At 52.0% G+C, this 230,686-nt stretch carries 199 protein-coding genes, 1 tRNA gene, 1 other RNA gene and 1 pseudogene (1 of these 202 cut by a window edge); 92 read left to right on the forward strand and 110 right to left on the reverse strand.

What is annotated here, in order from left to right:
- Positions 1–284: 284 nt before the first annotated feature.
- Complete coding sequence (bcp, locus tag KHS78_RS09400; protein WP_211827655.1) at positions 285–755, forward strand: thioredoxin-dependent thiol peroxidase; 471 nt, start codon at positions 285–287, stop codon at positions 753–755.
- Positions 756–805: 50 nt separating this feature from the next.
- Here the strand turns inward: bcp and tyrS are convergent, their stop codons facing one another.
- On the reverse strand, positions 806–2,113 hold the full coding sequence (tyrS, locus tag KHS78_RS09405; protein ID WP_211827663.1) for a tyrosine--tRNA ligase: 1,308 nt from the start codon (positions 2,111–2,113) through the stop codon (positions 806–808).
- Positions 2,114–2,407: 294 nt separating this feature from the next.
- On the opposite strand from tyrS, the gene KHS78_RS09410 reads away from it, so the two are divergent.
- A complete protein-coding gene (locus KHS78_RS09410; RefSeq protein ID WP_211827665.1) occupies positions 2,408–3,781 on the forward strand; it encodes an OapA family protein in 1,374 nt (457 codons plus the stop codon).
- Positions 3,778–4,905 carry an anhydro-N-acetylmuramic acid kinase gene (locus KHS78_RS09415; RefSeq protein ID WP_246506297.1) on the forward strand — a complete coding sequence of 376 codons (1,128 nt, stop codon included), beginning with the start codon at positions 3,778–3,780 and terminating at the stop codon, positions 4,903–4,905. The genes KHS78_RS09410 and KHS78_RS09415 overlap by 4 nt, the downstream gene beginning before the upstream one ends.
- A gap of 75 nt (positions 4,906–4,980) precedes the next feature.
- Here the strand turns inward: KHS78_RS09415 and erpA are convergent, their stop codons facing one another.
- The 4 genes from erpA to argC form a co-directional block, all read right to left on the reverse strand.
- On the reverse strand, positions 4,981–5,334 hold the full coding sequence (gene erpA, locus KHS78_RS09420; RefSeq protein WP_211827667.1) for an iron-sulfur cluster insertion protein ErpA: 354 nt from the start codon (positions 5,332–5,334) through the stop codon (positions 4,981–4,983).
- Between the two features lie 95 nt (positions 5,335–5,429).
- Positions 5,430–5,894: a bactofilin family protein gene (locus KHS78_RS09425; protein WP_211827669.1), complete on the reverse strand. Its 465-nt coding sequence runs from the start codon at positions 5,892–5,894 to the stop codon at positions 5,430–5,432.
- Positions 5,895–5,931: 37 nt separating this feature from the next.
- Complete coding sequence (locus tag KHS78_RS09430) at positions 5,932–6,684, reverse strand: DUF6776 family protein (protein WP_211827671.1); 753 nt, start codon at positions 6,682–6,684, stop codon at positions 5,932–5,934.
- Positions 6,685–6,730: 46 nt separating this feature from the next.
- A complete protein-coding gene (argC, locus tag KHS78_RS09435; RefSeq protein WP_211827673.1) occupies positions 6,731–7,762 on the reverse strand; it encodes an N-acetyl-gamma-glutamyl-phosphate reductase in 1,032 nt (343 codons plus the stop codon).
- 253 nt (positions 7,763–8,015) lie between these two features.
- Here argC and KHS78_RS09440 point away from each other — a divergent pair, with 253 nt between their 5' ends.
- The 6 genes from KHS78_RS09440 to KHS78_RS09465 all read left to right on the forward strand — a co-directional run bounded on the left by KHS78_RS09440 (position 8,016) and on the right by KHS78_RS09465 (position 12,519).
- Entirely contained in the window at positions 8,016–9,767 is a 1,752-nt protein-coding gene (locus KHS78_RS09440) for a chloride channel protein (protein WP_211827675.1), read from the forward strand.
- Between the two features lie 27 nt (positions 9,768–9,794).
- On the forward strand, positions 9,795–10,220 hold the full coding sequence (gene hemJ, locus KHS78_RS09445; protein WP_211827677.1) for a protoporphyrinogen oxidase HemJ: 426 nt from the start codon (positions 9,795–9,797) through the stop codon (positions 10,218–10,220).
- A gap of 54 nt (positions 10,221–10,274) precedes the next feature.
- Complete coding sequence (locus tag KHS78_RS09450; protein ID WP_211827679.1) at positions 10,275–11,081, forward strand: DUF805 domain-containing protein; 807 nt, start codon at positions 10,275–10,277, stop codon at positions 11,079–11,081.
- A 61-nt stretch (positions 11,082–11,142) separates the two neighbouring features.
- Positions 11,143–11,925 carry an SDR family NAD(P)-dependent oxidoreductase gene (locus KHS78_RS09455; RefSeq protein ID WP_211827681.1) on the forward strand — a complete coding sequence of 261 codons (783 nt, stop codon included), beginning with the start codon at positions 11,143–11,145 and terminating at the stop codon, positions 11,923–11,925.
- A gap of 32 nt (positions 11,926–11,957) precedes the next feature.
- Entirely contained in the window at positions 11,958–12,143 is a 186-nt protein-coding gene (locus KHS78_RS09460) for a hypothetical protein (protein WP_211827683.1), read from the forward strand.
- Positions 12,144–12,171: 28 nt separating this feature from the next.
- Positions 12,172–12,519, forward strand: a complete 348-nt coding sequence (locus KHS78_RS09465; protein WP_211827685.1) for a histidine triad nucleotide-binding protein — start codon at positions 12,172–12,174, stop codon at positions 12,517–12,519.
- Between the two features lie 19 nt (positions 12,520–12,538).
- Here the strand turns inward: KHS78_RS09465 and KHS78_RS09470 are convergent, their stop codons facing one another.
- Positions 12,539–12,958: an OsmC family protein gene (locus KHS78_RS09470; RefSeq protein WP_211827686.1), complete on the reverse strand. Its 420-nt coding sequence runs from the start codon at positions 12,956–12,958 to the stop codon at positions 12,539–12,541.
- A 335-nt stretch (positions 12,959–13,293) separates the two neighbouring features.
- On the opposite strand from KHS78_RS09470, the gene crp reads away from it, so the two are divergent.
- Positions 13,294–13,935: a cAMP-activated global transcriptional regulator CRP gene (gene crp, locus KHS78_RS09475; protein ID WP_211827694.1), complete on the forward strand. Its 642-nt coding sequence runs from the start codon at positions 13,294–13,296 to the stop codon at positions 13,933–13,935.
- 52 nt (positions 13,936–13,987) lie between these two features.
- Here crp and KHS78_RS09480 read toward each other — a convergent pair whose 3' ends face one another.
- A complete protein-coding gene (locus KHS78_RS09480; protein ID WP_211827696.1) occupies positions 13,988–15,517 on the reverse strand; it encodes a SulP family inorganic anion transporter in 1,530 nt (509 codons plus the stop codon).
- Positions 15,518–15,714: 197 nt separating this feature from the next.
- Here KHS78_RS09480 and cutA point away from each other — a divergent pair, with 197 nt between their 5' ends.
- Positions 15,715–16,038 carry a divalent-cation tolerance protein CutA gene (gene cutA / locus KHS78_RS09485; protein ID WP_211827698.1) on the forward strand — a complete coding sequence of 108 codons (324 nt, stop codon included), beginning with the start codon at positions 15,715–15,717 and terminating at the stop codon, positions 16,036–16,038.
- Between the two features lie 63 nt (positions 16,039–16,101).
- Here cutA and trpC read toward each other — a convergent pair whose 3' ends face one another.
- The 3 genes from trpC to KHS78_RS09500 are packed head-to-tail and all read right to left on the reverse strand — an operon-like array spanning position 16,102 to position 18,554.
- Positions 16,102–16,914 carry an indole-3-glycerol phosphate synthase TrpC gene (trpC, locus tag KHS78_RS09490; protein WP_211827700.1) on the reverse strand — a complete coding sequence of 271 codons (813 nt, stop codon included), beginning with the start codon at positions 16,912–16,914 and terminating at the stop codon, positions 16,102–16,104.
- 1 nt (position 16,915) lies between these two features.
- Entirely contained in the window at positions 16,916–17,953 is a 1,038-nt protein-coding gene (gene trpD, locus KHS78_RS09495) for an anthranilate phosphoribosyltransferase (protein WP_211827702.1), read from the reverse strand.
- Between the two features lie 16 nt (positions 17,954–17,969).
- A complete protein-coding gene (locus KHS78_RS09500; RefSeq protein WP_211827704.1) occupies positions 17,970–18,554 on the reverse strand; it encodes an anthranilate synthase component II in 585 nt (194 codons plus the stop codon).
- A 559-nt stretch (positions 18,555–19,113) separates the two neighbouring features.
- On the opposite strand from KHS78_RS09500, the gene KHS78_RS09505 reads away from it, so the two are divergent.
- Entirely contained in the window at positions 19,114–20,442 is a 1,329-nt protein-coding gene (locus KHS78_RS09505) for a hypothetical protein (protein ID WP_211827706.1), read from the forward strand.
- Positions 20,443–20,884: 442 nt separating this feature from the next.
- On the opposite strand, the gene KHS78_RS09510 is transcribed toward KHS78_RS09505, so the two are convergent.
- The 3 genes from KHS78_RS09510 to KHS78_RS09520 form a co-directional block, all read right to left on the reverse strand.
- Positions 20,885–22,090 carry a quaternary amine ABC transporter ATP-binding protein gene (locus KHS78_RS09510; RefSeq protein ID WP_211827708.1) on the reverse strand — a complete coding sequence of 402 codons (1,206 nt, stop codon included), beginning with the start codon at positions 22,088–22,090 and terminating at the stop codon, positions 20,885–20,887.
- Positions 22,083–22,985 (reverse strand): ABC transporter permease, encoded by a 903-nt coding sequence (locus tag KHS78_RS09515; RefSeq protein WP_211827710.1) that lies wholly within the window; start codon positions 22,983–22,985, stop codon positions 22,083–22,085. Before KHS78_RS09515 ends, KHS78_RS09510 begins: the two co-directional genes overlap by 8 nt.
- 82 nt (positions 22,986–23,067) lie before the next feature.
- A complete protein-coding gene (locus KHS78_RS09520; protein WP_211827712.1) occupies positions 23,068–24,066 on the reverse strand; it encodes an ABC transporter substrate-binding protein in 999 nt (332 codons plus the stop codon).
- 137 nt (positions 24,067–24,203) lie between these two features.
- Here KHS78_RS09520 and KHS78_RS09525 point away from each other — a divergent pair, with 137 nt between their 5' ends.
- Positions 24,204–24,728, forward strand: coding sequence for a MarR family winged helix-turn-helix transcriptional regulator (locus KHS78_RS09525; protein WP_211827714.1), 525 nt, complete (start codon positions 24,204–24,206; stop codon positions 24,726–24,728).
- Between the two features lie 119 nt (positions 24,729–24,847).
- Here the strand turns inward: KHS78_RS09525 and trpE are convergent, their stop codons facing one another.
- From trpE to rpe, 6 genes and pseudogenes are all read right to left on the reverse strand, one after another.
- Positions 24,848–26,326, reverse strand: coding sequence for an anthranilate synthase component I (gene trpE / locus KHS78_RS09530; RefSeq protein WP_211827717.1), 1,479 nt, complete (start codon positions 26,324–26,326; stop codon positions 24,848–24,850).
- A 374-nt stretch (positions 26,327–26,700) separates the two neighbouring features.
- On the reverse strand, positions 26,701–27,321 hold the full coding sequence (locus tag KHS78_RS09535) for a hypothetical protein (protein WP_211827719.1): 621 nt from the start codon (positions 27,319–27,321) through the stop codon (positions 26,701–26,703).
- Between the two features lie 203 nt (positions 27,322–27,524).
- Positions 27,525–27,863, reverse strand: a complete 339-nt coding sequence (locus KHS78_RS09540; protein ID WP_246506299.1) for a hypothetical protein — start codon at positions 27,861–27,863, stop codon at positions 27,525–27,527.
- Positions 27,864–27,929: 66 nt separating this feature from the next.
- Positions 27,930–28,034 (reverse strand): annotated as a pseudogene (locus tag KHS78_RS22650) (RING finger domain-containing protein); the annotation flags it as partial.
- 227 nt (positions 28,035–28,261) lie between these two features.
- Complete coding sequence (locus tag KHS78_RS09545) at positions 28,262–28,948, reverse strand: phosphoglycolate phosphatase (RefSeq protein ID WP_246506305.1); 687 nt, start codon at positions 28,946–28,948, stop codon at positions 28,262–28,264.
- Between the two features lie 110 nt (positions 28,949–29,058).
- Positions 29,059–29,733: a ribulose-phosphate 3-epimerase gene (gene rpe, locus KHS78_RS09550; RefSeq protein ID WP_211828103.1), complete on the reverse strand. Its 675-nt coding sequence runs from the start codon at positions 29,731–29,733 to the stop codon at positions 29,059–29,061.
- 286 nt (positions 29,734–30,019) lie between these two features.
- Here rpe and KHS78_RS09555 point away from each other — a divergent pair, with 286 nt between their 5' ends.
- Positions 30,020–30,850: a hypothetical protein gene (locus KHS78_RS09555; protein WP_211827721.1), complete on the forward strand. Its 831-nt coding sequence runs from the start codon at positions 30,020–30,022 to the stop codon at positions 30,848–30,850.
- A 63-nt stretch (positions 30,851–30,913) separates the two neighbouring features.
- Here KHS78_RS09555 and djlA read toward each other — a convergent pair whose 3' ends face one another.
- Genes djlA through KHS78_RS09570 form a run of 3 tightly spaced genes read right to left on the reverse strand, consistent with a single transcriptional unit; the run spans position 30,914 to position 33,570 of the window.
- Positions 30,914–31,750 (reverse strand): co-chaperone DjlA, encoded by an 837-nt coding sequence (gene djlA / locus KHS78_RS09560; RefSeq protein WP_211827723.1) that lies wholly within the window; start codon positions 31,748–31,750, stop codon positions 30,914–30,916.
- A gap of 3 nt (positions 31,751–31,753) precedes the next feature.
- The gene (gene murU / locus KHS78_RS09565) at positions 31,754–32,473 is read right to left on the reverse strand and encodes an N-acetylmuramate alpha-1-phosphate uridylyltransferase MurU (RefSeq protein WP_425513965.1); all 720 of its coding nucleotides are present in this window, start codon (positions 32,471–32,473) and stop codon (positions 31,754–31,756) included.
- Between the two features lie 8 nt (positions 32,474–32,481).
- The gene (locus KHS78_RS09570; RefSeq protein WP_211827725.1) at positions 32,482–33,570 is read right to left on the reverse strand and encodes an aminoglycoside phosphotransferase family protein; all 1,089 of its coding nucleotides are present in this window, start codon (positions 33,568–33,570) and stop codon (positions 32,482–32,484) included.
- Positions 33,571–33,850: 280 nt separating this feature from the next.
- Here KHS78_RS09570 and KHS78_RS09575 point away from each other — a divergent pair, with 280 nt between their 5' ends.
- From KHS78_RS09575 to KHS78_RS09605, 7 genes are all read left to right on the forward strand, one after another.
- Positions 33,851–36,754: an LPS-assembly protein LptD gene (locus tag KHS78_RS09575; RefSeq protein WP_211827726.1), complete on the forward strand. Its 2,904-nt coding sequence runs from the start codon at positions 33,851–33,853 to the stop codon at positions 36,752–36,754.
- Positions 36,755–36,770: 16 nt separating this feature from the next.
- Positions 36,771–38,075 carry a peptidylprolyl isomerase gene (locus KHS78_RS09580; protein WP_211827728.1) on the forward strand — a complete coding sequence of 435 codons (1,305 nt, stop codon included), beginning with the start codon at positions 36,771–36,773 and terminating at the stop codon, positions 38,073–38,075.
- Positions 38,072–39,064: a 4-hydroxythreonine-4-phosphate dehydrogenase PdxA gene (gene pdxA, locus KHS78_RS09585; protein WP_211827730.1), complete on the forward strand. Its 993-nt coding sequence runs from the start codon at positions 38,072–38,074 to the stop codon at positions 39,062–39,064. Before KHS78_RS09580 ends, pdxA begins: the two co-directional genes overlap by 4 nt.
- Positions 39,065–39,130: 66 nt before the next feature.
- Positions 39,131–39,949 carry a 16S rRNA (adenine(1518)-N(6)/adenine(1519)-N(6))-dimethyltransferase RsmA gene (gene rsmA / locus KHS78_RS09590; protein WP_211827732.1) on the forward strand — a complete coding sequence of 273 codons (819 nt, stop codon included), beginning with the start codon at positions 39,131–39,133 and terminating at the stop codon, positions 39,947–39,949.
- Between the two features lie 24 nt (positions 39,950–39,973).
- Positions 39,974–40,363 carry a Co2+/Mg2+ efflux protein ApaG gene (gene apaG, locus KHS78_RS09595; protein WP_211827734.1) on the forward strand — a complete coding sequence of 130 codons (390 nt, stop codon included), beginning with the start codon at positions 39,974–39,976 and terminating at the stop codon, positions 40,361–40,363.
- Between the two features lie 73 nt (positions 40,364–40,436).
- Positions 40,437–41,252, forward strand: coding sequence for a symmetrical bis(5'-nucleosyl)-tetraphosphatase (locus tag KHS78_RS09600; RefSeq protein WP_211827736.1), 816 nt, complete (start codon positions 40,437–40,439; stop codon positions 41,250–41,252).
- Between the two features lie 132 nt (positions 41,253–41,384).
- A complete protein-coding gene (locus KHS78_RS09605) occupies positions 41,385–42,617 on the forward strand; it encodes a type II secretion system F family protein (protein WP_211827737.1) in 1,233 nt (410 codons plus the stop codon).
- 261 nt (positions 42,618–42,878) lie between these two features.
- Here KHS78_RS09605 and KHS78_RS09610 read toward each other — a convergent pair whose 3' ends face one another.
- A complete protein-coding gene (locus tag KHS78_RS09610) occupies positions 42,879–43,895 on the reverse strand; it encodes a Gfo/Idh/MocA family protein (RefSeq protein WP_211827740.1) in 1,017 nt (338 codons plus the stop codon).
- 316 nt (positions 43,896–44,211) lie between these two features.
- Between KHS78_RS09610 and KHS78_RS09615 the strand changes: the two genes are divergently transcribed.
- Complete coding sequence (locus KHS78_RS09615; RefSeq protein ID WP_281417033.1) at positions 44,212–44,565, forward strand: DMT family transporter; 354 nt, start codon at positions 44,212–44,214, stop codon at positions 44,563–44,565.
- Positions 44,566–44,679: 114 nt separating this feature from the next.
- On the opposite strand, the gene eutM is transcribed toward KHS78_RS09615, so the two are convergent.
- The 6 genes from eutM to KHS78_RS09645 form a co-directional block, all read right to left on the reverse strand.
- Complete coding sequence (gene eutM / locus KHS78_RS09620) at positions 44,680–44,964, reverse strand: ethanolamine utilization microcompartment protein EutM (RefSeq protein ID WP_211827741.1); 285 nt, start codon at positions 44,962–44,964, stop codon at positions 44,680–44,682.
- Between the two features lie 34 nt (positions 44,965–44,998).
- Positions 44,999–46,459 carry an acetaldehyde dehydrogenase (acetylating) gene (locus KHS78_RS09625; RefSeq protein ID WP_211827743.1) on the reverse strand — a complete coding sequence of 487 codons (1,461 nt, stop codon included), beginning with the start codon at positions 46,457–46,459 and terminating at the stop codon, positions 44,999–45,001.
- A gap of 74 nt (positions 46,460–46,533) precedes the next feature.
- Positions 46,534–47,481, reverse strand: a complete 948-nt coding sequence (gene cutD / locus KHS78_RS09630; protein ID WP_211827745.1) for a choline TMA-lyase-activating enzyme — start codon at positions 47,479–47,481, stop codon at positions 46,534–46,536.
- 63 nt (positions 47,482–47,544) lie between these two features.
- Complete coding sequence (cutC, locus tag KHS78_RS09635) at positions 47,545–50,106, reverse strand: choline trimethylamine-lyase (RefSeq protein WP_211827747.1); 2,562 nt, start codon at positions 50,104–50,106, stop codon at positions 47,545–47,547.
- A gap of 82 nt (positions 50,107–50,188) precedes the next feature.
- Positions 50,189–50,473 carry a BMC domain-containing protein gene (locus KHS78_RS09640; RefSeq protein WP_211827749.1) on the reverse strand — a complete coding sequence of 95 codons (285 nt, stop codon included), beginning with the start codon at positions 50,471–50,473 and terminating at the stop codon, positions 50,189–50,191.
- Positions 50,474–50,496: 23 nt separating this feature from the next.
- A complete protein-coding gene (locus tag KHS78_RS09645; RefSeq protein WP_211827750.1) occupies positions 50,497–50,775 on the reverse strand; it encodes a BMC domain-containing protein in 279 nt (92 codons plus the stop codon).
- A gap of 715 nt (positions 50,776–51,490) precedes the next feature.
- On the opposite strand from KHS78_RS09645, the gene KHS78_RS09650 reads away from it, so the two are divergent.
- Together KHS78_RS09650 and KHS78_RS09655 are read left to right on the forward strand one after the other, a co-directional pair.
- Positions 51,491–52,597 (forward strand): hypothetical protein, encoded by a 1,107-nt coding sequence (locus KHS78_RS09650; RefSeq protein WP_211827752.1) that lies wholly within the window; start codon positions 51,491–51,493, stop codon positions 52,595–52,597.
- Complete coding sequence (locus KHS78_RS09655; protein WP_211827754.1) at positions 52,584–52,847, forward strand: hypothetical protein; 264 nt, start codon at positions 52,584–52,586, stop codon at positions 52,845–52,847. The genes KHS78_RS09650 and KHS78_RS09655 overlap by 14 nt, the downstream gene beginning before the upstream one ends.
- Before the next feature lie 166 nt (positions 52,848–53,013).
- Here the strand turns inward: KHS78_RS09655 and KHS78_RS09660 are convergent, their stop codons facing one another.
- Positions 53,014–53,466: a ferritin-like domain-containing protein gene (locus tag KHS78_RS09660; protein WP_211827756.1), complete on the reverse strand. Its 453-nt coding sequence runs from the start codon at positions 53,464–53,466 to the stop codon at positions 53,014–53,016.
- 284 nt (positions 53,467–53,750) lie between these two features.
- Between KHS78_RS09660 and KHS78_RS09665 the strand changes: the two genes are divergently transcribed.
- Positions 53,751–55,487 (forward strand): ankyrin repeat domain-containing protein, encoded by a 1,737-nt coding sequence (locus KHS78_RS09665; RefSeq protein WP_211827758.1) that lies wholly within the window; start codon positions 53,751–53,753, stop codon positions 55,485–55,487.
- A gap of 63 nt (positions 55,488–55,550) precedes the next feature.
- On the opposite strand, the gene KHS78_RS22655 is transcribed toward KHS78_RS09665, so the two are convergent.
- Both KHS78_RS22655 and KHS78_RS09675 read right to left on the reverse strand, forming a co-directional pair.
- The gene (locus tag KHS78_RS22655; RefSeq protein ID WP_425513967.1) at positions 55,551–55,703 is read right to left on the reverse strand and encodes a LuxR C-terminal-related transcriptional regulator; all 153 of its coding nucleotides are present in this window, start codon (positions 55,701–55,703) and stop codon (positions 55,551–55,553) included.
- 103 nt (positions 55,704–55,806) lie between these two features.
- Positions 55,807–56,526 carry a helix-turn-helix transcriptional regulator gene (locus KHS78_RS09675; protein WP_211827763.1) on the reverse strand — a complete coding sequence of 240 codons (720 nt, stop codon included), beginning with the start codon at positions 56,524–56,526 and terminating at the stop codon, positions 55,807–55,809.
- 343 nt (positions 56,527–56,869) lie between these two features.
- On the opposite strand from KHS78_RS09675, the gene KHS78_RS09680 reads away from it, so the two are divergent.
- From KHS78_RS09680 to coaE, 9 genes are all read left to right on the forward strand, one after another.
- Positions 56,870–58,582 carry a flavin monoamine oxidase family protein gene (locus KHS78_RS09680; protein WP_211827765.1) on the forward strand — a complete coding sequence of 571 codons (1,713 nt, stop codon included), beginning with the start codon at positions 56,870–56,872 and terminating at the stop codon, positions 58,580–58,582.
- A 190-nt stretch (positions 58,583–58,772) separates the two neighbouring features.
- Positions 58,773–60,482 carry an FAD-binding oxidoreductase gene (locus KHS78_RS09685; protein ID WP_211827766.1) on the forward strand — a complete coding sequence of 570 codons (1,710 nt, stop codon included), beginning with the start codon at positions 58,773–58,775 and terminating at the stop codon, positions 60,480–60,482.
- 123 nt (positions 60,483–60,605) lie between these two features.
- On the forward strand, positions 60,606–62,411 hold the full coding sequence (locus KHS78_RS09690; RefSeq protein WP_211827768.1) for a hypothetical protein: 1,806 nt from the start codon (positions 60,606–60,608) through the stop codon (positions 62,409–62,411).
- A 322-nt stretch (positions 62,412–62,733) separates the two neighbouring features.
- Positions 62,734–64,209, forward strand: coding sequence for a sugar ABC transporter ATP-binding protein (locus KHS78_RS09695; protein ID WP_211827770.1), 1,476 nt, complete (start codon positions 62,734–62,736; stop codon positions 64,207–64,209).
- Positions 64,209–65,186 (forward strand): ABC transporter permease, encoded by a 978-nt coding sequence (locus tag KHS78_RS09700; RefSeq protein ID WP_211827772.1) that lies wholly within the window; start codon positions 64,209–64,211, stop codon positions 65,184–65,186. Before KHS78_RS09695 ends, KHS78_RS09700 begins: the two co-directional genes overlap by 1 nt.
- Positions 65,187–65,225: 39 nt before the next feature.
- Complete coding sequence (locus tag KHS78_RS09705) at positions 65,226–66,221, forward strand: sugar ABC transporter substrate-binding protein (protein ID WP_211827775.1); 996 nt, start codon at positions 65,226–65,228, stop codon at positions 66,219–66,221.
- A 113-nt stretch (positions 66,222–66,334) separates the two neighbouring features.
- Positions 66,335–67,798 carry a xylulokinase gene (xylB, locus tag KHS78_RS09710; RefSeq protein WP_211827777.1) on the forward strand — a complete coding sequence of 488 codons (1,464 nt, stop codon included), beginning with the start codon at positions 66,335–66,337 and terminating at the stop codon, positions 67,796–67,798.
- 211 nt (positions 67,799–68,009) lie between these two features.
- Entirely contained in the window at positions 68,010–68,882 is an 873-nt protein-coding gene (locus KHS78_RS09715; RefSeq protein WP_211827779.1) for a prepilin peptidase, read from the forward strand.
- Between the two features lie 10 nt (positions 68,883–68,892).
- Entirely contained in the window at positions 68,893–69,507 is a 615-nt protein-coding gene (gene coaE / locus KHS78_RS09720; protein WP_211827780.1) for a dephospho-CoA kinase, read from the forward strand.
- On the opposite strand, the gene KHS78_RS09725 is transcribed toward coaE, so the two are convergent.
- Complete coding sequence (locus KHS78_RS09725) at positions 69,504–70,193, reverse strand: TetR/AcrR family transcriptional regulator (RefSeq protein WP_211827782.1); 690 nt, start codon at positions 70,191–70,193, stop codon at positions 69,504–69,506. The two genes, coaE and KHS78_RS09725, sit on opposite strands and share 4 nt — an antisense overlap.
- A gap of 130 nt (positions 70,194–70,323) precedes the next feature.
- Here KHS78_RS09725 and KHS78_RS09730 point away from each other — a divergent pair, with 130 nt between their 5' ends.
- Positions 70,324–71,130 (forward strand): hypothetical protein, encoded by an 807-nt coding sequence (locus tag KHS78_RS09730; protein ID WP_211827784.1) that lies wholly within the window; start codon positions 70,324–70,326, stop codon positions 71,128–71,130.
- A 196-nt stretch (positions 71,131–71,326) separates the two neighbouring features.
- Positions 71,327–72,538, forward strand: a complete 1,212-nt coding sequence (locus tag KHS78_RS09735; RefSeq protein WP_211827787.1) for a dicarboxylate/amino acid:cation symporter — start codon at positions 71,327–71,329, stop codon at positions 72,536–72,538.
- A gap of 156 nt (positions 72,539–72,694) precedes the next feature.
- On the opposite strand, the gene pepQ is transcribed toward KHS78_RS09735, so the two are convergent.
- The gene (pepQ, locus tag KHS78_RS09740; RefSeq protein WP_211827789.1) at positions 72,695–74,011 is read right to left on the reverse strand and encodes a Xaa-Pro dipeptidase; all 1,317 of its coding nucleotides are present in this window, start codon (positions 74,009–74,011) and stop codon (positions 72,695–72,697) included.
- A gap of 181 nt (positions 74,012–74,192) precedes the next feature.
- Between pepQ and KHS78_RS09745 the strand changes: the two genes are divergently transcribed.
- Genes KHS78_RS09745 through KHS78_RS09755 form a run of 3 tightly spaced genes read left to right on the forward strand, consistent with a single transcriptional unit; the run spans position 74,193 to position 76,862 of the window.
- Positions 74,193–74,801, forward strand: coding sequence for a PepSY domain-containing protein (locus KHS78_RS09745; RefSeq protein ID WP_211827790.1), 609 nt, complete (start codon positions 74,193–74,195; stop codon positions 74,799–74,801).
- Positions 74,802–74,819: 18 nt separating this feature from the next.
- Positions 74,820–75,497 (forward strand): response regulator transcription factor, encoded by a 678-nt coding sequence (locus KHS78_RS09750; RefSeq protein WP_211827792.1) that lies wholly within the window; start codon positions 74,820–74,822, stop codon positions 75,495–75,497.
- 15 nt (positions 75,498–75,512) lie between these two features.
- Positions 75,513–76,862 (forward strand): sensor histidine kinase, encoded by a 1,350-nt coding sequence (locus KHS78_RS09755; RefSeq protein WP_211827794.1) that lies wholly within the window; start codon positions 75,513–75,515, stop codon positions 76,860–76,862.
- A gap of 24 nt (positions 76,863–76,886) precedes the next feature.
- Here the strand turns inward: KHS78_RS09755 and bioA are convergent, their stop codons facing one another.
- Positions 76,887–78,164, reverse strand: coding sequence for an adenosylmethionine--8-amino-7-oxononanoate transaminase (gene bioA, locus KHS78_RS09760; protein WP_211828109.1), 1,278 nt, complete (start codon positions 78,162–78,164; stop codon positions 76,887–76,889).
- A gap of 246 nt (positions 78,165–78,410) precedes the next feature.
- On the opposite strand from bioA, the gene KHS78_RS09765 reads away from it, so the two are divergent.
- From KHS78_RS09765 to KHS78_RS09795, 7 genes are all read left to right on the forward strand, one after another.
- Positions 78,411–79,241, forward strand: coding sequence for a DUF547 domain-containing protein (locus tag KHS78_RS09765; protein WP_211827796.1), 831 nt, complete (start codon positions 78,411–78,413; stop codon positions 79,239–79,241).
- A gap of 18 nt (positions 79,242–79,259) precedes the next feature.
- Positions 79,260–80,075, forward strand: a complete 816-nt coding sequence (locus tag KHS78_RS09770; RefSeq protein WP_211827798.1) for a DUF547 domain-containing protein — start codon at positions 79,260–79,262, stop codon at positions 80,073–80,075.
- Positions 80,076–80,227: 152 nt separating this feature from the next.
- The gene (locus KHS78_RS09775) at positions 80,228–81,115 is read left to right on the forward strand and encodes a 6-carboxytetrahydropterin synthase (RefSeq protein ID WP_211827801.1); all 888 of its coding nucleotides are present in this window, start codon (positions 80,228–80,230) and stop codon (positions 81,113–81,115) included.
- A 293-nt stretch (positions 81,116–81,408) separates the two neighbouring features.
- The gene (locus KHS78_RS09780) at positions 81,409–82,710 is read left to right on the forward strand and encodes an imelysin family protein (RefSeq protein ID WP_246506308.1); all 1,302 of its coding nucleotides are present in this window, start codon (positions 81,409–81,411) and stop codon (positions 82,708–82,710) included.
- 63 nt (positions 82,711–82,773) lie between these two features.
- Positions 82,774–84,228 (forward strand): di-heme oxidoreductase family protein, encoded by a 1,455-nt coding sequence (locus KHS78_RS09785; protein WP_211827803.1) that lies wholly within the window; start codon positions 82,774–82,776, stop codon positions 84,226–84,228.
- Positions 84,229–84,240: 12 nt separating this feature from the next.
- On the forward strand, positions 84,241–85,317 hold the full coding sequence (locus KHS78_RS09790) for an imelysin family protein (RefSeq protein ID WP_211827805.1): 1,077 nt from the start codon (positions 84,241–84,243) through the stop codon (positions 85,315–85,317).
- A 20-nt stretch (positions 85,318–85,337) separates the two neighbouring features.
- A complete protein-coding gene (locus KHS78_RS09795; RefSeq protein WP_211827807.1) occupies positions 85,338–86,441 on the forward strand; it encodes a DUF1513 domain-containing protein in 1,104 nt (367 codons plus the stop codon).
- A gap of 140 nt (positions 86,442–86,581) precedes the next feature.
- Here KHS78_RS09795 and KHS78_RS09800 read toward each other — a convergent pair whose 3' ends face one another.
- Positions 86,582–87,187, reverse strand: a complete 606-nt coding sequence (locus KHS78_RS09800) for a TetR/AcrR family transcriptional regulator (protein WP_211827809.1) — start codon at positions 87,185–87,187, stop codon at positions 86,582–86,584.
- Positions 87,188–87,373: 186 nt separating this feature from the next.
- Here KHS78_RS09800 and KHS78_RS09805 point away from each other — a divergent pair, with 186 nt between their 5' ends.
- The 3 genes from KHS78_RS09805 to KHS78_RS09815 all read left to right on the forward strand — a co-directional run bounded on the left by KHS78_RS09805 (position 87,374) and on the right by KHS78_RS09815 (position 92,250).
- Positions 87,374–88,429, forward strand: coding sequence for an efflux RND transporter periplasmic adaptor subunit (locus tag KHS78_RS09805; RefSeq protein WP_211827810.1), 1,056 nt, complete (start codon positions 87,374–87,376; stop codon positions 88,427–88,429).
- Between the two features lie 5 nt (positions 88,430–88,434).
- Positions 88,435–91,533, forward strand: coding sequence for an efflux RND transporter permease subunit (locus KHS78_RS09810; protein ID WP_211827812.1), 3,099 nt, complete (start codon positions 88,435–88,437; stop codon positions 91,531–91,533).
- 102 nt (positions 91,534–91,635) lie between these two features.
- On the forward strand, positions 91,636–92,250 hold the full coding sequence (locus tag KHS78_RS09815; RefSeq protein ID WP_211827814.1) for a TenA family protein: 615 nt from the start codon (positions 91,636–91,638) through the stop codon (positions 92,248–92,250).
- A gap of 74 nt (positions 92,251–92,324) precedes the next feature.
- Here KHS78_RS09815 and groL read toward each other — a convergent pair whose 3' ends face one another.
- The 4 genes from groL to KHS78_RS09835 form a co-directional block, all read right to left on the reverse strand.
- Positions 92,325–93,968 carry a chaperonin GroEL gene (gene groL, locus KHS78_RS09820; RefSeq protein ID WP_211827816.1) on the reverse strand — a complete coding sequence of 548 codons (1,644 nt, stop codon included), beginning with the start codon at positions 93,966–93,968 and terminating at the stop codon, positions 92,325–92,327.
- A gap of 90 nt (positions 93,969–94,058) precedes the next feature.
- Positions 94,059–94,355 carry a co-chaperone GroES gene (locus tag KHS78_RS09825; protein ID WP_211827818.1) on the reverse strand — a complete coding sequence of 99 codons (297 nt, stop codon included), beginning with the start codon at positions 94,353–94,355 and terminating at the stop codon, positions 94,059–94,061.
- Positions 94,356–94,662: 307 nt separating this feature from the next.
- The gene (locus KHS78_RS09830) at positions 94,663–95,133 is read right to left on the reverse strand and encodes an FxsA family protein (protein ID WP_211827821.1); all 471 of its coding nucleotides are present in this window, start codon (positions 95,131–95,133) and stop codon (positions 94,663–94,665) included.
- Between the two features lie 114 nt (positions 95,134–95,247).
- A complete protein-coding gene (locus KHS78_RS09835) occupies positions 95,248–95,955 on the reverse strand; it encodes a HugZ family pyridoxamine 5'-phosphate oxidase (protein ID WP_211827823.1) in 708 nt (235 codons plus the stop codon).
- Between the two features lie 477 nt (positions 95,956–96,432).
- Between KHS78_RS09835 and KHS78_RS09840 the strand changes: the two genes are divergently transcribed.
- From KHS78_RS09840 to KHS78_RS09850, 3 genes are all read left to right on the forward strand, one after another.
- Entirely contained in the window at positions 96,433–96,855 is a 423-nt protein-coding gene (locus KHS78_RS09840; protein ID WP_211827825.1) for a hypothetical protein, read from the forward strand.
- A 185-nt stretch (positions 96,856–97,040) separates the two neighbouring features.
- Positions 97,041–98,411: a hypothetical protein gene (locus tag KHS78_RS09845; protein WP_211827827.1), complete on the forward strand. Its 1,371-nt coding sequence runs from the start codon at positions 97,041–97,043 to the stop codon at positions 98,409–98,411.
- A 258-nt stretch (positions 98,412–98,669) separates the two neighbouring features.
- On the forward strand, positions 98,670–99,434 hold the full coding sequence (locus tag KHS78_RS09850; protein WP_211827829.1) for an SDR family oxidoreductase: 765 nt from the start codon (positions 98,670–98,672) through the stop codon (positions 99,432–99,434).
- A gap of 6 nt (positions 99,435–99,440) precedes the next feature.
- Here KHS78_RS09850 and KHS78_RS09855 read toward each other — a convergent pair whose 3' ends face one another.
- Positions 99,441–100,415, reverse strand: coding sequence for a DUF481 domain-containing protein (locus KHS78_RS09855; RefSeq protein ID WP_211827831.1), 975 nt, complete (start codon positions 100,413–100,415; stop codon positions 99,441–99,443).
- A 269-nt stretch (positions 100,416–100,684) separates the two neighbouring features.
- Between KHS78_RS09855 and KHS78_RS09860 the strand changes: the two genes are divergently transcribed.
- Positions 100,685–100,999, forward strand: a complete 315-nt coding sequence (locus KHS78_RS09860) for an MGMT family protein (protein WP_281417038.1) — start codon at positions 100,685–100,687, stop codon at positions 100,997–100,999.
- A 24-nt stretch (positions 101,000–101,023) separates the two neighbouring features.
- On the opposite strand, the gene KHS78_RS09865 is transcribed toward KHS78_RS09860, so the two are convergent.
- From KHS78_RS09865 to KHS78_RS09880, 4 genes are all read right to left on the reverse strand, one after another.
- On the reverse strand, positions 101,024–102,592 hold the full coding sequence (locus KHS78_RS09865; RefSeq protein WP_343216898.1) for an AmpG family muropeptide MFS transporter: 1,569 nt from the start codon (positions 102,590–102,592) through the stop codon (positions 101,024–101,026).
- 124 nt (positions 102,593–102,716) lie between these two features.
- Positions 102,717–103,199 (reverse strand): YajQ family cyclic di-GMP-binding protein, encoded by a 483-nt coding sequence (locus KHS78_RS09870; RefSeq protein WP_211827844.1) that lies wholly within the window; start codon positions 103,197–103,199, stop codon positions 102,717–102,719.
- A 105-nt stretch (positions 103,200–103,304) separates the two neighbouring features.
- Positions 103,305–103,511: a dodecin gene (locus KHS78_RS09875; RefSeq protein WP_211827846.1), complete on the reverse strand. Its 207-nt coding sequence runs from the start codon at positions 103,509–103,511 to the stop codon at positions 103,305–103,307.
- 160 nt (positions 103,512–103,671) lie between these two features.
- Positions 103,672–104,577 carry an SdiA-regulated domain-containing protein gene (locus KHS78_RS09880; RefSeq protein WP_211827848.1) on the reverse strand — a complete coding sequence of 302 codons (906 nt, stop codon included), beginning with the start codon at positions 104,575–104,577 and terminating at the stop codon, positions 103,672–103,674.
- Between the two features lie 159 nt (positions 104,578–104,736).
- Here KHS78_RS09880 and KHS78_RS09885 point away from each other — a divergent pair, with 159 nt between their 5' ends.
- The 5 genes from KHS78_RS09885 (at position 104,737) to KHS78_RS09905 (ending at position 111,615) form a co-directional block, all read left to right on the forward strand.
- Positions 104,737–105,690: a ketopantoate reductase family protein gene (locus KHS78_RS09885; protein ID WP_211827851.1), complete on the forward strand. Its 954-nt coding sequence runs from the start codon at positions 104,737–104,739 to the stop codon at positions 105,688–105,690.
- Between the two features lie 94 nt (positions 105,691–105,784).
- Complete coding sequence (locus tag KHS78_RS09890; RefSeq protein WP_211827853.1) at positions 105,785–107,827, forward strand: sensor histidine kinase; 2,043 nt, start codon at positions 105,785–105,787, stop codon at positions 107,825–107,827.
- A gap of 92 nt (positions 107,828–107,919) precedes the next feature.
- Positions 107,920–108,780: a carboxylating nicotinate-nucleotide diphosphorylase gene (gene nadC / locus KHS78_RS09895; protein ID WP_211827855.1), complete on the forward strand. Its 861-nt coding sequence runs from the start codon at positions 107,920–107,922 to the stop codon at positions 108,778–108,780.
- Positions 108,781–108,799: 19 nt separating this feature from the next.
- Positions 108,800–109,816: a UDP-glucose 4-epimerase GalE gene (gene galE, locus KHS78_RS09900; protein ID WP_211827857.1), complete on the forward strand. Its 1,017-nt coding sequence runs from the start codon at positions 108,800–108,802 to the stop codon at positions 109,814–109,816.
- A 59-nt stretch (positions 109,817–109,875) separates the two neighbouring features.
- Positions 109,876–111,615 carry a helix-hairpin-helix domain-containing protein gene (locus KHS78_RS09905; RefSeq protein WP_211827859.1) on the forward strand — a complete coding sequence of 580 codons (1,740 nt, stop codon included), beginning with the start codon at positions 109,876–109,878 and terminating at the stop codon, positions 111,613–111,615.
- Here KHS78_RS09905 and KHS78_RS09910 read toward each other — a convergent pair.
- Both KHS78_RS09910 and KHS78_RS09915 read right to left on the reverse strand, forming a co-directional pair.
- A complete protein-coding gene (locus KHS78_RS09910; protein WP_211827861.1) occupies positions 111,600–113,435 on the reverse strand; it encodes an O-antigen ligase family protein in 1,836 nt (611 codons plus the stop codon). The two genes, KHS78_RS09905 and KHS78_RS09910, sit on opposite strands and share 16 nt — an antisense overlap.
- Before the next feature lie 205 nt (positions 113,436–113,640).
- Complete coding sequence (locus KHS78_RS09915; RefSeq protein WP_211827863.1) at positions 113,641–114,111, reverse strand: pilin; 471 nt, start codon at positions 114,109–114,111, stop codon at positions 113,641–113,643.
- 249 nt (positions 114,112–114,360) lie between these two features.
- On the opposite strand from KHS78_RS09915, the gene KHS78_RS09920 reads away from it, so the two are divergent.
- Positions 114,361–114,801, forward strand: a complete 441-nt coding sequence (locus KHS78_RS09920) for a hypothetical protein (RefSeq protein WP_211827865.1) — start codon at positions 114,361–114,363, stop codon at positions 114,799–114,801.
- 49 nt (positions 114,802–114,850) lie between these two features.
- Here KHS78_RS09920 and KHS78_RS09925 read toward each other — a convergent pair whose 3' ends face one another.
- Positions 114,851–115,552: an epoxyqueuosine reductase QueH gene (locus KHS78_RS09925; protein WP_211827867.1), complete on the reverse strand. Its 702-nt coding sequence runs from the start codon at positions 115,550–115,552 to the stop codon at positions 114,851–114,853.
- Between the two features lie 296 nt (positions 115,553–115,848).
- Between KHS78_RS09925 and pilB the strand changes: the two genes are divergently transcribed.
- Positions 115,849–117,549, forward strand: a complete 1,701-nt coding sequence (gene pilB / locus KHS78_RS09930; RefSeq protein WP_211827869.1) for a type IV-A pilus assembly ATPase PilB — start codon at positions 115,849–115,851, stop codon at positions 117,547–117,549.
- A gap of 97 nt (positions 117,550–117,646) precedes the next feature.
- Positions 117,647–118,780: a tRNA nucleotidyltransferase/poly(A) polymerase-related protein gene (locus KHS78_RS09935; RefSeq protein WP_211827871.1), complete on the forward strand. Its 1,134-nt coding sequence runs from the start codon at positions 117,647–117,649 to the stop codon at positions 118,778–118,780.
- On the opposite strand, the gene KHS78_RS09940 is transcribed toward KHS78_RS09935, so the two are convergent.
- The 3 genes from KHS78_RS09940 to tsaD are packed head-to-tail and all read right to left on the reverse strand — an operon-like array spanning position 118,751 to position 120,732.
- On the reverse strand, positions 118,751–119,302 hold the full coding sequence (locus KHS78_RS09940; protein ID WP_211827872.1) for a 2-amino-4-hydroxy-6-hydroxymethyldihydropteridine diphosphokinase: 552 nt from the start codon (positions 119,300–119,302) through the stop codon (positions 118,751–118,753). The two genes, KHS78_RS09935 and KHS78_RS09940, sit on opposite strands and share 30 nt — an antisense overlap.
- Positions 119,299–119,688, reverse strand: a complete 390-nt coding sequence (locus KHS78_RS09945) for a dihydroneopterin aldolase (RefSeq protein ID WP_211827874.1) — start codon at positions 119,686–119,688, stop codon at positions 119,299–119,301. Before KHS78_RS09945 ends, KHS78_RS09940 begins: the two co-directional genes overlap by 4 nt.
- Before the next feature lie 3 nt (positions 119,689–119,691).
- Positions 119,692–120,732, reverse strand: a complete 1,041-nt coding sequence (gene tsaD / locus KHS78_RS09950; protein WP_211827876.1) for a tRNA (adenosine(37)-N6)-threonylcarbamoyltransferase complex transferase subunit TsaD — start codon at positions 120,730–120,732, stop codon at positions 119,692–119,694.
- Between the two features lie 349 nt (positions 120,733–121,081).
- Here tsaD and rpsU point away from each other — a divergent pair, with 349 nt between their 5' ends.
- From rpsU to rpoD, 4 genes are all read left to right on the forward strand, one after another.
- A complete protein-coding gene (rpsU, locus tag KHS78_RS09955) occupies positions 121,082–121,297 on the forward strand; it encodes a 30S ribosomal protein S21 (RefSeq protein ID WP_211827878.1) in 216 nt (71 codons plus the stop codon).
- Positions 121,298–121,422: 125 nt separating this feature from the next.
- Positions 121,423–121,878, forward strand: coding sequence for a GatB/YqeY domain-containing protein (locus KHS78_RS09960; protein WP_211827880.1), 456 nt, complete (start codon positions 121,423–121,425; stop codon positions 121,876–121,878).
- A 175-nt stretch (positions 121,879–122,053) separates the two neighbouring features.
- A complete protein-coding gene (dnaG, locus tag KHS78_RS09965; RefSeq protein ID WP_211827882.1) occupies positions 122,054–123,895 on the forward strand; it encodes a DNA primase in 1,842 nt (613 codons plus the stop codon).
- Positions 123,896–124,165: 270 nt separating this feature from the next.
- On the forward strand, positions 124,166–125,989 hold the full coding sequence (rpoD, locus tag KHS78_RS09970) for an RNA polymerase sigma factor RpoD (RefSeq protein WP_211827884.1): 1,824 nt from the start codon (positions 124,166–124,168) through the stop codon (positions 125,987–125,989).
- Positions 125,990–126,077: 88 nt separating this feature from the next.
- Here rpoD and pnp read toward each other — a convergent pair whose 3' ends face one another.
- The 14 genes from pnp to rlmE form a co-directional block, all read right to left on the reverse strand.
- On the reverse strand, positions 126,078–128,183 hold the full coding sequence (gene pnp, locus KHS78_RS09975; protein WP_211827886.1) for a polyribonucleotide nucleotidyltransferase: 2,106 nt from the start codon (positions 128,181–128,183) through the stop codon (positions 126,078–126,080).
- 436 nt (positions 128,184–128,619) lie between these two features.
- A complete protein-coding gene (gene rpsO / locus KHS78_RS09980) occupies positions 128,620–128,889 on the reverse strand; it encodes a 30S ribosomal protein S15 (RefSeq protein WP_211827888.1) in 270 nt (89 codons plus the stop codon).
- A 280-nt stretch (positions 128,890–129,169) separates the two neighbouring features.
- Positions 129,170–130,108 (reverse strand): tRNA pseudouridine(55) synthase TruB, encoded by a 939-nt coding sequence (truB, locus tag KHS78_RS09985; RefSeq protein WP_211827890.1) that lies wholly within the window; start codon positions 130,106–130,108, stop codon positions 129,170–129,172.
- Positions 130,095–130,505, reverse strand: a complete 411-nt coding sequence (rbfA, locus tag KHS78_RS09990; protein WP_211827896.1) for a 30S ribosome-binding factor RbfA — start codon at positions 130,503–130,505, stop codon at positions 130,095–130,097. The genes truB and rbfA overlap by 14 nt, the downstream gene beginning before the upstream one ends.
- 202 nt (positions 130,506–130,707) lie before the next feature.
- Positions 130,708–133,212 (reverse strand): translation initiation factor IF-2, encoded by a 2,505-nt coding sequence (gene infB, locus KHS78_RS09995; RefSeq protein WP_211827898.1) that lies wholly within the window; start codon positions 133,210–133,212, stop codon positions 130,708–130,710.
- Between the two features lie 26 nt (positions 133,213–133,238).
- Positions 133,239–134,732, reverse strand: a complete 1,494-nt coding sequence (gene nusA / locus KHS78_RS10000) for a transcription termination factor NusA (protein WP_211827900.1) — start codon at positions 134,730–134,732, stop codon at positions 133,239–133,241.
- A gap of 73 nt (positions 134,733–134,805) precedes the next feature.
- Complete coding sequence (rimP, locus tag KHS78_RS10005) at positions 134,806–135,261, reverse strand: ribosome maturation factor RimP (RefSeq protein ID WP_211827902.1); 456 nt, start codon at positions 135,259–135,261, stop codon at positions 134,806–134,808.
- Positions 135,262–135,659: 398 nt separating this feature from the next.
- Positions 135,660–135,745: transfer RNA gene (locus KHS78_RS10010), tRNA-Leu, on the reverse strand.
- A 35-nt stretch (positions 135,746–135,780) separates the two neighbouring features.
- On the reverse strand, positions 135,781–136,188 hold the full coding sequence (gene secG, locus KHS78_RS10015; RefSeq protein ID WP_211827904.1) for a preprotein translocase subunit SecG: 408 nt from the start codon (positions 136,186–136,188) through the stop codon (positions 135,781–135,783).
- A 6-nt stretch (positions 136,189–136,194) separates the two neighbouring features.
- A complete protein-coding gene (gene tpiA / locus KHS78_RS10020) occupies positions 136,195–136,956 on the reverse strand; it encodes a triose-phosphate isomerase (protein WP_211827906.1) in 762 nt (253 codons plus the stop codon).
- 103 nt (positions 136,957–137,059) lie between these two features.
- Complete coding sequence (gene glmM, locus KHS78_RS10025) at positions 137,060–138,397, reverse strand: phosphoglucosamine mutase (RefSeq protein WP_211827908.1); 1,338 nt, start codon at positions 138,395–138,397, stop codon at positions 137,060–137,062.
- A 31-nt stretch (positions 138,398–138,428) separates the two neighbouring features.
- Entirely contained in the window at positions 138,429–139,283 is an 855-nt protein-coding gene (gene folP / locus KHS78_RS10030; RefSeq protein WP_211827917.1) for a dihydropteroate synthase, read from the reverse strand.
- 141 nt (positions 139,284–139,424) lie between these two features.
- Entirely contained in the window at positions 139,425–141,380 is a 1,956-nt protein-coding gene (gene ftsH, locus KHS78_RS10035; RefSeq protein ID WP_211827926.1) for an ATP-dependent zinc metalloprotease FtsH, read from the reverse strand.
- A 201-nt stretch (positions 141,381–141,581) separates the two neighbouring features.
- A complete protein-coding gene (gene rlmE, locus KHS78_RS10040; protein WP_211827928.1) occupies positions 141,582–142,202 on the reverse strand; it encodes a 23S rRNA (uridine(2552)-2'-O)-methyltransferase RlmE in 621 nt (206 codons plus the stop codon).
- 201 nt (positions 142,203–142,403) lie between these two features.
- Here rlmE and KHS78_RS10045 point away from each other — a divergent pair, with 201 nt between their 5' ends.
- Entirely contained in the window at positions 142,404–142,712 is a 309-nt protein-coding gene (locus KHS78_RS10045; protein ID WP_211827930.1) for a YhbY family RNA-binding protein, read from the forward strand.
- A 39-nt stretch (positions 142,713–142,751) separates the two neighbouring features.
- Here KHS78_RS10045 and KHS78_RS10050 read toward each other — a convergent pair whose 3' ends face one another.
- The 5 genes from KHS78_RS10050 to dapB form a co-directional block, all read right to left on the reverse strand.
- Positions 142,752–143,162 (reverse strand): hypothetical protein, encoded by a 411-nt coding sequence (locus KHS78_RS10050; protein WP_211827932.1) that lies wholly within the window; start codon positions 143,160–143,162, stop codon positions 142,752–142,754.
- Between the two features lie 63 nt (positions 143,163–143,225).
- On the reverse strand, positions 143,226–143,702 hold the full coding sequence (gene greA / locus KHS78_RS10055; protein ID WP_211827934.1) for a transcription elongation factor GreA: 477 nt from the start codon (positions 143,700–143,702) through the stop codon (positions 143,226–143,228).
- On the reverse strand, positions 143,699–146,920 hold the full coding sequence (gene carB, locus KHS78_RS10060) for a carbamoyl-phosphate synthase large subunit (protein ID WP_211827942.1): 3,222 nt from the start codon (positions 146,918–146,920) through the stop codon (positions 143,699–143,701). Before carB ends, greA begins: the two co-directional genes overlap by 4 nt.
- A 78-nt stretch (positions 146,921–146,998) precedes the next feature.
- Positions 146,999–148,129, reverse strand: a complete 1,131-nt coding sequence (gene carA, locus KHS78_RS10065; RefSeq protein ID WP_211827943.1) for a glutamine-hydrolyzing carbamoyl-phosphate synthase small subunit — start codon at positions 148,127–148,129, stop codon at positions 146,999–147,001.
- 260 nt (positions 148,130–148,389) lie between these two features.
- Positions 148,390–149,193, reverse strand: coding sequence for a 4-hydroxy-tetrahydrodipicolinate reductase (dapB, locus tag KHS78_RS10070; protein WP_211827945.1), 804 nt, complete (start codon positions 149,191–149,193; stop codon positions 148,390–148,392).
- 129 nt (positions 149,194–149,322) lie between these two features.
- Between dapB and pdxY the strand changes: the two genes are divergently transcribed.
- Complete coding sequence (gene pdxY, locus KHS78_RS10075) at positions 149,323–150,189, forward strand: pyridoxal kinase PdxY (protein ID WP_211827947.1); 867 nt, start codon at positions 149,323–149,325, stop codon at positions 150,187–150,189.
- Positions 150,190–150,198: 9 nt separating this feature from the next.
- Here the strand turns inward: pdxY and KHS78_RS10080 are convergent, their stop codons facing one another.
- From KHS78_RS10080 to grpE, 4 genes are all read right to left on the reverse strand, one after another.
- Positions 150,199–151,083 carry a hypothetical protein gene (locus KHS78_RS10080; RefSeq protein ID WP_211827949.1) on the reverse strand — a complete coding sequence of 295 codons (885 nt, stop codon included), beginning with the start codon at positions 151,081–151,083 and terminating at the stop codon, positions 150,199–150,201.
- 167 nt (positions 151,084–151,250) lie between these two features.
- Positions 151,251–152,390, reverse strand: a complete 1,140-nt coding sequence (gene dnaJ, locus KHS78_RS10085; RefSeq protein WP_211827951.1) for a molecular chaperone DnaJ — start codon at positions 152,388–152,390, stop codon at positions 151,251–151,253.
- Between the two features lie 198 nt (positions 152,391–152,588).
- Positions 152,589–154,523: a molecular chaperone DnaK gene (dnaK, locus tag KHS78_RS10090; protein ID WP_211827953.1), complete on the reverse strand. Its 1,935-nt coding sequence runs from the start codon at positions 154,521–154,523 to the stop codon at positions 152,589–152,591.
- 282 nt (positions 154,524–154,805) lie between these two features.
- Positions 154,806–155,426 (reverse strand): nucleotide exchange factor GrpE, encoded by a 621-nt coding sequence (gene grpE / locus KHS78_RS10095; protein ID WP_211827955.1) that lies wholly within the window; start codon positions 155,424–155,426, stop codon positions 154,806–154,808.
- Between the two features lie 275 nt (positions 155,427–155,701).
- Here grpE and recN point away from each other — a divergent pair, with 275 nt between their 5' ends.
- Entirely contained in the window at positions 155,702–157,384 is a 1,683-nt protein-coding gene (gene recN / locus KHS78_RS10100) for a DNA repair protein RecN (protein ID WP_211827957.1), read from the forward strand.
- A 42-nt stretch (positions 157,385–157,426) separates the two neighbouring features.
- Here recN and KHS78_RS10105 read toward each other — a convergent pair whose 3' ends face one another.
- On the reverse strand, positions 157,427–157,855 hold the full coding sequence (locus KHS78_RS10105) for a hypothetical protein (RefSeq protein ID WP_211827959.1): 429 nt from the start codon (positions 157,853–157,855) through the stop codon (positions 157,427–157,429).
- 297 nt (positions 157,856–158,152) lie between these two features.
- Positions 158,153–158,557, reverse strand: coding sequence for a ferric iron uptake transcriptional regulator (gene fur, locus KHS78_RS10110; protein WP_211827961.1), 405 nt, complete (start codon positions 158,555–158,557; stop codon positions 158,153–158,155).
- Between the two features lie 84 nt (positions 158,558–158,641).
- Here fur and KHS78_RS10115 point away from each other — a divergent pair, with 84 nt between their 5' ends.
- Positions 158,642–159,091, forward strand: coding sequence for an outer membrane protein assembly factor BamE (locus KHS78_RS10115; protein WP_211827963.1), 450 nt, complete (start codon positions 158,642–158,644; stop codon positions 159,089–159,091).
- 76 nt (positions 159,092–159,167) lie between these two features.
- On the opposite strand, the gene KHS78_RS10120 is transcribed toward KHS78_RS10115, so the two are convergent.
- Genes KHS78_RS10120 through KHS78_RS10130 form a run of 3 tightly spaced genes read right to left on the reverse strand, consistent with a single transcriptional unit; the run spans position 159,168 to position 161,304 of the window.
- Positions 159,168–159,491, reverse strand: coding sequence for an RnfH family protein (locus tag KHS78_RS10120; RefSeq protein WP_211827965.1), 324 nt, complete (start codon positions 159,489–159,491; stop codon positions 159,168–159,170).
- Positions 159,484–159,915 carry a type II toxin-antitoxin system RatA family toxin gene (locus tag KHS78_RS10125; protein WP_211827967.1) on the reverse strand — a complete coding sequence of 144 codons (432 nt, stop codon included), beginning with the start codon at positions 159,913–159,915 and terminating at the stop codon, positions 159,484–159,486. Before KHS78_RS10125 ends, KHS78_RS10120 begins: the two co-directional genes overlap by 8 nt.
- Positions 159,916–159,930: 15 nt before the next feature.
- A complete protein-coding gene (locus tag KHS78_RS10130) occupies positions 159,931–161,304 on the reverse strand; it encodes a sodium-dependent transporter (protein ID WP_211827969.1) in 1,374 nt (457 codons plus the stop codon).
- Between the two features lie 51 nt (positions 161,305–161,355).
- Here KHS78_RS10130 and KHS78_RS10135 point away from each other — a divergent pair, with 51 nt between their 5' ends.
- From KHS78_RS10135 to KHS78_RS10150, 4 genes are all read left to right on the forward strand, one after another.
- Positions 161,356–161,514: a hypothetical protein gene (locus KHS78_RS10135; RefSeq protein ID WP_211827971.1), complete on the forward strand. Its 159-nt coding sequence runs from the start codon at positions 161,356–161,358 to the stop codon at positions 161,512–161,514.
- 159 nt (positions 161,515–161,673) lie between these two features.
- Positions 161,674–162,156, forward strand: a complete 483-nt coding sequence (gene smpB / locus KHS78_RS10140) for an SsrA-binding protein SmpB (protein WP_211827973.1) — start codon at positions 161,674–161,676, stop codon at positions 162,154–162,156.
- Between the two features lie 78 nt (positions 162,157–162,234).
- Positions 162,235–162,642, forward strand: a transfer-messenger RNA (tmRNA) gene (gene ssrA, locus KHS78_RS10145).
- Between the two features lie 190 nt (positions 162,643–162,832).
- Positions 162,833–164,560, forward strand: a complete 1,728-nt coding sequence (locus KHS78_RS10150; RefSeq protein WP_211827975.1) for a WD40 repeat domain-containing protein — start codon at positions 162,833–162,835, stop codon at positions 164,558–164,560.
- A 165-nt stretch (positions 164,561–164,725) separates the two neighbouring features.
- Here the strand turns inward: KHS78_RS10150 and KHS78_RS10155 are convergent, their stop codons facing one another.
- From KHS78_RS10155 to KHS78_RS10170, 4 genes are all read right to left on the reverse strand, one after another.
- Positions 164,726–165,808 (reverse strand): class I adenylate-forming enzyme family protein, encoded by a 1,083-nt coding sequence (locus KHS78_RS10155; RefSeq protein WP_211827977.1) that lies wholly within the window; start codon positions 165,806–165,808, stop codon positions 164,726–164,728.
- 347 nt (positions 165,809–166,155) lie between these two features.
- On the reverse strand, positions 166,156–167,295 hold the full coding sequence (locus tag KHS78_RS10160) for an acyl-CoA dehydrogenase family protein (protein WP_211827979.1): 1,140 nt from the start codon (positions 167,293–167,295) through the stop codon (positions 166,156–166,158).
- 123 nt (positions 167,296–167,418) lie between these two features.
- A complete protein-coding gene (locus KHS78_RS10165) occupies positions 167,419–167,637 on the reverse strand; it encodes a hypothetical protein (RefSeq protein WP_211827980.1) in 219 nt (72 codons plus the stop codon).
- Positions 167,638–167,731: 94 nt separating this feature from the next.
- Complete coding sequence (locus KHS78_RS10170) at positions 167,732–168,757, reverse strand: DUF2860 family protein (RefSeq protein ID WP_211827982.1); 1,026 nt, start codon at positions 168,755–168,757, stop codon at positions 167,732–167,734.
- 149 nt (positions 168,758–168,906) lie between these two features.
- Here KHS78_RS10170 and KHS78_RS10175 point away from each other — a divergent pair, with 149 nt between their 5' ends.
- Both KHS78_RS10175 and KHS78_RS10180 read left to right on the forward strand, forming a co-directional pair.
- Positions 168,907–169,443 (forward strand): hypothetical protein, encoded by a 537-nt coding sequence (locus KHS78_RS10175; RefSeq protein ID WP_211827984.1) that lies wholly within the window; start codon positions 168,907–168,909, stop codon positions 169,441–169,443.
- A gap of 15 nt (positions 169,444–169,458) precedes the next feature.
- Positions 169,459–170,049 (forward strand): GNAT family N-acetyltransferase, encoded by a 591-nt coding sequence (locus tag KHS78_RS10180; protein ID WP_211827986.1) that lies wholly within the window; start codon positions 169,459–169,461, stop codon positions 170,047–170,049.
- Between the two features lie 10 nt (positions 170,050–170,059).
- On the opposite strand, the gene KHS78_RS10185 is transcribed toward KHS78_RS10180, so the two are convergent.
- The 10 genes from KHS78_RS10185 to KHS78_RS10230 all read right to left on the reverse strand — a co-directional run bounded on the left by KHS78_RS10185 (position 170,060) and on the right by KHS78_RS10230 (position 187,972).
- Entirely contained in the window at positions 170,060–171,523 is a 1,464-nt protein-coding gene (locus KHS78_RS10185) for a TolC family protein (protein ID WP_211827988.1), read from the reverse strand.
- Complete coding sequence (locus tag KHS78_RS10190; protein WP_211827990.1) at positions 171,524–172,924, reverse strand: HlyD family type I secretion periplasmic adaptor subunit; 1,401 nt, start codon at positions 172,922–172,924, stop codon at positions 171,524–171,526. It lies immediately after the preceding gene.
- A complete protein-coding gene (locus KHS78_RS10195; RefSeq protein WP_211827992.1) occupies positions 172,921–175,077 on the reverse strand; it encodes a peptidase domain-containing ABC transporter in 2,157 nt (718 codons plus the stop codon). Before KHS78_RS10195 ends, KHS78_RS10190 begins: the two co-directional genes overlap by 4 nt.
- A 22-nt stretch (positions 175,078–175,099) precedes the next feature.
- Entirely contained in the window at positions 175,100–175,387 is a 288-nt protein-coding gene (locus tag KHS78_RS10200) for a hypothetical protein (protein ID WP_211827994.1), read from the reverse strand.
- A 94-nt stretch (positions 175,388–175,481) separates the two neighbouring features.
- Positions 175,482–180,137: a beta strand repeat-containing protein gene (locus tag KHS78_RS10205; protein ID WP_211827996.1), complete on the reverse strand. Its 4,656-nt coding sequence runs from the start codon at positions 180,135–180,137 to the stop codon at positions 175,482–175,484.
- Positions 180,138–180,478: 341 nt separating this feature from the next.
- The gene (locus KHS78_RS10210) at positions 180,479–181,885 is read right to left on the reverse strand and encodes a YfcC family protein (protein ID WP_211827998.1); all 1,407 of its coding nucleotides are present in this window, start codon (positions 181,883–181,885) and stop codon (positions 180,479–180,481) included.
- Positions 181,886–182,153: 268 nt separating this feature from the next.
- Positions 182,154–182,438 (reverse strand): hypothetical protein, encoded by a 285-nt coding sequence (locus KHS78_RS10215; RefSeq protein ID WP_211828000.1) that lies wholly within the window; start codon positions 182,436–182,438, stop codon positions 182,154–182,156.
- Between the two features lie 440 nt (positions 182,439–182,878).
- Positions 182,879–185,167: a hypothetical protein gene (locus KHS78_RS10220; RefSeq protein WP_211828002.1), complete on the reverse strand. Its 2,289-nt coding sequence runs from the start codon at positions 185,165–185,167 to the stop codon at positions 182,879–182,881.
- Positions 185,168–185,350: 183 nt separating this feature from the next.
- The gene (locus tag KHS78_RS10225; RefSeq protein ID WP_211828004.1) at positions 185,351–186,784 is read right to left on the reverse strand and encodes a carbon starvation CstA family protein; all 1,434 of its coding nucleotides are present in this window, start codon (positions 186,782–186,784) and stop codon (positions 185,351–185,353) included.
- Positions 186,785–186,922: 138 nt separating this feature from the next.
- A complete protein-coding gene (locus tag KHS78_RS10230) occupies positions 186,923–187,972 on the reverse strand; it encodes a DUF4062 domain-containing protein (RefSeq protein WP_211828006.1) in 1,050 nt (349 codons plus the stop codon).
- Between the two features lie 272 nt (positions 187,973–188,244).
- Here KHS78_RS10230 and KHS78_RS10235 point away from each other — a divergent pair, with 272 nt between their 5' ends.
- Both KHS78_RS10235 and KHS78_RS10240 read left to right on the forward strand, forming a co-directional pair.
- Positions 188,245–189,750, forward strand: a complete 1,506-nt coding sequence (locus tag KHS78_RS10235; RefSeq protein ID WP_211828013.1) for an alanine/glycine:cation symporter family protein — start codon at positions 188,245–188,247, stop codon at positions 189,748–189,750.
- 262 nt (positions 189,751–190,012) lie between these two features.
- Complete coding sequence (locus tag KHS78_RS10240; protein ID WP_211828015.1) at positions 190,013–191,500, forward strand: alanine/glycine:cation symporter family protein; 1,488 nt, start codon at positions 190,013–190,015, stop codon at positions 191,498–191,500.
- 63 nt (positions 191,501–191,563) lie between these two features.
- Here KHS78_RS10240 and KHS78_RS10245 read toward each other — a convergent pair whose 3' ends face one another.
- On the reverse strand, positions 191,564–192,124 hold the full coding sequence (locus KHS78_RS10245; protein WP_211828017.1) for a hypothetical protein: 561 nt from the start codon (positions 192,122–192,124) through the stop codon (positions 191,564–191,566).
- Positions 192,125–192,373: 249 nt separating this feature from the next.
- On the opposite strand from KHS78_RS10245, the gene KHS78_RS10250 reads away from it, so the two are divergent.
- The 3 genes from KHS78_RS10250 to dxs are packed head-to-tail and all read left to right on the forward strand — an operon-like array spanning position 192,374 to position 195,365.
- Positions 192,374–192,649, forward strand: a complete 276-nt coding sequence (locus KHS78_RS10250; protein ID WP_425513966.1) for an exodeoxyribonuclease VII small subunit — start codon at positions 192,374–192,376, stop codon at positions 192,647–192,649.
- Positions 192,649–193,548 (forward strand): polyprenyl synthetase family protein, encoded by a 900-nt coding sequence (locus KHS78_RS10255; RefSeq protein ID WP_211828020.1) that lies wholly within the window; start codon positions 192,649–192,651, stop codon positions 193,546–193,548. Before KHS78_RS10250 ends, KHS78_RS10255 begins: the two co-directional genes overlap by 1 nt.
- Positions 193,548–195,365 carry a 1-deoxy-D-xylulose-5-phosphate synthase gene (dxs, locus tag KHS78_RS10260; RefSeq protein ID WP_211828022.1) on the forward strand — a complete coding sequence of 606 codons (1,818 nt, stop codon included), beginning with the start codon at positions 193,548–193,550 and terminating at the stop codon, positions 195,363–195,365. The genes KHS78_RS10255 and dxs overlap by 1 nt, the downstream gene beginning before the upstream one ends.
- A gap of 46 nt (positions 195,366–195,411) precedes the next feature.
- On the opposite strand, the gene ribA is transcribed toward dxs, so the two are convergent.
- From ribA to ribD, 9 genes are all read right to left on the reverse strand, one after another.
- Entirely contained in the window at positions 195,412–196,005 is a 594-nt protein-coding gene (gene ribA / locus KHS78_RS10265; RefSeq protein WP_211828023.1) for a GTP cyclohydrolase II, read from the reverse strand.
- A 123-nt stretch (positions 196,006–196,128) separates the two neighbouring features.
- Positions 196,129–196,758, reverse strand: a complete 630-nt coding sequence (locus tag KHS78_RS10270) for a retropepsin-like aspartic protease family protein (protein ID WP_211828025.1) — start codon at positions 196,756–196,758, stop codon at positions 196,129–196,131.
- Positions 196,759–196,863: 105 nt separating this feature from the next.
- A complete protein-coding gene (locus tag KHS78_RS10275) occupies positions 196,864–197,334 on the reverse strand; it encodes a phosphatidylglycerophosphatase A family protein (protein ID WP_211828026.1) in 471 nt (156 codons plus the stop codon).
- A 46-nt stretch (positions 197,335–197,380) separates the two neighbouring features.
- On the reverse strand, positions 197,381–198,346 hold the full coding sequence (gene thiL, locus KHS78_RS10280) for a thiamine-phosphate kinase (RefSeq protein WP_211828028.1): 966 nt from the start codon (positions 198,344–198,346) through the stop codon (positions 197,381–197,383).
- 15 nt (positions 198,347–198,361) lie between these two features.
- Positions 198,362–198,835 (reverse strand): transcription antitermination factor NusB, encoded by a 474-nt coding sequence (gene nusB / locus KHS78_RS10285; RefSeq protein WP_211828030.1) that lies wholly within the window; start codon positions 198,833–198,835, stop codon positions 198,362–198,364.
- A gap of 1 nt (position 198,836) precedes the next feature.
- The gene (gene ribH / locus KHS78_RS10290; protein ID WP_211828033.1) at positions 198,837–199,313 is read right to left on the reverse strand and encodes a 6,7-dimethyl-8-ribityllumazine synthase; all 477 of its coding nucleotides are present in this window, start codon (positions 199,311–199,313) and stop codon (positions 198,837–198,839) included.
- A 111-nt stretch (positions 199,314–199,424) separates the two neighbouring features.
- Positions 199,425–200,528 (reverse strand): bifunctional 3,4-dihydroxy-2-butanone-4-phosphate synthase/GTP cyclohydrolase II, encoded by a 1,104-nt coding sequence (gene ribBA, locus KHS78_RS10295; protein WP_211828041.1) that lies wholly within the window; start codon positions 200,526–200,528, stop codon positions 199,425–199,427.
- 89 nt (positions 200,529–200,617) lie between these two features.
- Entirely contained in the window at positions 200,618–201,307 is a 690-nt protein-coding gene (locus KHS78_RS10300) for a riboflavin synthase (RefSeq protein WP_211828043.1), read from the reverse strand.
- 53 nt (positions 201,308–201,360) lie between these two features.
- The gene (gene ribD / locus KHS78_RS10305) at positions 201,361–202,491 is read right to left on the reverse strand and encodes a bifunctional diaminohydroxyphosphoribosylaminopyrimidine deaminase/5-amino-6-(5-phosphoribosylamino)uracil reductase RibD (protein ID WP_211828045.1); all 1,131 of its coding nucleotides are present in this window, start codon (positions 202,489–202,491) and stop codon (positions 201,361–201,363) included.
- Between the two features lie 354 nt (positions 202,492–202,845).
- Here ribD and KHS78_RS10310 point away from each other — a divergent pair, with 354 nt between their 5' ends.
- Together KHS78_RS10310 and KHS78_RS10315 are read left to right on the forward strand one after the other, a co-directional pair.
- Positions 202,846–203,961 (forward strand): NAD/NADP-dependent octopine/nopaline dehydrogenase family protein, encoded by a 1,116-nt coding sequence (locus tag KHS78_RS10310; protein WP_211828047.1) that lies wholly within the window; start codon positions 202,846–202,848, stop codon positions 203,959–203,961.
- Between the two features lie 64 nt (positions 203,962–204,025).
- Positions 204,026–205,435 carry a YfcC family protein gene (locus tag KHS78_RS10315; RefSeq protein ID WP_211828049.1) on the forward strand — a complete coding sequence of 470 codons (1,410 nt, stop codon included), beginning with the start codon at positions 204,026–204,028 and terminating at the stop codon, positions 205,433–205,435.
- Positions 205,436–205,468: 33 nt separating this feature from the next.
- On the opposite strand, the gene KHS78_RS10320 is transcribed toward KHS78_RS10315, so the two are convergent.
- Together KHS78_RS10320 and nrdR are read right to left on the reverse strand one after the other, a co-directional pair.
- The gene (locus KHS78_RS10320; protein WP_211828051.1) at positions 205,469–206,443 is read right to left on the reverse strand and encodes a LysR substrate-binding domain-containing protein; all 975 of its coding nucleotides are present in this window, start codon (positions 206,441–206,443) and stop codon (positions 205,469–205,471) included.
- 133 nt (positions 206,444–206,576) lie between these two features.
- Complete coding sequence (gene nrdR / locus KHS78_RS10325; protein ID WP_211828053.1) at positions 206,577–207,065, reverse strand: transcriptional regulator NrdR; 489 nt, start codon at positions 207,063–207,065, stop codon at positions 206,577–206,579.
- 170 nt (positions 207,066–207,235) lie between these two features.
- Between nrdR and KHS78_RS10330 the strand changes: the two genes are divergently transcribed.
- Entirely contained in the window at positions 207,236–208,369 is a 1,134-nt protein-coding gene (locus KHS78_RS10330; RefSeq protein ID WP_211828055.1) for an alpha/beta hydrolase, read from the forward strand.
- Positions 208,370–208,704: 335 nt separating this feature from the next.
- Positions 208,705–209,862, forward strand: a complete 1,158-nt coding sequence (locus KHS78_RS10335) for an alpha/beta hydrolase (RefSeq protein ID WP_211828057.1) — start codon at positions 208,705–208,707, stop codon at positions 209,860–209,862.
- 233 nt (positions 209,863–210,095) lie between these two features.
- Here KHS78_RS10335 and KHS78_RS10340 read toward each other — a convergent pair whose 3' ends face one another.
- The 3 genes from KHS78_RS10340 to KHS78_RS10350 form a co-directional block, all read right to left on the reverse strand.
- Positions 210,096–211,082, reverse strand: a complete 987-nt coding sequence (locus tag KHS78_RS10340; protein WP_211828059.1) for a hypothetical protein — start codon at positions 211,080–211,082, stop codon at positions 210,096–210,098.
- A 658-nt stretch (positions 211,083–211,740) separates the two neighbouring features.
- Positions 211,741–213,000, reverse strand: coding sequence for a serine hydroxymethyltransferase (gene glyA, locus KHS78_RS10345; RefSeq protein ID WP_211828061.1), 1,260 nt, complete (start codon positions 212,998–213,000; stop codon positions 211,741–211,743).
- A gap of 275 nt (positions 213,001–213,275) precedes the next feature.
- Positions 213,276–215,216, reverse strand: a complete 1,941-nt coding sequence (locus KHS78_RS10350) for a hypothetical protein (protein WP_211828063.1) — start codon at positions 215,214–215,216, stop codon at positions 213,276–213,278.
- Between the two features lie 312 nt (positions 215,217–215,528).
- Between KHS78_RS10350 and KHS78_RS10355 the strand changes: the two genes are divergently transcribed.
- Both KHS78_RS10355 and ettA read left to right on the forward strand, forming a co-directional pair.
- Positions 215,529–216,356 carry a YHYH protein gene (locus KHS78_RS10355; protein WP_211828065.1) on the forward strand — a complete coding sequence of 276 codons (828 nt, stop codon included), beginning with the start codon at positions 215,529–215,531 and terminating at the stop codon, positions 216,354–216,356.
- A 162-nt stretch (positions 216,357–216,518) separates the two neighbouring features.
- Entirely contained in the window at positions 216,519–218,186 is a 1,668-nt protein-coding gene (gene ettA, locus KHS78_RS10360; RefSeq protein ID WP_211828067.1) for an energy-dependent translational throttle protein EttA, read from the forward strand.
- A 118-nt stretch (positions 218,187–218,304) separates the two neighbouring features.
- On the opposite strand, the gene KHS78_RS10365 is transcribed toward ettA, so the two are convergent.
- Positions 218,305–218,964 (reverse strand): class I SAM-dependent methyltransferase, encoded by a 660-nt coding sequence (locus KHS78_RS10365; RefSeq protein ID WP_211828069.1) that lies wholly within the window; start codon positions 218,962–218,964, stop codon positions 218,305–218,307.
- A 244-nt stretch (positions 218,965–219,208) separates the two neighbouring features.
- Between KHS78_RS10365 and KHS78_RS10370 the strand changes: the two genes are divergently transcribed.
- From KHS78_RS10370 to KHS78_RS10380, 3 genes are all read left to right on the forward strand, one after another.
- Positions 219,209–220,783: a DUF2817 domain-containing protein gene (locus KHS78_RS10370; RefSeq protein WP_211828071.1), complete on the forward strand. Its 1,575-nt coding sequence runs from the start codon at positions 219,209–219,211 to the stop codon at positions 220,781–220,783.
- Between the two features lie 206 nt (positions 220,784–220,989).
- Positions 220,990–222,972, forward strand: a complete 1,983-nt coding sequence (locus KHS78_RS10375; RefSeq protein WP_211828073.1) for a hypothetical protein — start codon at positions 220,990–220,992, stop codon at positions 222,970–222,972.
- Positions 222,973–223,287: 315 nt separating this feature from the next.
- On the forward strand, positions 223,288–225,609 hold the full coding sequence (locus KHS78_RS10380; RefSeq protein WP_211828075.1) for a ubiquitin carboxyl-terminal hydrolase family protein: 2,322 nt from the start codon (positions 223,288–223,290) through the stop codon (positions 225,607–225,609).
- An 86-nt stretch (positions 225,610–225,695) separates the two neighbouring features.
- On the opposite strand, the gene KHS78_RS10385 is transcribed toward KHS78_RS10380, so the two are convergent.
- Entirely contained in the window at positions 225,696–226,898 is a 1,203-nt protein-coding gene (locus KHS78_RS10385; RefSeq protein WP_211828077.1) for a dicarboxylate/amino acid:cation symporter, read from the reverse strand.
- 249 nt (positions 226,899–227,147) lie between these two features.
- Between KHS78_RS10385 and radA the strand changes: the two genes are divergently transcribed.
- The 3 genes from radA to KHS78_RS10400 form a co-directional block, all read left to right on the forward strand.
- Entirely contained in the window at positions 227,148–228,521 is a 1,374-nt protein-coding gene (gene radA, locus KHS78_RS10390) for a DNA repair protein RadA (protein ID WP_211828079.1), read from the forward strand.
- Between the two features lie 418 nt (positions 228,522–228,939).
- Entirely contained in the window at positions 228,940–230,235 is a 1,296-nt protein-coding gene (locus tag KHS78_RS10395; protein ID WP_211828081.1) for a dicarboxylate/amino acid:cation symporter, read from the forward strand.
- Between the two features lie 214 nt (positions 230,236–230,449).
- On the forward strand, positions 230,450–230,686 hold the 5' portion of the coding sequence (locus tag KHS78_RS10400) for an ankyrin repeat domain-containing protein (RefSeq protein ID WP_211828083.1). 1,689 nt of this gene lie beyond the right edge of the window; only the first 237 of its 1,926 coding nucleotides appear in the window; its start codon is at positions 230,450–230,452; the stop codon falls past the right edge of the window.

The raw sequence follows: 230,686 nt of genomic DNA on the forward strand, positions 1-230,686 counted from the left end.
TCTACAGTGGCGGACTTCAGTGTCAAGCGCTTGTTTCGTCCGGTGAACCGGAGAGCGAAGCTCGTTGACAGGCGGCGCATTCTACAGCGTTTCGGCCTTGTGTCAATCGCTCGTTTCATCCTGTGGACAATCCTGCGTTTGACGACCGGGTCGCTAAGAAGCTGACCGCAACAGGAGGCGCATTCTATCGAGATACCTGAAGACATCAAGTGCCCTGGCAATATTTAGGTATAATCCCCACCCCATATCTTTTAAAAACACCATGACAATGGAGCAGTAACACCATGAACTATCTGGAGGCAGGCGCTCAAGCCCCCACGTTCTCCTTAGCGGATCAAGACGGCAACACCGTATCGCTCAGCGATTTTTCCGGTAAGAATAAAGTGCTGGTGTATTTTTATCCCAAAGCGATGACACCTGGATGCACTACCCAGGCCTGTGGACTGCGCGACAGCAAAGATGCACTCGACCAGCATGGCGTTGTCGTTCTTGGTATCAGCCCTGACCCTGTCGCGCGACTGGGTCAGTTTATTGCCAAGCACGATCTGAACTTCACCTTACTCTCTGACGAGAACCATGCTGTCGCTGATCAGTTTGGCGTTTGGGGACTCAAGAAGTTCATGGGTAAGGAATATGACGGCATTCACCGTATCAGCTTCCTTATTAATGAAGGCAGTGTCGTTGAAAAGGTCTTTGATAAATTCAAAACCAAGGATCACCACGAGACAGTGATCAGTTATCTGGAAAGCCAATAAAGAAAAAGGCCGGAATGATCCGGCCTTTTTTATGAGCAACAGTAGCGACTTTATTGCACTTCAAACAGGTGATGCTTTTTCTTGCCCAGCTTGACGAGGAAGAACCGCCCATACAGGGCATTCTCTCGGGCAAAGCATTCAGGCAACTTCATATTGTCATCCATTGATTTGGCAACGCCATTAAAGGTCACCGCATTGCGACCCAGCGCATCTTTTACCTGCTTACCAGAGGGTGCAACGCCATGATCCGCAAACAGCTGCGTCATAGGCACACCGTCCAACTCTGCCAGCGTAACGGTTGATGAAGGCAGACCATCCAGACGCAACTGTTCCAGATCCTGCTCGGACAACCCGGAAAGCTCACCCGAGAACAACGCTTCCGTAATACGTTCAGCGGAACGAAGACCTTCATCACCATGCACCAGACGAGTCACTTCACGGGCCAAAATAGCCTGCCCCGTTTTACGCCCCTGGATCTGAGCATCTTCCTCTTCAATACCACAGATTTCTTCCATGCTCATGAAAGTAAAGTAACGCAGGAATTTGTAAACATCGGCATCAGCGGTATTCATCCAGAACTGGTAGAACGCATACTGGGACGTCTTGCGGGGATCCAGCCAGATCGCGCCGGATTCGGTTTTACCAAATTTAGTCCCGTCCGCCTTGGTCACCAGCGGTACGGTAAGACCATAAGCCTGCGCCTTGTTCATACGGCGCGCTAAATCGATACCACCAACAATATTACCCCACTGGTCACTGCCACCAATCTGCAGGGTACAACCATGAATCCGATTCAGCTCAGCAAAGTCCAGAGACTGCAACAGCATGTAGGAAAACTCGGTAAAGGAGATACCTGAACCTTCACGCTCAATGCGCTGTTTCACTGATTCCTTGTTGATCATATTGTTGACAGAGAAGTGCTTACCCACATCACGCAGGAATGCGAGCACATTCATGTCACCGGTCCAGTCCAGGTTATTGGCGACAACCGCGGCATTCTCGCCACAGTCAAAATCAATAAACTGGCTGACCTGCCCACGAATTTTGTCGGCCCAGTCGGCGACAACATCGCCCGTATTAAGCTGCCGTTCCGCAGCCTTAAAACTGGGATCACCAATCAGCCCGGTCGCACCGCCCACCAGCGCGATCGGCTTATGCCCGGCTTCCTGGAAGCGGCGCAGCACCAGCAGCGGCACCAGATGTCCCAGATGCAGGCTATCAGCTGTCGGATCGAAACCGCAATAGAGTGTACGGGAGCCGCTGCCCAGATGCTCCGCCAATTCTTCAACTGCGGTCACCTGGTTGATCAGCCCACGGGCCTGCAGATCCTGCAACAATGCGTTTTGATCGTCTGACATCACTCACTACCTGTAATTGTCCGGCGTACCGGATAGAAACTCAGCCATGCAATCGCGCGCCATGCGCTGTAGCAGAAAATTTTAAACGGCAAAACATACCGCAAAACATTAAAAAGACAACCGCTTTCCCCTATGCTGAAGTAAATAAATGAACACTCTGACGGGTAATCGCGGTGTAACGCAGTTCATGATCATGTAAAGCCGACGTTTACTGACTATTACCGTAAAAAATATGCGTTTATAATCTATTTTTATTAATATCCAGCAAACATAAGTTATTTTGGCTCCAGGAGTATGACCAACAACCGCCGCGCTACACAACAATCACTGAAAGCCTTCCCGAAACGTCATCTTGCCTTGGCGGTCGGTTTAATGGCTGTGGTTTCCTTGTTGTTAATCATTATTCCCTCTGAGCCAGTTTCTGCCAAGCGCACAGAAATCCCTCTGGATATCGAGACATCTGCGAATTTAGCCGAGATTATCGACAATAATCTGACGCAGCCCACCGCTGCCGGTTCCAGTCAAACCCAGAAAGCAGAGACACCCGCCGCGCCTCCCATTCACTGGAAAAGCGTCACAATCAAGTCAGGCGACACCCTGTCAGTGATTTTTTCCAAACAGGGATTAAGCGCCAATACTCTGCATAAACTGGTTAGCAGCAGCAAGGAAGGCAAGTCACTGGCTTCCATCCGACCGGGGCAAACGCTTGAGTTTGGCCTCATTGATGGCGAACTTCAGCAGCTGCGTTATATCCGCACCCGACTGGAAAGCCTGCACTTCTCCCGCAACGAGGACAGCTTCACTGCGGAAGAAGTCATTCGAAAGCCTGAGATTCGTCAGAACCATGTCGCCGGTGTCATCACAGACTCCCTGTTCCTTTCCGCCAACCGGGCTGGACTACCAGACAAACTCACCATGGAACTGGCCAATATTTTTGGCTGGGATATCGATTTTGTTCTGGATATTCGCAGCAATGACAGCTTCAGCCTGATCTACGAAGAAAAGTTCCTGGATGGCAAGTCAATCGGCTACGGTGACATTCTTGCAGCAGAATTCCAGAATCGCGGGGAAACCTATCGGGCCATCCGCTATACCGACAACAAAGGTAAAACAGATTATTACTCCCCCGAAGGTGAAAGCCTGCGTAAATCCTTTATTCGCACGCCGGTTGACTTCACCCGGATCAGCTCCGGCTATAACCCGAACCGTAAGCATCCGATTTTCAAAACCAACCGGCCACACCGTGCGGTTGACTATGCAGCCCCTTCCGGCACCCCCATCAAGGCTTCCGGCGACGGCGTAATCCACTTTGCCGGTAAGCAGCGTGGTTACGGCAATGTGGTATATATCAATCACCCGAACAGCATCACCACGGTCTACGCCCATATGCGCAATGTTCGGAAAGGCATGCGTAAAGGGATACGGGTGAAGCAGGGGCAGGTGATCGGTTACGTCGGTATGACGGGCTATGCAACCGGCCCTCACCTGCACTATGAATTCCGTGTAAACGGTGTCCACCGCAATCCGCTCAAGGTCAAACTACCGGATGCCAAGCCGCTGCCCAAATCAGAGATGGCACATTTCGGTCGGATCACCCGCGTGATGCTGGCTGAATTGGAAACCCGCCAAAGCGGTACGCTGTTAGCAGCCAAAAGCAACGACAAATGACAATGCAACCCACTGAGCCCGATTCCGAGCTCTATATTGGCCTGATGTCAGGCACCAGCATGGACGCCATGGATGCCGTGTTGGTTGATTTGGCATCATCATTCCCACTGCAGAAACATCAGATTTCCATTCCCCTGTCCGAAACATTGCGCAAAAGTCTTCTGGCGCTTTGCCAGGAAGGGCCGGATGAAATCACACGCATGGCAAAAGCCGACATTCAGATTGCCCAGATCAGCGCCCAGGCAGTCAATATGCTGCTGAAAGAAGCTTCCGTACCCGCTTCAGACATACAGGCCATCGGCAGCCACGGACAGACCATCCGACACCTGCCGGAATTCGGGAATACGCTCCAGATTGGCAGCCCCAGTCATATTGCCGAGCAGACCGGCATTCTCACTGTCGCGGATTTCCGCCGCCGGGATATGGCCGCCGGTGGACAAGGCGCACCACTGGTTCCGGCATTCCATGAAGCCGTTTTTCAGCATGCGGAGAAAAGGCGCGTTATTCTAAACATTGGCGGTATTGCCAACATCAGCATTCTGCCTACGGCGCAGCACATTCCTGTCAGTGGTTTTGATACAGGCCCTGGCAATGCGCTCATGGATTACTGGAACCAGAAACACCAGGGAACCCGCTACGATCTCAATGGCAATTGGGCAACCAGTGGGACTGTCGATCATGCCCTGCTGCATGACTGCTTATCCGATGCCTATTTCAGCAGACAGCCGCCGAAAAGCACTGGACGAGAACATTTCAATGCAGAATGGCTGAATAGCCTCCTGAGCAAACATAGCGCTCTGGCTCCCGCTGACATTCAGGCAACCCTGATGGAATTGACGGCAAAAAGTATTGCTGCCGATATCCAACGCTATGCCGCTGACTGTCAGGAATTGTTTGTCTGTGGGGGGGGCGCATACAACAGTGCACTGCTCGAACGCATTGCTTTTCATCTACCGGACATTACCGTCAGCAGCACACGCTCACTCGGACTCGCCGCAGAATGGGTTGAAGCCGTCGCTTTTGCCTGGCTTGCCCGACAGACTATCCACGGTCTGCCCGGCAACCTTCCCAGCGTCACCAATGCCAAAGGCAGACGTATCCTCGGCGGAATCTATCCGGCCTGATGATTTTCGATGAGTAGTGATTGGATAGTACGAGGCAGGAATCAGCCAGCTGAACCCATCAGCTGGCGACAAACATCAAATCGTGAACGAAGACCCGCAACCGCAGGTTGTGGCGGCATTGGGGTTATTCACGATAAAGCGTGAACCTTCCAGTCCTTCCACATAATCGACTTCCGCACCAACCAGGTACTGGAAACTCATCGGGTCCACCACCATTCTGACGCCAAGTTTTTCAACGACAGTATCGTCGTCATTCAGCTCTTCATCAAAGGTAAACCCATACTGAAAACCGGAGCAGCCGCCACCGGTAACAAACACCCTGAGCATCAGGCGATCATTGCCCTCATCCTCCACCAGGTCGCGCACTTTAGTGGCGGCATTTTCGGTGAAGGTAATTGGCTCAGGTATAAAGGTCTCAGCGGCGGACATTCGTGCTCCCGATGTACTGCATCATCAACTTCAACAATTATTCAATTAACCTAGCATTACAGTCAACATTATCCGGTTAAAGGGACTGACAAATCTCAGTTTCCTTCAACCTCAACCTGCATAACCTGCTTTTCGATACGTCCCTTGTCGGCCGTTTTTTTCGTGTCTTTATTCTTCAAGGGAATTTCAGAGACCTTGGTTTCTGCCAGTTTGGGCATATGCTCCAGACTGCCGTTAACCTGGGCGCCCATGACCATTTCGATCAGGGCATAATGGACATTACCACTGATCTCGGCTTTGGCCGCCAGCTCCAGACGCTCCGTGGCGTACACATTGCCCTTGACCTTGCCATTAACGACCACATTGGGCGCATGGATATCGCCTTCAATGCTGCCCGCTTCGGCCAGCCGCAACACGCCATCATCCGACACCACATCGCCAACAATCCGGCCTTCCACATGCATACTGCCATGGAAGCGTACATCGCCATGGATTTCAGTACCATGCGAAATCAACGTGGTGGCATCACTGTTTCGCGCTACAGCCTTGGTCGTATTCACGGGTTTTTCCGCGGATTTGGATTTTCCCCACATACTACTACGCCTCTTCGATAATCCAGTTAAACTTGCGGTCGATGTCCCGTTTCTTCGGGCTGGTAATACGTCCGGTCACTTGCAGATACTCTGGCGTAAACCCTTCCGGCAACGCAATCTCACCCCGGGTACCATCCCCGGGAATACTCTGAAAATAGCGGAAGCCCAGCCGGATATTCTTACCATCCAGCTGCGGTGATAACTCATGCAAGGCAAAGCTGACAGGATTACCATCCTGTTTGCCGACAACGGTCGCCTGCAACTCCCCCTTGAGGAACTGGTGCTGCTTGGCCGACTGCATCACCACCAACTTCCACTGGAAATGGCGAGGTTGATCTGTCGGCAACAACTCAAACTTCTGCACCGATACCGCCCCTTCCTCTTCCTCCGGCGCAATAATACTCCGATAAAAGGCCAGATCCTGATTCAATCTCGCATTATCATCCTTTAAGCGCCGAACATCCTTGCGCACCAGTTCCGCCGCATCACGATTGATCTGACCGGCACGCTCAGCAATGGCGACCTGCTGCTTCAACTGTGTAACCTGCTGGCCTTGCTCCTGAATCAGAGTCTGATTCTGGGTCAGCTCTTCGCGCATCACCTGGATCTCATGCCAGGCCCACGAACCACCCAGGTAATAACCGCTCATTCCGACGCCCAGCATAATCACCGCAATGACCAGCCAGTGCCGACGACGCCGGGCAGGATCGTTATGCACAACACGATAAGTCGGTTCAGTTTCTCCCGCACGCTTCAAGCGATAGGTCTCCCGTCACACGTTTGAATCAAAATAACACATCGTTTCAGGGGGCCAGGGCCACCTGCGTCAGACCTGCCGACTCTTCCTGCCCAAACATGATATTCATATTCTGGACAGCCTGACCGGCCGCACCTTTTACCAGGTTATCAATGACAGACAGCACAACCACGGTGTTACCGTCCCTTGGACGACAAACCGCCATGCGACACATGTTGGAACCGCGCACGCTCCGGGTCTCCGGTGTCCAGCCCGACGGCATGACATCCACAAAAGGCTCCCGGGCATACCGGGTTTCAAAGAGCACCTGCAGATCGACACTGTCGTCTGCCAGTTGCGCATACAGTGTGGCATGAATACCACGGATCATCGGTGTCAGGTGAGGCACAAACGTCAGTTCGCAATGGCCTTTACCGACAACCTTAAGGCCCTGCTTGATTTCAGGCAGATGCCGATGGCCATTCACACCGTAGGCCTTGAAACTCTCACTGGCCTCACAGAGCAGCGTGCCGACATTGGCCTGTCGCCCTGCACCACTGACACCCGATTTACAATCCGCGATCATTGTCCCGGCATTAATCACGCCCGCTTCCAGCAACGGCAGAAAACCGAGCTGTACCGCAGTTGGGTAACAACCCGGGTTGGCCACCAGCCGAGCTGAAGCAATCTGGGTGCGGTTCACTTCAGGCAAACCATACACCGCATCGTCAAGCAGTGCCGGGCAGGCATGCGCCATCCCATACCATTCCGACCATTCATCGGCATCTTTCAGCCGGAAGTCAGCCGCCAGGTCAATGACCCGAACCCCTCTTGCCAGCAGTTCCGGCACCTGGGTCATGGCGACGCCATTGGGTGTGGCATAAAACACCACATCACAATCAGACAATGCATCGACATCGGGCTCGCTAAAACAAAGATCCGTATGGCCTCGCAGACTCGGGAAGAGATGATCAAGTCGTCGACCGGCTTCGGAACGTGATGTAATGACCCGCAGCTCAACCGCCGGATGCTGCACCAGCAAACGCAGCAATTCGACCCCGGTATAACCTGTTCCACCAACAATCCCGACCTTGATCACTAATCTCTCCTCGACGCCCCCGCGAAAACAGCCGGCTATAATAAATGGCTTTAGTCAAAATCTACAGACATTAACGGTCGCAATCTGTTGTCCCTTTCACATTCAGGCCATGGATGATATCGCTATCCGGCTGCCCTGCGTCATGGTGATTTGCGCCAGCATCTGCATAATGGTAGGCGAAAAGCGATGATCGCTCTTGGATGACAGGGAGTTTCATGACTTCAGCGACACAACACTCCGGCGGACAGCACTGATGAGATTGACGCCCCGCCGCCCCTCCTTCTACCGCTTTCGCCGTCAGCTCGCTGATACGGACGCCATTCCCCAGCTGGTTCTGCTCGGATTGATAACGGGCTTTTTCACCGCGGTTGTCACTACAGGCTTTCGGGAACTGATCGATTTTTTTACCAGCCTTTACCTACCGGCTTCCGAATATGACAACTACGCCGCCCTGGAATGGCCTCTGCGCCTGCTGTTACCCCTGATCGGGGTAGCCGTCATTATTGGTCTCTTTCGTCTGCTGCATGAACCCAAGCATCGGCTGGGTATTGCCCATGTGATTGAACGATTGAACCTGCATCAGGGTAGACTGCCACTGAAGCCATTTCTTTTGCAATTCTTCACGGGCATTGCGGCCATCGCGTCTGGCCACTCCATCGGACGGGAAGGACCTGCCGTACACTTGGGCGCGGCCAGCGGAAGCCTGCTTGGCCAGTGGCTGCATCTGCCCAATAACAGCCTGCGGGTACTGGTAGCCTGCGGCAGTGCGGCAGCCATTTCCTCCCTGTTCAATACCCCCATTGCCGGTATCGTGTTTGCCATGGAGGTGGTGGTCATGGAGTACACGGTCGCCGGCTTCATACCTGTCATGCTGGCCTCCGTGATCGCAGCGGTCATCACACGCAGCCTCTATGGCACAGAACCCGCTTTCCACGTGCCATCCATCACGGTCACCACCGTCAATGAGTTACCCCTGATCATTATTACCGGGATTACCATGGGTCTACTGGCCGTGTGCTTCTGCCGCTTGATCGTCCTGTTTGCCCGCACCAATACCTACCCGTTATGGCTGCGCCTGACCGGTGCAGCATTACTGACCGGCGTAACCGCCATCTGGCTACCGCAGGTGATGGGGATTGGCTACGGCACCCTGTCAGACATTATGTTCAACAATCTCGGCTTCACTTTTCTCTGCCTGCTCACCATTGGCAAACTGGTGACCAGTGCCGCCAGTATCGGCCTGGGGGTACCCGGAGGATTGATTGGCCCCTCCCTGTTTATTGGCGCTGCCGCTGGCAGTACGGTAGGCAGCCTGACCAACCTGCTGGGCCTCAGTGCAACAGCCAGTGGGTTTCCCGCCATGGTCGGCATGAGCGCCATGCTCGGCGCCGTATTACAGGCGCCGCTAACGGCACTGATCACGGTGCTGGAATTGACCCGAAACCCCGGCATTCTACTGCCTTCATTGATCGCAATCATTATCGCCTGGCTCATCAGCAGCCAACTGTTCCGCCAACAATCGATTTTCACCCAAATGCTCTCCGCTGATGGCCTGGATTTTCGCCACGACCCCGTCGCGCAGGCTTTACGCCGTGCCGGTGTTGCCAGCGTGATGAGCCGCAGCCTCCAGCAACTGGAACGGCACTGCCCCTTCGAGCAAATACAGAGTGCGCTAAAAACCAAACCTCGCTGGCTGTTGATCAACAATAATGGCAAACCGCAAAGCCTGATGCCTGCCGTGGAACTGGCTCGACAACTTGAACAGCTGACATTTGACGCGCATTACACCCTGGTTGAAACCGCCGACCTTCTGGGGATTCCCGCCAAACGTCTGGAGGTAGCCGCCATCGATATCAAATCGACACTGCACGAAGCCCTGATGAGGATGGACCAGAACAGTCTGGATGCCCTGTACATCATCAATCACGACAGGAAAAACGGTGACGCAATAATTGGTATCATTACCCGTGCCGATATTGAAGCCTGGTACCAGGTACCCCACTGACACCAATAACACGGGATTGATCTTCCAATGCTTTATTTGTGGATTAAAGCGTTTCACATCATCAGCATGGTCTGCTGGTTTGCGGGCCTGTTTTATCTGCCGCGCCTCTATGTCTACCACGCGATGAGCAGTGACAGCATCAGCATTGAGCGTTTCAAGGTAATGGAACGAAAGCTCTACCGCGGCATTACCACGCCCTCCATGATCCTGACCCTGATCTTCGGCCTCTGGCTGCTGCACATGCAGCCGCTCCTGCTCAAGCAGGGCTGGTTCCATGCCAAGCTGGCACTGATCGTCCTGCTGCTGGGCTACCACCATGCCTGCGGCCGGCTATTGAAAGTCTTTGCCAACGATGCCAACACCCGTAGCCATACGTTCTACCGCTTTTTTAATGAGTTTCCGGTGCTACTGTTGCTTGGTATAGTGATATTGGTTGTTGTGCGACCATTCTGACACCCGGGTCAATAACCATAAAAACAACCATAATCAGGGCAAGGATTGCACCGTATGGATACCACACTGTACAAAGTCGTCTTTGAAGGACAGACACATTCCGATCAACACACGGAACAGGTCAAACAAAATTTTACGGACCTGTTCCAAGCCGAGCCGCCACAAATAGAACGGCTGTTTTCCGGACAGCCCATCATTGTCCGGAAAAACCTGAGACAACAGGAAGCCAGGCAGTATGAGGAAGCGATTACTCGAGCGGGTGCCGTCTGCCGTATTTTGATTCAGAAACCGGTATACACTGCCACGGTTCTGGATACCCTTCAGGAAATCCCCCCCTGGGAAACAGAACAGCCAGACGCTCCCACGACCATTGACGCTTTTTCATCGAAAGGCCGCCTTGGGCGCGCTCACTTTATAACCTATACCTCGCTCTGTGTTTTACTGGCCGCTGTTCTGTCGTCGACGGCATGGGTCCTGACAACGGGAGCAACACCCGTCATCCCGAAGGGCGCAGCCATCATAACGACAATATCAGCCTGCCTGCTTGCGATACTGGCCAGTATTCCACTGCAAATACGCCGACTCCACGATCTTGGCCACACTGGCTGGTTGAGCCTGATCAGTCTGACACCACTGACGAACATTCCCTTTCTCTGCTACATCGCTCTGCGCCCCGGTAACCGGGGAGCTACCCCATACGGCAACACCACAGAGCCACCCTCCATGGTGGTTAACCTGCTGGCGATTGTGTTACCACTCTTATTTGTCATAGCGTCCGTGCTAACCCTTATGGCAAACTTCAGCGACGTACAAACATGGCTGCAACAGGCATTTGGTCTGTTAGCCCCACCACCACAATAAAAAACACGGCGATCAGTCTCTGCTCGCTGGGAAAACAACATAATCCTGAGGGAGCAGAATCATGAAAGGACGAGTACTTATTACAGGTGCATCCACCGGTATCGGTGAAGCCATGTGCCATTATCTGGCCAAACAGAAACACGATCTGGTACTAGTCGCCCGCAATGGCGAACGCCTCCAGACACTGGCCAAGACACTCTCCGAGCAGTTTGGTGTCACCGTCACGCCCTGCCCGATGGATCTTGCTGTGAATGGCGCCGCACTATCCCTGCACGAATGGTGCAAATCCCAAGGACTGATTATTGATATTCTGATCAATAACGCCGGCGTCGGCACCCGCGGCGACTGGATCAGTACCGACTTTGACGACGAATATCGTTTGATTCAGCTCAACATCGTTACCCTGGCCGAACTGTGCAAACTGTTTGCCCGGGATATGGCAGAACGCAAACAGGGCTGGATTCTCAACGTCGCCTCCATTGCCGGATTCCAGGCCGGCCCCTGGATGAGCAACTATTACGCCTCAAAAGCCTATGTCCTCAGCCTGTCCGAAGGGCTCGGACATGAATTGAAAGCCCATGGTATTACCGTTACAGCGCTCTGCCCCGGCCCAGTCAAAACCCCGTTCTTTGAAAATGCCGGCATTCCCCAGGAAAAAATCTTTGCCAACCCCGCCACCATGACCGCAGAAGCGGTTGCTGCTGCAGGCATTGAGGGGTTACGCAATGGCAAGCGCGTTGTCATTCCCGGATTTATCAACAAAATGATTGCCCAAAGCGGCAGGGTATCACCCAGAAATATGCAAACAGCCGTTAGCGGCTGGCTTAACCAACACAGTATTTGATTACATGCGCGTTAAACGACGGTGAATACCCGATGTCGCTCTCATTGCATAACTACAATATTGTCCGGGTCAGTGACGGCAAGCAGATCACCAACTGCACCATTGTGCGCATGTGTCATGCGCACGTGATCGTGAAATACGAAGGGCGAAAATACAAACTCCCCTACAACCTGATAGACAAGGTGGTTGGTCACGAACTGCTGATGCCGGAGGAATAACGGCGCTCACAATTAACTGGAGTCCTCCATGAGTACAGACTGTCTGTTCTGCCGAATCATTGCCGGGGACACTCCGGCGGAAAAAGTCTATGAAGACGGCGATGTGATTGCGTTCCGGGATATTTTCCCGGCTGCACCGACCCATTGCCTGATCATTCCGCGAAAACACATCAGCACCCTGAACGATGCCAACGACAGCGATACACAGGTACTGGGGAAACTGATGCTAACCGCGAGCCGGCTGGCGAAAGAGGCAGGTATCGACGAAAGTGGTTACCGGGTGGTCATGAACTGTAACCGGGGCGCAGGGCAGAGTGTCTTCCATATCCACCTGCATCTGCTGGGCGGCCGCCAGATGAAATGGCCGCCCGGCTGAGCAACAGGCAAGACGGTGATCAGATTTCCTGTACGTCAAAACTGTGCGTGATTTCCACACCCGCCTTACCCAGCATAATGGACGCTGAGCAATATTTGTCAGCCGACAGCGCTACCGCACGGCTGACATGGGTTTCCTTCAGGTCACGCCCCTTGACGACAAAGTGCAGGTGAATTTTGGTAAAAATGGCAGGCACAGCATCCGCACGTTCTGCGTCGATCTCCACATGGCAGCTGATCACATCCTGACGGGACTTCTGGAGTGTGCTGACCACATCAATGGATGAACAGCCACCCACCCCTTGCAGAATCATCTCCATCGGGCTGGGGCCGAGGTTATTTCCTCCGTGCTGCTCCGACGCATCCATCACGACAGAATGTCCACTCTGGGTTTCACCGACAAACCGAAAACCGTCTACCCACTTTACTTGTGCTTTCATTCGCGTTATTACCTGTACTCACTGTCCGGCGGGTGTGATGCAGCTTATATGGTCTGCATCATCAAGAGGGGTGCACACCCGCACGTTGCTCTTTTTACTCCAGTATCCTGACCACCTGCGGATCACGTAAATAGTTTGTGACCTGCCTCGCAGACCTGGCGGTTGTGAACCCGTAGAGTGGAGGCACTGGCATGGATGTCGCAGATGGTACTTGAAATCACGGTGCCCTGATACTGATAACAACATCGGCCCGTCGGCCGCAGGGAAGTGGCATTGAATGTCGCACGCTGTCGCAGCTGGCCGTTTCGCCGACCATCAACGGGTGCCGGAAACCTATGGTAGTACTTGCACAGTCCCGACAGTTGACGGAAAAGGAGCGTTTTCTAACGCACTGCCACCGTCACCGCTACAAAGCTAAGAACAACATCATCTGCGCCGGCGACCCGGCCGACACGCTTTACTACATTGTTGAAGGATCCGTCACCGTCTTTGTGGAAGACGACGAAGGTCGAGAAATTATCATTACCTACCTGAACGCCGGCGATTTCTTTGGCGAACTGGGTTTATTTCTGAATAATGAAACCAGTGTCCGCAGCGCCTGGGTCAAGGCGCGAACGGTCTGTGAAATCGCCGAAATCAGTTACACTCGGGTACGTGAGTTAAGCAAGGAAATGCCCGGCATCCTGTTTGATATCAGCACCCAGATTGCCGCACGGCTCAAGCAAACCACCCGCAAAGTCAGTGACCTCGCCTTCCTGGATGTGACCGGACGTGTCGCCCGAACCCTGCTAGATCTCTGCCAGCAACCTGATGCGATGACACACCCTGACGGCATGCAGATCCGTATCACCCGTCAGGAAATCGGCCGTATCGTCGGCTGCTCCCGGGAAATGGTGGGACGGGTACTGAAAAACCTGGAAGACCAGGAACTGGTCTCCGTGAAAGGCAAAACCATGGTGGTCTTTGGTACTCGCTAAGCAGTGATCAAACCGCCATAAAAAAAGCCGGCACATTGCCGGCTTTTTCGCATTAACCCAACTTATCGCTGGCGACATGGTAATGCGGATCTTCCATCACATTCACTTCCACCAGATCCTGCGCACGGCTCAGCAGAGAGCGGCACTCCTCCGTCAAATGGCGAAGATGAATCTTCTTACCTGCCTTGGTATAACGCTCAGCCAGTGTATCAATAGCTTCCAGCCCCGAATGATCGCAAACCCGTGAATAACGGAAATCGACAATGACATCTTCAGGGTCGCCCTTGGCATCAAACAGCGCCATGAAATGGCTGACAGAGCCAAAGAACAGCGGACCATGCAATTCATAGACTTTGCTGCCTGCCTCATTCATACGCATATCCACACTGATGTGTTTGGCATGCTCCCAGGCAAAGACCAACGCAGAAACAATCACACCGACAATGACAGCCATCGCCAGGTCAGTCCATACCGTTACGGCAGATACCAGAATCAGAACAAAGGCATCACTGACCGGAATCTTGTTGAGAATGCGCAGGCTACTCCATTCAAAGGTGCCGATCACCACCATGAACATCACGCCAGTCAGGGCTGCCAGGGGAATCTGCTCAATCAGGGATGAGGCAAACAGGATGAACACCAGCAGCATCAACGCTGCGACAAGACCAGACAAGCGCCCTCTGCCACCGGAATTCACATTAATCATGCTCTGGCCGATCATGGCACAGCCACCCATGCCGCCGAAGAAACCGGTCACAGTATTCGCAACGCCCTGTGCGACACATTCTCGGTTATTCTGCCCGGTGGTATCAGTCAGCTCATCAATCACGCTGACCGTTAACAGTGACTCAATCAGGCCAATGGCCGCCAGAATCACTGCATAAGGGAAAATAATTTCCAGTGTTTCCCAGGTCATGGGCACCGAAGGCAGTGAGAAACTCGGCAAGCCGCCAGCAATGGAGGCCACATCACCAACGGTTCGGGTATCCAGGTTAAAACCAATCACCAGCAGGGATACACCCACAATCGCGGCCAGGGATGACGGTACAGCTTTGGTCAGACGCGGCAGAAGTACAATAATAGCCATGGTCAGAGCCACCAGCCCCAGCATCAGGTAAAGCGGCTCACCACTGAGCCAGGCCTTGACGCCATCCGCCCCAACGATCTTGAACTGTTCCAGCTGGGCAAGGAAGATCACAATCGCCAGGCCGTTCACAAAACCGAGCATCACCGGATGGGGTACCAGCCGGATAAATTTCCCCAGCTTGAACACGCCCGCCAGCATCTGCAGAATCCCCATGAGCACCACCGTTGCAAACAGGTATTGCTCCCCATGGGTTGCCACTAGCGACACCATCACCACCGCCAGCGCACCGGTCGCACCGGAAATCATTCCGGGACGTCCACCGATGGCGGAGGTAATCAGTCCCACTATAAAGGCGGCATAAAGTCCGGTGAGCGGACCAACACCCGCCACAAAGGCAAAGGCAACAGCCTCAGGAACCAGCGCGAGTGACACCGTCAGACCTGACAATATATCGTTCTTGTACCGGGAAAATCGCTCGAGCTTAGTAAAAGTCATAGGCACTCGTTATTGTTCAAGATTCGAAGGCAGGCATGTAAAAGGCGGCGAATCATACCAGAACCTGCCCTTTTCTCAAAAACCGTTAGACTGATAGATATCTGGACACGCATGGCGAGGTAACGAGGTTGGCTACCTTCACACGCCTGTGGTTGCTGGTTCTTTTCTCTCAACTACTGACGGGCTGCATACATCCAATGAGCAAAAAAACAGAGTATTGTGTGGTAATGACCACCTGTCCAACCCAGCTGGAGGCTGATACCCACGCAAGGGCAATCATTGAGAAAGGGTTGGGCGCCTGTGTCCAGACTAGCCAGATACAAAGCCATTACCAGTGGGAAGGCAAAGTTCAGACTGAAAATGAGATCTTGATGCGGATCAAAACTACCTGCGCGAAATATTCTAATCTGGAAGCCTACTTCGTGGCGGAACACAGCTATGAAGTCCCCCAGATCATCCAGCTGCCGATTACCGCTGGATTGACCGATTATCTGGATTGGGTCAAAAAAGAAACGAAATAACATAAAAAAGCCTGGCGGATATGCTCTCCGCCAGGCTTTTTTATGTGTTCAGAAAATGTCCATCTAGTCGAGACAGGATGAGAACAGTTCCCTCAACATCTGACCAGGATCCGGCTGACGCATGAACGCCTCCCCCACCAGGAACCCATAAACCTTGCGCGCTATCATGGCTGAGACATCATCAGCAGTATGGATACCGCTCTCCGTCACCACCAGCCGGTCTTCCGGAATCTGTGCCAGCAGTTCATAGGTGGTGTCCAGTGACACCTCAAACGTATGCAGATTGCGGTTATTAATCCCAAGCAGGCGGTTATCCAGCGTCAACGACCGCTGCAATTCCTCGGCATTATGGACCTCCACCAGCACATCCATGCCCAGCGACTGGGCCAGATCATTAAGCCCGTGCATTGTCTCATCATCCAGAGACGCCGCTATCAGCAGGATGCAGTCCGCCCCAATCACCCGCGCCTCATAGACCTGGTATGGATCCACAATGAAATCCTTACGAATCACCGGCAAGGAACAGGCGGCTCTGGCTTCCTGCAAATACGCATCGCTGCCCTGGAAAAAGTCCACATCCGTCAGCACGGAAAGACAGGCGGCGCCGGCCTGCTCATAGCTGACGGCGATCTCCGCCGGATGAAAATCCGCCCGAATCACGCCCTTACTCGGGGAGGCTTTCTTGATCTCGGCAATCACCGCCGCCTGCCCGGCATCAACCCGTTGCTGCATGGCCTGAACAAAGCCACGCACAGGACTGGCCGCCTGCGCGGCGTCCTTCAGGGCCTCGACCGGGCGAACCTGTCGGCGCTCCGCAATCTCTTCGTGCTTGCGGGCAATAATCTTGCGGAGAATAGTCGGGGTTGTCTCTGTCATCTCAGGCCTCCCGGTATACCTGACTGAAACTGGCCAGTTCCTGCAACTTCTCAAGCGCCAACCCGGTCAGGATGGCATCCTGCGCCATCTCCACACCCTGCTTGAGGGTTGCCGTGACATTTGCGGCATAGATCGCCGCCCCGGCATTCAGCGCAATCATATTGGCCGCTTTATCTGCAGATTCCCCTTCACGCTTACCCAGAGCATCACGAATCAACGCCAGTGAACCGGCGGAATCTTCAACACCCAAACCGATCAGGCTTTCACTCTTGATACCCAATTCCTCGGGATTGATGGCGTATTCCGTGACCTGGCCGTCTTTCAACTCCGCCACATAGGTTTCACTGGCGATACTGATTTCATCCAGCCCATCACGGGAATGCACCACCAGAACATGATTACTGCCCAGACGGTTTAGCACTTCCGCCATGGGTCGGCAAAGCTCGCGGGAAAAGACACCAATCACCTGGTTGGGTACCCCGGCAGGATTGGTCATGGGCCCGAGGATATTCATGAACGTGCGAATACCCAGTTCCTTACGAGGACCAACCGCATATTTCATCGCCGCATGATGCATGGGCGCAAACATAAAACCAATGCCGACCTCTTCGACACAGCGCGCCACCTGCTCAGAGGTCAGCTCAATATTCACACCAGCCGCCTGCAGCAGATCCGCACTGCCGGTACTGCTGGAAACACCACGATTACCATGCTTGGCGACCTGCGCCCCGGCGGCTGCAGCCACAAAGGCCGATGCGGTGGACACATTAAATAAATTCGCGCCATCACCGCCGGTACCGACGATATCAACCAGGTGCTCGCCCTTCACCGCGACTTTACTGGCCAGTTCCCGCATCACCAGGGTCGCGCCGGTAATTTCATCAATACTTTCGCTTTTCATGCGCAATCCCATCAGGAATGCGCCGATCTGAGCCTGGGTGGCTTCGCCGGTCATGATCTGCTTCATGACCGACACCATTTCATCCTGATCAAGATCGAGATGCTGAACCACCTTGCTGATTGCCTGCTTGATATCCATTACACCCACTCCTGGCTCAGATTTGTTGTTTGAGGAAGTTGGCCAGCAATGCATGGCCCTGTTCGGTCATGATGGATTCGGGATGGAACTGCACCCCTTCAATGGCCAGTTCACGATGCCTGAGCCCCATGATTTCATCCATGCTGCCGTCTTCATTTTCGGTCCAGGCAGTGATTTCCAGGCAGTCCGGCAGCGTCTCAGCACTCACCACCAGCGAATGGTAACGGGTGACGGTCAGCGGATCGTCCAACCCGGTAAAGACACCTTTCCCCTCATGACGCACCGGGGATACCTTGCCATGCATCACCTGTTTCGCACGCACCACATCACCACCGAATACCTGCCCCATGCTCTGGTGGCCAAGGCAGATACCCAACAGCGGGATACGTCCGGCAAAATGGCGGATGGTCTCCATGGAGATACCGGCTTCATTGGGTGTACAGGGTCCGGGGGATATCACGATATGGTCTGGCCACAGTTTTTCCAGCTCGCTGACGGTAATTTCATCATTGCGAAACACCTTTACGTCTGCGCCCAGTTCTCCCAAGTACTGGACAACGTTATAGGTGAAAGAATCGTAGTTATCGATCATTACGAGCATAAAGGCCTTCCGTTTAAACATTCACAGCCATACCGCAGAACCCATCTACCCGCACCATTGCAGCACAGAGACTGGGAACTGGCCTGAATCCTAACACATTTACCCGTATTTTCTCCTATCCAACAGAGGGTAGGAGTCACTGGTAGCCCAGAAGCCTTCCAATATAAAAAATCACTGAACTAGCGAAAAAACAGACTGATATACTGCCAATACAGACTGAGAACCCCTTACTACCAGTGCATCTATCGAAACAGCAGCCACTATGAACAAACAGATCCGTCAGTGCCCAGAAAATACTCTAAACATGAGGGTTTATCCCCTTAATTGTATGACAACAACGTAAACAATCATTTACCTGCCTCCACCTAGTTATTGTTATTAATTCTGACCCAATAGATAGCAAATTTATTACAACCATGTGCAGAATATTAAATTTAGAAACTGCTGCATTAAGAATTCATATTTTCTCACTCTTCGCCAAAGGGCCAAAGTCTAGCGAAACGAGAGAAAAATTAAAAATATATCAACCCACTAAAGCTTAACTATGAAGGAAACTGTAATGCTCAAACAACAGGGAGAGTACAACACAAAAAACCATGAACTCCAAAACTGTCATATGTACGATCAAAGGACTACTTATCACAATACACCCACCCCCTCACCTAAAAGCCTTTCTGCCCATACAGTAAAGCAAGAGTTTCTCGCCAAAACCAGAGAAACACTGATAAAGGAACGAAACATTTATTTAGCCAACCAAATTATTCACACGGCATCCTCGGGTATCAAGTGGCTGCTCTTATACCCTAAGCAATACCGAATACTATTATTCGCCGACGCAAATCAAATCATAGGCAGGCACAAATCACCTAACAAATATGAATCAAAGGAACCTGGTTGCCTTCATGCTTGGAACAATATGCAAATAGAACATATCAAACACCTAGCAGACAAAAACCATGACCATACTTTTATTTCATTAAATTTTTATCTTGATACCCATAGGTGGGTAACAAAAGACGTTAGAAACCTTTATTGTGAAAGCAAGCCAGGAGAGCTGAGGGACATCACGCACACATTCACCTTTTGCAATCACTACTGTACACTCAAAGGTTTGCGCAGCGCCATACACTTTCAACACGCTCTAGCATGCGAGCATTTTAATTTAAGAGGATGGAATCACAATACATACCTATTCCAGACCAAACTTCCAAATCAAGAGTGGACGCCTGCATCTGATTATTTCTTATTAAATAAAGATGGATTCATACCCTCAGCCTGTGAGGATGATACATACTATAGCTTTACACAACTGAGACAAAGATATCGTCCGCTGTTAGGCATCAGAAGCCTTGCTCAATTTCACCAACACAGATTTAAGGAATGCACAACAGAACTTTTAAACCGATTAAATGATAGATTAAACGCTATTTTTTGGGGAAATTTTTCCAAACAAGAGCGATTACATCAAACATTACTCGTCATCTCAGAATACCTTCCACGTCTGCAACAAATACATATAACAACAGATGGGTCTTCAAGAACTAATATCGCAGTCATCAACTATATCATGATTTCATTTGGGTATCCGCCATTTACATTTTGGAACCCTAACCATACAAACATGGTAGACAGCTATGATTGTTATCAACAATTGCTCGCCGCACTGAACAACAGCTGTATATTAATCGCATCATCAAAAAAGAGTACGGATGCACTAGCAGAATTTATGCCCGCATTCGAAGCGATAAATAAAAACCGCACTTCCCATCATACAAAGCAACGTGCTATTGGCACAGGGGAATTATCAGAGGCATATATTTCCCAGGGACTGAAGCTGACAGAGACTTTGAATAATTTCCTGGATACTCTTGATGACCAAAATAAATAGGTAAATGATGACAGCGATTAATAACATCCCAAAGACTAGCGATACGATTTCACATATTTTTGCCTATACCTACATGATCAGTCACAAAGCTTTCTGACATTTAAATTGAGCGACTCTCCTCTCCTACCAAATATCATGAAGCACACTGCTTTTTCCAATAGGCAGCGTGAGGCAAGCAGGTCATTACTTGAGTTGCAAAAACAGGCTAGAATATCAATCTGCTTTTCTTCATAGGTAGAGCTAGAGTCCACACACTCAGTAGGCAGCACTACAGCCATCATGCTAAAAAATTTGAAAGACAAATCACGTAATGAACAATAGAGCAAGTATTACAACAGATTCCTGCGCGTTTCAGCTGTACTAAAAACAGGAGGGGAACACACAGCTTTCCCCACCAATCAATGTCAGACATTGATGTAAAACTTGCCCTCTAAATTTTTGATTAAGCAGTTTCTTTACGCTCAGCATCTGACCCACTTAACACATCGGCAATGCAGCTCAATGGCAGCTCACCCTTCAGGTTGCCCTCGTCATCAACGACAGGCAATGAGTATTCCGCTTCCAATGTATCAGGAATCACGGTTTCCAGAATCGCTTCGGGCGATACAGCTGGTACCTCATGCCAAATAGCCTTAGTGAGGCGCTGCGAAGGTTCCATCTTAAACGCTTTCTCGAGCGCTTCCTGAGTGACGATGCCTTGATAGCCATCATCATTCACGTAATAGCCATAATCCCCATCGGCGCGTTTCATCTGCTGCAGGGCACCTTCGATTTTATCGGCCGTGATGCGGCAGGCTGGCGGCTGCATCACCGTCTCAACAGTGAGCGCCCGCGCCCGGTTAACATCCTTCACGAACGCTTCGACGTAGCTGTCAGCCGGATTCAGCAAAATCTCTTCCGGCTTGCCCTGCTGTACGACTTCACCGTCTTTAAGAATGGCAATGCGATCACCGAGACGCAGCGCTTCATCCAGATCATGGGTGATAAAAATGATGGTTTTCTGCAGCTTTGCCTGCAGCTCGATCAGCTGGTCCTGCATTTCGCTGCGGATCAGTGGATCCAGTGCGGAGAAAGCCTCATCCATCAACAACACATCCGCATTGGTACACAGCGCCCTGGCGAGCCCCACCCGCTGCTGCTGACCACCGGACAGTTGCGCAGGATATTGCTCTTCGTAGCCTTTCAGACCAACCGTCTCGAGCCATTCCCTCGCTTTGGTCTGGCGCTCAGCCTTACCAACCTTTTGTACCGCCAGACCATAGCTGACATTTTCCAGCACCGTACGGTGCGGCAAGAGACCGAAATGCTGAAAGACCATGGACATCTTGTAGCGCCGAAACTCCTGCAGTGCTTTTGAGCCGAGTTCCGTTACCTCCACATCATCCACCAGAACCTGACCTTCCGTCGGGTCAATCAGTCGATTGAAGTGACGAATCAGGGTCGACTTTCCAGAGCCGGAGAGTCCCATGATGACGAAGATTTCACCACGGTTGATGCTGAGGTTAATATCCTTGAGCCCAACGGTATGGCCGGTTTCCGCCAGGATGTCATCCTTGCTTTTGCCTTCATGCACCAGGGGCATAACCGATGCGGGCTTTGACCCGAACACCTTGTAGAGCCCCTTCACCTGAATCAATAGTTCAGCCATGTTGCAGTCCCCCCAGGTGACGTTGAGTCCGCTTGCCGTAGGCCTGCGAGACACGGTCGAAGATAATCGCCAGCGCAACGATGGCAAGTCCGTTGAACAGACCGAGCGTAAAGTACTGGTTGGTAATGGATTTCAGCACCGGCTGTCCCAACCCCTTCACACCAATCATGGAGGCTATCACCACCATGGACAGCGCCATCATGATGGTCTGGTTAATACCGGCCATGATCGTCGGCATGGCCAACGGCAACTGCACACCAAACAATCGCTGCATCGGACTGGCACCATAAGCGGTTGCCGCTTCCAGCACTTCCTTATCCACCAGCCGGATCCCCAGGTTTGTCAGGCGAATCACTGGTGGAATGGCATAAATCACGACGGCGATCAGTCCCGGAATCTTGCCGATACCCAGCAGCATGACCACAGGAATCAGGTACACGAAGGCTGGCATGGTCTGCATGATATCGAGCATCGGTGTAACCGCCATCTTTACCCGGTCAGAGCGCGCCATCAAAATACCAATGGGTATGCCCAGCGCTATCACCAATAACGTACAGACAAAGATAATACTCATGGTCCGCATGGTGTTTTCCCACATGCCGAAATAACCAATCAGCAGGAACGACACCACAACGCCCAGGCACAGTTTCCACGAGCGGCTGGCCACATAGACCAGCGCGGTTACCGCCAGGATCACCAGCCACCAGGGCGTTGAAATCAACAGTTTTTCAAACCAGATCAAAAAATTCAGAAGCGGATCAAAGAAGGATTCGATCAATTCGCCATATTCACGGGAGAAGTCCCGGTAGGCGGAATCCAGAGTCTTGCGAATGTCCCGGAGGTCAGACCGGTCCATCTGGGGAAACGTGTTAAACCATGACCGTTCGTCACTCATGGCAGATCACCTCACACGGCTGGAGAGAGAATACAGAAACCGCAGGGAAATGCCGGCCCCACACAGGAGCCGGCCATCCGCGCTACAGGTTCTTGAGTGCCACTTTGACTTTTTCAGCCACCTCTGGCTTCACCCAGCCAGACCAGGTGCCTTCAAACTCAGTGAGGAAATGCTCCATGGCCACATCACCATCCGCCTGGTTGTCTTCCATCCAGGCCAGCAGGGCGTTCATGTCAGCATTTTTGAAAGAGCGACGGGTGAGATAGTCGTAAGCTTCCGGTGCCCGATTCGCGAAGCCCTCCGTAGTCACGGTCTGTACGAGCGACGGCGGATACATGGTGACACCGGGCGCATCACATTCAGTCTGGGTGATGCAGCCTTTGAACATCTCCGGATCAACACCAGAACCAAAGTCGACTTTCACCATTTCATACTTGCCCAGTACCGCAGTCGGCGCCCAATAGTAGCCGAACCAGGGCTCCTGACGCTCATAGGACTTGGCGATGGAACCGGAAAGACCCGCGCCAGACCCCGGATCCAACAGGTCAAATCCGGCGTCTTCCAGCTTCAATGCCTTGAACAGGTTGCCGGATGATATCTGACAGTTCCAACCCGCGGGGCATCCGTAAAAGGCTGCGCTGTCGGGATCTTCAGGATGCTCGAACAGGGAGGCGTTATCAATAATGCCCTGAATAGTGGCCAGTTCCGGATTCTTTTCTACTAGGTATTTCGGCACCCAGAATCCTTCTTCACCACCATCAGACAACGCCTTGCCAGCATAGCGCAGACGCTGTTCAGCAACCGCCTTGTCGAGCGCTTCCTTGATGGAGTTACTCCAGAGTTCAGGTGCAATGTCCGGTTCACCTTTCTCGGTCATGGAGGTACCGGTGGGCATGGTATCGCCGGGAACCAGCTCAGCGTCGCAGCCATAGCCGTGTTCAAGAATGAAACGATCCACATTGGCAATCAGCGTTGCAGAGTTCCAGTTCATGTCCGCAATGGTGACTTTGCCACAATTGCCATCCGCCATTGCGATGGAACCGGCAAACATCAGGGGTAAGCCAAGCCAGGCAGCACGCATAATGAATCCTCTTTATTATTCTGTCGCCGGCATATTACACATCCAATGTTTAGACTTCAAATTATTACAAGCCAAAGCTTTAGGAATGAAAAACACTGGGATATACTCCAAACAACCACGACACGATCAGCAGCATCATGACCAACACCCCATACTGGCAAGACGTCCTCATCTCACTTCGGCGCATCATTCGGGCGACAGACTTGCAATCAAAACGCATTGTGAAGGCCTGTGGCCTGACGATTCCGCAGGTGATGGTATTGCGCGCCATTGAATCACTCGGCGATGTGACCGTTCGGCGAATATCGGATGATGTTTCCCTGAGCCAGGCGACAGTGACAACGATCCTGAATCGCCTGGAAGACCGCCAGCTTATCGAACGGATACGCAGCGCCAGTGACCGCAGGGTCGTTAATGCCCGCCTGACAACGGATGGCCGTGAGGTGCTTACGCGGGTTCCCCCGCTTCTCCATGAAGAGTTTATTACCCAGTTTGAAAATCTGAACGATTGGGAAAAAACACAAATACTGTCGTCGCTGCAGAGAATCGCTACGATGATGGATGCAGAATCGTTGGATGCCGCACCAATTTTGGATATCGCAGCACCCGCCAAGGATGAACAGGTTGCGCCTCAAAAGGCAACGGAGACGACGCCCGCTTAGTTCAGCGCAACCGCTGGCCCATCCAAATTAATAAGCAACGTTGCGAGTAAATATCAATGATACCAACCCGTAACAAACTTCCTTTCCGGCGACAGGGATACCATCGCCGGAAACAACGATTAATTATCCAACCCTCTCCGCACCATATCGACAGCACGGAAGATAGCCCGCCCCTTGTTCATGGTTTCCTGCCATTCCAGCTCAGGCTGTGAGTCGGCCACGACCCCGGCGCCCGCCTGAATATGAAGCTGGTTGTCCTTGATAACGGCAGTGCGAATCGCGATGGCCGTATCCATATTGCCGTTCCAGCCCAGGTAACCCACGGCACCACCATAGACACCGCGCTTCACTGGCTCCAGCTCATCAATGATCTCCATGGCCCGTACTTTTGGCGCACCGCTCAAGGTACCGGCTGGCAGGGTCGCACGCAGAACATCCATGGCACCCAGCCCATCCTGGATCTGCCCGGTCACATTGGAGACGATATGCATGACATGGGAATAACGCTCGATGGTCATCTTGTCCGTCAGCTCAACCGTACCGGTTTTCGCCACCCGACCGACATCATTGCGACCTAAATCAATGAGCATGAGATGTTCAGCGATTTCCTTGGGATCATTCAGCAAATCCTGCTCCAGCAGCAGGTCTTTTTCTTCCGTCGCTCCCCGCTTGCGGGTACCGGCAATGGGGCGCACCGTGACTTCGCCGTCTTCCAGACGCGCCAGGATTTCCGGCGAAGAACCCACCACATAGAAATCGCCCAGGTTCAGGTAATACATGTAGGGCGAGGGATTCAGGCAACGCAGGGCCCGGTAGAGATCGAGCGGGTTTTCACTGAATGGAATCGACATCCGCTGGGAGAGCACCACCTGCATGGTATCGCCCGCCAGGATGTAATCCCGAATTGTCTCCACACCGGCCTTGAACGGCTGCTCGCCAAAGGAAGAGATAAATGCCTGCTCGGAAACCGCTTCCCCCTGAACGGAAGCCGGGAGGGAGACGGGGGTATGCCTGAACGCTTCGAGGAAACCATCGATCCGCAGGTTCGCCTTCTCCAGCGCACCATGCTCAGAAGGATCGACATGGGTAATGAACTGCACCTTGCCACTGAGGTTATCGAAAACCACCAGATCATCCGACAGCATCAGCAGGATATCCGGCGTCCCGATAACATCTTCCGGCTGGGTTTCTGCCAGCTTGGGCTCGATATACCGCACGGTGTCATACCCGAAATAGCCGACCAGCCCGCCATGAAAACGGGGCAGGGATTCCAGTTCAGGCACCCGGTAGCGACCAATAAAGTGCTCTACTTCTTCCAGAGGATCACGACAGGTTCGCTGTTCAACCACCTCCCCACCGGTTTCGATCACCAGCTCATGGCCGGTCACCTTAAATACCGTCTGGCACCCAAGGCCGATAATGGAATAACGCCCCCACTTCTCGCCGCCCTGGACGGATTCCAGCAGGTAGGTATAAGGCTGATTCGCCAGTTTCAGATAGGTGGATAACGGTGTATCGCAGTCTGCCAGCACTTCGCGGGTCACGGGAATGCGGTTATAACCTTCAGTAGCCAGCTGCTCAAATTCCACAGGCGTCATGGGAAAGTATTCCTTGATAGCAATAAAAAACGGAAAAAAGTGACTTAACGGGTTTTCAACGCCAGCGGCACCATCGACCGATGGTCGAGGTGACAGGATGAGACAGGTGACAGGTAAAGGAGACGTAAGTCACAGCGTACTCCGCTTCGTTCTGGTGTTATTGAGCGTAGGCAATGAGCGTATATAAGGCTTCGCACAAGTTCAACTGAATTTCTTGACCTCGCCTACTACTGAAACGTCAAGTCCATTGATCGCTCTTGCACAAATAACACCCGTTATTATGATCAATGACACACTCAGCAGAATACCTTCTTGCGTTAACGCATGAACAAGCGTCATCTCAATGCACAGACGAACGATCAAACCAGCACTCATCAATCGTTATTGGCACGATTATCTCTAGCCACCTGCTCCATGCCTTTTATAGCCGAACCGCAAAAACTGTAAAAAGTCAGTAACGATGATGCCAATAATACGACCACTAAAGGTACATCAGGATCTACAGTCTGAACCCCAATCAATGACAGTTGAACAAGACAAGCAAAACCCGCCAGCAGAACTGTATTTCTCGCCACCTCAGAACACTGCCCTCTCTCCAGGGCAACACCTGCCAAAAAACCCGACCACTGGCACAAAACAACATAGCCAAGTAATCCGGCAAAATGCTCATCCACATACTGATACGATAATGCACATAACGCGGAATGAAATACCGCAACCCCTAAAATTTCAGGTCGTAACAACATGTCTTCGACAGCTTCCCAAGCCATCACCCTACGCTCTCTCAGCATGTTAGGTAATTGCTCTTCTACGTTATTCATATCGTCTTCGTTGAGACGCCTGCAGCAATTAAACGCTGTACAGACTCTTTTCAGACCTACAAAACATGCACGATCGAATTTATGCCCACAACTTATTTTATAAGACATCTCATTTTTTGTATTCCGGCATGAATCGCAAACAAAACTCTGAGCACCTAAAACATAATCATTCATAGCTCACCTATTGAATTAAAACTAAAAAATAAAACCACAAAAAATTCAAAGCAATAACAAAAACCTCTAACTAATATAAATCCCTATACATTGCCAAAAACCAAGACGATAAGCCTATAAATCATCTGTATTGGCAACATTCAACTTTTCATCGGCAACATCGTAACCCAAGGCTAGAGCGCCCTTAAAAACCAGCGGTAAACCTATAAATGTATAATTCGGAACATGATCGCCAAAAACTGATAACAATGGCCACAGCAACACCATTCCAAGAAGAAGGCCACAGGAGAAAAAGGCCACATCCCCGCATCGCGCCCCACGAAGTCCTGCGCCAGAAAAAAACCTGACAAAACATAGATCACTTGCCTACCTGCAAATGACGAAATCAGATCTGCCTGCTTAGCGTTTACAATGGAAGCCGTTTCCCGTGTAAGCAATGAACTTAACGAATTAACCACCCAAAACATCGTTAATGCCGCCTGCATAAAAAGATGCTCTTTACTAACAAACACATGATTTACAGCTTCCAGACTCCAAATCATCCGCTGTTTTATACTGATAAATTGGTGGTATTCTGCTTCCGATAAAGATATAAAACACGTCGAGCACTTCCTGCTTATATCCAACCATGAAATCAAGCATTTACGATCAAAAGCATGGCCACACTTGAGTGTACATTTCTCATCGTCAGAGTCATATTCATCCCAACATATGCCACACTCCTATGCTGGCTGAAGGGTATTTCGCTTCAGCATCACATCACTTCTCCTGATAAAACCATCAACTAACACTATTCAACATAAGAAAAACGCCACCAGCTTATTTTCACACACCACAATAAATCTACAGTAAACAATAAACTTAAAAATCAATAGGAGCAGACCAATCTAAAACTTGAATGACACTTAAGATCAGACTGCTCCCCAATTAATAATTTTATTTACATCAACACAGATAGATCACTAACAACCCAGTCAGGTTCAGCAGTTTTGATCGGCTGACCATGATTATAGCCATAAGGCAACCCGATCACACGAATGCCTGCTGCTTTAGCCGCAATCACATCATTTTTTGAGTCACCCACCATCAACGCCTCTTCAACACTGGCACCACACTGCTCAACTACATGGAGCAACGGTAGCGGATGCGGTTTTTTCTCGGGCAACGTATCGCCACCGATCACCTGTGAGAAGAACTGGGTTAACCCTTTTCCTTCCAGCAGCTGGGCAGTGAAATTACCGGATTTATTCGTGACCACAGCCTGCTTCACACCCTGCGCCTGCATGGCGGTTAGGAACTCAACAACACCGGGATAAACGTCACTGTATTTGCCACAACTGGCACGGTAGGCGTCACAGAAGAGTGCGTAACCCTTTTCAAACAACGCTTCATCCACCCGGCCCGGCAGGTCACCGTCCATATCATCTGCCAGTGCCCGCTTGACCATCACCGGTACGCCGTTGCCTACCCACAATCGGACTTTATCCTCACCCGCCGTAGGCATCTCCAGTTGCGATAGCATCTGATCTATGGACCAGGCCAGATCCGGTACACTGTCAACCAGCGTCCCGTCCAAATCGTACATGATGACAGCAGGCAAACGGCCAAACAGTTCCAGCAGTTTCATGGGTATTCCTTACAACAGAAGAAGAACATCAATGAACGATGATGTCGGGTTACGTTGATTAACCCGACATCGCTCAAGATTGGATACAGTGAATCGCAAGTAAAGCGGTATTAACCGGCAACGGCAGCCAGCTCATCACGCATCTGGGTGATAACCGCCTGATAATCCTTTTGCCCAAAAATGGCAGACCCGGCCACAAAGGTATCAGCGCCGGCGTCGGCAATGTCGCGGATATTCTGCACACAAACACCACCGTCCACTTCCAGGCGGATATCCAGACCGCTGTCATCAATCAATTTGCGAACATAGCGCAGTTTATCCAACGTAGACGGAATGAATTTCTGACCACCAAACCCCGGATTCACGGACATCAGCAGGATCATATCCAGCCGGTCCATCACATACTCCAGGCAATCCGGTGTTGTCGCCGGGTTCAGCACCAGTCCCGCCTTGCAGCCACCGTCACGAATCATCTGCAGACTGCGATCCACATGCTCGCTGGCTTCAGGATGGAAGGTAATGTAAGTTGCACCAGCCTCGATAAAATCGCCAATCATGCGATCTACCGGTTTAACCATCAGATGCACATCAATGGGTGCCGTGATGCCAAAGTTACGCAGCGCCTTGCATACCATGGGTCCGATGGTCAGATTAGGAACATAGTGATTGTCCATAACATCGAAATGGACAATATCCGCACCGGCATCCAGAACAGCCTGAACGTCTTCCCCCAGGCGGGCAAAGTCAGCAGACAGAATACTGGGGGCAATGGCGAAAGGTTTCATGGAGACTCCGCAGGTGTGTGATTCCGGAAATCCCGCCATTCTACTGCATTCGCCCTCAGGGTTTCTAATGCCCGTACTCCCCCTTCTCAATACTGAAAGAAACAGGCCCTTGCTATGGCCCAATCCATCGCCAATCCCTAACTCCCTGTCAGTATTGCTGACAGATTCTGAACCAAGCAGCTCTTCGCTGACTCCAATCACTGATACCTGGTTTCCAGTAACACGCATAAAACGGTCTACCGGTATCCCCAACAACCCTGATATCCCCCATTGATTGGAGAAATCTATGACTGAACCCGTTACCTCCCTGAAAAAACAGTTTGCTAACCTGGTTGCAGGCATTGTCTTGTGCCTGTCCATCCCAGGCATCAGCCAAGCGAATACAGTCCCCCATACACACCACAGCCACCAACATCCAGTGATCACCTGTAACCAGTTAATGGAACTGCTCTTTCTGGATGACCTCTGGCCTCGGATTGTGGCCGAGAGAGACCTTGAATCCATGGGCGATTTCTATGATGAGCATTCCATACTGGCTGAATTCCCCTACGACGAAAGCAAGAACCTCGTTGGCATCGAAACCATTGCCGCCATGTTTGATAATGGGCCATTCAGCCTGCCCGGTGAGCTGTCTCTGAGTACACTCCCTTTAGCCAGAGTGGCCTATCAGGATACCGGCCTGATTATCAAGCAGTGGACCATGGTCAATACTGCAGGCTCCTTCCAGGGCATTGCCGTCAAACTACTGAACTATACCGACCACTGGAACCGGCTGATTGACCTCGAAGCGGGAGGCCTGGTGGATCTTGCCGATTTCGCTAACACAGACCAGCCCATGGATAACACAGCGTTTGATCATCTTGCTGACCACCTGTTATCCGCCGTAGAAAGTGCCAAGGTGATCAACCTTGATAACCAGGATGAAGCCGTTACCTACCCTGATTCAGAATTAACGGTTACTACGCTTGCCGCCATCCCCAATCAAAACCATGGTTTGCTGATTGCCAAGGTCAGCGATGCCGACCATGAATACCTGACCTTCAACGCCGTAGAAAAGACTGAAAATGGCTGGCAGGTTGTTATTCAGGCAAGAACAACACTGACAACTGACGAATAAACGGAATAATAAAAAAGGGCGCAAACCTGAACGGTGCTGCGCCCTTTTTTGATTCCATCAATATTATTTTCGCTTTCTTTCTTCCTGAATCAGGTCGTAGGCCGCCTGAATTTCCTGGGTCTTTTTCTTGGCCATTTCCATCATTTCTTCGGGTAACCCTTTGGCCACCAGCTTGTCAGGATGGTGCTCACTCATCAGCTTCCGGTATGCCCGCTTGACGTCTTTGTCAGACGCATCCGGTGAGACTCCCAGAGTGGCATAGGCTTCTTTCAGTTTGCTGCGGTTGTCGACGGGCTGACGATAACCATAGTTACCCTGCTGCTGGTAACCGCCACTACCGTTATAACGGCTGTAGAAGGCACGCTGGGCCTGGAAACGCTGATGCAGAATCTCAAACGTAAACCGGTTAACCCCAAGGTATTCGCAGGCTTCATGCAGCACCTGCATTTCCGCCGGGCTCAGCTGCCCATCCGCATAAGCTGCCTGGAGCTGCAACTCCATAAACATCTGAACCAGACTGCCGGAACCAGCCGCACGGCGAAACTCCAGCAATACCCCCCGGATATCACAACCGGGTGTCTTGCCCTGGTTAAACAGGTCAATGGCCTGCTGTCGCTGGTCAGGCGACAGCCGCATCTCATTCATCAGGGTCGTGGCGACCTGAATTTCTTCTTCATTGACCCGGCCATCCGCCTTGGCCAGCTTGCCCATCACCAGAAAGGTGGCTCTAAAGAACGCCGTCTGGGTCTGGCGACGGCGCTCACCACTCTGGCCTGCACCATAGACAATCCGGGGCCGCTGACTGGAAATCCAGGCCGCCAGCAAGGCGCCGATCACCGCGCCAAACGATCCGCCAAATACAAACCCCAGAAATGCAAATAATAAAATCCTGAACCACATGTTTTACTCACTGGCCGGCAGGCGACCGGCATTCAAATCCTGATCCAGCTGCTGCAGGCGCTCAGGCGTCCCGACATCCAGCCAGTAACCGGTAAAGTGTTCTCCGGTCACCCGTCCCGTCGCTGCAGCCTTGCGCAGCAATGGCGCCAGGGGAAAACGACCCGGTTGGCATCCCCTGAACAACTCAGGGGAGAGAATACTGATACCGCTATACGTTAATGTTCTGTTTCCGGCCGACTCCGGCGTCTGCACCTTGCCATCACGCAGACAAAAATCACCCTCCGGGCGATGTTCCGGATTATCCACCAGCACAAGGTGAGCCAGACTATCTATGGGCATCTGCAGCGATTTAAAGGAAAGACGGGTAAATACATCGCCATTGACAAGCAGAAAGGGCTGATCACCCAGCAACGGTAACGCCTTGAGCAAACCGCCACCGGTCTCCAGCGGCTCGTCCTCACGGGACCAGTCGATATGCAGCCCCCAAAATTCACCGCCACCCAGCGCTGCTTCCAGCTTGCTCCCCAACCAGGCATGGTTGATGACAATATCCTTGAACCCTTCGCGAGCCAGTCGCTCCAGGTGGTGTTCGATCAACGGTTTACCGCCGGCTTCCAGTAACGGCTTGGGGGTTTTCAGCGTCAGAGGACGCATCCGCTCACCAAACCCGGCGGCCAGGATCATCGCTTTCATCGGTACTGCTGACGACTCGTTGTCTGACATCCTGTTACTTACTCATCGGTTAACCGGTAGTCCTGCCACCATGCCTGCTGTGCCAGCCGTGGTTGCACCTCGCTGCGCAGCCAATCTGCCTGCCCGGAAAGTGCCGGGTAGTGGTCACAGCCCCATAGCAGATAGGCAAAGACCCGGGGCATATCCTGCAGATAATCGGGCTTGCCATCGCGTAGCCAGAGCCGGGCGAAAATCCCCAGCACCTTGATATGCCGCTGGGCGCCAGTCCAGTCAAACCAGCGCCTCACTGTGGCGGCATCATGCCCTGATAACACCTCTGAATGTGCCCGGAAATCCTCCAGCCAGCGGTAGACCTGCGTTTGCGGCCAGTCAATGTAACAGTCACGCAGCAACGATGCCAGATCATAGGTGGCAGGCCCCAGCACAGCACCCTGGAAATCAATGATTCCCAACCCTTCAGGCAATACCATCAGGTTGCGGGAGTGGTAGTCCCGGTGAACCGGTACCTGGGGCTGTTCCAGTGCAGAAGCGATCAGGTGCTCCGATAAGGCATCCAGCAACGCTTGCTCCGCCGGCCCAATTGTCATTCCCAATAACTGTTTGAGGCACCATTCTGGAAAGAGTTCCATTTCCCGACGCAGCATGGCTGAATCATATGCCGGCAGGGGATATTCATCTGGAATCCGGGTCTGCTGTAGCAGGCGAAGATCCGCCAGCGCCCTGTCGTAAAAATGACTGACCGTCTTGTCATCCAGCGAGAACTGAAGCACGTCATTGCCGAAGTCCTCCAGCAGCATGTAGCCACGCCCATAATCGACAGAAAGCACACCCGGCGTACGCAGGCCCTGGCGCTGCCAGCTGTTAGCGATAGCCACAAAAGGACGACAATCCTCATGCTCGGGCGGCGCATCGACAGCGATCCAGGTTTTTGCATCCGACAACTGGGCCGGTTCATCACTATGCGCCCGGAAGTAACGCCGATAACTGGCATCGCCGGAGACGGCTTCCAGGTTTTCCTGAATGGGATGACCGGCCACCTGGTTCAGCTCATCCGCACACCAGCGGCTCAGTTCCAGAAGACGGTTATCGGTCTGACGGGGCATCATCGCATCCTGTCGGTCAGTCATCAGGCAACGCCTGGAAAAACAAAAAAGAGGTGGTCACTACTACAGCACCAGCCTGAAAAAGACGTATTGCCCATCGCAAGAACGCTGTCAGCGTACTGTGGCATTTCGGTCCAAATGTGGCTAGCTTATATCACCGCTCGGTGCTTCTTCCATTAATCCTACACCACCTGACGGCTATCCCTTATGAAAGCTGGTCCTCGGCTACCGGAATGCTTTATCATGCAGGCCTTTCAGAGTACAGGCATGTCAACGCCGACAGGATGGCCGGACTGATTACCCAATGGCAAATACACTTTTTACGTTAAAAAACAGGCTACCACTGGTCATCACCACCGGACTTCTGGCTGGCCAACCCATCATTCCCCTGTACGCCGCCCAGCCGGACGGCTTGCCGGTCAATACTCAATGGAATTGCAGTACCAGCAGCGACGGCGGCTGGCTGTGTGATCAGGGCACCCGCGATATCGGGCCGCTGAAACCCGCGCCGCGGATGCCGATCACACCGTCGCGCCAGAATCGTCTGGCCACTTCCGTCACCGTCGAAACCGAAACGGTGACCGCCGTTGAAAAACTGCCTGAAGCAGCGGTGGCAACGGGTATTGCAACAACGGCCGCAACCGTCACGGCGGTTACTAATGAACCGCCTGCGGTCATGAAGACACTGGACTGGGTCTCCCTGACGGCGCTGCCGATCGACCGGCAGTCTGATCGCAACGCACTGCTGTGTGAAGGCGGCTACCTGGAGCCAGAACGCCCCGGTATGGATTACATCGGAGACCCGGCCGATGCACCGATACTCGCCGCCGCCGATGCCAGCACCTACCAGGAAGAAGGTTTCGGCACACTGAAAGGCAACGTGGTTATCAACCAGGGCTACCGCCAGATTGAAAGTGATGTCGCCAAGCTGAACCGTAACGAGAATATTGCGGATTTTGAAGGTAACGTCGTTATCCGCGAACCCAACCTGTTGATGACCGGCGATGACGCCACCGTCAATATGACCAGCGGTCGCGCCGAAATTACTGACGCCCAGTACGTGTTCCACCAAGAGCGTATTCGCGGCCAGGCCAGCAAGATTGTCCGCCGAGAGAATGGTGTCATCAATATGGATGACGCCAGTTATACCACCTGTCCACCAGAAGGTTGTGTCTGGGAACTGAAAGGGCAAGAGGTAGAACTTAACCCATTGACGGGTTTTGGTACGGCGAAGCACGCGACCGTGCGTGTGCAGGATGTGCCGGTGTTCTATACCCCATACATCTACTTCCCGATTGATGACCGCCGCCAGACCGGCCTGCTCTATCCCACCATTGGCTTTGGCGACAGCGATATCGGGTTTGACTACACCCAGCCCTGGTACTGGAATATCGCCCCCAACTACGATGCCACCATCACACCGCGTTACATGAGCAAGCGGGGGCTGATGCTGGAAAATGAATTCCGTTACCTGACGGAAGATGCCAAGGGTGAGATCGGTGGCGCCTTCCTGTCCAAGGATCAGCTGAAGGACGAAAACCGTAATTACGACGAAGACCGCTGGCTGCTCAACTGGCGCCATGAACAGCAGTTGAGCACCAACTGGGATTACAAGATTGACTTTGCCAATGCCAGCGACAAGGACATCCTCAGCGATTTTGGCACCGGCCTGAAGCTTGGCAGCCAGAGCCCGCTCAACCAGCAGATTACCTCTACCTATTATGGTGGTGGCGACAGTGCGCACCAGTGGCGGTTGACAGCCAATTTTGAAAAGCTGAAAAACATGTCCATTGACTCGGACGATCCCTACAACCGAGAGCCTCAACTGACCCTGCTGGGCGACTGGGACATGGGCGCGGGATTCGGATTCAATTACCTGGTAGATTACACCGAGTTTGATCGGGACAAGGACTGGAACTACAAGCGCAAAGTCAAAGATACTGATTTTGACAAAGAGTACGATATCGAACGCCCTGTTTACGGCGAAGGCTATGGTATCAATAATGCCGTTGGACAACGGTTATACCTGCAGTCGGGCGTGAAATATCGCCTTGATCGTACTTACGGGTTCGTTGAGCCAAGTGTCGGATTTTCTCATGTCGGTTATGACCTGAATCGTTTGGACCTTCAGGAGGTTCGCGATCAGATGGGTGACCAGAGCCTGAGCAAAAACGATATTGATAGCCCATCAACGACCGCACCTTTCTATGCACTGGACAGCGGCTTGTTCTTCGAGCGGGATGCGGCCTTTGGTGACATGAAGTTTGTCCAGACGCTGGAGCCACGGGCAAAATATCTGTATGTCCCATACCGTAGCCAACAGAGCCTGAACCCCAGTTTCGACACGTCGGAGATGTCTTTCAGTTACGACAGCCTCTGGCGTAACAGTCGCTTCAGTGGTTATGACCGTATTGGCGATACCAACCAGCTCGCATTGGGCGTGACAAGCCGTTTTCTTGAGGACGATGGTTACGAACGCTTCCGTTTTGGTATCGGACAGATATTCTATTTCCAGAAGCGGAAAGCGTATCTCGACCCCACGCTGAATGTTGAGGAAAACCCTGACTACAACCAGTCAGAAGCCCAGCGTCGTCTCATAGAAGATAACGAAGCATCGACATCACCATTGGCTACCCAGCTGGTGTGGAATATTCGTCGTGATCTAAACCTGCGTCAGGACTGGATGTTCAACACCAACCGTGGGCATATCGATGAATATGCACTGGGTCTCCACTATCTACCCAAACAAAACCACGCCTTAAATTTCCGTTATCGCTACCGTGACCAGGTTGATCGTACGGTTAAAAATGATGATGGTAACAATATCTGGATTGACCCGACTACGGGAGCCGTTGTTCCGCCAGGAACCCCCGGCGCTGTGGCCAAGACAACCAGCGGCAACCTGGAAGAAGTCGATGCGTCCTTCCTGATGCCACTGACCACCAACTGGAATACCGTTGGACGCTGGACGTACGATATCACCAACTCCCGCAGCATGGAGCGCTCGTTCGGTGTTGAGCGCGAGAGTTGCTGCTACAAGGTTCAGGTCCTGTACCGCAACTGGATTGATCCTTATGAGGACATTGATACGGCCAGCTCCAAGCATGGTGTCTTCGTGCAGTTCGTTCTCAAGGGGCTTGGCAGCCTGACCGGCACCAAGGTCGAGAGCTTCCTGCAGGATATCGACGGTTACCGTCCAGAGGAATAAGTTGAAGAATTTATCAATGAAAGTAATGAAGAACCGACTGTTAGGTGTACTGCTCCCGGCGGTGATGACCGTCATGGCCATTGCCGGTGCTCCGGCCATGGCCAAAGTTGTCCCGCTTGACCGCATCGTTGCTGTGGTGGACAACGATGTCATCATGGAAAGCGATCTTGAAACCCGTCTAAAAGCGGTCAAACGCCAGCTGCAGGAGCGCAATACCGCGCTGCCGCCGGAACATGTGCTGAAGCAGCAAATCCTGGAGCGGCTGGTGATTGAAAACCTGCAACTCCAGATCGCAGGCCGGACTGGTATCCGTGTCGATGACTGGGCGTTGAATGACGCCATCCGCTCCATTGCCGAGCGCAACGGCATGACCATCGAGCAGTTCCAGAAGGCGCTGGAAGCCGATGGCCTCAGCTACCGGGAAGCCCGTAACGAGATTCGCCGGGAAATGCTGATCAACCGGGTGCGTCAGCGCCAGGTGCTGGAGCGTATCCAGGTGACCGACCGTGATATCGACAACTACCTGAATTCCGAGGAAGGCAAACAGCAACTGGCCGTTGAATACCGTCTTGGCCATATTCTGGTGGCATTGCCGGAAGGTGCCAGCCCCAGCGAAATTCAGGCAGCCAATCGCAAAGCTGACGGGATTATTGAACAGCTGAAGAAAGGCGCTGATTTTTCCCAGGTGGCAGTCGCCCAGTCTCAGGGGCAGAAAGCCCTGGAAGGTGGCGACCTTGGCTGGCGTAAGGCGGACCAGCTGCCCTCCCAGTTCAGCGCAGCGGTCAAGAATCTGCAGAAAGGCGGTATTTCGGCGCCAATTCGCAGCCCCAGCGGTTTCCATATCGTGAAGCTGCTCGACAAGCGGGGCGATGAAAAACTGCTACAGGAACAGCTCCACGTCCGTCATATCCTGATTCGTCCGAACGAAGTACGCAGTGATTTCGAAGCCCAGGAAATGGCCAAGAACCTGTACAAGCGCCTTCAGTCTGGTGCCGATTTCGGTGAGCTGGCCCGTGCCTATTCCGATGATACCGGTACGGCCCTGAACGGCGGTGACCTGAACTGGGTCAGCCCCAATGACATGGTGCCAGCCTTCCGCGACCAGATGATGAACGTGCCCCAGAATACCGTTTCCATCCCGTTCCGCAGCCGCTTTGGCTGGCACATCCTCGAAGTGCTCGACAAGCGCAAGGAAGATGTCAGCAGCCGCGTCCAGCGGGCCCGCATCCAGGAAATGCTGAGAAACCGCAAATACGAAGAGGAGTTGCAGGTCTGGCTGCGTGAGCTGCGTGATCAGGCTTACGTCGAAATCAAGCTGTGACAGAGCCAACCCTCCCCCGCCTTGCCATTACCGCCGGGGAACCGGCGGGCATTGGCCCAGATCTGTGCATCTTGCAGGCCAGTCAGCCACGGGATGCACAATTGGTCGTGATCGCTGATCCCGCATTGCTGGAACAGCGTGCACACCTGCTGAAAGTTGATGTAAAAATCACGCCATTTGAGCCAGACGCTCCACGCAGGCTGTCCCAGCCGGGCGAAATACAGGTCATGCCCGTCACATTGGCTGCAGCGTGTACTGCCGGACAACTGGACAGCAACAATAGCGCTTATGTACTGGACACCCTGACCTTGGCAGTCAACGGTTGCCTGTCCGGCCTGTTTGACGCCATGGTAACTGCACCGGTTCACAAAGGTGTGATCAACGAATCCGGCATCCCTTTCAGCGGCCACACTGAACTGCTGGCTGAACTGACCCAGACGCCCCGCGTCGTGATGATGCTGGCAACGGATGGACTGCGGGTCGCTCTGGCCACCACCCATCTACCATTGGCAAAGGTTCCTGAAGCCATTACCGAGCCGTTGCTTGAGGAGGTCATCACCATCCTCCATAACGACCTGCAACAGAAGTTTGGCGTTCCATCCCCCCATATTCTGGTGGCGGGCCTGAACCCCCATGCCGGCGAAGATGGCCATCTTGGGCGTGAAGAAATTGAGATCATCGAACCGGTACTGACCCGCATGCGGGATCAGGGCATGAACCTGAGCGGGCCACTGCCTGCTGACACCCTGTTCAACCCGGGACGCCTTGAAAAAGCCGACGCGGTGCTGGCCATGTACCATGACCAGGGTCTGCCGGTATTGAAATACAAAGGTTTCAGCGAAGCGGTGAATGTCACCCTGGGGCTGCCGATTATCCGCACATCCGTCGACCACGGTACTGCGCTTGATTTAGCCGGTACGGGGCTGGCCAATTGCGGCAGCCTGAATACAGCAATCCGCTATGCGTTGTCTATGATCCAGAGTGCGTAGTGCGCGATCAGGGCGAGTGCGGTATGATGCGCCGCCTTGCCCTCCAGGATTTGATACAGGCTGTTCATGAACCATTCCACACCACCCGTTTTTCAGCAGCAGCACAAGGCACGCAAGCGCTTTGGCCAGAACTTCCTGCATGATCACGGGGTAATCAACCGCATCATTGCCTCTGTATATCCGAAGCCGGGAGACCATGTTGTCGAGATTGGCCCGGGGCAGGGCGCACTGACCGGTCAATTGCTGGACGGCGCCGGTGAGCTGGATGTCATTGAGCTGGATCGCGACCTGATTCCCTGGTTGAAGCTCCATTTTGGCCTCACCCGCCAATTCAGGGTGCATGAAGCTGACGCGCTGACCTTTGATTTTCAATCCCTCAAACAAGACGATCGTCCGCTGCGCATTGTGGGTAACCTGCCCTACAATATCTCTACGCCGCTGATTTTCCACCTGCTCTCCTTTGCCGGTACCGTCAAGGACATGCATTTCATGCTGCAAAAGGAAGTGGTTGAGCGGCTCTGTGCAACGCATGGTGACAATCACTATGGTCGCCTGAGTGTGATGGTTCAGTATTATTGCCGTGCCGAATACCTGTTTCAGGTAGGTTCCGGCGCATTCCGCCCCGCGCCGAAGGTGGATTCCGCGATTGTCCGGCTGACACCCTGGGACGAACTTCCCCACCCCTGTAAGGACGTATCTCTGTTGGAAAGTATCGTCAAAGATGCCTTTGCCATGCGCCGCAAGACCCTGCGCAACAGCCTGAAAAAACGTATCAGTGCCGATGAGTTGACAGCACTGGATGTTGATCCCTCCATCCGGCCTGAGCATTTGTCTCTTGAGTCCTTTGTCAGAATTACCGATTATCTAGTTCAGCAACGGCCATAAACTCAACAAGCAGAAGAATATTGCATGCCCGGAAGCAACACACAGCAGTACCAGATCCGTGTCAGTGTCACCACCGACTACGTCAAGGACCAGTCCGAGCCGGATAACGGCCGCTATGTGTTCGCCTACCATATTACCCTGGAGAATACGGGTTCTGTGGCCGCCCGCCTGCTAACTCGCCACTGGTACATTACCGATGGTAACCAGCAGGTTCAGGAAGTGGCTGGCGAAGGGGTGGTCGGACAGCAACCTCACCTGGCGCCAGGTCAGAAATACGCCTACAGCAGCGGCTGCATGCTGGAAACACCGGTTGGCACCATGCACGGCAGCTACCATATGCTGGCGGACGACGACCATGAATTTGAGGCGTCTATTCCTGTTTTCACACTCTCAGTCCCCGGCGCTCTGCACTGAACACCGGTCATCAAGCAGGAAGCCTGCCAGCCGATAGTCCCGCAGAGCCTCCCGCTGGTTAAAGAACACCGATATGACAGACTACGTCGTTGGCGATATCCAGGGTTGTTACTCGGACCTCCGCCACCTGCTGGACAAAGCCGGCTTTGACCCGGATCACGATACCCTCTGGGCCGCCGGAGACCTGGTCAACCGTGGCCCGGAGTCCCTGGAAACCCTGCGTTATCTCAAATCCCTGAAAAAACATTGCATTGCGGTACTGGGCAATCATGACCTTCACCTGCTGGCGGTGGCCCATGGCGTGCGGGGCGCCAAGCACTCCGATACCATTGATGACATACTCGCTGCGAAAGACCGGGATAAACTGCTTGACTGGCTCAGGCACCGCCCCCTGGTACACTACGACAAATCCCTCAAGACCCTGATGGTCCATGCTGGCATCCCGCCGATCTGGGATCTTGACCAGACCCGTGAGCGAGCCAGGGAGCTCGAAAAAGTCCTGCAGAGTAAAAAGTGCGGCGAGTATCTGGAAAACATGTACGGTAACAGCCCCAGCCACTGGTCAGACAAACTCAAAGGGTGGGACCGCCTGCGTATGATCGCCAACTATTTCACCCGCATGCGCTTCTGCCAGGCAGACGGCACCCTGGACCTGGAAACGAAATCCGGCCTCAGCTCCCCGGTGAACGGCTTCGCGCCCTGGTTCGAGCACCCATCCCACCTACCGGGCAAGCTGAATATCGTGTTTGGCCACTGGGCGGCACTGGAAGGTGAGACCGGCATGAAGCGTATTCATGCACTGGATACCGGCTGCGTCTGGGGTAATCGGCTGACATTGATGCGACTGACAGATTACCGGCGTTTCAGTGTCGACTGTGAGTGCCGATAATGAAATAAGCTGATCAGACGAGCACCCGTTGGCATTCCATGCACACAATGCTGTTAAACTGGTGTGGTTTGGATACAATCGACAACGACTTCTGGTCAGAATAACCATAATCACTAAACCGGCTACTCGGACATGGCAAAGAAGGGCGCTCCCAAAACTCCCAAAACCAGCACTTTTGTCTGGGAAGGTAAGGATAAGAACGGCCGCAAGATCAAGGGTGAGGTGAGCAGCACCACCGTTGCCCTTGCCAAGGCCGAGCTTCGCAAGCAGGGTGTTAATCCCACCAAAGTCCGGAAGCAGGCGGTCAACCTCGGCGGTGGCGGCGGTGGCAAGATCAAGCCGCTGGACATTGCCTTCTTCACCCGGCAGCTGGCCACCATGGTCAAGGCCGGTGTACCACTGCTTAACGCCTTTGATATCACGGCCGAAGGCATCGACAAGCCGGCAATGAAAAACCTGATCATGTCGATCAAGAATGATGTGGCCGGCGGCAGTAACATGGCTGACTCCCTGGGCAAACACCCCGAATACTTTGATGATCTCTATTGCAGCCTGATTGCCTCCGGTGAACAGTCCGGCGCGCTGGAAACCTTACTGGACCGGATTGCGACCTACAAAGAAAAGAGTGAAGCCCTCAAGTCCAAGATCAAGAAAGCCATGAACTACCCCATCGCGGTTGTCGCTGTGGCGTTCCTGGTCACCGGCATCCTGCTGATCAAGGTGGTTCCGCAGTTTGAAGAAGTCTTTGCCGGCTTCGGTGCTGAGCTGCCCGCCTTCACTCAGATGGTCATCAACTTGTCCGAAGCACTACAGGAATGGTGGTACATCGTCATTGGTGCGCTTGTGGCGTTTGGCTTTTCAGTGAAACAGATACTGAAAACCTCAGAAGCCGCCAGAGACAAACGGGACCGACTCGTCCTGCGGTTGCCGGTTGTCGGCGCCATCCTCGATAAATCCGCCGTTGCACGTTTCTCGCGAACCCTGGCAACCACCTTCTCAGCCGGTGTCCCCCTGGTAGAAGCACTGGACTCCGTGGCTGGCGCGGCAGGTAATGTCGTCTATCGCCAGGCGACAGAGACCATCAAAGAAGATGTTTCAACCGGTCAGCAGCTTCAGTTCGCCATGCGCAACGCGGGTATCTTCCCTAACATGGCCATCCAGATGGTCGCGATCGGTGAAGAGTCAGGCGCACTGGATGAGATGCTCTCCAAAGTCGCCAACTACTATGAAGAAGAAGTCGATAACATGGTCGACGGTCTGACCAGCTTGATGGAACCGTTAATTATGGCAGTACTGGGTGTACTCGTAGGCGGCCTGATCGTTGCGATGTACCTGCCGATATTCCAGCTGGGTTCCGTGGTCTAATCAGCTTATTGTATGGAAATAATAGAGTTGTTGACCCTAATAAGAAGTCATTGAGCACCTCGTAGCGTGATTTCATCTCTTTGGGAGATGTCCATAAATACTGCCTCAGATCAGGGTATCTATCAGTAGTTTTAATACCACCCCCTACACTCCTAAATAATTGGAAATATAATCTGCTCACCAATATCGCAGATACAGCATATATTGCCAATTAACATCAACCTTTAGCACTAATAATTAAGATACCCCTAACTACCAAGCTTATTTTACTGCACTCCTGTAACTATCCAGAAGGTCTTGAGTTTTTAGGGTTAATGCAACAGCCTGCTGATTTTTTTCCAACGAGGGATCGGCTGTAACAGCGGCAAAGTGACGCATCATGCTGACTTCTTGCGGCTCTTCAGAATCGGCTATCACAAACTCAAAATCTTTCGGTGTTACCATTCCGCAGCGCTTGATATAGCCATTGATATGATCTTTCTCATCGAATGCAAAACTGTTTTTCCAGTCCAACACAAAGTCTGACAGGCTGACCATGCCCTCATGACCGAGGATATCAAGGTCCATCACGCACACTCCAATGCTATAGCCAAAATCAAACGTTGATGACTTACCATCCTCAAAGACCACAACACCGGAACCACGAATCACAGCCCCGGTGTCATCATCACGCACAATACCACCTGCAATGGTTGCAATGGCTGTAGCAGGTTGCAGATATTCTGTAATCGCTCGCATTGAATACCAACCCATATCTCCGACTGCGCCAGTTGGCTCTTTTTCCGGATTAAAGCGAATGTTGCTTTTATCCATCAATGGAAAGAAGAACGAGCTGCGAACCGCCTGGGGTTCGCCAATCGACGCTACCATATCATCACGGATCTGCTGAGTACGGGGATTATGCGAGAAATGCGTGGCATCCATAAAGGCAACACCATGGCTGCCTGCTGCCGTGATTATTTTTTGCAGTGATTCGACGCTGGCAAACGGCTTCTCCACCAGGAGATGCTTTCTGTTTTCAGCTCCAAAGAGTGCAATCTCTTCCTTGCAGGCGGTTGGTGTCGCGATATAAACCGCATCGATAGCATCAGAGCTGAGCATGTCCTGCCAGGTATTATAAGTAGTGGTAATGCCGTGTTCCTTAGCAAAGACTGTCGCAGATGCTGAACGACGACTGGCCACTGCCACTAATTCAATGGCTTCAACCTGCTTAACGGCATCGGCAATAACACCAGCAATCAACCCCGAACCGACAATACCTAAACGTAATTTAGACATACATCAAATTCCTGTATTACGTCGCTTTATTGAATAAGAGCCACTCGATTAAGCTGCCCTTTTTCAAGTGCTACCTGTTGCATACTTTATTAGATCAGATCAAATGGATCTGATCTCTCAAAAAGAGGGCAAACTTACCACCGACTATGCACCTCTGTTTCATCTAATAGAGAGCACTCACCGGCAGAAATGCCAACATTTTCTGTTGGACCCCTGAAGCAAACCTGCAACAGGATAATTACGTCAAATTGCCATTGGTCATTTGGCCATTCCATCTTAGACTACGCCGCCTTGAACACCTGAATGGGGACGTAAGATGTTGCAGTTTCTTACTGCGCTGCCGCCAATGGTTGCATTACCTATCGCCATCGCCTGCGAAGTAGTTGCGACGTCCATGCTACCGAAAACACAACAGTTCAGTCAGCCTGTACCCACGCTTATCACCCTGGCGGGCTATGCGTTTGCATTCTTTCTGTTATCCGTCACCGTCAAGACAGTGCCTATCGGTATTGCCTATGCGATCTGGTGCGGCGCAGGCATTGTGCTTGTAGGTTTAATCAGCTGGCTGTGGCATGGTCAGCAGCTTGATCTGCCAGCGATTGTGGGTATTACCCTGATCATGGCGGGTACCATTGTGATTAACGTGTTTTCCGGATCAGTGTCACACTGACAGGCAAACCGCTATTCACTGGCAAAATACTGTTTGGATTACTATAAAAAAGCGGGTTCAGAATCATGCTCTGAACCCGTTTTTTTACGCTGTTTCGATAGCGTCAGAAGCGACTTATTTTGCCTGCGCAGGCAGAATAACTTCCACTTCGTCATGGGGACGCGGGATCACGTGCACAGACACCAGTTCTCCGACACGCTGTGCCGCTGCAGCGCCAGCATCCGTCGCTGCTTTAACCGCACCGACATCCCCCCGCACCATCACAGTTACCAGACCACCGCCAGCCCGCTCCTTACCAACCAGCGTGACGTTGGCCGCCTTAACCATGGCATCAGCCGCCTCAATCGCGCCGACCAGACCTTTGGTTTCAATCATACCCAGTGCGTTGCTTACCGCCATTTCTCCCTCCCAGGGAATAGTACGCTATGCAGGTTTAGCAGCCTTTCAGCTGGCTGATCACCTTGCGGGTTAATGCTTCAATATCAATATCAGTGACAGATGTCGTCGGCTGCGAACCGGATTCCAGTGACTCCGGCTCAATCAGGCCAAACGCGACATAACGCTTGTTAAACAGATGCAACGGCGTGACGTTGTCCGACGTGGATGAGCCACCAATACCGCCACAACCCAGCGTAAAAGCAGGTGGCAGGCCAGTAGTTGCCCCAACGCCGCCGTGGGTTGCCGGTGTATTCACCACCAGACGGGATACCGGTTTCTTGAGCGCAAATTCCTGAATCAGCAGGTGATCCTGCGTATGCAACGCCAACGTGTGCCCTGCTCCTTCATAATTGAGCAATTCCATGCACAGTTCACAGGCTTCATGGGCATCCTGTACCCGATAGAAGCCCAGCAGCGGGGAGAGTTTTTCCCAAGAGAACGGGAAATCCTTACCAACGTTGTCCCTTGCCTGCTCTGCTACCAGCACCTGCGTATACGGCGGGACTTCCACACCGGCCATCCGGGCAATCGCTGCTGCAGGTTTACCCACAATTTTTGAGTTCAAACCACCACGGGGATTTTTGATCAGCGCTTCCAGCTTGCTGATTTCTTCCTGATTCAGGAAATAACAACCCTGGGCGATCATCTCGGCACGCACGGTATCGGCTATCACATGCTCTGTGACCACATGCTGCTCTGAGGCGCAGATCGTTCCGTAATCGAAGGTTTTACCCGTAATCACATGTCGCACAGCTTTTTTGATGTCCGCTGTCCGCTCGACGAATGCGGGCACATTGCCGGGACCAACCCCCAGTGCCGGTGTACCGGAACTGTACGCCGCCCGAACCATCGCCGAGCCACCGGTTGCCAGGATAATGCCGGTATCCCGGTGTTTCATCAGCTCCGCCGTGCCTTCCTGAGTGGGGTAAGCCATAACGTTGACCAGATCTTCCGGCGCGCCCTCACGCTTCAGGGCTGAGCGCAGCAGTTCAACCGTACGGGTAATTGCATTCAGCGCGGCAGGATGGGGGCTGATCACCACCGCATTGCCCGCCTTCACGGAAATCATCGCCTTATAGATGGCCGTTGACGTCGGATTGGTTGACGGCACCAGACCTGCCACCACGACAAACGGCACAGCCACTTCCATCAACTGCTGTTCCTTGTCCTGGGCAATAATCCCGACGGTCTTCATGTCCTTGATGGAGTTCCAGAGAATCCGGCTGGCCAGCAGGTTCTTGGTCACCTTGTCCTTGACCCGGCCAAAGCCCGTCTCTTTCACCGCCATGTCCGCCAGTTCATGGGCATGCTGTTCCGCGATGTCCGCCATGGCCTTGACGAGGGTGTTGACCTGGGCCTGACTGTAACCGGCAAGAATCTTCTGTGCCGCCCGGGCTTTCGCCAGCAGGCAACGCACATCCTGCACTGAGAGCAGGTCTTTATCGAAGTCTTCCAACGGATGTCACCATTATTTTCCAAACCCTGTTTTTTTCAGCTTTTGCAGCAATAGTGCAAACAGCCACAGGGGAATTAATGCCTTACAACCCGAATATCAAAATCAAACCGGTTGAAAAACGCGTCCAGCTGGTTCAGCTCTGCATTGCTGTAACCACCGACATGCTCGGCCGGGTACGCCAGGTCCAGCATCTTGTACTTGGTTTTGCCCATCTGGTGATAAGGCAGAACATCGATACGCTGGATGCCACCTTTTTTCGCCAGCGCCGTGACGTAATCAATCGCGCCGGTAATCGCGTCATAGGAGTCGTTGTAGCCGCGGATCAGCGGCATACGGATAGCAATGTTGGCGTTCAGTTCAACCAGGCGTTCCAGGTTTCGCTTCACCGCTTCATTGCCGATCCCGAAAATCGCCTTATGCTTCTCGGTATCAATGTGCTTGATATCGAAAAGAAACAGATCGGTATGCGGCGCGAGTTTTTCGTAATTTTCCAGCGCCGTGGACCCATTGGTTTCGATGGCGGTATTGATCATGTTGCGCTTGCATTCCGCCAGCAGACGGGCCGCAAAATCTGCCTGCAGGGTGCACTCGCCACCACTCAGGGTGACGCCACCGCCAGATGCCATGTAGAAGTTGTAATCCTGAAGGATCACCGCCATCAGCTCCGGCACACTGACATCCTGCCCCATGATTTTCAGGGCGCCGCCCAGGCAGTTTTCCTCACAATGGTGACAGCCGATACAGTTAACGGAACGATCAATGCCCTTCGGGGTATGCACACCCACCGGGCAGACTTCCACGCAGCGACCGCAATGCACGCATTTATCGGCATTGAACATCACCTGGTAGGCATGGCTGATACTTTCCGGATTGGAACACCAGGGACAGCGCAGGTTACAGCCCTTGAAAAAGACCAGCGTTCGGATGCCGTCGCCGTCATAAATGGAGTATTTCTGGATATTGAAGATCCGACCCTTCAGCTCTTCAGCACCCGAGGTCGCAATCAATGAATTGCTATGCATGCTCGTCATTCAACCCTGTCTGTGGAAAACGCCGGCAACACGACAAGTGTTGCCGGCATCCAATCAGAAGCCTTCAATCACAGTACGGCTGATGATTTCGTCCTGAACTTCCTTGCACAGTTCAACAAAGTACGCGCTGTATCCGGCGACACGGACGATCAGGTCACGGTATTTTTCCGGTTCCTTCTGCGCCTTGAGCAATACTTCGTTATCCACATAACTGAACTGCATCTGACCGTTGCCCAGAATGGAAGCGGTACGCAGCAGGGTGATCAAGCCATTCTTGCCTTCCGGCGTATCCAGCAGGCCTTTCAGGAACTTGAAGTTATGCACCATGCCGATGTTCATGGATTCCACGTTCATCTGGCTGACGGATTTGATAACGGCGGTAGGCCCACACTTGTCCGCCCCCTGTGACGGGCTGATACCGTCAGACAGCGGCATCCAGGCCAGTCGGCCATTGGGGGTCGCAGAAGTCAGTTCACCGATAGGGGTGTTGTTTGAGATGGACAGGGTACCGTGGCTCATTGTGGAATAGAGCATCTGGTACTTGCGGCATTCTTTTTCGGTCCACTCGGTCACTTCCCGGGCAAACTCATCCGCATAAGGATCATCATTGCCGTACTTGGGCGCATTGATGCAGTCGCGATGCAGCTGTTCGTAACCGACAAAGTTCGCTTCCAGAGCATCACGCAGCTGTGCCAGGGTGTACTTTCTGTCTTCGAAGACCAGCTTCTTGATCGCCGCCATGGAGTCGGCATACGTGGCCAGACCGGAGAAAATCAGACCCGGGCCATGGTTAATCACGGCGCCGCCACCGGCGACATCCTTACCACTTTCCATGCAGCCTTCCACAAACAGGGACATCAGCGGCTTGGGTGCTACATCACGGTGTACCCGCTGGCTGATGACCGTACCGATCGCCGACAATTTCACAATATGGGCAATCTGGACTTTAACGGCCTGCTCGAAATCTTCGAAAGTTTTGAAGCTGTCCAGGCTGCCGGTATCAATCCCCTGCACGCTGTTGTACAGCGTCATACGACCACGGTTAAGTATGAATTCAAAGACAATGGGCCACTGGGTGTAACCGGTAGACGTCCACTGGTAGATACGGCCGGACTTTTGGGGTTCAACACAACCCATCATGCAGTAGTCGCGGGCATCTTCAAAATCGAAGCCCTTGCGCAGCATCATCTTGATATGGGAGTCATCAAAGTGGCAGGCCGGGAAGCCCATACCCGCTTTCACCACTTCAACGATCTTCTCCATGTATTCCTGCGGAGACTGATTGTGGATACGGCAGGCCAGTGACGGCTGGTAGACCTTGATGAAACGCACGGCGTCCATCATCAGATAGGTCAGGTCGTTACAGGCGTCGCCACCGGTGCGCTTCTGGCCACCGACGGTCAGGTTGATAAACGGCTGGTAACCGGCAAAGTACTTGGCGCCCAGCTCGCTGGACATCCACATCATCTCGGAACATTTGATGATGAACGCCTGCATCAGTTCCAGCGCCTGCTCACGGGAGAGGCGGCCAGATTCAATATCTGCGGCGTACATTGGGTAGCAGTACTGGTCCATACGGCCGAGAGACAGACCGGTCTGATTCTCTTCGACCTCAAACAGGGATTCCACGGTCCAGACCGCCTGCAGCGCTTCGTGGAAAGTCTGAGGCGGATTCGCTGGGACTCTGTCGTTCACTTCGGCAATAGCCATCAGCTCGGCGCGGCGCGCCGGGTCGGTTTCACGCCCTGCCAGCGTCCGTGCATGCTCCGCCAGACGATGGGCGTATGCCATGACACCTTCGCAGGTTTCAATCGCTGCCTTATAGAAGTAGATCTTGTCGATATCGTCCGGGTTTTCCATGCTCAGGCTGGTGAGGTGGGACTCCGCATCGGCCTTGATACCGTTCATCCCCTTGGTGAACAGCAAAACGTCAAAGCCCGGGCAGGTATCCCCACCACCGTTGATCTGGTGATAAGACAGATCACTGACATAGGTTTCACCGCTGAATTCCCAGATCCCCGCTTCACGGTAAAGCGCCTCACAGATCTCATCGACAGAGCGCCCTTTCCAGAAGGGGGCGATCTGCTCCCGGATCACCTGCTTGTCCGCTTCGGAAATTTCAAAGGGATCCTGGGGACGGGTGCTCATGGTATCGAGTTCTTCTTCCACCCAGCGCCAGGCAACATCGGGAGAGAATGCGCCGGCGCGGGGCTTGCCGCAGGGGTGACCGACAATCAGTTCATCGTTCTGGATCAGCAAAGGCGCAGTTTCGCAGGCAGCCCGAAAAGACTTGGCCCGCAGCATGATCGGTGGCAGACCGGGGTTATTCTTAGCGACTTCAGTAAACGCCAAGGCACGGTAAATAGACACGCTCGGACGAGCCTTCAGGTATTGATCCCGCAGACGCTGCATACGGGGCGTCAACCCTTCCATCAGCTTACCGGAAGCAGGACTCGGTTCCGGCTGTTTGCCACCAGCAGCCGGCAGATGCTGGACGATTTCCCGGATCAGCTGGCGAAGCGCTTCTTCGCTGATGCCTTCCAGGGAGGGGTTTGACTGGGACGAGGAACCAAAGCGCTGGTCGTCAAATATGCTGGTGTTTTGCATCGTGGTCATCGCAAACTCAAGCCTTAAGTGGAGAGCCTCAGGGCCTGTCGATCCGTCCTGGGGCTATAACAATGAATCTGATCGTCAGCCTTTATTCACCCAGAAGGTATTGGGCCACAATCCGCTCTACGTCATCGTGGGGGCGGGGAATCACCAATGCCGTCTGCATTTCACCGACATCTTTGGCGGCCGCTATCGCGGCATCGACGGCGGCCCTGACAGCACCCACATCCCCTTTCACCATGGCGGACACCAGACCTGAACCGACGTTTTCATAACCGATCAATTCCACGTTGGCAGCCTTGCACATGGCATCCGTGGCATAGACGCAGGTGACAAGGCCTTTGGTCTCAATCAGCCCCAGCGCATTACTCATTTACAGCTCCTGACGACAGGGAGTTAGGGTTTATGCAAAACCATGATCTTTTTGACGTAGTCGTGGGGACGCGGGATCACCGCCGAGGTGACATACCCTTCCGCCCGTTTCGCGGCTTCCACACCGGCATCCACGGCCGCCTGTACGGCGCCTACATCCCCCTGGACCATGGTGGTTACGAAGCCCGAGCCAATATTTTCGTAACCGATCATTTCAACATCAGCCGATTTGGACATGGCGTCGGTCGCTTCCAGGTTGGCCACCACTCCCCATGTTTCTATCATCCCTAATGCGTTGCTCATCGGGCTCTCCGATACAATAAAACCGCCGCATCATTCACGGATTACGTGATGACACGCGTTAACATCAGCCATGAACCCGCTTGAACGTCGTGCACGCACGGTTTGCCAGTCTGGGCAATTGAACGTCGAATAGAAGTGAACGCCACCAAACAAATTCAGAACGAGATAATACGCATTGAACGGTTTTAACCTTTGAGAAGAATCAATAAAGAAACGACAAATTTGATTATTTACGTCGTTATCAAACAAAATCCCTTGATATAGCACACAAGAAGCAGAAAACGCGCAACCACTGATAGAAAAGGCTTAATAGCAGTAGGCACAACAACCATTATTTTCTATTTTAATTACGCCTACTTTTTAACAAATCAACAAATAACAAACAATAAATCACAAGCCATGATTTAAATCAGTTTATCCCACCATGAAATCTGCAAGTATGCGTCCCGAATAACAATGGTTTAATCAACTGGCAACGGTGAATTAAATCAAAGGTAATACCGGATAAGGAACAATGCTCAGAACTGATACATATCAGTGATTCAATAATGACTATGTGTATTCACATTCAAAGAACTCAATCCAGTCCATTCATTCAATCGGGAGCCAGCCATTCTACACTCTCGAGAGGTTCCTGCGCGTTTAAATCCAGTTGAGTTGTTTGACCAGAGCATGACACCGGCTTGAACAGTAACCAAGATAGGAAACCCAATCGATGAGCGGGGCAGTCGCCACTGGCAATATGATGGCCTTTCAGGCCAAGACCAAACTGGATTTTGACTTTAGACGACGAGGCATCATTATCGCCCTGATGTCTGGCATGTTCTATGGCTGGTATACGGCCTTTATGACACTGGGCATGTCGACCGGCACCTGGGTGGACTGGTACGGCGTCAACACCGCCGGACTCTCTGCCTTTGCCATCACCTACCTGCTCGGCGCACTGGGCGCCGCCACAACCGACACCTTCAGTGCACTCTGGGCCCTGGGCATCGCGACAGCCAGAGGCCGCATTGGCGACTTTTTACGCTGTTACAAAACCCGACCGGGACTGATCATGGCCGCAGCGGCTATCATCGGCGGCCCGCTGGCCAGCACCGCCTATGTCATCGGCCTGCAGAAAGCCGGTTCCATCATCGTGCCGATCAGCGCCCTCTGCCCGGCCATTGGCGCCATCCTGGGTCGCTTCCTGTTCAAGCAGGAACTCAATGCCCGCATGATACTCGGCATCCTGATCTGCTTCATTGCCAGCTGCATGATTGCGAGCACCAGTCTTGGTGGCGAAGCACCGGAAGGGTTGATGGTCGGCCTGTTTTTCGGTTTTATCGCCGCACTCGGCTGGGGCATTGAAGGTTGTGTCTGTGGCTACGGCACCTCAATGATCGATTCCGAAATCGGCATCACCATCCGCCAGGTCACCTCAGGCATAACCAACCTCATCATTCTGGTGCCCCTGTTCGGCATGATGTCCAATCATGACGTTTCCACCTTCAGCATGGTACAGCAGTCGTTTTTCAACGGCGATTCCACCCTCTGGTTCATGATTGCCGGTCTCAGCGCCTACGTGACCTTCATGTTCTGGTACAAGGGCAACAGCATGTGTGGCGCGGCACTGGGCATGTCCTGCAACGGTACCTTCTCCTTCTGGGGCCCGTTCTGCTGCTGGCTGCTCCTCGGCGTTATCTTCGGACTGGATGGCTGGACGATTCCTCCCGTCGCCTGGGCCGCAGCCGTACTGATGGTCGTAGGTATTTTCGTGATCGCCATGAACCCGATGGATCTGCTGAAAAAGAAAGAGGATGGCCACTATGAAGCCGCTTAATTATGCACTGCTGAAGTATTTCACCACCGTCGATGAAGCCTGCGAGACAGACGTCATGACGGCACTGAAAGATGAATACAGCACCTTCAAGGCTTACAAAAAAGACGCCATCATCTCTGCGCTGATGACAGCAAAAACCAATGGGCTGTTGGAAGAAACCCATTTTGAACTGGATGACGACAACGAGTTGCATGTTTATTACCGCGCCAATGAATCCGGTGCGGCAACCATCAACCAGTACATAAAATAAGCGGTAACACACTTGCTCCAATCTGGCAGTTCTGAATGTCAAAAGAACTGTCAGATTGGAGCAACATGACAATAATCATAGAATCATTTTGTTGAATGAAGATTGAGACCATCTCAGTTTCTTGCCTCAACCTTTCAGCTTTTCTCAACGCTAAATTTGTCTACCGTCAGATAACACTGGCTATCTCACCGGGCTTACGCAACATTTTATCAATATCACCGATATGCGTTTCTTCTTCCGTGATTAAGCGACGGGCATACTCTTCGATCATCACAGATTTTTCCTTTTCTGCCAATGCCAGCAGTTCGTAGTAATGGGCAACGCCTTCTTTCTCAAACTGCAGGGATTCGGTCAGGATATCGTAGATATCATGCCTAGAGGTTTCCAACAATTCTCCAATACTGATCGAGGGATGTTGACCGAAGTGAGTGATCAATTCCCCGGCTTCATGGGCGTGCACCAGGGTTTCCTGGGCAGCGCTACGGAACCATCCAACGATCGGTATTCGGCTGTAGCCGAACACCATAAAGCTGTAATGGGTGTATCGCACAACGCCGGCCAGTTCATGTTCAAGAATATCGTTCAGTTTGGCTACGATCTCAGCATTATGAGTGGACATTTTACACTTCTCACTTTTCTGTTTTACTCATCAGGCCTTTGGAGTATAGCCATTGCCCAATACCCAACGGCTTAAGGATCAATAAAGATTCGCCAGAAATTCATTAATTAAAACGAAATAAAACGTTCTAGTGTCAGAATCGCTAACAAAATTGTTTTGAACTATTACTGTAATCACTGTCTAAATAGCTATCTTTCAATTATTTTATATAAAGGTTAAGGATGATCAGAGATACAGCATCAGAAGACATAAATAGAACCTATCGAGGTTATACTGGATTTCTCATGAGCTGGGGACAAAACCAGCATTTATCATGGTGCCCCAGATTACGAAGATCTGTCTCAGATGCTTTATGGGGATATAGCCCTTTAGCTGCCGCAATCCCTCTCAGGCCAAGAGAACATGATTGCACCTCCACGCCATCAAGCTCATGTTCAATACAGGAAAGAGAGATAGTCTCTAGAGAAGTGCCTACTATATCTCAACCAGACGCTTCATCTCAACCAGACGCTTCGCACGTTTTTATAAAGGCCTTTGAGCAGCAAAATAGTGTAGAAATGCTAAATCTGCTCAAAGCTGGTTATGAGCTGGAAAAAGAACCCATAGATATCGATAGCTTGTTAATGTTTGCTTACGACAAGAATGATATCGAACTCCTTACTCTCATATTAGAATCACTGAGACGTCAGGCAGAAAAAAAATACAACCTTGAACACACCCCTATAGGAGAAATAAGAACATACAGAATATTGGCCGGCCAACTTTTCTCTGTGCTTTCAAAAGATGTAGATAATTACAGTAGTAGCGACATACTAGAAATACTAAAATTACTGGCAAAGAATGCGCCGGTGACAAGACTTAAAGTATGGCGAGAAATCATTCCAGATTATGAAAATGCTGATAGTGACGAAAAAAGAAGTAAAGTCGTACTCTTTTTATGCTCGAGCCCACTCCAGAGCGTTATCGATCCCGATTATCGCAAAACCTACGAACTCCCAGAACTTCAAAACATTGATTCGGACCAATGGTATCTAAGAGAATGGAAATCTAGTCCTAATGCTATTGAAGACGCACATAATTTTTCCGAGTGGGAAGATAGTTTCAGCTACACATATCGTGCCCGAGAAAGAGCAAAAGAGAGCTCCTGGTCCCACTCATCATCAGCTGGGTACTTTCCTCTATCAGAAGTCTGCGAACGTAGAAATCATCAGCTTATAAAAATATTCATTAATCTCGGCGCTGATGTTCACGATTACCCTCCCATCCCCGGCAAGTATAGTCATGACATTGTGCCCCCAATCACAACCGTTTTTGGCGGAAGGCAAAGCGACCGGATAAATATGTTACATTTTCGCGATAGCAGGATTCCTCCTGAATTACCCGAATTACTCATAAACATATATGAAACCCTCGTTAGTGCTGGTGCTAATGTCAATGATCCGCACACAGCCAAACCTACGCCTCTGGCATATGCTTCTACTATCCCCGAGGCAGCAGTAGAGTTTTTAATCAAAGAAGGCGCCAGTGTGAATGCTACAGGTGTTGGCCATCTTAGCCCATTAAGTCACGCGGTTAGTAATGCAGCATCTAATCAGGTTCGTTATAAACCCTTTGAAACAGTAAAACTATTAGTTCATGGTGGAGCAGATATCAGAGTACGCACCCCTGGTGACTCAACACTTTTGTTGCTGTCAGCATCGCAAGGGCACGCTGCTCTTTGTTCATATTTTTTAGCTTTAGGCTTAAGTCCTGACACTCTCTGCCGTCAAACATCAACAATGGAAAGTACACCTTTATCAAGCGCAGTCAAGAAAGGGAATCAGAAAGTAATCTCTTTATTAAAGGCATCCAGTGAACGTGTTATTTCCCTAGAAAACGCATGTCGCCTTACTATCAGGGATAATATCCGTAAACAGGATTTCAATAAGAATGTTAAAAGCCTAACGGCTCCTGCTAAACTAAAAGAAATCATATTGTGCGAAGACGCAGATCGCTTGCTCGTCAACAGTGGCGGACAGTAACCATTGAAGGGCGATCATCTAAACGAACAGAAATATCAAACAATGCCAAGATCAGAGAGTGATCTATAAATAAAAAAGAATACAGTAAATAAACCACCCCAATAACGACATCAATTTATGAGTGAGCGCGGTGCGATTCTGCACGGATAATTTACAGAAAACATTATGCATATGGGTTCGCACAGTCGTGAAGCTGATGTTCAACTCATAAGATATCGTTTCCCCCCATTAATACATTGGTTGCAACTTCAGATTCTCGAACCGTTGACGCACAATGCTCTATTATTCGATTTGGATTAATAGCCTCCGGCGTTTGCGATCAACCGGCCTTTGACATTAACTTATGTGCCAGCGCTGTACGATTTTGCACCGACAACTTCGAAAATATATTTTTTAAATGGGTTCGCACCGTGGTAAAACCAATATCAAGCTCGTAAGAAATTGTCTTGTCGCCTTTCCCCATTAACACCTTGGTCGCTATTTCAGCTTCGCGGGCAGTCAGTGCATAACTCTCTCGTAATCGCTCTGGATTGATACTCTGTATAGTTTGAGCCGCAGATGTCTCTACCTGATTACGTCCAATATGCTTTAACCCCTGTGTAATATATGGCCTGAGCGTCTGCAAAATCTCCAGGTCATTCTGGGTAAAGTTACTCCTGCCGGCATGTCGCCAGATTCTCAGGTCTCCAATGTTGAGGTCATTATCCAGGGCATACATATTCACACCGTAATGAAGACCATCTTTACTCAGAAAATCATTATAAAACTCCGTTTTGACCAAGTCTGACTGGCTGATCACTTCATTAACACTGCTGGCTTTGCCCAATGCCTGTAACTTGAAAGTGATGGGATCATTGAACTGGTAGTATTCTTCATATCCCTTGAGGTTATTGTTATCCATATTGATGGACACACGCTCAGTAAAACTCTGCTGTTGTTCATTCCATACGAATGACGCGTAAAAATCCGCATCCAGAAGATCCAGCAATTTATAACCAAGATGCAGGCGCAACGCATTACCTGAATCTGACTGATTCAACAAATCAATAATGTCGTACAGGTTCCTGAGCTTTTTCCCTGACAAATGCATCGCGGTCTCCCTCGCAACCAACACGTAAAATACCCTATAAAAACAAGGAAAACAAAGGCGTCATTAAAAATTAACAGGCGGTTTAAAGGCTAAGAATAGCCAAAAAGAAAAACAGCCATATAAACAACCCGACATGCACACTATCAGTGCACTGCCTTTCGTTTAACCAACGAAGTCCTCATCAAAATTGAGGATACAGGCCATCAAAATTTTGCTGATAACGTTATAGCATGCTGCAGTATGCGGTTTGCCCAAAAACGATCACTCATCATAACAAGGCAAGGGATACGCTATGACGTTCTTTGTTACCCGCAAAAGCGGGCTGCCCCGCTCTGAAACGGACCTCCACCAGAAAAGCTTTATCGATATCCTCTACGATCATCGTAAATTCCTTGATGACCATAACGGTTTCCTTGGCCCGGAATCGCTGTCCCGGCTATGCGGCGATAAAAAAGTCGCCATTATCGGTGCAGGCCCTGCCGGTCTGGCCTCTGCCTGGTTCCTGATGAAAATGGGATTAAAACCCGATATTTTCGAAGCCGAGGAAGCGCGCGTCGGCGGCCGGATCTGGACGCATCACTGCACAGACGCGCCACACGCCCTGTTTGAAATGGGCGCCATGCGGGTTCCCCCTTCTGAGCAGGTTTTCAATTATTTCGCCGATCTGTACACGATGCCTTCGGAGCCATTCCCTGACCCCGGGGTCGTCGATACGCGGCTTCAGTACCAAGGCAAAACCTATGACTGGGATGAAGGTGGCGATGTTCCTAAAATCTTCCAGGGCGTCAAGGAAGACTGGGAAGCCCTCGTCACCGAAAAAATGGAACCCATCGCCAACTTCCTCAAGGATGGCGACTTCGACCAGGCACAAGCACAATGGCAGGAGTTACTAACCGGAAAAGACACCGGTTGGAGTAACCTCAGTTTCTACGGCGCACTGAAACAACAGTTTCCCCACTGGACGGCCAGTGAATTTGATCTTTTCGGTACCCTGGGTATTGGTTCTGGCGGTTTCGGCCCGCTGTATGCGGTTAACTTTGCAGAGATCGCCCGGCTGGTCATTAACGGTCTGGAGGATTCTCAGGAGTTCTATCCCGAAGGCATGGATAAACTGGTCGACGGCCTTTATTCCACCCAGACCACGATTCATGACAGTACGCCACACTCCCTGGAAACCTGGAGCCAAATCCGTTTCAACCAGCCGGTGAAATCCGTTACCAGCAAGGCGGATGGCGGGGTTGAAGTGAAATCCATTGATCCCTGTGGGCATACCTGCACTGACCATTACGATGCCGTCATCGTTGCCACCACAACCCGCTCCATGGAAATCGACCTGCGGCTGACCAATCCGGTCGAAACCTCCCCTCTCAACAACAACGAGATCACCGCCGTTCAGAATCTTCATCTGATGAACTCCTCCAAACTGTTTCTGCGAACCCGCACCAAGTTCTGGAAAAGTGAGGAATGGAAAGCCCGCAACCTGCCAGAAAACATTCAAACGGATGGTCTCTGCCGGGGCGTTTATTGCCTGGATTATCCCGATACTGACAGCGGCGTCGTTTTGCTCAGTTACACCTGGGGCGATGACTCCACCAAGCTGATAGCCCTGGATATAGGCACACGGGAAAAGATTCTGCTGAATTCGCTGGAATCTGCCTGCCCTGAATTTGTCGAGAAGTTGAGAGAAGAAATCTGCGACAGCAAGAATGTTGACTGGCAGCTGGAGCCCAATTATTTCGGCGCCTTTAAACTCAACCAACCCGGGCAGGATGTGGAAAACCAGCATCTGTATAGCCAGTTCCTGTCCGTCAAACACCCGGAAACAGACAAAGGCGTGTATCTGGCCGGCGACAGTATCTCCTGGTCCGGTGGCTGGATTGAAGGTGCATTGCAGACGGCAATGAATGCTTCTGCTGCTGTCGTCGCCAGCTTGGCCGGGGAAAAAGCGCTTTATCCACACAACCCGCTCGAACAGACATCAGATCTTTTTGATTACGGTACCTGAAGCCACTGTTCACAACGCATCACCGGTACAGCCCAGCACGGGGCTGAGCCGGTTATCGTTATGCGTCTCAATGATTTCAAGGACGCATGCGGAATGCCGTTCTGATGATGATTTTGCCAGCATCAATGTCTGATGCCAGATCACCAGAACAGATAAACCAGGGATAGCTAAACGACAAAGGAACCTGTCAATGAATACCCAAGAATCCGTGGCAGAGGCATTAAAAGCCTGCCTGGGAAGCAAGGAACACTACCCTCTCATTCTCTCCGACTGTGAAGACTGCAATGGCAACGGGCTGCTGTACGAACAGGCCAGGCAAGTGTTTAACCGGAAATTCCAGTTTCGCCCCAGCGCCATCGTGTTTGTCGAGAACAGCTGTCAGGTCAGCGACATCGTCCAGTTTGCCAATCAACACAACATCAATATTCGGGTACGTTCCGGTGGCCATGATCACGAAGGGGAGTGTTCCGCAACCGATGTCATCCTGATTGATTTCAGCAAGATGAACCGCGTCACTCCAACCGATGCACCCCAGGGATGTGACGAGACGGCAGACTATGTCGCAATCCAGCCCGGCGCCCGCTTTGTCCATGTCAAAGCGGAACTGGACCAGCTGGGGCAGGGCATTCCCCACGGCACCTGCCAAACCGTTGGTATTGCCGGCTATACCCTGGGTGGCGGCTGGGGACCGTGGACGCGCAAGTATGGCATGGGCTGTGAATACCTGGTGGCAGCCACGATCGTGTTGGGGGATGGCCAGATCCTGCAGGTGGATGCAACGTCTCGCGAATCACGTCTGCTCTGGGCATTAAGAGGCGGTGGTGGTTTTAGTTATGGCATTGTCACAGAACTGGTTTTCAAGGCCTTCAAATTACCGCTGGTCGCTTTCGACTTTCACCTCCCGGTTAACCAGTATTTCCCCAATCTTACTGCTGTTGAGGTGCTGGAAGCCTGGGAAAAACTCATAACCCCCGGCGAGCACCCCAACCTGATTGGCACAAACCTGAAAATCAACACCAAAGCGCTCGCGGAAGGCGAAACGCCTGATCCCGATGCCAAACTGGACTGCATCATGAATGGGTATGTAGCGGCTGAGTGGGTCGATCTGATGAAACTGATCATCATCATTTTGAACCACTTCGATCCCAAGGGCGCAAAGTCCCGCAACCCGGCGGATATTGAGAAAAGTATCAATAAAAAAGGGCTGAAGATTTTTGCCTACCATGCAGACAAAACCCTCAAACGCCACAAGCTGGCTCGATCCAGCGACTGGTCATTCGCATCCTGGGACCGACACCAGGGCAGCGCACAGAATCCGGAACTGCACCTGGACGGGGACTGTCCGGCACCCCATAAAATCACCTCTCGCCTTGTTGATGCCTGTGGCTGGGATAAAGACAGCCGCAAGGCCCTGATCTGCTCACTGCAATCCCCACTGCTGCCGCGCTATGACGGCCCGGAAAAAAACTGTGAGGATAAATTCCGCATTCACACGTACATCACCCTGGGAGCGATCTCCGGTGAATATTACAACCACCACATCCCGAATGATGAACTGGGCTGCGCCTTCCCCTACAACGACCGCCCGTTCACCCTTCAGTATCAGGCTTGGTGGGATCAGCCGGAACGGAACGAAACTACAGGAAAATGCGAATCTGGCTGTTCGGCAGAACATCAGGTAATCCAGAACCGTTTTCACAGCAACCGCGCAGAAGACTGGATAGCAACCTGCCGAAATTACCCGATTCCCCATACCAGTGGCGCATTCATCAGTTTCAAGGATGCTTCTATACCGACAGCCACCTACTTCGGAAACCACTACCAGGATCTGATTCAAGCGAAGCTGGATTACAGCAGGGATAAAAACTGCCTGTTCAGATCCCGAAAAACGATTCTCTAGATGATAACGCAAGGGGATGCCTGAAAGCCGTATTTCAGGCTGTCTGCAACTGACGGCCCAGTGCAGTTCATGGGCTGGCTATTCGATGGAACCAGTATAAAAAAACCTGATGGGGACTTTGTCATGAAACGCTTACTTTCCGCCTGTCTACTGATGGCAGGCACCTTTTTTTATTGGAGCGGCGCGGTTGCTGAAAGCAATGACAACCGAACGGCGGATGCCATTCAGTCCGCGATGTATTACAACGCGGACATTCGTGATGCCGAAGAATGTTCCATGGAAGTCAGAAACGGGCAGATGGTTGCTCTTTCCAAAGACGGGAAGCTGATTTCCAACCCGGCCATGACCTGCCCGGACATGTTTTCCTGGAAACTCTTTGTTGATGTCGTCAAGGACCGTTTCTGGTCCAACTGGGCGGACGAATCACAAAACTGGCCCGCCAAACCCTACCCGCTGTGTGAAAAGGGAGAAAGCGGAGACTGTTGCACACCCGGCAGCAATAACGACAAAGACGGCCACTGCCCTTACTATCCCGGTGATGCCCACAAAGACCGTCTAACAGCATTAACCAATGCCGTCGGTAGCGAGGCGGAAAAGTTAGCTGAAGAGATCTTACGGGTAGGTCGCATTCCCTTTGTCGACCATATGAATACCCGTCAACCCCTCAAGAAAGATGGCTGGAAACTATTCAAAAGCAGTGGCGACAGCCAGAACACCACCCCTTCCTGTGACGCCGTAGTGGTTAACGGCACCAGTACCAACGTCGTCCCCCAGATTCTCCAGAATTTCAATCCGCCGGGATCAGAAAGCATTGGCCGGGTCATTCGTCAGACCAATGCGGAAGTGACGGTCAGGAACAAAACCTTCCATGAATACCTGTATTACAACGATCTCTACAATGCCAACGGCGTGGCTGATATCTACAAGCGCAATGCCGACAACCTGGCTCAGGACTGTGAGATTGATGGTAACCAGCAGGTTTGCAGCAACGCCCCTTACCATCAGCCCAACCACTCGTATTCAGCCAAAAACAAAACACCCAGCCTGGCCACAGTGGATCTGCCCTTTGACGCCATCATGATCAAGAGCAACTGGCTGCATAAAGATCTGGCCAACGCGTTGAACCTCAAAGGCAGCGACAAAGACTATGTCAGCAAGCACCTGGCAACCCAGATTTCGCTGGATGCCCTCAGCATTCCCTATGACAAGAAGGCAAATCCTGGCGGACAGTGCAATTTAAAAGGCTCTCATTACCTGGTTGCCTTCCATGTTTCGTCGAAGGATGTCCCCAACTGGGTCTGGACCACCTTCGAACACAAGGATCTGCCAGGGCGATGTGACTACACCGGCTGTAATGATGCCTTCGGCTACCAAAGTCAGGATGATCTGCCGACTGGAGTGGCCAAAAACTATGTGGCACCCAATGAGCGCAGCGACCACCTCAACAGCCCCTCCATGGTCTTTGGTATTGACCAGGGTTATCCGGAAGAACAACGCACAACAGCACTCACAAACGTGTTCAACGGTATGAACATTGGCACCGGAGACAGCACCAGCCCCTCTGAACCGGATCCCGAGGACAAGGCCTGGTTGAACTACCGCCTGAAAGGCTCGCAAGTAGAGTTTGTCACCTCTACGGGGCGCCCCACCTTTTTGGGTAATTCCGTGACCGAAGGCGGCTTCATGGACGGCTCCAGTTGTATTACCTGTCATGCCCGGGCCGGTGTTTATGTCAGTGAAAACGATGAGATCGACTTTGCCCGGCTCAGCGTCTTCATGCGCAGCATCACGGACTACGGCTATGCCCGCAGCGCCAACGGCATACCCAATCCATCCTGGTACAACGTCAGTGAAAATCCGCCCAGGCTGGAGGTATTGCAGACCGATTTCATCTGGGGTTTCCTGAACGCACAACCACTGGATGACTAAGAGAGAGCAGTGTTAACGCTTTGTTGAAGAACCGCGATCGGGCGACATCTCTGGCGCAGTAACCAGAATAGAGATGCCGCCCCATCTCATCCCCACGCCTGACCTCAGCCTTTATTGATCTGACACAACACCTCACAACAACATCAAACACCTTCCAACATTGATAAACATCAATAACCAAAACCACAAACAATGTTTCAATTCGCTGCCCTATAGGCTGCTTTTCTGCAACCCCGGTAAACGCTGTTTACCCTCCCGCAGACAGGGTTTCCGTTCTTCGCGGAACTCAGACTACCAGTGAGACAACCACTTGAACGTTGAGATGAAAGGCATTTGCAAGGCTTTCGGCCATGTGAATGTCCTGACCGATATTGCATTGTCGATTGCCGATGGCGAGGTGCATGCCCTGATGGGCGAGAACGGCGCCGGCAAATCCACTCTGATCAAGATCCTTGCGGGTGTCTACACGCGTGATAGCGGCACAGTCACCATTGACGGCGTGCCAGTGGATGCCTGCAGTATTGCCGCCTGCCAGCAACTGGGCATCGCCTATGTGCACCAGGAACTGAACGTCATCAACGACATGTCCATTGCGGACAACCTGTTCCTCGGCCGCGAACTGCGCAACCGGTTCGGTTTCATCGACCGTCCGCGCATGCACCAGACCTGTATTGAACTGCTCAACGAGCTACATCTCGAACACCTGTCGCCTGACACGCTTATGCGACAGCTCAGTGTCGGCTATCAGCAGATGATTGAAATTGCCAAAGCGCTGCTGATCAACGCCCGCCTGATCATCCTGGATGAGCCCACCGCGGCACTGACCGACAAGGAAATCCACACACTGTTCACTATTGTGCGAACGCTCAAGGCACAGGGTGTCAGTTTCCTGTATGTCTCGCACCGGATGAACGAGATTTTTGAGCTGTCTGACCGCATTACCGTCCTGCGGGATGGCCGTTATATCGGCACTTGCCATACAGCCGACGTGAATGAAGATGATCTGGTTCGGATGATGACCGGACGGAGCATCGACAATCTCTACACCGCCAGTGAGGCCATCCCCGGTGATACCGTTCTGGAACTCCGAAACCTGGGTTCCACAGGCCAGTACGAAGATATCAACTTTACCCTGCGCGCCGGCGAAGTTCTTGGTTTTGCCGGCTTGATGGGCGCCGGACGTTCAGAAGTCATGCACGGCATTTTCGGCAGCTACCCTGCCGAAACCGGTGAAATCCATATTCACGGTCAACCGGTGACCATCAAAACGCCCCGGGATGCCAGCAAACGCGGCATCGCCTTTGTCACCGAAAACCGTAAGGAAGAAGGTCTGATACTGGACTTCAACCTCACTGAGAATACGACGCTGCCGTCGCTGAACAGCTTTCGAAAAAATGGGCTGGTCAATGACGCCGCACTGGTCGCTACCACCGATCAGCACATTGCCCGGTTGCATATCAAGACCAGCAGCCGCGACCAGACACTGAAAAACCTCAGCGGTGGTAACCAGCAGAAAGTGGTACTGGCCAAATGGCTGGAAACCCGGCCCGACATCCTGATTCTGGATGAACCGACCCGCGGCGTTGATATCGGCGCCAAGAAAGAAATTTACGACATCATCAACACACTTAAACAACAGGGTGTTGCCATTATTGTCGTCTCCAGTGAACTCTCGGAAGTGATGGGACTCTCGGACCGACTGGCCATTATGCATCAACGCCGGCTGGTCAAGATCGCCGATACCGACACCCTGACCCAGGACCAGGTTTTGAAATACGCTTTTACAGGTGCCCAGTAATGTCTACCCTTTCAGCCAGCGCCGTCAGCCCCCGCAGGAAGCCCAGCCTGTCGGAGATTTATGAGAAGTATGGCCTGTTCGTTATCCTGATCGGGCTGTGTGTGCTCTTCACCTGCCTGAACCCCAACTTTTTCTCGCTGTATAACCTGCAGAATATTTTCAAGCAGTCGTCAATTAATGGCCTCATCGCCTTTGGCATGACGTTTGTCATTTTACTGGGCTGTATTGATCTGTCCGTTGGTTCCGTACTGGCACTCGTCGGTTACCTGACCGGTGTCATGCTGGTGAACTTCCAGCTACCAATCGCCATCGCACTGCCTGTGGCGCTGGCGCTGGGTATTATTCTGGGTCTGATCAATGGCCTGCTGGTTGCACGGGTCAAGCTGCAACCCTTCATCGCCACATTGATTACCATGACCGTTTACCGCGGGCTGACCCTGATCATTTCTGATGGCATGCCGGTGCGTAATATCGGTGATATGTCGTCCATGATCGCCTGGATCAACCGGGGCAGCATCGGCATCCTGCCTGTTTCCATGATCGTGTTTCTGGTGGTACTGGTCATCCTGATGGTACTGCTGACCAAGACTGTTTTCGGTCGCCAGCTCTACGCCACCGGCGGTAACGAGGAAGCCGCCCGGCTGTCCACGGTACCGACCGACAAGATCAAGATTCTGGGTTACATGCTGTGCGGTCTGCTCTCCGCCATGGCCGCCATCCTTTACATCGCCCGTTACAACTCGATCTATCCCAACGCCGGCGTTGGTATGGAACTCGATGCCATTGCCGCCGTCGTTATCGGTGGCACCAGCATGACCGGCGGCCGCGGACGCATCACCGGCACCTTTATCGGTGTACTGATTATCGGTGTCCTGAATAACGGCCTGAACCTGCTGGGTATCTCCTCGTTTTACCAGGAGGTGATCAAAGGGCTGGTCATCCTGTTTGCTGTCGTCATCGACATCAAGAAGAAGTAACGTCTTACATACACTGTCATTAGGAAGCGTCGTCGTACCATGAAGAAACTACTGGCCGTATCCTGCCTTACCCTTGCCGCAACCGGTCTTCTGGCAGGCTGCTCTGATCAAAACAGTGCGGACACCACCGCGACTGATCAGAAGACCATCGCCCTGATGATCTCCAACCGTTCCAACGAGTTCTTCGGTGTGCTGGAGCGTTCTGCGGTTGAGCAGGCGAAAACCCTGGGTTACAACATTGAAGTTTACGACGGCGGCAACGACGCCACCCGTCAGCCCAGCCAGGTGGAAGACGCCATTACCAAGGGTGTCAGCGCCATCATCATCAACCCGCTGAACCAGGATGCTACCCGCAGTGTGCTGAATGACGCCATTGATCGCGACATTCCGATCGTGTCTGTTGACACCACTGTCGCCAATGTGGACATGCTGGCCCGTGTTGCCACCGACAACGTCGATGGCGGCAAGTTCGCGGCCGAATGGCTGGTGAAAAAATCCGGCATCAATCCGGAGGAACTGACCGGCATCATCCACATGCAGGGGCTGGACGGACACACTGCTCACATCACCCGTGCCCGGGGTTTCACCGAATACCTGCAGTCAGAAGCTGCGGGCACCGCCTGGAACACACTGACCGCTGATCCCCAGAAGTACATTCGCCTGACCGGCGACTTTGCCCAGGACGTGTCCCAGTCCGTACTGGAAGCCAAGCTGAGCGCCCTGGACCCGGCCGGCAAATACGTGATCTATAACGAAAATGACGTCATGGCGATTGGCTCTATCGGCGCCATCAAGAACGACAGCCGCTTCAACCTGAAGAACTTCACCATCGTCGGTTTTGACGGCTCTTCCGAAGGCAAGCGTCTGGTGGATGAAGGCGAGATGCAGGTCACCATCGTCCAGGATTTCCAGTATATCGGTGAGCATGCCGTCAATGTGCTGGATGATTTCCTGAGAAACAACACCATACCTGCCAATGCCGATATTCCGGTTGAGGTCATCATGTACCCAAGCGTACAGACCCCCCGCGGCTAATCAGCGGATGCCATGCCCTGTCCGCACAGCGCCAAATTTGTGCGGACACCTTACATTCACGACAGCAGGCAACCTGCTGTGACAGTCCTTCACTTCCGGCAACGATTACGCGCATGTTTCTTGGTATTGATCTGGGCACCTCTGGTGTCAAAACCGTTCTGCTGTCTGACACTGATGCCATCATTGGCCAAGCCAGCGCCCCCCTGACGGTGTCCCATCCACACCCACTCTGGTCAGAACAGCATCCGGATGACTGGTGGCAGGCAGTCTGCACCAGCATTGAGAACCTCCGGCGGCAGCATGACCTGTCCGGCGTCAAAGCGATTGGCCTATCAGGCCAGATGCATGGTGCCACTGTGCTGGATGACGACCTGCGTCCTCTGCGCCCCGCCATCCTCTGGAATGATGGCCGAAGTCACGCAGAGTGCCTGGAACTGGAAGAGCGGGTCCCCGAGCTTCGCACCATTACCGGCAACCAGGCCATGCCGGGATTCACCGCCCCTAAACTGCGCTGGCTCCGAAAACATGAACCTGAGGTTTTTTCCCGCATTCATAAAGTGCTGCTGCCCAAGGACTATATCCGATTACAGCTGACTGGATGCTGTATGTCCGATCTGTCCGACAGCGCCGGCACCCTCTGGCTGGACGTAGCTAAACGTCAGTGGTCTGAAACCATGCTCACCAGTTGCGGGCTGACGCTCGAACATATGCCTGAGTTGAGGGAAGGCTCACAGATCGCCGGTTACTTAAAACCCGATGTTGCACAACAGTGGGGAATGAATCCCGTACCTGTTGCCGCGGGCGGTGGTGACAATGCGGCCGGCGCAATCGGTACAGGCGTAACTGAGCCGGGTCAGGGTATCCTGTCCTTGGGAACTTCCGGCGTGATATTCGTTGTGAGTGACGACTATCGCAGCAACCCCGCCAACGGCGTACACAGTTTCTGCCACGCCCTGCCCGATCGCTGGCACCTCATGTCCGTCATGCTGAGCGCCGCCGGCTGCCTGGACTGGCTTGCCCGACTGACCGGCGCTACCGATGTCCCGACTCTGCTGGCTGAAGCAGAACAGGCCCAGCCTCAGGAAAGCCTGTATTTCCTGCCTTATCTCAATGGAGAAAGAACACCGCACAACAACCCGACAGCCTCCGGCGTTTTCTTTGGTATGACCGGCGCTACAACGCGCGCCCAGTTAACGCTAGCCGTGCTGGAAGGCGTCGCCATGGGATTAAATGATGGTCTGGAAGCGTTGAACGCAACGGGCATTGCCATCAATGAAATGACCCTGATTGGCGGCGGTGCCCGCAGCCCACTCTGGCGACAAATACTGGCGAATACACTGAATATGCCGCTGAGCTATCGTCGTGGTGGAGAAGTAGGGCCAGCACTGGGCGCCGCCAGACTGGCACGTTTAGCGTGCCATGATGATAATACTTCGCACATTGCGGGTGTTTGCCCGGTACCGGCGTTGCTCGAACGCATGGAACCCAATGCAGAGGAAGCCTGTCGCTGCCAACTGCGCCAAGACAAATTCAGACGTCTTTATCTGGCACTTGAGGCCGAGTTCCCAAATAGCTAATACCTGCCCGCAAAGGGAGCAGCTACGTTCTGTTCTCTTTGCCTGACATAGGGCGTTATTACGCAAACAGTCATTATCATCGGGGATTGCTTGTTTTACTACGTATGTCGACATCAGCGCGTAAACTCTCTGAAGCCATCGATTAACGCTGGATTCACACCGGTCCGTTTGAGACACTACCGGGAATTACCAGAATAAATCAGACTGTGTTATGGATATGTTGTCGCTTCTGTCCAGCTCTCCCCTGCTGTTTATCACACTGACGCTGATCCTTGGCCTGTTGGTGGGCAGTTTCCTCAATGTGGTGATTTACCGGTTGCCGGTAATGATGCAGGCGGACTGGAAACAGCAATGTCAGCAACTGCTGGATCCAGAGAAAACCCCAGAGAAGGAAAAGCGCTTTAATCTCATCGTACCGGCATCCACCTGTCCGTCCTGCCAGCACAAGATTCGCCCCTGGGAAAATATTCCAGTGATCAGTTATCTGTTCCTGAAAGGGCGTTGCAGCCAGTGCAAGACAAGAATTTCTCCCCGTTATCCGATTATTGAAGCCGTGACCGGTATCCTCTCTGCCCTGGTGGCGTGGCATTTTGGGTTCACCTGGCAGGCGCTGGCGGTACTGGTGCTCACCTGGTCGCTGATCACCCTGACCATGATTGACTATGACCACCAGCTACTGCCGGATTCCATCACCCTGCCGCTGGTCTGGCTGGGTTTAATCTGTAACAGCTTTGGCCTATTTACTACGCTGGAAGCGGCCTTGTGGGGAGCAGTTGCCGGCTATCTCAGCCTCTGGTCTGTCTACTGGCTATTCAAGCTGATCACCGGCAAGGAAGGGATGGGTTATGGCGACTTCAAGCTGCTGGCCGCTTTAGGGGCATGGATGGGCTGGAGCCAGTTGCCGGTGATTATTTTGCTTTCATCGCTGGTAGGCGCCATTGTCGGCATTTCCCTGATTCTGTTTCTTGGCCGCGACCGAACCATACCGATTCCCTTTGGCCCGTACCTGGCAGCCGCAGGACTGATTGCCATGTTCCAGGGGGAGCAACTGATCAATACTTACCTGCGTTTCACCGGACTCTGATTAACGCCCTATGAGCACCTTGATTATTGGCATTACCGGCGGTATCGGCAGCGGCAAGACCGCAGTGACCGACTATCTGGCAAGCCTGGGGATTACCATTGTTGATGCCGACCAAGCGGCTCGTGTCGTCGTGAAACCGGGTACCCCAGCCCTGCAGGCGATTGCTGAGCACTTTGGCGAGCAGATCCTGCAGGAAGACGGCGGCCTGGACCGTCGGGCATTGCGCAACATTATCTTTAACAACAATGAAGAACGACGCTGGCTGGAAACCTTGCTGCACCCGCTGATCAAGGATGAGATGCTGAACCAGCTGTCACTGTCCCAGTCACCGTACAGCGTTATCGTATCACCCCTGCTGCTCGAAACAGATCAGCATACGATGGTTGACCGCATCGCCGTGGTCGATATTCCGGCTGAGCTTCAGGTCCAACGGACCATGGCGCGGGATGGGATTGAACAGAGCCAGGCAGAAGCCATCATGAATGCCCAGGCCGCCCGGGAAACCCGACTGGCACAGGCAGATGATGTCATTGACAACAGTGGCTCACTGGATGATCTGCACCAGGTGCTGGATCAGTTGCACAACACCTGGCGGGCAATCGCGGCAAAACGCTCGTCCGATTAGTGGCTGGCAGGCTTCAGTGAGTTCATTACGATACGGATCACCACTTCGCGGACCCGGTTAACGTCTGAACGGGTATGGCGGGTATCCTTCAGCAGGTTCAGGGACGCCGCTTCCATGGCCCAGATAAGGGTGTAGAAGACCATGCGATCCGGGGCTTCCAGCCCGAGGTCGAGCATTTTGTTGTGGAACAGCTCGACCATGGCGTCATACCCCTGCTGCCGATAGACGGCCAGCGGCGATTCTGAACGCATCGCCTCCTCTTCCAGCAGTTTCAGCAGGGGGCCGATATAGCGATGACAATCGAAAAACAGGCCAACCGAACGTTCAACCAGTTCACGCAGCGTAGCGGCGTCCGCTGACATGCGCTGCAACTGTCCCATCATCAGATCGACACCCGACCGATAAACGGTTTCCAGTACCGCCATCTTGCTGGGATAGTATTTGTAAAAAGTACGACGTGAGACGCCTGCGGCCTGGATAAGGTCGTTGACCGTCACCTGCTCAATGCCCTTTCCAAGAAAAACCGGAACACAGTGCAGCATGATTTCAGTGGCTGCGATCTCACCCTGATCAGACAGTACACCCACTTCGGCCTTCTGTTGCCGAAACAGTGCCTCTCGCCCACCGAGTTCTTCAAACACCTGTCGGATAATGACCAGGCTATCACTCCCCTGTGCGCCCGCCATGATGGCTCTCCCCCAACAATTGTACTTTCCGTCAACTACCGGAATACGGTATAACCATGTCCAGAACAGCAGTTTGCCACCCGGGCGCCTGCCAAGCACGAATATAATAACAGCGAAGTGCCTGATCACAATGAGAAGACGTTGCCTGTCGCCTGACCGTCTACATCGGCTGATGCCGTTTCTGGTCGCCATTGGCCTGATGTTACTTCCCCCTTCGGTTCATGCCGCCAAAGCCCTCTGGTACCTGGGCCAGAAAGTCCCTGATGTGACCCGTCCCTGGCAGTCAGCCGATTACCGGCAGGCCACAGAAGCCCTGAAAACCATTGATGCAAAACAGCCCGATGCCCTGCCTCGCCGCGGGGGAGAATACACCGGCGCGGTCTTTGAACGCTTGATCAATGAAGAGAATTTCCGCCCGCAGTTGGATATCTACGAGTCCCTGGATTTCCGTCGGGAAGAGGCTTCCCGAATCCTGTTCTCACTCAAGGAGATAATGCGCCTGTATTTTGATTTTTCTGCATCCCGACAGCCTTATGGCAAGGAAGCTCTCAGTTTAATGAGCTATTCCATCCGCCAACAGGCCGTATTATTCGACCTGACCGTGGAATTCTGGCTGACCCTCAGCGAGAAAGACCAGCAAAGCCCCGAACGGCTGGAAGGCCTCAATGACACCAAAGTGGCCGCTGCCATGCTGGCGTCCAGCGCCCTGGATTATCTCAACCTGCACCAGCAGTTCGATCAGGAAGCCCTGATCATCTACAGCTATGAACTGGGCAAAACCTGGCCGGAGTTGTTTGTTCACTTGCCGAAAGCCGAAAGGGAGCGGTTATTGGCCAAAGTCACGCAAATCAGCGAAAAACACGACTTGGACGAGGTGAAAAAGACCCTCTCTGAACTGCTGCCGGTCCTGACCCAAATCCATGAGAGCATTGGCTGAACACAACCCTTCACCCACATTTCATGAAAATTTCACGGTTTTCATAAGCAAATACCCAACCGGTATTTGGGCATGCGAACTCTTCCTGCCTATGGTTGTCTTATCTATAAATCATCTAGAAAAACGGCAGGAATACAGTCAGTAGTTATTAACTCGGGACTGTCAGGAATTGCCGGTAGTGGTAAGAGGCAACTTCATGGGCAGACTCACATTGAACACAATGGTGCTACTTGGCGCCATGGCGGGCCTGGTCAGCGGACTGGGTGCGCCTCAACCGGTGCTGGACACTGCCGCGGTGGTATCCGACCTGTTTATCCGGCTGCTACGCCTGGTCAGCGCACCGATCATATTCTTTGCCCTGCTCTCAACCCTGACGGGAATGAAAAACACCACCCATGCCCGAAAGCTGGCGGGCATGGTGTTGAAATATTCCCTGCTGACGACATTGATTGCCGCCGCAATATCGCTGGCTGTCTTTCTGGTCGTTGACCCGGTTCGTGGTGTCACCGGGATTACCGGTACCACTGAAGGCACCGTGAGTGCTGGGTATGGACAATACCTGTTAAGCCTTATTCCGAATAGCTTCGTTGCCCCTTTTGTCGATAACCAGATTGTCAGTGTGCTGCTGCTGGCACTGTTACTCAGCATCTCCATTCTGTCACTGCCGGAACGCAAGCGGGATATTCTCCATGAGCTGTTTGACAGCCTGTTCTCAGCCGTCATGCGCATGACCGGCCTGATACTGCTTCTGTTACCGCTAGCCGTCTGGGCCTTTGTGACCGATTTCTGCAAGACACTGGAAAATCAACAGATGCTGGCAGCGATCTCACTCTATGTCGCCTGCATACTCATTGCTAACCTGATTCAGGCCGTCATCGTGTTGCCCGGCATGCTCCTGTTCAAAGGATTGCCACCCTGGAAGATTTTCCGGGGCATATTGCCGACGTTGACGGTAGCGTTCTTTTCCAAATCCTCCAGCGCCGCGTTACCCTCTGCGATGGAGAATGCCGAGAAAAAGCTTGGCATCAACAGTGAAATCTCCCGATTCAGCTTTCCGCTGTGCATTACCATCAATATGAATGCCTGTGCGGCGTTTATATTGATCACCGTGCTGTTCGTATCCATGACCTATGGCGTGACCTATTCAGGACTGGAACTCATTAGCTGGATCTTCATTGCGACATTAGCAGCATTTGGTAATGCTGGCGTGCCGATGGGCTGCTACCTGTTATCCAGCACCATTCTGGCTTCCATGAATATTCCGCTGAATATCATGGGCGTGATCCTGCCGGTTTATGCGCTCATTGATATGCTGGAAAGTGCCATTAACGTCTGGTCTGATACATGCGTCACCAGTATTATTAATAAAGAAGTAAACGAGGGTGATTATGTTGTTATCAACAATTAAAAGGCCTGTAACCCTTACATAAAACAACATTCATGATTTATTGCCAAGACAACAATGAATAATTCCAACCAATAACACTGGCTCAGATAAAAAACACAACAAGTACATCTTGATGAAGAAAATGAGGCGTAGTTCATAGAGCTACGCCTTACGTATTTAATGCTTTAAAGTCAAAAATGAGCGAGTAAGATTTTCTGTACCCCCATCCCTTACCAAAACCGTATCCTCAATCCGAATACCACCAAACGGCTTTAGCGACTCAATACGGGGCCAGTTAAAGTCCGCACAACCTTCATGTTCACTTAGCAATTGATTAATGAAGTAAAGACCGGGTTCAATAGTAAACAACATATCGGCCTCAATCGTACGCTGCAGACGCAATGCCGGATAATCCGGATGTCGACCTACCTGTGCACCATCAGAGCCTGTCAACCAGCCACCAACATCATGGGTCTGCAAACCGATCAAATGCCCAAGACCATGGGGGAAAAATGTCCGGGTATACCCACGGTCGTAAATAGTTTCAGCTGGCAGACGAACGATATCAAAATCACTTAGGATGCCTGCAATACGGCGGTGCATGACATCATGGAGTTCGCCATAGGACATACCCACCTGGATATCATCAATGATACCCAGCTGTTCAGCATTCATGCGTTCCACCATGTCAGCAAAATCACCCTTTCCAGCGGCATAGGTGCGGGTAATATCAGCATGGTAATTCCGGAAACTGGCGCCGGCATCAATCAGAAATGCACGACGTTCCGCCGGCGGCTCCCGGTCGTAATCATCATAATGCAGTACCGCGCCATGCTCGTTCAGTGCCACGATATTGCCATACGGCAGCTCACACTCCCTGTGCCGGCTCGCTGCGAGATAGCGAAGGTGTATATCAAACTCAGAGAGCCCTTCATGAAAGGCGTCAACGGCCGCCTGATGCGCATGGGCGGCGATCCGGTTGGCTTCGCGCATGCAGGCCTGCTCATAGGGAGTTTTGTAAGCACGCATCCAGGTCAGGTAATGCATCAGTTCTGGCGGATTTACTGCACCTAATCCCCAACTACTGAAGCGGCCATCTTCGTAACCCAGCAGCGCAAAACTGGATAGGTCCTGAGGCAGACAACCACGCAGCTGATCAGGGCTATTGATGACCTTGATCTCCTGTGCATTCGACCAAAAGGATTCCGCCGGTTCCGGTGCTACATGCCAGTAGTCACGGGGCTGATAATGCACCAGTTGCACGGTTTCTCCCGGGACAAAGACCAGCATGGACTCCGGCGCCCCGCGTGATGGCACCCACTGCCGAAAGAAGGGGTTTCCCCAGAAAGGGAAGTCCTGGTCATCCTGAAAACGTCGGTCGGGAGCACCGGCCGGGATCAACACCCCGTGGTAACCTGCCAGCGCCAACCCTTCGGTATAACGTTCCACCAGTGTTGACACATGCCGGGAAAAGAGAGAGGTCCAGTCTGTCATTGATTGCATGTCCTGCTGCGAGCCGGGATGGCTCAGGATTATCAGTGCGCGATAGGGTTCAAACTGATGTTACTGGCCCAATACGACACTTGCCAGACATTAACAAAATTTAATGAAGCGCCCATGCGGTGGTCATCTCACGCCATTTATACTGCACGCATCTGAACATGAGGATGTCTCCATGGAAAAGCGACGGAGCACCGTAATGGCCAAGGCCATTCGCCAACCTGACAATCGCCGCCTGTACCCCGTTCTGTTTGCCCTGTTGCTACTGGCCGGCAGCCTGTCCATTGGGCACGCCATGGCCGATTCACCCCGGGAACAAGCCCTGACCTGGCAGGCTCTGCAGCAGGCAACCTATACACCGGAGCAGGCACTGACCGACACACTGCAGGCTTACCCTGGCCTGATCACTGAGTATGAAGTGGATGACGAAAATGGCCACCTGGTTTATGAACTGACGCAGGTTTCAGCGGACTTCCGGCAGGCTCGGGAACTGACCATTGATGCACTCACCGGAAAAATAGTGGAAAACAAGCCGGATGACCTCGACAACTGGCTACAGCAGCGTGACAATCGCATCAACGCACTGCTGGCAAAAAGCACACCCTTGGTAGACATCCTGCGACGTTTCCAGGAAAACACCAACGGCCATGTGGTTGAAGCGGAGCTCAAATTGGACAAAGGCATTCTCTTTTTTGAACTTGAGGTCAATCACGAAGGGAAAATCACCAAACACCTGGTGGATGCTGGCAGTGGAAAACCGATTCCGGTTTATGGCAATTTCTGACAGCGCTGAGGCAGTTCCATGAAAATTCTGGTGATCGAAGACGACACCACCACACGTAACTATATCGCCAAGGGATTCACGGAACAGGGGCACAGTGTCGATACTGCGGAAGACGGCCAGCAGGGTCTGCTGCTGGGACTGGAGAAACGCTACGATCTGATCACCCTGGACCGGATGCTGCCTGGCCTCGATGGCATGAAAGTGCTGGCATCCTTGCGCGCCTCGGATATTACCACGCCAGTATTGATCCTGAGCGCTATCGGGGATGTAGACGAACGGGTACGCGGGCTGCGTCAGGGCGGGGATGATTATATGACCAAACCCTTCGCCTTTGCCGAACTGTTGGCCCGGGCGGATCTCTTAATGGCCCGTGGCCAGCGTGAACCAGAGATGACCTCCACACTGTCAGTCGACGATCTGGAACTCAATCTGATTACCCGTGACGTCCATCGCAGCGGCCGAACCATCGACCTGCAACCCCGAGAGTTTCTGTTGCTCCGCTACCTGATGGAACATGCAGGCCAGGTCGTCACCCGCACCCTGTTGTTCGAGGAGGTTTGGCATTACCACTTTGATCCCGGTACGAATGTGATTGACGTTCATATCGCCCGTCTTCGGCGCAAACTGGAAGCGGAACACGAATCTCGCCTCCTGCATACCGTGCGGGGCGTCGGCTACACGCTGAAGGCTTCCTGAAGCAAGGAATGATCAATGAACCGGATTGCCTGGCGTTCCTCAGTCTGGCGCTACACCGCCATGTATACCGTGCTGGTACTGGTCATTATCAGCCTGCTGGCGGGTGCCACCTGGTGGCAGGCGATCCGTGCGCTGCAACACCAGCAGGAGCAGACCATTGCGCGGGAACTCGCCCAGTTCCGGGAATTGAGTGAAGATATTTCTCTGTCCGACTTTCAGCGTGCCGTATACGACAGGATGCGACTGTTCCGCCGCGTCATGATTGCCTGGGAGTCACCTGACGGCATGGTGGGTAATCTTAATGCACTCCCTGAAAGCGTTCAGCCTTGGCCACAGGTAAGCCGGTTCATTATTTTCAGCCCGTCGCTGATTGACCACTCGCGGTTGCGTGAAGTGATTGGCAGCCGGATAGACACCCGATACGGTCCGGTTGTCCTGGCCATCGACAGCAGTGAACTGGACCGCGTCGCGGCCCGGGCCAAGCAGGCGGTCGCCCTGGCAATGATTGGCGCGATCCTGCTAGCCAGTATTTTCGGCTTCATTCTCTCCCGCCGTTTGTTCCGCCGTATTGACAGTATCAACCGGATTACACAGGAGATTGAAGACGGGAAGTTATCGGCACGGCTCCCCGTGAATCCCCAGGGTGATGAGCTGGATTACCTGTCTGACCGGGTCAACCATATGCTCAACCGCATTGACGATACAATGCATTCCATTCGCCACGTCACTGACAGTATTGCCCATGACCTTCGCACGCCACTGGCCCGGTTGCGCCTGCGACTGGAAAACCTGTTGATTGAACAGCCTGAAGACAGCCCGCTGGGTGATGAGCTTGAGATCACACTGGCCGAATTGGATCAAATACTGGCTACGTTCCAGGCAATACTGGAACTCTCCCGACTGGAACAGGGCGCCAGTCATCGACATTTTGAAACGCTCTCCATGCGAGAACTCTGGCAGGACGTCATTGAACTGGCAGAACCACAGGCTGAAGAAAAGCAACAGACCATTGCCTTAAACGATAACGATGATTTCCAGATAGACGGCGACAGAAGTCTGCTTTTCCGGTTGTGTTACAACCTGCTGGATAACGCGATCAAGTATTCGCCGGAAAAAAGTGCCATCGACATAACGATCAACCGCCATGCCTGGAGTATTGCCGATCAAGGCTCCGGTATCCCTGACGAGGAAAAACAGAAAGTCTTCCGGCGCCTGTACCGCATCGATAGCAGCCGAACTTTACCAGGCTATGGTTTGGGCCTCTCACTGGCTCAGGCGGTCGCAAGACTGCATGGCACCGAGATCGAACTGACGGACAATCATCCCGGACTGAAAGTGACCATCACCTTCCCTGCACAACATTAAGCGCAGGAAAGGTGATCCTTTGTATCAGAGCCGTCTGACAACGTTTCGAATACCTTGCCCTAACAGGGCGAGATCGTCACGACTCATGATATAAGGGGGCATCACATAAACCAGCTTTCCGAACGGCCGGACCCAGATACCTTCTTCCACAAACATCGGTTGAACCGTTTGCATATCCACCGGTTCTTTCATTTCAACAACACCAATCGCGCCAAGTATGCGGACATCCTCAACCGTGGATAACTCGGCCAAAGGCTGCAGCTCTTCCTTCAGCGCCTCTTCAATGCCCTTGACCTGAGATTGCCATTCTCCACGATTCAGAATATCCAGGCTGGCACCCGCAACACTGCAGGCCAGGGGATTCGCCATGAAGGTCGGGCCATGCATGAATACCCCATTATCCGAAATGGTATGGCTGACCTCATCCGTGCAAAGTGTTGCCGCCAGCGTCATGTATCCGCCGGTCAGGGCCTTGCCAAGACACATAATGTCCGGAGTCACGCCGGCCTGTTCACACGCAAAGAGCGTTCCTGTTCGCCCAAAGCCCGTGGCAATTTCATCCAGTATCAGTAATACACCAAATTCCCTGCAGAGTTCCTTCACGCGACGCAGGTATTCCGGAGAATAGAAGCGCATACCACCTGCGCCCTGCACCACCGGCTCGAGAATAACCGCCACAAGGTCTTCATGGTGCTCACGGATCGCATCGGAAAACTCATCCAGGTAGCGTGCTTCCCAGGCATCGCCATACCGGCACTGCGGCGCTTCGACAAACACATGTTCAAGCAACATACCGCGGAACAGGCTGTGCATACCGTTGACCGGATCACACACCGCCATCGCCCCCAGGGTATCGCCATGGTAGCCATTGCGAACCGTCAACAGGCGTTTCTTACGGGTATTGCCCAGGGATCGCCAGTACTGGATCGCCATTTTGATGGCAACTTCTACGGAGACCGAGCCGGAATCCGCAAAAAAGACAGTAGACAGACCTTCCGGCGTCATGGCGACCAGTTTTTTAGCCAGCTCAATCGCCGGCTGATGGGTCAGCCCACCGAACATGACATGCGCCATATTCTGCGTTTGCCGTTCAATGGCAGCATTTAATTCAGGATGGTTATAACCATGGATCGTCGACCACCAGGAGGACATCCCATCCACCAGCTCCCGGCCATCCGTCAATGTCAGCCTCACCCCTGAGGCTGACGCCACCGGGAATATCGGCAATCGGCGCGTGACCGAGTTGTAAGGGTGCCAGATGTGTTTTGCATCAAAGGTCAGGTCTTCCTGACTCAGATCCATGGCATTCTCATTGGAACTTGCTTGCAAAACGGCCACCTCTTATCGATAAAAATCGCAATACTCATCCAGCCAGCTATACCCATCCGGTATCGCCAGCAGCAAGATACTTCAAAACCCAATAACCAGGCAGCCTATTATATCTGCTCTCTATGAACAACACGGACAAAAGTGTCTGGAATGCCATCTACCCGCTGTAGTTGGATATAATTAAACAGATACACAAACCGCTGACCTGACGATGCGTATATGGAAATACTCAATAGCGGATACCTCAAGGGCGACAGCCTGAAGGAAGCTCACCTGCCTTCCGTACTGGCCAAGGCGCTGGCAGCCATTGCCCAATACCATTACACGCCTGAAACACACGAATTTGACTACCAGGCCTGCGCCAACTCCAAAGCCTACGAGCACTATCTTCAGGTTGTGAATGCACTTCAGGACTTCGATCCCGCATCACTGACCGACATGGATGAGAAAGTGGCCTTCTGGCTCAACCTGTACAATGGTTTGGTGATACACAGCGTCATCCACCATGAGGTCTGCGGCAGCGTCAGGCATCACAACGGTTTCTATACCTATAACTGTTATAAACTCAAAGACCACCATTACAGCCTGGATGATATTGAACACGGCATCCTGCGCAGCAACAGCCCAAAATTTGCGTCCTTCTGGCGTCCCTTGAAAAAGAAGCACCCAGGTTATCAGCATGCATTGCCCGAGTTAGATGCAAGAATTCATGCGGCCTTGTTCTGCGCCACGATATCCTGCCCTCTTTTACGTATTTATGACCCGGAACACCTGTCAAAGAGACTCGATGATACCGTCTCTGACTACCTGTTGACCTATGTCTCTTTCCATGCTGGCAAGCAACTTCTGACACTGCCTAAAACCTTTTACTGGTACCGGAAAGACTTCGGGTCAGACCGTGAGCTGATCGCCTTTGTCAGGGAAAAACATCCATCCAGTAATGTACGGCAGGCGCTGGCAAAAGCAGGGGACAACATCAAGTTCGATTACCGTGATTTCGACTGGAGTCTGAACGCAACCCGATACCAATGGCAGCAATCCGAGCTGTAAGAATGTCAGGAATCGACTATGCATATACTCAATGACCGCTACGTAGATCCAAAAACAATCAATGCGTCAGCCCTGCCTAAGGAACTCGCAGCCAGGCTCGGCGATCTTTATCAGCGGTTTTATAATGAAGCACTGCATGAATTTGACTATCTTGCCTGCGAGCATTCTCAGGAATTTGCACGCTACCTCCAAACCGTAGAAGGGCTGACAGCCTTTCACCCCAAACAGTTAACGGACCATAACACGCGTCTGGCTTTCTGGCTGAATCTGTACAACGGCCTGGCAATACACGACATCATTCACAACAACATTGGCGATAGTATTAATAGCTGCAAAACCTTTTTTACCAAAAACGGTTACCAGCTGGCTGAAGGGGTCTATTCCCTGGATGATATTGAGCATGGCATCTTGCGCAATAACCATCCCAAGTATGCGTCTCTCCTGCTCCCTCTCAGCAAAGATCATCCGGGCCGAAAACACTGCCTGCCCGACATTGATCCACGGATTCATGCAGCCCTCTTTTGCGGAACACGTTCCTGTCCGGATCTCAGGGTCTTTCACCCTGATACCATTGATGCCGAGCTAGATGCCATTACCCGGTTATACCTTGCCAACAACGTATTCTTTGAACCCGATACCGCAACGCTTAACCTGCCCCAGAAGTTTCACTGGTATCGTGACGATTTCGGCTCCAAAAAGCAGATGCTGGCCCTGATCTGCAAGAATCACTCAAAGCCTGAAGTCCGCTATGGCATTCAGGAAACCAGTGACAAGCTGAAGATCCATCACATAAACCATGACTGGCGACTCAATCAATCCAGCAGTCTTCGCTAAACATGAACCGGCTCAAAGACAAAAGCCCCAATAGCAACGCTAAATATTACGATTGGTATTACACTCGCTCATCATGGCGAGGTCGCCTACAATAGCGGCCTTTTTCTTCCCTTGTCGCAAAAAAGGGAGCCAGCAGCGAGTACCGACACACCATGAGCGCCCTGTTCGTTAACCAGATGACCACCATCGACTTTTCCTACCTGTGCCCCGAACGCGGGCTGGTCGGCGAGAGCCTGATTGTCGATGTTATCCTCAACGGCGATCTGAATGATGAAGGCATGGTTTTTGACTTCAGCCATGTTAAAAAGCAAATCAAGCAATCCATCGACCACTCTATGGATCACACCCTGCTGGTTCCCGCAGAGTGTGCAGCGATTGAATACAGCAAGGAAGAGGGTCGTATCGACGTCACCCTCCATACCCACGAGCTGGGCTTCATCCAGTGCCGAGCACCCGAGCAGGCAATCACACTGCTGCCTCTGTCCCAGATCACCCCTGATGCACTGCGCCCCTTGCTGGAGCAACAGGTTATGGCAGATCTTCCGGAGAATGTCAGCGGTATCGAACTGCGCCTATACCCGGAAACCATTGACGGTGCCTGGTACCACTACAGCCATGGATTGAAAAAGCACAGGGGGGATTGCCAGCGTATTGCTCATGGTCATCGATCCACCATTCAAATCCTGCTGAACAATCAGCGCAGCGAGTCCCTTGAGCAAGACTGGGCGAATCGCTGGCAGGATATCTACCTTGCCACCCGGGAAGATCTGTTAACCACCTTCACCGTACAGGATCGCGACTATCACCGGTTCGGCTACACCGCCCAGCAGGGCTATTTTGAACTCTCCCTGCTGGCCGATCGCTGCTATATAATTGACACTGATACCACCGTAGAGCTGCTGGCTGATCACATGGCAAAAACGCTGGCGAACGAAAACCCGGGGCAATCAATCCAGGCTATCGCTTATGAAGGCTTTCAGAAAGGTGCCGTTGCTGATGCACAATGCCAGCCATCGACTGACAGCAGCTTGAACCCGTAATCCCCAAAAAACCAGCAGCCACTGAATCGTTTTAGCCAGCGCCTGGGCCTGCCGTTTGCAGCAGCGACAGGATGTCGCGGTAGCGATGCAGGACAAGGAGAGTCCTGTGATCGCGGCGAAAAACGGCAGGCTCAGGCGCTGGCCTCCCCCGCTCTCAAATCCCCTCCCAAAACCCAGGCTCTTCAAAAACTAAATTGTAATGATAATAATTATCAATATAATTGCGATCAAAATAAGTACGAAAAGCCTGATACACAACCATCGAATTAGAATGACACAGGTTGGAACGCTCCATGACAAGAATGCAAAAGGTCTTACCGGTTCTGGCAATCTCTGCCGCACTTGCAGGTTGCGGACAAAATGATGCACAGGACACCTCAACATCACAAAGCAGCCAGACAAACCCAAGCATTTCACATGAAGCCATTGTCGAGCAATATGCCAATGTTGCTCACGCCACATTTGAAGATGCACTGATCACCGCCAGAGAGCTACATACCACCATCAGCACACTGATCGAGAGCCCGACTGAAGCCAATCTGTACGCTGCCAAAACAGCCTGGATCTCCGCCCGGGTCCCCTATCAGCAAAGTGAAGTATTCCGCTTCGGCAACGCCGTTGTGGATGACTGGGAAGGCCAGCTCAACGCCTGGCCGCTGGATGAGGGCCTGATCGACTATGTCGACAGCAGTGCTTATCAGGCAGAACTGGGCAACGTCGGCGCTTCAGCCAACATCATTGCCAGCCTTGAGGTTCAGGTTGGCCAGGACATGATTGATACCAGTAATCTTGCTCCCGCATTACTGGCGAACCTGAATGAGCTGGGAGGGAGTGAAGCCAATGTCGCGACCGGCTACCACGCCATTGAATTCCTTCTCTGGGGGCAGGACCTGAACGGCACCGAGCCCGGCGCCGGTAACCGTCCTGCCAGTGATTACGCGACAGGTGATGACTGCACCAACGGCCACTGCGAGCGACGCGCCCAATACCTGACCGCTGCCGCTGAACTGCTGGTCAATGACCTTGAGACCATGGAAGCGCAATGGCGCTCAGGGCAGGACGACAACTACCGTCAAACCTTACTGAGCGAACCTGCCGAACAGGGCCTGCGTAAAATGCTGTTCGGCATGGGTAGCCTGGCGTTGGGCGAGCTGGCCGGTGAACGGATGAAAGTCGCCCTGGAAGCCAACTCGACCGAAGATGAGCACGATTGCTTCAGTGATAATACCCACAACTCACACTTCTATAACGCGCTGGGTATTAACAACGTCTATAGCGGCAGTTATACACGGGTTGACGGCACGCAGGTCAGCGGACCCAGCCTTGCTGACCTGGCTGCAGCCTCGAACCCTGAACAGGCAAGCACCATCAGCAGCAAGTTCGTCCGCACCCAGGCCGCCCTGCAAGCGATGGTGAATGCCGCAGAACAAGGACAGGCGTTTGACCAGCTGATTGCGGCTGACAACAAGGCAGGCAACGCGATTGTTGAACAGGCTATCAGCGCGCTGGTTGAAGAAACAGCCGCTATCGAACAACTTGCCGCACTGGCCGGAATCAATAACCTGAGCCCTGACACGGCTGACCATACGTTCTGATAATACTCCTACTATCGCACTGGCAGGGACGCTGTGCGAATGACATAAGAATGGTAAACACTGATGTCTGCTTCCATCAAGCATCCCTTTAAAATCCTGCTGGCTGTTGCCGGGGCAGGTACTGTTTTAGCGGTAACGGGCTTGGCCATCGCGATGGCGACTGGCAGCGTCGATTACTCTATCCCGGAACCCCATGAACACCTTAGCGGTGGCAAAACCACGGTATTCAACCAAAGCCGTAATGCCTTTTCCCTGCCATCCGCCAATATGCCCGTCTCCCGCCGTCTGGATTTCAGTGTCGGTAACAGCTTCTTTCGCAATCTCTGGGTCATGGCGCCGGCCAGCACCGATGCCCGGGATGGACTCGGCCCCCTGTTTAATACCAATGGCTGTCAGAATTGTCATATCAAGGATGGCCGGGGGCACGCACCGGCAGGTCCAGACGACAATGCAGTATCCATGCTGATACGCCTGAGCATTCCAGCCGTTACCGCCGCACACAAGGCACAGCTCAAAACCGACGGTTCCATACCAGATCCCGTTTATGGTGGGCAATTACAGGATTTTTCACTCACTGGCGTAGCTCCCGAGGGAAAAATCCAGGTAACTTACAGCTACCAGACCGTGACTTTTGCCAATGGCGACACCGCAGAACTGCGCAAGCCGTCGTTTACTATTGAGGACAAGGGTTATGGTGAATTCCATCCGGATATCATGTTCTCCCCAAGGGTCGCACCGCCAATGATCGGCCTCGGGCTTTTGGAAGCCATTCCAGAGCATACGCTTCAAGCCTATGCAGACCCAGACGACCGAAACAATGATGGTATTTCCGGACGACTCAACCAGGTCTGGGATGCCGAAAAACAAACGACAACCAGCGGACGTTTTGGCTGGAAAGCCGGCCAGCCAAACTTACGACAGCAAAATGCGGCTGCGTTCAACGGCGATCTTGGTATCACCTCGAGTTTATTCCAGAAGGACCACTGTACCAGCAGCCAACAAGATTGCCTGAGCAGCATCAACGGCGGCGATCCTGAACTCTCTGAGGAAATCCTGAACTTTGTCACCTTTTACTCCCGCAATCTGGCCGTGCCCGCCCGCCGGAATGTGGATGTACCAGAGGTGCTCCGTGGAAAACAGCTGTTCAACGATGTCCAGTGTGCTGCGTGCCACATCCCCCAGACAACGACGGCACAATTGACCGACCAGCCAGAACAATCCGGTCAGACCATCTGGCCCTACACCGACCTTTTACTCCATGACATGGGCGAAGAACTGGCGGATAATCGCCCTGAGTTCCTTGCGACAGGGCAGGAATGGCGAACACCGCCACTCTGGGGTATCGGTCTCACCAAAACAGTCAATGGCCATACCGAATTCCTGCACGATGGACGGGCCCGAAACCTGACGGAGGCCATCCTGTGGCATGGGGGGGAAGCGGAACAATCCCGGGAACATTTCGTGGCCATGCCCCGTCATGACCGCCGGGCGCTGCTGGCTTTTCTGGAATCGTTATAAGTCCAAGGCAGTATGAAAACAATTGCCATTGTTGTTCTATCGTCGCTTTTGCTCACTCTCGGGGGCTGCTCAGACGGCAGTGATGCCGAACGCAGGCTGGCGGAACATTCTTCCAAACGAGTCATCCTGGCACTCTACCATCGTCTTGCATTTCAGGCGGAGCAATTTCAGACGTCTGCAGACCACTTTTGCCAGTCGCACTCACAACCCGCTTTCAACGACCTACAGCTACGCTGGAGAAACCTCATGGGCGCCTGGCTGGAGACGGAGGTGATCCAGTTCGGCCCGATAATAGAAGAAAACCTGCTGTGGCAGTTCCAGTTCTGGCCGGACAAAAAAAACCTGGTGCAACGGAAGGTGGAAGAACAGCTTCAGCGCGATACGAGGACCGATATCCGCGATACGAGTGTTGTCATACAGGGCTTGTCTGCCCTTGAATATCTGCTGTTTGAGCCCTCCGTCAATACAGCGGAACAGCTGAGAGAACACCCCGAACGCTGTCAGTTACTGCGTGATATTGCACAGCATGTTCATGACAATGCCAATTTACTCAAGTCGGCCTGGAAACCTGGCAACGATGGCTGGCATGAGCAGTTTATGTCGCTGCCTGACCAACAACAGGAAGCAGGTATTCCCAACCCAGTCAGCACCCTGATGGTCAACGGCCTCCATACCATGCTGGAACGGGCATACAAAAAGGTTGTGCTGCCGCTGGGTAAAACTGATAACGGCAACCCCTACCTCGCGGAATCCTGGCGCAGCCGCAATTCCCTGGAAAACATTGCCGCCAACATACGCGGCGCCCGCCGTTTCTATGATGGCGCCGATGGATTTGGTCTGAATGACCTTGTCAAAGCCTCTCCGAATGGCAACGTGCTCACTATTGAGGTCCATCAGGTCTTTAACCAGGTCGAACGTTCCCTGGCTCAGGTCCCACAACCATTATCCATTGCGGTCACCAATCCTGAATTCAGACCTGCGGTACAGGCGTTGGCCGACGACCTGAAATCCCTCAGGGATCTCTTTGGCAACAAAATCCCCAACGCGCTGGGCATTGTGCTAAGTTTCAATGCCAATGATGGGGACTGATAAATCACAGGCTGCCGTTCATGCCCGATCGCCGCACCGTATTGAAACACATGGTTACCGGTTGTGCGGTGGCCGGCCTGCTACCCTTGATGCCCGGTTGCACCCGCAATCCCCCCGAGCGCCTCGTATTCAGCACGGCGCGTGATCGAAAAGGACACTTTTCCGCACGCATCGCCTCACCGGATCGCATCTGGCAACACATCGTGCCACTGCCCGCGAGAGGTCATGGTATTGCCCTACATCCGGTGCAGCCTGTCCTTGTTTGCTGCGACCGTCGCCCGGGCCAGAATCTGCATGTCATTGATTTTCGTGACGGAACCCTTCTGAAGCGTATTGGCAGTCAGCCCAACCGACACTTTTACGGCCATGCCACGTTCAGTCCCGACGGCAGTTACCTCTTTGCTACGGAAAATGATCTGCACAAGGGGCGCGGCATAATTGGTGTGTATGAGACAAAGCACTACAACAAAGTAGCGGAGTTTTCCGCCCATGCTATTGGCCCTCACGAGATCCACCTGCATCCGGATAACCGGACACTGGTTGTCGCCAATGGAGGTATCCAGACCCACCCGTCAAGCGGAAGACAAAAACTCAATCTGGCAACAATGCAGCCGCGGTTGAGTTACATCGACAGCCATAGCGGTGAACTACTGGAAGAACACAGCTTCCAGCACCACCAGCTCAGCATCCGACACTTTGATATCGCACCGGATGGCACCGTGGTTTTCGGCATGCAATACCAGGGTGATCCTGCAGACATCAAACCGCTGGTTGCACTGCACCGTCGAGGAGAGTCTATCCGATCAATGCAGGCTGATGAAACGGAATGGCTGCAACTCAACCAGTACATTGCCAGCGTCTGTATACTGCCTGAGGCAGATACTGTTATCACGACCGCCCCCAGGGGAAATACCGTTGCGTTCTGGCGTCTCAGCGATCAGCAGCTGGTGAATGCGGTTTCGGTTAATGATGCTGCCGGCGTCGTGGCAGTAAACCCGCATACTGCAGTCGTCAGTAACGGTATGGGTGAATTAATTCATTACACCTGCCGGGCGGGAAATGGGCGGAAAATCCAGCGGTTGTTATACCCGGATTGCCAATGGGACAATCACATGTCGGTTTAAACCTTCATCTATCAACCAAACCTGAAAGGCTTAGCCTTTATTCATTGCGCATTACGACTGAATTTCCTTCCTTTTCATGCCCTGAAATTCATTGTGATTATCTAACCAACAAGAAAGCGTTACGAAAAACCCTTATCCCTTCAACGCAATCGGCCGTGCATATTTATCATCAATGAATTCCGAATATTAAAGCACTCTGCTTCTGGCGTTACCCGCTGCAGGAGACCATCTATCAGCAACATGGCGTGACCATGGACATTAGCCCAGCAATTATTGGCCATCAGCCAGACGGGTTGCTCCACCATGATGCCCTGCTCAATCCCCTTTTCGATGATGGCGTAAAGCGCCCCGAATGCCTGCTGCGCCGCCTCCTGCAACTCCGGATGGTTTTCAGGGTGCTGAATCATCGGGCCGAACATCAGCTTGTATTTAGCAGGATTAGCCACGGCATAACGAATATAGGCCTCACCACAAACAAGCAAGGCCTCATCAGGACGATCAATGCCCTGACTGGCCTCACAGATAAAGGCCTTTAGCGCCAGATACCCTTCCGTCGCCATCGCAGCCAGCAGGCATTCCTTGTCCGGAAAGTGGCGATAAGGCGCCGTCTGGGACACACCAATGTCCCGGGCCAATGCCCGCAGGCTGAGTTTTTCCGGCCCATGCGCTTCCAGATGCCGGAACGCACACGCCAGCAACGCATCGCGCAGGTTGCCATGATGATAAGTGCGTTTACCCGTCGTCATTACCTATCCCCGGTTTTCTGGCATTTCAAGTATATCCAAACGTTCTGACAAAGGATTCTCTTGTTCAATGTTATTATTGTCAACATTGTTGACAGTGACAACATTGCCTCCTACATTTCATAATTACGGACAAGCGCAATGACTGCGCACCAATAACGACAGTCCTCAGGGCAAAGAGAATCGAACGTGAAAACAGCAGCCGTAGGCAGTTCCCTCGGAAGGGTGGTCGTATCTGTGCTGGTGCCAGCCTTCATGGTCCTATCGCCAGTAAGGGCGGACACTGCACCGTATGACACCACGCCATTGCAGTACCAAGAGACCACACGTCCCATACAGACGAGTGGCCAGCTTACTTACAAAGCCACTCAGAAACTGTCCTTCAAAACGTCAGGTCCCGTTGCCAGCATCCAGGTGGATGAAAGCGATACCGTTGAAAAAGACCAGTTGCTGGCCAGTCTGAATACCGAGGAAGTCGAGGCCCAGGTTGCTGAAGCAGAGGCGCGGCATCAGGAAGCCTTGCGTAATCATCAACGTCTTCAGCGGTTACACCGACAGCAGGCCATCTCCCTGGACCAGCTCCAAGCCGCACAGACCAGTGTCGATGTCGCTGAATCCCGGCTGCGGATTGCCCGGTTCAACAATCGCTATTCCCATATCCGCGCCCCGGGCCGTGGCCGGATTATTGAGCGTTTGATCGAACCGGGCGAATTGATCAGTCCCCAGCAGACCGCCTTCCTGCTGGCGGATGAAGCCAAGGGCTGGATTATGCGCACCGGTTTATCCGATCGCGATGTGGTTCGGGTGCAGACCGGCGATCCGGCCACTATTCATTTTGATGCGTATCCGGGTGCCAGCTTTACCGGTCGCGTGACTGAGATTGCCCCAGCCGCTGACAGCCGGACCGGCACATTCGACTTGGAGATCTCTCTGGATTCTCCACCGAAACGACTTTACCAGGGATTCATCGGCCGTATTACCGTCACACCTGCAGAGTCCCAGCGAATTGCACGACTACCGGCAAACGCCCTGGTCAGTGCAGACAATGGTCAGGGAATCATTTATGTGGCTGACCCGGCGTCTGAACGCATCATTCAACACCGTGTGGATATTCTCTGGCTCGATAACCAGTCTCTGGCCATCGAAAGCAGTCTGCCTGAAGGTACGCCTGTTATTACCCGAGGGGCATCGTTTCTTAAACCCGACGACAACGTTCAATCGGCTCCGGTAGCAAACAGGCAATAATCACCATGCAGTTACCTCGACTCGCGATACAGAACCACCAGTTTACCCTTGTGATCACATTACTGTTGATCGCCCTCGGTGCTATCTCATTGACCAGTATGCCGCGCTCGGAAGATCCCCAGTTCAACTTTCCTGCGGCCATGATCAAGGTGATCTATCCCGGTACCGCGCCAGCGGATATGGAGAAACTGGTGGTTGATCCTATAGAAGAAGCGATCAACGAACTGGATGACCTGAAGGTTATCAAGAGTGATATTGAGGATGGTCTAGGCGTAGTACGGGTCGAATTTCTCTACGGTACAGACCCGGATGAAAAATACGACGATGTGGTTTCAGCGGTATCTCGCATACGGGATGAACTGCCCGCCGCCATCCACCAGCTGACTATTGAGAAAATATCCCCCACTGACGTCAATATCCTGCAGATTGCTCTAATGTCAGATAGCGCCGGTTATGCACGCCTCAAACGCCAGGCGGAGAAACTGGAAAAACGCCTTGAGCGCATCGCCGGCGTCAAGCGTGCCGATATTGATGGTTTCCCGGAACAACAGGTCGAAATTGCGGCAGACCTCGACAAGATGCGCGCCCTGAACATCAGCATTGCCGAGCTGGCGAACGCCATTCAGTCATCAAGCATCAACCTGCCGGGCGGGCATGCCTTGTCCGGCGAAGAACGCTTTACCGTCCGCACCAGTGGCGACTTCCGTACCTTACAGCAGATCCGGCGCACGGCGGTTCGGTCAAAACCTGGTAGTGTCGTTTATGTGGAAACCATTGCCGATGTCCACCTGACGGATGCACTCCCCACCTACCATGCCCGGTTTAACGGACAACGTACGGTGTTTGTCTCCGTGGTACAGCGCAAAGGCAGCAATATCATGGCCGTCATGGCGGCACTGAAAAGTACATTGGCAGAATTCAGCCAGACCCTGCCCGATGATATCGCCCTTGAGCTGGCGCACGACCAAAGCATCAGCGTCGATGAAAGGATCAACGGATTTTTCAACAACCTGCTCCAGGGACTGGCACTGGTTGGCGTCATGACGGTGCTGGCACTGGGAGGACGCGCAGCCTTCGTCATCGTACTGGCGATACCGATGTCGGTACTGATCGGTATCGGCTGGCTGGATCTCAGTGGTTTCGGTTTACAACAGATGTCGATTGTTGGCTTGGTGGTTGCGCTTGGACTGCTGGTCGACAACGCCATCGTAGTCACCGAAAATGTCGGCCGTTTCCGGCGTAGCGGTCATGACAGCGCCAACGCGGCGATGAACGGCGCCAGTCAGGTGGGCTGGGCGGTAGTCAGCGGCACACTGACTACCATTCTGTCGTTTTTCCCGATTCTGCTGTTGCAGACCGGCGCCGGCACCTTCCTGCGCTCCATGCCGGTAACCGTCATCCTGACGCTGCTGGCCTCCCTGGTGATCGCCCTGACCCTGACGCCTTTGCTGGCCAGCAAGGTACTTGATACAGGAGACCAGAAGACGCCCTGGCTGTTACGCAAGATTCAGATATTGGCTAACGGTCCTTACAGTCAATTGCTGGAACATTCCCTGAAACACCCATGGCGTGTATTGCTGCTATCCGTCACCCTGCTCATGGGATCACTGGCACTGGTGCCCCTGGTCGGCGTCAGCATGTTTCCCAAGGCTGAAAAACCCATGCTTCTGGTCAATATCGATATGCCGGAAAATGCCAGCTTCGATACCACCTGGGATATGACGTTAAGGGTTGAAGCCTTATTGCAGGACTACGACATTGTGACGAACCTGGCCACCAATGTCGGCAAGGGAAACCCTCGCATTTTCTATAATATTTTCCCCAAGCGACAGGTTCCCAATTTTGCCCAGATCCTGGTGCAACTGGACACCGGTCGACTGCAGGTTGTGGAACCTTTTATCGAAGAGATTCGACAGAAATTTAATGCCATCACTGGGGCAAAAATTACCATCAAGGAATTCATGCAGGGGCCTCCCTACGAAGCACCGGTTTCCATCCGGGTGGTGGGCGATAACCTGGAACAAGTCAGCGTGGCAGCTGCCCATGTGGAATCAATCTTTGTTACCACTCCCGGCACTGTGAATGTCGATAATCCACTCGACAAACCGCGTATTGATCTGCGGGTACAGATTAATCGGGAAAAAGCCGCCATGCTTGGCGTTCCGATTTCCAGTATTGATCAGGCCGTCAGAGCCAGTCTGGTCGGACAACCTGTCGGTCAGTTCAGGGACAGTAACGGCGATGATCACACCATTCTGGTTCGTGCAGCCGGTGAACGCCCCCAAGTCGATACGTTCAACCAGATTATGGTGGAATCAGCCAACGGCGCACTGATCCCTTTGAACCAGTTAGCCAGCCTGACCCTACAAACGACACTGGCAAGGCTTCAGCACCACAATCTGGAACGGATGGCACGGATTACAGCCGATATCACGCCCGGCTACCTGACCGAAGATATCACCAATCAAATCATCGAACAGCTGGATCGTTATGATTGGCCGAAAGGTGTCATCTATCAGGTGGGTGGGGAACAGGAAAACCGAAAAGATTCATTCGGAGGCATGAACCAGGTGCTGCTGGTTGCTCTACTGGGCATATTTGCCGTTCTGGTGCTTCAATTCCAATCCTTCAGCCAGCCGTTGATTATCTTCACAGCAATTCCGTTTGCTGTCACCGGCGCGATTGTCGCCTTGTGGCTGACAGGCTATAGCTTCTCATTCACCGCGTTTGTCGGGCTAACCTCCCTGGTGGGTATTGTTGTTAATAACTCGATCATTCTGGTGGATTCCGCCAACCAGCATCACGAACAGGGACTGAGTATTCATGATGCCATGCGGGAATCGGCCCGCGTTCGGCTGGTACCGATTCTACTGACGACACTCACGACGATTGGCGGATTACTGCCCCTGACACTGGAAGGTTCCAATATGTGGTCCCCCATGGGCTGGTGCATCATTGGCGGTCTGATAACATCAACCCTGTTGACGCTGATCGTTGTCCCTGTGTTGTATACCCTGTTCAGCAACGCCACTGAACGACACTGCCCAATAAAAAATGCTCAGACTGCTGTCTCTGTTTCAGGGGATTCCTCAGGCAACTTCTGACAACATACCCTATCTTTCTAGTCAGCTAACCGGTTGGGGCTTTTGAGCCTGAACCGGTTTATTCCGTTATCGCTTCCCAATTATTCAGACAGAGTCATTACCATGAACTGTCAGCAGCTGACCGTCACACACAAGCAGGCGTGGCACAGCGCCACCAACCATCCGTTCCTGCTGGACTGCCGAAGCGGCAACCTGAAACCTGCACAGTTCAACCGCTGGCTGGAACAGGATTACCTGTTTGGTATTGAGTTCACCCGCTTTTTTGCCGCAACATTGCAGGCCGCCCCTCCCAACCACTTTGACATCCTGCTAAGCGGCCTGACAGGCATCAAAGCAGAATTGTGCTGGTTTCACACGACAGCAAAAGAGCGAAATCTGAGCCTCCACAATGAACTGTTACCCGCCTGCGAAGAGTACTGTCGTTTTTTGATTGCTCTCAGCCATCGCCCTTACCCTGTATTGGCAACCATTCTTTGGGGCATAGAAAATACTTACAGTGTCGCCTGTCGAGAACCGATGGCATCACCTTACGATCAACTGTTTGCCTATTGCGCCAGCGATACCTTCAAAGATTACGTCCATCAGCTGGAGCAGGTTGCAGACGAGGCGCTCACGAGCGCTACCGAAGATACCCGGTCAGAAACCGAAGCCGAATTCCTGACAATGTGTCGCCATGAAAAGGCCTTCTGGCAGATGAGCTATGAGGCGGTCACCTGAGCTGAATCACCGCCCATAAAAAAACCGCACCTTAGGGTGCGGTTTTTTTAGCAGTGAACTGCAGGGGGGGATGATTACATCATGCCGCCCATGCCGCCCATTCCACCCATGCCGCCCATGTCAGGCATTGCAGCAGGCTTCTCTTCAGGCAGTTCTGCAACCATGGCTGCAGTGGTGATCATCAGGCCTGCGATGGAGGCAGCCGCCTGCAGCGCAGAACGGGTGACCTTGGCAGGATCCAGGATACCCATTTCCATCATGTCGCCGTATTCGCTGGTAGACGCGTTGTAACCGAAGTTACCTTCTCCAGCACGAACCTTGTCAACGACAACAGACGCTTCGTCACCGGAGTTGGTAGCGATCTGGCGGATAGGACCTTCCAGAGCACGCAGCGCCAGAGCGATACCCGCAGCCTGCTCTTCGTTGTCGCCTTTGACATCGATAGCAGACAGAGCACGAATCAGGGCTACGCCACCACCAGGCACAACGCCTTCTTCAACAGCTGCACGGGTAGCGTGCAGAGCGTCTTCAACGCGTGCCTTCTTCTCTTTCATTTCCACTTCAGTGGCTGCGCCAACCTTAACAACGGCAACACCGCCGGCCAGCTTGGCAACACGCTCCTGCAGCTTCTCACGGTCGTAATCGGAAGTGGAGTTCTCGATTTCGGCACGGACCTGCTCAACACGGGCAGCGATATCAGCCTGATTACCCGCACCATCAACAATGGTGGTATTGTCCTTGGTGATAACAACACGCTTGGCAGAGCCCAGATCTTCCAGAGAAGCGCCTTCCAGGTTCAGGCCGACTTCTTCAGAGATCACAACACCACCGGTCAGGGTAGCGATGTCCTGCAGCATGGCCTTGCGACGGTCACCGAAACCAGGCGCCTTAACAGCAGCAACCTTGACAATGCCACGCATGTTGTTGACAACCAGAGTCGCCAGCGCTTCACCTTCAACGTCTTCTGCCAGGATCAGCAGAGGCTTGCCAGCCTTGGCGACAGATTCCAGAACGGGCAGCAGTTCACGGATGTTGGAGATCTTCTTGTCGAACAACAGAATGAAGGGGCTCTCCAGCTCTGCAGACATGTTGTCCTGCTTATTGATGAAGTAAGGAGACAGGTAGCCACGATCGAACTGCATGCCTTCAACAACGTCCAGTTCGAATTCCAGACCGCTGCCTTCTTCAACAGTGATAACGCCTTCTTTGCCGACTTTTTCCATCGCTTCAGCGATGATCTTGCCGACTACTTCGTCTGAGTTGGCAGAGATGGTGCCGACCTGGGCAATCGCCTTGCTGTCTTCACAGGGGATGGACATGGTGTGCAGCTGCTCAACAACAGCAGCAACGGCCTTGTCGATACCGCGCTTCAGATCCATGGGATTCATGCCAGCGGCAACGTACTTCAGACCTTCGTTAACGATGGACTGAGCCAGAACGGTCGCGGTAGTCGTACCGTCACCGGCCTGATCGTTGGCCTTGGAAGCGACTTCCTTGACCAGCTGGGCACCCATGTTCTGGTACTTGTCCTTCAGTTCGATTTCCTTAGCGACGGAAACACCATCTTTGGTGATGGTCGGCGCGCCGAAGGATTTTTCCAGCAGGACGTTACGGCCCTTGGGCCCCAGAGTCGCCTTGACGGCGTCAGCCAGGATGTTAACGCCTTCCAGCATCAGCTTGCGGGCGTCATCACCGAACTTGACTTGTTTTGCTGCCATTATCGTATTCCTTTAATCGGGCTTTCCGCGTTACGCGGCCAGCCATAAAATTGGGTTAAACAGCTGTAATCGACTGGAAGCGACGGGCGCTTACTCAGCTTCGATAACGGCCAGGATGTCACTCTCGGACATCAGAACGTGCTCAACGCCGTCAATCTTCACGGTGTTGGAATCACTGTGGTAACCACCGAACAGAATCTTGTCACCAACGCTGACAGCCATCGGACGGACTTCACCGTTTTCCAGCGGCAGGCCGGGGCCAACAGCAACGATTTCGCCACGGTTGGTTTTCTCACCCTTGCCCGGCAATACGATGCCGCCAGCAGATGTGGTTTCGCTCTCGAAGCGACGAACAAGCACCTGATCACGTAACGGACGAAGTTTCATCGACTCTCTCTCCAACTGTTTAGCAAGTATGCCTAAATAACATTACTGGCAGCTGTTGACGTCACCCGACGTCACAGCATGACCTTCAGGGTTAAGGTTGGGACTTCACGTCCCCGCCGACCCGGAAGGGATGCGCATCAATGCTGTCGCTGGCGCATCCGCCCCGGCGGCAAGCGAACAAACGGTACCGCACTAATACCGAGCCCGCTTCGGCTGACACTATGAATAGGGGCTGAATTTTCGCTTTTCAACCCTGCCCGGCAAAAAAAAATCAAAAATGGTCAGCAGGGCTGACAAAGTGTCAGTTTTACTCTTCACGGCGGTATTCGCCTTCGATGATTTCCGGCCTGCGATTGCCGCCATCCTGATCAAATGGACCGGCCGCACTCGACTGATAAAAGCCGGTTTGAGTATAAGCGTCCGCCTGCCAGCGCTGGCTGGCCAACATACGGTCTACGATTTTCCGGCGTGTCAGGGGGAAGAGCCCGGTCAATGCGATAATGTCAGTAATAAAACCGGGCGCCAGCAGCAGAGCACCACAGGCTGCGATGATGATGCCTTCCAGCATTTCCCGCGCGGGCACCTCGCCACTGGCCATCCGTTCACGGGCGCGAAACAGGGTATTGAGGCCTTGCTGGCGCAACAGGTAAATGCCCAGTGATGCTGTACACAACACCAGCGCCACCGTCGGCAGGATACCGATCAGGCTACCCACCTTGATCAGCACCATTAATTCGGTAATAGGGAATAGCACCAGCAATAAAAAGGCAAAGCGCATGACGGTCTCCTTTAGACTTGCCTTTTATATGGAGATGTTCGGGCTTTTTTCAAGCGGGGAAACAAAGCGATACGGGAACTTTACAGTTCCCGCAGACTTTATAAAGGAAGGAGATCAGGCCGCCTTGGCCATAGCAACCAGTGCTTTTCGAACATCACTCGCCGTGGTAACCGGCGCATCAAAGGGAATACGGATGACCCGCTCACCAATCAGGATATGGAAACCTTCGCTGTCGACACCTGCCATTTTGGGTGTCACACCTTCCGGCAGGACTTCACCGGCACTCAGGCAATACTGAATAATGGCGGCCTGGTGGTCATCGTTCATATGCTGAACCATGCCCTGCTCAACCTCACCGGCGAAGGGGTTGGTCAGAAGCAGTTCTTCGGGGTTAACCCAGTAAATCTCACCAAAACCGCCGATAAAGCGCGCCCGAACCAGCTTGATACGGTAAAACTCAAAGTCGTGCGTCTTGTGATAATTACGAGACTGCGGGAAATAGCCGTAGTAGCGCTCAGCCGCGATCGGATCTTCAATTTTTTCGGCATCGCCAACCCAGGTCAGGCGACCACCGGTCTGGATATCATCCACCTGACTCTGGATGATGGTCAGGGATACCTTGGAATCCTGACTGATGTTCCGCGTATGCTGGGCAATGCGGCTGATCAGGATCACGAGCTGTCCATCCGCATCCAGGCAGTAAGGCGCCACCGAGCCAAACGGGTAGCCCGGCATGGATACGGACTGGGTCGCCAGAACCCCCTGGTATTCGTTGAGAAGCAGCGCACGGGCCTGGGAAGCCGCCTTCTGTCTGTCAGCCATAGTTCACTCCACTGGATCTGTTTTCTAATTCAGGCGTATTCTATGCGAATGATAACAATTATCAATAGCTTTTAAACGAATAGTTTCTCTTAAACCCAGTTTAGCTGTTTGCTGCAAAGTACTTATTCGGAACGAGCTCGGATACATGCAGAAAATTAAAATACGCGTTTCCCCATACAGTAAGTTGTAAGCCTCAACTGACAAGCGTCACGCTTCATAAAACAACATTAATTCATACAAAATAGCCGACTGACAATAATACAGAATATGAATAATTAGAATCAGAAAGCCTAAAGCATCTATTGAAATAGTCATAAAAAATAACAATTAAACCAAAGAAAAATAACGCTTAAAACAATTAAACAATTAAACAATTAAACAATGAACTTTCCCATATAACCTTCGTCTTAACAGTTACGACCATTAGCGGATGTTCAGCATCTTCAATTTACGCATGAATTTCATGGAGCTCATTTAATGAAACACACCAGATTAAACAAGACATTTATTTATCTCACTTTCCTATCAATCATGACATTTACTAATAGCGTTTTCGCTGATATTAAAATCAGCAATACTGGCGCCTATGTTATTGAAAGGATATGCATAAATGACTTTGACAGTAAAACCTGCCAGAAAATGTCATTACCTATTGGCCAATCCTATACCATTCCCAGCGAAAACATCCCTTCCGGTGGCACACAAATTGCCATTGAAGTGCTTTGCGCCGCTTATATGGTGCTCCCCATGGCCGACGCACAAGGCATAACCGCTAACTACATACAGGATGGTGAACAGATCAAGTTAAATGGAATCTGTACCTATTTTGGGGCAGACAACTTCGCAAACGTTATGCCGCAAAGCAATACACATATGGATTGGAATATTAAATTCAAATAAAATTCAGTTTTTGCATGTAAATACTGCCTGATATGACAAGCTATCAGGCAGCTAATTACTAACACAAAAAACACAAAAAACACAAAAAACACAAAAAACACAAATCGAATTATTAGCAATAATTAAACTTTCAAGCAAAAACCAAGTATTATTATATAAGACTCAATATCGTTATGGTGTAATACATGGCTGCTCCTATACAGACGAAAGGATCTGCACCAAGCGCAAGTTGCATCTTAGCGGGGAGTAGTGACGCTTCGTGCCCCCCCTATATAGCACAGACAACGTGGAATAGAGCAGTATCCGTAGTTTCTCCCACATATACCCTCTTTGATAAATTAAAAGACTGGATAACAACAACTGCTCTATATCAAATGCTACTAAAAAGTCGGTGTATAAAACTAATAAAAGCAGCTTTAGAAAACTGCGAAGAAAGCAAGACATTTAAAAAATGTAATTACTTAGTTAGACTCACGCCAGAGTGGCAAAAAGAGAAACTTGAAAAAGCCATTGCACATAATGACTTCGCCTATATAAGAGGCGTTATCAAAAACGGTTTATTAGATAGCATGCAGGACCCAAGCATTCAGCCAACATATAAAGAGTCAGCACAAATAATTATCACAACACTTTATAAAACATTAGAAAACAACCCTAAAAAAATGCAAAAACTATTATCTAAGCTTGACGATAGGCATAGAATCAAATTATACAAGCATCTTATAAAGAATAAAGATGGCATGGTCTTGATAACTCACCTAATCCCAAAGCTATGGCATAAGCATAGAACTGGCAAAATAGAAGGAGAGCTAGCATTACTACTTGCGTTCGCACCTGACAGCGACAGTAAAACATGCTCAATTTTGACAGACCTTTGGAATAATCCCGGATCATGGAATATTTGCAAGGCTTTCGTATTAACCAATAGTATATTATTTTCACAAACATCAAGAGAGCATGGATTAGGTCAAAACGGTGGTGTGCAAAATGAACGCTATATAGCTGAATTTCAAAAAATAACGAATAAAATGCTAGAAGATCTGCACCCTGTACAACACACTACAAAAGGAAGAGAATTAATCACTTTCATTGACACATTACAAGAAGTGACGTCCAGACTTGTCAATCAGAGGATTGAAAATACCCGATACGCTATATCATTAATGGATAACCCCCTACTAGATCAAGAAACCGAAAAAATTACACCCGACAAACTTACAGAGCTAATGGAAAGACTCTCCTCAGCAAACTCACGACAGGCAATAAATGATGCACTACAAGAAATGTTCGGATGGAAACCTTTAACTGAAGAGCAAATCAGAAAAGGCCTATTAAAAACTAAACCATACGATCTAGCAAAAGAAGAGCAAACTCTAGTAATCCAAGATTTCATGTGGCGTTTTTTCACTTCAAAAATTGATGGTGAATCAGACTTTTTGACAATAAAAGGTACTAGCATATTCGACAGTGTGGAATCAGAAGAATCTGCCCCACCATCTGTGACGGCATCATCAAAAGATGTAACACATACCTCAAAAACCCTCAAAGGAGAATAGATAACATTTATAGAATACCAAATCAAAAATCAGCTATAGACATTTAATACGTAAAACAAATACGTCATATAAAAAACACCAAACCCAAAAAAGCCTACCGCAGCATTAAATAATATTCCACATAATACCACTAAATCTTTAATCGAATGGCTATACATCGCAGTATTACTGAACAACTCGGTATATACTGTCGCGACTATATAAAAACATAAACATTACGAACTATTTGAAAAATCATCACAGACAAGAGAGGTAGCTATGGATTTAAGCCAGAAGGTCGTACTGGTCACAGGTGCCGCACGCGGGCTGGGGCGGAATATAGCTGCCACATTAGCCTCCGCCGGATGCAGGTTGGCACTGGCGGATCTTGATCAGGATGGTCTTACCGAAACGCAGCAGCTATGCACTGATGCTGGCAGCGACAATACCAAACACTATATTGCTAACGTTGCTCAGGAATCCGATGTCATTGCCTTGATGGAAAATATCCGTACCGACTTCGGTTGTCTGGATGCACTGGTGAATAACGCCGGTATTCTCAGGGATGGCCTGCTGGTGAAAGTCAAAGACGGCAACATTGTCGACAAACTCTCTCTCGCACAATGGCAATCGGTTATCGACGTGAACCTGACCGGTGTATTCCTGTGTGGCCGGGAAGCGGCAGCACAGATGATTGAACAGGGTACCGGCGGTGTGATTATCAACATCTCCAGCATTGCCCGGGCCGGTAACTTTGGCCAGACCAACTATGCCGCCGCCAAGGCGGGCGTCGTTGCCATGACCGTCGGCTGGGCACGGGAACTGGCCCGTTACGGTATCCGCAGCGCGGCCATTGCACCCGGCATGATTGAAACCGAAATGACCGCCGCCATGAAGCCGGAAGCCCAGGCCAAGATGACATCGGTCATTCCCATGCAACGGATGGGTCAACCGGAAGAGATCGCCAATACCGTCCGCTTCATTCTGGAGAATGATTACATCAGCGGACGGGTCATCGAGGTCGATGGCGGCCTGCGGATCTAACCCCGCTTACCAGCCATATCCCAGTCCGAAGCTGAAGCTGTGATCAGACCGGTAGGAATCCTCTGCCGGTTTGTTGTCGTAATCGAAGTCCAGCTGCAGGTTGAACCAGAGATTATCGGTAATCGATAAACGTAAACTGGTGGTGGTATCCAGCAACCACTGTTTTTTACCCCCCAGTCGACGGAACAACACCCAGTCCTGGTGAAAGCTGAGGTTATCCCAGAGTTTCTGGGAATAATTCACACCCCACCGCAATGCCATATGCTGTTCATTACTGTCATTGGGATAATTTTCCCAGAGACTGTTCAAGGCGAGGTCCATCTTGAGAGCACCATCCGGGCGATCCCAGAACTGGTAACCCATACCACCACCGCCTGCGACCGTTTCCTCCGGACTTTCGCTGTTGTCATACTGCCAGAGGCTGTTCCCCAGCAGATACCAGTGCTCATCAACAAACCGGTTATAGTCGTAGCTGATCTTGAACTCCCGGTCGTTGGTCCGTCCATCCTCCCGGCTATAATAGGTTTTCCAGTTGATGATATTCCGGTTCACACGGTCCTGAACATTTACCTGACCACTGGTACTGAATTCATCTTCATCGCCCCGCTCGGTATCAAACCCGACATTGAAATGTCCGCTGAACAACCACTGTTCTTCATCCGGCTCATTATTCAGCAGACGCGCGAGTTTCTGTTTGTCATCCAGCTCGGTTTCATTGCCCTGGTTATCCAGCATCCAGGTTTTGCCGCCTTTCTGGTCAAACTTCATCAACCGGAAGGTATTCTGGCCTTTCATCCGCACCCAGAGCAGCTGCTCCGTTTCCAGTGCACGGACATAACGCAGGTCTACCTCAACCGTGCCGCCCCAGGGCGTGGTGAAATGCAGCTCGCCGTCGGTCATTTCCTTGACCTGGCCACGGATAATGTCGTTGTTCGTCAGCCACAGGGTATCCGCAGAAACCGGCAACGCCGCTAACAGCACACAACAGGGTAACCATCGTAATAGTCGGAAGAGCATATAATCGTTATCTACAGACAGATCTATTAAGCCTATTTTGAGCGCAACATTATCAGGGTATAAGGCTGAAGCATAAAAAGGAATTTACCGGCCCTCTACGGTGGAATGTCCTGACAAGGAAATCCTACCGTCCCCAGCACCTCATCATCTGACGGTTCAACTTGGCAATACGACCACTGAAACCGATAATGCCGGGTAAGACATTGTTTGGTTAACAGAGACTGTATTCCTTGATGATTCTGAACCGACACCAGCAGATCTGGCTGGTTGTCAGCAAAATCCCCCTGGGCTGTGTTGCTACCTATGGCCAGGTGGCTGAACTGGCCGGGTTACCACGCCAGGCCCGCGCAGTTGGCAGCATACTCAGCCAGCTGCCCCGGGGCTCAGACCTGCCCTGGCATCGTGTCATCAACAGCAGGGGTGAACTTTCCTTCCCGCTGGACAGCAATAAATACCAGGAACAGAAATCACGCCTTGAGCAGGAAGGCATTGAGTTCACCGGGGACAAAATATCCCTGGCCACCTACGGCTGGAACGGCGTGGATTAACACGCCTCGCTCTGCCCTGTCCGTTTATTCGGACTGCCTGCGTTCCAACCGGATAATCCAACTGACCAGTGCCAGTACCGGCAGTCCCATGATCGCCGTCACGATGAAAAAGGTCTGATAGCCCAGGGCATCAACCATCGTACCGGAGTAACCGGCCAGGATCTTGGGTAACAGGGTCATCAGGGAACTGAACACGGCATACTGCATGGCAGTAAACGCCCGGTTGGTCAGCCCGGATAAATAGGCGACAAATGCCGCCGTTGCCACACCACCGCTGAGGTTATCGGCGGCAATCACCACAGCCAATAACATCGACTGAGGCGCCATTCCCGCGATCAGGGCAAATAACAGGTTCGTGATAGCGGCCAGCAACGCCCCCACCCAGAGCATTTTCAGCACACCAAAACGGATGGCCAGAACACCACCGACAAAGCCACCGAAAATGGTCATCAGCAAGCCAAAGGTCTTGGTAATATTCGCGATTTGATCCTTGGTGTAGCCCATATCGCTGTAAAACACGTTCGCCACGGCGCCCATCACAATGTCTGCAATGCGGTAACTGCCCACCAGCGCCAGAATAAACAACGCGGTTTTACCGTAGCGGGTAAAGAAATCCGTAAACGGTGCAACATAGGTTTCACGTACCATATGCCGGGAAACCAGCTCCATGCCAATCAGCAGCCTGGCAGCCAGAAAGGCAATAACGACACAGATGACAATACGCACTGCCTCCAACAAAAACCCGCTCAAGGGACCGGCGTCTATTGCACTTTTCGTTGCCGCGACAACGCCTGAAAACAGCACAAAACTGCCAACAAAGACGCCCGCGGTTAAGACAAACAATCCCAAAAAGCGCAGATAATCTTTCGTGTTATAAACACCGGAGAGGCTCCCCTGTTGATTCGCCTTCGGCTCAGGGATCAGCAGCGTCGTCAGGATACCCACTCCCATCATGCCCGCCATACAGAGATAGGCCATTGACCAGGCCATGTAATTGTATCCGCCATCGGCTCCGGCAAAGGCACTGGCCAATTTCAATGTTCCAGCACCCGCCACCAGCATACCGATCCGGTAACCGGCCATGTAACTGGAAGACATCATGGCCTGCAGATCATTGTCTGCGGCTTCAATCCGGTAAGCGTCGATCACGATATCCTGGGTGGCTGATGAAAAGCCCAGCATGATCGCACCGATCGCTGTCACCGCCAGGTTATGGAGCGGATCATTCCCCGCCATAAACAGCAGTGCGCCAACAATCGCAACCTGCGCCAGCAACAACCAGCCTCGCCGCCGCCCCAGCCAACGGGTCAGAAATGGCAGTGGCAGGCGATCCACCAGCGGCGCCCAGACAAACTTGAACGAATACGCAAGTGCTGCCCAACTGAAATAGGTCACCGTCGACCGGGACACTTCTGCTTCCCGCAACCATATTGAGAGTGAACTGAAAATCAGCAGCAACGGTAATCCGGCCGAAAAACCGAGAAAAAGCATGCTGATGACACGGGGATGAAAACAACTGCGAATGGCTTCACGCCATGAGCGGGTCTGTTCCGGTGTCCTGTCGGACATTGGATTTGCGGCTTGTTCGGACACGGGAACCATCCAGCTGGATAAGATTTATTGTCATTTAAACGAGGAAAGTCCGGCGCCACCCCCGATAACCAGGCAATACAGGCGCCGTTTATTCACGTGATCATCACGGGATGATCAAAGCATCTCAGTCACGGAAGTTATCATACTGCAGAGGCATTTCCAGCTTGGCTTCCCGTAGCATGCCGATGACTTCCTGCAGGTCGTCCCGCTTCTTGCCAGTCACACGCACCTTTTCACCCTGGATGGCTGCCTGAACTTTCATCTTGGCTTCCTTGATCATCTTGGTGATTTTCTTGCTGAGCTCCTTGTCCAGCCCCTGGCGGATGATCACATCCTGCTTGACCTGCTTGCCGGAACCGTAATGATCCTTCACCTCAAGACACTTGATATCAATATCCCGCTTGTGCATTTTCACCTGCAGGATTTCCAACATCTGCTTGAGCTGAAAATCCGCATCGGCAGTCATGCTGATGGTTGTGTCGTTCCGTTCAAACGATGCACTAATACCACGAAAATCAAATCGTGTGGACAGTTCACGGTTGGCCTGGTCCACCGCGTTGCTGAGCTCATGCATATCCACTTCAGACACAATATCAAATGACGGCATTCGCCTGTCTCCCTTTGTCGATTCAATGGCACGATTCTAGCCTAAAGGGCCGTCCTGCCCAATGCCCGGATATACCGCACACAGGACGCGCACGGTATACGACTGTCATTCCAGCCGAAAACCCACTTTCAACGTGACCTGATAATGTGCCACCTTGCCATTCTGAATATGTCCGCGGGTTTCGACCACCTCAAACCAGTCCATATGTTTCAGTGTCTGTGCGGCCCTGGCGATCGCATTGCGGATAGCATCATCTGTACCGCTTTCGGAACTGCCGACAATTTCCACCTTCTTATACACATGCGCACTCATGACGCTTCAACCTCGCTGGTTACAGAAAGTATCGTCTGAGTATAGAAGGTCGGTCATGATCACATCGGCGGATAAAACACTGCTGGTAATCATGCATTGTGGCATTGTCGGCCTCAGCAACATCACCGGCAAATCAATGACAGAGTGATAGGGTAGTATCTCATTGCCCTTGCGCCTTGCGGGTGAATTTATAGAACAGGTTGGGTTCACTGATCAGGTAGAGATTCCCGGCATCATCCATGGTAATACCTTCCGCCTGGGGCACATTCTCTTTCAAGCCATGCCACCCATGGGCCAGCTCCAGAAAACTGACAGGGTTTCCCTGCTCATCCATTTCAGTCAACAGGCGAGACTCATGACTCAATACCAGCAGGTGACGGGTCTTTGGATCAAAGTGCAAACCGGACAGATCATCACTAAAGGCTTTGGCGCCTTCGCTGAGCACTTCCGATTTCTCGACACGCATGGTTGCCGGCTGCTTTCCACCCACCAAACCATGGATTTTATAGAGCCGCATGGGATCACGTTCCCGCACCACAAAGATGCCATCATCTTTCGGATCCCAGGCTACCCCTTCAAAGCCTTTGTTATCACCAGCTTCCATATCCAGCGTAAAACTCGGACAGTCTTCACGGACAATCACCTTGGTTTCAGCCGTCACCGTTACCTTGATCAAACTCTGATGACGCTCATCAGCAATCACGAATTTATCACCACCAACCCAGACGATCGCCTCGACATCTTCGAAGCCTTCCAGAGGGATCCGCCTGATCACATCACCATCAAGCGATATTTCAATAATCTGATTGGGGCCGTTGAGCACCATGAACAATGTTTTCGTTAATGGGTCCCAGGTCACGCCCGAGGCATTATTATTGATACCTGCCAGCGTTTTTGCTTCGGTCACCACTTGGTAATTCGGCAGCCAGATGGCATCTTTCCGGACAGTTTCCGGGGTTGTTTTGTTCAGGTACCAGTTATAAAGGCGGTCATCAACATCCAGCTGAACAACGGCAAAAACACCCAGCAGTATGACCGCCAGTAAAATCAGGTTCTTCTTCGTCATGAAAGCACTCAAGATACAACTCATATACAACAAAAATGGGCTTAACAACTATAGACAACAGACAACCGTCAGGCGTTATAGTTCCCGCTGATAAAACATTTTCTTTCACGCTGTCGCCACCATAGAACGACAGATGACGTTTTAACCATGGAGTACTGCATGGCGGATCACTGGACTATTCTCGGCGCAGGTGCCATTGGCTGCCTCTGGGCTGCCAGTCTCAGGGAAAGCGAGAAGCCCTGCACACTGATTCTACGGGAGCAACGTCTGCGGGAAATAGCCGGAAAATCCACACATCTACAGCCTGAGCTGGAACTGGTTGATGACCATCGTCGTCAATTATTCGATATTGCCATCGCTGACAAACATCATATTGATACCCCCATAAAACGTTTGATTGTCGCGACAAAGGCTCGGGACACCCTTCAGGCTGTCCGTGACATTGCCCCCCTCCTTGCCAATGACGCCGTCGTTTTACTGCTGCAAAACGGCATGGGGAGCCAGGAAGCCGTCAACACACTGCTGAAAGGGCATAACGTCTGGGCTGGTACCACCACAGATGGCGCCTGGAAAGCCGCAGAGAATCCGGAGAACCCGGCAAGATGGACGGTGCACCATGCCGGACACGGACAAACCTGGATCGGTTCACTCGATCCTTCAAAGGCTGCGTTCTCTGAGACGCCACTGTCCGAGTTAACGTCAATTAACCGTTTGACGATTCATCCTTGCGATAATATACAGGAACGTCTCTGGCTGAAGCTCGCCATCAACAGCGCTATCAATGGTCTGACGGCCGTTTACCTGTGCCGGAACGGGGAATTACTCTCCTGCCCGAATCGCTGGCAGCAGGTGAATGCCCTGTGCGAAGAGACAACCCGCCTGATGACGCGACTTAAAATCCGCTGTGGTATTAACCTGCAGGAACAAACCCGGGAAGTGCTCCAACGCACAGCCAACAACTATTCCTCAACGTTCCAGGATGTCAGCCACGGACGTCTGACAGAACTGCCGTTCATCAATGGTTTCCTGCTGGACCAGGCCAGGCAAATCGGGATGGAACTGCCTTCCCACCACGCATTGATGGAACAGTTGAAGCAACAAGGTATTCATTAAGCATTGGACAGGTTTTAACCAACGGGTTCCCATGCAGACAAAGAGCGGTGTAACCTAGCACTGATATCCGATTGGCAACCAGGCATCAGGCACCATGTCCGGACTGAATGACTACCTTTCGCGACTGCCTATCAGCCGCAAGCTGATACTGGTCATGGTCAGCGTCGTGCTGGCGGTGGCACTGATTGCCAGTACCACGCTCATTCTTTCTGCCTACCTGGTCTCCCGCAACAATTTTGTCCCTGCCAGTGTTCAGGCGGTTACCCGCATACTATCGGAAGAACCGGTGCTGAATACCCTGCTGAAAAGCCCGGAAAAAGCCACCGAAGTGCTTGATGCCGCCAGTGAATATTCACTGATCAACAGTATTGCCCTGTATGATTCAAATGGTCGCCTGTACGCCACCCATGACCTGAAAGGCCAACCCCACAACATTCCGAATACGGCGCCTGAACAGATCGAGAATGAAACACAGCATATTGCTCGCGTTGACCTGGCCGACGGGGGTACGGTGACCTTTTACATTGAAACCGATCCGTCACTGCCCATGGATTTCTACGCCGGGATGACAATCGCCGTACTGATTATCCTCGTCTTTATTTTCCTGTTAACCAGTGCGGCCGCTCGCTTGGTCCGCCGATATATTACCCAGCCGGTCCTGCACCTCATCAGGATTGCCAATACTGTCTCCATTGAAGAGAACTACGGCGTTCGTGCACAGAAGTTTTACCACGATGAAATCGGTATCCTGGCCCAGGCATTTAATACCATGCTCAGCCGCATTGAAGCGCGGGACCAGCTGCTTACCAGCGCCCGGGACAAGGCAGAGCAAGCCAGCATGAAGGCTCAGGCGCTGGCCATCGAAACCCACATGACCAACAAGAAACTGGAGCTCGAGGTCAAAGTCCGTAAGCGGGCCGAACACAAGCTGACCAGTTTCCAGAACTACCTCAACAATATCATCGACTCCATGCCATCGGCCCTGATTGCCGTCGACGAACAGCTGTTGGTCGCCCAATGCAACAAGGCCGCGACCCAGCTGGCGGATATGGATCATGATGCAGCCCTCGGCCTGCCGCTGGGCACATTCATGCCCTTTTTGGCCAACTGCCTCCCCAAGGTGCAACAGGCACTGGATCTGCAAACATCACAACTGGTAGAAAAGCTGCCGCTGATGCTGGCTGACGGGGAGAACTACCTGGATCTTGTCATTTACCCGCTGAGCGGTGATGACAATGATGGCGCCGTTATCCGCATCGATAACATCACTCGACGGCTACAGCTGGAAGAGATGATGGTGCAGACGGAGAAAATGATGTCTGTCGGTGGATTGGCCGCCGGTATGGCCCATGAAATCAACAATCCACTGGGTGCCATCATTCAAGGCGTACAGAATATCCGGCGACGTATTTCTCCCACCCTGCCCGCCAACCAGAAAGAAGCCGACCCACTGGGTTTACCGCTTGAAATGCTCAATGCTTACCTGGAAAACCGCGAAATCACCCGCTTCCTCGACAATATCAACAGCGCCGGCATGCGGGCGTCCAAGATCGTGTCCAATATGCTCCAGTTCAGTCGTCGTGGCAGCAAAACCCTGACACCGACCAACCTGTCAGACCTTATTGAGCGCACCGTTGAAATTGCCAGTTCAGATTTTGACCTGAAGAAAGGCTTCGATTTCATGAGCATCAGCCTGGAGCAGGATCTGGACGAACGATTAACGGCCGTGCCCTGCATCACCGATGAAATCCAACAGGTCTTATTGAACCTGCTCAAGAATGCTGCCCAGGCCATCAACGCCCGTACCGAAGCCAATTGGCAGGGCAAGATTGCCATCCGAACCCGCAAGCAGGGTGACCATGCCCTGATCACTGTCAGCGACAATGGCGCCGGCATGGATGAAGACACCCGCAAACGCATCTTCGAGCCTTTCTTTACCACCAAGGATATCGGTGCCGGCACGGGTTTGGGGCTGTCCGTGTCTTATTTCATTATTACCAACAACCACAAGGGCGCGATGAGCGTCATATCCACCCCAGGCATTGGCACAGAATTCACCATTACCCTGAACCTGCAGCAGTCCAGACTGTCTGAAAAACCCCATATGTCCACAATTATTGAGGCAGCCCTGCCTTAATCGATCAGCCAGAAACACAGCAATGCTGCCAGCCAATAGTCTGCGCCCGACACTCTCGCTATAATCACGCCTCAGCCGGAGACAGGTATAGCATGAGTAGCAGCCCCGAGTTCCAGACATCACAAGCGCTCCAGGAAGCCATCGCCCTGAATGTCCGCAATGCACTGGCCGAAGACATTGGCACTGGCGATATCACCGCCGGCCTGATCCCCGCTTCTGCCATTGCCAGCGCCCGGGTTATCAGCCGGGAAGACGCTGTCATCTGTGGGCGAGATTGGGTCGATGAAGTGTTTCAGCAGGTCGACCGTCGCATTGACGTGGAATGGCTGGTTAGCGATGGCGAACAGGTCAATGCGGATAAAACCCTGTTCAATCTGCACGGCCCTGCCCGCTCACTGCTGACAGCGGAGCGCTGCGCACTCAATTTCCTGCAACTGCTTTCCGGCACGGCAACTACCTGTCGACACTATGCTGACTTGGTCGAAGGAACCGGCGTCCAATTACTGGATACCCGGAAAACCATTCCGGGCTTGCGACTGGCCCAGAAATACGCCGTCACCTGCGGCGGCTGTCATAATCACCGTATAGGCCTGTATGACGCTTTCCTGATCAAGGAAAACCATATCGCCGCCTGTGGCGGTATTGCCCAGGCGATTGACGCCGCCCGACAGCAGGCGCCCGGTAAACCGGTGGAAGTTGAGGTGGAATCCCTCACGGAACTGGAGCAGGCCCTGGCTGGTAGCGCAGATACCATCATGCTGGATAACTTTACCCTGCCGGATCTGCGCCAGGCCGTTACACTCGCAGCCGGTCGGGCGAAACTCGAAGCCTCTGGCGGTGTCACTGAGACCACTTTGCGTGCCATTGCAGAAACCGGTGTCGACTATATTTCGATCGGTGTGTTAACCAAAGATTGCCGAGCGGTTGATCTTTCCATGCGCATTACCGGTTAACAACACTCAGGAACGTTTTATGAGCACAATTCTCGTGACCGGCGGCGCCGGTTATATTGGCAGTCACACCTGTGTCGAGCTGCTGGAAAAGGGCTATGATGTCCTGGTTCTCGATAACCTGTGTAACAGCAGTGATGAATCCCTGCGCCGGGTTGAGCAGATTACTGGCAAAACGGCTCGTTTTGTTAAGGGCGACATCCGTGACCGCCCGCTTCTGGACCAGTTGCTCCAGACCAACATCATCAGCTGTGTGATTCACTTTGCCGGCCTCAAGGCGGTGGGGGAATCCTGTGAAATGCCACTGGCTTATTATGACAACAATGTGAGTGGCACCATTACCCTGTGTCAGGCGATGGCAGATAACGGCGTCAGAAACCTGGTATTCAGCTCGTCTGCAACCGTGTATGGCGATCCTGCCAGCCTGCCCATCACGGAAGACTTCCCACTGTCTGCCACCAATCCTTATGGACGCTCCAAGCTGATCATTGAGGAAATCCTGACAGACCTGCACAAAGCGGATGGCAGCTGGAATATCGCTCTGCTTCGTTACTTCAACCCCGTGGGCGCACATCCGTCAGGGCTGATCGGTGAAGACCCCAATGGCATTCCGAACAACCTGATGCCGTTTGTCGCCCAGGTCGCCATTGGTAAGCGGGAAAAACTGCATGTGTTCGGTAATGATTACCCAACGCCGGATGGTACCGGTGTCCGCGACTATATCCATGTGCAGGATCTGGCCCGCGGCCATGTCTGCGCCATCAACCGCCTGCAGGAAAACTGTGGTGTTCAGGTCTGGAATCTGGGTGTTGGCCAGGGTCACAGTGTGCTGGAAATGGTTAACGCCTTTGAGCAGGCGTCCGATCGCCCAGTGCCTTATGACATCGTCGCCCGTCGCCCAGGTGATATAGCCGCCTGCTACGCGGATCCCGCCAAGGCGCGCCAGGAGCTGGGCTGGGCTGCCGAGAAATCACTGGACGATATGGTCAACGATGCCTGGCGCTGGCAGTCACAGAACCCTGACGGTTATCACAGCTAACGGGTTGATTCTAACGTTATCCTGCCGATATCCCTGCCTTATACAGGTGGGGATACACAATGAGAAAACCTGTTTTATCCGCCTTCTTGCTTTTATTGTGCATCGGGAACGCTTTCGGGGATATTTGTGATTCTCTTTCATCAGAGCAGCTGTCTGCAGAACTGGAATCACTGAAAGAAACGATCCAGCATCATGATCAGCTTTACTTTCAGGAACACCAGCCGGAAATATCCGACGCCGAATATGATGCGCTGGTAGAACGTCGAAAGGCATTGAAAAAATGCCAGCCCTCTCTGGCGAATACGTTATCCACAAAAAGCCTTCCCTCTGGAAACATCCATCATATCGTCCCTATGACCAGTCTCCAGAAAGGCAAAGACAAACCAGAGATTCAACGATTTATCGACGCCATAAACCATCTTGGCAGTCCGGTACTGCTTCAGCCAAAAGTGGATGGCGTGGCGGCTGAACTGGTCTATCGGGACGGTCGATTAGTACAGGCATCCACCCGGGGCGATGGTGAGTGGGGTGAGGATATCCTGCCAGTGATTCGAAAAATCTCCCATATTCCTAAACAGCTTGATACCAAGATTGAACACATCGTCCTGCATGGAGAAATATTTACCCGGCTTGATTTAGTCAAAGGCCAGCTCTCAAACTATGTCAGCGCACGGCACTTTACCGCGGCCATACTGCAAACGGATCAGCCCGAATCTGACAACCTGACAGTTCTCGACTTTTTCCCATGGCGCTGGCTTGAACATCCCAGAGAAAGAGATAGCGAAAACCATCAACAGCTTGAGAACTGGGGTTTCTTCAAGCTATCGGCTTATTCCTGGGTGTTATCGGATATCGACCGGGCTGAAGCATTGAGAGAACAACTGTACCAATCACAGTCAACAATGCCCTTCCTTATGGATGGCATTGTCATAAAAGCAGACCGCATTTCCGTTCGTACCCAGCTTGGCGAAAATGCAACCGCGCCGCACTGGGCCATGGCCTGGAAGTTTCCTGCTGAACACGCGGCGACGACGATCAAGGACATCACCTTCACCATTGGTAGAACCGGAAAAATCACCGCTATCCTGCAACTGGAACCAACCTTGCTAGCCGGCATAACCATCAAACAGGTACCCGTTGGCAGCATTAAGCGATTAAGGGCATTAGACATCGCGCCAGGCGATCTAATCAGCATTGCACTCAAAGGCAATGCTATTCCCAAATTAGATAAGATTGTTCATCGTTCTAAGGAGCGCACATCCGTTAACCTGCCTGACGAATCCCGCTATACTCCCTTCACCTGCCTTCGCTACAGTGAAAATTGCCATCAGCAATTTCTGTCACGTATCGCGTGGCTGTTGGGTAAGCAAGGGCTCAATATTTCAGAGTTGAATACCACCCTACAGAATGAATTGACGATCAACGGCGCCATCCACGAAATCGCCGACGTTCTGGCATTAACATCGTCCAAGATCGCAATGTACAGTACGGTCAGTCCGTCAAAAGCCACACGCCTTCATCAATTAATGACTGAAACGCCTAAGCCTACTTTTGAGCGTCAGTTAGTAGCTCTCAGCATTCCCGGGATCGGCAGACAGCGAGCCCGCCAGCTAGCGACCTATTTCAAAACCTGGGAGCAGCTCACTGATGCATCAGCAGTCGACATTGCCAAACAGACATCACTCGGAAAGCAGCAGGCAGAAAAGATAAAACACTACCTGTCGATTGAGGAAATCCAGACAGTGATTCACTTGCTTAATCAATCGGTCAAGGAACCAGGGCATCAACTATCTCGCTGAAGCGATTGGCGTACCACCAGATACTGCAACATTTGAAGGTAATCCTGTACTTGTTTTTCCGGCGCAAACTGAAACCAGCCCTGCCCTATCCCCTTCAGCAATCTGAATGCAGCATCCGTATCTTCCCGCTCTATACGCTTCGCCTTGACAACATGCGCCTGTAAATAACCGGGATTAAGAGTAACCGCTTTGCCCCAGGCTTGCTCAAAGGTTTCTGCATCGTTAGGCAGTGGAATATCATTCGCCTCCGCATAATCAATCAGCTGCGCTGCAATCAGGTGGTTTCGGGCTTTAAAGGGTGCATCCTCGCGCAGCATTTGCACCATTATCCATATTTGTCTGAAAATTCGGTGTCGTATCTGCCGATCACTACCAAGCTCCATAGCAACCTGGAGTCGATTGATCAAATCAATCGTGGCCGCCTGATTGCTAGGCGAAAGCGTCAAAATCGCGGCATTCGCAGAGAGGTCAGTGCCTAGAGTGGTTACCCATTGAGGCCGCTCCCTTGTGTTATCAAACAAGTAGAGTGCTGTAGCCAATAAAGTGAATTGCGCGGTAATAAACAACAACACAAATCCACCACACCAGTTACAGAATTTTGGGATTACATGCCATTGCGGTGGCTTTAAATAGCCTTCTTGCCACGCGATCCGACAAATCAGGGCAAACACCATTCCCATTGCCAGGTTCAGCCAGAGGACATAAACAATAAAGTTAACCGCTGCATGCAGAAACAGCATCAGATTACAGGATAAGAGAATACCTAAAGCAAAACCGGAACAACCGCCATTCGCGCCCCGTAACAACACCTTGAGCAATAACCAGAGGTGGAACACTGCCCATAAACAAAAGAGCGTCATTAATACAATGCCACCCTCGACCAGAAGCTCTATATAATCATTATGTGCATGATTCCCCCCTGTCATTAGCTCCGTGCGTACAGAAGGATAGAGGTCATGAAACGTGCCTAAACCATTTCCCAACCAAGGCGCATCCGCAAACAACTGCAAAGACGCTTGCCAGATCGGCAGACGGCCATTCAGTGTCAATAAGTCACCATAAAAGCGATCAGGAACATCCAGGTTTAACAGTACTGGAAGTATCGTTATTGCTGTCCAGGCGATGAAACTGGCGAGGCAGTACTTTTGCAGTAATCGCGCGTGACCAACCCCAGTCACTACGTTTAGGATCAGCAACCCCGCAACACCTGTTCCCCACGCAATCAACCCGCCCCGCGAATCGGTAGCAAACAGGGTCAGCAGCAGTAAGAGCTGCCCCCCCCAGAAACAGACAGTCGTGACTTTACTAGGTTGGTAACTCTCATGACTGGTTGAAGAGACCCAGTGATACAACCCAACAAAACTGGCTACATACATCACAGCAGAGAGAACATTGGGATCGGAAAAAAGACTGGTTACACGTGTCAGGGTTTGCCAATATTCCACTTGCCCGAACAGGGCTGCAAACAATGCAGATAAACCGACTGAAAATAGAACGGTCTTATCACACGTCTTGTGACTTAATAGAAAGAAGCACCATACAGCAGTCGATAATCGCCATGCTGTAATCTCAGACACTTCTGGATTTCCACTCCAGTAAGAAGAGAAAAATAGTGATAGCAGTACAAAAAAACAAATACCATGCAACAGAGAAACAGGTAATTGCGTTATTCTCATTCCGTGTAACAAGATAACAACAAGAGCAAGAACGACAGGTAGCAACCAATCAACAGGGTAGCCATGAAATAACAGGGCACACCCCATTATCATTACAAAAAGCAGTTTTTCAGCATTATGGGAAAGAATTCTAAGCAGATCCATTGCGAACAGAGTATTCACGAGCACCCACGCGTTTGCCTATACCTTATAAACAATTACGGCTACAGAAAATCCACACCAAATTAACTAAAATGAACGCTTATCAAACGATCTGAACCACGAAAGTATACCCACCACACATATACATTATGCTCATCCAAAAATAAGTCAGTACCCTTATTAAAAAGGGCACTGACTTAGATTACGATTAAGGAGTTGCAGGTGCAGGTGCAGGTGTCGATGACCCACCACGACAGTTCGCTGGCAAGTACTTCGACTTAATGGTGCTTCCATTGCCTCCGCACTGCCATGTAATCGCACCACTCGTGGCTGCCGCCTTAAGTGTTAACGTTGGGCCACCAGCATCAACCTTTGTGTTATAGGTGATAGTAATCGTGTCATTACTGACCACTACGCCTGTAACCGCATTACCTGCCAAGCTGGCATCCAGACCAGCACTGGCGTTATTCAGCGGCCATGCTCCTTCAGTCGCATAGTATTCAGCAATAGCTGCCTTAACACCGGAAGCAAGGTTCAAGCCTTCCGAGACATGAGCACGCTTGGTGTAATCCTGGTAAGCAGGAATCGCTACCGCAGAAAGAATACCGATGATTGCAACAACAATCATCAATTCGATCAGGGTAAAACCCTGCTGTTTCACATCCTTGTATGGTCTCATTGCATTTCTCCCTGAAAGTCCGTTTTCAGATTTAGCTCGCCTAATAAATTGGGCAAGAACCGAGCCAATTATAAGCTTAATCTCGTATTATTATTTCGCCATTCACATTTATTACTTTAACAGACAAGGAAAAACAGACATAAAAACAAACACACTTAAAAAACTTATAAAAATAGCTAATAGTTATTAAAAATATTCATCAACAACAATTCGCCTCAGCTTCTATGGTTAAAGGATACAGATTCAAGGATGGAAGCTGTGAGAACACTAAATAAAGGGACCATTATTGTTATCAGGGTGACGCTTTACGTCAGCGTGATATCGTTTGGCCTGCTTTTTGGCATTGGTTTGATTAAATCCAATTACGAGAACTTCGCCGTTGCCATCCTCCAACAAACCAAGCCTCCTCATGAGGGTAGCTACTCCGTGATCAGCCCGTGGGCCTGGCTCTATCGAACGGATAACAACAGCGCCTACCTTCAGGATATGGTGAACACGCACTTAGGTAGCTATCAGGAGCACGAATTGTTAAGTTGGACGATTGATCACAACAAACTTCTCAATGGCAATTTACCTATGGAGTTCCTCTTCAAAGTAAAACACAGTAACGGGGAATCCCTTGAGCGCTTTTCGATTGCCGGTTATTTCAGTCCGAAAGTGTCATTCCAGCACGTTCATATCAATGAATGAAGTTATGACGCGTCATTTCATATCACTTTACGCACAAAACTGACACCCTCTATTCATCAGACCGGGCAATAAGCTGCTCTCCCTCTCCATAAAACTGAGCCAATCGCTTTATACGCGGTCGACCACAAGCCAAACGATGGCGGTTGGTATCCCGTAAGCTGTAGACACAGCCACAGTATTCCTGTTGATAAAAATGCTCCTGCTTGGACAGTTCAATCATGCGTTGCGAGCCACCCTGTTTACGCCAGTTTATCGTCCAGTACTCTACCCCCCTGTAACGGCCTGCCGCCCGCTCACCACTGGCATTGATTTGAGCCATATTTTTCCAGCGGGATATACCCAGCGTACTCGATATCAGTGGGATACGACGCTCATGCGCATACAGTGCCGTCCGTTCAAACCGCATATCAAAGCACACTGTACAGCGCTCCCCACGCTCCGGCTCACCTTCCAAGCCCTTCACACGCTCGAACCAAACATCGGTATCATAATCCGCATCGACAAATGGTATACCTAACTTGTCACAAAAGCGTTTATTCTCTTTTTTACGCATTTCATATTCTTCGAGAGGGTGAATATTGGGGTTGTAAAAAAAGACCGTCTGGCGAATACCCGAAGCCTGTATTGCCATTATTATCTCACCTGCACAGGGGGCACAGCAGGAATGCAGCAATAGAGCCTCCGCCGCACCGGGTGCTGACAATACAGGACGTTTATAGCGATCTAACGAATAGATATTTGAAGCAGACATAGGCTGGCAGAAACCCCTTACAAATGTTAACCAAGCATGACATCACCCTCTACACTCCTCTAAATCAATTCCTTATTAAAGCCAGCCTTTGATAGTTCTGCAGCCTATACATAACCCGTCATTGCGTGTAGGCCAACGTGATAACGAAAAGTCATACTCCCTTGCTAGTGCCTTATCACAGATTCATAGACAGGACAGATGACCAATCGCCACCTTACCTTTATAGTTAAGGGATATACGGACAGCGAACAAGAATACTGCCGTCAGACAATAAACATGCAAGAGTTCCCCAGCATATGGCAGATACACAACTGACAGGCCTTGCCCGTCGCCTTGTTACTGACAACCTTCTGGATGAAGAAACAGCGATCAACGCTGTCGAAGCAGCACGCAAGGATAAGCTTCCGCTGATCACCTACCTTGTCCAGGAAAAACTGGTCAATTCCAATACTCTGGCACTGATCAATGCCGAGATGTTCGGCATGCCCCTGTTTAACATTGACGCCCTCGATTTTAACCAGGCGCCACGGGAACTTATCCCCGAAAAGCTGTTACGCCAGCACAATGCCTTACCTCTCTTCAAGCGCGGAACACGTCTGTTCATCGCGGTATCAGACCCGACCAATGAAAAAGCTGTTGAAGAATTTCGGTTCAATACCGGCCTGAATGTCGAAGCCATCCTGATCCCCCAGGATCAACTGGCACTAGGTATCGAAAAGATCCTGGACGGCCCAGACAGTGCGCTGGACGACCTTGACGATGACCTTGACGATCTTGAGACAGAAGACGGCGCCCCCAAAGAGGAAGAAATTACCAGTGGCGATGGTGCCGATGAAGCGCCAGTCGTTCGCTTCGTCAACAAAATGCTACTGACCGCAATCAAGAAAGGCGCTTCAGACTTACACTTCGAGCCTTATGAGAAAGCCTACCGGGTGCGATTCCGGATTGACGGTGTTCTGCAGGAAATAGCCAGGCCACCGATTGGGCTATCCCCCAAAATCTCGTCCCGTCTGAAGATCATGTCATCCATGGACATCTCGGAGCGGCGTAAACCCCAGGATGGTCGGATAAAACTCAAACTGTCGAAAACCAAGGCGATCGACTTCCGGGTGAACACCCTGCCCACCCTGTGGGGTGAAAAGATCGTACTGCGGATACTCGATCCCTCCAGCGCCCAGATGGGGATCGACATGCTGGGTTATGAACCCGAACAGAAAGACATGTACATGACAGCCCTGCATAAACCACAAGGCATGATTCTGGTAACAGGCCCTACTGGCTCCGGTAAGACCGTATCGCTCTATACCGGTCTTAATATTCTCAATACCGTGGAAAGAAATATCTCCACTGCTGAGGACCCGGTTGAAATCAACCTGGAAGGGATCAACCAGGTCAACGTCAATCCGAAACAGGGAATGGACTTCGCCCAGGCGCTGCGAGCCTTCCTCCGCCAGGATCCCGATATCATCATGGTCGGGGAGATCCGGGACCTTGAAACGGCCAACATAGCCATCAAGGCTGCCCAAACCGGTCACATGGTCCTGTCAACACTACACACCAACAGTGCCGCTGAAACCCTGACCCGCCTGCAAAATATGGGGGTTCCCGCTTTCAATATTGCCACTTCTGTCAACCTGATCATCGCGCAGCGTCTTGCACGGCGCTTATGCTCCTGCAAACAAAAAGCCGATATCCCCAAAGCCACTCTGCTCCAGGAAGGTTTCACCGAAGAACAACTGGATGGCGCCGTACTCTACAACCACAAACCCTCGGGCTGTGATAAGTGCAACAAGGGCTATAAGGGACGGGTGGGGATTTATGAAGTTGTGTTCATCACACCCGGTATGCAGGCCATCATCATGGAAGAGGGTAATTCACTGCAGATTAACGAGCAGGCAAATCTGGAAGGTTTTAACAGCCTCCGCCAGTCAGGTCTGGTCAAAGTACTGCAGGGTGTCACAACCCTCGAAGAGGTGAACCGGGTAACACAGGATTAAGTCGTCCTGAAAACGATTCTGGCCGGTCCCTCTGTCCACACAGGCGCCCCGGCCCTTACAATACCCCTCTTTTATTTTCCGGTACTGTTTGTTATCCATGAAAATCTATCTTGTTGGCGGTGCTGTACGCGACAGATTGTTAGGGCTTCCCGTCAAGGATCGAGACTGGGTTGTTGTCGGCAGTACACCGTCAGCCATGAAAGCACAGGGCTTTCGCCCCGTAGGCAAGGATTTTCCCGTCTTTATCCACCCAAAAACCGGTGAAGAGTACGCCCTGGCCAGGACAGAGCGAAAATCCGGCCATGGCTATGCCGGCTTTACATTTCATACGTCGCCGGATGTCACACTGGAAGAAGACCTGCTTCGACGGGATCTCACCATCAACGCCATGGCTGAATCCGACAACGGCGAACTGATCGACCCTTACCAGGGCCATGCAGACCTGCAGAATCGCATCCTGCGCCATGTCTCACCCGCTTTCCGTGAAGATCCCCTGCGCATCCTCAGAACGGCGCGTTTTGCCGCCCGCTTTGGCTTTCAGATTGCAGATGAAACCATGGCGCTGATGGTGAGCATGGTGAGTTCTGGAGAAGTGAACTATCTGGTAGCAGAAAGGGTTTGGCAGGAAACCGTGCGAGCACTGGCAGAACCTGCACCAGTCATTTTCTTTGACGTACTGAACGCCTGTGGCGCCCTGCCAGCATTGATGCCCATGCTGTTGCCAGGTTTCAGCGATGCATCAGCTATCCCACGTACCGCACTGGCACGTGCTGCCGAAGAACAGACTGATACGATTTTCCGTTTTGTCTGTGCCGCTCTCCCATGGGAGGATCAGGCTCCTGCCATTAATGCGCCAGACCGACTGAAAGCCTTCTGTGCCAATTTGAAGGTCCCGGTTGATTATCGCGAGATGGCCATACTGGTCGGCAAGCACCTCCCCACGTGGCTGGCCATGAAAGATGCCACCCCTGAGGCACTGCTAACCCTGCTGGAAAAAACGGATGTTTTCAGACGAGAAGCGCGCTTTCAGCACTTCCTGTCTATCTGCGAATTGCTGGCTGACACCGTCAGCGCCAGTCATCAGCAAAGAGACTGGCTGGAAACTGCGGCGCTTGCCTGTAAAACCGTCGATATACAGGCTCTGGTCAAGCAGGGACATAAAGGACAGGCATTAGCCGCTGCGATTCGTCAGGAACGCCTGTCAGCCATTGCTGCTGCACTGGCATCCTGACGACACTATCGCGGACATCCACACAGGCGATAATCCAAAATGTCGCCCATCCTGCAACGATAAGCTGACTCGAGGCACCAGCTGTGACGCAAAAAGGGCTCTTGCCTTTTCTGCGTCACCCTCTTTCATCAACGCCAGGACTTCATCAGCCAATGGCAGGAAAAAAGGCTCTTCAATAAATTCTGATGCCTCTGCCAGATGATCCCCACTATCCCATAACGCAAGAATATCCATATCCGCAATGCAGGCCCGCCGATGCTCCATCGGGTTGGCATGATCACGACCCAGGGCTTTTTCCTGCTGCTTGGTCCAGGCTTTCAACCCCCGTCCTTCCATCGGTGCTTGAATGCCAACAACCACATTCAGAAAATCATCCGCATTCTCAACCCCCACAGGTCGAGTGCGGCTCACCGAGCTGATCCAGAGGGAACCAAACTGATCGGATAGTGCCGACACCATCGCAGCGATGTGCCGTTCAGGGTCGACGTTACTGCCTAATCCCAGTAATGCATATTGTGTCACTGAGCATCCTTTTGGGGTGACCAGTGAATACCCATTTGCTCTCTGGTTCGGAAACATTCAACAGAAGGAATAGCATCCCGCAGGGCGTGGGGCTTGCGAATCACCAATTTTACGGACTGTACCGCAAACTCCGTAAAAATCAGTTTCAGGATGCCGCCACACAAGGCTTCCAGCAAATGAAAACGACTCGCCTGGCAGTACTGCTTAACCCGTCGGCTCAGCGTAGCGTAATCCAGGGCATCAGGCAGATCATCGGAGACAAAGGCGTCAGAAAAATCGGCGCCCAGTTCAAGATCAATCTGCAGGGGCTGGGGCTCTTCATGCTCCCAATGGTAAAAACCGATGATGGTTTCTACATACAGGTTTTCAATCCGGACCTTATCCACGACTTATCGGCTCCCATCAGTCACAGGTGTGAGGGTTTCAAGTGGCCATCTTGGCATGGGGCGAATACCCGGTGCATCCCGCTCGCCGGCCAGCAAGCGCTGACAACCGGCATAGGCAATCATGGCGCCATTGTCGGTACAGAAGGCTGGACGCGCATAGTATAACGTGGCGTTTTCACCCGCTGCCATTTCGCCCAGTTTCTCACGCAGACGTCGGTTGGCACTGACACCACCGGCAATAACCAGGCGTTTCATCCCGCTTTCGCGCAGTGCTCGACGACATTTAATCGTCAGAGTATCGACAACCGCCTCTTCAAAGGCTCGAGCGATATCGGCGCGGGTTTGCTCATCAATCTGGCCATCCTCGGTGTGCTTTTGTACCGTATTCAGGGTAAAGGTTTTCAGACCACTGAAACTGAAATCCAGGCCCGGACGATCCGTCATGGGACGGGGAAAGCGGAATCGACCCGAAACACCCTGCTCTGCCAGCGCTGCGACCCTTGGGCCACCAGGATAATCCAGCCCAAGCATCATGGCTGTTTTATCAAACGCCTCACCGGCCGCATCATCGACTGACTCACCCAGCAGTTTGTACTGCCCAATCCCTTCCACAGAGACCAGCTGCGTGTGACCACCGGATACGAGCAGCGCCACAAACGGGAATTCCGGCGGCGTCTCCTCCAGCATTGGCGCCAACAGATGGCCTTCCATATGATGCACACCCATCACCGGCACATCCCAGGTAAAGGCAATGGACTTGGCAATGGCCGAACCCACCATCAACGCGCCGATCAGGCCCGGCCCCCGGGTATAAGCAATGGCATCAATATCATCACGACTGACCTGCGCCTGTGCCATGACATCACGAATCAACGGCAATACCCGCCGGATATGATCACGGGAGGCCAGCTCAGGCACGACACCACCGTATTCGGTGTGCATATCCACCTGACTGTAGAGGGCATCGCCCAACAGGCCCGCTTCACTGTCGTAAATGGCAATACCGGTTTCGTCACAGGAGGATTCAATCCCGAGGACTTTCATGTGCATCGTATTCCTGGTCAAGTCTGGCAGGGAATGATAAAGGAAGCCTGAGTCAGGGCAAGCGTCATTACCCGCAAGGCTGCCGTACTGATCTTGATTGTCAGTACCAATACGGAAACTATTCCCGATTCCGCCGGTCTAGAGAGTATGCGCATTCGGTACAGCACGGCCAGCTAGTACGTCATCTGGCGTTCCTCTTGACAAATACTATGCTTGACCGCTATAGCAATCACTCATTACAATTCGCCGCTTTCATTATGTACGGCTACTATGGCTCTGTACCTATGTGGAAATAAACTGCCGGAAACGGCATCCCATTACTTGATATTTTAAGGAAGGTGAGGCCTGCATGCCTGCTGTCAAAGTTAAAGAGAATGAACCTTTTGACGTTGCCCTGCGTCGTTTCAAGCGGTCCTGTGAAAAAGCCGGTGTTCTGTCTGAAGTGCGTCGTCGTGAGCACTACGAGAAGCCGACCACAGTTCGCAAGCGCAAGGCAGCTGCAGCAGTCAAGCGGCATCTGAAAAAAGTACAGCGCGAAAATCGCCGTCGCGAGCGTCTGTACTAATCAGTTGATCGACTGATACGACCGGCTGCGGCATTTCGTCGTTTGACCCGGCGCCTTGAATAAGGGTAAGGCCGTCCCCATATAGTGGGCACAGTACTTTATTTCATTCAAGGCCGGAGAGATCCATGACTGACAGCACTTTGAAGAGCCGTCTGACTGACGCAATGAAAGACGCCATGCGCGCCAAGGATAAAGACCGTCTCGGTGTTATCCGAATGGCGCTGGCGGAATTCAAACGCGTGGAAGTGGATGAGCGTATTGAAGTGGATGACAGTCGCGGTCTGGCACTGCTGGACAAGATGGTCAAACAACGGCGGGATGCCGCCAGCCAGTTTTCTGACGCCGGCCGTCAGGATCTGGCCGATAAGGAAAATGCAGAAATCACCGTTCTGCAGGATTTCCTCCCCAAACAGCTCAGCGATGATGAAATCAACGCGATCATTGAAGCTGCCGTTTCCGAAACGGGCGCAGCTTCCATGCAGGATATGGGTCGTTTAATGGGCATTGTAAAGCCCAAGGTACAGGGTGCCGCCGACATGGGCGTCGTCAGCAAGCTGATCAAGGCGCGACTGTCCAACTAACCGACACAAGCTCGGCAACGCAAACCTGCCTCCGCTGGAAATGGCGAAAGTGTGAACGCTTTCGCCAATGAAACCTTCAAAAGATTTCCAACCACGACCGAACCAACCTGTGATACTCTGATTCGAGCAATCGAACAACACGCACCTCAACCCTTCATAGCGATAATGCTGGACCATGGCTGGCCTGATACCCCAACACTTCATTGATGACCTGCTAGCTCGTACCGACATCGTTGACGTGGTCAACGAACGCGTTCCTCTCAAAAAAGCCGGACGCAACCACCAGGCCTGCTGCCCATTCCACAAGGAAAAAACACCCTCCTTTACTGTCAGCCAGGAAAAACAGTTTTATTACTGCTTTGGCTGCGGCGCGAGCGGTAACGCCCTGGGTTTCATCATGGACCTGGAGCATTTGGACTTTCCCGTTGCAGTTGAGCAAATAGCCAGCCGCCTGGGCCTTGAAGTGCCGCGAGAGAATGGCGATAAACAGCACTACACAAGCCCCAATCCAGCCTATGAACTCCTGACCAAAGCCGCGGATTATTACCAGGAGCAGCTGAAATCACACAGCGCATCCGAACAGGCAATCAACTACCTGCGAAACCGCGGACTGGATGGCAAAACAGCTCGCCAGTTCAATATCGGGTTTGCGCCTCCCGGCTGGGACAACCTGCTCAAAACCCTGGGTACCACCCCAGAGCGGGAGAAACTTCTCACCGAAACCGGCATGCTGGTTGAGCATGAAGAAAAGAAAAGTCTGTATGACCGCTTTCGCCACCGCATCATGTTCCCGATTCGCGATCAGCGCGGACGCGTCATCGGCTTTGGTGGCCGGGTACTGGGCGATGACAAACCGAAATACCTTAACTCACCTGAATCAACCGTTTTTCATAAGGGCCAAGAACTCTATGGGCTTTACGAAGCACGGCAAGCCAACCGAGAGTTGAAACAAATCGTCGTCGTCGAAGGTTATATGGACGTTGTCGCTCTGGCACAGCAGGGTATTAGCAACAGTGTCGCCACACTGGGCACCGCCACGACACGAGAGCATCTTGAAAAACTGTTCAAACTGACCAGTCAGGTTGTTTTCTGTTTTGATGGTGACCAAGCCGGTCGAAAAGCGGCCTGGCGAGCACTGGAAAACACCCTGCCCGAAATGCACGACGGTAGACAGGTACGCTTCATGTTCCTGCCACAAGGTGAAGATCCAGATTCAATGGTCAGACAGGAAGGTAAAGAGGCTTTCCTGAAACGGATTCACAATGAAGCGTTGACGCTGGACGACTATTTCTTCAAGCAACTGGCCAATGAAGTCGACATCACAACACTGGATGGATGTGCGCGTCTGGCAAAAATGGCAGAACCTTATTTTCAGCAACTGCCCGAGGGCAACTATAAGCACCTGCTCGATAAAAAAGCTGAAAAAACCATAGGCCTGAAATTATCCAGCGATACACCGACACATTCACAACAATACGAACCTGCTACCGACTACGAACCTACCTACCAGGACGATCCAAGAGACACCTGGCAACAAACCCATCAGACATTCAACAACAAAAAACCATTCAGCAAAGACAAACCCTGGCAAAAAAAACAGGAAGAAATCAGCACCCCGAAAATCAGCCTTCGTCTGCAGGATCGCGCCTTGCGCCATCTGCTGAACACCCCCTCGCTTGCGACCGAGATCAATATTGAAACGCTACGCAAGGACGACAGCGTAGATATGCAGCAGTTTGTGAGCCTTGTGGAATCCCTGCAAAACAATCCACAGCAAACCACCTACAAACTCCTCGGCAGCTGGTATGGCACACAGCTGGGTGCCCGCATGACAGAGCTGCTCAAGAACGACATCCCCATTAGCAATCTCGCACTGCAAAAAGAAGAGTTTTGCCTGACCATTGCACGACTGGAAGCGGATGTCATGAAGCGACTGGATACACAAACCCTTAACCCGCTGGAACAGTTACGTTTGGCCGCTGAAAAAGCGCGACAAAAAAAAACGCAAAATACTTGAACTTCTGTTAAACAATCCCCATTAACGACAGATATTGACTAATCTTTGTGCCGACGCTTTAGCATGACAGCCAAACGTGCAACAATAGCCTTCTGGCAACCTTATTCAGCCATCGGCCCGTGGAGTGGAGGCTCGACATGCAAAAAATGGACGTTGATCACGAATACCTGCACAGGCCAATGCTTATGGCAGGCAACTTCACACATACGCTATAATTGACCGCTTACTGTCAAGCGCCGGCACCACACACATCGCTGTTATAGGGTTGATATGTCCGCAAATTCTCAACAACAATCCCGATTAAAAGAGCTCATCGCCCGCGGCAAGGAGCAAGGCTACCTGACATACGCGGAAGTCAATGATCATTTGCCTGAGGATATCTCTGATCCGGATCAGGTCGAAGACATCATCCGCATGATCAATGACATGGGTATCCAGGTTTTCGAGACCGCTCCGGATGCTGATACCCTGATGATGAATGATAGCAGCGCTGACGCCGATGAGGCTGCCGCCGAAGAAGCCGCCGCGGCCCTGGCGGCTGTCGAGCAGGAAGCCGGCCGCACCACCGATCCCGTCCGTATGTATATGCGCGAGATGGGGACTGTTGAGCTGCTGACCCGGGAAGGCGAGATCAAGATCGCCAAGCGAATCGAAGAAGGCCTGCGCGAAGTCATGACAGCGCTGTCTAACTTCCCGGGCTCCGTTGCAACCATACTGAATGAATATGATCGCATCGTTGAAGAAGAGGGGCGTCTCAGCGACCTCTTCAGCGGCTATATTGATCCTGATGCTGAAATTGCAAACAATGCCCCAACACCCGCTATCGTCGACACTGACGCGATCGATGAAGAAGACGATGAGGATGAAGACGAGCAAGTATCCGGCCCCGATCCGGAAGAAGCTCGCGAGCGCTTCACAGAACTTCGCAGCCGCCTGGAAAATTCGCTGAACGCGATTGAAACCTATGGTCGCGACAGCAAGGAGGCCAAGGCCGCTCTTGCCGCGATGGCAACCGCTTTCATTCCGATCAAACTGATTCCTCGCGTCTTTGACCTACTGGTATTCCGGGTTCGTAACGCGCTTGACCAGATCAAGTTCAATGAGCGCACGGTCATGCAGCTTTGCATTCGCAAAGCTAAAATGCCGCGCAAGACCTTTATTGAGAAATTCCCAGGCAATGAAACCAACCTGGACTGGCTGGACGCTATCATTGCCGAAGGCCACGCGTACGGCGCAGCACTGGAACAATACCGTGTAGAAATTCTGCGTGCCCAGCGAAAACTCAAAGCCACCGGCGATGAATTTGGCCTTTCACTTACCCAGATCAAGGACATCAATCGACAAATGTCCATTGGTGAGGCGAGAGCTCGCCGCGCCAAGAAAGAGATGGTTGAAGCCAACCTGCGACTGGTTATCTCCATTGCCAAGAAATATACCAACCGCGGCCTGCAATTCCTTGACCTCATCCAGGAAGGCAATATCGGCCTGATGAAAGCGGTCGATAAGTTTGAATACCGCCGCGGCTACAAGTTCTCCACTTATGCCACCTGGTGGATTCGTCAGGCCATCACCCGCTCCATTGCAGACCAGGCAAGAACCATCCGGATTCCTGTGCACATGATCGAAACGATCAACAAGCTTAACCGGATTTCGCGCCAGATGCTGCAGGAAATGGGCCGTGAGCCCACGCCGGAAGAACTGGCAGAGCGCATGGAAATGCCTGAGGACAAGATCCGCAAGGTCATGAAGATCGCCAAGGAACCGATATCCATGGAAACGCCGATCGGTGACGATGAAGACTCCCACCTGGGCGACTTTATCGAAGATGGCAATATGGACTCACCGATTGACTCTGCGACGGGTGAAGGCCTCAAGAATGCGACTCGCGATGTTTTGTCAGGACTAACCGCCCGAGAAGCAAAGGTACTGCGCATGCGCTTCGGTATCGATATGAATACCGACCATACGCTGGAGGAGGTTGGCAAGCAGTTTGACGTTACCCGCGAACGGATCCGTCAGATTGAAGCCAAGGCCCTGCGCAAACTGCGTCATCCGACGCGTTCAGATCACCTGCGCAGCTTCCTCGACGAATAGCAACAACGGCATTTGATAAAAGCAGCTTCGCTACTTTTATCAGGCAATAAAAAAGGAGCCTTTCGGCTCCTTTTTTATTTCAGCATACTCAGGATTGCTGCTCTTTCGCGCGAGCCACTTCCTTCATGCTCAGCTTGATACGACCACGCGCATCAACATCCATAACGATAACGTCGATCTGCTGACCCACCTTGAGGTAGTCATTTACATCGTTGACACGTTCTTCTGCAATCTGAGAGATATGCACCAGACCATCCTGACCTGGAAGGATAGTGACAAACGCACCAAACTCAACAATACGGGTCACAGAACCCTGATAGATCTTACCGATTTCCGCTTCAGCTGTTACGCCGTAAACACGGTCATAAGCAGCCTGACAGGCTTCACGGGTATCCGCATAGATCTTGACCACACCTGCATCGTCGATATCAACAGAAGCACCGGTGTCCTCACAAATGGAACGGATTGTAGAACCGCCCTTACCGATAACATCACGAATCTTGTCAGTATCGATCTTGAGCGTCATAGTTGACGGCGCATTTTCAGACAACTCAGGACGGGACTCACTGATCACCTGATTCATCTGGCTGAGGATGCTCAAACGAGCCTGCAGGGCCTGCTCCAGGGCGATATCCATGATCTCTTCGGTAATACCGTCGATCTTGATATCCATCTGCAGCGCAGTGACACCTTTAGCGGTACCCGCCACTTTGAAGTCCATATCACCCAGATGATCTTCATCACCCAGGATATCGGTCAGCACCGCAAAGCGCTCTCCTTCCTTGATGAGACCCATGGCAATACCCGCTACCGGCGCCTTCAGCGGTACACCGGCATCCATCAGCGCCAGACTGGAACCACAGACTGAAGCCATAGAGCTGGAACCATTGGATTCTGTGATTTCAGATACAACACGGATGGTGTAGGGGAATTCCTGATCATTCGGCAACACGGCCTGAAGACCACGACGCGCCAGACGACCATGACCGACCTCACGGCGACCAACGCCACCCATACGACCACACTCACCCACAGAGAACGGCGGGAAGTTATAGTGCAGCATGAAAGGCTCACGACGCTCGCCTTCCAGATAATCAACCAGCTGCGCATCACGGGAGGTGCCCATGGTTGTGGTCACGATCGCCTGAGTCTCGCCACGGGTAAACAGTGCCGAACCGTGAGTCTTGGGCAGAACACCAACTTCAATGTGCAGCGGACGAACGGTCTTGGTATCCCGGCCATCAATACGCGGCCGACCATCCAGAACATTCTCTCGCACCAGGTTCTTTTCCAGGCTGGCGAATACCTTGCTGACGCTCTTCGCATCGGCCTGAGCATCTTCACCACCGGCCAGCTCAGCAAGCGCCTCAGCCCGCAGGGCAGCCAGCGCGTCATTTCGCTTCTGCTTCTCAGCAACCTGGTAAACTTCAGCGATACGTCCCAGGTATGCACCCTTGACACGCTCAATCAGTACTGCATCTTCAGCGGCAGGCTGCCAATCCCAGACAGGTTTGCCGACCTCAGCAGCCAGCTCCCTGATCGCCTGAATAACCGTCTGATACTCCTGATGCGCAAACAGAACCGCACCCAGCATTTCATCTTCGGTCAGCTCCTGCGCTTCTGATTCAACCATCAGGACAGCGTCAGCAGTACCAGCAACAACCATGTCCAGCTCAGACTCTTTCAGTTGCTCGAAGCTTGGATTCAGGATGTAGCCTTCTTCTTCCGTAAAGCCGATACGGGCAGCGCCGATCGGACCACTAAACGGAATACCGGAAATCGCCAGCGCAGCTGACGTACCGATCATTGCCGCCATATCAGGATCATTCTTTTTATCCGTAGACAGAACGGTACAGATGACCTGCACTTCGTTCATGAACCCCTTGGGGAACAGTGGACGGATAGGACGGTCGATCAGGCGGGATGTCAGGGTTTCTTTCTCACTGGGACGCCCTTCACGCTTCAAAAAGCCGCCGGGAATACGACCCGCAGCATAGGTTTTTTCCTGATAGTGGACGCTCAGCGGGAAAAAGTCCTGCCCTTCCTTGGCTTCCTTGGCGCCAACAACCGTTGTCAGCACAGACAGGTCACCCATGGTAACCAGCACCGCACCAGAAGCCTGGCGAGCAATGCGTCCTGTCTCCAGGGTGATGTCGATATCACCTAACTTAAACTGTTTTTTAACCGGATTCACGGTCATTTCCTTTTTCCAATACAAGATACCGATTAACCCATCGAACTGTCGGTATACAGGATGCAATCCGGAAAGCTGCATCACAGCACTCAGGATTGCACCCGATTCGTTCGATCAGTCTTGGGTCAATCTACCTCAACAAGAGAATGGCCAAAGGCTCACCTCTTTAGCTGACAAAGACCACGGTAACAGCGCGTTATTGCAAACACTGCCCATAGTCACTACGTCAAGCATACGACTTCTGTTTGTTATCGGAAACCACTGTAACCAACAAACAGAACAGGCACCGACACCTCAACAGACTTCAGTACGCAAATCTATCGGCGCCCCATACAAAAACACCGCTAAGAGCTCACCATTCGGCTGCTGATAGCGGTGCCAGCTACCTGTCAGACAGGTAGCAGAGAAAGCAACTCAGTCGTCGCGTAAGGAACAATTAGCGACGCAGACCCAGACGCTCGATCAGGGAACGGTAACGCTCAACATCCTTACTCTTCAGGTAGCTCAGCAGGTTACGACGCTGATTAACCATACGAATCAGACCACGACGAGAGTGGTGATCGTGGATGTGGCTCTTGAAGTGAGATTGCAGACCTTCAATGTTGGCAGTCAACAGCGCAACCTGCACTTCAGGAGAACCGGTATCGCCTTCAGCGTGACCAAATTCCTTAACGATTTCAGCTTTCTTTTCAGCAGACAGGGCCATGATAAAACTCCTGATGAATATGCAATTTAACAAACCGGGGTATGACCGTGCATATTTACAGCCACCCTTCGGGAATCACTAAAAACGTGTTATTCCATAGAGTTTCTCATACAGACATATCGGTGGCATAAGCCATCAAGACCCCTGCACTGAGAAAACGAAAGGCCGTATTCTATCGCCATACGGCCATTTTATCACCCTGCAATTGTATCAGATGGTTACGCAATTGCTGCATGACTTTGTAAAGACAACAGCGCCAGCCTAATGCCCGCGCAGTCAATCACTCATCTTTCTGCTTGATCAAACGGCGAGGCGCAACCAGCCCCTCATCGGTAATTTCACCAATACCGAGGAATACATCCGGCGCATCTGTCATCGAACGATAGATGCGGACAAACCCTGACGTGGGTGCCCGAGGCACCTGGATAGACTGCCCCTGCAAAAGGTAAAAACTGCTGGCCTCACCCAGTGCCACAGCCGGCATCTGACTTACCGCACTGTCCTGGGACATAAGAAGATCATCAAGCGCCTTGTGACCACCACCATCGCGCACTTGTTCCAGCGCTTCCAACGTGAAGGAACCTTCTTCACAGTAAGGGCCCGCCTTCAAGCGTCGCAGGTCAATAATATGCGCCCCACAACCCAGTATTTCACCAATATCCTCAACCAGCGTGCGGATATAGGTACCTTTGCTGCAGTCCACCTCAAGCTCAATTTCATCGCCACGGAAAGCAGTCATTGCTAACCGGTAGATATTGATGGGACGAGCTTTACGCTCTACTTCAATACCTTCGCGCGCAAGCTTGTACAGCGGCTGGCCATTGTGCTTGATCGCAGAATACATGGAGGGAATCTGCTCACCAGGCCCACGAAATTTTTCCAGCACCGCCTCAACATCACGCTCAGTGACCGCAACCGGACGCTCCTGGATCACCTCACCCTCAGAGTCGCCTGTTGCCGTACGAATACCCAGTTTAGCGACAGTCCGATAACTTTTATCGGAATCCAGTAGGTATTGAGATAGCTTGGTCGCCTCACCCAGACAAACAGGCAAAACGCCCGTAGCCAGAGGGTCGAGACTTCCCGTATGACCGGCCTTCGCCGCACCATACAGACGCTTCACACGCTGCAAGACATCGTTGGAAGAGGCGCCGGTTGGCTTATCGATAATGACAATACCATTGACATCGCGCCCTCTGAACTTCCTACGCTTTGCCATCCGTAGCCTCCTCATCACTTACATCGACTTGCCGTTCACCATCACGGGCGACCGCACTGTCAATCAACGAGGAAATGTAACTGCCACGTTCGATGGTTTCATCATAATGAAAACGCAGGGTGGGCACGAAACGAATCTGCATACGCTTGGCCAGCGTGCTACGCAGGAAACCGGCCGCCTGCTTCAGCACATCCACAGCCTCATCCGTAGCCTTTTGACCATCCAGCCCAAGAAACGTGACATAGACGTCAGCAAACGCGAGATCCTTACTAACGGTCACCGAACTGACTGTCACCATTCCCAGACGGGGATCTTTCATTTCCAGTTGCAGAATACCCGCAAGCTCTCGCTGCATCTGGTCCGCAATACGCTGGGTACGACTGAATTCTCTTGGCATAAGTCTACTATATACAAACAATCTGCAGGCAATCCGGACGCTCCCTGACAATCAGCCTGCCAAATCACAGATCACTGTCATCCAAAACAACAGCAGCCTGCCTGCAAAGAAACAACATCCTGTCCGGCCCTGAAAAGCACAGAGCTTAAACACAAAAAGCTGCCGAACCCGAAGGTCCGGCAGCTCACATTATCAGGAGGAATTACAGGCTCCGTTCAACCTGAACAGACTTGTAAACCTCAATCTTGTCGCCGACCTTGACGTCATTGTAGTTCTTCACGCCAATACCACATTCCATGCCGTGTCGAACTTCCGCAACGTCATCTTTGAAGCGACGCAATGACTCGAGCTCACCCTCGTAGATCACCACGTTTTCACGCAGTACGCGAATGCGCTCATTACGGTAGACGATACCTTCAATGACCATACAGCCAGCAACAGCACCGATTTTCGGCGCCTTGAAGACATCACGCACCTCAGCAACACCGACAATCTCTTCACGGAAGGTTGCCTTGAGCATGCCGGTCAGGGCCTGTTTGACATCGTCAATGATGTCATAGATGACGCTGTAATAGCGCAGACCCAGACCTTCAGATTCGACGACACGGCGCGCCGCAGAGTCAGCACGGACGTTAAAGCCAACCAGAATCGCGTTGGACGCCAGCGCCAGGTTCGCATCAGTTTCAGTCAGGGCGCCTACACCACCATAGACAACCTTGACATCGACCTCATCATTGCCCTGCTCCTGCAGTGCGGCAGTGATCGCCTCCAGAGAACCACGAACATCGGTCTTGAGAACCACCTTGAGGGTTTTCTTCTCATCAGACCCCATATCCTTGAACATGTTCTCGAGCTTCGCTGCCTGCTGACGAGCCAGCTTCACTTCACGGAACTTGCCCTGACGGAACATGGCGATTTCACGGGCTTTGCGCTCATCCTGAACAACCAGCATCTCATCACCGGCATCCGGCGTACCATCCAGACCCAGAATCTCAACCGGGATGGACGGCCCTGCCTGCTCAATGGCCTTGCCATTTTCGTCCAGCAATGCACGAACACGGCCATACTGCTGACCGACCAGCACATTATCGCCACGGTTCAGCTGTCCCGCCTGTACCAGCACAGAGGCAACGGGACCACGCCCTTTATCCAGACGGGATTCAATCACCACACCACGGGCGGAACCTTCGGCAATCGCAGTCAGCTCCAGCATTTCAGATTGCAGCAGAACAGCATCCAGCAGATCCTCAATACCCTGACCCGTATGGGCAGACACTGGTACGAACTGCACATCACCACCCCAATCTTCCGGAATGACATTACGCTGTGCCAGCTCATTCTTGACACGATCCGGATCAGATTCAGGCTTGTCCATCTTATTGACGGCGACAACGATCGGTACACCCGCATCACGAGCATGCTGTACCGCTTCCTCAGTCTGAGGCATGACACCATCGTCTGCAGCGACCACCAGGATAACGATATCGGTCGCCTGCGCACCACGGGCACGCATGGCGGTAAACGCGGCGTGGCCAGGAGTATCCAGGAAGGTGATCATGCCCTTTTCAGTCTGCACATGATATGCACCGATATGCTGGGTAATACCGCCGGCCTCACCTGACTGCACCCGTGACTTACGGATATAGTCAAGCAGCGAGGTCTTACCGTGGTCAACGTGACCCATGACAGTCACGACCGGTGCACGGGAGATGCTTTCGCCCTGAGGTACAGACAGCTCCTGCTCAAGGGTATCTTCAATCTGATCAGCCTTGACCAGCTTGACCTTATGCCCCATCTCCTCAACAACGATGACAGCGGTTTCCTGATCAATCACCTGATTGATGGTCACCATGGTGCCAAGCTTAAACATATACTTGACAACATCCGCCCCTTTGACGGCCATTTTCTGAGCCAGATCGCCAACCGTAATGGTTTCCGGAATAGTGACTTCACGGACAACCGGCGCAGTCGGTCTGGTAAAGCCATGCTCCATACCAGCAGATGGCTTGAACGGCTTCCGGGACAGTGTCGGGCGACGATCATCACGGCGATCCTTACGACCACCCTTACCCTTGGCACCACCACGACCACGACGATCATCATCACGATCGTCAGTACGCTCTTTCTTGCCTCGCTTGGCAGCAGGCCCACGACGGTTACCGGATTCAGCTTCCTGCAACTTAGCCTGTTGCTCAGCCTGGCGACGCTCTTCTTCAGCCTTCAGCTTGGCTGCTTCTTCAGTCTGCCGACGACGCTCCTCTTCCTTACGCGCCACATCTTCGCGGCCACGCTGAGTACGCGCCGTTGAGCGAGCCTCTTTCTCAGCACGCAGACGCACACCATCCTCTTCGCGACGCGTATCCTGCTGCTGACGCTGCTCACTTTCCTGCTCTGCAGCCTGCTCACTTTTCACGAAGGTGCGCTTCTTACGCACTTCAACGTTAACGATCTTGTTCTTGCCCGAGCCGCCTGCCACCTTCATCTGGCTGACAGTCTTCCGCTTCAGGGTAATCTTGCTCGGCTCCGACACACGGGGTGCCTCACCATGCGCTTGCTTCAGGTAAGCAAGCAGGGCAGCTTTCTCATGATCCGATACGGTCTCACCAGGCTCTTTGTGAGAAAGCCCTGCATCTTTCATTTGCTGCAGAAGTCGATCCACCGGAGCTCCGACCACTTCGGCAAGTTGTGCTACTGTTACATCTGCCATCTAACTTCTCCTCTAAAGTGGCCTGCTCAGTTCTCTTCTCCAAACCAGCAGATATTCCGCGCCTTCATGATCAACTCTCCAGCACGTTCCGCATCCAGCCCTTCGATCTCAAGAAGATCATCTGTCGCCTGCTCCGCCAGCTCTTCCAGCGAAGTCACGCCACGGGATGCCAACTCAATGGCCAGAGGCTGCTCCATACCATCAAGATTCAAGAGATCTTCTGCAGGCTGGGCACCCTTGAGCTTTTCTTCGTCAGCAATCGCCTGAGTCAACAGTTTGTCTTTGGCGCGCTGACGCAGCTGGTTGACGATCTCTTCATCAAAACCGTCAATGGCCAGCATTTCCTCAAGAGGCACATAGGCCACTTCTTCCAGGTTTGAAAAACCTTCTTCAACCAGAACCGCGGCCAGGTCCTGATCCACATCAAGCCATTCAACGAAACGATCAACCAGACGACCCGCTTCCTGGCTCTGCTTTTCCTGAGCAGCTTCTTCAGTCATTACGTTCAATGTCCAGCCAGTGAGCTCACTGGCCAGGCGTACATTCTGACCACCACGACCAATCGCCTGGGCCAGGTTATCTTCCGCTACCGCGATATCCATGGTGTGGTTATCTTCATCCACAACAATGGAAGCGACTTCAGCCGGCTGCATTGCATTGATGACCAGCTGCACCGGATTGTCATCCCAAAGCACAATGTCAACACGCTCGTTCTGCAACTCATTGGACACTGCCTGAACCCGAGCACCGCGCATACCTACGCAGGCACCCACTGGGTCAATACGTCCATCATTGGTTTTGACAGCAATCTTGGCGCGAGATCCAGGATCACGGGCCGCGGCCCGAATTTCGATGACTTCTTCAGCAATCTCCGGCACTTCAATCCGAAATAGCTCTATCAGCATCTCGGGAGCAGTACGGCTCAGCATTAGCTGAGGACCACGCCCCTCTTCTGAAATATGACTCAGAAGCGCGCGAACATGACTGCCCATACGGAAGTTTTCTCGAGGAATCACCTGATCCCGGCGAAGAATACCTTCCGCATTGTTACCCAGATCAATGATATACGTGTCGCGGTTAGTCTTTTTAACCGACCCCGCAACCAGCTCACCGACTTTGTCACGATAGGAATCAACGATCTGCCGGCGCTCAGCTTCACGCACCTTCTGAACAATCACCTGCTTGGCGGCCTGGGCAGCAATACGCCCAAAAGCGATAGACTCAGCCGGCTCTTCCCAGACATCACCGATTTCCAGCGCTTCGTCTTTCTCCTTCCCTTCATCAAGGGTCAGGTGAGCACCGGGAATCTCAAAATCTTCATCCGCCACAACGGTCCAGCGGCGGAACGTATCATAGTCGCCACTCAATCGATCAATGGCCACCCGGATATCGACTTCGGTTTCGTAGCGTTTCTTGGTGGCTGCTGCCAACGCCACTTCAATGGCTTCAAAAATAACATCGGGCGGCACGCCCTTCTCATTGGAAACCGAGTCAACGACCAACAGGATCTCTTTGCTCATGCTCTGCCTCTCGTATCGATAATTCTGGTCATTCCTGTCGGGCCTGCGCCGTCATCTTCAGCCAGACACTTTATTAGAACTGAGGAACTACATGGGCCTTTTCAATGGCATCCACGGGAAACAGGAACTCATGCCCTTCACAGACAATCACCACCTCATCACCCTCAATACCCTTGATCACCCCTTTGTACTTACGTCGCCCTTCAAAAGGAACCCGCAACCGCACATTGACCACCTGACCAACATGACTTTCATATTGAGCCAACGTGAACAGTGGTCGATCGAGCCCTGGGGAAGACACCTCCAGCGTATACTCACCACTGACAGGGTCTTCAACATCCATCACAGCACTCAGCTGTCGACTGACTTTCTCGCAATCATCAACAGTAACGCCCTGATCGGTCTCGATATAGACCCGCAACAGGCTATGGCGCCCCTGCGCCAGGAGTTCGAGCCCCCAGAAGGTGCAGTCCTGCCCTTCGACGACTGGCTCGATCAGCTCGTGTAATACTTCCAGCTTGCTAGCCACTTACACCGCCCTCAGCAACTGACTGTGAACCCTGCCCGCCTCATTACGCCCCCTGCGTCAGCAGACAGCCACAACCTTCGCGTTGCCAGAAACAGGCGACAATTTAAAGCAATAAAAAATGGGCTATATAGCCCATCCTGCGACCTTGCCATCAGCAGGGACAACAGCGGATGTCCTGCCGCGGCAACAGCTTATGCCTAGCAAAAAAGCCCCTCTAATGAGGGGCTTTTTCACAATCTCGAAACTGATCCGGCATCTTTATTGCCTTAGAAGGCAACCTACATTTTTACGACACCTTGCAATCAGCTCCTCTAAATGACTGACTAATTATATTGCCATATCACAGAATCGGTCAATTCAGCTGGCCGAATTCATGCATCGACCATCTACAAATTCTCTGGTGCCGAAGGCGGGACTTGAACCCGCACGCTCAGTGAGCACCACCCCCTCAAGATGGCGTGTCTACCAATTCCACCACTTCGGCTACACCCAAACTACAACCTTGGCAGACGCATCATGTCACTCAGCAGACTTCGACACATCTCCCTCAGAAGACGCGGCAGAGTCTATCATAGGGGCATCGGAAGAATCTACAGAAATTTCATCCACCATCGGCGCATCAGTATTCACTGCAGGCACCTCCTGATAGGTCTCAGTAATCTCTGCAGGCACCCCCACATCCAGCATGGAATCCGCCTTTTGTTTGGCCACCATGGCCAGACCAAAGCTGGTCAAAAAGAAAACAGTCGCCAGCACCGCTGTTACGCGACCCAGAAAACTTGCCGACCCCTGACTGCCAAAAACAGTCTGCGATGCACCACCCCCGAAGGACGCACCGGTGTCCGCCCCCTTACCCTGCTGCAGCAGCACCAGCGCTACCAGGGCAATAGCAATAACCACATGAATAATTAGAATCACTGTTTCCATCTAGATTTAACCTGCAGCTCTACAGATAGCAAGAAACTCTTCAGCCTTGAGGGATGCACCACCTACCAGGGCACCATCCACATCCGACTGACCTAAAATATCGACCGCATTCGATGCCTTAACGCTGCCACCATACAGAATACGGGTTCGGGCAGCCATGTCAGGGCAACGCTTTTCAAGTAATCCGCGAATTTCAGCATGCACATCCTGAGCCTGCTGTGGCGTAGCTGTCATACCCGTGCCTATCGCCCATACAGGCTCATAAGCAATAACGAAATCATTGAGCAGAGAAGCATCCACACTATCAAGCACTGCGCCAAGCTGACGACTCACTACAGACATCGTCTCGCCCTGCTCTCGCTCCTCAAGCGTTTCACCAACGCACAACACCGGCACCAGATTCTGACCGGCAATCAACGCAAACTTGGCTGCAACAACAGCATCCGTCTCATCATACAGTGCACGCCGTTCAGAATGCCCCACCAGCACATAAGAGCAACCAAACTCTGCCACCATGGCAACAGCTGTTTCACCCGTATAGGCACCAGCGGCACCGTCTTGCGCACAGACATTCTGCGCACCCCAGGCAACCGATGAACCATCCAACGCTTCTTTTACCTGAGAGAGATAGATCGAGGGAGGAAAAACGGCCACCCCTGCCTTGTCACAGCCCTCTGTCAAGCCAGCGGTCAGGCCATCCAAAAGCCCGGTAATCATGGCGTGGGAACCATTCATTTTCCAGTTACCGGCAACCAATGGCTTGCGCATACTACACCTCGGTCAGAATGAAGGCTCGGAATGTTAGCGTACCGGGGTACTTTAGACAACCAACTCCGTTGTCAAGCACCCCTATTTCAAACACACTCAAGCATCATCCCAACTGAGACTCAACCACATCTGCAAGCTCACGACAGCAGTCTGCAACCTCCTGATACTCTTCACCTTCGACCATTACCCGTATCAATGGCTCAGTACCGGATGGCCGCAACAGAACACGCCCACGCCCGGCAAGCCGCGCCTCAGTCGCCTGCAAAGCTTCGCTTACCGCCGGATTGACAGAAACATCCACCTTCTCAGACAGCCGGACATTAATCATCACCTGAGGGTATTTGGTCATATCCGATTTGAGTTCATGCAGAGAACGGCCGGCCTCCACAACTGCACGCAACACCTGCAACGCAGAAACAATCCCATCCCCCGTTGTAGAAACGTAGCGACAGATAATATGGCCAGACGACTCACCACCCAACTGCCAGCCTTTTTTCAATAGCAGCTCATTAACATAACGATCACCCACGGCGGCACGCTCAAACGGAATACTCAGATCCGCCAGGGCTTTTTCCATGCCGAGGTTACTCATCACCGTTCCGACAACACCACCGGCCAGCTCGCCACGGGCACGCCGGAAAGCAGCTGTGATGTAGATGAGCTCATCCCCATCAACTACTTCCCCCTTGTGATCCACCATCATCAGCCGATCGCCATCACCATCAAACGCGATACCAAGGTCAGCTTCACGAGCAACCACTTCCGCGCGCAAGGCATCCAGATGCGTAGAACCGACATCTTTATTGATATTCAGTCCGTCTGGCTGGACGCCGATCACGTCGACCGTCGCACCCAACTCCCGGAACACCGCCGGACCAACATGATAAGTCGCACCATGAGCACCATCGACCACAATCTTAAGGCCAGACAGATCCAACCCCGAACCCACTGTCGCCTTGCAGTATTCAATATACCGACCTGCCGCATCCTCAATCCGCCGAGCTTTACCCAGACAGTCAGGCTCGACGACCTCCAGAGGCTCATCCAGCATTCGCTCTATTTCAAGCTCAACGTCATCCGGTAGCTTGTCTCCACGGGATGAGAAGAATTTGATGCCATTATCATGATAAGGATTATGGGATGCGCTGATGACAATACCGGCACAGGCATTAAATGTACGCGTAAGATAGGCAATCGCAGGCGTTGGCATTGGCCCCAGCAACCAGACATCCACACCGGCCGCCGACAAGCCGGCTTCCAGCGCCGACTCAAACATATACCCGGAAATACGGGTATCCTTTCCAATAATAACGCGGTTTGCCCCCTGCCCCGCAAAGACCCGACCAGCCGCCCAGCCCAGCTTAAGAACAAACTCCGGTGTAATCGGAAACTCTCCGACACGACCGCGAATACCATCAGTACCAAAATACTTACGCGCCATTCTCACAATCCTTTCTACACCACCACATGCTTCATGCGGCTTCATTCAACGCTTTCAACGCCATAACCATATTCAATACATCCACGCTCTCAGCCACATCATGGACACGCAAAATATGGGCTCCGGCATTTAACACCAGAGCCGCCACCGCCAAACTGGCAGGCAAACGCCCACTGGCCGGACGATCCAGTATGGCGCCAATAAATGACTTACGAGACAAGCCCGCCAACACAGGCATACCCATACCAAGAAACTCGGAAAATCGCTGTATCATTGCCAGGTCATGCAGCGGTGCCTTGCCGAACATACCGCCACCAAATCCCGGATCCAGAATAATCTGTTCTTTTCTCACCCCGGCATTGACAGCAGCAGCAACACGCTCAGTCAGATAGACCTTTACATCAGCAACGACATCATCATAGTGCGGTACAAAGCCTGGCTCAGGCTGCTCTCTCAGTGAGTGCATAAGAATGACCGGCAAATCGAGTTCAGCTGCAGCCTGCAATGTGCCATCACGCGTCAGCGCACGTACATCATTGATAATGCCTGCGCCGGCCGACGCACCAGCCCGCATGACATCCGCTTCACTGGTATCCAGGGAAACAACAACATCCAACTCGCGGCGAAGCGCTTCAATCACCGGTACGATACGGTCAATTTCTTCCTGAACAGTAATTGTCTGTGCACCAGGACGAGTAGACTCTCCCCCCACATCAACAATGTCTGCACCCGCCTCGACCATCTCAACCGCATGCCGAACAGCCTTGTCGAGCGTATTGTAACGTCCACCATCGGAAAAAGAATCCGGCGTAACATTCAATATCCCCATAATCCGTGGGCGAGACAAATCGAGCAACCGATCTGAGCAGTTGAACACTGTTTGCATGATTCAGTTCCGGGAATGATTAAGGTACGCGGAGTATAAGTGCCCATCTGCGACTTTGACAAAGCAATAACCGTCAACATTGGACACGGTAAAACAACAAAAAAAGCCCGGAATGATCCGGGCTTTTTTGTTGACGAGCGATTAGCCTGCTGACCCTGGAACAGAGTCCGCATCACCCTCTTCAGACGGCTTGGACGATGAATCATCTGCATCATCCACTTCAGGCGCCTCTGAAGCCGTTGTCGCACCACCACTACCATTGGACTCATTCCAGTCACGGGGCGGACGAGGCTTCTTGCCAGCCATGATGTCGTCGATCTGATCAACACCAATGGTTTCATACTCCATCAGCGCGTCTTTCATCAACTCAAGCTTGTCGCGATTTTCTTCAAGAATACGCTTCGCACCACCATAACACTCATCAATGAGGGCACGAACCTCTTCATCAATCAGTTTGGCCGTTTCACCGCTGACATTCACATGATGGTTGCCCTGACTCTTACCAAGGAACACCTCACCCTCATCCTCAGCATAAAGCAGCGGACCCAACCGCTCAGACAAACCCCATTTGGTCACCATACTACGCGCCATCTGGGTTGCCTGCTGGATATCATTGGATGCACCAGTTGAGACACCATCCGCACCATACAACAGCTCTTCAGCAATCCGACCACCGTACAGAGAGGCCAGACGCCCCAGCAGATAGCGACGACTATAGCTGACCTTGTCCTCTTCAGGCAGATACATGGTGACACCCAGCGCCCGCCCACGAGGAATAATGGTCACCTTATAGACAGGGTCATGCTCCGGCATCATGCGACCGACAATGGCGTGACCCGCTTCATGATAGGCGGTCATTTCCTTGTCTTTCTCGCTCATAACCATGGATTTGCGCTCTGCCCCCATCATGATCTTGTCCTTGGCAAGATCAAATTCTTCCATGCGTACGACACGACGGTTGGAGCGAGCCGCAAACAACGCAGCCTCGTTCACCAGGTTGGCCAGATCAGCACCCGAGAAGCCCGGCGTACCACGCGCAATAACGGCTGGATTCACATCATCAGAAATCGGCACCTTGCGCATGTGCACTTTCAATATATGCTCACGGCCACGAATATCAGGCAGCGAGACCACAACCTGACGGTCAAAACGACCGGGACGCAGCAATGCAGGATCCAATACATCAGGACGGTTCGTGGCAGCGATAACAATGATGCCATCATTCGCTTCAAAACCATCCATTTCGACCAGCAGCTGGTTCAGTGTCTGCTCACGCTCATCGTGACCACCACCAAGACCGGCACCACGATGACGACCCACCGCATCAATCTCGTCAATAAAAATAATACAAGGCGCCTGCTTCTTAGCCTGCTCAAACATGTCACGGACACGGGATGCACCCACACCCACAAACATTTCCACAAAGTCTGAGCCGGAAATAGTAAAGAATGGCACCTTGGCTTCACCGGCAATAGCCTTGGCAAGCAGTGTCTTACCGGTACCCGGCGAACCGACCATCAGAACACCACGGGGAATCCGACCACCCAAACGCTGGAACTTACCCGGATCTTTCAGGAAGTCGACCAGTTCCTGAACATCTTCCTTGGCTTCGTCCACACCGGCTACATCGGCAAACGTGGTTTTGATTTGGTCTTCAGACAACAGACGCGCCTTGCTCTTACCAAAGCTCATAGGACCGCCACGGCCACCACCGCCACCCTGCATCTGACGCATGAAAAACATGAAAACAGCAATAATCACCAGGATCGGGAAACTCGCCACCAGAAGCTGGGTCCAGATGCTTTGCTTTTCAATCGGCTTGGCTTCAACCTGAACATTGTTGCGCAGCATCTCGTCCATTAACTTGTCGTCGCGGACGGTAGGCGGCAGGTTGACCTCAAAGCGCTTATTATCGTTGAGCACACCCGTGAGCGTGTAACCATCAATGGTCACCTGACTGACCTGACGATTATCCACCTGGGTAATAAAGTCGGAATAGTTAATCTTTTGCGTGGATGTCTGCATCCCGTCAAAGTTCTTGAAGACGGTCAGCAGCACAAGGGCGATGATCACCCATAAAATCAGATTTTTTGCCATGTCGTTCAACGTGTCTACCCTCACTGAGCGTATACGGTACGGCTGGACACTCTCAGAGCGCTCAGGACGTAGCGCGATTCTCATTGTACGCGGTTATACTACCGGGACGCTACAAATAAACCTTACTACAGAATACCTGCCTTAGACAGCATCCGGGCTATTGCCTGCTGCTATACCCCAGATAGTCCTGCTCTATCGATTTCAGCTCCGGAAATCCCTGCCTAACAGGTAGGTTTCCCTGGAGCGTGCCCTTGAAGCCAGCGGCTTGCGGGTCATCACCTTGCCAAAAGATCCACGCATGGCACGGAGATATTCATCAAATCCCTCGCCGTGGAAAATCTTGGTCAAAAATGCCCCACCCGGTTTCAATGTCTGAATAGCGAGATCCAGCGCCAGCTCCGCAAGATACATGGCTTTTGGCTGGTCAACGGCCTTCATACCACTCATATTGGGGGCCATATCGGAAATTACAAGGTCTATGCCGGAAGAGCCTGTTTCAGCCAGTATTTCCTGTAAAACGGCATCATCCGTGAAATCACCCTGGACAAAAGCCACACCTGCAATTGGGTTCATCGGCAGGATATCTGACGCCACGACCCGGCCATGATCACCGACCCGCTCAACCGCTACCTGGGTCCAGCCACCAGGCGCGGCACCCAGGTCAACCACATTCATGCCAGGGCGAAACAGACGGTCCTTATCATCAATTTCCAGCAGCTTATAACTGGCTCGAGACCGATAACCGTCTTTCAGGGACTGCTGGACAAACTGGTCGTCAAAGTGCTCCTTGAGCCAACGACCACTACTTTTGGATCTTGCCATAGATAACGAACTAAGAAGGGAGTGTTTAACAGGAGCGCTATTCTAGAGCCAACGGCCGCGAATGTTAACCAAAAAGGAAGTCCTGACTAACACGGGTTATCCCGTAGCGCCACACCGCAAGTTGCATTACCGGGCACGACCAGTACAATGCGGCGTCCCGCGGGCAGCCCGCACCCAGACAGTCAAGAGAGATAAACGCGCATGCTATCTTCCGAACGCAAACGCAGCTTCCGGGCCATCGGCCACAACCTGAAGCCCGTTGTTACCATTGCCGACAACGGCATTACCGAAGGCGTGGTTGAAGAAACCCGTCGCGCCCTGGATGATCACGAACTGATCAAGGTGAAGTTCGCCATTGGCGATCGCGATGCCAGACGCGCTGTTATTGCCGAACTCTGTGGCATCAGCAAAGCCGAACTGGTTCAGACAATCGGCAAAGTCGCCCTGATTTACAAAGCAGCCAAAGAACCCTCTCCCCGGTTGTCCAATATTCTTCGTCAGCACGGCTGAACAACCCCCAAGGCAATTTCCTGCCACGGATGACAGGAATCAGCCTTTTTCCTCACGCAGGTGCTGGACGGAATAAATCACCACAAACACGGCCAGCAATGCGATAACTGCCAGAAAGACATCGATCATCGCGGGCAGATAAACAAGACCGATAAAACCAATCGCCTGTGCAGCCATGACAGCAGCCAGTAGTTTTTCATAGGCATACCGCAAGGCCTTGAATCCGCGCTCCGCCAGACAAAAAGCCAGCACAATCCCCGTGCACACCAGCGCCAGCCCAATCATTACCTGACTCAACATGATCACGATATCCGGATACCTACCACCAGCCTGCACCAACACTGGATTCACCAGATAAGCCACTATCCAGATACCACCACACCAAAGCGTCTGCAGCAGCATCAGCGTAATGCCCGACAAACGGATAAAGGGCGCCTGCTTCTGAACCATAAAACCACCTTTATTCCGGATAAAAAAAAGCTGCCTGAACGGCAGCTTTTTACAGCGAAGTGATCAGATATGTTTCACTTCATCGATTTCATACTCCACACTGCCTTTCGGCGTCTGGACAACGGCGACATCGCCCTCTTCCTTACCAATCAGCGCACGGGCAATAGGGGATGACACAGAAATCTTGCCTTCCTTAATGTCCGCTTCATCTTCACCAACGATTTTGTACACTGCCGGTTCATCCGTGCTGGTGTTGATCAGCGAAACCGTCACACCAAAAATTACCTTGCCGGTATTTTCGATGGTGGTGATATCAATCACCTGCGCATTGGACAGCTTGCCTTCCAGCTCCTGAACACGGCCTTCATTAAAGCTCTGCTGCTCCCGGGCAGCGTGGTATTCAGCATTCTCTTTCAAATCACCCAGCTCACGGGCTTCTGCGATCGCTTCCGCGATACGGGCCCGATCCCCTGTTTTACGGCGGTGCAACTCCTCGCGGAGTGCCTGTTCACTCTCCACGGTCATGGGAAAACGCTTCATCCAGCAATACCCTTATGTAAATCCTGTAGACGTCTGACACTTTTTTCCGGCCCAAAACAGATGGCCTGGGCTATCGCCTCGGCACCCGCCATCGTGGTGGTATAGAGGACCTTGTGTGTGAGTGCGGATCGCCGAATTGTATAAGAATCGGCTATCGCCTGGCGACCCTCTGTAGTATTAACCACTAGAGAGATTTCGCCATTCACGATCATGTCGACAAGATGGGGACGTCCTTCCTTGACCTTATTCACCACCGTCACAGGAATACCTTCTTCCTTAAGGACCGCAGCCGTTCCACGGGTCGCCAGCAGATCAAACCCTGCCGCCAACAGCAATCGTGCGACCGCCGGGGCATGCAGTTTATCCCGCTCGCGGACACTGAGAATGGCCCGTCCGCCACTGGGTAATGCCATCTTCACCGCCAACTGCGCTTTCGCATACGCTTCCGGGAAGGATTCACCAGCGCCCATGACCTCACCGGTAGACTTCATTTCCGGCCCAAGGATGGGATCCACGCTCGGGAACTTGTTGAACGGGAAGACGGCTTCCTTCACATACCAGCTATCAGGAATAATCTCTTTCTCAAAACCAAGTTCCTTCAGCGTTTTCCCCGCCATGACACGCGCCGCCACCTTGGCCAGGGACAACCCGATACACTTGGAGACAAACGGCACGGTCCGGGAAGCCCGCGGATTGACCTCAATGACATAGATCTCATCATCCTGAATGGCCAGCTGGACATTCATCAGACCAACAACCCCCAGCTCCAGCGCCATGCTGCGCACCTGCTCACGAACCTGATCCTGAACCGCTTCACTCAAGCTATATGGCGGCAGGGAACAGGCCGAGTCACCGGAATGTATGCCGGCTTGCTCGATGTGCTGCATGATCGCACCGATGACAACCTGCTTACCATCACAGACCGCATCCACGTCCACTTCGACTGCGTGCGTCAGGAAATAGTCCAGAAGCACAGGACTTTCATTAGAGACCTGAACCGCTTCACTCATGTATCGCGCCAGATCTTCTTGCGCATTGACGATCTCCATGGCGCGTCCGCCCAGCACATAAGAGGGACGAACCACCAGCGGATAACCGATTTCCTCAGCCTTGAGCATCGCCTCGTCCACACTGCGCACGGTCGCATTAGGCGGCTGCCTGAGCCCCAGCTTCTCGATCATCTGCTGGAAACGCTCGCGATCCTCAGCCCGGTCGATAGCCTCCGGTGACGTACCGATAATCGGTACGCCGGCAGCTTCCAGGGCACGGGCCAGCTTCAGGGGCGTCTGACCACCATATTGAACAATCACACCTGCCGGCTTTTCGACGTCAACAATGGCCAGCACATCCTCAAGGGTTACCGGTTCGAAATAGAGACGATCCGATGTGTCATAGTCTGTGGAAACCGTCTCAGGGTTGCAGTTAACCATAATGGTTTCATAGCCATCTTCCCGCATGGCCAGCGCCGCATGAACGCAGCAGTAATCAAACTCGATTCCTTGACCAATCCGGTTTGGCCCGCCACCAATGACCATGATTTTCTGACGATCTGAAGGCGCAGCCTCACACTCCTCGTCATAGGAGGAATACATATAGGCCGTCGATGAGGCAAACTCTGCGGCACAGGTATCCACACGCTTGAACACCGGATGGATATTCTGTGACTGTCGATACTCCCGGAACTCACACTCACCGACATTCAACAACGCAGCCAGGCGAGCATCACTGAAGCCTTTGCGCTTGAGACGGTAAACCCAATCTGCCTCCAGGGCACTCAGCGAGATTCCAGCCAGCGCCCGCTCTTCGCGAACCAGATCTTCAATCTGCACCAGGAACCATCGATCAATCGCTGTCAGATCAAAGACATCATCCAGAGAGAATCCAGCCCTGAACGCATCAGCCACATACCAGATACGCTCGGCCCGCGGCGTCACCAGCCCTTCACGGATACGCTCAGGCGCATCGGCATCATCAATATTCAGTTGTGGATCAAAACCATCGGAACCCACTTCCAGCCCCCGCAGCGCTTTCTGCATGGATTCCTGGAAATTACGACCAATCGCCATCACCTCACCCACAGACTTCATCTGCGTCGTCAGCCGATCATCCGCCTGCGGGAACTTCTCAAAGGCAAACCTCGGGATTTTTGTGACAACGTAGTCAATCGCCGGTTCAAAGGACGCCGGCGTCACGCCGCCGGTAATATCATTCTGCAATTCATCCAGCGTATAGCCGATCGCCAGTTTCGCAGCGACCTTGGCAATCGGGAAACCTGTCGCCTTGGACGCCAGTGCTGAGGAACGGGAAACCCGCGGGTTCATTTCGATAACCACCATCCGGCCATTCTCCGGATTGATACCGAACTGAACATTGGAGCCGCCGGTTTCCACACCGATCTCACGCAATACCGCCAGGGAGGCATTACGCATGATCTGGTATTCTTTATCCGTCAGCGTCTGCGCCGGTGCGACAGTAATGGAGTCACCGGTATGCACGCCCATAGGATCGAAATTCTCAATCGCACAGACAATGATGCAGTTGTCATTCCGATCCCGCACCACCTCCATTTCGTACTCTTTCCAGCCAATCAGCGATTCATCGATCAACAATTCGGACGTCGGGGAAAGATCCAGCCCCCGCTCACAGATTTCCTCAAATTCGTCGCGGTTATAGGCAATACCCCCACCAGCGCCCCCCATTGTGAACGAGGGGCGAATAATGCAGGGGAAGCCCAGCTTACTGACAACCTGCAACGCCTCATCCATTGAATGGGCAATACCGGATCGGGGTGTTTCCAGGCCAATATGTTTCATGGCCTTATCAAACAGGTTACGGTCTTCAGCTTTGTCGATGGTCGCCGCATTCGCGCCAATCATTTCGACGTCATATTTTTCCAGCACGCCCTTGTGATTAAGATCCAGGGCACAGTTCAGTGCGGTCTGTCCGCCCATGGTGGGCAACAACACATCCGGCCGTTCTTTTTCAATGATTTTCTCGACAGTTTCCCAGCGAATAGGCTCGATATAGGTGGCATCCGCCATCGCCGGATCAGTCATGATGGTAGCTGGGTTGGAATTGACCAGAATGACCCGGTATCCCTCCTCCTTTAGCGCCTTGCAGGCCTGGGCACCGGAATAGTCGAACTCACAGGCCTGGCCAATCACGATGGGGCCGGCGCCTAGGATCAGTATGCTCTGGATGTCTGTACGCTTGGGCATGGTATTCTTCTGAATTCTTGCTGGTTGCCAAAGGCCGGGGTCACCGGCCTCCACCTGATAACGCGTGGTAACACGGGTTTATCGTCGTTCCGCCATCATGGTGACAAAGCGGTCGAACAGTGGCGCTACATCATGGGGACCAGGACTCGCTTCCGGGTGTCCCTGGAAGCTGAACGCCGGCCGGTCAGTACGCTCAACCCCCTGCAGCGAACCATCGAACAGGGACTTGTGTGTAGGCTTGAGGTAGCCTGGAAGACTGCCTTCTGACACCGCAAACCCATGGTTCTGGCTGGTGATCATCACTACCCCAGTAGACAAATCCTGAACCGGATGGTTCGCACCGTGATGCCCGAATTTCATCTTTTCTGTTTCTGCACCACTGGCCAGCGCCAGCAACTGATGCCCCAGACAAATACCAAATACGGGAAGATCCGTTTTCAGAATGGTCTGAATGGCTTCAATGGCGTAATCGCAAGGCTCCGGGTCGCCCGGTCCATTGGAGAGAAAGACACCGTCGGGATTCATGGCCAGCACATCGGCGGCCGATGTCTGGGCAGGCACCACGGTCAACCGACAGCCACGAGCCGCCAGCATACGCAAGATGTTGCGCTTCACACCAAAGTCATAGGCCACCACATGGAAATCCGCATGAGCCTGATCGGGATGGCTGTCCGTCTCCAGCTGCCAGACGGACTGTATCCATGGATAGGTTGTATCAGTTGTCACTTCCTTCGCCAGATCCATTCCCTTGAGACCGGGGAACTGGCCAGCCAGCTCAAGCGCTCGTTCGGAAGTAGCAGCCTTACCGGCAATGATGCAACCGTTCTGGGCGCCTTTTTCCCGTAGAATACGGGTCAGCCGACGGGTATCAATATCCGCGATGGCAACGATATTGCGTTCTTTCAGGTATTCATCAAGCGACTGCTGGTTACGCCAATTGCTGGCGAGCAGCGGCAAATCCCGGATCACAAGCCCGGCTGCCCAGACCTGAGACGCTTCTTCGTCTTCAGGCGTAGTGCCGGTATTACCAATGTGGGGATAGGTGAGAGTAACGATTTGTCGAGCGTAAGAAGGATCGGTAAGAATTTCCTGATATCCGGTCATGGCGGTATTGAATACCACCTCACCACTGGTTTCACCATCTGCACCAATGGCAACCCCCTGGAAAATACTTCCGTCCTCCAGAGCGAGAATGGCTGGTCTGCTCAAGGCGTCCTCCCCGTACTGACTGCGTTTTTGCTGCACTGTTATTCTGGTCGTAAAAAAGCGAGATGCAACCAAGTTCCATCTCGCTTTTTCATGAATACTGCCTGAATGCGCCTTATTCTTTCCCGAGTCAGTCATCCTGACCCAACCCGGCGCAAATTTTCAGCATCCTACCAGAAGCTTGGCCTGATAGCTATAAATACCTATTCACCCTTAGCAACACACTAACCAATCTGCAAGCATCACTGACCTGCAGCTGACAACTAACGCAGCCCCAACACATCCTGCATATCAAACAGACCGTGTTTTTTACCCGCCAGCCAGGCGGCCGCCCTGACGGCGCCACGGGCAAACGTCATTCGACTGCTGGCCTTATGGGTAATTTCTACCCGCTCACCTTCAGCAGCAAACATCACCGTATGCTCGCCGACGATGTCACCTGCCCGGACGGTGGAAAAACCAATCGTATTACGATCACGGGCACCTGTCTGTCCTTCACGTCCGTAGACCGCGCAGGTTTTCAAATCCCGACCCAGGGTTTCTGCAACCACTTCCCCCATTCTCAATGCGGTGCCGGATGGTGCATCCACCTTATGGCGGTGATGGGCTTCAATGACTTCAATATCGACATCATCTCCCAGCACCTTCGCCGCCATTTCCAGCAGCTTGAACACCAGATTCACACCCACCCCCATGTTGGGCGCAAATACCACAGGAGTGGTTTCAGCAGATGCTTTCAGCGTTTCTTTCTGCGCATCGCTCAACCCGGTCGTACCGATAACGATCCCTTTGCCATGTTCACAGCACAGGGCAACATTCTTGAGCGTGTAATCCGGGGCAGTAAAATCAATGACCACATCAAAGTCCGCCACATGAGCAGACAGGTCTGACACCAGACTCACACCCACTTTTCCAATACCGGCCAACTCACCGGCATCCGCCCCGATCAATGAGCTGTCCGGACGATCAACAGCAACGGTCAGCTTGACACCTTCAGTCTGATGCAGCGCGGCAACCAGTGTTTTTCCCATACGACCGGCGGCACCAACTACAGCAACGTTTGTCATGTCTCTGCCTCTTATTGATCTATGCAGTTGAAAGGCATGGAGTCTAACCGCTACAGTGCAAACAGCAACCCCGCGCCCCTTATTAGCAAGGCGGCGCAATGTTTCCTATCCGTAACAAGCAGTTCATCCATGAATATTCTGTCGATTCAGTCCCATGTCGCTTACGGCCATGCCGGCAACAGCTCCGCGATCTTCCCGCTCCAGCGTATGGGGCTTGAGGTCTGGCCAGTACATACCGTGATGTTTTCCAACCATACCGGTCATGGCGCCTGGCGCGGCCCCGTGATTGCGGCAGATACTGTCCGTGATGTCATCACCGGCATTGAAGAGCGTGGTGCTTTACCGAACTGCAGTGCCGTGTTGTCTGGCTATATGGGCTCAGCCGATATTGGCGACGTCATTCTTGAAGCTGTAGAGAAAGTTAAAGCCGCCAACCCTGAAGCCATCTACTGCTGTGACCCTGTAATTGGCGATTATGGCCGTGGCGTGTTTGTTCGTGAAGGTATCCCCGAATTCTTTCGGGATAATGTGATCACCCACGCAGATATCCTGACACCCAATCAGTTCGAACTGGAATTACTGACCGGGCAGGCCGTCACAAACCTGGACAGCGCCTTGTCTGCGGCCCATGCCCTGCGGGAAACCGGGGCCGATATCGTCCTGGTCACCAGCCTGGAACGGGAAAACACGGACCCAACCAAGATTGAAATGCTGGCAGTGAGCAACGATGGCGCCTGGCTGGTCGAAACCCCGAAGTTGGTGTTTCCAATACCTCTGAATGGTTCCGGTGATGCCACGACAGCACTGTTCCTGGCGCACTACCTCAAGCACCGAAATGTCCGTTCCGCACTGGAGCATATTGCCGGAGCCATCTACGCCCTGTTTGAAACCACATGGCGAGCTGAAAGCCGTGAGCTGACGCTGATAGCGGCCCAGGATTTTCTGGTCGCACCACCCAAAACATTTACTGCCGTTGATGTCACAGACATTCGCTAAGAACATCAATCAGCGAATGTGGCCAGGCTGATCCCGGACAGAGATATTACAGGGATAAGTCCCCGTATCTTCACCGGCACAGGCCTGGTCAACCGGTGGTAAAGAGAAGCCATCATCAGACGCAAAACGCCCATCCGGATGATCCTCCAACCAGACATGGATCATTTCCGGCGTCCGATTGGTCAGAACACCGGATGGACACAGTCCGTCACTGCCAGGCAAAGCCAGGCTGAATTCATGCTCTGGCAGGCGGTCCGGAAAACAGAAATTAAAGTTGAATATGTGATAATGCCACTGCGTCAGCCCCCCGCCAGGCTGGGGACCTGAACGGTTGATATCACAGGACTCGCAGGTCGCCAGAAACATGGCCCCAATCAGCCGCTTACCGCTGTAAATAAGCACTTCCGGGCGTTCTGGATTCATAACCTGGTCATCGTAGAGATATTCTTTCTTTGCATAGTGCCCTGGCAGATACCAGGAAAATCCGTCATTAATTGCCTGTTCAAAATCGTGCCATCGCCGCAGACTAACCGTCTGACGAATTTGACTGACCAACTCATCAGCAGCTTGCTTCTGCCTACTCTCTACCGGTGTGCCTTCAAAACGGTTAACTTCATAAATCCCTTCATCGCCGCTCTCAATAAAATGGGGCTGATTCAGATTAACCGGCTTTTTTGCCCACTGACTGGCATTGGGGTTTGCAGAACACATGAAGACCGTCTCCGTGTTGCTATCACGGGCATCAGCCTTCTGCACCCCGTCACCCGTTCGTATACCCAACCATTGACTCACCGCCACCGTGAATAGAAAAACAGTGACAAACACCACCGTCGCTTGCAGCAGAAACCGCCGAACAGAAGACGGAGAGCCAAAGAAGGTATTGATGCGCGACATATTGCGGGCACCTTATAGTTGCACTATGTAGTAAGTTCTTCGCGCAGCACTGCAAATACTTGAGTCGCTTTCCCTGTGCCCGACTACTTCACTGACACAATGCGCGTTATTCACGCAAAAAAAATGGCCGGCAATATTGCCGGCCATTTCATCGTTCAACGGGACACTCAGGACGTCATATTATCGAAAAACTTTTTGACCCCCTCGAAGAATGACTTCTTCTGAGGCGAGTGGTTATTGCTTTCATCTTCAAAAGACTTCTGCAACTGCTGGAGCAAGTCTTTCTGATGAGACGTCAGGTTAACTGGCGTTTCCACCATGACCTTGCAGATCAGGTCTCCGACGCCACCGCCACGTACTGGCGGAACCCCTTTGCCACGCATACGGAACATCTTGCCGGTCTGGGTTTCTGCTGGAATCTTCAGTTTGACCTTGCCGTCCAGCGTTGGGACTTCCAACTCACCACCCAGTGCCGCATCAATAATGGAAATAGGCACTTCGCAGTAGAGATGTTTGCCATCACGCTGGAAAATCGGATGCTCACGCACTTCCATCTGGACATACAGGTCGCCGGCCGGGCCGCCGTTGGCACCCGCTTCGCCCTCACCGGACAAGCGAATTCTGTCACCAGTATCGACACCCGCGGGCACTTTCACAGACAGTGTCTTGTATTCACGGATGCGTCCTTCACCGTGACAATCAGGACAGGGATCCTTGATCACCTGACCGGAGCCATGACACTCTGGACAGGTCTGCTGAACAGTGAAAAAGCCCTGCTGCATCCGCACCTGGCCATGACCTGCACACGTAGAACAGGTAACCGGTGAACTGCCTTTCTTCGCACCGGAACCGTGGCAGGTATTGCACTCAACCAGTGTAGGAATCCGAATTTTCTTGGTCGTACCGCGAACGGCTTCTTCCAGATCCAGGTCCAGGGAATAACGCAGGTCTGCACCACGCTGAACACTGGAGCGTCCGCGCCCACCGCCGCCTGCGCCACCAAAGATATCCCCGAATACATCACCGAAGATATCACTGAAATTACCAAAGCCACCGGCACCAGCGCCTGCCCCCATATTGGGATCAACGCCCGCATGGCCATACTGGTCATAAGCCGCACGCTTTTGAGGATCAGACAGGATCTCGAAAGCCTCGTTCACTTCCTTGAACTTTTCTTCCGCTTCCTTATCGCCGGTATTACGATCCGGATGGAACTTCATCGCCATACGGCGATAAGCCTTCTTTATCTCTTTTTCACCGACGTCCCGGGAAACCCCGAGCACCTCATAGTAATCTCTTTTGGACATAACCACTCAACCTGGTGCCTGCTGCGCGTCGCAGTGCCTGTACTTCAATGTGTATCCAGCCTGATCTGCGCTCATGGCTGCTGTTCAATAAACGACAACGCGGGACCAAAGCCCGCGTTGCCGTATGGTATCTCGCCACAAAACCAGCCCGTAACCGGACTGGTTTTGTTGATGGCGCTCTGCATGCAGCAGGCGGACTTACTTCTTCTCGTCCTTGACTTCTTCAAACTCAGCATCGACAACGTCGTCGTCTTTCTTGCCTTCACCCTGAGGCTGCTCAGCGCCTTCACCCTGTGCAGACTGCTCAGCGTACATTTTCTGTGCCAGAGACGCAGACGCCTGACTCAGCGCGTTGGTCTTCTCCTCGATCAGCGCCTTATCATCGCCCTTGATCGCTTCTTCCAATTCCTTGGCAGCCGTTTCAATGGCGGTCTTCTCTTCTTCGGTTGCCTTGTCACCGGCTTCCTGCAGAGTCTTACGGGTTGCGTGAACCAAACCGTCGGCGGTATTACGAACCTGCGCTAACTCTTCGAACTTACGGTCTTCCTCAGCATTCGCTTCAGCATCCTTGACCATTTGATCAATCTCTTCATCACTCAGACCAGAAGAGGCCTTGATGACGATGGACTGCTCCTTACCGGTGGCCTTGTCCTTGGCAGACACGTTCAGAATACCGTTGGCGTCCAAGTCGAAGGAGACTTCGATTTGCGGCATGCCACGAGGCGAAGGAGGAATATCAGACAGGTTGAACTGGCCCAGGGACTTGTTGTCGCCGGAACGCTTACGCTCACCCTGCAGAACGTGAATGGTTACCGCGTTCTGGTTGTCTTCCGCAGTAGAGAACACCTGCGACTTCTTGGTCGGGATAGTAGTGTTCTTTTCGATCAGCGCTGTCATCACGCCACCCATGGTTTCAATACCCAGGGTCAGCGGCGTCACATCCAGCAGCAGTACGTCGGTACGGTCACCGGACAGTACACCACCCTGCAGCGCAGCACCCATGGCTACAGCTTCATCCGGGTTGACGTCCTTACGGGCTTCCTTACCGAAGAACTCAGCCACTTTCTGCTGAACCATCGGCATACGGGTCTGACCACCAACTAGGATGACTTCATCAATGCTGGACAGATCCAGTTCCGCATCCTTGACCGCCTGACGGCAAGGTTCCAGAGAACGGGCAACCAGGTCTTCTACCAGTGATTCCAGCTTGGCACGGGTCACTTTGACGTTAAGGTGCTTGGGACCGGTTGCATCGGCAGTGACGTAAGGCAGGTTAACGTCGGTCTGCTGGGCAGAAGACAGTTCAATCTTCGCCTTCTCAGCCGCTTCTTTCAGACGCTGCATGGCCAGCGGATCGCCTTTCAGGTCGATCCCTTGGTCTTTCTTGAACTCATCCGCCAGATAATTAATCATGCGCATGTCAAAATCTTCACCACCCAGGAAGGTGTCACCGTTGGTGGACAACACTTCAAACTGGTGCTCGCCGTCAACGTCGGCAATCTCAATGATGGAGATATCGAACGTACCACCACCCAGGTCATAAACGGCGATGGTTTGATCGCCGGCTTTCTTGTCGATACCGTAGGCCAGCGCTGCAGCTGTCGGCTCGTTGATGATCCGCTTGACTTCCAGACCGGCGATACGGCCAGCATCCTTGGTTGCCTGACGCTGAGCATCGTTGAAGTAAGCCGGTACCGTGATGACTGCTTCGGTAACCTTATCACCCAAGTAGTCTTCCGCAGTCTTCTTCATCTTCTTCAGGATCTCGGCAGAGATCTGCGGCGGTGCCATCTTCTGACCCTTGGCTTCGATCCAGGCGTCACCGTTATCGGCCTTGACGATCTTGTAAGGGACCATTTCGATATCTTTCTGAACTTCATCGTCTTCAAAACGACGACCGATCAGACGCTTGATCGCGTACAGGGTATTATCCGGGTTGGTTACCGCCTGACGCTTGGCCGGCATACCGACCAGCGTTTCACCATCGTTGGTGTATGCGATGATGGAAGGCGTAGTACGTGCGCCTTCAGCATTCTCGATAACCTTGACCTGACCACCGTCCATCACTGCCACACAGGAGTTGGTGGTGCCCAGGTCGATGCCGATTATTCTGCCTTTGCTGTTATTGCTCATTGAAAACCCTCTCTCATCGCTTCGCCTGTGCGAAGGTCTGAATCATCTAATTACAATTACAAATACTGTGAATTCCGTGGCATGCTGCCATGCCAGCCCGGTCTCAGTGTGTCTCACCGATCAATGTACCGTCGCATCCCGGGACGCGTCAGTCTGACCTTACACCCGGTTACTGGCCTCTTGCTTTGCTATATGGGAACCGTCTGTCATCATTTCAAGGCTTAAATTCAAATCTCTTTGATCCGCCGATCAAACAGGCGAATTCCCAGGCCTCTCAGCCGCTCAAACCGCGGCAGGCGCCTTGGCCACCACCACCATGGCAGGACGAATCAGGCGACCATGCAGTGTATAGCCCTTCTGGAACACATTCAGCACCGAACCAGGCTCCTGGTCAGGGCTTTCAATCTGGCTCATGGCCTGGTGTAGCTGTGGGTCGAAGGGCTCGCCCACCGGATTCACCTGCTCAACACTGAATTTCTGTAGGGTGTCCAGAAACAGCTTCAGCGTCAGCTCCATGCCTTCCTTCATCGCCTCATGACTGCCTTCAGCGGCATCGGCACTTTCCAGTCCGCGTTCCAGGCTGTCGACGACAGGCAGCAATGACTCTGCAAACTTCTCCAGGCCGAACTTGTGGGCTTTTTCCACATCCTGCTGCGCACGACGCTTCACATTCTGGGCATCAGCATGGACGCGCATCACCTGATCCTGCGCCTTGCCTAACTCTTCCTGCGCCTTGGTCAGTTCAGCCTGTAGCGCTGCCAGGGAAACCTCAGCATTGCCCTCTTCAGCCGCTTCAGCCCCTTCTACCGGACCGGTCTTTTGATCGTCGGCAGCGGCCTGAGCCTTAACCTGCTCTTCTGCTTCAGATGGGGTTTGCTCAGTTTTGATATCGTCTTCCGCCATTTCGAATCTCCGACTCTATTAATTGACTGCACGTGTCAATGAAATCTGGTAATGCATCGCGATATGGGGGCAGTTTGTGACGATTCAAGGCTCAGCCGTAAAAGAAGAAATAATTGCGAGCCTACCCTGACAACCCTGTCATTCCGACTGACAAAGGGATACCACCACAGCTTGGGAAAATGCAGGCACTATTCCCATAAAAATGAAATTCACGACTTGCGCCCCTTAAAAAATACTGTATAAATAATCAGGAATAACCCTGCGGACGCGCTGCGATGCTCACTCATCTGTCCATCAGTAACTACGCCATCGTTGACCAGCTGGACCTTGACCTTACACAGGGCATGACCGTTATTACCGGCGAAACCGGCGCCGGCAAGTCCATTATGCTTGACGCCCTGGGACTCGCCATCGGCGACCGTACCGAACCTGACAGTGTCCGAACCGGCAGCGAGCGCGCCGATATCCGCGCCACCTTTGATCTTGCTCATTGCCCTGACGCACAAGCCTGGCTGGCATCCCGCGAACTGGATGCAGGTGACGAGTGCATTCTTCGCCGTACCATCACCCGCGAAGGGCGCAGCCGCGGCTACATCAATGGCACACCGTCGCCGCTGGCCGATTTACGTCAGATTGGCGAAATGCTGCTGGATATTCATAGCCAGCATGAACATCAATCGCTACTCAAACCCGCCACCCACCGCCGACTACTGGACGGTTATGCCGGAAGCAACGCACTGGCGGCAACGGTTAGCCAGATCTGGCGACAATGGCACCATTGCCATACACGCATTCAAACCCTTAGAAACGCCAGCGAAGAGCAAAGCGCCCGTCTTCAACTTCTGAGCTATCAGGTAGAAGAGCTGGAACAGCTAAACCTGGGCAAAGATGAGCTGGAGCAACTCGAACAAGAGCAGAAGCGACTGGCCAATGCCACCAGCTCTCTGCAAGCCTGTGACCAGGTGCTGACCCTCTGCGCAGAGGACGATAACAGCAATATCGTGCACCAGCTCAGCGCCTGCCAGAATCTGCTTGCCGAATTAAATCTCGACAGTCAGCCCATACAGGATGCTATTGAACTGATCAGCTCTGCGCAGATTCAGGTCGAGGAATGTTGCAACGAATTACGCCACTTCATGGATGGTTTCGATGATGACCCTGAACGGTTGCCCGAAATAGAAAAGCGTTTATCCGCCATCTATTCACTGGCTCGCAAACACCATATCCAGCCCTCTGAATTGCATACCTTACATAGGGAATTGCAGAACGAACTGTCATCCCTGCAAAACAGTGATGACCAGATTGATCAGCTTCAGGAAGAACTCCAATTACTGGAGAAACAGTATAAAGCGACAACCGACAAATTATCCGTCAAACGCCAGAAAGGTGCTTTGAAACTGGCCAAAGCCGTTATCCGTCACATACGCGACCTGGGTATGCCTGCCGGAGAATTCAAAGTCGAGCTGACCACCATCAACGGTGAGTTCCGCCCCCACGGCAATGAGGACATTCAGTTCCTGGTCACCAGCAACCCCGGCATGCCTGCCCGCCCCTTGCACAAGGTAGCGTCTGGCGGAGAGCTGTCGCGCATCAGTCTGGCGATACAGGTCATCACAGCCAAAAGCTGTCAGATCCCCACACTGGTCTTCGATGAAGTGGATGTCGGTATCGGTGGTGGCACAGCAGAAATTGTGGGTCGCCTGCTGCGGGAACTGGGCAGCCATGGTCAGGTGCTCTGCGTAACCCATCAGCCACAGGTCGCTTCACAGGGCCATCAGCACTTGCATGTTTCCAAGCAACACAGCAAGGCCACAACGCGCACACAGATCCATGAGCTGCAGGAAGAACGTCGTACCCAGGAAATTGCCCGTATGCTCGGCGGAGTAACACTGACCGACCACACTGTGGCTCATGCACGAGAGATGATCGAGCGCGCTCAGACATCAACAGCCAGCTGAGCGCACCAGCAATACTTTCGGGAAAGAAAAAGAAATACGTGCCTATTCCAGGCTGGCGGTCGCCAGCCCTAACAACGCCGTTGTGATACCGCTCAGGTCAAAACGATGCTGGCCAGCGTGTTCACTACTGACGTCCACATAGGAATAGCTGCCTTGCAATCCAGAGAGTGCCGCAATCAAATCAACATCACCGGTTTTCAATACGATATGGGTGTCTGTTCGCCGCAGCACATGGAACTCAGTAGTATAAGGTTTCTTTTCCGGTAGCGTGAAAATAAGATCTGCCGTATCAGCCACACCGGCTTTGGCGGGCAGCGTAATCACCAGCGACAAGTCACCACTTCGATCCTGCGCCACAAATATAGCGAGTGTTGGTGCAACAATATTTCCTGCAATCATCATATCTGGCAGTATGTCCAGCGCTCCATAATGGCGCCAGTCACTGTTGGCGGGCAATGACAGAATTGCCATCAAAACTGTCAGTATGCAGCACTGTCTCCATGACATATGCATCACCGGATCGTTATTTTTCGTCATTAGTCAAACATCAATGCCATTCCTAATGATGATAGCCCTATAAGGCAAAGACCTGCAGCCTATTGCCATCATTTTTTAACAACCTAACGACACATGACTTGTAGATAGCACTGAAATTGAAGAAAGGAGCAGGCAAGCAGAAAGCGCTGGATGACCGATATCAACGGCAACCAAGGGCGTTGGACGAGGGACCACACCAGGCAGCCCCAACAGATCTGAGATCGTTATCCGTTATTTTTTCTTGGGGCGGACATAAAGAACCAGGTTATGATCCACCAACTCATAACCATGCTTTTCAGCAATATCTTTCTGGATACGCTCAATTTCGTGGTTGGTGAACTCAACAATTTTGCCGGTTTCCATACAGACCATATGGTCATGATGCTCACCCCGGGAGAGTTCAAAGACGGAGTGCCCGCCATCAAAATTATGGCGCACCACCAAGCCTGCTGACTCAAACTGTGTCAGTACGCGGTATACCGTTGCCAGGCCGACATCGTCATCCGCCTCGATCAGCGCCTTATATACATCTTCAGCACTCATATGGCGGTCATCTGCACTTTCCAGAATCTGCAGAATTTTTACGCGGGGCAGGGTAACTTTCAGCCCGGCTTTACGCAGCTCTTGATTTTCCAACTGAGTAATCCTTTATTTAACCCCTGAAAATGTATAAATTGTCATTATCTCATTTCCGTCGAAGATAGTGGAAGTCCCTGGACGATGCAAAAGTACCTGAAATTACCGGCCTTGACTATAACTGCAGCGTTAATGGGCGGTTGCTCCTGGTTCTCTGACGATAGCGACTTCACGATGGTCAGCTTTCCCGGAGTCTACAAGATCAATATCCAGCAAGGTAATATCATTACCCAGGATATGATCAACCAACTCAAGCCGGGCATGACCCGCAGTCAGGTGGCCTATGTCATGGGCACGCCTCTGCTGCCTGACAGCTTCGACAAGGATCGCTGGGACTACATCTACACCCTGAAACCAGGTGGCAAAGAGCGTACCCAGCAGACCCTGTCCCTCTTCTTCGACGAAGACAAGCTGACCCGCTTCACCGGTGACTTCCGTCCAGAGATCAACCAGGAAGCCAGCACTCACGCACAAAGTGATGCTCAGGATGCTGCAGACAGCATCATGAAAAAACAGGCTGAAGATGAACTTTAACCGGGAATAAGGTATTTCAGGATATAAAAAAGGAGGCTTATAGCCTCCTTTTTTATATCACACCCAAACCCGATGACTAATCGGACTCCTTGGCCAACCGGGCTTTTTCAGCCCGGCGCTTGCGAACTTCTTTCGGATCGACAATCAGGGGACGATAGATTTCAACCCGATCCCCACCTTGCAATACCTGCTCACGGGGCTTGGCAACCATTTTTCCAAACAGCCCCATTTTGGCCGTTTCCAGATCAATCTCAGGAAACTGCCCCACTATCCCTGATGCGATGGCGGCATCGTAAACCGTGGCGCCTGCCGGCACCGTGACCGGGATAATAGCCTGCCGATCCGGGCGGGCATACGCGACTTCTACGTGGATTTCAGTCACGCTCGTAGCCTCAACCATAAACTTCATCTGCCCGCTTGCAGAACGCATCCACCATAAGGTTGGCCGCCTGATCCAGCACCTTGCCTACGGTGGATTTCAGCATGGCATTATCCATATCAAAGGTCAGATCCAATACCACTTTGCAGGCATCTTCCATCAACGGCTTAAAGTGCCAGACTCCGGACAACGCCGTAAACGGCCCTTCTACCAGGCGCATTTCGATAAAGCGGTCGACCTCAAGCTTGTTACGGGTCACAAAGCTCTGGGTGACGCCGCCCTTGCTGACATCGACCCGTGCCTCCATCCAGTCGTCGCCCCGCCCCAGCACTTCCGTCCCGACACACCAGGGCAGAAACTGGGGGTAGGCAGTCACATCATTCACCAGACCATACATCGCGCTGGCAGAATGCATCACCAGCGCAGACCGTTGAATCGTTTTCATCCGTGACGGCGTTCCTCAGGCAATCGCCTTGTAAAGATTGGCAACAAAGATAACGAACACGCAGACCGGTGCAATCACCCGGCACAGCGCCCGCCAGAGGTTAAACCTGACCAGCGAGAGGTTCAACTCTTTGTACACCACGGAGCGCTTCATGATCCAACCCGCAAAGATGGCAATCAGCAATCCACCCAGCGGCAGCATGATATTGGCCGTGACGAAATCCAACAATTCAAACACGGTCATGCCGAACCATTGATATTCTTCACCGGACCACAGGTTGAATGAGAATACGGTACCCATACCAATCAGCCAGACCAGCGCACTGAACAGGGATGTTGCAACCAGACGACTCATGGAGAAACGCTCCGTCGCCCACGCAACGGCCGGCTCAATCAGAGAAATAGAGGAACTCAGCGCTGCCAGACTCACTAACACAAAGAACAGCACACCAAACACCTGACCACCCGGCATATGCCCAAAGGCTGTCGGCAGGGAAACGAACAACAGCCCCGGACCAGCACCCGGCTCCATGCCATTCGCAAAAACAATCGGGAAGATAGCGAGCCCCGCTACAAGGGCAACAATAGTATCCAGCACCGCGACAGTGATCACTGTGCTACCAATGGAAGCGCTCTTCGGCATGTAAGCGCCGTAAGCCATAATCGCGCCCATACCCAGACTCAGCGTAAAGAATGCATGCCCCATCGCCGCCAGCACGGCTTCCCAGGTCAGCTTACTGAAATCAAAGGAGAACAGGAAAGAGAAGCCACGGCCAAACTGATCGGTCTCAACAATGCTGTAGCCAAGCAGCACGATCAGCAGCACAAACAGCAACGGCATGATCACCCGTACACTGTTTTCCAGACCTTTGTGGATACCACGGGCAATCACCAATGCAGTCAGCACCATGAACAGGGTATGCCAAAAGGTCAGGCGAACTGGATCAGCAATCAGCGCATCAAAGTGTGCACCGACCTGTTCACCAGTGAGCCCCATCAGGACTCCAGCCCCCATATCCCAGGTAAAGGCTAAAGCCCAACCGGCAATCACACTATAAAAAGACAGAATCAGAAAGCCCGCCAGAACGCCCATCCAGCCGACCAGCGACCAGCCCCTGCCCGCATCAGACTCCCGGGCAAGTTCCCTCATAGTGACTATCGGACTATGCCGGCCATGCCGTCCGAGAACGGTTTCCGCCATCATGATCGGAATGCCGACCAGCGCGATACAGACCAGGTAGACCAGGACAAACGCCCCGCCACCATATTCGCCCGTGATAAAAGGAAATTTCCAGATATTGCCAAGACCGATGGCGGAACCTGCCGCCGCCAGAATAAAGGTCCATCGGTTGGCCCAGGTGCCAAGTGCTGCTGTTTTCTGATCGCCCATGTAAATCCTCGAACAGACGGTTACTGCGTTGCCTGTGAACAGTCGGGACTGATGCCCTCTAAGAGTGGTGAGCGTCCGATCATCGCCATCCTGTCGCCGCCATCGCGGGATTACCACGGGCAGCGGGCTCGTCTTGATACGGGGTTAATGCACCAGATCCGTCTACAGCAGCTACTACTGACGCGTTATCAGCCAGAGCGATGCAGATGAGGGAAACACTACGCCGGACACTCAGGGCACATTCTAACCACTTGCCTATAAGGTACAACCACTAAACCACTGCGCATTACCGACAAAAGCGTGTTTTCTGACACTTTTCGTTCATCGGTATCATGGCTTTTATGGTTTCTGCACGTATAATTCTCCGCCATGGCAAAGAAACCCAAAAAAGCCGGTAGCGGCGACTCAACTATCGTAGCGAACAAGAAGGCCCGTCACGACTATCACATTGATGAGACGTTCGAGGCAGGCGTTACCCTGTCCGGCTGGGAAGTCAAAAGCCTCCGCCAGGGCAAGGTGCAGCTGGTTGACAGTTATGTACTCCTGAAAGACGGCGAGGCCTGGCTGATCGGCGCCTCCATTGTTCCATTGCAGACGGCATCCACCCACGTTGTGGCCGACCCACTGCGAGATCGCAAATTACTGCTGCACAAGCGGGAACTGGCGCAGCTTTTCAGTGCCACCCAGCAAAAAGGGCATACCTGCATCTGCACCAAGATGTACTGGAAGAAGCACCTGATCAAGGTTCAGATTGCACTGGCCCGCGGCAAGAAAGAGTTCGACAAGCGCGCCACCACCAAAGAGCGTGAGTGGAATATCGAAAAACAGCGCGTTATGCATAAAGGGAATTAAGCATTAAAAATCAATAGCTTAATAGTTATTGACTTTATGCCTGTGTTTTAGAGTAGAATACTGGCAAGGTTTCGATCCGGGGGCGATTTGGATTCGACGGCGGTGACGAAACCCAAGGTGCATGTCGAGGACGTAGTGGTTCTCGTAAATCAAAACACTACAAACCTTTTAGTTGCCAATATGCAACCAAAAAACGAGCCTATGTTTAACATGGCGGCAGCTGCTGCCTAAAACATTAACTGCTGCTTAAAACCAGCACTCGTTCGATCTTCCCGGTTTGTCTGTTGACTGGGTTACTGATCGTCAAAGCAAACAGACTCGTCGTGAAGCCTGGTCTGGGGACTGATCGACTAAAACAATACAGGCTCGTTCTGCTTCACCCCGACCGCTGGGTCGTTGCAGAATTAAATCAAAGGCGGATCTAAGCATGTAGAGCCAAGGGCGGAGTATCGGCGGACGCGGGTTCAATTCCCGCCGCCTCCACCAACACCAAAAACCGACGTTTCAAACGTCGGTTTTTTTATGCCCCTAAAAACAGACGCCCTAACATCACCGATACCAAGCGTCATATCACCTATCGAAACCAAAGCTGTTAGCAATAGCAGCTTAGCCGTCAGTGACTCCCCATCCTCCTCCCCATACAGTTCCAGTTTTATCGCAGCTCAAGGAAAAAGACATGGAACCAGTGGCAGGCACGTCCTTTAAAAGACCTATGGAGGAGGAAGGGGCATCAGGATCGAAAAAGCTCAAAAGAACCTGCATTTCCGGAAGAATCGTTTCATCGCTTAAGACCTTGGCAGAAGCAACTTACATCAAGCGATTAGAAAATCAGCCAGAAACTACAATAAAACAAACATTGGCAGTAACAGAGAGTGATTTTCGCAACAGATTCCACACTACCACTATGAGCACAAGACTTAGAACAATTGAAGTAGAACAAAATTACTCTCAGATTTTACATTCCATTGCAATGCGAACCGATCTCGACACAGCTAAAGAATACAAGGAAAACCTGCACCTTATCGATGCTACAGAACGCCAAATATCAACATTAGACAGTGCCGCACTCTCAGAGCAGTTTGATTCAATTTGGAAACCCTTTCTGACAAACTTCTACTTTAAAGATTCTATTATTCAGTGGAGCAATGAATCCCCCAATAACCTGATAGCTCTACGACACTGGCTAAACACCCAAAAACCCCATGAGACGATCATGCAGGTCACAACGCTATCGGAGCATCAGGGTGATGTAAACTGTGCGATTCATATACCTGCACCCAAGACTCAGACAATCATAACGGGCTCTGATGATTCCACAATTCGCGTATGGGATGCCAGGCAAATGAGCACTCCAATATGCCACACAACTTATACAGTCAAAAACAAAGACCAGAGCAACAATCCTGTGCATGCTCTTTGCTGCATATCAGAAAACACATTTATTTCTGCCGATAGAGTTTTGAGATTATGGCATCACAACCAAGAGCACCAAGATGTCTACCGTATCCGAAATCTAACAATAGCCGATGACAACGAAGAATCAGAAGACGATAGAGAACAAGAGATGTTGACCTGCATGGCACCTCTATCGCGCAATCGTATTGCTGCCGCTACGGATGATGGAAATATCTACATATGGAATAGCACCAGTACTGGTTCTCAATTCCTCCCTATCAACAAACTGGAAGGACATGTAGATTGCATCAACATGATACTTTCCCCCTCATTAAACCGTGATCTATTAGTGTCCTGCTCAGATGACGCAACCCATAGACTCTGGGATCCGGACAGGCAGGCAAACCATCCTGAGCAATCTTTAACAGTGTTTGGACCAAAGGAAGGGGAGCGAGAAATTTCACTTATCAGTGAACTTTCAGGCAGCGGCATACTTATCTCTGTTTTTGGTCACCCCGGCTCGTCTAGCGCCTCAACACCAAACCCATACAGACCTGACTCTGAATCCTTATCAGAGGAAAGTGAAACACATGATGATTCCAATGAGGCCGTAGCATCAGAGGAAGCCACATTGGCTTCACCCGACAGTGACCACTTTTATCTTTTTCCTGCCCCTAAAACACCACTCGTCGCCGAAGGAGGTGACGATTCCAACGGGAAAACCTGGAACTTTTCTCCCCAAAACCCTGGAAAAGTAACGGCTATCAAAGGGCTGTTCATGAACAACCTGGTCGCTATAGGTCTAACCAGCGGTATCATCGAGATATGGAACTTCAACCTGCTTAAGAACGAAGGCGAATGTATCAGCACCATTAATGCTCATAAAGAATCTGTACTGGACTTACATGAAACGGATGATTGCTACTTACTCTCAAGTTCAAGCGATAAAACAACTATCGTTTGCGATATGGCAATGTACCCGGGAAAATACACGGAAGGTAATGTATAGCAGCGCCTTCAACACAGACATTTAACAACCATAGAAGCCGTTTTATTTGCCACGTCACCTACAAAGTGGCACATGACATCAATCGCATTAACGTCACCTAAACCAAGATGACCAAGCCGATCAAACGCTTGACGAGCCTAATTCAGGCTCAGCAACGCCCACCGATCACCCAACAATTGACAAGGTGCCTTGCGTTGCCCGGAGCGGTATAGGAACAAGACCTCGCTGGGAAACCAGAGATTCAACCCGGGTTTCCTCACAGTCTTCTGGCAGCACCACCATTGACCTTAAATAACCCAGATCGCCAGAAACAAAAAAACCATTCTTTTCTTCAAGCTGATTGGCTAACGTAACGGTTATCAAGGAGAACGTTGCCTGCTCACTCATAAGACAACTAAAGTATTCTTTTGCATTCTCCGCGCCGGTCAGCACCAGACGGGCACCCGATGACAACCAGTTATACAAAAACACCCCGGTCACCAAGGGTTCCTGACAAATATAAGGGCATACCAGAACATCACCATTTTTCATCCCAGCCTTTTCCGAGATAAACGACGCAACGCCCTGCCAATGGGAATGACTACCAGGCACAATTCTCAGACGCGCCTCAACACCGTCAAGAGACTCCATTGATGGATACAGGGTAAAGTAGTCATCTGGCGACAGATGAATACTGCCCAGATATTCACCCAGCTGAATGAGCTGCGTTTTCTCATACTCAGAACGGGAATCCAATGGAATAACATCTGTTGTGGACGCATCAACAGAAAATGAAAATTGCAGGCAGTGTTCAGGTAAGTCCGGCCAACACTTTTTCTGAGACTCGCCGACAGCGTCTCCTCCATGGACAAGCGCAATAACATCAGGCCCAATAGCCGCCAACAGCAGCCGCCACTCTGTTCTTGTAAAACCTTCAGGAATTGTGCAGGCAATCGCACCCAACCGGGCAATGGCAAGCTTCAGAATAATGGCATCCGCGACACTGGTCATTTGAATCAAAACTACCCGATGCTGTCGGACACCTGCCTGAAAAAGTGCGGCACTGACACGGGTCACGGCATCCGCCAGCTGACGGTAACTATAGCGTACTGGCGACCCACTTCCTGGTTGCGCACCACTGTCAACCAGAGCTATCCGTTCAGGATGAATCGCTACTGTTCGGCGGAACAATGTATCCAGAGACTCCTCTTCTCCCCACATTCCGTGTCGCTCATTAAACGCAATATACTCACGCCTGAAAGCTTGCATACTTGTTGTCCTGTCAAGGGCTGGAAGTTGGAATAGGGATCAGTCAGGGCTTCGAAAACCACGCCAATAACATGGGGCGGGATGGGGAAAACCACCAGACAAGGAAAGAATAGAATGAGAATACTTACGCTGGAATCGCGATGTATGCAGGTGAAAAGCCATCACTTGCCTGGCGTACAGGTTACATGGTCTTTCCACTGTCAGCCCCTTATTATCATTCTGTTGGCATTAGTCGGAAGTGCAGTGTGGAAGACTATCTTCAGGTTTTTTTTCAGTCAACGGCCAAACAAGGCTTGTCCTTATTTGACCACTGAAACGTTTCTCATTTGTAGAACGCTATTTGCGTCTTACACCAACGAGCGGGCAATAATCTCTTTCATAATCTCATTGGTCCCCGCATAAATACGTTGCACACGAGCATCAGCCCAGGCCCTGGCAATGGGATATTCCCACATATAGCCATAACCGCCGTGCAATTGCAGGCATTCATCCAATACACGACACTGCATATCGGTGCACCAGAGCTTAACCTGTGCAGCAGTTGGCACATCCAACTGCCCCTGAATATGAAGATCCAAACAACGATCAAGAAACGTTCTGGCAACCGACACCTCTGTGGCCAGCTCTGCCAATTTGAAACGGGTATTCTGAAATTTCGCCAGCGGCTTGCCAAAGGCCTCACGCTCCCTGACGTATTCAGTCGTCCATTCAAGCGCCGCTTCCGCATTAGCTACCGCATTGACGCCAACGGACAGCCGTTCCTGGGGCAGCTCCTGCATTAAATAGGCAAACCCCATCCCGGCTTTACCCAGCAGGTTTTCCTGGGGTACACGGACATCCTGAAAAAACAGTTCCGAGGTATCCTGCGCCTTCATTCCGATTTTTTCCAGATTCTGGCCCTTGCTGAAGCCCTCCACACCTGCATCTACAACAAACAGACTGGTACCATTGGCACCCGCTGCCGGGTCGGTCTTGCAGACGACAATGACCATATCCGCAAGCTGGCCATTGGTAATAAACGTCTTAGAACCATTAATCAGGTAATGGTCGCCATCCCGTACCGCTGTCGTTTTAACCCCCTGCAGGTCTGACCCTGCAGCCGGTTCTGTCATGGCAATGGCGGTCACAATGTCACCACTGACCATTCCCGGCAGGTACTTTTCCTTGAGGAATTCGGAACCATGATGGATAAGATAAGGCGCAACAATATCGGAGTGCAGACCAAAACCAATGCCTGTCAGACCCAGACGGGCAACTTCTTCATCAACAATTGCGTTATAACGAAAATCCGCACCGACACCACCAAAGGCTTCCGGCACGGTCGGACATAAGAAGCCCTGCGCTCCGGCTTTCTTCCATAACGCGCGATCAATCTGCCCGGCCTTTTCCCAATCGCCATGAAAAGGAACCGCTTCTTTCTCAAGAAAGCGCCGGACACTGTCTCGAAACATTTCATGTTCTGGCTCATAGACCGTGCGTGGAATCATAAGACCGAACCCGTTTTCTCTTGTTATTATTAAATGGCTACGGTCTTAAATTCTGGCGACATTCAATGGCTATGTCGCTGGCGTATTCAGTCAAAATACATGGCAGAAACTGATAAAACGACCTCAGTAAAACGACGCGTCGTCTTCCTCCGGCTCGCCCACCAGCGAGTTAAGCAGTCGCATGGCTCTATCCAGATCGGAAAAACTGTCAAAGAAATCGCCTTCCGGACCAACCACTTCATAAGCGACAGATTTTAGATTACCGTCACTGTCAAACCGCTCTGCCCGGATGATGGAATAGCCACCCTTGCCGCCAAAGCGATTACGTTCAATTTTGCTCATTTTGAGGATCACCCTACTCTGATACAAACGACCTGAGCCGTTTGTATCAGCATATGGGAACAGAGATCAAGCAGGAATATGAATTACCCTGCTATTAGAAATGGTAAAGCAGACCGGCTGAAACAGATGTGATGTTAGTGTCGTAGAAATCAATATTGGAGCTTGCACGGAAGGCTGCCAGGCTGCCCATGGCGCGCCAGTTCTTCCAACCAAACGGCTCACTGTAAAAGACCGAGAAAGATGCACCGTAGATATCATCTTCCTGCGTCTTACCACCAAACTCGGCGATGGGATTGGCCTTGTCGTGCTTATTCTGGCCATAAACCAGGTTGGTCACGGTCTGCCACTGCTTGTTACCCCAGGCATGGCTCAGCTGGACGATATACTCGTCAGCCGCCATGGCTTTGCCATCAAGGTCATAACGGGTGTACTGAACGGATGGAATGAAGAAATGCCCATTACCCAGCGAATGACGGTAAAGCACTTCGGCGGAGCGAATATCGCCTTCACGGGACAGCATCCGCTGCTGGGCGGGCGTCAGACTGAGGCTGGATTCTTCACCACTCTGTTCATTATCAATCTCCACCTTGCGCGTAGAAAGGCGCACCTGGAAATTACTGCCCATGATGTTGCCCCAGCCGACGCGCGCACCACTACTGGTACGATCGGTATCCTTACGCTTGCCGTCTGTCTTGTACGGGTCTTTCCAGACCTTGGTCGGAACACTGGAAAACAGGTAGCTTACTGAAAATTCGCCAATACCATCATATTGGCGGCGTACACCCAGCTCGCTGGAAAAGTCATAACGCAACCAGTTCTCCAAAGAGTTACCGGCAAAGACCTGTGTTTTCGAATCTGCCCAGGTGTACTGCACCTCTCCATTGAAGAAACCAGAGGTTTTTGATTCGGATTTGGCAGAACCCAGATCATAGATTCTGTCATTGCCAATATCACCCATCGCGGTACCGGCAACGATGTTGCTCTTCAACGTCGTATTGCCCAAACCAAAGCCAACAAACCCCGAAAAACCACTTTCATCTGGCATCGGGCCAAGCGCATAAGCGCCCAAGCTTGCGCTCAGGGTCAAAGCTCCCGCCATACCAACCGTTACTCTACGCATTAATTGATAGCCTTGTGTGAACGTTATTATTGAAAAATCTTTCAATGATAGCCTAATCATTTAAACGACCACGTCTGGAGATTGTAAATATTCTGCGACTACTTTATGGTTTTAAGCAGGGCAAATACTAATAAAAACAAGGCCGTTCCATGAAGCTACCGGCTATTCCACTGGCAACTGCAGAACTTAAACCTCTGGCTTATGAAGACAGTGAGGCCATAGCAAGCATTTACCAGACGGATAACACACAGCAGCAACCCGCCATTCATTCAACCCAGGAAGCCAGCCAGTTTGTCCGGATGGCAGAACAGCTTTCCGATAATCAGCAAGGGCTTATTCTCGGACTGACGCAGCATGAACGACTTCAGGCAATTATCCATATTTATGGGATAGAACCCATTGCACGACGGGCATTCATTCGAATCGACAACTGGCAGGCGCTGACAGACAACACACTGGTTGAAACCCTTGCCAGCATCGTTCAGCTATCAAAAGAACTGCTGTCACTTCACAGTGTGCATTACCAGATTATTGAGGATCGTTCGGACCAAATACGACTGACCGGTGCACTGGAAATCCTCGGTTTCAATCCAACATCACACCTGCGGGATTTCTACAAGCTACGTCCTAATCACTACTGTGATGTCAGCATCTACACACGAACGATACAACAACCGTCACACTGAGAGGCAAATGCTGCAATGGTACCGGTCCTTCAGACAACCCGCTTTCGCCTCCGCCCTTTCAATCAGCATGATGCTGATAGTCTCTACACCCTGCTCAAAGAGGAAAAAGTCGTCACCGCACACCCTGCGCATCCCGTGAGTGACCGACATGAAGCCAATCATGTCCTGCAAGCCATGAATGAGGATGTTTTATCAGGCACGGCGCTTTACTGGCTGATTGAAGAAAAAACCAGTCAACGGTTTACCGGTCGGATTGGGTTCAAACATATTAATCACCAGAATAATTCTGCTGCTTTAATGGTGGAAGTATTACCCGAGCTCTGGGGAGAGAATATTCTGTATGAAACGGGCCGAGCCATTATTGCGTATGGTTTCAGCCAGTTACAGCTACATCGCGTTGAAGCGCAGGTTGTACCTGAACATCCTTATATGCACCATTTTCTCAAACGAGTCGGGTTTCATATCGAAGGTATGCTGCAATCCTGGGTTAAAAACGACTACGGGCTACTGGACTATCGTATCTATTCACTGCTCAAGACCGATGACGCCTGGAAAACCATACTTTCGACATCGCCTGAACATTTCAGCCTGGGTAACTGTATCTGACCACAGCATTTCACGGATCAAGGTACGACAGCAGTGAGGGTATTGTACGATGCCTGACCAGAGACAAAGCCAACCCCTCCCCCTTCTGCTCTAAAAGGGGAAGCGGCACCTGGTCAATACCGGCTGCCAACAGAATAGATTCATAGCCTTTCAACAACCCCAACCAGGCCTGGTCAACGTCATACTCTGCCAATAACAGATCACAACGGGTTCGCAACAGTGCAATCTCATCCTCAGGGTCGAATCGTTCTCTGGAATGACGAACCTCCCACTCTTTGGCAACCAGTGCCCTATAGTCCCGGGTACGCTGATAATCTCGCATGAGTGACTGCTGCTCCGATGCGGTCATCCGTACTTGCTTGACCACCATCATTGCCAGTGCGAGACGCCGGGCTTCCTCAGCATCAAGTTCCGCCTCTGCAGCACGAATCCTTGCCGGGACCTTGAAAACCCCCATCAGGTCGAGTGAGATCCCAACCCCCTGTTCCTCCCAGTGGCTGTCTTCCAGATTGGCGCTGTCGTCATAGCGGGCACTGGCAAAAACATCGATATTCGGCAGCCAGCGCCATTTGGCACCCGACAGATCCCACGCCCGGTTCCTGATTCTGTAATCGCTCTCCTGTAATTCAGGACTTTGCCTCAGAGCAAGCCGTTCCAGTTCAGTCAATGCAGGCAATTCAGGTATCGTCTGATCCCCGCTGGTCGAGGCCGGTAAAGGAAATTCTGCCGTATGACTGTTAATTAACGCAGCCAGTTCAATAAACGCCGTTTGTCGTTCCCGCTCAATCGAGGCTAAGCGGCCACTCAGTGTTAACAACTCACGTTGATAGCCCAGTATCGTCAAGGGATCCATCAGGGCCTTGTAGTGATCGCCGGCAAACTGCTGGCTCATCGCATGGATATCCACGGCCAACTTTTTCCCTGCCTGCAGGCGCTGCTCAGCCAGAACGGCCCGCCACCAGGCAATACGTACCTCCGATATCAGACGATTGAGTGTCGCACGGGTTTGCTCACGGGTAATAAATACGTCGTTCAACGCCTGCTGCGTCCGAATATAGCCGATGGCAAAGTCCAGCACTGACCAGCGCAGATTTGCGCTGGCCACGTCACGCCGTCGTCCTTCAAAATTGCTGGAATTACGTTGATCCGGTGGTGAGCTCCGCAGAACGGTATTGCCTTCCGCCAATGCCGACGGGGCCAGCTGCCACTTCACTTCCTCAAGACCTGTCGCGGAAACCAGCTGACGATACCGTTCAACCTCCAGATCCAAGTTATATTCAATCCCCCGCGCCATCGCCTGAGACAACGACAACGGTTTTGTAATAGGGGGAGCTGTCGCCATACCGGTCAAATCCAGCTCTGACCGCTGACGTATTTCGTCTGGTGTCAGCCCGCGCCCATGCAGCGTGCATCCCGTGATGACCACCAGGACCAGTAATGCGGACAACGTTCGAATAACAGGGTAACGTTTCATTCAGGGTTCCCGAAAACTGTTATCCAACGCACGTTCAATGGGATAAATCAGAAAACTGAGCAGGGATCGCTCACCGGTCAGGATATCCGCTTCCAGTGTCATGCCGGGTAATAACCGGAAATGTTCAGGCAAATGACGCAACTGCCGTGACTCAAGCCTGACATTGCCCCGGTAACCCAGCTGTTCCTGATTATCCAAGACGGTGCCATTACTGATCAGGCGTAATGTGCCGGACATATCGCCATAACGGGTGAATGGCAGCGTATCCAGTTTGAGTCGTACATTAGCGGCTTCCGCCACCATGCCTATCGACATGGGGGATATCATAATCTCCGCTTCAAGCTCCCCATTCACTCGCGCCAGTTCAAACAACACTTCACCGGATTTAACAACACTGCCTGCCCCTTTATCGGCAGAAATCAGCACAATCGCATCATGCGGCGCACGCAGGGATGTCGTTTTCTGTGCCTGTTCATATTTTTTCAGCTGAGCCAGGGTTGCGACATAGTCACGGCTCGATTGGGAAAACCCGCCGCTCAGCGTTGCCAGAACACTAGTACGCCATGCCCGGTGCTCTATTTCCTTATCTGTCAGATGTCGTTCAATAGTCTTTAACTCGGCACGCACCGTCGCAACGTTCCGCTCTGCTGCCAGCAATGTCTGCCGCGTCTGCAAATGATCCACTTTCCTGGGACCATTACGTTGATAAGCTTCCTTTTCCTTTTCATAAAGGGTCGTGCGCAGACGATCCAGTTCCCTGGTGACAACCACTTCCTGCTCCAGCATCTGTAACTGCTCGGCTAACTGCACTTGGCGCTGTTGCAATGCCTGCATAGAGGCTGCATGCAGAGCAATGGTGCCCCGGTATTCATTGATCCGTCGAATAAACAACTGTTGCTCAAGGGATTGCATCGCCGGATCATCAGACAACCGTACAGCAACCGGCTCCACCTCTTCCTCATCACGATTATCAAACCATGCCAGCTCCGCTTCAAACCGTCGGGCAGAAGCCTGAGCAGATAACAGTCGAAGACGGATGCTATCGAGATCAGCCTCTGACTCGGTACTGTCCAGAACGGCCAGCACCTCACCTTCGCTGATAAAATCACCTTCCGAAACAGACAGCTGTCGAACAATCCCATCATAAAGTGGCTGCACGGGCGTATTGGGTAACAGGGAGACCAATTCTCCCCGTGCTACAACGGTCGTCTCTACCCGTGAAATGGCAGCCCAGAGAAGCAATACAATGAATAGCAGGAGAGCCGACCAGGACACCAGGGGCAGCCATGCCGGTGGCGCTTCGGATGCAATCTGTCGCCAGTCAGGTTGCAGCGGCTCGGCAACTGTCGTTTTTTTCCAGTCGTCGTATCGCGCCCTGAGCCGGGAGAAAAGATGTTTCATGCCTGCTCTCCCTGCGCCTGTCGCTGCCATAACAACCGGTATGACGGCATTGAGACCAACAATTCCTCATGACGACCTATGGCTCGCACCTCTCCCTGTTCAACCAGCAGAATCTTGTCCATCGCCTGCAGCAGTGACGGACGATGGGTCACCATCACCAGGGTTCGCCCCCTGGCAAGCCTGTCAAGATTCTCTTCCAGCTGATCGGCAGTCGCAGGATCCAATGCGCTGGTCGCCTCATCCAGCAGCAGAATGGCGGGGTCGTGCAATATCGCCCTTGCGATACAGAGTCGCTGACGCTGCCCACCTGACAGGTTCAGGCCCTGCTCATCCAGAATGGTGTCATACCCCTGAGGCAACGTTTCAATGAAGGTATGTGCGCCTGCGATACGCGCCGCCTCCATGACATCATTGATCCCAGCATGTGGGGCGCAGGCCGCAATGTTCTCCTGAACAGTGCCTCGGAAGAGGAACAACTCCTGAAGAACAATACCCATCCGAGAACGTATATAGGTCGGGTCATACTCTGGCAGATTGATGCCATCAATCAGCACCTGACCTTTCTCCGGTCGGTACAAACCCGCCATGAGTCGTGCAACGGTGCTTTTTCCGGAACCGCTGCTCCCGACAATCGCGACTTTCATACCCGCCGAAATCTGGAAACTGACCGCTTTGAGAATACCCGGCACTTCCGGTGTATAACTGAAACTCACCTGACGGAACTCGATGCGTCCCTGAACAGGCGCTGTAACACCCGTGGTACGTAATCGCTCGGGGGGCTGGTTCAGCAATGCGCCCAGGGTCGTAATTGACTGACGCACCTGCTGAAGGCGCCCGGGCATCCCTGCCAGTTGCACCAATGGGCCGGCAATGCGCCCAGCCATGATATTGAAGGCAATCAGGACACCGATAGACAGCCCGCCCGCCAACACCAGCTGGGCGCCATACCAGATGATGAAAAGCTGCATCAGTTTCTGCAGCAATCCACCACTTTCCGAGACCAAACCCGTTGTCAGCCCCGCCTGTCGATTCAGGTGAACAATCTCAGCACTTTTACTCAACCATCGACGTTTGATCCTGGATTCCTGTGCCAAGGCTCGAACGGTTTCAACACCGGACAAGGTCTCAGCAATCAGTGACTGCCTGTCGGCCTCCGCCCGATACAACTGATCGACGGTTCGACGTGAAGCCCGCATAGCCACCAGCGCGTTAAAGCCAATCAACACGGCAAACCCAAGCACCAGCAACGTCAGCTGCCAGCTGAACACAAACATGACCGGTAACAGCACCACGATGGCTGTGAACTCAATAAGCGTGAACAACAGGTTACCGGTGATAAACTCCCGAATACGGTCTGACTCCTGTACCTGACGAATCAATCCGCCTGTCGGCAGTTTCCGGAAAAACGACAACGGCAACCGGAACAGGCCTGATGCTATACGCTCAGCCAGCAACACATCCAGACGACCAGCGGCATACTGAATTAACAAGGTGCGGAGATAACCAAACACGCCAGAGAACACCAGTGCGATGACCGCCCCCACAAACAGCACGTGCAACGTTGCATAACCCTGGTAACCGATCACCTTGTCGAAAACCGCCATGGTGAACACCGGCACCACAAAGACCAGACAATGGAGCAAGAGGGATAAGATGAAAATATGTGCCAGGACGCCGCGTGGTGTAGCTATCTGTTCAAATAACCAGCGCACACCAAACGTTTTGTGATCGGCTGATTTCTGCAGTTTCGGTTGTAATTGGAGAACATCGCCGGTCCAGGCATTGGCAAAGGCCTCTACAGAAATTTCCAGAAGATGGTTTTTCTGATCTGCCAGCGGATCCAGCACCAGCAGTACCAACTCACCCTGTGCTTTCTGTCGTACACCACTTACAACCACGGCATTGCCATTATTCAGCATGGCAATCACGGGGAAGGACTCCCTCTGCTTAACCAGGTCCGTTATTTCGAGTGATTCACACCGGGCTGTTAACCCCACACGTTCAGCAAGACTTGCCAGGCCTGTAGCATCAAGGAGTGATTCATCATCGACCATCAACCGAAGGGATTCCGGCGTATAGCGGAGATGATGATAACGGGCGACAATCGCCAGGCATTCAAGCGCTGACGACGAAGACTGATTTCCACTGCTCAAGGAAAACCTCCAGCCGTGCCGATCAGGCTTCAGCCTCAGCAAAATTGGGGGATGTCGGGGTATTGTCTTTTGCAGGAACCGAGGCTGGCTTTAACATCCCACGCTCCAGCATCTCCTGCTTCAGATTCTCAAAGGCCTGGCAACACCGCAGAAAGCCTTCCGGACTCATGACCAGTGTGCCAGTCTTTTCCCGATTTTGATCCAACTTCCCGTCAGTAGCACCGGCAGTAAAACCAAACAACTCGACCCTGACATTGCCACTGATCACCGCAATGTTTTCTACACCGTCGCAAAACATCTGCTTGCTCATTGCTGTCCCTTCCGATGTTCTTATCGTTATTCAGGAAGTTAATCGACCCCGCGAAGGGGCCTTATCCAACAGGTTCGGTACAACACACCTGGCTTCAGGCCACCATGCTTGCCGCTTCAATCTGCTCTCTGGATTCATCGAATGCGGTATACAGGCTGGAGGAAATGCCGGCCAATCCGTCACTCTGCAGCGTGGCCAGCATATCTTCTGCCAGTGGATCAGCGTTATAGCCATCCAGTGTCGCCAGCGCCTCCTGGACACCACTTTCCAGTACCGCTGCCAGATCAAAGTCATAGGCTTCAAACGACTCCACCGACTCCTGATCCTGCCAGTACTGCTGAAGTTCGGCAAAACTCAGGCTCAGCGAGCTGTCACTGTCAGTTAGTTGAATCCTGTCATCACTCTCCCAGCCGTTGAGCGACACTGATGCCCATGACTGGTTATCGACAACAACATCCAGCTGATAGCTGTTACCCCCCCGTTCAGACAGGAACAGGTTTGTGGTATCCAGCTGGAAGTTGAACTGATCATGGCTGCGGAATTCCAGCGTATCCTGACCGGCGGTCTCCGTAATCGCATAGTTGCCGCTGTTCAGGTAGTAGACATAGCTGTCATTCCCTTCGCCCCCGGCAGCGGTCGTCGATCCAAACCCTGCAATAAAGAGATCATCGCCACTGCCCCCGTCAGTACTGAGGGTACTGGTCAGGTTTACCAGTTTGGTCAGCTCATTGAGTGAGTCTGCCCCACCGTCTTGAACAACCGTATTCAGTCCTTCCGCCAGCAGGAACAGATCTGTACCAAGGCCCGCACTGGCTAACAGGTCCAGACTGCCCCAGCCCAATCCCATGAGAATATCGTTACCTGCACCACCGCTGGAGAAACCGGTCATCCCAATATCGAAAATCAGGTCATTGCCAGCGTCACCAGAGACGGAGGCACCCATGCCGATATTGACCAGGAAATCATCACCCGCCTGGCCGGAAACATCGTTCCCCACACCAAGCGCAATACCAATATCCTCGCCATCACCCAGGTCAAAGATATTGGCGACACCGGCAGCGGCAACGATGTCATTGCCACTCCCTGCATTGATGGTATTACCCAGACCGGCGGCATAAACGCCATCATTCCCGTAATGGGCGTTGACGGTATTCACTGCACCTACCGCAATCATTACATCATTACCGCCACCTGCAGTACTGGACTCCGCTTCATCCCCCAACAGGGTATTGGCGCCACCGACAGCCACCAGCAGGTCATCACCCGCACCGGCAGCAAAGCGGTTTTCAGCGCCAAGGCCGGCCAGGATGTCATTACCACTGCCGGATGACAGGTTGTTATTGACGCCTATGGCCAGAAGCGTGTTATCGCCGTTTTCACCGGCATCCAGTCGGTTCTGATTACCCAGAGCCAGAAGGACATCAGAACCATTGCCCGTTACCAGGATATTGGTATTACCAATGGCGATGGCGGCATCTTCTCCGCTACCAGACGACAAATTATTGGTATTACCCAACGCGACCATGACATTGTTGCCATCACCGCCCTGTAGCAGGTTCAGCTCTCCAGCCGCAAAACCGAGATCGTTACCGGCCTGGGCATGCCAGATATTGTTTTGTCCAAACATCAAAGCAACATCGTCGCCTTGCCCTGACTGCACCAGGTTGTTCTGACCCAGTGCGACAACCAGGTCATCACCTGCACCGGTAAAGGCCAGGTTATTCTGCCCGGCCAGGAATGCGATATCGCCGCTGTCCTGCAGGAAGTCGAGGGAGTAGCCCAGGTCTGGCAGGCGCTCCGCCACATTGATTCCACCAACAACCGGCACGGTGAAAGCCGGCAGGCCAAAGCTTTGTGCTTCAAGGGCTGGTGCCTGGATATCCGCATAATCGGCAACGTCAAACCCGGGAATGGCAAGATCAGGCAACGTAAACTCGGGCACGGCATAACCATAGAATTCCCGGCCACTGAGAACATCCGCCAACCCGGCACTGAATCCACTGATATCAAAACTGTTAATGGAGAATGTCGGAATATGGAAGGCAGGCAGGTTAATCGTTGGCAGTGCGATCTCGGCGGTACGGTTAGCCGCCATTACTTCTGACTGCGCATTGTCGTCAGCAGCCGATGTCTTGAATATCTGGTAATCCGCCGACGCGTTATAAACCAGCAGATCCGCACTCACCTGATGCTGATCACTGATACCGGCTTCGTTAACCGTTACCGTACCATTGGCGTTCAGGTCAAAACTGCCACCGATCACTTCAACCAGCACATCACCGAGGAAGTTGGTAAAGGCCAGATCGCCCCCAAAAAGTCCCAACACAGAATTACCGATACCCCCATTGTCGCCGGTCTGATCAAGACCAAACGACAGGTTGTAGCTGGCATCCACCTGCCAGTCCTCCAGGGTAATCGACGTATCCGACAACTTGGGGAGAACAAATGACGGTAAGGTAATACCGGGAAGACTCAATGCCGGGGAACTGAGTTCCGGCAACTGAATCGTCGGCAAACCATAGGCAACCAGTTCACCGTACTGGTATTCCACTGGCGTACCTTTGAGTTCAGGCAAGGCCGGAATCGCATAATCATACTGGGGAAGGTTCAATTCCGGTGACTGCCAGTCAGGCACCGTCGGACTGGATAGCTCCAGTTCCGGAAACAGCATGCTGAGCTGGCCGCTTAATGCGACTTCGGCTTCAGCCGTCACACCCAGGCCAAGGTTATCTAACAGTCGCTGTGCAAACGCATTGTCGCTGTCAGTGAAGGTATCCAGCCCAATGACGGAATCCAGCCCAAACTGATAGACACCCTGCTGTGGCAGATCCTCAGCATAAATCTGAATATCGTTATCCGTGGCCACCAGGTTATTCTGACCAATCGCCACAACAATATCGGCACCCGTTCCACTGGCAATGGCGTTGTTCTGTCCTACAGACGCAATCACATCATTGCCACTGCCCGTAAAGGCCACATTGTTCTGACCTGCTACCAGCGCCATATCGGCGCCCGCTTCTGTCAGCAACAGGTTGTTAACACCAGCGGAGACGACACTGTCATCCCCATAACCCGTCAGGACAACATTGGTTTCACCGGCCGCGACGACCGTGTCATTGTCACCACCGGAAAGCACCACATTGGCGACACCTGCCGCAATCACGGTATCACTGCCTGAAGCGGTAGAAACAATATTGGCTACACCACCGGCCACGGTGAAATCATTACCGGTGCCGGTCAGCTGAACATTACCCTCACCCAATGCGAGTAGAGAGTTATCCCCATCACCCGCCAGCTGGATATTGGCAACACCCATAGCGATCTGGGTGTCATTGCCTGAACCGCTGAACTGTAGATTACCGGCACCAAACGCTGCGAGAGCATTATCACCGCTACCTGCCAGCTGAATATTGGCAACACCGCCCGACACCATCACATCATTGCCATTGGCGGCCTGCAGAATGTTGGCTTCACCGACCGCCGTGATGAGGTTGTTACCACCACCGGTTATCGCAATATTGGCGACACCACCGAGTAGCGCGACATCATTGCCGTCCGCAGCGATAAAGACATTACCCTCTCCTGCTGCGACCAGCGTGTTATCCCCTGCGCCGGCATTCACCAGGTTAACCTGGCCGCCAACAGCAATGTCATCCGCACCATTTCCGGCCCACACCAGGTTGGCGATACCCAGTCCGAAAATCGTGTTATTACCATCGCCAGCCACAACAGCATTGGCACCACCGCCAGCCACAATGAAATCATCCCCGGTACCACTCTGGATGATATTGGCACCACCCAGCGCTTCTACTGAATTATGTCCATCACCGGCCAGAACGATGTTGGCCAGTCCGCCAGCCATGATGTGGTCATTACCGTCACCGGCAGCAAGGAAATTGGCACCACCGAGTGCCGCAATATCGTTATCACCATTCCCGGCCAGTACAACGTTGACACCACCGGCGGCAAGCACGCGGTTATCCCCATCGCCGACCATGACGCTATTTACGCCACCGGCAACCTGGAGGTCGTTATCCCCATGCCCGGCAAACACGATATTGCCGCCCCCCAGGGCGGTGACCGTGTTATCACCATGACCGGCCAATATCGCATTCGCGAGACCGCCGGCCACAATCGTGTTATTCCCATCCGCTACCTGAACAACATTCGTACCGCCGACCACATTAATCGTATTATTCCCACCGCCGGCAGCGATGCTGTTCGCGCCGGCTACTGCGGTAATGTCATCATTGCCGTCACCGGTATCAATCAGGTTGGCGCCACCAAAAGCGTGGATTGTATTGTGCCCGGCAACGTCGGTAATCCTGGCCACACCGGCGGCGGTTTCGATCACATCGTCCCCGTTGCCGCCATCGACAATGGCATGCAGGCCAGTCGCCAGCAGGGTGTCATGCCCATCGCCACCGGACAGCGTTGTCCGCAGGCCGTGCCCTTCGACCACATCATCACCGGCACCACCACCCAGCTGGGTATCTGCGGCATAACCACGAATCACATCATTACCGCTATCACCGTAGATGATGGTTTCAATGCCATGCGCAGTCAGGGTATCGTGGCCTTCGCCACCATTGATGAACACGCCACCACCGGTAGCGGTCAGCGTGTCGTCACCGCCATAGCCATACAGTTTGGCGTAGAGGTGATCCAGTGTTTTGACGTCATTGCCCGCAGTTCCTTCCCACTCCCCGGTAAAGGCGGTCTTGACGGCAGCGTTGGACTCAGCAGTCATTGTGAGGCCTCTTTTTATTTTTATTAACAGAACCAACGTACCAACAATCAATTAAGCCGTTATTTGTACCCTAGTGCAACATTACATATTCACTGTCTTCTATTTCCGGCTGTCGTCTGTGAACAGAACCGTGAAGTCATTCACAATCCCTGTGGATAACCTTGTGCATTTCTTCTTAGCTGACGTCCGGGTGCCATTGTCATTCTGCGTTGAAAAAAACTGCTTAAAATTTATTCATTTTGGCTGCTGAATGTTACCTCTCCGTGTCAGCGCTTCAGGCACAAAAAAAGACAGGCCCTTACGGACCTGTCTTTGGATACATCGCGAGAGGTATCGAGTGCTTAGAGGCCCATCACGGCGCCAACACTCAGCATGATCATGATCATGACAGTCAGAACACCTGCCAGCGGCAATACAAACTTGAACCACTTGGCGTAGGACACACGACCGATGGCCAGACCACCCATGACCACACCAGACGTCGGGGTCAGCAGGTTAACGACACCAGACGCAGACTGGTAAGCAGTGATCACCAGGTCACGGCTCACGTTGGCGAAGTCAGCCAGCGGCGCCATGATCGGCATGCTCAGTACCGCCAGACCAGAGGTAGACGGAATGAAGAAGGACAGCACAACCTGGATCCAGTACATGGCGTTGATGAAGACGATTTCGGACAGGCCGGAAACCGCATTCTCAGACCAGAACAGGATGGTGTCGGTGATACTACCAGCGTTCATGATGACCACGATACCGCGGGCAATCGCGATAACGAAGGCAACACCCAGCAGGTCACGAGCGCCGTCAACGAAGGTGCCAGTCAGCTCTTCTTCGCTCAGGCGGCCGATCAGACCGATAGCAATAGCGCTCACCAGGAACAGGGCGGACATTTCAGCCATCCACCAGCCGGCAGCAGACACACCCCAGATCATCACACCGAAGCTGGCAGCGAACAGTACCAGGATCAGTTTACGGGCGCCGGTCAGCTCAATGCCTTCTTCACGGTTTTTCAGGAAGAATTCTTCGTTGGATTCCTTCATGTCCGCTACCAGGGACTGGGAAGGATCCTTGCGGACTTTCTCCGCGTAACGCATCAGGAAGCCGGCAGTGATGATGAAACCGATCACCAGGATGGCGATACGCAGGCCCATGCCGTCAGTGAACGGTACGTCAGCGGCGTTGGAAGCAATAACGGTTGCGAAGGGGTTGATGGTGGAACCCAGAACACCGATACCAGCGCCCAGCAGTACCACGGCCACACCGGTGACTGCATCATAGCCTGCGGCAATGATGACCGGAATCAACAGCATATAGAAAGGCAGGGTTTCCTCCGCCATCCCGTACACGGTACCCCCGGCGGCGAACAACACCATCAGGGCAGGAATCATCCAGATTTCCTTGCCTTCAAGCGCTGCGGTGACCTTGGCGATACCGGCGTCGATGGCGCCAGTCTTGGTCACTATACCCAGGAAACCACCGATAACCAGTACGAACAGCGCGACGTCGATAGCGCCGGCTTCATAGCTGGCAGGATCATAAAAACCGGCGCCCGGTGCCATGACCACATCGAAGAAACCCTGTGGGTTTGCATCAACCAGGTGGTAGGTACCGGATACCGGCACTTCCTTGCCCAGTTCGGGGTTCATGACACGGTCATATTGACCGGCGGGGACGATATAAGTCAGTGCCGCGACGAATACAATGATCGCCATTAGCACCGTGTAGGCGGATGGAAACTTGAATTTGCCCATAGAGTGCAGTCCAGTCGAGGAGTTATGGTTGTGTTGGAAAATCGGGGGTCATGATAAGGATTTAACCCGTGCTTATACTGATCCATGTCAGACTTTGCTCGGCTTTTATACGATAAATGGCATAAATACCCTGCAAATTGCCCTTCTTTTTATGATGTTTTTCTGAGCATTATTGTCGGTTTCACCTATCCATACGCAGACGACAACTACAGGCTTCCACCTATAAAAAAGCCCGGCTATCAACCGGGCTTCTGGGTTTTACCCTGCATCAGAGGCTGTTCAGCTGAAACATTTCCTGTTGTTTCTGACGCTGCCGTCGCTCAGGCGGCACCGGACGTTCAGCGGCATAAAATACCGCAACATCATCATCATTGAGGTGGGTTAATGGTCGGATGACGCCGGACTCGACGCGATCATGAATTTGCGCCTGCAGCGCTTCGTGGGCGGGTAACTTCTCAAGATTGACAAAAACATAGCCAGCCTGGCACATCACTACCGGCGCAAGCTGGCTGCGCATATCGCTGATCACCTGTTGCAGGTCGATTGGTCGCATGACTGCCTCTCCCGCTTATGCTCTATTTAATATCCCTGTTATTTTTAGTTGTCCCTCACCATCAAGGGTAATTGATTGCGGCTATTACCTACAAGCACTTACCTCGCCGTATGCGTTCACACCCAAATATGTATATAAGATAATTTAGATAGGCACTACAGTCCTCCGGCGTGGATTAAGTTTCAAATAGGTTGATACCACACTCTAGAGAGGAACTCGCCACTGATCTTGCCCTGTAATTTTTCAGAACGAGAGAGTGAGAAACAGGTAGCTTGGGAAAACAAGATGAGTAACGTAACGTCTACAGGTCATGACTACATATATTGTCAACTATCTAGTTATGTCACAGACAAGGGCGATCAACATATCAATACCTTACCCATAATAAAAAAAGGAGGCCAAAAATCCTGCCTCCTTACCGTAAGTAACCTCAAGACACTTTAAGCATAGGAATCCCCCAGACTTTCAGCTGAGGCCATCATCCTACTGATAGCCTCAGATTGACCCTCAGCAGCCCCCTCTTCTTCAAGAGAGATGCTCTCCCATTCCCCAAAATCTCTATAGGTATCTGCTAGCACCCTACTAATTCTGGAATTACCTGCCGGTAGACCTAACTCAACTTGGATATCAGAAGGTAGCATCAGTGGCCTGCTCTCTTCCATAAACGGACTTTCCAAGTTGAGTTGGCTTCTCGCACTTACCGCAGGGCTAGGTCGACTGGTGGCGGGACCTATTGGTAATCTATCATCGCCTAGATCTTCTAACTCAATGATATTAGCCTGTCTCATTGGCTCTCTTGCAGTACCGGCCATGAAACGTTCTCTTGCGCTAATGAAGCGGGTTAAGAAACGCTCTACCTTGTTCATAGTTTTAACCGGATCCCATCCACAGTCTCTGGCTATAGTGATCAAACGCCGCTTAAGCATCTTGAACGTTTCACCACCATATTTACTGCCATACACTGCCAGAATAATACCCAAATTTGCCATCGCCCATTCAGGCTTACCGAAATAATTCGTAGTCGCCCAAGGATTCACTGGTAATCTGAGATATTCTGTCCCATTGATATTATCTGCCAATGCCTGTTGCCTCATGTCCCAGAGCTTATAAGAATCTTCATATCCCGGTTTCATACTATAGGCTGCTCCACAGTATTCTTTTGCGCTCCACAAGGCCATCCCCGCAGAAGTATATGCTAGTGCTCCCCACGGTTTCAGCACGGTTATAAATTCATGAATGATCTTAACAAGGTGTTTCAAAGGGTTTTTACTATTCACCATCCAACAAGTCATCACGATAATTTGAGCTATTGATAATAAAATAGACACTTCAGCAGGACTTAAAGTCATACCCTGAAATGCATAACTTTGCCCATAGAAAAAAGCCTCAGTTTGAGTTGTATCTGGTGTTATGTTTGCCCGTATCCATTCCGTAACACTCTGAGGGATAGCAGTACCATTAATAATAAATTCTTCCGCCAAGTTAGCACCTGTAAGAAAATCTGACAGCTGATCACCAATCAATACGATAAACGCAGAAATTAACGCAAAATGCCCAATTCCCCACCAGCGATTTGTAAAAGAAACAGGCGATATTACAGAATTAACATCAGCACCACTGAGCTCAACGTTATAACCTTTTTGACCGAGCTCCTGAACGACTAATTCACGCATCCCTGGATTACTCACAAGCATTTCCATAACTTGCTTTCTCTCTTCTAACTCGACAGTAGTCAAGTTAGAAAAGTCCATCTGTATTCTTGGCGTTTCATAGAATGTAATAAATAGCGAAAGCCAACGCTTTTCAAGCGTATCAAGATCAAACAATATTTCTTTAAGATACATGATACAAGTCTCTATTTCTTTTCGCTGCTCAGGCAGACTACCAGACTTGCACCATGCCTTTTGCAGCGCTCCCAGCAGGGCTGCAAAAATACTTTTCGAGTTAAACAATGGCATAATGGCTTCAACTGTACCATTAGCAATACCATGCCCCCATGCACCTGCCTTTATCGCACCTACAGCCTCCTTCAGCTTTAAAGCGAACCACTTCAAGAAGCCAAGCAAGGCATTTCTTGCGTCCAATACAACCGACGAAGGTCCAATATATAGAGCCAGAACCCATTGAGCAACATCCCACTTACTGAGCTTTTTCAACTCATCCATTTTTTTGGATAACTGAGAACGTACTTCAAAATGCTTTTGACCGTCTTCATCCTCAACACGTGAAAATACATCAGCAAAAAAACCAAAAATTGATGAGCATAATCCCGAAAAAGGAATCATATACAATGAACCGGGACCATAGGATACTACTAAATATAACGCCACCCCAGCCGCTCCAGGCGCTACATTTTGCGTAAACCTAAGCACGTTAGATGTTGCAGAATACCAAGTCGCCGGATACCCCAGGGGCTTAACAACATACTCCCAGCAATCCCAAGACTCTGTTCTATCAACCAAAGATTTATCAATACAGTCCAAACAGGATGTTGCAATGTTCTGAATAGTACGTTCATTAATACTCTCAGGAAGATTGTACAAATTACACAATCTACTTTCTTCAGGCTTATTATTTGTTTCCAAACCTGAAACATAAACCCCAAGCAACTCAGTTTTCTTACAACAACGCTTAGAACACCGGCCAAAACATCCTTCTTGAGTATGACTCATCCCTGAGTGTTGACTATCACCTGAAGCCATTCTTTCACGAGCACTAGCAACGCGCATACCATCCCCCTAAAAATTTAAATTAAAAACAAAATTAAAATTAAAAACAAAATTAAAATTAAAATTAAAATTAAAATTAAAATTAAAATCAAAATTAAAATTAAACAATAACAAAACTAAAAGAGAAGCAGACAAAAAAAAACAAAAGCCCCCACAACAAAAGTGTGAAGGCTGTAAAAACCTTTAATGACTGACGCTTTTAGCGTTACCCTGTTTAAAAACCCTACCCAGCAAAAATAGAATCATTATTGTAAGTGCACATAAGATACCGATAGGATTAGCAACACTCGCAGACATTGCCAAACCTTCAGGCGCCATAACAATATACGTTACACAAACGGCCGTCATAAATGCTGCAGGCAAACTCACAAACCAGTGACTACGACCATTACGCACCATGTAGACGGCTGATGTCCATAACACAATGGTTGCCAGCGCTTGATTTGAAAACGCGAAGTAACGCCAGATAACCGTAAAATCAACCAGTGTTAACAAATAACCCGAAACAAATACCGGAATCGCAACCAGCAGACGATTACGAATCTTTGACTGGGACAGGTTAAAAATATCCGCAAAAATCAGACGGACACTCCGGAACGCCGTATCACCGGACGTCACCGGGCAGGCAATTACGCCCAGCACCGCGAGCATTCCACCAAAGCTGCCCATCAAACCAACGGACACTTCATTGACTACAAGGCCGGGGCCACCTTTTGCCAGCACTTCATTCAGGCCAGGAATCCCGTTCGGGAAAAACGTCATGGCTGCCGCTGCCCAGACCAAAGCAACAATACCTTCTGCAATCATTGCACCGAAAAACACGGGACGACCGTAGGCTTCATTTTTTACACAACGGGCCATTAGCGGAGACTGTGTAGCGTGGAAACCGCTGATAGCACCACAGGCAATGGTGATAAACAGCATCGGCCAGAGTGGCAGACCACCCGGATGGGCAGACGGAGTACCCACTTCGGGAATCACCCAGTCGCCCAACACCAAAGCACCGCCAATGCCAATGGCCATGATCAGCAGCGCTGCACCAAACAGGGGATAAATCCGCGCGATGAGCTTATCCACAGGTACGATAGTGGCGACGAAGTAGTACGCAAGAATCACTACCAACCAAAACGTTTTATTCGCGAAAATCCCTTCGAAACCCAGGTTACTGAGAAGACCTGCGGGGCCGACCATGAAAACCGTGCCCACCAGCAACAGCAGGATAATGGAAAACAACCGCATCACCTGGCGGGTTTTATCCCCCAGATACAGGCCGACAATCTCGGGAATACTTTTACCTTCATGCCGGATGGAAAGCATGCCGGAAAAGTAATCATGCACGGCGCCGCCAAATATGCAGCCGAACACAATCCATAAAAAGGCAGAAGGGCCATAAAGCGCGCCAAGGATGGCGCCAAAGATCGGGCCAAGGCCTGCAATATTCAGAAACTGAATCAGGAAAATCTTGTACCAGGGCAGAGGGACATAATCGACGCCATCGGTCTGGGTCACTGCCGGTGTCGGACGGGAGGGATCCGCACCGAACCATTTTTCAACCAGGGCACCATAGATCAGGTACCCGACAACAAGGGCTACCAGGGAAACGAGAAAACTTATCATGGACAACTCCGGGGGAAGGACGTCAGGAAGGACGGGGATAGCAGATGAAACCGCCCTATTTTAACGCTGACCTGCCCTTCCTGTTCCTTGACCCGAAGCAATGGGGTGCGGATTTTCTTCCGATGTGCCTGGTGATGTTTATCCGGCGCTGGTTCGTCCAATCCAGTGACCCGCGGCCTTCCCTGCCCCGGTCAGGCACCAGACACTGTTTTTGCGGCTGGAGGCCTTGGTATCTTTGCGAACCAGTCCGTGACGGCGCAACTTCAGGCGAATCATTCGCATCGCTGTTTCAGAAAAGTGAAAGGCGTCCGCCGCATGCGCCTGAGCATACTGACTGAGTATTTGCTGACTGAAACGCGCTTCTAACATGGCAGACAGTGAGTGCTGAATACGGTCCTCATTACACGACGGGGTCAGCGACAGGCGAAAGGCCTCATACACATCAGCCCACGAGAGTGACACGTTTTGTGCAACCCGATGGCAATTTCCATGAATGAATACATGGCACTGCACACTGAACTCCTGGTGTTGCCGTAACCAGTCGAAGGTCTCACAGGGAAATGTCTCATTGTCTGGCGAAGCGGTTGCTGCTTCACACATTACCTGCGGCTGTATTGTCAGGTTGTTTACCGTTTCCCTGGCAATGGCGGTATCGATAGTGATCTGTGGTTTGGTTTTACGCCAGCCGGTAGCCGGATGACCAGCCACAAATGTCGGAAACCCTGAAATGATGGTTTCCGGCAATGTTTCTACCTGACGCCAGAAAACAGGGTTATGCCGCTTCAATAATGCGCGCAATGCCCGCACCCGCCCCAGTTCTTCTGTCGACGCCCCGGACTGAGCGAGCGTTTCTTCCGCCAACAACACACAGAACACCGGCTTATCCCGCATCAGGGAATAGGTCAGTTCCTGATGCTGAATACTGACACCGGTTGACGACCGCTCACCGTAACAGGCATTACCGGCAAAAAGCACATAATCACAACTGTTAATCAGAGCTTTCCTGCGCACCCAGTCATCGCCGCTGTCATTCGTCGGGATGGACTGCCCCTCCTGACCCAGGTCCCACAGTGCCGGGCACACCGGCATACTGTGGCTGGCCAGAACCCCATGCAGGATGGCGGTATGCTCAGGTGTGGCCGGCGCAGCCGTCGAGCTGATGTAGACGCGGTAAATTCTGTCCTGCACGTGACCTCGTGCCCCCTCTACAGTCAAACGTCAGAAGCGGATCTGAAAACGCTGTATTTATGATACAGCGCGATTATAACGGCAAAGCTTATTCCATATCTCTTATAAAAAACGCGAAAAAACCAGCCTCTGCTAGACTGTTTGCCATATTTTTGCCCCGTTACATCCTCTATTCCTGAACACATCTTTTGAAAAAGGGTCTAAGAACATGAGGATTTTCTGGTTTTACCCGGCCTGGCGCCGACAAAGCCCACCACCGGAGAGGAGATACCATGACTGGATTGATCAACAGCTTCAACGCCATCCTGTGGGGCTATGGACTTGTTTATTTGCTAATGGGCGCTGGCATCTATTTTTCCCTGCGCAGCGGACTGGTTCAGGTCCGGCACTTTCCACTGACACTTCGCTTGCTTCTCCAGAGTAAACGCACCAGCGACAGCCGCAATATCTCATCCTTCCAGGCCCTGTGCACCAGTCTTGCTTCCCATGTAGGCACCAGTAACCTCGCAGGTGTGGCTATCGCCGTCTATATGGGCGGGCCTGGCGCCGTGTTCTGGATGTGGGTCATTGCCATTCTGGGCATGGCCACCAGCTTCGTGGAAAACACCCTTGCCCAGGTGTACAAGTCCAACAACAAGGACGGAACCTTCCGTGGGGGGCCGGCCTATTACATTGAAAAAGCACTGGGCCAACGTAATCTGGCCATCGCTTTTTCCGTCTGCATGGTGCTGTCTTTCGGCTTTTCATTCAATGCCGTGCATTCCAATTCCGTAGCCACCGCACTCTCTCATGCCTTTGCATTACCGGAGCTGTCGGTTGGACTGGTGTTGGCACTCATGACCGCACTGATCATTTTCCGTGGGCTTCGTGGTATTGCCCGTTTTGCAGAACAAACTGTCCCGTTCATGGCAACCGCGTATCTCCTCACGGCAGGCATGGTGATGTTCCTGTATCACGATCGTCTGATTGATGTCTTCCGGCTGGTGATTGACAGTGCGTTTGGTTTGCAGACGGCTGCCGCCGGCGGTATGGGGTATATGGTCTCTCAGGCGATGCTGCAGGGTATCCGCCGTGGTTTGTTCTCCAATGAAGCCGGCATGGGCAGCAGCCCCAACATTAATGCGGTTGCAGCCCCGACCCCCAATCACCCTGCCACCCAGGGGCTGATTTCCATGTTCAGTGTCTTCACCGATACCATTCTGATCTGTACGGCCACAGCCATGATCGTGCTGCTGTCCGGGGAATACCTCAATGGTGATGGCGTCACAGGCATTGCACTGACGCAGAATGCCCTGAGCAGCGCCGTCGGCGCATGGGGCAAACCCTTTATTGCCTTTATCACCATGCTGTTTGGTTTCACCTCCATCGTCGCCAATGCCTACTACGGCGAATCCAGCCTCCGCCATATCAAAGACAACCGACGTTTGATTCTCTGGTACCGCTGCATTGTGATAATGATGGTGTTCTGGGGTTCTTTCAGCAGCCTGCCGGTGGTCTGGTCACTGGCGGATCTGACCATGGGCGTCATGGCGCTGATCAACCTGGTGGTGATTGTGCTGCTGTCTGGCACCGCCTTCGCCTTGCTGAAAGATTTTGAACAGCAATATCACAGCGGAATCGAAGAACCGGTGTTTAACCGCAAACAGTTTCCGGAACTGGATAAAGCCATGGATCAGGATGTCTGGCCCGTGCCGGAAAACAATCCCTGTGACCAGGCACCCAATAACGACGATGACGACCCAATGATGCAAGAATTCGACGACATGGAAAAACTCTGAGAACAGCCTCTCCTTCTGACGAATTTGATGCTTTCGTTCCATTGGCAGGATTTTTTTTTGTACGTCGAGCCGATACGGAAAAAACGGCTTATCCCGGTAATTCTCTACATTACCGGGCTCCCCACCGAAGAAAAGCAACAAGCCGTATAAGTATATTCACTGAGCGCAATACGGTATCACAGCAATTTCCTCAATCCCCTTGAGCGGTACTATCGACTTCCGAACGATTATAAACACCTTAAACAACCACAAGAGCCGTTATATGAGTAACTTGATTGCCGTTTTGAACGGCGTAATTTGGGGCAAGCTTCTCGTCGGTCTTCTACTTGGGGCTGGTCTGTATTTCACGTTTCGGAGTCGCTTTGTGCAGTTCCGCCGCTTTGGCTTCGCCATCAAAACCATGATGGGCAGCCGGGCCAAGGACGAGCACCATCACATTTCTTCTTTCCAGGCTTTCTGCACCAGTCTGGCTGCCCGTGTCGGCACCGGAAACCTGGCGGGTGTTGCTGTTGCCATTTTCATGGGCGGACCCGGCGCAGTGTTCTGGATGTGGATGATCGCCCTGCTGGGTATGTCGACCAGTTTTGTGGAAAACACGCTGGCGCAGCTCTACAAATCCAACAACCACGATGGCACCTACCGTGGCGGCCCGGCTTATTACATTGAAAAAGCCCTGGGACAACGCTGGCTGGGTATTATTTTCTCCGGCGCCCTGATCGTGGCGTTTGGTTTTGCCTTCAACAGCGTGCAATCCAACTCCATTGCGGCAGCCTTGGCCGTCTATGAAATTCCGCCGCTGGCCGTTGGCATTGTATTGGCAGTTGTTGCCTCATTGATCGTATTTGGTGGCATCCGTTCCATCGCCCGCTTTGCGGAAATGGTTGTGCCCTTCATGGCTCTGCTGTACCTGGCACTGGCCGTGATTGTCATGCTGCTGAACATCACAGAAATGCCTGCCGTACTGTCACTGATCTTCAAGAGTGCCTTTGGTATTGAAAGCGCTGCCGGTGGTGGTGTCGCTTACCTGATGAAGACCGCCATGGAACAGGGTATCAAGCGCGGCCTGTTCTCTAACGAAGCCGGTATGGGTAGTGGCCCGAACGCAGCGGCAACCGCTACACCCACTCCGCACCACCCGGCCACTCAGGGCATCATGGGTATGCTGGGCGTGTTCGTGGACACCATCGTGATCTGCTCTGCGACGGCTGCCATCATCCTGGTGTCTGGCCAGCTGCACAGCGGTAATGAGCTGACCGGTATCGCTCTGACTCAGGCCGCACTGTCCAATGAAATCGGCGGTATCGGTAACCACTTCATTGCCCTGGCTATCCTGTTGTTTGCGTTCACCTCGCTGATCGCCAACTACTACTACGGTGAGTCCAACCTGCGGTTCATCAAGGACAACAAGGCAGTACTGATGGTTTACCGGGTACTGGTACTGGGCATGGTCGTCTGGGGTGCCGTCGGTGAACTGCCTGTCGTATGGTCCTTTGCCGATCTGGCCATGGGTGTGATGGCACTGATCAACCTGTCCGTCATCCTGCTGTTGGCCGGTCAGGTCTTCAAGGTTCTCAAGGACTTTGATGAACAGCTGGATGCGGGCCTGTCGCCCACGTTTGACCGAAAGAAGTTCCCGTTCCTGGATAAGACCATGGATCCGGATGTCTGGAATGATTCACCGGAATCGGCGCGCAAACTGGATACTGACACCGTTTCAGAACAGTCCCTGAGCGCAGCTCAAAACGCCTGATCGTTCGTTTCGTTTGCAAGCCTGCAGAATCCCCGCACCGCCTGGTGCGGGGATTTTTTTCGTTCAGGGGTTCGTGCGAATCGTAATCGAACTGCCGGAAAGGCTCAGCCCCTGGATCAACAGGGAACCGAACGATCCGCCCGCGCTGCCCAGGACCCGGATATTATCCATGGCAATGGATTCCACATAATCCGGCAGGTTAAAACGCACGGCGCCTTCATTGATCAGGATCTCTACCGGACTCACGCCGTCCTTGTACTGAACACCGGAAATCCGTGTATCCGCCTCGATGAAATTCAGTATCGGCAGAGAAGTCTGCAGCACCTGACCTAATACAGCCAGACCGGGATCCTGCTGGTTGGCTTCATCAAACTGGGGTTGCTTCGCATCAAATCCCTGTGCAGATATTGTCGACAATGCCGCATCATCCAGTGGCACCAGACCTGTCATACTGCGCTCTGCATGCGTGCTACGCAGCTCGCCATCCGGCAACGGCACCAGCTCGGCATGCGCCGGTCGAAAAGCCAATAAGGAGAGAATGAATAACAATAAAAATACCGCATTGGGAAACAGGTTACTGTCATGCCGCGCTGCTTTGGCGACACACCTGACCGACTTCTTCATAACCACGACATCCTGTCATTACAAGCATTCATAACCGCCAGATAAATCCGTTACCTGACACCCTGACTATAGCAATCCACAGCTGCCGGAATTCACCGGACCACACCACCGAGAAAGTGGTTATCGCCAAGGGTTATCAAAGCTTTAACGCTTGCTTCATTTCTTACGTAATCCTCCAAAACAACCTGGCGCATCCGCGCTGGCAGCCCCCTCGACATTGACCCGTATCACGCACTGGGTTAGTGTTCGATGCAATTATCCCTGCCTAAAAAGGTCGCCCTGATGCCAAGCAAGAAAGCGGGCTTTGCTTTCGAAAAATCCCTCTCGGAACTGGAAACCCTGGTGGAAAAAATGGAGTCCGGCGACCTGACGCTGGAGCAATCCCTGACAGCGTTTGAACAAGGCATCGGCCTGACCCGTGAATGCCAGAAAGCCCTGGACGAAGCCGAACAGAAAGTGCGTATCCTGGTAGAAAAAAACGGCCAGCTGGAATCCCGCCCTTTCGAGAGTGATGTTGACGAGTAATGGACATCAAGCAGTACATCCAGACCTGCCGCCAATGGGCGGATAACGGTCTTGAGCAGGTCTTTGCCCGTTATCAGCCTGCCGAGGCGCGCCTGCATGAAGCCATGAAGTACAGTGTGTTCAATGGCGGCAAACGGATTCGTCCAATGCTGGTACGCGCCGCCTGTGAGGCACTGGGAGGCACTGCGCAGACAGCGTTACCCGGCGCCTGTGCGGTTGAGTTGATCCATGCCTATTCTCTGGTCCACGATGATCTGCCCGCGATGGATGACGACGACCTGCGCCGCGGCCAGCCCACCTGCCACAAAGCCTTCGATGAAGCCACGGCGATTCTGGCGGGTGACGCACTACAGTCGTTGGCATTTGAAGCCCTGACCCACCCCGAATTAACCCGCAGTGACACACTCGCGGCTGACTACCGCCTCCAGCAAGTCACCCTGCTGGCCAGAGCGGCAGGTAATCACGGTATGGCTGCTGGCCAGTCACTGGATATGCAGGGTACGGGAAACACCCTCACGCTGTCGGAACTGGAAACCCTGCACCGTCACAAAACCGGTGCGCTGATTGAAGCCAGTGTCACCCTGGGCGCCCTCTCTGCCGGTATCATGGAACCGGCTGAGATTAAACCACTACAAACCTACGCCCATGCGATTGGCCTGGCCTTCCAGGTTCAGGATGACATTCTGGATGTCACGGCCAGCACCGCGACACTGGGCAAGCAACAAGGTGCTGATGTCAGCCTGGGTAAGAACACTTATGTCTCCCTATTGGGGCTTGATGCTGCGCGTGAAAAAGCCGACCTGTTGCGTGATGAAGCCCTGACAGCCCTTCAGGATATGGATGAACGAGCCGCTCCCCTGCGCCTGTTGGCCGACTACATCGTGAGCCGTCACCACTGATGACCAGCACCATCCCCGACCAACGACCCTGTACGCCGCTGCTGGATGCAATCCACCTCCCAAACGACTTACGACGTTTACCCCGGGAGCAGCTGCCGGCACTGGCCAGAGAATTGCGCCAGTTTCTTCTCTACACCGTCGGACAGACCGGCGGTCATCTGGGCGCAGGTCTTGGCGTGGTGGAATTAACCATTGCCCTGCACTATGCCTTTAATACGCCGGAAGACCGGCTGGTCTGGGATGTGGGTCACCAGTGCTACCCGCACAAGATCCTGACGGGACGCCGTGAGCAGATGGCCACCCTGCGCCAGCGTGATGGCCTGTGCGGTTTCCCTGATCGTTCAGAAAGCGACTATGACTGTTTTGGCACGGGGCATTCAAGCACCTCGGTCAGCGCTGCACTCGGCATGGCGATTGCGCTGGCAGGCAAGGACAGCGAACGGCAGGCCATCGCGGTGATTGGCGATGGCGCCATGACCGCTGGCCAGGCCTTTGAGGCACTGAATCATGCAGCCTGCGTCAACGCCAACATCCTGGTCATATTGAACGACAATGACATGTCAATTTCCCCCAGTGTCGGGATGCTTGCCCGATACCTGCGTGGCATAGAAACGTCTCGCACAAGCCAAAACCCACAAACTTCATCGCCCGTCCTGTTTGAAGACCAGGGTTTTGCCTACACCGGACCGATGGATGGCCACAATCTTGAGCAACTGATTGAAACGCTATCATCGTTAAAGCAACAAACCGGCCCCCGTCTGCTGCATATTGTCACCCGGAAAGGGAAAGGGTATCCGGCAGCCGAGCAGGATCCGGTGGGCTATCACGCACTCACCAAAATCACCCCGGCCAAAACAGAACCCAAACCCAAAAAACCTACCTATGCCAACATTTTTGGCCAATGGCTGTGTCATACCGCGGCCAAAGACAAGCGACTCTATGGCATTACGCCCGCGATGCGCGAAGGTTCCGACCTGGTGCGTTTTTCACAGCAGTTTCCCGACCGTTACTTCGATGTTGCGATTGCCGAACAGCATGCTGTCACGTTCGCCGCAGGTCTCGCCAGTGAAGGCATGAAGCCTGTACTGGCCATTTATTCCACGTTCCTGCAGCGGGGGTATGACCAGCTGATCCACGATGTGGCCCTGCAAAACCTGGACGTGTTGTTTGCGATCGACCGCGCAGGCCTGGTCGGAGAAGACGGCCCCACTCATCATGGGGCTTTTGATATCGCTTACCTGCGCTGTATTCCCAATATGGTTATCATGACACCCAGTAACGAACAGGAGTTATGGCGGATGCTGAATAGCGCCTACCAGCATTCCGGGCCGGTAGCCGTTCGCTATCCAAGAGGCAGTGGTAATGGGTTACCGGTAGAGCAGACCCGCGAGACTCTCCCATTTGGCAAAGGCCGAATTACACGACAAGGAAAATATATAGCACTACTCGTCTTTGGCACATTGCACAATGAAGCGATGGAGGCTGCAGAACAATTGAATGCCACAGTGGTGGATATGCGTTTCGCCAAACCACTGGACACTGAACTCCTGACAATACTGAGCGATACGCACCCACTGCTCGTTACGGTTGAGGATGGCGTCACGATTAACGGCGCAGGCGCAGGCGCAGAGGCCTACATCCGTAGAACGCATCAACACCTCGAGATGCTAAAACTGGGATTGCCTGATCACTTCATCCACCATCAATCACGTGCAGAGCAATTATCACACTGCGGATTGGATCGTGATGGCATCATCAAACAGGTAGAGGAACATTTGGGGAGAAGCGATAGCTGTTCCGACAGGCAAGCAACTTGAACAGAACAGCATCAAAAAACACTATCAATAGCCTAAGCGGGATTGCTCAGGCATTGTTGTAAAGGTGGCCCAATTTCCAGACCTTGGTCGACAGATACCGTTCGTTATGGGGATTCTGTCCCGTCTGCAAAGGCACCCGCTCAACAACATCGATATCCTGCTGTCGCAGTGCTTCTACCTTACGCGGGTTATTGGTCATCAATCGCAGCTTGTTAATACCCAGATGGTTCAGCATGGGACTGCACATATCATAGGTACGCAGATCCGGCGCAAAACCCAATTGCTCGTTTGCTTCAACGGTATCAGCCCCGGCATCCTGCAGATGGTAAGCCCGCACTTTATTCAATAGACCAATACCACGCCCTTCCTGCCGCAGGTACAGTAAAACCCCCTGACCGGCTTCAGCAATGGCCTTCAGTGCTGCCTGAAGCTGTGCTCCACAGTCGCAACGCATGCTGAACAGCGCATCCCCCGTCAGGCACTCCGAATGAACACGGGCCAGGACAGGTTCACCGGTATTGAATTCCCCCATCGTCAACGCCAGATGCTCTTTCCCGGTAGCACGATCTTCAAAGCCATGCATGCTGAACGTACCGAAAGGGGTGGGCAACCTGGATGACTCAATGAAAACGACAGACACTCCACGTTCCTCAACTTCTCGTGCGGAAACGCATTGTAACAGCAGGATAAAAATCAGGCGAGAAAGGATAGACCAACCGGCCAAATATTCAGCACGGTACGGTAGAGGAATTCACGGAAATGATCAGTACTTGGCTTCAATGTACAGCACATCGCCTTCATCGCGCATTTTCACCTTGCGCAGAAAGCTCATGCCCAGAAGGATAATACTGGGAAAGTCCCCTTCGTGGATGGCAGCATCGACATTACGTACTGTCAGACCATCAATACTGACCGACTTGAGCTGAACCAGAAAACCACGAACCTGGCCACTGGCTGTTGAGATCGCAATAGGCTCACCGTTTTTATACTCAACACCCAGCGCATTAGCATGCTTTGAACTCATCCCAACCGCCGTGGCGCCAGTATCAACCACCATATCAGCCAAACGGCCATTCACCAGCGCTTTCACATAATAATGACCATCATTATCACGGAAGATTTTGATCGCTTTCTTGCTGGATTCTTTATAGCCATTACTGGCCTGACGGGACAAAGGGAATTCACGCGCCTGCCCATTAACCTGCAAAACGGCGCGGGTACCATCAACAGACAATAATTTGACACCACCAGGGCCTGTATTGCCGACTTTCAGCATCACCTGACGGCCTTCAATGATGACAATCGCCGCCCCCGGAAACAGGCCCACCACCTGCACCATCACGGCTTGTACGCTGCTTGCAAACAAGGCACCAGCCAAAGCAATCACTGCCATCAACGGCCTTATTGTTGTTATCAATTTGCAATCCTCTTGCCACGCATCCTGCTTTAAATCTTGTTAATAACGCGTTTTTATAAAGATAAAGAATAGTATGCACTATCACGTCATTACGAAAACAATCACCTGCATTACTATCAAAGCATATAACCCAGCGATCAGGTCATCCACCATAATCCCTATGCCACCGGGTACCCGCTTGTCTGCCAGGGAGATGGGCCAGGGTTTCCAGATATCAAAAAGACGAAACAGGATGAACCCTACAATGATCCAGAGCCAGCCTGTCGGGGCCGCCAGCATTGTCAGCCAATAACCACAGAACTCATCCCAGACAATACCGGGATGATCATGCACCCCCAGGTCTTTCGCGGTTTTACCGCACAGCCAGATACCCAGCAGCGAAGCCAGTACCAGAACCACAACATACACTGGCAAAGACAACTGGGATAACAGCAGGTACAGAGGAATTGCAGCCAGCGTCCCAAAAGTACCCGGCGCTTTGGGTGCCAGACCAGAGCCGAAACCAAAAGCCAGGAAATGGACAGGATTGGAAAGCCTTACAGGAATAGACAAGGCGGGGTTTACTCCTTTCTTCTACGCGTCATGAAGACAGTGATATTCAGGAAAAATGCCGGAATCCGCCGTCCGACGAGTCAACGAACTGACCATCAAGACGAATACCGGATTGTTCCACAATGGTTCCAATGGCCACAATCGGTATCGGCGATTCACTTTCGGTAATGGCAGACGCCGGGGCAGTGAAGCAGAGTTCATAATCATCCCCTGCTGTCAGCGCCAGAGAACGAGCCTGATCTTCAGAATAAACAGCGCGCAGCGCGTCAGACAGTGGCAGGGCATCTGAATTCAGCGTCGCGCCGCACCCACTGGCTCGCAAAATATGGCTAAGGTCACCCAGCAAGCCATCCGATATATCAATCGCCGCCGTAGCACCCTTCTCAACCAACCACTGCCCAAGCATCAAACGCGGTTGCGGTCGATAATAACGCGCCAGCAACGCCGTTTCACTGGCATTCTTACCATCTCCGATACCTGCTCCCTGAAGTACCAGAGGCAAGGCGCCTCCTGCATCACCCAGAGTACCGCTGACATAAACCGTATCACCGGGGCGGGCGCCATTGCGTTTCAATGCGCTATCGGCAGATACAACGCCCTGAACATGGAGGGAGATCGCCATTGAGCCACGCGTCGTATCGCCACCCACAAGCGGAATACCACAGCGTGCAGCAAGATCAGCCATACCCTGAGAAAATCCCGCCAGCCAATCCGTATCGACTTTGGGCAACGTCAGCGCAAGGAAAAAACTGTGGGGTCTGGCGCCCATGGCCGCCAGGTCGCTGACACTGACAGCCAGTGCCCGCCAGCCCAGCAGAACCGGATCAATACCGGCAGGGAAGTGGACACCCTCAACGAGGGTGTCAATACTCTGCACCAGCTGCCATCCATCCGGCACAGACACCACGGCGCAGTCATCGCCAATGCCTACGACCACACAGCCTTCGCAGCCGGGCTGGCCGGTCAACGCTGGCTGGTTAAAGTAGCGGGCAATCAGGTCAAACTCGTTCATGGCATCCTGCCTGGATCAGCGTGCGTTGCGGTTACGGAATTCCTTCACTTCTGCGGCACGCAGGCGTGGCGCCAGCTTGTCCAGAATACCGTTGATGTACTTGTGGGAATCCTGACCACCAAACCGCTTGGCCAGCTCAATCCCTTCATTGATGACCACCCGGTAAGGGACATCGTGACGTTCCATCAGCTCATAGCAGCCGATACGCAGCGCAGCACGCTCCACGGGGTCCAGCTGTTCCAGTGAACGGTCCAGCAGCGGTGCGATGGAGGTATCAATCTGGCTGGCGCTGCGGGCAATACCCTGCAGCAGCTCACGGAAATACCCATCGTCCACTTTGGACATATCATTGTTCGCGCGGAACTGGACTTCAATCTCAGTGACGGACTCACCGGCCATCTGCCACTGGTACAACGCCTGCAGGGCCATTTCCCGCGCCTTGCGGCGCAGCTGCGGACGGCCCTTGCCGGCCTTGGGTTGATCGCTCAAATTACAACTCCAGATGCTTCAACAGGCTGACCATCTCGAACGCGGCCATGGCGGCTTCCTCGCCCTTGTTACCCATCTTGGTACCGGCCCGTTCAATCGCCTGTTCAATGGTATCGACAGTCAGCACGCCGAAGGAAACGGGCACTTCATGCTCCAGCATGACATTGGCCATCCCCTTCACGCACTCACCGGCTACAAAATCAAAATGCGGGGTACCGCCGCGGATCACCGCGCCCAGTGCCACCACCGCATCAAACTGTCCCTGCTTGGCCACCTTCTTCACCACCAGCGGCAGCTCGAAAGCGCCGGGGCAGCGAATGACGGTGATATTCGCTTCCGGAACCCCGTGGCGCTTCAGTGCATCAATCGCACCGTCAAGCAGGCTTTCGACCACGTAGGCGTTCCAGCGGGTAACCACGAGGGCATACTTGCCGTCGTTGCTGGTCAGTGTCCCTTCCAGGGTCTTGATTCCGGACATGAATGACTCCTTAAACGCTGATAAGCGCTAATAAGCAAAACCCGCCGCAACAAAGCCGCAGGTCACCGTAACCATGTTCTACCGCCCTGCTAGCAGGACGGTCATTTGTTATTACTCACACGGGAGATATTCGACGATCTCCAGGTCGAATCCGGACAGCGCACCGAACTTCATCGGGGAACTCAGCAGTTTCATCTGCCCGACACCCTGATCACGAAGGATCTGGGAGCCCGTTCCCACGGTCAGGTAAGCGCCACCCTGATTGCGATTCGCTTTACGCACCGGCTCCAAGAACTGCTGCAGGCTGTCGCCCAGCAGGGCATAGTCGTCCGCATCCAGCAGCACCACGACACCTTCGCCTTCTTTAGCGACTCGCGCCAATGCTGCGGGCAGCGGCCAGCTGTTGCTGTCCTCTTTACGCGCACCCAGCAGATCCCGGAAGGTCTCTGCCTGATGCACCCGAACCAGTGTCGGCCGCTCCTTGACCGGATGCCCCAACGTCAACGCCAGATGGGTCCGGCCAGTGATGCTGTCGTCGTACACCGTCATGCGGAAATCACCGTAAACGGTCTTCAGCGGCTGTTCGATACGACGCTCAATGGTCTTTTCATGCAAGATCCGGTAGTGGATCAAGTCCGCGATGGTACCAATCTTCAGGTTGTGCTTTTCAGCGAACAACTCCAGATCCGGGCGGCGGGCCATGGTACCGTCTTCTTTCATGATTTCAATAATCGCTGCAGATGGCAGCAGGCCAGCCAGGCGTGCCAGATCACAGCCAGCCTCCGTATGGCCGGCACGGCTCAGCACGCCACCCGTCATGGCGCGCAGCGGGAAAATATGACCTGGCTGCACGATATCTTCCGGACGGGAATGGCCATCAATAGCCACCCGAATCGTATGGGCACGATCCTGGGCGGAAATACCGGTCGTCACACCGCTGGCCGCCTCAATGGATACCGTAAAGGCCGTCCCCTGCGCCTCCCGGTTATCGCTGACCATCTGGTTCAGCTTCAGGTAATCGCACCGCTCACCGGTCAGGGTCATGCAGATCAGCCCACGGGCTTCCTTGGCCATGAAATTGATGATTTCTGGCGTAACCTTCTCCGAGGCCACGATCAAATCACCCTCATTTTCCCGGTCCTCATCATCCATCAGGATGACCATTTTCCCCTGACGGATATCCTCGATGAGTTCTTCTACGGTATTCAATTGCATGCTTCTTTCCCGACTGGGTTGATTGCAGGCCTCGGCCCCGGCCACTCTCCCGCCCCCTCAGGAGCCCCCCGGAGAACAGCAGAAAAACCTCAGCGCATAAAACCGTGTTCGGCCAGAAAGGTTTCGGTCAGATGACCGGCTTTGCCATCCTGACCACCGGACAGGCCACAGGCATCATCCGGCGTTTGCCGCCCCTGCAGCAGTCGCTCCAGGTAACGGGCAATAATATCGACTTCCAGATTGACCAGCGCACCAGGCTGCCAGTTACGGATCGTGGTTTCCTGGGCCGTATGGGGCACGATATTCAGGTCAAACCACGCACCATCCACCGCATTGACAGTCAGACTGACACCGTCAACCGTGATGGAACCTTTCTCAGCAATATAGTGAGCGATCGCCGCCGGCGCTTCTACGCGATAACGCCAGGAGCGTGCCGACTGCTCAATCATCCGGACCGTGCCGACACCATCCACATGCCCACTGACAATATGGCCGCCTAAACGGGAGGTCGGCGTCATGGCTTTTTCCAGGTTGACCGACGTACCGGTGCCAAGCGTCTTCAACGCGCTTCGCTCCAGGGTTTCCAGTGATACATCCGCCACGAACCCATCTCCGGGTAACGCCACGGCGGTCAGGCAGACACCGTTTGTGGCAATACTGTCACCTAGCTGAACATCAGCCAGATCCAGCCTGCCGGTGGCCACTTCCAGACGAACATCTCCGCCGCGGCGCTCCAACCGGCGCACCTGGCCCACTGCCTGAATGATTCCCGTAAACATCGTTACCCTGTCACTTCAATCGCGTTAGTCTGCCATGCGTTAGCTGCCGACTGTCACCACCGGGGTTCTCCCGGTATAGCTATCAGACGCAGATCCTGCCCGATTCGGCGCACATCCGTCATGGTCAGCGGAATTCTGTCACTCATGTTTCCCAGAGGCAGATCAAACAGCGGGCGGGCAGCACTGCCCATCAGCACAGGCGCCATGTACACCAGCAGTTCATCCAGCAGGCCTGCCTGTAAAAAACTGCCTGCCAGCGTGGCGCCGGTTTCCACCAATACCTCGTTGCATTCACGCTGTCCCAGCAGGGTCATCAGCGCAACCAGATCAACCCGGCCATCCGGGGCGGGCAATTCTACCACTTCCACGCCCTCAGACTGTAGCGCATTCTGTTTTTCCCGGTCGGGATGGGCGGTAACCACCAGCGTTTTACCCGGTTGCTGCAATATTTTTGCGGTCAGCGGAATACTCAGGGACGAATCCAGTACGACCCGCAGCGGCTGCTTTTCTGCAGCCAGTTCAGGGTCATCAACATGCAGCTCCGCCGGCCTGACAGTCAGCGAGGAGTCATCCTGCAAGATAGAACCAACCCCAGTGACAATCGCACAGGATTGAGCACGCCACTGCTGCACATCACTGCGCGCATCAGGCCCGGTGATCCATTGGGATTCACCCGACGCCATGGCCGTCCGCCCATCCAGACTCATGGCCAGCTTGCAGCGCACCAGCGGCCGCTGACTGACCATTCTCGCGATAAACCCGGGATTGAGGGCTTTCGCCTCCTCCTCAAGCAGGCCGGATGCCGTTGTGATTCCCGCCTGTTCCAGTCGCTGGAAACCACCTCCATCCACCCGGGGATTAGGATCACGCATGGCAGCAATCACCCGGCTGACACCGGCATCAATCAGAGCCTGCGCACAGGGCGGTGTTCGACCTTGATGGCTGCAGGGCTCCAGGGTGACATACGCGGTTGATCCACAGGCATTATCACCCGCCATGGCCAGCGCATTGACTTCTGCATGCCCATCCCCGGCTCGTACGTGCCAACCCTCACCGACCCGCCGACCATCACGCACCAGTACGCAGCCGACACGCGGATTCGGCATAGTGGAGTACAGCCCTTTACGGGCCAGCTGCAACGCACGGGCCATCCAGCCCCGGTCTTCACGGGTGAAGCTTGTCATACGGTTAAGTAACCAACAGTGAATACTAACGGATCAAGACATCGTTCGGGATTGGGATTCTAGCGTATTTCCAGGGGGGTTATGTAGCCGCTCAACGCAAACTCAGGCGACTTCTCTCATTCTGAAAAGAGTCATGGCAACAAACTCAACGACGATATACCCAACTTGTCATCACACGCTCAATCTGGATAAGGAGATATTATGAACTGATAACACCAGAACATTAGCCATCCCCTCCGGATCATGAATAATCGTGACCAGCAAAACGTGGATCAGGCGCCAGGTCTTCACATCCGTTGATACAACAAAGATTCATAACCCACCGGGTTCATGATCTCCAGAGTGAGACTTGTCATGACTATTGCGGCTCCACGCGTTACGATTATTGGCTCCGGCAACGCCGGCCTGACGGCGGCTTATCACCTTTCCCTCCACGGTTGCGACACCTGCCTGTATGGCGCACCGGGCTTTACCGGCCCACTGGATGACATCCGTGAACACGGCGGCATCCGAGCCCTGGAAACCCTCAACGGCGTTAACCTCAGCTTTGCCGGTTTTCGTGCAATTCATACAGTGACTGAGGATATTCAGGAAGCGATCGCCTTTTCCGATATTCTTTTGCTCCCCGTTCCCTCCTTTGCTCAACTCGCCCTGTTCGAAAGCATGCTGCCGCACCTGCGGGACAATCAGATGATTGTGCTGCTACCCGGCAATTACGGCTCACTGGAACTGCGTCGTCGCCAGAAAGAACTGGGCTACCAGCAAGACCTGATCTTTGTCGATGCCATTTCCATTCCCTGGGCGTGTCGGATCAGCGGCCCGGCTGAAGTCGCCATTATGGGCATTAAGGAATACCTGCCCCTGGCAGCACTGCCCGCCTCCCGCACAGGCGAAGCCATTGCTCGTCTCACGCCAGTGATGCCTCTGCCCCTGAAAGCACTGGCCAATGTGATCGCCGCTGGTCTGGAGAACATCAACTACGGCGGCCATCCGCTTCTGACGACGCTGAACATGGGGCTGCTGGAAAACTTCAAAGGTGATTTCAATTACTACAAGGATTGCTGCTCAACCGCGACCGCTCGCGCTGCCGCTGTCATGGAAGAAGAACGCATTCAGATCGGTAAGGCCATGGGACTGAAACTGCTACCGGAACTGGAGGCCATGAACAGTCTCTACGCCATGGAGTGCGAGACAGTCTACGAAGTGAACCGCACCTCGGAAACCCACGGCAAGATCAACTCCGCCCCGGACAGTGCCGAACACCGCTACATCACGGAAGACGCCGCCTATCTGCTGGTGCCCTGCAAGGAGTTCGCCCGGTTAACTGGTACAGCGACCCCCATGATCGATGCCTGCCTGACCATTGATAATGCTTACAACAACGCCGACTACCTGGCGACAGGCCGCAACCTGAAGGCCATGGGGCTCGATGGATTGAACATCGAAGACATCATGGCTGCTGTTGCCTGACATAACACAAAACACCTCCCCGCAAGGGGAGGTACAGTCGCCGACCATCCGTACCGGAGCGAACATGGCCCGATTAAAATTTCCCTCTGCCTACACGATCCTGTTTTTTCTCACCATCGTGATGGCCGTACTGACCTGGCTAGTGCCTGCCGGTCAGTACCAGATGGCCACCAACGAAGAGCTGGGGCGTGAAGTGCCCATTGCCGGCACCTATCACACCGTGGAATCCAGCCCTCAGGGCTTTTCCGATGTGGTACTGGCCCCCATTGATGGTTTCTATAACCACAGCACCTATTCCGCCAACGCCATTGATGTTGCCCTGTTTGTTTTGATCATTGGTGGTTTCCTGGGCGTGGCCACACAAACCGGCGCCATTGACGCTGGCATTGCCCGAATTACTGAACGCCTTAAAGGCCGGGAACAATGGATGATCCCGATCCTGATGGGAATTTTCGCTGCCGGAGGCACGGTCTACGGCATGTCGGAAGAAACCATCCCGTTCTATGCCCTGCTGATTCCGGTCATGATCGCGGCCGGTTACGATGCCGTCACCGGTGTCGCGATTATCATGATTGGCGCCGGTATTGGCTGCCTGGGCTCGACCATCAACCCATTCGCCACCGTCATCGCGTCCAATGCCGCCGGTGTCAGCTTCACTGACGGACAACTGCCCCGCGTCCTTATCCTCGTACTGGGATGGCTGGCCTGCGTAACCTATGTCATGCGCTATGCCGCACGGATCAAGGCCGATCCTTCACAGTCCCTGGTGGCCGACCAGCGAATCACCAACGAAAAGCATTTCCTGGGGCATGAAGGCAACCAGTCCGAGACAGTGGAACTCACTAGTCGCCGCAAGCTGATCCTCTCCTTGTTTGGCATCAGCTTTGCCGTGATGATGTGGGGGGTTTCCGTGGGCGGTTGGTGGATGGCCGAGATTTCCGCCCTGTTCCTTGTCTCCAGCATTGTCATTGGCCTGGTGGGGCAACTGAGCGAAGAAGAACTGACCACCACCTTCGTGAACGGCGCACGGGACCTGCTGGGCGTTGCACTGATCATCGCGCTGGCCCGCGGCATTGTCGTGATCATGGACCAAGGCAACATCACCCACACCATTCTTTACGGTGCAGAACAGATGGTCAGCGGTCTGCCGGGGGTGGCCTTTATCAATGCGGTTTACTGGCTGGAAATGGCGCTGTCCTTCCTGGTTCCATCCTCTTCTGGTCTGGCTGTTTTGAGTATGCCCGTTCTGGCGCCGCTGGCGGACTTCGTCAATGTCAGCCGCGAACTGGTGGTTACCGCTTACCAGTCAGCCTCTGGCCTACCCAACCTGATTACCCCGACTTCCGGTGTGGTCATGGGTGGTCTGGCGATTGGCCGGGTATCTTACAGCCGCTGGCTCAAATTCATGTGCCCGCTGTTGGCCATTCTGGTGGTTATCGTCACCCTTGTATTGAGCATCAGCGCCATGCTGTAAGCCTTGACCAGTAGAACCCTACCGTTGTTTGTACTAACTGACTGCCAGCGCTGACGACGATTTCGTCAGCGCTGCGAAGATTTCCTTCAGGTGTTCTGGCATCAGTTCCAGCCGGTAACAGATCCCTTCTTCATGTATGCACTGGAAAAAGCACGCCAGAAACTCCCTGCCCAACCGGGAGAGCGGACGACTCACCGGCAGCAGAAGATCAAAATGGAAAGGCACGGATGGCCGGTACGGTTTGAAATCCACCCCCTGCTCAGCCAACTGGATAGCGGTAAACGGATCAACCACGGCATAACCCAGCCCCGCCGCAACCATACTGCCAACAGCATAGGAGAATGACGCTTCCGCCACTTTCCGGTAACTGACCCCAGCGTCCCGAAACGTTTCATCAATACCCGCCTGTGTTTCCCGGTGCTCGTAACCAATCATCGGTTTACCAGCCAACAGGGATGGGGTAATCACCGATTGGTTAGACAGCTCACTGTTGGCCGGCATCAGGCACACCTGCTCACCACAGAACCGCACCCGGTCCACGCAAGCGGGTAGATGGTGGTCATCCGGCAAAATGGCAAACCCCACATCGCACAATTGCAGCTCTGCATGGCTGCATACCTGCTCCGAACGATAATTCCGCAGTGTGACTAACAGGGATTCCTGATCAATAAACGCATTCAGCAGGTGGGGAATAAAACTGATCGACAGCATCGGCATGGCGGCAACATGCAGGCTGCCACTGGGTTTGTCCCGGATCGCCTGGATCGCGCCATCCAGATGCTCAAGGCGCTGGCCAATTTCATCAATCTGCTCAAACAGCACCCTGGCGTCCGGTGTCGGAACCAGGCGCTTGTGGCTGCGGTCAAACAGCATAAAGCCCAGGTCGCTTTCCAGGCTATGGATTAACCGGGTAACTGCGGGCTGAGTAATTGCCAGTTTCTGAGCAGCGGCCGTCACAGAGCCGTTAGTGATAATTGCCCGGAAGGCATTGAGTTGCTGTAAACGCATGGTGCAAAAATGTCCCGAAACGGCCTGTATTCACGGGAAAACTAAATGGAGCAACCACAGGAAAGCCCAGCCTTTGAGGTGGTCTCCGTGAGAATCAAGGGTTATGACGCGACAACATTGGGGCGTGAAGACCTTAACGCTCTTCTTCAGCCTGTCGATGGTGAGAGCCAGGCTCTTTTTCCAGTCGATCAATCTCTTCCCGGAACTCGGTCAGATCCTGGAACCTGCGGTAAACAGAAGCAAACCGGATATAGGCTACTTCATCCAGCTCCTGCAGGGCAGACATCACTTCTTCACCCACCATGCGTGAATTGATTTCCCGTTCGCCGGTGGCGCGCAGGCGATGTTCAATACGGCTGATCGCTTCTTCAATGCGCTCCGTACTGACTGGTCGTTTCTCTAGCGCACGCAGCAGCCCGGCCCGGAGTTTCTCTTCATCAAACGGCTCCCGGGAACCATCCTGTTTGACGATACGGGGCATGACCAATTCCGCACTTTCATAGGTGGTAAAGCGCTCAGAACAGGTCAGACACTCGCGGCGCCTGCGCACCTGGGTGCCTTCGGCAACCAGTCGGGAGTCAATCACCTTGGTGTCATCGGCGTTGCAAAAGGGGCAATGCATAGTGCTGATCTGTTGGCCGTTTACAGGGGGTGTGAATGTGATACTAACGGTTAGCAGCAACAAGATACAAGTCTGCGTGAATTGTCAGCAATAAAAGCCATGACAATCGAACTTTTCAGTCATCACATACTCCATTTCTTTTTGTTCTAACTTGACCTATCGGAGTGAAAATGAAGATGGCTCCTATAGCCCGTGCTGAATCTCTCAACACATTAAGCAGTTCCAACTCACAAATCGCCTTTGAAAGCGGTGTTGTTGAACATCCAGTCCGGCGAAGATCCCCCTACATTCAGGGAGTGATTACCGGTATTCGTTCATTACCAGAGACCTTTGGCAAAATGGTTAGCCATTGCGCTAAACCACCGGGCAAGCCGCTTCAAAAGCGAAAAGTGGCATTGTTATGTTTTACCGTGCCGATGGCAGTGACATTTTCCCCCTTCACTCTGGCTTTCACAATGGTCAAAAGCATTCAGGATATGATTTTCTTTCCCCGGCAACAGCGCTTCAGTGAAGTCTATGCGTTAACAGACGATACAGCATCCCGAGAAACGAATGCTCATTTAGACGAGGGTACACTACGTATCTCCCATGAGCTGATTGAGATACAAAACGACCAGCAACATTTGAAAGGTTGGTTGTTTCGAACGGAACACCCCACCCCTTCCGGCGTCATACTGTTTTTTCACAGCAATAATATGACAGCCACCGGTGCCGCAAACCATTTTGCAAGGCTGTATACCGACCGAAAATTCCACTGCATTTTTACAGAGTATCCTGGTTATGGGGACTCTGAAGGTGGCATCTACAGCGATCATGATATTAAACTAGCCGCTACCGCTTTTTATGAGAGAGCCGTTGAGCTGTATGGAAATAGCAACCTGCCATTTTTCGTCTATGGCAGCTCCATTGGCACTGTGCCTGCGATGTATCTCACAGCAAGAAGAGACATCAAGAAAGTCGTTCTGGATGCACCTTTTAGAGACTTTATACACTTAGCTAAAACCCGAGGGAAATGCATTCCAGGCTGCCTCATTCAATATCACATCAGCACACAACATAACCTCAAACGATTTCTACAACGCAATAACACCAAGGCCCTGATTTTACATGCTACCGGTGACAACATGATTCCTTATGAGGAATCGGCGCAACTGATTGCCCCCTACAAGAACAAAACTCAGTTTTTTCATCGAGCCGTTTTACATACAGCAGGAGGTATTTTTTCTTATTATTCTGACCACAATGAACTTAATTCCGAGGATAACAATCAAATACTCGGTTTTTTGTCATCAGGCGTAAGTTGAGCTGATACCGGAAGAGCCCTGCCATTTTCTCTATATCTATCTTCATCCAAATTATCGTTGTGCCCCAGAAGACATTCAAGTATGCCTGCACTTTTCTTCTATGCAGAAACAACCTGCTTATTATTAACCGATAACAGGACGCAATAATAGCAATATCATTACTCAAATAAAAATGTCAGCTATTTAAAATAGCCAACATGAACTTTTTCAGACATACACACTCAACCTTATTGCACTTTAATTGTAACCATCAGGCATAGAAAGAATATGCCGTAACCATGTCAGGCATTGAGCACATTAAGACTCTTCCAGATAATAGAACAGGAAAGTAACACATGCTTATAGATATTGAGGGCAGCAATCATCAGGCGTTCGTACCTTTCGAACCCAAACCCTGCCCCACAGCAACCACCAATAGAGAAAACTCACACCCATCAAAAGCAGGTAAACCCTGTACATGTTTTTTTCGGGCTGTCAAAATCGTACAAAACAACTTCATAATGACAGGTATCGACTTAATCAAGCGTTTTACAGCGTCAGACAACATTTATATTCGCACGATTAAAATTATGACACTAATTATCAGCCTTCCATTGTTAATCATCATATTTCCCATTATCGTCTTACTCAAAATCCTACAAGACTATCTTTTTTTCCCATGTCAGTATCGTTTCTCCGCAAGTCCTACCGAACCGAAATTTTCTGAGATGGAGTCCATGAAAGAGTACCGTATAACAGTTCATGACAGTAATGGGAATGAATTAATTGGCTACCACATCCCACCGCCCCCCTCTATTCAAGCTATGGGTATTATTCTTTATTTTCATGGTAACGATGAAACAGCAGATGTCGCTGCAGCCAGATTAGGCATTGAATGGAGCCAAGTCGGATATCACTGTCTCTTTGCGACATACCCGGGCTACGGCGGCTCAACCGGCCACATCTTGTCAGGTGCTGACCTCATGCCAGCCAGTCAGGCATTCATTGACTTTGCCAAAACCGAATTACCAGATTTACCGATATCCCTGATGGGCTGGTCCATTGGAACCGGCATTGTAATGTGTGCGGCTTCAATGAACGCCAGATCTGTTAACAAGGTGATCCTGCATGCACCGTACACAACGACAACCGCTCTCGTCAGTCAGCGGGCATGCCCATGCATCAGCCAATGTCTTTTTTATAACATTGACACAGAAAATAGCCTACTCAACTTTTTAGCACAGGATGAATCAAAAGCCGTTTTACTCCTACACGCAAAGCTGGACGAATACATTCCCTACATAAACAGCGAGCGACTGATGATGACTGCAAAAAACGCAGGCGTACAAAAACAGGTTATATTGCAGACTATCGACCCTACGGATAGCGAACCGGCAATCCTATATCACTGCTGTTCTATATGTGATAGAGAGCATGATTACAAAGACACCAACGGCTGGCATGGATATATTGATGTTGATTCAACGCTCAAAATGGCCATCTTCCTGATATAAGGAAACTGCGAATAAGTCCCTTTTTCCCAAAACAGTACCAGTAATACCAAGGATTACCGAAGGTGAGGGTGGACTTATTGGCACCTTCCCTAAACAACTGAACAACCTTATAAAGTCAAACACATAACTACAGTTAATAGGTGATAGGTGATAGGTGATAGGTGATAGGTGATAGGTGATAGGTGATAGGTGATAGGTGATAGGTGATAGGTGATAGGTGATAGGTGATAGGACTATAAAGTATTACCATCACCGAAAGGGTATCGGGATCGCCATGGAAACTTATTTTCCGGTGGTTCACAGCCCCAAACATAAGCTACCCACATACGGACACTATTAACTCCGCCCCAAAAAAAGCCACAGGGCAAAAGGCAAGGTATAAATGCAACAATTCCAAACCCAAAACCTCGGATAGGATTAGGGATTTTCTCAACAATAGGATGATTGCAGAAATGACAACATGCTGCGCAGGGGTGTTTGTCTCTCACGTGTTGAATAGCCGCAATATTGCAATCACACTGCTTCAAAAGAAGGCTTAAATCAATATTCACATGACGCGTACCAGACCATCTCACGAGATCATTCAACTTTCTTTCAAACTCATAAACACCTACTTTCTCACCTTCAGCAATAGATTCTAACGAGCCTAAATTTCTGACAGCTTCTTCATATTTTCCCATAACCTTCTCATCAATCGTTCTTGTAAGTCTATTATTAGAAATACGCCTGATCCTTTGAAGCTGCCTGTCAAGATATGTAGGAATATCATCGAGAGCATCAGATAATTCTTCATACGAAGTTTCAGCCTCAAGCTCTTCTATTTCCTTTGATGTCAAAGGCCCAAGCACATCTAGTCTAGCGTTTTCAGCAACAGCTTTCATTTTTTTATAGTAATTAATTTCCACACACCGAAACCGGTCTCTCTTATTAATTTCTTCAGGTGAGTGGTGCTTATCATAGTGTTTGGATCGATTGATCATAAACTCAGCAGTGTATCGCACCACCCCAAAAACAGCTCCAGCACAGAACGCAACAATCGAACCGACAATAATGGCACAAACTTTCACGGCAACGATGACATAATCCTTTATTTTTTTAAGACAATCATCACAATCCCATTTAGAACAATAAGGCATTTGTCTGGGCGTTTCTGCTGATTCATCTCCAACCGGAGAACTAACACTTGCGCCACTAGTCACACAACAAGGTAACAATTTCACTGCCCCCCCCCTAAAAACATAAACTAAAGCGAACCTTAGATGTATTTACCTGAACAATAATTCCCTTTCTCTAAGTATTGAAAAGAAAAATGACATCATGACTAACAATATCAGATAGCAGCGCTGTCATTTAAAAACAAAATGGCAACAATAATTGATAGCATCTTGAATACTTATAGATTTAAACCGCACATAAAACTGACTATTTCCAAAACAACGTCAAAGGTAAGCTATTGCATCCCCAGCCACGACGCCAGACAATAACATCCCACCGATATTACAACTAAAAAAAATCGACCAAACAAGATTTAAAATAGCAGCACTACAACACTACTGATGTTTACTACCTATTGCATGACAATTAAGACACCATATTTAATGGATCACATAGCTCTTTCTCAGCCTACCCAGGCAATCCTTTATTACCTTCAACACACCCAGCACGCCTATCCGCTACCAATAGCATTACACACTTAGCTATACATCAACACTTAATAGAAAGCCTTAACATCACTACAAACAGCGCCATGTATTGATTAATTAGGTATATCTCTATGAAAACTAATGGAACAGTTTTCATATTTAGCGTCATTCATCCAAACAAAGCCTAGCCTGATCAAAAGGCCTGAAACACGTTCCAGGCCTACTAATATCACAATTACTTTCCGTATACCGGCAACCGCGCACAGATTGTCTGTACTTTTTCCTTCACGGCCGCAATCACCTGCTCATCATTGATGTTTTCGAGCACATCGCAGATCCAACCGGCCAGATCCGCGGCATCCTGCTCACTGAAACCGCGACGGGTAATCGCCGGGGTACCCAGACGCAGGCCACTGGTGACAAAGGGTGAACGGGGATCATTTGGTACCGCATTCTTGTTCACCGTGATATTGGCGCTGCCCAGAGCCGCTTCCGCATCTTTACCGGTATATTCCTTGCCGATAAGATCCACCAGGAACAGATGATCCTCGGTTCCGTCAGAAACAATCTTGATACCGCGCTCCATCATCACCCGAGTCATGGCTTGAGCATTCTTGACCACCTGCGCCTGATAGGCCTTGAAGTCATCGCTCATGGCTTCCTTGAAGCAGACCGCCTTGGCAGCAATCACGTGACATAGCGGGCCACCCTGGGATTCCGGGAATACCGCAAAATTCAGTTTTTTCTGCAGCGCTTCATCAGCACGGGCAGAGAGGATCAGGCCACCGCGTGGGCCGCCCAGTGTCTTGTGGGTCGTTGTGGTGACCACATCGGCAAACGGCACAGGAGACGGATACACACCCGCCGCTACCAGACCGGCGATATGCGCCATATCCACCAGCAGGAAAGCACCCACTTTATCGGCGATATCACGGAACCGCTGCCAATCGACAATCTTGGAATAAGCCGAGAAACCAGCGATGACCATCTTCGGCTTGTGCTCAACGGCCAGCCGCTCAACCTCATCGTAATCAATCTCGCCGGTTTCCGCATTCAAACCATACTGGACGGCATCGTAAATACGCCCAGAGAAACTGACACTGGCGCCATGGGTCAGGTGTCCACCGTGAGCCAGGCTCATGCCCAGCACTTTATCGCCCGGTTTCACCAGCGCCATGAAGACAGCCGCGTTAGCCTGAGAGCCTGAATGGGGCTGAACGTTGGCATAGGTGGCATCAAATAGCGTTTTGGCACGATCAATCGCCAGCTGCTCCACCACATCCACGTGCTCGCAACCGCCGTAGTAGCGCTTGCCGGGATAGCCTTCCGCGTACTTGTTCGTCAGTACCGTGCCCTGGGCTTCCAGCACCCGGGGGCTGGTGTAGTTCTCAGAGGCAATGAGCTCGATGTGCTCTTCCTGACGTACTGCTTCAGCGTCGATGGCCGCCTTCAGGTCAGGATCGAACTCCGCAATGGTCATGTCCGTGGTAAACATCAATCTCCCCTGTGTCGATGTAAGGTGGAAGCAGCCGGGATTCTAACGCAAGCGAACCGTGCTAGCACGAGCAAATCAAACAATTTACCCAGCCCAGGGTAGAGAGTAGCTACTGTCTCGGACTGACGTGAGATTGCATGTTCACAATCATGAGCGACATAAATGCTTTACGAATACTGACACAGTCATGCCCATCAGTAACTTCACGTTCATTATGCTGCGCTGATAGACATAATCAATCTTGGCTCTTCGGTATATTCAGGAGCACCTAACGCTTAATCAAGCTCAGGATGCCTGTTATCTAATACCTCTACCAAGCCTTTCAGCACCCCATTCATCATATCATTGTTGCAGCATTGTTTAGCGTACACATTAAAAAATCGCTTTACCTGACTATCATCACTTAAATATTCTTTTTTAATAATTTCAGTTAAAATAGACTGCATTTCCTCTTCTCGCAGCGGCGCTCCGACATACAGTCTTAATGTCTGAACAAACGAAAGATTTCCTGACATAAAATTGTGATAAAGAAATGAAACAAACTCGAACCTCCCACTCATAAGCTTTCTAACAATAGGAACAGCCTTTAGCAAATACTCTGCAACAGCATGTTCATAATCATTGGTTCCAGAATAAGGATTAGCATGGAATTCAAGCGTTAAGCGGTTTATCTCCTGCCCACACCTGCGCATTAACAACAAATCTTCGATAGTGTTCCTCAAATTTAAAATTGATACATCACCGCGCGCGCACTGACTAGCAAGGTTCATAACCATTGTCTCTCTAGAACTTCCCGTATAGTCATATGACTGTGGCAGTGGCGTCAGGGTGATATCCTTTTCTGCAACCTCTAATCCGAATCCGGTTAGAGACCTGTAGCTATCTTGGGAAATCACAGAGATATAGCTTTTGTTATAACGAATACAATGCCCTACAGAATTAGCCCCTTCAGTAAAAAACAACGTAGAACACTGAATCACGCCCTTGAATAACTGATTACTTAAAAAACCAACTGGGATCACATGAAACCGACCCTGCGCTTGATCCAACATACTTCCACGACGCAACGTTAAACCCCTGAGAGGCAACAAATGCATAGTAAAACCTTTTTCACGGATATCGCCTAATCTATTCTCAAGTTGATCGCACATACTTTTACAAAAATCATTCAACAACAATATGTAAACATCTTTCCCTTGCTTATTTATACCTGACTCTGCTACAGAACATAAAATTCTATGAGAAATATTAAGTTTATCTTTAACAATTTCTTTTTGTTGAAGCCCATATAATGCGCACAGCCGAATACCTCCCTCTCTTGCTAGACACAATAGATCTGTGATTTCCTGTTTTCCCTCCATATCAGGAAACTGATGAAATTGTTGCTCTGCTGCAGCTTTAACATCCCCTTCATACATTGAATCTGCAACGTCAAAAATCGAGGGTTCTTCATTATGCAACAAATCATTATCACCTACATATCTATGGGGAACCTTTAAATCTCTATAAGCATTAAACTTCCTATTACAACCATCGATCATTTCTTCTTCCAGAAAGGACGTGCGAAGCAGTGAATATCGATTATTAACATCCCACATATAAGGAGTGATACCAACCTGACAACCTACAGCACCAGCCTTGACCAACAAAGAATAATAAGGAGTAGCGATTCCCGTAAAAAATAACTTGACCTGCATTTGTAAAAACGATCGCCACCTTTCTTTATTTTCGTACATATCACGAAGATGAAAAAAATGCATTTCACTGCATTCTCCATTAAAGCAGCGAAAAACACCTTCACTTCTCTCAAAATCACACTTTAAAAACAGCTTTTTAAACTTATCTTTAACACCAGCAGAGCAATCAACCCTGATTGCCACCTCACAGCAAGGGCAAATATAAACAACCACAAATGAGCCTTTAAAACCCATCATCTTAATGGCGTGCATGATATTAACCGTACTTATTTCATCCCCAAGACTCCCTGTTTCATTTGATACTCTTATACCAACACCTATAATTGCCTGCCCCTTAACCAAGGCGACTTCCCTATCAGCAACACTGTTACCGTCCATTAATAGGGGGGGAGCCACAGGAAATTGACAATCTGCCTCCTCCCTTGGCAAAAAGGGAAGTCTGGTTACAGCATTGCCTCTTGGGAATTGAGGTTTTAAACATGAAAAATACGCGTTTTTATAGTCCGGAACTCTTATCATTGGCCACTCCCTTGTGTCTGGTCAATCCGTACAAAGTTACTTTAAGATCATCTTTAAAATAAAAAGTTCCAACATGAAACAAGGGGTTTCATAGAGACAACATGATTATCAGAGTATTTCATTCGTTCTCCCGAAAACAGAAGGCTTTACTCCAAAAGTTCGATCAAGGAGGGTACATTTTGGAACGAAATACGCAGATGCCCCTTAGCAACAAAAAGACAATATCTGTGCACTTGTCCTTTGCTCTGTTGTTATTAGTTACTAACAGCGCGCTATCTAACCCAGACTTACCTGATAGGACAAATAACCCGGTTGTTATTAGTACTGACAGCCAGTATCGCTACATCAAAAGCGAACGGTCTGCCTGACCACAATCATGGCCAGTTTCCCAACCGGGGAAATCCTCACCGCATCAGTGCACAGTCTTACCAGTTTCGCGTCACGCTTGACCCCAAACTCGCTAAACGGATTCAACCGAGCGGCCGCTATACCTTTGGCGTCGCCATCAATGGCGTACCGTTTGACCCGGGTTCAGCGGAATACTGGAAAAATGATCGTTCGACTGGCTGGCGAAAGGAAGCCCTGAATGTACCGGGCAAACTGGGTATGGATCATAACAATGCCCATGTCCAGCCCACTGGCGCTTATCACTACCACGGCTTGCCCCATGGGCTGCTGGAAAAAACCTCACCCAACCAACACTCACCGTTGATCGGCTATGCCGCCGACGGTTTTCCCATCTATGCCCGTTATGGCTACCGTGACAGCGACAATCCCCGCAGCGGCATCAACGAACTGACCTCAAGCTATGAACTGAAAACCGGCAACCGGAAAAGCAACGAACCGTCCGGCCGCTACGACGGCACCTATAACCGCGACTATGACTATCGTGAAGGCCATGGCGACCTGGATGAGTGCAATGGCCGCACCGGCGTTACGCCAGACTATCCCGACGGCACTTACTATTATGTCATCACCGCTGACTATCCTTACGTTCCCCGCTGCTTCCGAGGAACACCCGACGACAGTTTCAAGAAACAAGGTATAGGCAGACAACACCCCGGCAGTCGCCCACAGGGTCGTCCTCGACATGATGGCCCGCCCCACCACCATCTCCCCATGCGGGAACCCCGTTTCTGAGGTGATGTCTGACATAGGCACCGATTAAATACAGGTTGCAATGAAAAGCACGCTGTTTGGGACATTTGGCATTAGCCCGCCGGTAGCGGATAATGCCCCGTTTGTTTTCCGACGCCCTTCCATAGGTGTCGCAACCCCTTTCAAGGCGATAGATAACTAGCTATGGCTCAATACGTTTACACCATGAACCGGGTGAGCAAAGTCGTGCCACCCAAGCGCCAGATTTTAAAGGACATCTCCCTGTCCTTCTTCCCCGGCGCCAAAATCGGCGTACTGGGGCTCAATGGCGCCGGTAAATCCACCCTGCTGCGCATCATGGCCGGCGTTGACACCGAGTTCGACGGTGAAGCCCGCGCCCAGTCCGACATCAACGTAGGCTACCTGCCCCAGGAACCGCAGCTGGATCCTGAAAAGACCGTCCGCGAAGTGGTCGAGGAAGCCTTGGGCGAGGTGAAGGAAGCCCAGCAGAAGCTGGAGGAAGTCTACGCCGCCTATGCCGAACCGGATGCCGATTTCGACAAACTGGCCGCCGAGCAGGGTCGCCTGGAAAACATCATCCAGGCCGCTGACGCCCACAACCTGGACCGCAAGCTGGATGTCGCCGCCGACGCCCTGCGTCTGCCGGAATGGGACGCGGTCGTGAAGAACCTCTCCGGTGGTGAACGTCGCCGGGTCGCCCTGTGCCGCCTGCTGCTCGCCAGCCCGGACATGCTCCTGCTGGACGAACCCACCAACCACCTGGATGCCGAATCCGTCGGCTGGCTGGAACGGTTCCTGTGCGAATACCCCGGCACCGTGGTCGCCATCACCCACGACCGCTACTTCCTGGACAACGCCGCCGGCTGGATACTGGAACTGGACCGTGGCGAAGGCATCCCTTACGAGGGCAACTACTCTTCCTGGCTGGAACAGAAAGAGCAGCGCCTGGAAATGGAACAAAAGCAACAGGACGCCCGCCGCAAGGCCATGGAGCACGAACTGGAGTGGGTGCGATCCAACGCCAAGGGCCGGCAGTCCAAGAGCAAGGCTCGTCTGGCCCGGTTCGAGGAAATGCAGTCCCAGGATTTCCAGAGCCGTAATGAAACCAACGAAATCTACATTCCACCCGGTCCGCGCCTGGGTGACAAGGTTATCGAATTCAACAATGTCACCAAAGGCTTTGGCGACCGCCTGTTGATCGACGACCTGAGCTTCAGCGTGCCGAAGGGTGCCATTGTCGGCATCATCGGGGGTAACGGCGCCGGTAAGTCCACCCTGTTCAAGATGATCATGGGCCGCGAGCAGCCGGATTCCGGCAGCATCGAGACCGGTGACACCGTCCAGATCGCTTTCGTTGAGCAGATGCGCGACGAGATGGACAACAAGAAGACCGTCTGGGAACTGGTATCCGAAGGCTCTGATATCCTGCGTATTGGCAGCTATGAAGTACCGTCCCGCGCCTATATCGGCCGGTTCAACTTCAAAGGTGCGGATCAGCAGAAGCGTGTCGGTGAACTGTCCGGCGGTGAGCGCGGTCGTCTACAGCTGGCCTGTACCTTGAAAGAAGGCGGCAATGTGCTGCTGCTGGACGAACCCTCCAACGACCTCGACGTGGAAACCCTGCGCGCCCTGGAAGAAGCCATGCTGGCCTTCCCCGGCTGTGCGATGGTGATCTCCCACGACCGCTGGTTCCTGGACCGAGTTGCTACTCACATCCTGGCCTACGAAGGGGACTCCAAGGTGACCTTCTTCGAAGGTAACTATACCGAGTATGAAGCCGACCGTGTCGCCCGTCTAGGTGCTGATGCTGCAGGCCCGCACCGGATCAAGTACAAACGTATCGACGCGTAATAGCTATCTGAGTAAATGGCGCTTTTCTGCTATGAGGAATACAGGAAAGCGTCATTGCTTGCTACCCCATCAAACATCTATCCCAAACGAAAATTGGCAGTTTTCATACACGTTGAATTTAACGCTTGCGAGCCAATGTAACACCGTCCGCCAACGGCAACAGCACCATATCCACCCGCTCATCCTGATGAATTTTCCGATTCATCACCTTGAGTGCGTCAGTATCCGCATCACCGCCCTCATCAGCGACACGACCACTCCACAGCATGTTATCGAGAATAACCAAACCGCCAGGACGTAACAGCTTCAGACAGCATTCATAGTAGTCGTCATAGGACGATTTATCGGCATCAATAAACACCATATCAAACGTGCCGGCTTCACCATCCGTCAGTACGTTATTCAGGGTTTCCAGTGCAGGCGCCAATTGCAGGTTAATTTTTCCATCAACACCGGCAGCCTGCCAGTAACGCCGGGCTATGCCCGTGCTTTCAGGATTAACATCACAGGCCAGGATATAGCCGTCTTCAGGCAAAACCTCAGCCATGGAAAGTGTGCTGTATCCCGTGAAAACACCAATCTCGATAATTCGCCGCGCACCTAGCAGCTGGACCAGCAAGGCCATAAACTGCCCCTGCTCTGGTGCAATCTGCATATTTGCATCACTGCGCTGTGCAGTCATTTCACGCAGAGTGACTAAATTGTCAGACTCTCGCCACCCAACTGAATGCAGATAGCCATATAACGCATCGGTTAATGTAAGGGTTCTTGTTGTCATAACCATACTCTTTTAAAGGTTAATTTGAGGAAAGACATCACGTCTAAAAATACAACATCCCTGACTCCGACACTTTAAAACTCTCAGGTTGTATTTAGTTAGTCAATTTATTCTTGCGTGTTATCAAAGAACCCAAAAAATCTCATTATCATATGCGCTGTCCGTTCAGCCTGATCCGTCATCAATCTGTTCCTTACTTATTGTTAGCGAGAAACATTTATAGCTTTTTATTTTGGAGGATTTTATGAGACAGGTATTTAATCGCGCACTATATGGACTCGGCATTCGAAGACCGTCAGGTGAGAACCAAGGGAGTGTACCAACGTTTACATCAAGGCAAGTCAATCGAATCGATGAAAATCGAATTCAGGAATACGACACGGGAACCTATACGGGCAACATTGAAAAGTTCCATGAAAAAACAGAGCAGATAAAACAAGGCAACCCTAATGTCAGCGTCAACGCTACACCGATAGAATACGATGCTGATAACGGTCAGAAACTTCAATTACATCGCGTCGAAATTGCAAATAAAGAGCGAGATAAAATCACTCAATGCTGTCTTTACACTGCAACCATTCATGGTACTGAATATTTTGGTGAAGCCGCGATCAATAGAATGCTTCAAATCATGCATGATGAACCGGAATATATCAGGGATGATTGTGCTTATGTTTTTTATGTTTGCCTTAACCCTTGGGGGAGAGAGCACGGCACAAGAACAGATCATAACAATGTCGATCTTAATAGAAACACAATGCGTCCTGAAAAATTTGATAAGCGAGATAAAGAAATACAGGCCAACCCAAGATCTCAAGTTTTGTATGAAACCATTAAAGACATTCTGAATCCCGCCGAGGCACAGACAGAGTGTTGGTTCATATTTCGCCTGATCAAGGCATTTGTCTCCCACCTCATTAGGTGCTTTTTTACATGCCAGCCAAATATTTTCTTCAGTACTATTGCAGGTGGGCAAACCCTGAGCAAAGACTTTTTATTCTATGGCGGCAATAAACCCGCTGAGTCAACAACAGCGTTCATTGCCGATCTCGACACCACGCTCACGCAATTGCCAAAACTAACCAGACTGATCCATACGGATCTGCATACAGGTCTGGGAGGCTGGAAAAAAGGGACTATCGAGCTGAAACAAAAAGTAACAGGTAGTACGTCAACGCCTGATCCTGATTCAGCCCCGTTAATGCATACAGACGAGGCTGAAGAAGAGGGTAGAGAGGATGCAACAGCCCTGGCTCCGGCAACTGAAAAAGCGGTGCAATCAGACAGCGAGACAGATGACCAAAGGCTTCAACAAACCGCGGCTGAACTCAGAACGTACCTGCCAGAGATCAGTATTGAGCCTATGAAGATCCAGTATACCATTGCCTATGGCGACATCGTTGATCATGTTTGTTCCTTACAAGAACAATTTCCTCAGTTAGAAGACATTACAACACAATGCCTTGAGGTGGGCTCTGCACGCCTGAGAAATTGCCTATTGAACTTACTGCCACTCGCCCCTTCACTTGCAGCGCTTCACAGTCTGTCAGAAGCCAATCGTGTACGGACGTATTCCGGAGTAAGTGATACGGAGAAGCAGGCGACATCTGAATATCAACGCACCAAAACCAATTTTGCCCCCGAGAGTACTGCCTGGAAATGCGAGTCAGTGCGTCTTGCCGAGGCTGTTTTCCGTACCAATCATCACAGAATGATACAACAAGCGGAAGTGCGCCCTGAGCAACAAAAAGAGCAAACTCCATTAATGGAAGGCCACTCTTTAGAAACCTATGGCACAACAGCAACCTCAACCTCTTAAATCACGAGATGGCCCGGGTAATTGTTCATGTTCTCTCTAACAATATATGGCATGATCCACTCGGGCCATTCATCACCATTGATACAACAGCGTTGTAAGCCTCAACCTGTTTTGATTCCCCTTCTGACTACTCTGTCAGTGCTATTCATATTTAATCTGGAATAATCCTGCGTTTTATCATCGACAGACAGCAGGCTTAACAGACAATGGAATTCCCCCTTCACTATAGTGGACCCGCTTACCCTGTAGAGGCATATGAACTGGCTACCCCCAGCTCTTCAACTCAGCCAACGCCACGTCATAAAAAAATTTCAACGCAGGAGGTAACTCCTTTAGTACAGCTTGCTTTCTCCGAACAAGACGTAAAATTATTAAAGCGTAATTTTCAAAAAGCAAGAACCGCAGATGGACTCACTATACGCGCCGTTGGCTGCATAACACGATGTGTTCAAACTGCATGTATGGATGATCCTGATCTGGCAGACACCACCCGCTTCGTTTGCAGGCATCTGAATGAATCCCTCCGTAACACGGAATGGTTTGTGGATAAAGAACGCGCTATTTTTATCCTGCATACCCTATTGTATTTATGGGCTGTCCACTATGATGAATCTTTCTTTCATTCGAAGAATCTGCCCCAGCTGCTTGAAAAAAACAAAGACATCATTCACAAAATACTGTGTCAGTTTCAAGAAACTCTGCGCATTCAAAATATCATAAAGACACTTAATCCAAACGAGATAGAGGTAGAAGAACTTTCAAAAATTCCGTCTTTATTCCCATCGATAAAAATAAGAAAAATAAAAACTAAACTCCAAGAATCACAAAACACAATAACAGTAAAAATACTGACCCGATGCCAATCCAAAATAAAGGAAACCTCTGAAGAGGGTAAAGCAATAGATATTAAAATATACCCTGCTTACAAAGCTGATACCGATCTATTAAAACTACCCAACTTTGGGACGACCTGCTTCTTTAACGCAAGTATCAAAATGATTTCCGTAAGCCAACTGGCCAATATCGTCGCTGAGCGTTATGAAGAGCATGAAGCCGATGAAAGTCCTGACTATAAAATCCAATCGGCCTTGATGCCACTGCTGCCAAGCCAGAATACGTTACGGACTCAGCAACGCACAACGGATCTCTCTCAAAATGTGATAGCGCTAATGGAGGCCTGCCGCGAAAAAGGCTTACATGATCAAAAAGCACACAGAACCAAACCACAGAAAACCGACGATAAAAGCGAGCCACAGGAGCAAGGCCAAGCGGTCAGATACACACACCCTTTCTGCAGGATTTTTTCCATTCAAAACGTCCGTAACACCACACAACATGATCCTCATGAGTTCCAGCTTGAATTATTTGAAAGTCTTGGTTTGAGTACTCACCCTAAATGTACCTTACAACTAACCTCCCTATTGATACTGCAACATAAAGATGCCTGTCTGGTGAAACCACGCACAACCCTTCCAAGGATGCCATTCATAACCATTCAAGAGAGTCAATCAAACCGTTACGACATCCAGTCACAGATCCTTGGCCTTATGCAGCGTGAAGCATTATCACCGGGAAGCTCTGCCATATTAGATGAGAAAGAGCTACCTGACGTGACTTATTTGGAAGGGAATCCCGAACTGGCCGGAACCTACATTGATCAAGGCGTCAACTGGTCTACAGAAAAAGTCACTTTTTTTGAAGGAGACACCGATCTCATCACAAGCATAGCTGTACAAGCCAAAATCTTTCAATTCTCACATATCACTAAAACCTCCCTGAAGTTAACGGCCTATGCTTCAAACCTCAGGGAACAACTCAAACCAACGCTTACATTCCCTATTTGGAATCCTGCAAAGTGCGCATCTTTTGATGTCACCTTCAATTTAGCAGGCTTTATTTGCCATATAAGCGATCCAATAGAGGAGGATTCAGCCAATACGGGGCATTATATTACCGTGCAACGCCATGGTGATACATTGATCGAACATGACGATATGGATATTAGGGAGGCAGGAAAGCTTCCCTATAAGTCACCAACGTACAAGGCTCCTCCTCCTCATCCTTACCTCTTATATTATGAGCGTGACTTTAACGTTCCTCCGGTGAGAAAGCCTGACTCACTAGGTGGCAAGTTGCCTTATTACTTGCCTGAAGTCACCTGTCCGATGGCTGAAGAGGAAATATCATGAAACAGGTGGGGAAAGGGATTTTTTTTCATTTCAACTGTTTGCTTATCATCTTACAAATCACCATCAGGCTAAGGACCGCACACAGCTACTTACTGTCTTTACTTCGAATAGAGTTTTCGATATTTCTGCCAAAAAGATTGAGGGGATTTAATGACAGGGTTGTTTATTATTTTCCCATCAACACTCTGGCACCCATTGCAGAACCCGAAGATATCGGTTTACAAGAGACTCATATCATGGCGCATCTAACAGCATTACTTATAAACCTTCATCTTTAACCTTACATCATGTTTTTACCTGAGCAGGAGTATTATCATGGCACAACCACCATCAACACATAATCAACCCATTACATACCAACGTTTACCTGAAGAAAGCACAAATAAACAATCAGAACATACAAGCATCATTAACGATGAACAAAAATCACTTAGCGCTTCAATTGGCTTGGAGAGTAGACGTTCAGAGTCTGATGATGCCTCTGAAGCATTGTCGCTCCAGACAACAAAAACCGCCACCTCTGAATCAACCCATACAACCAAAAGGAAGTCTAAAGAGATAAGCCGCCCTGTAAATATTGACGATATCAAAATACTTTTTGGTGACGTCACTATGCGAGAGACATGCACAGAAGTATGCTCTCGAGCCTTATTTGATTGCCTTCATAGCCTTGGCCCACAAACATCAGCTAGCTTCTGGCATGACATCATGCTCCAGAGTCTCCGTGAATTTAACTCGAAAGCCGATGAAAAATGGGCCAAACAGAAACCTGACATGGTAAAAATCATGCAGTTTTCTTTATTTGTTCTGTGGTTATATTATGACCGCTACAACAAGCCCGGTGATAAGCGAATCACCAGAGCTTTTGATGACCTAGCCAATTGCCTCAAAGAGCTAATGGCTCGTTGTTACCTGATCGCCAACGAAACCACACTATGTGATGTACTGTCTGTAAAAGACATGGATTCCAAAGCATTCACGATATTTCCAGGTATCGGTAGCACTGATGATTATGAATCAATACCTAAGCGTCTAAAGAAGCACCTCTATCAAGAAACCAGTTGCACTTATCCAGAAGTTATATTTGAACTTAGGAAAGTAAAAGAGGAAATAGAAAAAATCAAGAGCTCAAAGGAGACTGAAGCAATAAAGCAAAGAAAGTTAATGGATCAAATAGAGATAATAGAAACAATTCTGGAATTGACTGAAAAAGAAAAAAACTACAAACATCTTGTGAGGGTCCAATTACAGCACCCCACGCTCTTCGCTCAGCCAACAGATCCATCACTGGAAAAAGTACCAGAACTGACAGGATGCAAAAATATTGGCAACACCTGTTTTATCGGTGTCAGTTTGGACCTGATATTTGAATGTCTCTTCCCTATCATCGATAAACACCCGAAATTGGAAGAGCTACAAGAAGCTTGGCCAATTGCACGTTCACCAGACAAATTCCGCCATATACAAGAACAACTGCACAACCTTTACCCACTGTTTAGAGGGGAAACGACTGATAGATTTCAATCACTCTACCCGAGTCTCATTAGTGCCCTTATCGCTGTGGCAAAAAAGCCCACAAATGCTTTCAGTGGTCTTGAATGTGTAAAGAAAGACCCATTACATAATTGGCAGCCCACAGGTCTCATGCAACAGGACGCATCCGAATTTCTACGTTCAATATTAGACGAAGTTTTATCATTGCATCAGGACCCCAAGTTCAGCTTCATCTACTGGACTGAACGCACCATAGAAAAAGGTAATGTTAGCGTCAAAACAACATTCAGACTTGATGAAAACAGGCCTTCAAACATATTGAACATTAATGTTCCGGAAAACAGCACATACACATTGCAGGAGTTACTCGAGCATACCTTCAAAGAAAGACCTTTTTCTGGCCTGGCGACCTGTACTCAGGCAGATCTTGACTTTACAGCCTCTTCGTCAAAGGTTGACTTATCAGAAGTAAAACTCACTGATGGTAAGGAGTCAGACTGGAGCATAACATCGGAACGTCAAATGCTCAGGGCTGACTGCAAACAGCTTCAGGTAATTACCCTGAATTTCACAGTGCCTCACAGCTATGCATCAAAACAACAGTTTATAAATGCCTTGTTAAGCACTCCACACCGTATTGTCTATCTGACAGTCATTGACAACGAAACAATGCGAGAACAGAAACTGTGCTTTGAAGTAGTCAGCAGCGTTTATTATGAACAAGACATTAGCGCAACCGAAACAGCGGAAGAAGCCTCATTTGCCCGTAGCGGGCATTATCTAGCCGTCATCGAACATGAATGGGGTAGCTTGCTTTATGATAATGAAAACGTTTTCATGCAGAGAGAACACCGCTCTTATCGCATAGACGGTCATTTCGGACGCGGTGTGCCGTGTCTAATGATGTTAAAACGAATTAGCGAGGAAGCTGCACATCAGCGCATCTTGAACGATACACTCGATGATCACAACCTCCTTGATGAGCCTGAAAGTCGTGAAAGTCGTGAAAGTCGTGAAAGTCGTGAAAGTCGTGAAAGTCAGGAGGATATTGAATTACAGATAATGCCCTCATCAACAAAGGTTGAATTTTCCCTTAATACCCCGCTTCTTCAAGCGGAAGAAACTGAGACCGTGCAGCTATAAACAGTTAGCACGAGCCCTCAAAAGCCTGTGGAGATATCAATCACTAATTTGACCATATCTCCACAGGTTTACCATTAAGTCTGCAATTACCCTTCCTGACCTTCAGGCAAGATAGCTGATCCCATGGGCTCTTCAGCCGTGCGACCGAAGCGCTCAACCAGCGCGGCAATGGCGCCATCGCCTGTTACGTTACAGGCTGTGCCGAAGCTGTCCTGTGCCATGTAAAGGGCAATCATCAGCGCAATGGCCGACTCACCGAAGCCCAGCATGCTGGTCAGCAGACCCAGTGATGCCATGACCGCACCACCCGGTGCTCCTGGCGCGGCGATCAGCGTGACACCCAGCATCAGCAGGAACGGCAGGATCATGCCATAGGTTGGCTCAGCCATGCCGGTCAACAGCATGACAGCAGTAGCGCAGGTCGTCAGCGTGATGGCACTGCCGGAGAGATGGATGGTGGCGCAAAGCGGTACGGCAAAATCCACCACGTTGTCGTCTACGCCATTGGCCTTGGCCTGGCGGACAGTGACGGGAATAGTCGCCGCACTGGACATGGTACCGACGGCGGTCAGGTAAGCCGGAACCATATTGCGCAGCATGCTGAGCGGATTACGGCCGGTCAGCGCGCCTGTGCTGAAGTAAAGAATCGACAGCCAGATCCAGTGCATGACAATGGCCAGCATCAACACCACGCCGAACGTCTTGAGCGTCGAGAAAACGGTGCCATCGACAGCCATCTCGGCAAACACACCGGCAATATAGAATGGCAGGCCGGGAATCAGCACTTTGGAGAGCATCAGCGCGACAATATCCTTCGCCTGATCAACCACCGTTTTTAGCTCACTCCCACCGGTCGCGGAAATCCCCATACCGAAGGCAAACGCCATCACCAACGCAGTCATAACCCCCATGACCGGTGGGATGTGCAGTACCAGGATCGGCTTGAGGCCAGCGCTTTCCGATGCCGCCTGGGAACCCAGTTCCACCATGCCCGGAATAAAGGTGCTGGCCATGAAGAACGCCAGTGAACCGGCCACTATGGTGGACAGGTAAGCAAAACCAACCGTAGCACTCAGCGCGCGGCCGGAACCCTGCTGCAGGTTGGCAACACCACTCATAATGTAAAACAGGATAATCAGGGGAATCGTGAAACTAATAAATTCACCAAAGATGGACTTGAAGGTCACCAGCAACCGTGCCAGCGCTTCAATAATGCCGGCTTGTGGTACCAGCAGACCAATGATAACGCCGGCGAGGATACCCGCCAGCAATCGAACTATCAACTTCATTCCAGTACAACCTCTTCTGGATTTATTCATCACCCTGTCAGCCCGGGCTGCCATACATGACATTCCCGCCCCCGCGTTCAAGGTGTCTTGGAAACCGCACTGTGTTATAGGTCGAGGACAGCATAGTAGAACTTGCGTCCAGCGAGATTAAAGCAGCACTTATTCCTTCAGGTATTGACCCATGTCGTCTCAAGCCTGAACAATACGTCCAGAAGCAACCTTTTCATTTCTACAGGATTCACCGAAAGCATGGCAAGAGGCAAAACCCGTAAAGCCTACGTATGTTCCGAATGTGGCAGCGAGTCGGGTAAGTGGCAGGGACAGTGCCCGGACTGCAAAGCCTGGAACACCATCCGGGAAATTAACCTCGGTCCTGCGACATCTCCCGCCATTGCGGCCGCCAACCGTTCCGGCTTTGCCGGCGCCCAGTCTGGTGTCCAGTTGCTCAGTGATGTCAGCGTTGAGGACTCCCCCCGTTTCACCAGCGGTTCCTCCGAGTTAGACCGCGTGCTCGGCGGCGGGTTCGTCCCGGGCAGCGCCGTGCTGATCGGCGGGCATCCCGGCGCGGGCAAAAGTACCATCCTGCTGCAGACCCTGGCCCATGTGGCGCAGACCATGCCGGCGCTGTATGTGTCCGGCGAAGAATCCCTGCAACAGATCGCCAACCGGGCAAAACGCCTGGGGTTGCCGACCGATCAGCTGAAAATGCTGGCCGAAACCTCGGCAGAAAAAATCGTTGCCATTGCGGAAGCCGAAAAGCCCGGCATCATCGTGATCGATTCCATTCAGGTTACCTTTATGAATGGCATCGATTCTGCACCCGGTGGTGTCGCGCAGGTGAAGGAGTCCGCTTCCTTCCTGACCCGGTTTGCCAAGCAGACGGGGACCGTTCTGCTCATCGTCGGTCATGTCACCAAAGACAACTCACTCGCCGGCCCCATGACGCTGAGCCATATCATTGATACTCAGTTAATGCTCGGAACAACGGATGACTCCCGCTTCCGGATCATGCGCGCGACCAAGAACCGCTTTGGACAGGTCAATGAACTCGGCATCTTCGCCATGACTGAAAAGGGATTAAAGGAAGTCAAAAACCCTTCAGCCATTTTCCTGACCCGTGCCGATGAGGCTGTATCCGGCAGCGTTATTAATGTGTTGTGGGAAGGCACCCGGCCCCTGCTGGTTGAGATTCAGGCCCTTGTGGTGGAGTCCCAGCTGGGCAACCCGCGCCGGGTCACCGTCGGTATGGACCAGAACCGGCTGGCGATGCTGCTGGCGATCCTGACCCGCCATGGCGGCATCTTCACCAGTGATCAGGATGTCTTTCTCAACGTAGTCGGTGGCGTCCGTATTACCGAAACCAGTGCGGATCTGGCCAGCCTGCTTGCCATTGTATCCAGCCTGCGGGACACCCCGCTGCCACAGGATCTGGTCGCATTTGGCGAAGTGGGTCTGGCGGGTGAAATCCGTCCGGTCGCCAGTGGTCAGGAACGGATTATCGAAGCGGCCAAGCATGGCTTCCGACGTGCTATCGTGCCCATGGCCAACCGCCCGAGAAAGCCGATTGAAGGAATCGAGATCATTGGTGTCAACAAGCTGTCTGAAGCACTGGATGCAATCTGATAAGCGGCAACACTAACGCTTTCGTAACGGGTCCCCCTGCTTTTTTCTTCAAAGACTCCCCATCCCAGGCGGCAATTTTTCCATCAGTTGTCGCCTGCCCACAGGGGAAATGTCGGATCGTAGACCTTCTTAAATTTGCTCCCAGCCCGTATTTTAGGTATAACTACGTACCCAGCCCTCCTAAGGCATATCTGCCCGTCTTCTCCCAAAAGCCCAGTCCTTTAGCCAAGCGTTGTCAGTTTCACTAACAGGAATTGTTACTGTTTTTATCCTTTTTTCGGGCGATCATCCTGCATAGGCTGCACTTTTTAGCGCCTTGTATTGCCGTTGGTTATAGGTTAGATTCCAATCTCTTATAACAAAAACGTTCAATAACACGAGAGTCGAGAGACTCCATTTAAGCGGGAGTTCCTGATCCATGAGTAGTAATCTGGCAACTCGCATCCTGATCGCCTTGGTTGGCGGTATTGTGGCTGGCGCCCTGATTCAACACTTTGCGTCACCGGAAGGTATGCTTCAAACTTGGCTTGTCAGCGGCCTGTTCCATGCTGGCGGTAATATCTTCGTTTCCATGATCAAATTGATGGTCATGCCCCTGATTTTCATCTCCATCGTCAACGCGGTCTGCAGCCTGGACGATATCAACCAGTTTGGTCGCCTGGGCGCAAAGACGCTGGGGCTCTATCTGCTGAATACGGTGATAGCCATTGCGGCAGCCATTGGTATTGCGCTGATGATCAAGCCTGGGCTGGGCGCAAACCTTGGGCTGGCCGATGCCTCCCTGAGCCTGAGTCGCACTGAAGTCCCTTCGCTGCTGGATATGGTGATTGGCATTGTGCCCACTAACCCGGTGCAGGCGTTCGCGGAAGGCAACATCCTGCAGATCCTGTTTATGGCGATCATTACCGGTATTGCCATTAAAAAGCTGGAAGACCAGGAAACCCATAGCGTCAGCAAAGCCTTTTCCCTGGCCAACAATGTGATGATGAAACTAATCGGCATGGTCATGGCGCTGGCGCCTTACGGTGTCTTCTTCCTGACCGCCAAGCTGGCTGCTACGTTGGATAGCCACAGTATTCTCAGCGTAATGACTTACGTGATGACCGCTTCCCTGGTCATGCTGATCTGGCTGTTTGGTTTCTACCCACTGGTCACTGGCATGGCCACTGGCACCAGCCCGATCAGTTTTATCCGAAAGACCCGTGAGCAGATGATGTTTGCGCTGTCCACAGCCAGCTCGAACGCCACCATTCCGGTAACCTTCCGGACACTGACTGACAAACTCGGCGTCTCTGAAAAAGTGGCGGGATTCTCGGTACCTCTGGGTGCGACCATGAACATGTCAGGTGCGGCTATTTATATGACGGTCGCAACTATGTTCGTCGCTTATGCTTACAACGTTGACCTGAGCGGCGGTGAGCTGGTGACCCTGGGCGTGACCGCCTTCCTACTGGCCATTGCCACCGGCGGTATTCCGGGCGGTGCGGTTGTAACTACCGGTGTATTGCTGCACCAACTGGGTCTGCCTATTGAAGCTCTAGGGATCATCATCGCAACCGACCGTATTCTGGATGCACTTTGCACCGTGACCAACGTTGTCGGTGACACGGCAGTCAGCACCATTGTTGCGAAGACTGAAGGTGAGATTGCTGAAGATATTCTTTATGACGAGGACTCAGGATCTACCTTGAATAAACAGGTGAGTTACTCTTAACGCTTTGCCCCCAATAAACCATCTATGAGAAGGAAGGGAAGCATTAGCTTCCCTTCCTTTGTAATCGCCCCCCCTCTTAAACCTCACAAAATTACCGGGTAACTCGTCCGCAACAATACCAAACAAAAAGTGCTGATCAATAAACTATCAAGCAAGAGACCTGTCTTTTAGTTTTTAGCAATAAGGCGCCGACTCACCGAGGGCTCAATGATTCATGCACACATATGATTTTTTTATTGGAAAGCGGTTATCTAGAAGCCAGTCATCACACATATTGCCTGGCGTATGTAAGCAAAGGCACAGGCGGCGAAGTCTCTCACTCACAGACAGTACAGAAGCGTCTCTTTTTACACAGCAAACCTCACATCTTCTACACCCAAAAAGGATTCAATCCTCCGTAAGCTCATGGAGAATTTCACAAGAAATTGCTGATTTAACCTATAACCTTCTT

The sequence above is a fragment of the Kistimonas asteriae genome (assembly GCF_018263925.1).
Lineage (GTDB): Bacteria > Pseudomonadota > Gammaproteobacteria > Pseudomonadales > Endozoicomonadaceae > Kistimonas > Kistimonas asteriae.

Excerpts from the sequence above, each read along its gene's own strand:
- bcp (WP_211827655.1), top strand. The coding sequence starts at position 285 with ATGAACTATCTGGAGGCAGGCGCTCAAGCCCCCACGTTCTCCTTAGCG.
- tyrS (WP_211827663.1), bottom strand. The coding sequence starts at position 2,113 with ATGTCAGACGATCAAAACGCATTGTTGCAGGATCTGCAGGCCCGTGGG.
- KHS78_RS09410 (WP_211827665.1), top strand. The coding sequence starts at position 2,408 with ATGACCAACAACCGCCGCGCTACACAACAATCACTGAAAGCCTTCCCG.
- KHS78_RS09415 (WP_246506297.1), top strand. The coding sequence starts at position 3,778 with ATGACAATGCAACCCACTGAGCCCGATTCCGAGCTCTATATTGGCCTG.
- erpA (WP_211827667.1), bottom strand. The coding sequence starts at position 5,334 with ATGTCCGCCGCTGAGACCTTTATACCTGAGCCAATTACCTTCACCGAA.
- KHS78_RS09440 (WP_211827675.1), top strand. The coding sequence starts at position 8,016 with ATGAGATTGACGCCCCGCCGCCCCTCCTTCTACCGCTTTCGCCGTCAG.
- hemJ (WP_211827677.1), top strand. The coding sequence starts at position 9,795 with ATGCTTTATTTGTGGATTAAAGCGTTTCACATCATCAGCATGGTCTGC.
- KHS78_RS09450 (WP_211827679.1), top strand. The coding sequence starts at position 10,275 with ATGGATACCACACTGTACAAAGTCGTCTTTGAAGGACAGACACATTCC.
- KHS78_RS09455 (WP_211827681.1), top strand. The coding sequence starts at position 11,143 with ATGAAAGGACGAGTACTTATTACAGGTGCATCCACCGGTATCGGTGAA.
- KHS78_RS09460 (WP_211827683.1), top strand. The coding sequence starts at position 11,958 with ATGTCGCTCTCATTGCATAACTACAATATTGTCCGGGTCAGTGACGGC.
- KHS78_RS09465 (WP_211827685.1), top strand. The coding sequence starts at position 12,172 with ATGAGTACAGACTGTCTGTTCTGCCGAATCATTGCCGGGGACACTCCG.
- KHS78_RS09470 (WP_211827686.1), bottom strand. The coding sequence starts at position 12,958 with ATGAAAGCACAAGTAAAGTGGGTAGACGGTTTTCGGTTTGTCGGTGAA.
- crp (WP_211827694.1), top strand. The coding sequence starts at position 13,294 with ATGGTAGTACTTGCACAGTCCCGACAGTTGACGGAAAAGGAGCGTTTT.
- KHS78_RS09480 (WP_211827696.1), bottom strand. The coding sequence starts at position 15,517 with ATGACTTTTACTAAGCTCGAGCGATTTTCCCGGTACAAGAACGATATA.
- cutA (WP_211827698.1), top strand. The coding sequence starts at position 15,715 with ATGAGCAAAAAAACAGAGTATTGTGTGGTAATGACCACCTGTCCAACC.
- trpC (WP_211827700.1), bottom strand. The coding sequence starts at position 16,914 with ATGACAGAGACAACCCCGACTATTCTCCGCAAGATTATTGCCCGCAAG.
- trpD (WP_211827702.1), bottom strand. The coding sequence starts at position 17,953 with ATGGATATCAAGCAGGCAATCAGCAAGGTGGTTCAGCATCTCGATCTT.
- KHS78_RS09500 (WP_211827704.1), bottom strand. The coding sequence starts at position 18,554 with ATGCTCGTAATGATCGATAACTACGATTCTTTCACCTATAACGTTGTC.
- KHS78_RS09505 (WP_211827706.1), top strand. The coding sequence starts at position 19,114 with ATGCTCAAACAACAGGGAGAGTACAACACAAAAAACCATGAACTCCAA.
- KHS78_RS09510 (WP_211827708.1), bottom strand. The coding sequence starts at position 22,090 with ATGGCTGAACTATTGATTCAGGTGAAGGGGCTCTACAAGGTGTTCGGG.
- KHS78_RS09515 (WP_211827710.1), bottom strand. The coding sequence starts at position 22,985 with ATGAGTGACGAACGGTCATGGTTTAACACGTTTCCCCAGATGGACCGG.
- KHS78_RS09520 (WP_211827712.1), bottom strand. The coding sequence starts at position 24,066 with ATGCGTGCTGCCTGGCTTGGCTTACCCCTGATGTTTGCCGGTTCCATC.
- KHS78_RS09525 (WP_211827714.1), top strand. The coding sequence starts at position 24,204 with ATGACCAACACCCCATACTGGCAAGACGTCCTCATCTCACTTCGGCGC.
- trpE (WP_211827717.1), bottom strand. The coding sequence starts at position 26,326 with ATGACGCCTGTGGAATTTGAGCAGCTGGCTACTGAAGGTTATAACCGC.
- KHS78_RS09535 (WP_211827719.1), bottom strand. The coding sequence starts at position 27,321 with ATGAATGATTATGTTTTAGGTGCTCAGAGTTTTGTTTGCGATTCATGC.
- KHS78_RS09540 (WP_246506299.1), bottom strand. The coding sequence starts at position 27,863 with ATGATTTGGAGTCTGGAAGCTGTAAATCATGTGTTTGTTAGTAAAGAG.
- KHS78_RS09545 (WP_246506305.1), bottom strand. The coding sequence starts at position 28,948 with ATGAAACTGCTGGAACTGTTTGGCCGTTTGCCTGCTGTCATCATGTAC.
- rpe (WP_211828103.1), bottom strand. The coding sequence starts at position 29,733 with ATGAAACCTTTCGCCATTGCCCCCAGTATTCTGTCTGCTGACTTTGCC.
- KHS78_RS09555 (WP_211827721.1), top strand. The coding sequence starts at position 30,020 with ATGACTGAACCCGTTACCTCCCTGAAAAAACAGTTTGCTAACCTGGTT.
- djlA (WP_211827723.1), bottom strand. The coding sequence starts at position 31,750 with ATGTGGTTCAGGATTTTATTATTTGCATTTCTGGGGTTTGTATTTGGC.
- murU (WP_425513965.1), bottom strand. The coding sequence starts at position 32,473 with ATGTCAGACAACGAGTCGTCAGCAGTACCGATGAAAGCGATGATCCTG.
- KHS78_RS09570 (WP_211827725.1), bottom strand. The coding sequence starts at position 33,570 with ATGACTGACCGACAGGATGCGATGATGCCCCGTCAGACCGATAACCGT.
- KHS78_RS09575 (WP_211827726.1), top strand. The coding sequence starts at position 33,851 with ATGGCAAATACACTTTTTACGTTAAAAAACAGGCTACCACTGGTCATC.
- KHS78_RS09580 (WP_211827728.1), top strand. The coding sequence starts at position 36,771 with ATGAAAGTAATGAAGAACCGACTGTTAGGTGTACTGCTCCCGGCGGTG.
- rsmA (WP_211827732.1), top strand. The coding sequence starts at position 39,131 with ATGAACCATTCCACACCACCCGTTTTTCAGCAGCAGCACAAGGCACGC.
- apaG (WP_211827734.1), top strand. The coding sequence starts at position 39,974 with ATGCCCGGAAGCAACACACAGCAGTACCAGATCCGTGTCAGTGTCACC.
- KHS78_RS09600 (WP_211827736.1), top strand. The coding sequence starts at position 40,437 with ATGACAGACTACGTCGTTGGCGATATCCAGGGTTGTTACTCGGACCTC.
- KHS78_RS09605 (WP_211827737.1), top strand. The coding sequence starts at position 41,385 with ATGGCAAAGAAGGGCGCTCCCAAAACTCCCAAAACCAGCACTTTTGTC.
- KHS78_RS09610 (WP_211827740.1), bottom strand. The coding sequence starts at position 43,895 with ATGTCTAAATTACGTTTAGGTATTGTCGGTTCGGGGTTGATTGCTGGT.
- KHS78_RS09615 (WP_281417033.1), top strand. The coding sequence starts at position 44,212 with ATGTTGCAGTTTCTTACTGCGCTGCCGCCAATGGTTGCATTACCTATC.
- eutM (WP_211827741.1), bottom strand. The coding sequence starts at position 44,964 with ATGGCGGTAAGCAACGCACTGGGTATGATTGAAACCAAAGGTCTGGTC.
- cutD (WP_211827745.1), bottom strand. The coding sequence starts at position 47,481 with ATGCATAGCAATTCATTGATTGCGACCTCGGGTGCTGAAGAGCTGAAG.
- cutC (WP_211827747.1), bottom strand. The coding sequence starts at position 50,106 with ATGACCACGATGCAAAACACCAGCATATTTGACGACCAGCGCTTTGGT.
- KHS78_RS09640 (WP_211827749.1), bottom strand. The coding sequence starts at position 50,473 with ATGAGTAATGCGCTGGGGCTGATTGAGACCAAAGGCCTTGTCACCTGC.
- KHS78_RS09645 (WP_211827750.1), bottom strand. The coding sequence starts at position 50,775 with ATGAGCAACGCATTAGGGATGATAGAAACATGGGGAGTGGTGGCCAAC.
- KHS78_RS09650 (WP_211827752.1), top strand. The coding sequence starts at position 51,491 with ATGAGCGGGGCAGTCGCCACTGGCAATATGATGGCCTTTCAGGCCAAG.
- KHS78_RS09655 (WP_211827754.1), top strand. The coding sequence starts at position 52,584 with ATGAAGCCGCTTAATTATGCACTGCTGAAGTATTTCACCACCGTCGAT.
- KHS78_RS09660 (WP_211827756.1), bottom strand. The coding sequence starts at position 53,466 with ATGTCCACTCATAATGCTGAGATCGTAGCCAAACTGAACGATATTCTT.
- KHS78_RS09665 (WP_211827758.1), top strand. The coding sequence starts at position 53,751 with ATGAGCTGGGGACAAAACCAGCATTTATCATGGTGCCCCAGATTACGA.
- KHS78_RS09680 (WP_211827765.1), top strand. The coding sequence starts at position 56,870 with ATGACGTTCTTTGTTACCCGCAAAAGCGGGCTGCCCCGCTCTGAAACG.
- KHS78_RS09685 (WP_211827766.1), top strand. The coding sequence starts at position 58,773 with ATGAATACCCAAGAATCCGTGGCAGAGGCATTAAAAGCCTGCCTGGGA.
- KHS78_RS09690 (WP_211827768.1), top strand. The coding sequence starts at position 60,606 with ATGAAACGCTTACTTTCCGCCTGTCTACTGATGGCAGGCACCTTTTTT.
- KHS78_RS09695 (WP_211827770.1), top strand. The coding sequence starts at position 62,734 with ATGAAAGGCATTTGCAAGGCTTTCGGCCATGTGAATGTCCTGACCGAT.
- KHS78_RS09700 (WP_211827772.1), top strand. The coding sequence starts at position 64,209 with ATGTCTACCCTTTCAGCCAGCGCCGTCAGCCCCCGCAGGAAGCCCAGC.
- KHS78_RS09705 (WP_211827775.1), top strand. The coding sequence starts at position 65,226 with ATGAAGAAACTACTGGCCGTATCCTGCCTTACCCTTGCCGCAACCGGT.
- xylB (WP_211827777.1), top strand. The coding sequence starts at position 66,335 with ATGTTTCTTGGTATTGATCTGGGCACCTCTGGTGTCAAAACCGTTCTG.
- KHS78_RS09715 (WP_211827779.1), top strand. The coding sequence starts at position 68,010 with ATGGATATGTTGTCGCTTCTGTCCAGCTCTCCCCTGCTGTTTATCACA.
- coaE (WP_211827780.1), top strand. The coding sequence starts at position 68,893 with ATGAGCACCTTGATTATTGGCATTACCGGCGGTATCGGCAGCGGCAAG.
- KHS78_RS09725 (WP_211827782.1), bottom strand. The coding sequence starts at position 70,193 with ATGGCGGGCGCACAGGGGAGTGATAGCCTGGTCATTATCCGACAGGTG.
- KHS78_RS09730 (WP_211827784.1), top strand. The coding sequence starts at position 70,324 with ATGAGAAGACGTTGCCTGTCGCCTGACCGTCTACATCGGCTGATGCCG.
- KHS78_RS09735 (WP_211827787.1), top strand. The coding sequence starts at position 71,327 with ATGGGCAGACTCACATTGAACACAATGGTGCTACTTGGCGCCATGGCG.
- pepQ (WP_211827789.1), bottom strand. The coding sequence starts at position 74,011 with ATGACAGACTGGACCTCTCTCTTTTCCCGGCATGTGTCAACACTGGTG.
- KHS78_RS09745 (WP_211827790.1), top strand. The coding sequence starts at position 74,193 with ATGGAAAAGCGACGGAGCACCGTAATGGCCAAGGCCATTCGCCAACCT.
- KHS78_RS09750 (WP_211827792.1), top strand. The coding sequence starts at position 74,820 with ATGAAAATTCTGGTGATCGAAGACGACACCACCACACGTAACTATATC.
- KHS78_RS09755 (WP_211827794.1), top strand. The coding sequence starts at position 75,513 with ATGAACCGGATTGCCTGGCGTTCCTCAGTCTGGCGCTACACCGCCATG.
- bioA (WP_211828109.1), bottom strand. The coding sequence starts at position 78,164 with ATGGATCTGAGTCAGGAAGACCTGACCTTTGATGCAAAACACATCTGG.
- KHS78_RS09765 (WP_211827796.1), top strand. The coding sequence starts at position 78,411 with ATGGAAATACTCAATAGCGGATACCTCAAGGGCGACAGCCTGAAGGAA.
- KHS78_RS09770 (WP_211827798.1), top strand. The coding sequence starts at position 79,260 with ATGCATATACTCAATGACCGCTACGTAGATCCAAAAACAATCAATGCG.
- KHS78_RS09775 (WP_211827801.1), top strand. The coding sequence starts at position 80,228 with ATGAGCGCCCTGTTCGTTAACCAGATGACCACCATCGACTTTTCCTAC.
- KHS78_RS09780 (WP_246506308.1), top strand. The coding sequence starts at position 81,409 with ATGACAAGAATGCAAAAGGTCTTACCGGTTCTGGCAATCTCTGCCGCA.
- KHS78_RS09785 (WP_211827803.1), top strand. The coding sequence starts at position 82,774 with ATGTCTGCTTCCATCAAGCATCCCTTTAAAATCCTGCTGGCTGTTGCC.
- KHS78_RS09790 (WP_211827805.1), top strand. The coding sequence starts at position 84,241 with ATGAAAACAATTGCCATTGTTGTTCTATCGTCGCTTTTGCTCACTCTC.
- KHS78_RS09795 (WP_211827807.1), top strand. The coding sequence starts at position 85,338 with ATGCCCGATCGCCGCACCGTATTGAAACACATGGTTACCGGTTGTGCG.
- KHS78_RS09800 (WP_211827809.1), bottom strand. The coding sequence starts at position 87,187 with ATGACGACGGGTAAACGCACTTATCATCATGGCAACCTGCGCGATGCG.
- KHS78_RS09810 (WP_211827812.1), top strand. The coding sequence starts at position 88,435 with ATGCAGTTACCTCGACTCGCGATACAGAACCACCAGTTTACCCTTGTG.
- KHS78_RS09815 (WP_211827814.1), top strand. The coding sequence starts at position 91,636 with ATGAACTGTCAGCAGCTGACCGTCACACACAAGCAGGCGTGGCACAGC.
- groL (WP_211827816.1), bottom strand. The coding sequence starts at position 93,968 with ATGGCAGCAAAACAAGTCAAGTTCGGTGATGACGCCCGCAAGCTGATG.
- KHS78_RS09825 (WP_211827818.1), bottom strand. The coding sequence starts at position 94,355 with ATGAAACTTCGTCCGTTACGTGATCAGGTGCTTGTTCGTCGCTTCGAG.
- KHS78_RS09830 (WP_211827821.1), bottom strand. The coding sequence starts at position 95,133 with ATGCGCTTTGCCTTTTTATTGCTGGTGCTATTCCCTATTACCGAATTA.
- KHS78_RS09835 (WP_211827823.1), bottom strand. The coding sequence starts at position 95,955 with ATGGCTGACAGACAGAAGGCGGCTTCCCAGGCCCGTGCGCTGCTTCTC.
- KHS78_RS09840 (WP_211827825.1), top strand. The coding sequence starts at position 96,433 with ATGAAACACACCAGATTAAACAAGACATTTATTTATCTCACTTTCCTA.
- KHS78_RS09845 (WP_211827827.1), top strand. The coding sequence starts at position 97,041 with ATGGCTGCTCCTATACAGACGAAAGGATCTGCACCAAGCGCAAGTTGC.
- KHS78_RS09850 (WP_211827829.1), top strand. The coding sequence starts at position 98,670 with ATGGATTTAAGCCAGAAGGTCGTACTGGTCACAGGTGCCGCACGCGGG.
- KHS78_RS09860 (WP_281417038.1), top strand. The coding sequence starts at position 100,685 with ATGATTCTGAACCGACACCAGCAGATCTGGCTGGTTGTCAGCAAAATC.
- KHS78_RS09870 (WP_211827844.1), bottom strand. The coding sequence starts at position 103,199 with ATGCCGTCATTTGATATTGTGTCTGAAGTGGATATGCATGAGCTCAGC.
- KHS78_RS09875 (WP_211827846.1), bottom strand. The coding sequence starts at position 103,511 with ATGAGTGCGCATGTGTATAAGAAGGTGGAAATTGTCGGCAGTTCCGAA.
- KHS78_RS09880 (WP_211827848.1), bottom strand. The coding sequence starts at position 104,577 with ATGACGAAGAAGAACCTGATTTTACTGGCGGTCATACTGCTGGGTGTT.
- KHS78_RS09885 (WP_211827851.1), top strand. The coding sequence starts at position 104,737 with ATGGCGGATCACTGGACTATTCTCGGCGCAGGTGCCATTGGCTGCCTC.
- KHS78_RS09890 (WP_211827853.1), top strand. The coding sequence starts at position 105,785 with ATGTCCGGACTGAATGACTACCTTTCGCGACTGCCTATCAGCCGCAAG.
- nadC (WP_211827855.1), top strand. The coding sequence starts at position 107,920 with ATGAGTAGCAGCCCCGAGTTCCAGACATCACAAGCGCTCCAGGAAGCC.
- galE (WP_211827857.1), top strand. The coding sequence starts at position 108,800 with ATGAGCACAATTCTCGTGACCGGCGGCGCCGGTTATATTGGCAGTCAC.
- KHS78_RS09905 (WP_211827859.1), top strand. The coding sequence starts at position 109,876 with ATGAGAAAACCTGTTTTATCCGCCTTCTTGCTTTTATTGTGCATCGGG.
- KHS78_RS09910 (WP_211827861.1), bottom strand. The coding sequence starts at position 113,435 with ATGGATCTGCTTAGAATTCTTTCCCATAATGCTGAAAAACTGCTTTTT.
- KHS78_RS09915 (WP_211827863.1), bottom strand. The coding sequence starts at position 114,111 with ATGAGACCATACAAGGATGTGAAACAGCAGGGTTTTACCCTGATCGAA.
- KHS78_RS09920 (WP_211827865.1), top strand. The coding sequence starts at position 114,361 with ATGGAAGCTGTGAGAACACTAAATAAAGGGACCATTATTGTTATCAGG.
- KHS78_RS09925 (WP_211827867.1), bottom strand. The coding sequence starts at position 115,552 with ATGTCTGCTTCAAATATCTATTCGTTAGATCGCTATAAACGTCCTGTA.
- pilB (WP_211827869.1), top strand. The coding sequence starts at position 115,849 with ATGGCAGATACACAACTGACAGGCCTTGCCCGTCGCCTTGTTACTGAC.
- KHS78_RS09935 (WP_211827871.1), top strand. The coding sequence starts at position 117,647 with ATGAAAATCTATCTTGTTGGCGGTGCTGTACGCGACAGATTGTTAGGG.
- tsaD (WP_211827876.1), bottom strand. The coding sequence starts at position 120,732 with ATGAAAGTCCTCGGGATTGAATCCTCCTGTGACGAAACCGGTATTGCC.
- rpsU (WP_211827878.1), top strand. The coding sequence starts at position 121,082 with ATGCCTGCTGTCAAAGTTAAAGAGAATGAACCTTTTGACGTTGCCCTG.
- KHS78_RS09960 (WP_211827880.1), top strand. The coding sequence starts at position 121,423 with ATGACTGACAGCACTTTGAAGAGCCGTCTGACTGACGCAATGAAAGAC.
- dnaG (WP_211827882.1), top strand. The coding sequence starts at position 122,054 with ATGGCTGGCCTGATACCCCAACACTTCATTGATGACCTGCTAGCTCGT.
- rpoD (WP_211827884.1), top strand. The coding sequence starts at position 124,166 with ATGTCCGCAAATTCTCAACAACAATCCCGATTAAAAGAGCTCATCGCC.
- rpsO (WP_211827888.1), bottom strand. The coding sequence starts at position 128,889 with ATGGCCCTGTCTGCTGAAAAGAAAGCTGAAATCGTTAAGGAATTTGGT.
- truB (WP_211827890.1), bottom strand. The coding sequence starts at position 130,108 with ATGGCAAAGCGTAGGAAGTTCAGAGGGCGCGATGTCAATGGTATTGTC.
- rbfA (WP_211827896.1), bottom strand. The coding sequence starts at position 130,505 with ATGCCAAGAGAATTCAGTCGTACCCAGCGTATTGCGGACCAGATGCAG.
- infB (WP_211827898.1), bottom strand. The coding sequence starts at position 133,212 with ATGGCAGATGTAACAGTAGCACAACTTGCCGAAGTGGTCGGAGCTCCG.
- nusA (WP_211827900.1), bottom strand. The coding sequence starts at position 134,732 with ATGAGCAAAGAGATCCTGTTGGTCGTTGACTCGGTTTCCAATGAGAAG.
- secG (WP_211827904.1), bottom strand. The coding sequence starts at position 136,188 with ATGGAAACAGTGATTCTAATTATTCATGTGGTTATTGCTATTGCCCTG.
- tpiA (WP_211827906.1), bottom strand. The coding sequence starts at position 136,956 with ATGCGCAAGCCATTGGTTGCCGGTAACTGGAAAATGAATGGTTCCCAC.
- glmM (WP_211827908.1), bottom strand. The coding sequence starts at position 138,397 with ATGGCGCGTAAGTATTTTGGTACTGATGGTATTCGCGGTCGTGTCGGA.
- folP (WP_211827917.1), bottom strand. The coding sequence starts at position 139,283 with ATGCAAACAGTGTTCAACTGCTCAGATCGGTTGCTCGATTTGTCTCGC.
- ftsH (WP_211827926.1), bottom strand. The coding sequence starts at position 141,380 with ATGGCAAAAAATCTGATTTTATGGGTGATCATCGCCCTTGTGCTGCTG.
- rlmE (WP_211827928.1), bottom strand. The coding sequence starts at position 142,202 with ATGGCAAGATCCAAAAGTAGTGGTCGTTGGCTCAAGGAGCACTTTGAC.
- KHS78_RS10045 (WP_211827930.1), top strand. The coding sequence starts at position 142,404 with ATGCTATCTTCCGAACGCAAACGCAGCTTCCGGGCCATCGGCCACAAC.
- KHS78_RS10050 (WP_211827932.1), bottom strand. The coding sequence starts at position 143,162 with ATGGTTCAGAAGCAGGCGCCCTTTATCCGTTTGTCGGGCATTACGCTG.
- greA (WP_211827934.1), bottom strand. The coding sequence starts at position 143,702 with ATGAAGCGTTTTCCCATGACCGTGGAGAGTGAACAGGCACTCCGCGAG.
- carB (WP_211827942.1), bottom strand. The coding sequence starts at position 146,920 with ATGCCCAAGCGTACAGACATCCAGAGCATACTGATCCTAGGCGCCGGC.
- dapB (WP_211827945.1), bottom strand. The coding sequence starts at position 149,193 with ATGACAAACGTTGCTGTAGTTGGTGCCGCCGGTCGTATGGGAAAAACA.
- pdxY (WP_211827947.1), top strand. The coding sequence starts at position 149,323 with ATGAATATTCTGTCGATTCAGTCCCATGTCGCTTACGGCCATGCCGGC.
- KHS78_RS10080 (WP_211827949.1), bottom strand. The coding sequence starts at position 151,083 with ATGTCGCGCATCAATACCTTCTTTGGCTCTCCGTCTTCTGTTCGGCGG.
- dnaJ (WP_211827951.1), bottom strand. The coding sequence starts at position 152,390 with ATGTCCAAAAGAGATTACTATGAGGTGCTCGGGGTTTCCCGGGACGTC.
- dnaK (WP_211827953.1), bottom strand. The coding sequence starts at position 154,523 with ATGAGCAATAACAGCAAAGGCAGAATAATCGGCATCGACCTGGGCACC.
- grpE (WP_211827955.1), bottom strand. The coding sequence starts at position 155,426 with ATGGCGGAAGACGATATCAAAACTGAGCAAACCCCATCTGAAGCAGAA.
- recN (WP_211827957.1), top strand. The coding sequence starts at position 155,702 with ATGCTCACTCATCTGTCCATCAGTAACTACGCCATCGTTGACCAGCTG.
- KHS78_RS10105 (WP_211827959.1), bottom strand. The coding sequence starts at position 157,855 with ATGGCAATTCTGTCATTGCCCGCCAACAGTGACTGGCGCCATTATGGA.
- KHS78_RS10115 (WP_211827963.1), top strand. The coding sequence starts at position 158,642 with ATGCAAAAGTACCTGAAATTACCGGCCTTGACTATAACTGCAGCGTTA.
- KHS78_RS10120 (WP_211827965.1), bottom strand. The coding sequence starts at position 159,491 with ATGGTTGAGGCTACGAGCGTGACTGAAATCCACGTAGAAGTCGCGTAT.
- KHS78_RS10125 (WP_211827967.1), bottom strand. The coding sequence starts at position 159,915 with ATGAAAACGATTCAACGGTCTGCGCTGGTGATGCATTCTGCCAGCGCG.
- KHS78_RS10130 (WP_211827969.1), bottom strand. The coding sequence starts at position 161,304 with ATGGGCGATCAGAAAACAGCAGCACTTGGCACCTGGGCCAACCGATGG.
- KHS78_RS10135 (WP_211827971.1), top strand. The coding sequence starts at position 161,356 with ATGCCCTCTAAGAGTGGTGAGCGTCCGATCATCGCCATCCTGTCGCCG.
- smpB (WP_211827973.1), top strand. The coding sequence starts at position 161,674 with ATGGCAAAGAAACCCAAAAAAGCCGGTAGCGGCGACTCAACTATCGTA.
- KHS78_RS10150 (WP_211827975.1), top strand. The coding sequence starts at position 162,833 with ATGGAACCAGTGGCAGGCACGTCCTTTAAAAGACCTATGGAGGAGGAA.
- KHS78_RS10155 (WP_211827977.1), bottom strand. The coding sequence starts at position 165,808 with ATGCAAGCTTTCAGGCGTGAGTATATTGCGTTTAATGAGCGACACGGA.
- KHS78_RS10160 (WP_211827979.1), bottom strand. The coding sequence starts at position 167,295 with ATGATTCCACGCACGGTCTATGAGCCAGAACATGAAATGTTTCGAGAC.
- KHS78_RS10165 (WP_211827980.1), bottom strand. The coding sequence starts at position 167,637 with ATGAGCAAAATTGAACGTAATCGCTTTGGCGGCAAGGGTGGCTATTCC.
- KHS78_RS10170 (WP_211827982.1), bottom strand. The coding sequence starts at position 168,757 with ATGCGTAGAGTAACGGTTGGTATGGCGGGAGCTTTGACCCTGAGCGCA.
- KHS78_RS10175 (WP_211827984.1), top strand. The coding sequence starts at position 168,907 with ATGAAGCTACCGGCTATTCCACTGGCAACTGCAGAACTTAAACCTCTG.
- KHS78_RS10180 (WP_211827986.1), top strand. The coding sequence starts at position 169,459 with ATGGTACCGGTCCTTCAGACAACCCGCTTTCGCCTCCGCCCTTTCAAT.
- KHS78_RS10185 (WP_211827988.1), bottom strand. The coding sequence starts at position 171,523 with ATGAAACGTTACCCTGTTATTCGAACGTTGTCCGCATTACTGGTCCTG.
- KHS78_RS10190 (WP_211827990.1), bottom strand. The coding sequence starts at position 172,924 with ATGAAACATCTTTTCTCCCGGCTCAGGGCGCGATACGACGACTGGAAA.
- KHS78_RS10200 (WP_211827994.1), bottom strand. The coding sequence starts at position 175,387 with ATGAGCAAGCAGATGTTTTGCGACGGTGTAGAAAACATTGCGGTGATC.
- KHS78_RS10205 (WP_211827996.1), bottom strand. The coding sequence starts at position 180,137 with ATGACTGCTGAGTCCAACGCTGCCGTCAAGACCGCCTTTACCGGGGAG.
- KHS78_RS10210 (WP_211827998.1), bottom strand. The coding sequence starts at position 181,885 with ATGGGCAAATTCAAGTTTCCATCCGCCTACACGGTGCTAATGGCGATC.
- KHS78_RS10215 (WP_211828000.1), bottom strand. The coding sequence starts at position 182,438 with ATGCGACCAATCGACCTGCAACAGGTGATCAGCGATATGCGCAGCCAG.
- KHS78_RS10220 (WP_211828002.1), bottom strand. The coding sequence starts at position 185,167 with ATGCGCGTTGCTAGTGCTCGTGAAAGAATGGCTTCAGGTGATAGTCAA.
- KHS78_RS10225 (WP_211828004.1), bottom strand. The coding sequence starts at position 186,784 with ATGATAAGTTTTCTCGTTTCCCTGGTAGCCCTTGTTGTCGGGTACCTG.
- KHS78_RS10235 (WP_211828013.1), top strand. The coding sequence starts at position 188,245 with ATGACTGGATTGATCAACAGCTTCAACGCCATCCTGTGGGGCTATGGA.
- KHS78_RS10240 (WP_211828015.1), top strand. The coding sequence starts at position 190,013 with ATGAGTAACTTGATTGCCGTTTTGAACGGCGTAATTTGGGGCAAGCTT.
- KHS78_RS10245 (WP_211828017.1), bottom strand. The coding sequence starts at position 192,124 with ATGAAGAAGTCGGTCAGGTGTGTCGCCAAAGCAGCGCGGCATGACAGT.
- KHS78_RS10250 (WP_425513966.1), top strand. The coding sequence starts at position 192,374 with ATGCAATTATCCCTGCCTAAAAAGGTCGCCCTGATGCCAAGCAAGAAA.
- KHS78_RS10255 (WP_211828020.1), top strand. The coding sequence starts at position 192,649 with ATGGACATCAAGCAGTACATCCAGACCTGCCGCCAATGGGCGGATAAC.
- dxs (WP_211828022.1), top strand. The coding sequence starts at position 193,548 with ATGACCAGCACCATCCCCGACCAACGACCCTGTACGCCGCTGCTGGAT.
- KHS78_RS10270 (WP_211828025.1), bottom strand. The coding sequence starts at position 196,758 with ATGGCAGTGATTGCTTTGGCTGGTGCCTTGTTTGCAAGCAGCGTACAA.
- thiL (WP_211828028.1), bottom strand. The coding sequence starts at position 198,346 with ATGAACGAGTTTGACCTGATTGCCCGCTACTTTAACCAGCCAGCGTTG.
- ribH (WP_211828033.1), bottom strand. The coding sequence starts at position 199,313 with ATGTCCGGAATCAAGACCCTGGAAGGGACACTGACCAGCAACGACGGC.
- ribBA (WP_211828041.1), bottom strand. The coding sequence starts at position 200,528 with ATGCAATTGAATACCGTAGAAGAACTCATCGAGGATATCCGTCAGGGG.
- KHS78_RS10300 (WP_211828043.1), bottom strand. The coding sequence starts at position 201,307 with ATGTTTACGGGAATCATTCAGGCAGTGGGCCAGGTGCGCCGGTTGGAG.
- ribD (WP_211828045.1), bottom strand. The coding sequence starts at position 202,491 with ATGACAAGCTTCACCCGTGAAGACCGGGGCTGGATGGCCCGTGCGTTG.
- KHS78_RS10310 (WP_211828047.1), top strand. The coding sequence starts at position 202,846 with ATGACTATTGCGGCTCCACGCGTTACGATTATTGGCTCCGGCAACGCC.
- KHS78_RS10315 (WP_211828049.1), top strand. The coding sequence starts at position 204,026 with ATGGCCCGATTAAAATTTCCCTCTGCCTACACGATCCTGTTTTTTCTC.
- KHS78_RS10320 (WP_211828051.1), bottom strand. The coding sequence starts at position 206,443 with ATGCGTTTACAGCAACTCAATGCCTTCCGGGCAATTATCACTAACGGC.
- nrdR (WP_211828053.1), bottom strand. The coding sequence starts at position 207,065 with ATGCATTGCCCCTTTTGCAACGCCGATGACACCAAGGTGATTGACTCC.
- KHS78_RS10330 (WP_211828055.1), top strand. The coding sequence starts at position 207,236 with ATGAAGATGGCTCCTATAGCCCGTGCTGAATCTCTCAACACATTAAGC.
- KHS78_RS10335 (WP_211828057.1), top strand. The coding sequence starts at position 208,705 with ATGCTTATAGATATTGAGGGCAGCAATCATCAGGCGTTCGTACCTTTC.
- glyA (WP_211828061.1), bottom strand. The coding sequence starts at position 213,000 with ATGTTTACCACGGACATGACCATTGCGGAGTTCGATCCTGACCTGAAG.
- KHS78_RS10350 (WP_211828063.1), bottom strand. The coding sequence starts at position 215,216 with ATGATAAGAGTTCCGGACTATAAAAACGCGTATTTTTCATGTTTAAAA.
- ettA (WP_211828067.1), top strand. The coding sequence starts at position 216,519 with ATGGCTCAATACGTTTACACCATGAACCGGGTGAGCAAAGTCGTGCCA.
- KHS78_RS10365 (WP_211828069.1), bottom strand. The coding sequence starts at position 218,964 with ATGACAACAAGAACCCTTACATTAACCGATGCGTTATATGGCTATCTG.
- KHS78_RS10370 (WP_211828071.1), top strand. The coding sequence starts at position 219,209 with ATGAGACAGGTATTTAATCGCGCACTATATGGACTCGGCATTCGAAGA.
- KHS78_RS10375 (WP_211828073.1), top strand. The coding sequence starts at position 220,990 with ATGGAATTCCCCCTTCACTATAGTGGACCCGCTTACCCTGTAGAGGCA.
- KHS78_RS10380 (WP_211828075.1), top strand. The coding sequence starts at position 223,288 with ATGGCACAACCACCATCAACACATAATCAACCCATTACATACCAACGT.
- KHS78_RS10385 (WP_211828077.1), bottom strand. The coding sequence starts at position 226,898 with ATGAAGTTGATAGTTCGATTGCTGGCGGGTATCCTCGCCGGCGTTATC.
- radA (WP_211828079.1), top strand. The coding sequence starts at position 227,148 with ATGGCAAGAGGCAAAACCCGTAAAGCCTACGTATGTTCCGAATGTGGC.
- KHS78_RS10395 (WP_211828081.1), top strand. The coding sequence starts at position 228,940 with ATGAGTAGTAATCTGGCAACTCGCATCCTGATCGCCTTGGTTGGCGGT.